The 167,406-nt window shown below is 67.8% G+C and carries 138 protein-coding genes, 3 tRNA genes, 1 rRNA gene, 1 pseudogene and 2 riboswitches; of the genes and pseudogenes, 56 read left to right on the plus strand and 87 right to left on the minus strand.

Annotated elements, in window-relative coordinates; translation table 11 throughout:
• Both VYI76_RS12435 and VYI76_RS12440 read left to right on the plus strand, forming a co-directional pair.
• Positions 1–185: transposase (locus VYI76_RS12435; RefSeq protein WP_326523221.1), on the plus strand; the 185-nt coding region annotated here is incomplete at its 5' end.
• 143 nt (positions 186–328) lie between these two features.
• A complete protein-coding gene (locus VYI76_RS12440) occupies positions 329–667 on the plus strand; it encodes a hypothetical protein (protein ID WP_326525119.1) in 339 nt (112 codons plus the stop codon).
• A 59-nt stretch (positions 668–726) separates the two neighbouring features.
• On the opposite strand, the gene VYI76_RS12445 is transcribed toward VYI76_RS12440, so the two are convergent.
• The 11 genes and pseudogenes from VYI76_RS12445 to VYI76_RS12495 all read right to left on the minus strand — a co-directional run bounded on the left by VYI76_RS12445 (position 727) and on the right by VYI76_RS12495 (position 9,923).
• Positions 727–1,713: a cell wall hydrolase gene (locus tag VYI76_RS12445; protein WP_326525120.1), complete on the minus strand. Its 987-nt coding sequence runs from the start codon at positions 1,711–1,713 to the stop codon at positions 727–729.
• A 98-nt stretch (positions 1,714–1,811) separates the two neighbouring features.
• Positions 1,812–2,003, minus strand: coding sequence for a hypothetical protein (locus tag VYI76_RS12450; RefSeq protein ID WP_326525121.1), 192 nt, complete (start codon positions 2,001–2,003; stop codon positions 1,812–1,814).
• 2 nt (positions 2,004–2,005) lie between these two features.
• Positions 2,006–3,142, minus strand: coding sequence for a tRNA guanosine(34) transglycosylase Tgt (tgt, locus tag VYI76_RS12455; protein WP_326525122.1), 1,137 nt, complete (start codon positions 3,140–3,142; stop codon positions 2,006–2,008).
• An 11-nt stretch (positions 3,143–3,153) separates the two neighbouring features.
• Complete coding sequence (locus tag VYI76_RS12460) at positions 3,154–3,276, minus strand: hypothetical protein (protein WP_326525123.1); 123 nt, start codon at positions 3,274–3,276, stop codon at positions 3,154–3,156.
• A complete protein-coding gene (locus VYI76_RS12465) occupies positions 3,273–4,190 on the minus strand; it encodes a cation diffusion facilitator family transporter (RefSeq protein WP_326525124.1) in 918 nt (305 codons plus the stop codon). The genes VYI76_RS12460 and VYI76_RS12465 overlap by 4 nt, the downstream gene beginning before the upstream one ends.
• 34 nt (positions 4,191–4,224) lie before the next feature.
• The gene (locus VYI76_RS12470; protein WP_326525125.1) at positions 4,225–4,716 is read right to left on the minus strand and encodes an EF-hand domain-containing protein; all 492 of its coding nucleotides are present in this window, start codon (positions 4,714–4,716) and stop codon (positions 4,225–4,227) included.
• Positions 4,713–4,850 (minus strand): annotated as a pseudogene (locus VYI76_RS12475) (S-adenosylmethionine:tRNA ribosyltransferase-isomerase); the annotation flags it as partial. The pseudogene VYI76_RS12475 and the gene VYI76_RS12470, both read right to left, overlap by 4 nt.
• Positions 4,851–5,198: 348 nt before the next feature.
• Positions 5,199–6,680: a mannitol dehydrogenase family protein gene (locus VYI76_RS12480; protein WP_326525126.1), complete on the minus strand. Its 1,482-nt coding sequence runs from the start codon at positions 6,678–6,680 to the stop codon at positions 5,199–5,201.
• Positions 6,677–7,852, minus strand: coding sequence for an ABC transporter substrate-binding protein (locus VYI76_RS12485; RefSeq protein ID WP_326525127.1), 1,176 nt, complete (start codon positions 7,850–7,852; stop codon positions 6,677–6,679). Before VYI76_RS12485 ends, VYI76_RS12480 begins: the two co-directional genes overlap by 4 nt.
• The gene (locus VYI76_RS12490; RefSeq protein ID WP_326525128.1) at positions 7,849–9,261 is read right to left on the minus strand and encodes a sensor histidine kinase; all 1,413 of its coding nucleotides are present in this window, start codon (positions 9,259–9,261) and stop codon (positions 7,849–7,851) included. The genes VYI76_RS12485 and VYI76_RS12490 overlap by 4 nt, the downstream gene beginning before the upstream one ends.
• The gene (locus tag VYI76_RS12495) at positions 9,258–9,923 is read right to left on the minus strand and encodes a response regulator transcription factor (protein ID WP_326525129.1); all 666 of its coding nucleotides are present in this window, start codon (positions 9,921–9,923) and stop codon (positions 9,258–9,260) included. The genes VYI76_RS12490 and VYI76_RS12495 overlap by 4 nt, the downstream gene beginning before the upstream one ends.
• Before the next feature lie 255 nt (positions 9,924–10,178).
• Between VYI76_RS12495 and VYI76_RS12500 the strand changes: the two genes are divergently transcribed.
• From VYI76_RS12500 to VYI76_RS12525, 6 genes are all read left to right on the plus strand, one after another.
• A complete protein-coding gene (locus VYI76_RS12500; protein ID WP_326525130.1) occupies positions 10,179–11,501 on the plus strand; it encodes an ABC transporter substrate-binding protein in 1,323 nt (440 codons plus the stop codon).
• Positions 11,498–12,388 (plus strand): carbohydrate ABC transporter permease, encoded by an 891-nt coding sequence (locus VYI76_RS12505; RefSeq protein ID WP_326525131.1) that lies wholly within the window; start codon positions 11,498–11,500, stop codon positions 12,386–12,388. The genes VYI76_RS12500 and VYI76_RS12505 overlap by 4 nt, the downstream gene beginning before the upstream one ends.
• On the plus strand, positions 12,385–13,212 hold the full coding sequence (locus VYI76_RS12510) for a carbohydrate ABC transporter permease (protein ID WP_326525132.1): 828 nt from the start codon (positions 12,385–12,387) through the stop codon (positions 13,210–13,212). The genes VYI76_RS12505 and VYI76_RS12510 overlap by 4 nt, the downstream gene beginning before the upstream one ends.
• Positions 13,213–13,234: 22 nt before the next feature.
• On the plus strand, positions 13,235–14,257 hold the full coding sequence (locus tag VYI76_RS12515; RefSeq protein ID WP_326525133.1) for an ABC transporter ATP-binding protein: 1,023 nt from the start codon (positions 13,235–13,237) through the stop codon (positions 14,255–14,257).
• 225 nt (positions 14,258–14,482) lie between these two features.
• Positions 14,483–17,446: a TonB-dependent receptor plug domain-containing protein gene (locus tag VYI76_RS12520; RefSeq protein ID WP_326525134.1), complete on the plus strand. Its 2,964-nt coding sequence runs from the start codon at positions 14,483–14,485 to the stop codon at positions 17,444–17,446.
• Positions 17,447–17,502: 56 nt separating this feature from the next.
• On the plus strand, positions 17,503–18,450 hold the full coding sequence (locus tag VYI76_RS12525) for a glycerophosphodiester phosphodiesterase (protein WP_326525135.1): 948 nt from the start codon (positions 17,503–17,505) through the stop codon (positions 18,448–18,450).
• 78 nt (positions 18,451–18,528) lie between these two features.
• Here the strand turns inward: VYI76_RS12525 and VYI76_RS12530 are convergent, their stop codons facing one another.
• Both VYI76_RS12530 and tpiA read right to left on the minus strand, forming a co-directional pair.
• On the minus strand, positions 18,529–20,538 hold the full coding sequence (locus VYI76_RS12530; protein ID WP_326525136.1) for a phytase: 2,010 nt from the start codon (positions 20,536–20,538) through the stop codon (positions 18,529–18,531).
• On the minus strand, positions 20,523–21,257 hold the full coding sequence (gene tpiA / locus VYI76_RS12535) for a triose-phosphate isomerase (RefSeq protein ID WP_326525137.1): 735 nt from the start codon (positions 21,255–21,257) through the stop codon (positions 20,523–20,525). Before tpiA ends, VYI76_RS12530 begins: the two co-directional genes overlap by 16 nt.
• A gap of 83 nt (positions 21,258–21,340) precedes the next feature.
• Between tpiA and VYI76_RS12540 the strand changes: the two genes are divergently transcribed.
• Positions 21,341–22,129 (plus strand): inositol monophosphatase family protein, encoded by a 789-nt coding sequence (locus VYI76_RS12540; protein ID WP_326525138.1) that lies wholly within the window; start codon positions 21,341–21,343, stop codon positions 22,127–22,129.
• Here VYI76_RS12540 and VYI76_RS12545 read toward each other — a convergent pair.
• The 10 genes from VYI76_RS12545 to VYI76_RS12590 all read right to left on the minus strand — a co-directional run bounded on the left by VYI76_RS12545 (position 22,126) and on the right by VYI76_RS12590 (position 34,212).
• Positions 22,126–23,241, minus strand: a complete 1,116-nt coding sequence (locus VYI76_RS12545; RefSeq protein ID WP_326525139.1) for a Gfo/Idh/MocA family protein — start codon at positions 23,239–23,241, stop codon at positions 22,126–22,128. The two genes, VYI76_RS12540 and VYI76_RS12545, sit on opposite strands and share 4 nt — an antisense overlap.
• Positions 23,238–23,441: a hypothetical protein gene (locus tag VYI76_RS12550; protein WP_443018950.1), complete on the minus strand. Its 204-nt coding sequence runs from the start codon at positions 23,439–23,441 to the stop codon at positions 23,238–23,240. The genes VYI76_RS12545 and VYI76_RS12550 overlap by 4 nt, the downstream gene beginning before the upstream one ends.
• The gene (locus VYI76_RS12555; protein WP_326525140.1) at positions 23,438–24,844 is read right to left on the minus strand and encodes an alkaline phosphatase D family protein; all 1,407 of its coding nucleotides are present in this window, start codon (positions 24,842–24,844) and stop codon (positions 23,438–23,440) included. Before VYI76_RS12555 ends, VYI76_RS12550 begins: the two co-directional genes overlap by 4 nt.
• A 7-nt stretch (positions 24,845–24,851) precedes the next feature.
• Complete coding sequence (locus VYI76_RS12560; protein ID WP_326525141.1) at positions 24,852–26,186, minus strand: MFS transporter; 1,335 nt, start codon at positions 26,184–26,186, stop codon at positions 24,852–24,854.
• An 80-nt stretch (positions 26,187–26,266) separates the two neighbouring features.
• Entirely contained in the window at positions 26,267–27,763 is a 1,497-nt protein-coding gene (locus VYI76_RS12565) for a CoA-acylating methylmalonate-semialdehyde dehydrogenase (protein ID WP_326525142.1), read from the minus strand.
• Positions 27,764–27,773: 10 nt separating this feature from the next.
• Complete coding sequence (gene iolB / locus VYI76_RS12570) at positions 27,774–28,574, minus strand: 5-deoxy-glucuronate isomerase (RefSeq protein WP_326525143.1); 801 nt, start codon at positions 28,572–28,574, stop codon at positions 27,774–27,776.
• On the minus strand, positions 28,571–29,467 hold the full coding sequence (iolE, locus tag VYI76_RS12575; protein WP_326525144.1) for a myo-inosose-2 dehydratase: 897 nt from the start codon (positions 29,465–29,467) through the stop codon (positions 28,571–28,573). Before iolE ends, iolB begins: the two co-directional genes overlap by 4 nt.
• On the minus strand, positions 29,464–31,296 hold the full coding sequence (gene iolD, locus VYI76_RS12580) for a 3D-(3,5/4)-trihydroxycyclohexane-1,2-dione acylhydrolase (decyclizing) (RefSeq protein WP_326525145.1): 1,833 nt from the start codon (positions 31,294–31,296) through the stop codon (positions 29,464–29,466). The genes iolE and iolD overlap by 4 nt, the downstream gene beginning before the upstream one ends.
• Positions 31,293–33,230 (minus strand): bifunctional 5-dehydro-2-deoxygluconokinase/5-dehydro-2-deoxyphosphogluconate aldolase, encoded by a 1,938-nt coding sequence (locus VYI76_RS12585; protein WP_326525146.1) that lies wholly within the window; start codon positions 33,228–33,230, stop codon positions 31,293–31,295. The genes iolD and VYI76_RS12585 overlap by 4 nt, the downstream gene beginning before the upstream one ends.
• Positions 33,231–33,330: 100 nt before the next feature.
• On the minus strand, positions 33,331–34,212 hold the full coding sequence (locus VYI76_RS12590) for a MurR/RpiR family transcriptional regulator (protein WP_326525147.1): 882 nt from the start codon (positions 34,210–34,212) through the stop codon (positions 33,331–33,333).
• A 144-nt stretch (positions 34,213–34,356) separates the two neighbouring features.
• Between VYI76_RS12590 and iolG the strand changes: the two genes are divergently transcribed.
• On the plus strand, positions 34,357–35,340 hold the full coding sequence (gene iolG / locus VYI76_RS12595) for an inositol 2-dehydrogenase (RefSeq protein WP_326525148.1): 984 nt from the start codon (positions 34,357–34,359) through the stop codon (positions 35,338–35,340).
• A 78-nt stretch (positions 35,341–35,418) separates the two neighbouring features.
• Here the strand turns inward: iolG and VYI76_RS12600 are convergent, their stop codons facing one another.
• The 13 genes from VYI76_RS12600 to VYI76_RS12660 form a co-directional block, all read right to left on the minus strand.
• Positions 35,419–37,977 carry a TonB-dependent receptor gene (locus VYI76_RS12600; RefSeq protein ID WP_326525149.1) on the minus strand — a complete coding sequence of 853 codons (2,559 nt, stop codon included), beginning with the start codon at positions 37,975–37,977 and terminating at the stop codon, positions 35,419–35,421.
• A 572-nt stretch (positions 37,978–38,549) separates the two neighbouring features.
• Positions 38,550–39,884 carry an Nramp family divalent metal transporter gene (locus tag VYI76_RS12605; RefSeq protein ID WP_326525150.1) on the minus strand — a complete coding sequence of 445 codons (1,335 nt, stop codon included), beginning with the start codon at positions 39,882–39,884 and terminating at the stop codon, positions 38,550–38,552.
• Positions 39,885–39,963: 79 nt separating this feature from the next.
• Complete coding sequence (locus tag VYI76_RS12610; protein WP_326525151.1) at positions 39,964–43,311, minus strand: amidohydrolase family protein; 3,348 nt, start codon at positions 43,309–43,311, stop codon at positions 39,964–39,966.
• Positions 43,312–43,408: 97 nt separating this feature from the next.
• Positions 43,409–43,552: a hypothetical protein gene (locus tag VYI76_RS12615; RefSeq protein WP_326525152.1), complete on the minus strand. Its 144-nt coding sequence runs from the start codon at positions 43,550–43,552 to the stop codon at positions 43,409–43,411.
• A 26-nt stretch (positions 43,553–43,578) separates the two neighbouring features.
• On the minus strand, positions 43,579–54,072 hold the full coding sequence (locus VYI76_RS12620; RefSeq protein WP_326525153.1) for a calcium-binding protein: 10,494 nt from the start codon (positions 54,070–54,072) through the stop codon (positions 43,579–43,581).
• A 230-nt stretch (positions 54,073–54,302) separates the two neighbouring features.
• Entirely contained in the window at positions 54,303–54,722 is a 420-nt protein-coding gene (locus VYI76_RS12625) for a lasso peptide biosynthesis B2 protein (RefSeq protein WP_326525154.1), read from the minus strand.
• A complete protein-coding gene (locus tag VYI76_RS12630) occupies positions 54,719–56,590 on the minus strand; it encodes an asparagine synthase-related protein (protein WP_326525155.1) in 1,872 nt (623 codons plus the stop codon). Before VYI76_RS12630 ends, VYI76_RS12625 begins: the two co-directional genes overlap by 4 nt.
• 21 nt (positions 56,591–56,611) lie before the next feature.
• Entirely contained in the window at positions 56,612–57,973 is a 1,362-nt protein-coding gene (locus VYI76_RS12635) for a DUF1501 domain-containing protein (RefSeq protein ID WP_326525156.1), read from the minus strand.
• 13 nt (positions 57,974–57,986) lie between these two features.
• Entirely contained in the window at positions 57,987–59,774 is a 1,788-nt protein-coding gene (locus VYI76_RS12640) for a DUF1800 domain-containing protein (protein ID WP_326525157.1), read from the minus strand.
• A 279-nt stretch (positions 59,775–60,053) separates the two neighbouring features.
• Entirely contained in the window at positions 60,054–60,587 is a 534-nt protein-coding gene (rpsI, locus tag VYI76_RS12645) for a 30S ribosomal protein S9 (protein WP_326525158.1), read from the minus strand.
• A complete protein-coding gene (gene rplM, locus VYI76_RS12650) occupies positions 60,587–61,066 on the minus strand; it encodes a 50S ribosomal protein L13 (protein ID WP_326525159.1) in 480 nt (159 codons plus the stop codon). Before rplM ends, rpsI begins: the two co-directional genes overlap by 1 nt.
• 167 nt (positions 61,067–61,233) lie before the next feature.
• Positions 61,234–61,548, minus strand: coding sequence for a divalent-cation tolerance protein CutA (gene cutA / locus VYI76_RS12655; protein ID WP_326525160.1), 315 nt, complete (start codon positions 61,546–61,548; stop codon positions 61,234–61,236).
• A complete protein-coding gene (locus tag VYI76_RS12660; RefSeq protein WP_326525161.1) occupies positions 61,545–62,582 on the minus strand; it encodes a COX15/CtaA family protein in 1,038 nt (345 codons plus the stop codon). The genes cutA and VYI76_RS12660 overlap by 4 nt, the downstream gene beginning before the upstream one ends.
• Before the next feature lie 113 nt (positions 62,583–62,695).
• On the opposite strand from VYI76_RS12660, the gene VYI76_RS12665 reads away from it, so the two are divergent.
• Entirely contained in the window at positions 62,696–63,070 is a 375-nt protein-coding gene (locus VYI76_RS12665) for a MerC domain-containing protein (protein WP_326525162.1), read from the plus strand.
• A 45-nt stretch (positions 63,071–63,115) separates the two neighbouring features.
• A complete protein-coding gene (gene lepA, locus VYI76_RS12670) occupies positions 63,116–64,909 on the plus strand; it encodes a translation elongation factor 4 (protein ID WP_326525163.1) in 1,794 nt (597 codons plus the stop codon).
• Between the two features lie 151 nt (positions 64,910–65,060).
• Here lepA and VYI76_RS12675 read toward each other — a convergent pair whose 3' ends face one another.
• Together VYI76_RS12675 and VYI76_RS12680 are read right to left on the minus strand one after the other, a co-directional pair.
• A complete protein-coding gene (locus VYI76_RS12675) occupies positions 65,061–66,137 on the minus strand; it encodes a hypothetical protein (protein WP_326525164.1) in 1,077 nt (358 codons plus the stop codon).
• A 17-nt stretch (positions 66,138–66,154) separates the two neighbouring features.
• Complete coding sequence (locus tag VYI76_RS12680; protein WP_326525165.1) at positions 66,155–67,453, minus strand: surface lipoprotein assembly modifier; 1,299 nt, start codon at positions 67,451–67,453, stop codon at positions 66,155–66,157.
• A 340-nt stretch (positions 67,454–67,793) separates the two neighbouring features.
• On the opposite strand from VYI76_RS12680, the gene VYI76_RS12685 reads away from it, so the two are divergent.
• Together VYI76_RS12685 and VYI76_RS12690 are read left to right on the plus strand one after the other, a co-directional pair.
• The gene (locus VYI76_RS12685) at positions 67,794–69,122 is read left to right on the plus strand and encodes an HD-GYP domain-containing protein (RefSeq protein ID WP_326525166.1); all 1,329 of its coding nucleotides are present in this window, start codon (positions 67,794–67,796) and stop codon (positions 69,120–69,122) included.
• A complete protein-coding gene (locus VYI76_RS12690) occupies positions 69,119–70,204 on the plus strand; it encodes a GGDEF domain-containing protein (protein WP_326525167.1) in 1,086 nt (361 codons plus the stop codon). Before VYI76_RS12685 ends, VYI76_RS12690 begins: the two co-directional genes overlap by 4 nt.
• 9 nt (positions 70,205–70,213) lie before the next feature.
• On the opposite strand, the gene VYI76_RS12695 is transcribed toward VYI76_RS12690, so the two are convergent.
• On the minus strand, positions 70,214–71,041 hold the full coding sequence (locus tag VYI76_RS12695) for a hypothetical protein (RefSeq protein WP_326525168.1): 828 nt from the start codon (positions 71,039–71,041) through the stop codon (positions 70,214–70,216).
• Between the two features lie 214 nt (positions 71,042–71,255).
• Here VYI76_RS12695 and VYI76_RS12700 point away from each other — a divergent pair, with 214 nt between their 5' ends.
• Both VYI76_RS12700 and VYI76_RS12705 read left to right on the plus strand, forming a co-directional pair.
• On the plus strand, positions 71,256–71,561 hold the full coding sequence (locus tag VYI76_RS12700) for a DUF485 domain-containing protein (RefSeq protein WP_326525169.1): 306 nt from the start codon (positions 71,256–71,258) through the stop codon (positions 71,559–71,561).
• Complete coding sequence (locus tag VYI76_RS12705) at positions 71,558–73,198, plus strand: cation acetate symporter (protein ID WP_443018951.1); 1,641 nt, start codon at positions 71,558–71,560, stop codon at positions 73,196–73,198. The genes VYI76_RS12700 and VYI76_RS12705 overlap by 4 nt, the downstream gene beginning before the upstream one ends.
• A 10-nt stretch (positions 73,199–73,208) precedes the next feature.
• Here VYI76_RS12705 and VYI76_RS12710 read toward each other — a convergent pair whose 3' ends face one another.
• Entirely contained in the window at positions 73,209–74,564 is a 1,356-nt protein-coding gene (locus tag VYI76_RS12710; protein WP_326525170.1) for an alginate export family protein, read from the minus strand.
• Between VYI76_RS12710 and modA the strand changes: the two genes are divergently transcribed.
• From modA to VYI76_RS12730, 4 genes are all read left to right on the plus strand, one after another.
• Positions 74,563–75,333 carry a molybdate ABC transporter substrate-binding protein gene (gene modA / locus VYI76_RS12715; protein ID WP_326525171.1) on the plus strand — a complete coding sequence of 257 codons (771 nt, stop codon included), beginning with the start codon at positions 74,563–74,565 and terminating at the stop codon, positions 75,331–75,333. The two genes, VYI76_RS12710 and modA, sit on opposite strands and share 2 nt — an antisense overlap.
• On the plus strand, positions 75,330–76,007 hold the full coding sequence (modB, locus tag VYI76_RS12720; RefSeq protein WP_326525172.1) for a molybdate ABC transporter permease subunit: 678 nt from the start codon (positions 75,330–75,332) through the stop codon (positions 76,005–76,007). Before modA ends, modB begins: the two co-directional genes overlap by 4 nt.
• On the plus strand, positions 75,997–76,608 hold the full coding sequence (locus VYI76_RS12725) for an ATP-binding cassette domain-containing protein (protein WP_326525173.1): 612 nt from the start codon (positions 75,997–75,999) through the stop codon (positions 76,606–76,608). Before modB ends, VYI76_RS12725 begins: the two co-directional genes overlap by 11 nt.
• A gap of 109 nt (positions 76,609–76,717) precedes the next feature.
• Positions 76,718–77,269, plus strand: coding sequence for a hypothetical protein (locus tag VYI76_RS12730; RefSeq protein WP_326525174.1), 552 nt, complete (start codon positions 76,718–76,720; stop codon positions 77,267–77,269).
• A 103-nt stretch (positions 77,270–77,372) separates the two neighbouring features.
• Here the strand turns inward: VYI76_RS12730 and rpoC are convergent, their stop codons facing one another.
• From rpoC to VYI76_RS12750, 4 genes are all read right to left on the minus strand, one after another.
• Positions 77,373–81,662, minus strand: a complete 4,290-nt coding sequence (rpoC, locus tag VYI76_RS12735) for a DNA-directed RNA polymerase subunit beta' (RefSeq protein WP_326525175.1) — start codon at positions 81,660–81,662, stop codon at positions 77,373–77,375.
• Between the two features lie 167 nt (positions 81,663–81,829).
• Positions 81,830–85,987, minus strand: coding sequence for a DNA-directed RNA polymerase subunit beta (rpoB, locus tag VYI76_RS12740; RefSeq protein ID WP_326525176.1), 4,158 nt, complete (start codon positions 85,985–85,987; stop codon positions 81,830–81,832).
• A gap of 421 nt (positions 85,988–86,408) precedes the next feature.
• Positions 86,409–86,482, minus strand: a tRNA-Gly gene (locus VYI76_RS12745).
• Positions 86,483–86,864: 382 nt separating this feature from the next.
• Positions 86,865–87,569, minus strand: a complete 705-nt coding sequence (locus tag VYI76_RS12750; RefSeq protein WP_326525177.1) for a hypothetical protein — start codon at positions 87,567–87,569, stop codon at positions 86,865–86,867.
• 137 nt (positions 87,570–87,706) lie between these two features.
• Here VYI76_RS12750 and VYI76_RS12755 point away from each other — a divergent pair, with 137 nt between their 5' ends.
• Positions 87,707–88,495, plus strand: a complete 789-nt coding sequence (locus VYI76_RS12755) for an IclR family transcriptional regulator (protein ID WP_326525178.1) — start codon at positions 87,707–87,709, stop codon at positions 88,493–88,495.
• Positions 88,496–88,660: 165 nt separating this feature from the next.
• Here the strand turns inward: VYI76_RS12755 and VYI76_RS12760 are convergent, their stop codons facing one another.
• Positions 88,661–89,482 (minus strand): shikimate dehydrogenase family protein, encoded by an 822-nt coding sequence (locus tag VYI76_RS12760; protein ID WP_326525179.1) that lies wholly within the window; start codon positions 89,480–89,482, stop codon positions 88,661–88,663.
• A gap of 142 nt (positions 89,483–89,624) precedes the next feature.
• Here VYI76_RS12760 and VYI76_RS12765 point away from each other — a divergent pair, with 142 nt between their 5' ends.
• The 4 genes from VYI76_RS12765 to VYI76_RS12780 all read left to right on the plus strand — a co-directional run bounded on the left by VYI76_RS12765 (position 89,625) and on the right by VYI76_RS12780 (position 96,204).
• Positions 89,625–92,441: a TonB-dependent receptor domain-containing protein gene (locus VYI76_RS12765; RefSeq protein ID WP_326525180.1), complete on the plus strand. Its 2,817-nt coding sequence runs from the start codon at positions 89,625–89,627 to the stop codon at positions 92,439–92,441.
• 111 nt (positions 92,442–92,552) lie between these two features.
• A complete protein-coding gene (locus VYI76_RS12770; protein WP_326525181.1) occupies positions 92,553–93,782 on the plus strand; it encodes an MFS transporter in 1,230 nt (409 codons plus the stop codon).
• A gap of 360 nt (positions 93,783–94,142) precedes the next feature.
• Positions 94,143–95,417, plus strand: a complete 1,275-nt coding sequence (locus tag VYI76_RS12775) for a M20/M25/M40 family metallo-hydrolase (protein ID WP_326525182.1) — start codon at positions 94,143–94,145, stop codon at positions 95,415–95,417.
• Between the two features lie 61 nt (positions 95,418–95,478).
• Positions 95,479–96,204, plus strand: coding sequence for a metallophosphoesterase family protein (locus VYI76_RS12780; RefSeq protein ID WP_326525183.1), 726 nt, complete (start codon positions 95,479–95,481; stop codon positions 96,202–96,204).
• Positions 96,205–96,209: 5 nt separating this feature from the next.
• Here the strand turns inward: VYI76_RS12780 and VYI76_RS12785 are convergent, their stop codons facing one another.
• The 3 genes from VYI76_RS12785 to VYI76_RS12795 form a co-directional block, all read right to left on the minus strand.
• Positions 96,210–97,625, minus strand: a complete 1,416-nt coding sequence (locus VYI76_RS12785) for a methyl-accepting chemotaxis protein (protein WP_326525184.1) — start codon at positions 97,623–97,625, stop codon at positions 96,210–96,212.
• 69 nt (positions 97,626–97,694) lie between these two features.
• Entirely contained in the window at positions 97,695–98,759 is a 1,065-nt protein-coding gene (locus VYI76_RS12790) for a glycosyltransferase family 2 protein (RefSeq protein ID WP_326525185.1), read from the minus strand.
• Positions 98,756–101,236 carry a DegT/DnrJ/EryC1/StrS family aminotransferase gene (locus VYI76_RS12795; protein WP_326525186.1) on the minus strand — a complete coding sequence of 827 codons (2,481 nt, stop codon included), beginning with the start codon at positions 101,234–101,236 and terminating at the stop codon, positions 98,756–98,758. Before VYI76_RS12795 ends, VYI76_RS12790 begins: the two co-directional genes overlap by 4 nt.
• Before the next feature lie 125 nt (positions 101,237–101,361).
• Here VYI76_RS12795 and VYI76_RS12800 point away from each other — a divergent pair, with 125 nt between their 5' ends.
• Genes VYI76_RS12800 through VYI76_RS12810 form a run of 3 tightly spaced genes read left to right on the plus strand, consistent with a single transcriptional unit; the run spans position 101,362 to position 104,584 of the window.
• The gene (locus tag VYI76_RS12800) at positions 101,362–101,829 is read left to right on the plus strand and encodes a (2Fe-2S)-binding protein (RefSeq protein WP_326525187.1); all 468 of its coding nucleotides are present in this window, start codon (positions 101,362–101,364) and stop codon (positions 101,827–101,829) included.
• On the plus strand, positions 101,826–103,964 hold the full coding sequence (locus VYI76_RS12805; protein ID WP_326525188.1) for a xanthine dehydrogenase family protein molybdopterin-binding subunit: 2,139 nt from the start codon (positions 101,826–101,828) through the stop codon (positions 103,962–103,964). Before VYI76_RS12800 ends, VYI76_RS12805 begins: the two co-directional genes overlap by 4 nt.
• On the plus strand, positions 103,961–104,584 hold the full coding sequence (locus tag VYI76_RS12810) for an Isoquinoline 1-oxidoreductase subunit (protein WP_326525189.1): 624 nt from the start codon (positions 103,961–103,963) through the stop codon (positions 104,582–104,584). The genes VYI76_RS12805 and VYI76_RS12810 overlap by 4 nt, the downstream gene beginning before the upstream one ends.
• A 62-nt stretch (positions 104,585–104,646) precedes the next feature.
• Here the strand turns inward: VYI76_RS12810 and VYI76_RS12815 are convergent, their stop codons facing one another.
• Positions 104,647–105,459 (minus strand): class I SAM-dependent methyltransferase, encoded by an 813-nt coding sequence (locus tag VYI76_RS12815; RefSeq protein ID WP_326525190.1) that lies wholly within the window; start codon positions 105,457–105,459, stop codon positions 104,647–104,649.
• Complete coding sequence (locus VYI76_RS12820; protein WP_326525191.1) at positions 105,459–107,870, minus strand: HAD family hydrolase; 2,412 nt, start codon at positions 107,868–107,870, stop codon at positions 105,459–105,461. The genes VYI76_RS12815 and VYI76_RS12820 overlap by 1 nt, the downstream gene beginning before the upstream one ends.
• A gap of 99 nt (positions 107,871–107,969) precedes the next feature.
• On the opposite strand from VYI76_RS12820, the gene VYI76_RS12825 reads away from it, so the two are divergent.
• Positions 107,970–109,373, plus strand: a complete 1,404-nt coding sequence (locus VYI76_RS12825; RefSeq protein ID WP_326525192.1) for an amino acid permease — start codon at positions 107,970–107,972, stop codon at positions 109,371–109,373.
• Between the two features lie 7 nt (positions 109,374–109,380).
• Here the strand turns inward: VYI76_RS12825 and VYI76_RS12830 are convergent, their stop codons facing one another.
• The 5 genes from VYI76_RS12830 to VYI76_RS12850 all read right to left on the minus strand — a co-directional run bounded on the left by VYI76_RS12830 (position 109,381) and on the right by VYI76_RS12850 (position 114,892).
• Positions 109,381–109,995 (minus strand): hypothetical protein, encoded by a 615-nt coding sequence (locus tag VYI76_RS12830; RefSeq protein WP_326525193.1) that lies wholly within the window; start codon positions 109,993–109,995, stop codon positions 109,381–109,383.
• Positions 109,996–110,116: 121 nt separating this feature from the next.
• On the minus strand, positions 110,117–110,524 hold the full coding sequence (locus VYI76_RS12835; RefSeq protein ID WP_326525194.1) for a DUF2147 domain-containing protein: 408 nt from the start codon (positions 110,522–110,524) through the stop codon (positions 110,117–110,119).
• Positions 110,521–113,205 (minus strand): aconitate hydratase AcnA, encoded by a 2,685-nt coding sequence (gene acnA / locus VYI76_RS12840; RefSeq protein WP_326525195.1) that lies wholly within the window; start codon positions 113,203–113,205, stop codon positions 110,521–110,523. The genes VYI76_RS12835 and acnA overlap by 4 nt, the downstream gene beginning before the upstream one ends.
• Before the next feature lie 223 nt (positions 113,206–113,428).
• Positions 113,429–114,313: a hypothetical protein gene (locus VYI76_RS12845; RefSeq protein WP_326525196.1), complete on the minus strand. Its 885-nt coding sequence runs from the start codon at positions 114,311–114,313 to the stop codon at positions 113,429–113,431.
• 60 nt (positions 114,314–114,373) lie between these two features.
• Entirely contained in the window at positions 114,374–114,892 is a 519-nt protein-coding gene (locus tag VYI76_RS12850) for a GNAT family N-acetyltransferase (protein WP_326525197.1), read from the minus strand.
• Positions 114,893–115,336: 444 nt separating this feature from the next.
• On the opposite strand from VYI76_RS12850, the gene VYI76_RS12855 reads away from it, so the two are divergent.
• The 3 genes from VYI76_RS12855 to VYI76_RS12865 all read left to right on the plus strand — a co-directional run bounded on the left by VYI76_RS12855 (position 115,337) and on the right by VYI76_RS12865 (position 119,415).
• Positions 115,337–116,170 carry a hypothetical protein gene (locus tag VYI76_RS12855; RefSeq protein ID WP_326525198.1) on the plus strand — a complete coding sequence of 278 codons (834 nt, stop codon included), beginning with the start codon at positions 115,337–115,339 and terminating at the stop codon, positions 116,168–116,170.
• Positions 116,171–116,179: 9 nt separating this feature from the next.
• A complete protein-coding gene (locus VYI76_RS12860) occupies positions 116,180–118,540 on the plus strand; it encodes an EAL domain-containing protein (protein ID WP_326525199.1) in 2,361 nt (786 codons plus the stop codon).
• A gap of 335 nt (positions 118,541–118,875) precedes the next feature.
• Entirely contained in the window at positions 118,876–119,415 is a 540-nt protein-coding gene (locus tag VYI76_RS12865) for a superoxide dismutase family protein (RefSeq protein WP_326525200.1), read from the plus strand.
• A 158-nt stretch (positions 119,416–119,573) separates the two neighbouring features.
• Here the strand turns inward: VYI76_RS12865 and thpR are convergent, their stop codons facing one another.
• On the minus strand, positions 119,574–120,110 hold the full coding sequence (gene thpR, locus VYI76_RS12870; RefSeq protein WP_326525201.1) for an RNA 2',3'-cyclic phosphodiesterase: 537 nt from the start codon (positions 120,108–120,110) through the stop codon (positions 119,574–119,576).
• 121 nt (positions 120,111–120,231) lie between these two features.
• Between thpR and VYI76_RS12875 the strand changes: the two genes are divergently transcribed.
• Both VYI76_RS12875 and VYI76_RS12880 read left to right on the plus strand, forming a co-directional pair.
• Entirely contained in the window at positions 120,232–120,963 is a 732-nt protein-coding gene (locus tag VYI76_RS12875) for a Bax inhibitor-1/YccA family protein (RefSeq protein WP_326525202.1), read from the plus strand.
• A 136-nt stretch (positions 120,964–121,099) separates the two neighbouring features.
• The gene (locus VYI76_RS12880; RefSeq protein WP_443018953.1) at positions 121,100–121,381 is read left to right on the plus strand and encodes a hypothetical protein; all 282 of its coding nucleotides are present in this window, start codon (positions 121,100–121,102) and stop codon (positions 121,379–121,381) included.
• A 66-nt stretch (positions 121,382–121,447) separates the two neighbouring features.
• On the opposite strand, the gene VYI76_RS12885 is transcribed toward VYI76_RS12880, so the two are convergent.
• Complete coding sequence (locus tag VYI76_RS12885; RefSeq protein WP_326525203.1) at positions 121,448–122,758, minus strand: amidohydrolase; 1,311 nt, start codon at positions 122,756–122,758, stop codon at positions 121,448–121,450.
• Between VYI76_RS12885 and VYI76_RS12890 the strand changes: the two genes are divergently transcribed.
• Positions 122,757–123,359, plus strand: coding sequence for a hypothetical protein (locus tag VYI76_RS12890; RefSeq protein WP_326525204.1), 603 nt, complete (start codon positions 122,757–122,759; stop codon positions 123,357–123,359). The genes VYI76_RS12885 and VYI76_RS12890 overlap by 2 nt on opposite strands.
• A 112-nt stretch (positions 123,360–123,471) precedes the next feature.
• Here VYI76_RS12890 and VYI76_RS12895 read toward each other — a convergent pair whose 3' ends face one another.
• The gene (locus VYI76_RS12895) at positions 123,472–124,023 is read right to left on the minus strand and encodes a hypothetical protein (RefSeq protein ID WP_326525205.1); all 552 of its coding nucleotides are present in this window, start codon (positions 124,021–124,023) and stop codon (positions 123,472–123,474) included.
• A gap of 349 nt (positions 124,024–124,372) precedes the next feature.
• Between VYI76_RS12895 and VYI76_RS12900 the strand changes: the two genes are divergently transcribed.
• On the plus strand, positions 124,373–124,933 hold the full coding sequence (locus tag VYI76_RS12900; RefSeq protein WP_443018954.1) for a CHAP domain-containing protein: 561 nt from the start codon (positions 124,373–124,375) through the stop codon (positions 124,931–124,933).
• 6 nt (positions 124,934–124,939) lie between these two features.
• Here the strand turns inward: VYI76_RS12900 and msrB are convergent, their stop codons facing one another.
• The 4 genes from msrB to VYI76_RS12920 form a co-directional block, all read right to left on the minus strand.
• Positions 124,940–125,410, minus strand: coding sequence for a peptide-methionine (R)-S-oxide reductase MsrB (gene msrB / locus VYI76_RS12905; RefSeq protein ID WP_326525206.1), 471 nt, complete (start codon positions 125,408–125,410; stop codon positions 124,940–124,942).
• Between the two features lie 74 nt (positions 125,411–125,484).
• Positions 125,485–126,723 (minus strand): cytochrome P450, encoded by a 1,239-nt coding sequence (locus VYI76_RS12910; RefSeq protein ID WP_326525252.1) that lies wholly within the window; start codon positions 126,721–126,723, stop codon positions 125,485–125,487.
• A gap of 90 nt (positions 126,724–126,813) precedes the next feature.
• Positions 126,814–128,109, minus strand: coding sequence for an ABC transporter permease (locus tag VYI76_RS12915; RefSeq protein ID WP_326525207.1), 1,296 nt, complete (start codon positions 128,107–128,109; stop codon positions 126,814–126,816).
• A complete protein-coding gene (locus VYI76_RS12920) occupies positions 128,106–129,026 on the minus strand; it encodes an ABC transporter ATP-binding protein (protein WP_326525208.1) in 921 nt (306 codons plus the stop codon). The genes VYI76_RS12915 and VYI76_RS12920 overlap by 4 nt, the downstream gene beginning before the upstream one ends.
• A gap of 60 nt (positions 129,027–129,086) precedes the next feature.
• Between VYI76_RS12920 and queG the strand changes: the two genes are divergently transcribed.
• Positions 129,087–130,127: a tRNA epoxyqueuosine(34) reductase QueG gene (gene queG, locus VYI76_RS12925; RefSeq protein WP_443018959.1), complete on the plus strand. Its 1,041-nt coding sequence runs from the start codon at positions 129,087–129,089 to the stop codon at positions 130,125–130,127.
• A 103-nt stretch (positions 130,128–130,230) separates the two neighbouring features.
• Here the strand turns inward: queG and VYI76_RS12930 are convergent, their stop codons facing one another.
• Positions 130,231–130,608, minus strand: a complete 378-nt coding sequence (locus VYI76_RS12930; protein WP_326525210.1) for a hypothetical protein — start codon at positions 130,606–130,608, stop codon at positions 130,231–130,233.
• The gene (locus VYI76_RS12935) at positions 130,605–131,285 is read right to left on the minus strand and encodes an EI24 domain-containing protein (protein WP_326525211.1); all 681 of its coding nucleotides are present in this window, start codon (positions 131,283–131,285) and stop codon (positions 130,605–130,607) included. The genes VYI76_RS12930 and VYI76_RS12935 overlap by 4 nt, the downstream gene beginning before the upstream one ends.
• Before the next feature lie 179 nt (positions 131,286–131,464).
• Here VYI76_RS12935 and VYI76_RS12940 point away from each other — a divergent pair, with 179 nt between their 5' ends.
• Positions 131,465–132,466 (plus strand): adenosine kinase, encoded by a 1,002-nt coding sequence (locus VYI76_RS12940; protein WP_326525212.1) that lies wholly within the window; start codon positions 131,465–131,467, stop codon positions 132,464–132,466.
• A 97-nt stretch (positions 132,467–132,563) separates the two neighbouring features.
• On the opposite strand, the gene VYI76_RS12945 is transcribed toward VYI76_RS12940, so the two are convergent.
• The 8 genes from VYI76_RS12945 to hisB form a co-directional block, all read right to left on the minus strand.
• Positions 132,564–134,141, minus strand: a complete 1,578-nt coding sequence (locus VYI76_RS12945; protein WP_326525213.1) for an amino acid permease — start codon at positions 134,139–134,141, stop codon at positions 132,564–132,566.
• Positions 134,142–134,234: 93 nt separating this feature from the next.
• The gene (locus VYI76_RS12950; RefSeq protein ID WP_326525214.1) at positions 134,235–134,612 is read right to left on the minus strand and encodes a histidine triad nucleotide-binding protein; all 378 of its coding nucleotides are present in this window, start codon (positions 134,610–134,612) and stop codon (positions 134,235–134,237) included.
• Positions 134,613–134,939, minus strand: a complete 327-nt coding sequence (locus VYI76_RS12955; RefSeq protein ID WP_326525215.1) for a phosphoribosyl-ATP diphosphatase — start codon at positions 134,937–134,939, stop codon at positions 134,613–134,615. It lies immediately after the preceding gene.
• Between the two features lie 32 nt (positions 134,940–134,971).
• A complete protein-coding gene (locus VYI76_RS12960) occupies positions 134,972–135,190 on the minus strand; it encodes a hypothetical protein (protein WP_326525216.1) in 219 nt (72 codons plus the stop codon).
• A gap of 60 nt (positions 135,191–135,250) precedes the next feature.
• On the minus strand, positions 135,251–136,009 hold the full coding sequence (gene hisF, locus VYI76_RS12965) for an imidazole glycerol phosphate synthase subunit HisF (RefSeq protein ID WP_326525217.1): 759 nt from the start codon (positions 136,007–136,009) through the stop codon (positions 135,251–135,253).
• A 2-nt stretch (positions 136,010–136,011) separates the two neighbouring features.
• Entirely contained in the window at positions 136,012–136,761 is a 750-nt protein-coding gene (gene hisA / locus VYI76_RS12970) for a 1-(5-phosphoribosyl)-5-[(5-phosphoribosylamino)methylideneamino]imidazole-4-carboxamide isomerase (protein ID WP_326525218.1), read from the minus strand.
• Between the two features lie 160 nt (positions 136,762–136,921).
• Entirely contained in the window at positions 136,922–137,524 is a 603-nt protein-coding gene (hisH, locus tag VYI76_RS12975) for an imidazole glycerol phosphate synthase subunit HisH (RefSeq protein WP_326525219.1), read from the minus strand.
• Positions 137,521–138,108 (minus strand): imidazoleglycerol-phosphate dehydratase HisB, encoded by a 588-nt coding sequence (gene hisB, locus VYI76_RS12980; protein WP_326525220.1) that lies wholly within the window; start codon positions 138,106–138,108, stop codon positions 137,521–137,523. Before hisB ends, hisH begins: the two co-directional genes overlap by 4 nt.
• 99 nt (positions 138,109–138,207) lie before the next feature.
• Between hisB and VYI76_RS12985 the strand changes: the two genes are divergently transcribed.
• The 4 genes from VYI76_RS12985 (at position 138,208) to VYI76_RS13000 (ending at position 140,790) form a co-directional block, all read left to right on the plus strand.
• Positions 138,208–138,684, plus strand: coding sequence for an SspB family protein (locus VYI76_RS12985; RefSeq protein ID WP_326525221.1), 477 nt, complete (start codon positions 138,208–138,210; stop codon positions 138,682–138,684).
• 200 nt (positions 138,685–138,884) lie between these two features.
• Positions 138,885–139,148 (plus strand): hypothetical protein, encoded by a 264-nt coding sequence (locus VYI76_RS12990; protein WP_326525222.1) that lies wholly within the window; start codon positions 138,885–138,887, stop codon positions 139,146–139,148.
• Positions 139,145–140,527 carry a class II fumarate hydratase gene (gene fumC / locus VYI76_RS12995; RefSeq protein ID WP_326525223.1) on the plus strand — a complete coding sequence of 461 codons (1,383 nt, stop codon included), beginning with the start codon at positions 139,145–139,147 and terminating at the stop codon, positions 140,525–140,527. Before VYI76_RS12990 ends, fumC begins: the two co-directional genes overlap by 4 nt.
• Positions 140,528–140,583: 56 nt before the next feature.
• Positions 140,584–140,790 carry a hypothetical protein gene (locus VYI76_RS13000; RefSeq protein ID WP_326525224.1) on the plus strand — a complete coding sequence of 69 codons (207 nt, stop codon included), beginning with the start codon at positions 140,584–140,586 and terminating at the stop codon, positions 140,788–140,790.
• On the opposite strand, the gene VYI76_RS13005 is transcribed toward VYI76_RS13000, so the two are convergent.
• Positions 140,765–141,340 (minus strand): DUF2585 domain-containing protein, encoded by a 576-nt coding sequence (locus tag VYI76_RS13005; RefSeq protein WP_443018955.1) that lies wholly within the window; start codon positions 141,338–141,340, stop codon positions 140,765–140,767. The two genes, VYI76_RS13000 and VYI76_RS13005, sit on opposite strands and share 26 nt — an antisense overlap.
• Before the next feature lie 82 nt (positions 141,341–141,422).
• On the opposite strand from VYI76_RS13005, the gene gmk reads away from it, so the two are divergent.
• Together gmk and VYI76_RS13015 are read left to right on the plus strand one after the other, a co-directional pair.
• Complete coding sequence (gene gmk / locus VYI76_RS13010) at positions 141,423–142,079, plus strand: guanylate kinase (RefSeq protein ID WP_326525225.1); 657 nt, start codon at positions 141,423–141,425, stop codon at positions 142,077–142,079.
• 77 nt (positions 142,080–142,156) lie between these two features.
• On the plus strand, positions 142,157–142,741 hold the full coding sequence (locus VYI76_RS13015) for a hypothetical protein (protein ID WP_326525226.1): 585 nt from the start codon (positions 142,157–142,159) through the stop codon (positions 142,739–142,741).
• Positions 142,742–142,747: 6 nt separating this feature from the next.
• Here VYI76_RS13015 and VYI76_RS13020 read toward each other — a convergent pair whose 3' ends face one another.
• Positions 142,748–143,443, minus strand: coding sequence for a hypothetical protein (locus tag VYI76_RS13020; protein ID WP_326525227.1), 696 nt, complete (start codon positions 143,441–143,443; stop codon positions 142,748–142,750).
• A gap of 29 nt (positions 143,444–143,472) precedes the next feature.
• The gene (locus VYI76_RS13025) at positions 143,473–144,237 is read right to left on the minus strand and encodes a TrmH family RNA methyltransferase (protein WP_326525228.1); all 765 of its coding nucleotides are present in this window, start codon (positions 144,235–144,237) and stop codon (positions 143,473–143,475) included.
• Between the two features lie 194 nt (positions 144,238–144,431).
• On the opposite strand from VYI76_RS13025, the gene VYI76_RS13030 reads away from it, so the two are divergent.
• Positions 144,432–144,518 (plus strand) — tRNA-Tyr (locus VYI76_RS13030).
• A gap of 19 nt (positions 144,519–144,537) precedes the next feature.
• Here VYI76_RS13030 and VYI76_RS13035 read toward each other — a convergent pair.
• Genes VYI76_RS13035 through VYI76_RS13045 form a run of 3 tightly spaced genes read right to left on the minus strand, consistent with a single transcriptional unit; the run spans position 144,538 to position 146,896 of the window.
• On the minus strand, positions 144,538–145,893 hold the full coding sequence (locus VYI76_RS13035) for a sensor histidine kinase (RefSeq protein ID WP_326525229.1): 1,356 nt from the start codon (positions 145,891–145,893) through the stop codon (positions 144,538–144,540).
• A complete protein-coding gene (locus tag VYI76_RS13040; RefSeq protein WP_326525230.1) occupies positions 145,890–146,552 on the minus strand; it encodes a response regulator transcription factor in 663 nt (220 codons plus the stop codon). The genes VYI76_RS13035 and VYI76_RS13040 overlap by 4 nt, the downstream gene beginning before the upstream one ends.
• Positions 146,552–146,896, minus strand: coding sequence for a PepSY domain-containing protein (locus VYI76_RS13045; RefSeq protein ID WP_326525231.1), 345 nt, complete (start codon positions 146,894–146,896; stop codon positions 146,552–146,554). The genes VYI76_RS13040 and VYI76_RS13045 overlap by 1 nt, the downstream gene beginning before the upstream one ends.
• Positions 146,897–147,008: 112 nt before the next feature.
• On the opposite strand from VYI76_RS13045, the gene VYI76_RS13050 reads away from it, so the two are divergent.
• Together VYI76_RS13050 and VYI76_RS13055 are read left to right on the plus strand one after the other, a co-directional pair.
• The gene (locus VYI76_RS13050) at positions 147,009–147,296 is read left to right on the plus strand and encodes a PepSY domain-containing protein (protein ID WP_326525232.1); all 288 of its coding nucleotides are present in this window, start codon (positions 147,009–147,011) and stop codon (positions 147,294–147,296) included.
• Positions 147,297–147,369: 73 nt separating this feature from the next.
• On the plus strand, positions 147,370–149,415 hold the full coding sequence (locus VYI76_RS13055) for a TonB-dependent receptor plug domain-containing protein (RefSeq protein ID WP_326525233.1): 2,046 nt from the start codon (positions 147,370–147,372) through the stop codon (positions 149,413–149,415).
• Between the two features lie 10 nt (positions 149,416–149,425).
• Here VYI76_RS13055 and VYI76_RS13060 read toward each other — a convergent pair whose 3' ends face one another.
• The 4 genes from VYI76_RS13060 to VYI76_RS13075 form a co-directional block, all read right to left on the minus strand.
• Positions 149,426–149,938: a hypothetical protein gene (locus VYI76_RS13060; RefSeq protein ID WP_326525234.1), complete on the minus strand. Its 513-nt coding sequence runs from the start codon at positions 149,936–149,938 to the stop codon at positions 149,426–149,428.
• Positions 149,938–151,857: a TonB-dependent receptor plug domain-containing protein gene (locus VYI76_RS13065; RefSeq protein ID WP_326525235.1), complete on the minus strand. Its 1,920-nt coding sequence runs from the start codon at positions 151,855–151,857 to the stop codon at positions 149,938–149,940. Before VYI76_RS13065 ends, VYI76_RS13060 begins: the two co-directional genes overlap by 1 nt.
• 150 nt (positions 151,858–152,007) lie before the next feature.
• Positions 152,008–152,196: riboswitch (cobalamin riboswitch) on the minus strand.
• A complete protein-coding gene (locus VYI76_RS13070) occupies positions 152,196–152,978 on the minus strand; it encodes an ABC transporter ATP-binding protein (protein ID WP_326525236.1) in 783 nt (260 codons plus the stop codon). It overlaps the preceding riboswitch by 1 nt.
• Positions 152,972–153,958 carry a FecCD family ABC transporter permease gene (locus VYI76_RS13075; RefSeq protein WP_326525237.1) on the minus strand — a complete coding sequence of 329 codons (987 nt, stop codon included), beginning with the start codon at positions 153,956–153,958 and terminating at the stop codon, positions 152,972–152,974. The genes VYI76_RS13070 and VYI76_RS13075 overlap by 7 nt, the downstream gene beginning before the upstream one ends.
• A gap of 38 nt (positions 153,959–153,996) precedes the next feature.
• Here VYI76_RS13075 and VYI76_RS13080 point away from each other — a divergent pair, with 38 nt between their 5' ends.
• A complete protein-coding gene (locus VYI76_RS13080) occupies positions 153,997–154,821 on the plus strand; it encodes an ABC transporter substrate-binding protein (protein WP_326525238.1) in 825 nt (274 codons plus the stop codon).
• Positions 154,822–154,969: 148 nt separating this feature from the next.
• Positions 154,970–155,190, minus strand: a riboswitch (cobalamin riboswitch).
• A 178-nt stretch (positions 155,191–155,368) separates the two neighbouring features.
• Here VYI76_RS13080 and VYI76_RS13085 read toward each other — a convergent pair.
• The 3 genes from VYI76_RS13085 to VYI76_RS13095 all read right to left on the minus strand — a co-directional run bounded on the left by VYI76_RS13085 (position 155,369) and on the right by VYI76_RS13095 (position 157,563).
• Positions 155,369–155,442, minus strand: a tRNA-Gly gene (locus tag VYI76_RS13085).
• Between the two features lie 54 nt (positions 155,443–155,496).
• Complete coding sequence (locus VYI76_RS13090; RefSeq protein WP_326525239.1) at positions 155,497–156,825, minus strand: sensor histidine kinase; 1,329 nt, start codon at positions 156,823–156,825, stop codon at positions 155,497–155,499.
• An 18-nt stretch (positions 156,826–156,843) separates the two neighbouring features.
• Complete coding sequence (locus VYI76_RS13095; RefSeq protein WP_326525240.1) at positions 156,844–157,563, minus strand: response regulator transcription factor; 720 nt, start codon at positions 157,561–157,563, stop codon at positions 156,844–156,846.
• Positions 157,564–157,671: 108 nt separating this feature from the next.
• Between VYI76_RS13095 and VYI76_RS13100 the strand changes: the two genes are divergently transcribed.
• The 7 genes from VYI76_RS13100 to VYI76_RS13130 all read left to right on the plus strand — a co-directional run bounded on the left by VYI76_RS13100 (position 157,672) and on the right by VYI76_RS13130 (position 165,117).
• On the plus strand, positions 157,672–158,271 hold the full coding sequence (locus VYI76_RS13100; protein WP_326525241.1) for a hypothetical protein: 600 nt from the start codon (positions 157,672–157,674) through the stop codon (positions 158,269–158,271).
• A gap of 100 nt (positions 158,272–158,371) precedes the next feature.
• Positions 158,372–160,060, plus strand: coding sequence for a caspase family protein (locus tag VYI76_RS13105; protein ID WP_326525242.1), 1,689 nt, complete (start codon positions 158,372–158,374; stop codon positions 160,058–160,060).
• 68 nt (positions 160,061–160,128) lie between these two features.
• Positions 160,129–161,382, plus strand: a complete 1,254-nt coding sequence (hisS, locus tag VYI76_RS13110; protein ID WP_326525243.1) for a histidine--tRNA ligase — start codon at positions 160,129–160,131, stop codon at positions 161,380–161,382.
• Positions 161,383–161,467: 85 nt separating this feature from the next.
• A complete protein-coding gene (gene prfA / locus VYI76_RS13115) occupies positions 161,468–162,541 on the plus strand; it encodes a peptide chain release factor 1 (protein ID WP_326525244.1) in 1,074 nt (357 codons plus the stop codon).
• A gap of 67 nt (positions 162,542–162,608) precedes the next feature.
• Entirely contained in the window at positions 162,609–163,478 is an 870-nt protein-coding gene (gene prmC / locus VYI76_RS13120) for a peptide chain release factor N(5)-glutamine methyltransferase (RefSeq protein WP_443018956.1), read from the plus strand.
• Between the two features lie 279 nt (positions 163,479–163,757).
• Positions 163,758–164,555, plus strand: coding sequence for a DUF4167 domain-containing protein (locus tag VYI76_RS13125; RefSeq protein ID WP_443018957.1), 798 nt, complete (start codon positions 163,758–163,760; stop codon positions 164,553–164,555).
• 133 nt (positions 164,556–164,688) lie between these two features.
• Entirely contained in the window at positions 164,689–165,117 is a 429-nt protein-coding gene (locus VYI76_RS13130; RefSeq protein WP_326525246.1) for a CBS domain-containing protein, read from the plus strand.
• Positions 165,118–165,124: 7 nt separating this feature from the next.
• On the opposite strand, the gene VYI76_RS13135 is transcribed toward VYI76_RS13130, so the two are convergent.
• On the minus strand, positions 165,125–166,636 hold the full coding sequence (locus VYI76_RS13135; protein ID WP_443018958.1) for a lipopolysaccharide biosynthesis protein: 1,512 nt from the start codon (positions 166,634–166,636) through the stop codon (positions 165,125–165,127).
• Positions 166,615–166,869 carry a hypothetical protein gene (locus VYI76_RS13140; RefSeq protein ID WP_326525247.1) on the minus strand — a complete coding sequence of 85 codons (255 nt, stop codon included), beginning with the start codon at positions 166,867–166,869 and terminating at the stop codon, positions 166,615–166,617. Before VYI76_RS13140 ends, VYI76_RS13135 begins: the two co-directional genes overlap by 22 nt.
• A gap of 224 nt (positions 166,870–167,093) precedes the next feature.
• Here VYI76_RS13140 and VYI76_RS13145 point away from each other — a divergent pair.
• A 16S ribosomal RNA gene (locus VYI76_RS13145) occupies positions 167,094–167,406 on the plus strand; the annotation flags it as partial.

Genomic DNA, 167,406 nt, shown 5'->3' on the forward strand with positions numbered 1-167,406 from the left:
TCCCGCCCTACAGCCCGGACTTCAACCCGATCGAGCAGGCCTTCTCCAAGCTGAAAGCCCATCTGCGAAAGGCCGCCGAACGCACCATCCACGGCTTGTGGAATGCCATCGGCCGCATCCTCGATCTCTACTCGCCGCAGGAGTGCGCCAATTACTTCGCCGCCTGCGGCTATGATGCAGACTGATCGAAAACCGCTCTAACTGAACGAACCCGCCGGCCCGCGACAGTCACGCGACACTTTTGCGGCTTTCGCGACAATCGCCTGCGACACGCGCCGCCCACCTTCTGCTCATCCCGACCAAGGGGTGTGACAGAGGAGTGAAGACGATGAAGACCTTCAAGCTGATGATCGCCGGCCTGGGCATCGCCATCGCCGCGGTCCCCGGTGTCGCCAGCGCCCAGCCGTGGCAGTCGGTCAGCGCGCGCCAGGCGAACCTCGACCATCGTATCGATCAGGGCGTGCGCAGCGGCCAGTTGAACCGTGCCGAGGCAAAGCGGCTCCGCAACGAATTCCGAGGCCTCGTCCGGCTTGAACAGCGCTATCGTGCGGGCGGATTGAACCAGTGGGAGCGCCGCGACCTGAACCGCCGCTTCGATGCGCTGTCGGCCAAGGTTCGCTACGAACGGCGGGATCGAGATCATCGTGGGGATCACCGCCGTCGCTGATGATCGGCGCGAATGAGGAAACGGCCCCCGCCGGCGACAGGCGGGGGTCTTTTCGCGTCTCAGCGCAGCGGCTTGCCCGAATCCTTCCAGCGTTCGAGCACCTGTGAATCGTCGGCGAACTGTTCCTTCACCGCGCCGCTCGCGACATGTTCGGGCTGGACCTGAGGCGTCGGGGTGGGGGGCTGGGCGAGCAGCGCGGCGGCGGTCGCGGCGACTGCGGGGTCGGCGGTCGGCGTCACCGGCGCGGCGGCGATCTTCGTCAGCGGCCCGGGCATCGGCTCGCCGCCCAGATAGACCTGGCGGAATGCCGCCGGCGTGCCCCACCAGCCCTTCCAGCGGTGGAACAGGTGCGCGCCGAACACCCCGGTCATCACCAGGCTGCGGTTCCACGACGGGGTGACCGCATAGGTATGGTAATGCGTCGCCAGCCCGACCGGCGCGAAGACATGGCCGGCCAGCGCCCGCGCCGCCGCCCGCCGTGCCCGTTCCCAGGCCGACTGGCTCGGAACCCGCGCCATCGCGCCGTCGCAGGCGTAGCTGAACTGGCACACCGGCCTGTCGCTGCCCTGATAGATGACGCCGCACACCGTCGCCGGAAATGTCGGATGGCGTACGCGGTTCAGGATGACCTGGGCGACCGCCGCCTGCCCGTCGTCGGGCTCGCTCGCCGCCTCGTAATAGATCGCTGTCGTCAGGCACTGCAGCGCCCGCGCCTTGTCGACCTGGCTGCCACGCAGCACGAATGGGGCGGCGGGACGGATGCCGTCGTCGTGGCCCAGGTCGACCGCGTCGGCGGGCAGGTCGGGCAGATCGACCGTGCCGGTCACGCCTGGCACCGGCGCCTCGGGTTCGTCGGCATAGAGCAGAGCGGCGCCCGGGAAGTGATCCTGCGCCTCATATCCGCGCGGTGGCGCTGCGCGTTCGCGGTCCGCAGGGCCATCGGGCGGGGCCAGCCCGGCATGCGCGGAAAAGCCGGCGCCGGCCAGCGCCACGCCCAGCGCGGCCAGCGCGCCGCGACCCGATCCGGAAAACCAACGAGCGATCACGACCAAGCCCGTTAGCGGCAAACCTCAACGATTTCGCCAGCGTTTTCGGGCGCGTCCCGGCGTGGCACGCAAGATGGTTAAGTCAACGGATGGCGGTGTCAGTCGTCCTTGTCGCCGTTCTTCTCGCGGTTGGCATAGAGAAGTGCCGCCGCCACCGCCGCCGATCCGATGCCCACGCCCAGCCCGATCGCCTTCAGCGGCCACTGGCCCTTCTTCGGCTCCGGTCTGGCCTTGCGCGCCTTGGCGTCCTTCGCCGCGGCGACGATCTCGTTGGGGGTATCGTCCGACACGCTCACTCTCCTTTTGCCGTGCGATATTCGGCGCGGAAGCCATTGGCAAATGCGGAAAGCCGCCGTTCAGCGATCGCCGCGCGCAGATCCGCCATCAGCGCCTGGTAAAAGGCGAGATTGTGCTCGGTCATCAGCATCGCGCCCAATATCTCGCCGGCGCGGACGAGGTGGTGGAGGTAGGCGCGGCTCCACGTCCCGCACACCGTGCAGGCGCATGTCGGGTCGAGCGGCCCGGTGTCCTCCGCGAACTTCGCGTTGCGGATGTTGATCGGCCCGCCCCGCGTAAACGCCTGCCCCGTGCGACCCGATCGTGTCGGCAGGACGCAATCGAACATGTCGATGCCCCGCTCGACCGCGCCGACGATATCGTCGGGCTTGCCGACGCCCATCAGGTAGCGAGGCTTTTCGGCGGGCAGCTGTTGCGGCGCATAATCGAGGCACGCGAACATCGCCTCCTGCCCTTCGCCCACCGCGAGGCCGCCGACCGCATAACCGTCGAAGCCGATGGCGATCAGCGCATCGGCCGACGCCTTGCGCAGCCCTTGGTCGAGCGCGCCCTGCTGGATGCCGAAGATCGCGTTGCCGGCGGCATGATGCTCTGCGGCGAAAAAGGCTTCGTGGCTGCGCTTTGCCCAGCGCATCGACCGTTCCATCGCTGCGGCCTGCACCTCGCGGCTGGTGGTCGTCGGCACCAGTTCGTCGAACGCCATGGTGATGTTCGACCCCAGCAGGCGCTGGATCTCGATCGAGCGTTCGGGGCTGAGCATGTGGCGCGATCCGTCGAGGTGCGACTTGAACGACACGCCCTCCTCGCTGCGCTTGGTCAGGTCGGCCAGGCTCATCACCTGATAGCCGCCCGAATCGGTCAGGATCGGGCGGTCCCAGCCCATGAAGCCGTGCAACCCGCCCAGCCGCGCCATCCGCTCGGCGCCGGGGCGCAGCATCAGGTGATAGGTGTTGCCCAGGATGATGTCGGCGCCGGTCGCCCGCACGTCGGCGGGTTTCATCGCCTTGACGGTGGCGGCGGTGCCGACCGGCATGAAGGCCGGCGTACGGATATCGCCGCGCTGCATCGCGATCGTGCCGGTGCGCGCGCGGCCATCGGTGGCGGCGATGCTGAAGTCGAAACGGGGAGGCATGGAGCGGGCTGTTAGCGGGAAAACGCCAATTCCCAAATCTCGCTCTGGTTCTCCGCATAGAGTAGCGCCTGCCGCGCGGTGATCATCCCCATGTCGCCGGGGCGGAAGGTGCGGAGCGCGAAACCGGCGATCAATGCGCGTGGATGCCGCACCCGTCCTCGCCCGTCTCGATCTGCACGGTCGCTTGGCCGATACCGAAATCATGGTCGAGCCGGTGCTGGAGGTCGTTCAGGAAGGCGTCGCCGGGATGGCCGCCGGGCATCACCAGATGCGCGGTCAGCGCGTTCTCGGTCGTCGACATCGGCCAGATGTGCAGATCGTGCAGGCGCGCGACGCCGGGCAGCCCTTCCAGCGTCGCGGCGACCTTGGCCGGATCGATCCCCGGCGGCACCGCCTGCAACGCCATGCCCAGCGAATCGCGGAACAGCCCCCATGTGCCCCACAGGATCACCCCGACGATCACCAGGCTGACCAGCGGGTCGATCCATACGAAACCGGTCCACAGGATCAGCAGTCCGGCGACGACGACGCCCGCGGAAACCAGCGCATCGACCGCCATGTGCAGATAGGCGCCGCGGATGTTGAGGTCGCCGTGCCGCCCGCGCGCGAAGAGCAGCGCGGTCCCGACGTTGATCGCGATGCCGATCGTTGCCACCACCACCACCGTCATGCCCTGTACCGGCGGCGGATCGCCCAGCCGGCGCAGTGTTTCCCACAGGATCGCGCCGACCGCGAGCAGCAGCAAGATCGCGTTGGCGAGCGCGGCGAGGATCGACGAACTCTTCAGCCCGAAGGTGTAGCGCGCCGATGCCGGCCGCTTGGCGAGCGTCGCGGCGCCCCAGGCGATCAGTAGCCCCAATACATCGGACAGATTGTGTCCCGCATCCGCCAGCAGCGCGACCGAATCGGCGAGGATGCCGAACGTCCCCTCGACGATGACGAAGCCCAGGTTGAGCGCGGTGCCGATCGCGAAGGCGCGGCCGAAATCCTTGGGCGCGTGCGAATGGCCGTGGCCGTGCGCGTGATCGTGGTTGTGGCTTGCCCCCATGTACGGATGCTTAGCGGGGCAGGGCCATGATATGCTAGCGCCTGCGCTTGCGCGGGTTCCCGCGACGGTCGAGTTCGGGGCGGCCCAGCGGGTTGGCGCGTACCGTCAGCAGTTCGGCACGCGAAACGGCGCCGTCCTTGTCCGCGTCAAACCGTGCGAAGATCGCCTCCATCCGGTTGGAGAATTCCTGGAAGGTGACGCGGTTGTCGCCGTTGCGATCGATCTCGAACGGAGTCGGCACAGCGTTGCGATCGCCCAGCCAGCGCAGCGCCCAGTCGGAATATTGGATATAGCCGATGCCGGCGTCGCCGCGCTCGCGCCAGGGCGGATCGGCCGAGGTCGTTTCGACCACGGCCTGGCGAAACTCCGCCAGCGACGTTCGTCCGTCGCGGTCGCGATCCGCGGCGGCGATGAACAGCGCGACCGGCTCGGCCACGATCGTCGCGGGTGCGGGCCGGTACGGTTCGGGCTTCGGCTCGGCGGGCGCGACCTGGCTTTGCGCGGCGAGCAGGAGGGCGAGGATCATCGGTACGACCTTTCGGGTAACAACAGGCTGGCATCGCCATAGCTGTAGAATCGATACCCGTGATGAATGGCATGCGCATAGGCCGCCTGCCTATGTTCCAGCCCTGTCAGGGCCGATGCCAGCATGAACAAAGACTGGCACGATACCTGTAAGTGCATTGCTTCATAATGATTTTTTACAAAATTCAAGCGCCGTTTCCATAATCGCTCACCCATTTCCTGTTCGAGCGGGTCAACGCGGTTCGGACGTTTGATATGGTCAAGCATCTTGCCATGTCTGCCGACGGCTCCAGTGGCCTCACGTCCGCCACATATCGCATGCGGTCTTTGCGAAGAAATAAAACAGAAAGCCCCCAACATGCCTGGCCTGCCGCCGGTTTGGTGCACATCGAAATAGGCTGGATCAGGCTACACCAGCGTCCACACCAGCCTCCAAAAAGCCAGTGGTGAACCGGAAAATCTCGCTCCCGCAAATCCCTGACCCTAGAACAGGCCCCGCTCGGCGGCCTCGGCCATCGTCGCCCGCGTGCCGAGGTCGTAGAGCGAGGCCAGCCAATCGCCTACCGTCGCCACCACGCCTGGATTCTGGCCCAGCGCGCCGAACAGCGGCGTGATCGACAGCAGCGGCGCGGCATCTCGGCCGCCTTCCCGCGCCTTTTCCGCGAGCAACTCGGCCATCGGGTGGGTGACCGTGACCGGCCGTCCATCCTCGCCCTCGCCGCGTGCGCGCCGCAGCCACGCCGCGAGCCCCAGCGCGAGCAGGTCGAAGGGCTCGCCGGCCGCCACCCGGTCGCGCAGCGGATCGAGCAGGACGTTGACCGGCGCATCGCTGTTGACGCGCTGCGTCGTGTCGCGGATCGCGGGATTGGCGAAGCGGGCGATCAGCGTCCGCTTGTATTCGGCGAGATCGATGCCCGGCACCGGCATCAGCGTGGGTCCGGTCTCGCGATCCATCAGCGCGATCATGTAGCGGCGCAGCAACGGGTCCGCGATCGTCCCGCCGATCGTCTCGTAACCGGCAAGCTGGCCCAGCGCGGCGATGGCGAGGTGGCTGCCGTTGAGCAGCCGCAGCTTCATGAACTCATAGGGCGTGACGTCCTCGACGAATTGCGCCCCGACCTTCTCCCACGCCGGGCGGCTGGCGACGAAGCGATCCTCGATCACCCACTGGCTGAACAGCTCGGCGTGGAGCACGGCGTGGTCGTCGAGCCCCGTCGTCGCAGAGAAGGCGGCGATCTCCTCCGCCGTCGGCACCGGGGTGATGCGATCGACCATCGTGTTGGGAAAGCTCGCCTCCGCCTCGATCCAGTCGGCGAGCGCGGCGTCCTGACGTGCCGCGAGCGCCACGACGGCGGCCTTCAGGACATTGCCGTTGTGCTGGATGTTGTCGCAGGAGAGGGCGGTGAAGGCCGCCTGCCCGCCCGCGCGGCGACGGCGAAACGCTTCGACCAGCAGGCCCGGCAGGGTGCGCGGGGCGGTGGGGCTGGCGAGGTCGGCGGCGATCGCCGGGCTGGCGAAGTCGAGCCGCCTGGTTGCGCGATCGAGGTGATAGCCGTTTTCGGTCACCGTCGCGCTGACGATCCGCGTCCGGGGATCGTCGATCGCCGCGAGCAGCGCGGCGGTTGTCGTCGAGGCGTCGATCGCCGCCACGATCGATCCGATCAGCGCGCGCTTCTCGACATCGCCCTCGCGCTCGACCAGCGTGTACAGGCATTCCTGCGCACCGAGCGCCTCCAGCAGCGGCGCGTCGTCGGGCCGCAGGCCGGCACCCTGGATGCCCCAGCCGAGCGCGTGCCGGTCGATCCCCATCAGGTCGTGCGTGTACCGCGCCATATGCGCGCGGTGGAAACCGCCGAGCCCGACATGCACGATGCCCGGCGTCACTTGGGCGAGGTCGTAGGCAGGCGTCTCGAACCCCGGCGGCAGGGCGGGCGGGGGCGATCGGCGAAGCGGGATGTGCGTCATCGGGAAACCTTGTCGTCGGGGTCAAAGGATGGGTCGGCGGGGGCGGGGTCGGGCAGGCCGGCGGTCGCCGTCGCCGGGCCTTTCATCGCTTCCCGCCATTCGTGGATCAGCTGCGCGCGACGGGCGCGGTCCTGGAGGCTGAGCAGCAGGGGCGTGACCGAGGCCTGTGCGAGCAGTTGCCGGGCTCGCGCGCGCCCGGCCGCCGCGGGTTCGCCGGGCGGGGCGAGGTCGCGCAGCGCAATCTCGCGCGCCTCGGGCGACACCAGGAAGGCGGCGAGCAGTTGCGCGGAGGCCGGCGAGCGGGCGGCCCTGGGCATCATCAACGATACCGTCTGAAGCGCCTGATAGTCGCTTGGCAGTACGACGCGGATGCGGCTGCCCGCGCGCTGGGCGGCATAGGCATAGGACAGCTGCACGTTGTAGGCGAACAGGATCTCGCCGCGATCGACCGCGTCGACCATCACGTTCGAACAGCAATAGAGCCGGACGTTCGACCGGCCGAGCCCCTCCAGCAAACGGCCGTAGAGCGCCTTCTGGTGCGAATCCGCCGCCGCGAAATTATAGCCGTCGGCGGAGGCTTCGACGTCGTAGGTGCCGACCCTCCCTTCGTTCGCGGGCAAGCGGCGCAGCCATTCGAGCAGCTGGCTGTGGTTGGTCGGCACCGGTCCGGGCAGCCCGACCGAGCGGCGGGCGAAGACGAACACGGCCGGCTCGACGGTGAAGGCGATCACCTGATCGCGCCACGACGCGCGCGCCGGCGCGGCGGCGGCGACGGCGGCGGGCAGGGTCTGCGCGCAATCCTCGTTCGCCAGCCGCACGAGATGGTCGGTCGAGGAGGTGAGGTAGAGATCGGCCGCCCGGCCGCCGCGATGGCACGTCTCCAGCGCGCGATCGAGGAACGCGTTGCTGCGCGACTGGATATAGGCGATCGCGATCGTCGGCTGGTGCCGCTGGAAGGCGAGCAGGAAGGGGCGCATGAACCCGGCATCGATCGACCCTGAGAGGACGAGGGGCAGCGATTCCTCCTGCCGGGGGGCCGCAAAATAGGTGACGATCGCGCCATCGGGCGGCTCGAAATTCCCGGCCGGGCCTTCCGGCGCCCGCCAGATCGCCCAGGCCAGCGCCGCGGCGAGCAGGCCGAACGCGGCGGCGAAGACCACCACCCGCCTCACGCCGCGTCCCCGGCCGGCGCCACGCGGCGCAGCGTCATGCTGATCTCGAACAGCCCGTCACCGGTCGTGGCGAAGGCGAGTTCCGAGCCGTGGCCGCGCGCGACATCGGCGGCGATCGACAGGCCGAGCCCCGCTCCGTCGCCATCGACGCGGGGCATGTGGAACGGGCGCGCGGCGCCGTCCCACAGGTCGGGGGCGATGCCGGGGCCGTCATCGGCCACGCCGATCGTCGCACTGTGCTCGTCGGCGCGCACCCGCACGCTGAGCAGCGAGGTCGCGCCGTGCGTCACCGCATTGCTGACGAGGTTCACCAGCGCCTCGTGCAGCAGCATCCTGTCGCCCTCGACGAAGATCGGCATGCGTGGCGCATCGAATTCCACGGCCAGGTCGCGATCGAGCGATTCGGGGATCGCGTCGCGCATCGCGTGCCGGATCAGGTCGGCCAGCGCGATCCGATCGTGCGGCACACGGTCGGCGCGATAGCTGACCATCGTCTGGCCGAGCAGCTGGTTGGTCAGCCGGCTGAGCTTGGCGATATGGGTACGGATGCGTTCGACCCGCGCCGCGCGCGCGGCGTGCGTACGGTCGGTCAGCAGCAGTTCGGTCTGCGCGCCGATCGCGGTCAGCGGGGTGCGGATCTGGTGCGCGGCGAAGCCGGCGAAGCCCTGCAGCCGCGTCATGCGGTCGTTCAGGCGGTGGAACGCCATGTTGATCGCTTCCACCAGCGGCCGTGTCTCGACCGGGCTGTCGACGACCAGCGGTTCGGTGTCCGCCGCGCGCCGTTCGGCCAGCGCCCGCCCGATCCGGTCGACCGGCAGCAGCGCACGGCGCACCGCCTGGAGCGACGCGAAGCATCCGAGCGCCCCGACGAACAGGATGATCGCGCCGATCTTGCCCATCAGCCGCACGACCAGGCGGGAGCGCGCATCGAGTGTCTGGACGACGACCACGCTGCACCAGCCGTTGACCGTCGGCGACGCGACGAGGCGATAGAGCGTGACCATCCGCATCCGCGTGCCGTCGTGATCGCGATAGCCAAGAATCGGCGCGCCGTCGGCCGGGCGCGGCGCCTCCACGGCGAGCGAAGGATAGCCGGTCAGCAGGTCGCCCGCCGGCCCCCGCACGGCGTAGAAGAAGCGGTCGCCGGTCGACTGGGCGAGCGTCTCGAACGCCGAATCGGGCGGGAGTACGGTGACGCGCTCCTGATCGACGCTGATCGCGCCGCTGATCTGCGTCGCGGCGCTCATCAGCAGGCGATCATAGGCGTCGGTCGCTGCGGCGGTGGAGAAGAACCAAGCCGCGATCATCGCGGCGACGCCGCCGATCGCGAATACGGTGACCAGCAGCAGGCGGAGCCGGCCGAAGATCGAATCCGGCACGATCGGCGATTGCACGCCCGGACGGATCATGTCGCGACGATGCGATAGCCGACGCCGCGCTGGGTCGTGATCTCCACCCCGGCGCCGGTCAGCTTGCGACGCAGCCGCGCGACCGTCACCTCGATGCTGTTCTCGGTCGGCTCGGCGTTATAGCCGAACAGCTGGTCCAGCAGCTGGGCCTTGCTGAACACCTGCATCTGGCGGGCGAGGAATATCTCCAGCAGCGACAGTTCGCGCCGCGTCAGGCTGATCACCTCGCCGTCGATCCGCGCGGTCCGGGCAGTGCGATCGAATACCAGCCGCCCGCACGTCAACTCGTTGGTCCGCTCGCCGGTGTGGCGGCGCAGCAACGAACGGATGCGCGCCTGAAGCTCGCGGAAGTCGAACGGCTTGACCAGATAGTCGTCGGCGCCGAGATCGAGCGTGCCGATGCGGTCGTCGATGCCGGATCGGGCGGTAAGGATCAGCACGGGGGTGTCGTCACGCCGCTCGCGCAGCCGTTTCAGCAGGATGATCCCGTCCATTTCCGGCAGCATCAGGTCGAGCACGACCAGCTGATACTTCGACTCGCGCAGCCATTCGTCGCCGGTCTTGCCGTCGTGCGCCCAATCGACGGTGTGGCCCATGCTCTCGATATTCTCGACGATCCCCTCGCCGACATCGCGGGTGTCCTCGACGACCAGGATGCGCATCGCCCCGGCCTTGGCTCAGGACCGGCGCGGCGCGGCTTGTGGCGTGTCGCCGCACATCGAAACCATGTCCGCGTTCCTCCCCGTGGCGGCCGACATGCCGGCCCGCGCCCGTTCCTACCCCACATAGCTGACGCCAACCTGTCTTCAATCAAAGTCGTGGCTGTCAGGATGCCGACAGGTTGAGCGCCGATATTCACTGCCGACAAGGACGCGCCGGACAGGAGCGCCGGGAGGACGGAGCGGGTGTTGGGGGGAATGCGAACAATCTGTGTCGCCCTGGCGGGGCTCGCGCTGTCCGTGCTGTCGGCATGTTCGGACGGCGGCGGCGAACGCACGACGCTGACGGTCGCGATCGTCAACAACGGCGACATGGTCCGCCTCCGCGAATTCTCCCGCGAGTTCGAGAAGGACAATCCGGCGATCCGCCTGAAATGGGTGGTGCTGGAAGAGAACATCCTGCGCCAGCGCGTGACGACCGACGTCGCCATCCGCGGCGGGCAATATGATATCGTGATGATCGGCGCCTATGAGGTGCCGGTGTGGGCCGGGCGCAACTGGCTCGCGCCGCTCGACGATCTGGGCGATGCCTATCAGGCCGCGGACCTGATCGCCCCGGTGCGCGACGTCGTGAGCGACAGGGGCGTGCAATATGCCGCGCCGTTCAACGGCGAAAGCTCGATCACCATGTACCGCACCGACCTGTTCCGCCAGGTCGGGCTCGCCATGCCCGAGGCGCCGACCTGGGAATTCCTGATCGACGCCGCCTCGAAGCTCCACCGGCCGAAGGAGGGCGTCTACGGCCTGTGCCTGCGCGGCATGGCGGGGTGGGGCGCGAACATGGTCGTCATCACCGCGATGGCCAACGCCTATGGCGCGCGCCTGTTCGACGAACAGTGGCGGCCGCAGTTCGACACGCCCGAATGGCGCAGGGCGGCGACCACCTATGTCGGCGCGATGCGTGCCTATGGCCCGCCGGGTGCCTCATCCAACTCGTTCAACGAGAATCTGGCGCTGTTCTCCCAGGGGAAATGCGCGATCTGGGTCGATGCGACGGTCGCCGCGCCATTCCTGAGCGATCCGAAATCCTCTACCGTGGCGCCAGACACCGGCTTTGCCGGGCCGCCGGACGAAGGTCTCGGGCGGTCGTCGAGCTGGCTGTGGACCTGGGCGCTCGCCATTCCCAGCAGCTCAAAGAAGAGCGACGCGGCAAAGGCGTTCATCCGCTGGGCCGCCGGCCCGGCATACCAGCAGCTGGTCAGCCGGCGGCTCGGCCCGCTCGCCGTTCCGCCGGGCACCCGCAAGTCGCTCTATGCCAATCCGGACTATCGCAAGGTCGCGCCGTTCGCGGACATCACGCTGAAGGCGATCAGCGCCGCCAACCCCCGCTCGCCGACCGTGAAGCCGGTGCCCTATGTCGGGGTGCAATATGCCGCGATCCCCGAGTTCCAGGGCATCGGCACCGAGGTTGGCCAGCAGTTCGCCGCCGCCGTCGCCGGGCGGATTTCGGCGGAAGACGCACTGGCGGAGGCGCAGGCCGCGACCCGTCGCCACATGGCCGCCGCGGGATATTACAAGTGAGCGCGCCAGCTTCCCCGGCCGCGAGCCGCGCCTATCTGCGCCTGCAGGGCCGCCTGCTGATGGCGCCGGCGATCCTGCTGCTGCTGGTCTGTGCGATTCTGCCGCTGATCCCGACGATCTATTATTCGCTGATCGAGTATCGCCTGCTGGGGGGCGAGGGGCGGGGGTTCGTCGGCCTTGCCAATTACACGCGGCTGGTGACGGATCCGGGCTTCCTTCCGGCGCTCGGCAACACGCTTTTGCTCACCGGCCTGGTGCTGGCGATCAGCATCCTCGCCGGTCTTGGTGTCGCCCTTCTGCTCGAACGGGTGGTCGTGGGGCGCAGCGCGCTGCGCCTGCTCGTCATCTCGCCGTTCTTCGTGATGCCGCCGGTCGCGGCGCTCCTCTGGAAGAACCTGATGATGCAGCCGGTAGCCGGGTTCCTGGCCTATCTGTCGGGCCTGGCGGGCATCGACGCGTTCGACTGGTTTTCGCACGCGCCGCTGGTGTCGATCAGTCTGATCGTCGCGTGGCAATGGCTGCCGTTCGCCTGCCTGATCCTGCTGACGTCGCTCCAGTCGTTCGATCGCGAGCAGCGCGAGGCGGCCGAGCTGGACGGCGCGTCGTCCTGGGCGATCTTCCGCCTGCTGACGCTGCCGCACCTCGCCCGGCCGATCGTGATCGTGCTGATGATCGAGACGATCTTCCTGCTCAGCCTGTTCGCGGAGATTTTCGTGACGACCGGCGGCGGGCGGGCGAGCAACAACCTCGCCTACCTCATCTACTCGCAGGTGATGCTGCAATATGACGTCGGCGTCGCTTCGGCGGCGGGTGTCGTGGCGGTGATCTTCGCCAACATCCTCGCCTTCTTCCTCATCAAGCTCGTCGGCCGGTCGCTGGAGGCATGATGCGTCGCTATCGCCCCTCCACCATCGCCGTGAGCGTCCTCACCTGGGCGGTGGCGCTGGCGATCGCCTTCCCGCTGCTCTGGGCGCTGCTCGCCAGCTTCAAGCCCGAGCTGGAGGCGATCGCCTTCCCTCCGCGCTTCATCGATTTCGACTGGACGCTCGACAATTACCGCGCCGTGCTCGCCGGCGGCGAATATCCATATGCGCTGCGCAATTCGATCCTGATCGCCGGCGGCGCCTCGCTGCTGGCGCTGGCGCTGGCGGTGCCGGCGGCCTGGGCGATGGCCTTTGCCCCGACCCGGCATACGCGCGGCATCCTGCTGTGGATGCTCTCCACCAAGATGCTGCCTGCGGTCGGCGTTCTGATCCCGGTCTTCCTGTTCTTTCGCGACTGGGGGCTGCTCGACACGCGGATCGGCGTCATCCTGCTGCTGACGGCGGCGAACCTGCCGATCGCGGTGTGGATGCTCTACGCCAATTTCAGGGAAATTCCGGGCGAGATCCTGGAGGCGTCGCGGATGGACGGCGCGTCGATCTCGCAGGAAGTGCTGTGGGTGCTGACGCCGATGGCGCTGCCGGGCCTCGCCTCGTCCTTCTTCCTCATTTTCACGCTGGCATGGAACGAGAGCTTCTGGACGCTCAACGTCACCAGCACCGACGCCGCGCCGCTGACCGCGTTCATCGCGGCCTTCTCCAACCCGGAAGGGCTGTTCTGGGCCCGGCTTTCGGCTGCCTCGATGCTGTCGATCGCACCGGTGCTGGTGATCGGCTGGCTGTGCCAGCGTCAACTGGTGCGCGGCCTGACCTTTGGAGCCGTCAAGTGATGACCCACGAAAGACCCCGCCGATGAGCGATATCGTCCTCGAAGGCGTGACCAAGCGTTTCGGCGACCATCTGGCGACAGATCATGTCGATCTGGTGATCCCGGACGGCAAATTCACCGTGTTCGTCGGCCCGTCCGGCTGCGGCAAGACGACGCTGCTGCGCCTGATCGCGGGGCTGGAGGACGTCGATGACGGCCGGCTGCTGATCGACGGCGTGGACATGGCGCACACCGCGCCCGCCGCGCGGGGCCTGGCGATGGTGTTCCAGTCCTACGCGCTCTATCCGCACATGAGCGTTCGCGCCAACCTGGGCTTCGCGCTGCGCGTGAACGGGCGACCCAAGGCGGAGATTGCCGAGCGGGTCGAGCGGGTGGCGGCGATGCTCGATCTCGCGCCGCTGCTTGATCGCAAGCCGGCGGCGCTTTCGGGTGGTCAGCGCCAGCGTGTCGCGATCGGCCGGGCGCTGGTGCGTGAGCCGAAGGCGTTCCTGTTCGACGAACCGCTGTCCAACCTCGATGCGTCGCTCCGTACCCAGATGCGCTTCGAGATCCGCCGGCTGCAGCAGGAACTCGGCATCACCGCGATCTACGTGACGCATGACCAGGCCGAGGCGATGACGATGGCCGACCAGATCGTGGTCTTCCGCGACGGGCGGATCGAACAGGTCGGCGCCCCGCTCGACGTCTATCGCCGCCCGGCCAACCGCTTCGTCGCCGGTTTCATCGGATCGCCGCGAATGAATTTCCTGAATGGCGCCCATGCCGCCGCGCATGGAGCGGCGACGATCGGCATTCGCCCCGAACATCTGGCGATCGCCGCCGATGGCGCGCTGCCGGCCGTCGTGCGGACGCTTGAGCATCTCGGCAGCGAGGCGCTGATCCATGCCGAAACCAGCGACGGGATGATGCTGACCGCTCGCTGTTCCGAGGACGTGCGGGTCGCGCCCGGCCAGAGGATCGCCTTCGACGCGGACCCGGCCCTGGTCCACCGCTTTGATCCCGAAGGTCGGGTTGTGGCCGTTGATCATCAAAAAGATTCACGATGACGAAAATAATGATCAAGATGTCATCAAATTTTCACACAGTCTTATCATTCGCCGCATGACAAAAATGCAAAAACAAACATAATAAATATGAAGTTGTGTTTATAGTAACAATGCAATTGTTCCATTTTACGTTGGCATTTCGCGTCTAAGCGTCAATTCAATTTCGTGATCTTGGCGGCCTGTTTGCCGCATTGCAGCTCTATGTCCATTTTCAGGGAGGTTCCGATGTCCGTGTTCCATGCCCCGCTTCACGCAAGTGTCGCGACCTTCGCCCTCGCGCTGGCGATGCTTGGCGCCAGCCAGCCGGCGTTCGCGCAATCGACCGACTCCGCATCGACGACGACCGCTTCGCAGGACGGCGACGGACAGGGGGGCGGAGAGGTCGTCGTCACCGGGTCGCGCATCGCGCGTCCCGATCTGGTCAATCCGATGCCGGTCGGCGTGGTCAAGATGGACGATGCGCTGCGTTTCAACGGCAACGACATCTCCGCGATCCTGACGCAGAACCCGGCGCTCGGCTTCGGCGGCTCGACGCTGAACAGTGCGTCGAACGGGCTCGATTCGGGCGCCCGGTTCATCAACCTGCGCAACCTGGGGACCAATCGTTCGCTGACGCTGATCGACGGCAAGCGTCGCGTATCGGGATCGACGCGTTCCTCGGCGGTCGATATCGGGACGATCCCGCTGGGCATGATCGATCGTGTCGAGATCATCACCGGCGGTGCGGCTGCGGTGTACGGCGCCGATGCCGTCACCGGCGCGGTGAACATCATCACCAGGAAAAGCATCGACAAGACCACGATTTCGGTGACGGGCGGCCTGTCCGAACGCGGCGACGCCGGTCAGGGTCAGGCGTCGATCTCCACCGGGTTCAGCTTTGCCGACGGTCGGGGGCGCGTGTCGTTCGGTGCGACCTATTCGCGGACCGACTCGCTCTACATGTACGATCGCTATGACTGGACGCAGCAGCCGTTGCTGCTGCCGAACCTGGCGAACACCGGGACGGCCGACGGCATTCCCGATCGCATCCATGTGTGGAACTACCGCCAGCATTATTACGCCTACGAACCCAATTTCTGGCTGGGCACGGTCAATGGCCAGGCGGTCAACACGCGCTTCATGCTGACGGACGGCGGCACGGTGCGGCCGATGGTCCACGAAATCTACATGGATCGCGCGCCCACGCAGTTCGCGCTGGGCAGCGGCGGCGACGGCCGCAACCTGGTTGACATGAACCAGTTGCGCGGCGGCGAGAAATCCGTCTCGACGCAGGGCCGCGCCGAATTCGACATCGCCAGCAACCTGACCTGGGCGGGATATTTCAGCTATTCGAAGAACAATTATAACGGCGCGGGCACCTATTACCGCGATGATACCCGCACCACCTTCATGGGTGTCGGCAGCGCGAAGGCCTATCTCGACAACCCGTTCCTGCCTGCATCGATCCGCGCTGTTATGCAGCAATATGGCCTGACCTCGGTCAATATCGACCGCACCTACGGCAATTTTCCGGTGCGCGACCAGCGCCACTATCGCGAGACGTTCACGTTAGGCACCGAACTCGCCGGCAAGATCGGCAGTTCGCTCAACTGGAGCGCCTTCTATCAATATGGTCAGTTCAACGACCACGCGGTGGAAGGCGATGTTCCCGTCAAGTCTCGCTGGCTGGCGGCGCGCGATGTCATCACCGGGCCCAGCGGCCTGCCGGTATGCCGCGATCCGGCGGCGCGGGCGGCGGGGTGCATCCCGCTCAACATCTTCAGCACGGCGACGCCAACCAAGGAACTGCTCGACTGGGTGCTCGATGACCGCGACGAATATCGCAAGATCACCCAGCAGTCGCTGGGGGCCGAAATCAACGGCTCGCTGTTCCGCCTGCCCGCGGGGGCGGTGAAGTTCGCGCTGGGCGCCGAGTATCGCAGGGATACGCTGGAGAACCGGGACGATCCGCTCGCCCTGTCGGGGGAACTGGTCTACGGCGGCGGCCCCAGCGCGCGCTCGCAGCTGAATGTCGAAGCCGACGTCAAGGAGGTCTTCGCCGAACTGGTCGTGCCGGTGTTCGCGGACAAGAGCTTCGCCCGCCGTTTCGACGTCGAGCTCGCCTATCGCTATTCCGACTATAACACCGTGGGCGGCACCCATGCGTGGAAGGCCGGCACGATCTGGGAACCGGTCCGCGGCCTCGCGCTACGCGCCGTCCGCTCGCGCAGCGTGCGCACGCCGAACTTTGGTGAACTCTACGAACCGATGGTGACCAACACCACGCTCGGGTCGATCGTCGATCCGTGCGAGGCGGGCGACATCGGCAAGACCCCGACGCGCGAGGCGAACTGCCGCGCGCTGGGCGTCACGACGCCGCTGCCGGACATCAAGACCGGCCCGCATGTCACCACCGGCGGCAATCCCGCGCTGCGCCCCGAAACGTCGAACAGCCTGACAGTCGGCGTGGTCTGGCAGCCGCGCTTCATCCCGAACTTCGACGTCACGGTCGATTACTGGGACATCAAGATCAAGGATATCATCTACCAGCTGAGCTATACCCAGATCATGAACCTGTGCGTCGATCTGCCGACGATCGACAATCAATATTGCGCGGCGCTGGGCCGCAACCAGACGCCGAACGTGCCGACCCAGCAGCACGGCATCCTGTTGCCGGCCGGCGCGCCGCTGTATGTGAACGCCCAGCAGGGCAACATCGCCCAGATGCGCGCGCGGGGCATCGACGTCAGCATGAACTATGCGCTCGACGTCGGCGCCGGGCGGGCCGGGCTGCGGCTGGCCGGCACCTATCTGCTCGACCATGTCTTCAACACGACGCCCGGCGCACCGGCTGGCGATATCTTCTATGACGGCCAGTATAATTATCCGAAGCTGCGCGCCAACCTGGTCACCAGCTACGATATCGGCCGCTTCGGCGTCGCGCTCAACACCCGCTACCAGCATGGCGGCAAGGGCGACAACATGGCGACCGCCGAGCAATATGACATCAACGACGTGCCGTCGCGGACCTATTTCGACCTGTCGGCGCGCTATGGCTTCGGTGCGCATACGCTGAATTTCAGCGTCAACAACCTCACCGACACGATGCCTCCGTACCTGGCGTTCGGTGAACCGGGCATCTATGCGGCCAGTTCCGTCTACGATCTGGTCGGGCGTTCCTACAGCCTGACCTACACCCTGAAGTTCTGAAGAGGTTCGGGCCCGCGCCCTGCGGCCGGGCCCGGCACGGGAGGGGAAGGGAAGACATGGTGAAGATAGGACGTCGCCAATTGATCGCCGCTGCCGGCGCGATTGCGCTCGCGTTGGGCGTGCCGGCCCTCGCGCAGACCGGCGGGGTGCGGGCGCCGGCCGCGACCGACGAGCGCGCGCTGCGCTCCGAACTGACGAAAATGTATTCCGAACACGCCATCCTGCCGATCCCGATCCATCGCGGCGGCGGCATGCACCTGCCGGAAAACACGATCGAGGCGTTCGAATACACCTGGGCGCGCCACATGGTGCCCGAAGCGGATATCCGGACGTCGAAGGACGGAGTGATCGTCGTCATCCATGACGACACCGTCACCCGGACGGCGCCCGGCACGCCCGAGGATATCCGTCGCAAGAGGGTCGACGAACTCACCCTCGCAGAGCTCAAGACGGTGGATGTCGGCGCCTTCCGCGGGCATCCGGGGCAGCGTATCCCGACCCTTGACGAAGTGTTCGCGGTGATGGCGAAGGATCGCCGCAAGTTCCTGCACCTCGACTACAAGAGCATCGACCTCGACGTGCTGGCCGGCATGGTGCGGCGGCACGGCGTCGAACGGCAGGTGATCTTCACCACCAACCGCCACGACCTGATCCTGGAATGGCGCCGTCGCCTGCCGCGATCGCAGACGATGATCTGGATGGGGGGCACCCAGCAGGAAATCAACGCGACGCTCGACGCGCTGCGCGCCACCAGTTTCAGCGGCGTCTACATCGTCCACATGCACTATCGCCCCGTACCGGGCACCGGCGCCTTCAACATGAGCGACAAGTTCATGCTCGACGTGCAGGCCGAACTCGCCGCGCAGGGCATCGTCGTGCAGGTCCAGCCGTGGAACATCGAGGACCCGCTGATCTACGAGCGGCTGTTCAGCATCGGCATTCGCAATGTCGGCACCGATTTCCCCGACATGCTGCGACTGATCCGCCCGCGATTCTTTCGGTAGGATCAGGGCCCGATCACGACCGCGATCGTGATCGGGCCCTGATCCGCTTCTGGCCGGACGTGCCCGAGCCGTCGCGGGTCACCGCTTGCCGGCGGTCTCCAGCCCCAGCGCCGCGGCGATGCCCTTCCACGGCACCAGCTTGAAGTTCTGGTGCTCGGGCGGCGATACGTTGCGACCGTCCTGCGCGATCATGAAGCCGCCCTCGAAGCCGGGGCCCGCGCTGCTGCTCGTCACGTCGAGTCCGTCGGTCTCGGACACGCCGTCGATACCGGCGGCGGCGTTGGCGCCGACCACGAACGAGCCCACATAGGCGTTGTTGCCCTCGCGCCGGAACACGGCATAGCTGTCGTTGCCCTGGCTCGACACGATCAGATAGCCGCGCTTCGCGTCGAGCCTGTACAGCGACATGCCCTCGACATCGTCCTTGAGCGCCGGATTGTCCTTGATCGCCGCCATCATCCGGCGCGGTTCGCCGCCGCGCGGCTCGGCACCCTGGCGCCAGATGCCGACATCCTCCTCGCCGACATAGAGCACGCCTGCTTCGTCGTCGGCGACGCAGCCTTCGACCTGGGTCGTGAAGGGCAGGTCGCGGACGAGCTTTGCCTGCACCTTGCCCGCCGGCGTCGCGACGAGTTCCCACTGGCGCATCTTGCCGTCCGTCTGGTTGACGAACACATAGGTCCGGCCGCCCTTCGCGCTGCGATACATGCACAGGCCGTAGGGATCGTCGAACCCGGTCGTCTGGATACCGTCGGCGACGTCGGTCAACTGACGCGTGGCGGGATCGAGCGTGTAGATCGAGATGCCCTTGGTCGTACGGTTGCTCGCGGTGACCAGGGTCACCGGCTTGCCGCCCAGCCTGAAGCCTTCGCGCAGATCGACATTGTTCATGCGGCCGTCGGCCAGATACTGAATCTTCTTGCCCGACATGTCGTAGACGTAGAGGCCCGACTGTTTCTGGGTGCCGATCACCACGCTGCGCGACGGATCGTTGCGGTCGATCCAGATCGCGGGATCGTCGGCGGCATCGCCGCCGGTCTCCATCGGTTCGGTCTCGACCGTCGCGTGGACCAGCGGCATGCGCTTCGGCGCGGCGGGGGCCGGGCGCGCGGGCAGCTTCGCGGCGTCGAGCACCGCCTGCCACGACGCGATCTTGAAATTGGGCATCTCCGGCGAATTGTCGTCGTCGGCGACGATCAGCAGGCCGCCGGCGGCGGTGACGCTGCCCGGATCCTCGACCGCATCGGCGCCGGCCGCCATCGCGACCGAGCCGAGATAGGCGAAATCGGCCTCGGGATCATAGAGGTTCAGCCGGTTGGCGCTGGCGTCGGCGACGATCAGCCGGCCGTCGGGCGCCACCGCGACGCCCTTCGCCTCCTCGGTGATATGGCCCAGGCGGACGATATCGACGATTTCCGGCACGATCTCGGCCTCGGGCTCGACCACCAGCCGCCACACGCCGACCACCTCTTGCGAGATATAGACCGATCCGCGATCGTCGGCGGCGCAATATCCGGTCTCGGATCCCAGCGCCATGCGCCGCGCCAGCCGCGCCTCCATCCCCGCGCCGCCGGCCGCGGGATACAGCGACCATTGCTCGATCCCGCCGTGATCGCCGAGCAGGAACAGGTAGAGCGTGTCGTCGCGGTGGCTGCGCGCCAGGCACAGGCCGGCGACGGTCAAGTCGGGCTTCAGTCCGGCGAGCGCGAGCGGCACGGGCGCGGCGCGACCGTCGGTGACGCGGAACAGGCGCGGCATGTTGCTCGGCCCGTCGAGCGCGGCGAGCAGCGCCCCGCCGCCCGGCGCCACCCCGGCGCGCAGGTCGACCGCGCGGATGTTGCCGATGGCATGTGTCGCGATACGCTGGCCCCGCGCGTCGAACACGTCGAGTCCCGCCGATTCCGCGCCGGCCAGGATCACGCTGCGTGCCGGATCGGCCGCATCGACCAGCACCGCCGCGCCGTCCGTGCCCGTGCTCTTGGTCGCTGCCGTTTCCGCCGATGCGGCGACGGTGGGCGGCGGGGGCGTCTGTGCCGTCGCGGTGCTCGCGGCCAGTGCCGCCGCCAATGCCATCAGGCTGCTACGCATTCGTCTCTCCCCTTCATATCCATGGCTTCGATGATCGGCGCGAACGTCGCTGCGCGCAGGCTGGCGCCGCCGACGAGTACGCCATCGACGTTCGGCGTCGCCGCGATCGCCGCGGCGTTGGCGGGCCCGACCGAGCCCCCGTACAGGATGCGAACGGCATCGCCGCGCGGCCCGCACCGCTTCGTCAGCGTTTGGCGCAGCGTGGCGTGCATCGTCGCGATCTCGTCCATCGCCGGCGTCACCCCGCTGCCGATTGCCCAGACGGGCTCATAGGCGACGGTCAGTCGGATCGGGTCGCAAGTCGCCGGTATCGACGCGAGCAGTTGTTCCGCGACGCCGCCATCGCCGCGCGCGGTTTCGCCGACGCACAGGATCACATTCAGATGTTGCTGCGCGGCGGCGACGCGGGCGGCCACCGCGGCATCGTCCAGCCGCTGCGCGGTGCGCACCTCGTTGTGACCCAGGATCACCCATTGCGCTCCGGCATCGGCGATCATCGCCGCCGATACCGCGCCGGTGTGTGCGCCCGATTCAACGGGATGGCAGTCCTGGGCGCCGATCGCGACATGCGACGCGGAGGCGACCGCGGCGGTCAGCAGCGGGAAGGGCGGACACACCACGACATCGATGTCACGCGCCGCGTCGATCGCGCGCAACTCGGCGAGGTCGGCCGTCAGGCCGTGCATCTTCCAGTTGCCGACGACCAGCCTGCGCGGCATCGTCCGTCTCTCCCCCGAGCTTCTCCAATCGAATAATAATTCCATATTGACTATCAAACAGAATGTCTATTCAAAATATCGCCATGCCATCGCACACCATCGCAACAATGATCGCCGCCGCCGAAAACGCCGGCGCCGGACTGGTCGAGGATCAGGCGCGGATTGCCGAGCTGACGATCCGCAGCAAGGCCGGCGTCGCCGACATGTTCAGCGAGGCTGACCTGCGCGCGGAGCAGACGGTGCTCGACGCCCTCTCCGCCTACCGCCCCGACTATGGCTTCCTGGGCGAGGAAGGGGGGCTGCGGCCCGGGTCGGACGCGGAGCATGTCTGGATCGTCGATCCGCTCGACGGCACCACCAATTTCCTCACCGGCAGCCCGCTGTTCGCGGTCAACATCGCACTCGCCCGCGAAGGGCGGGTGATCGCGGGCGTCACCCATGTGCCGTTGCTCAACGAAACCTTCTGGGCAGAAGACGGCGCGGGCGCGTGGCTCAACGATCGCCGCATTCAGGTTTCGACCCGCGCGACACTGGGCGAAGCGGTGCTGGGCGTCGGCATCCCGTTCGCGACCAAGCCGCTGCACGGGCAGTTCCTCGTCGAGATGGAGCGCCTGACCAACAGGATCACCGGCATCCGTCGGCTGGGGGCGGGGGCGATAGACATGGCCTGGGTCGCCTGTGGCCGGCACGATGCTTACTGGGAACAGAGCGTCAGCGCGTGGGACATGGCGGCCGGCGACGTCATCGTACGCGAGGCGGGCGGGCTGGTCACCGATACCGCCGGCGGCCCGCTCGACCTGATGGGCGGCACCGTGCTGGCGTCCACGCCGGCGATCCAGCGCGAGGTGCTGGAGGCGATCGCGCGGGTCTAGGGTTCGACCCAGCGCCGTTCGGCGTGCGAGGCGCGGATCGCGTGGGCGACGCGTTCGGTGCGCAGCGCGTCGGCGAAGTTCTTTGCCGCGCCGGGGATGCCCAGCACCGCGTCGATCGCCGCCTTCACCTCGATCGTCTTGAGGTCGTTGTAGCCGATCTGATGGCCCGAGGCGGGGCAGAATGCTCCGTACTCGCCATGGCCCGGCCCCGCCATGATCGTGGTGAAGCCGCTACGCAGCCCGGCGCCCTCGCGGTACAGCTGGAGTTCGTTGAAGCGTTCCTGCGTAAAGGCGATCGAGCCCTTCGTGCCGCTGATCTCGAACGCCAGTCCCATCTTGCGCCCCGTGGCGATCCAGCTGGCCGACAGCGTGCCCGTGGCACCGGAGCTGAAGCGGACGACCGCGTCCATCTGGTCATCGACCGCCACATCCCGCGCGGCACCCGTCGCATCGCGCCGGACAGGGTGGGCGGTGTGCAGCCGGCCCGACACCTCGGCCACCTCGCCGATCAGGTGCCGCGCCAGCGCGATGATGTGGCTGCCGATGTCGGCGAGCGCGCCGCCGGCCTGCGCCGGTTCGCAGCGCCAGTTGAAGGGCGCGTCGGCGGTCGCCATGAAATCCTCGGCGTGGATGCCGCGGAACGCGGTTACCTCGCCGATCTCGCCGCCGGCGACGATCTCGCGCGCGAGGGCGATCATCGGGTTGTAGAGATAGGTGTAGCCGACCGCCGTCGGCAGGCCACTCGCCGCCGCCGCATCGGCCATCGCCTGCGCTTCCGCGAGCGTCGCGGCGAGCGGCTTTTCGCAATAGACCGGCTTGCCGGCGGCCAGCGCCGCCAGCGCGATCGGCGCGTGGAGCAGGTTGGGCGCGGCGATCGCGACCAGATCGATCGCCGGATCGGCTACCGCCTCCCGCCAGTCCCCGGTCGATCGCGTGAAGCCCAGCGCCCGGGCGGCTCCGGCGGCCTGTTCGGGATCGCGATCGGCGAGAATTTCGAGAACCGGTTCAACCGGCAGGTCGAACGTCCGGCGGACCGCCGCGAACGCCATTGCGTGGGCGCGGCCCATGAAGCCCGATCCGACGAGGGCGATGCGCAAGGGCCGTGCCGTCATGCTGCCTCGACCTCCTGATAGCGGGCGCGCAACTGATCGAGCGTCTTGCGCCGGATCGGCACGCCGTCGCGCAGCTTGTACCAGGTGGTCTGGCTGATCCGGTAGGTCTCGAACAGACCCTCCGCGGTCGCCTTGGGCAGGCGTTCGCGCAGCGCGGCGAATTCCTCGGGCGCGATCGTCGCCATCTCGAACCGCATCACTTCGACTCGTAATAGCCGCCGCCGCGCCCGGCGCGCTCGCGGCGTTCGAGTTCCTTGCGATCGATCGCGGTGCGCCACGTCGATCGGCCGTTGACCAGATCGGCCGCCTTGACGACCACCGGATCCCACACCGCGCCGCCCAGCACGTTGCGCACGCTCATCTCGACCACCGGCTCGGGATCGAAGCGAAAGTCGAGGATACCGAAATTGGCGCTGCCCACCCATGGCGCGCGCAGCCGCACCTCAGGCGTTTGATCGACGAAACGCGGGTTGAGCATCTGCGCCAGCCCCGAGCTGACGAGATCGTAGAAATCATAGCTGCCCTTGTCGCCCCACGGCACGCAGTTCATCTCGCCCATGTGCACGTCGCCGGAAATGCCGAAACAGCCGGTGATGCGGTTGTCGCGGATGAAGTTCAGGATCTCGTCGCGCTCGTCGAGGTACATCGCCCAGCTGTCGCCGCCGCTTTCCGCCCGCGACCAGCCGGTGCTCGACGCCAGTATCTTGAACACCGCCTTCGACGCCTTCAGCTCGCGCTTCAGCCACGCTTTCTGACCCGCCCCCAGCATCGTCTTGGCGGGACCGTTCGGCACCTTGGGCGGATCGCGGTGATAGCGGCCGTCGAGCATGAAGATATCGACCGGCCCGAAGCTGTAGCGAAAGAACACCCCCGGCGTATCGGCCGTCCCGCCGGCGGGGTTGGCCCACCAGCGATCGAACAGCTTCAACGTCATTGGCTTGACCGGGCTGGTGCCGTCCGAATCGTTGAAGCCGAAATCATGGTCGTCCCAGATCGCCAGTTGGGGCACCGACCGCAACAGCGGCTGGAGCGAGGCGACGCTGCGCTGGCGGGCGTAGAGATCGGTGAAGGCGGCTTCAGTATCGCTGTCGGCGTAGATGTTGTCGCCCAGCCACAGAAACAGGTCGGGCTCCATCTGGCGGATCGCCTCGAACACCGGCTGCACCGCGTCGAGCTGGACCCGCGCGCACGACCCGAAGGCGATGCGCAGCGGGCGGCGGTCGGCGGGCGCGGTGCGGACCCGGAACGGTAGCGGCTGGTTACGATCGCCGATGCCATCGGTGCGGATGCGATAGAAGTACTCGGTGTCGGGTTTCAGGCCGGGAATCGTGATCCGCGTCGTCAGGTCGTTCGCCGGATCGGCCCGCACCGGGGTTGTCGTCTTCGCGTCCGAAAAGTCGCGGTTGGTCGCGTAATCGACCGCGACGTCGAATACGCCGGTCGCGCGCGACCAGATCGTCACGCTGTCGGGCGTCGTCGCGCCGACCATCGGCCCCTGAAGCAGCCGGGGATAGCCGAGCGTCGCGGCCAACAGCCGCTTCGGCAGGGCGAACAGGGTGCCGAGCGCGCTCGCGCTCCACAGGAAACCGCGTCGGTTCATCATGCTGTCCTCAATCGCGCAGGCGGGTGCGCCACAGGGTGGCGGCGAGCAGGGTGGCGACCACCGACGACCCGATCCAGAAGGTGATGACGGGGCCGAAATCATAGGTGCGTTGATCGCCGACCACGCGCATCCCGGCATCGATCAGCGCGCCGGAGACCTGTTCCTGCACTGCCGCGGCGACATAGCTGAACACCCCGACGAAGCCCAGCGCGGCGCCGGCCACCCGCTTCGGGCAGATGTCGATCGCGAACAGCCCGCCGAGCGAGGTGACGAGCCCGGTCATGCCCAGCCCGAACAGGATCAGCGCCAAGACGGTCGTCAACGTGTCTCCCGGACCGTAGAATAGTAGCAGCAAACCGACGATCTCGACGATACCGAACAGCAGATTGGCCGGTGGGCGCCGTGCCCCGAACAGCTTGTCGGATATGAAGCCGTAGCTCAGCGCCCCAACGATCCCGGCGAGAGTGCTGGCGGTCAGCATCGATCCCGCCGCCGCCAGCGAATAGCCGCGCTCTTCCTGCAGATACAGGATGCCCCAGCTGTTGATCGCATAACGGGTGACATAGGTCGCGGCGCTCGACAGCGCGAGAATCCAAACCGCAGGGATGCGCAGGATCGACAGCTGGGTGGCGAAAACGCCGCGCTCGGGCGTTTCGGTGGCGGCGGCGGCATAGTGATCGTTGCGCCAGTCGGCGACGGCCGGCAGGCCCAGCGCGCGTGGCCGGTCGCTCAGCGCCAGATAGGCACCGATCCCGGCCAGGATGGTGGCGATGCCCGGTCCCCAAAAGCCCCAGTGCCAGCCGCCGAGCGCGACCAGCGCGGCGACGCCAGAGAAGGTCAGCCCTTCACCGATCGAATGGGCGGTCGACCAGATGCCGTAATAGCGTCCGCGCTCGCGGTTGGAGAACCAGCTCGCCAGCGCGACGACGCTCGACGGTGCACCATAGCTCTGGAACCAGCCGTTCAGGCCCCAGATCAGCAAGGTCGCCCAGAATACCGTGGAGACACCCATCGCGATGTTGCACAGCGCCGAGAGGACCAGGCCCACCGCGAAGAAGCGCTTCACATTGCTGTGATCGGCGACGAAGCCGTTGACCAGCTTGCCGACGGCATAGGTGTAGAACAGCGCCGAGCCGATCATGCCGAGTTCGAGCGGGGTGAAGATGCCGCCGTCGATCAGCGGCTTCTTCACCACGTTGATCGCCAGACGGCAGGTGTAGCTGACGGCATAGGCCAGCGTGATCGCCAGGATCACCCGCATCCGCTGGCGATGATAGATGCGATCGACGTCCACGTCGTCGCGCAGCGGCAGGTCCGGTCCCGTCGCGAATGCCCTCAGCATCGGCCCTCTCCCCGGCCATTTATTCTATTTTATATTAGATATGGAAATTACATTCCAGTCAATCCGATTCTCGCTCTGCGTCATCCCATCGTCGGGATGACGAAGGCGCTGTCGCCGGTGGAACCGCCGTCGGGCCAGCGCTGGGTGATGGTCTTGACCTTGGTCCAGAACCGCACGCCTTCCATGCCGTACTGGTTGGTGTCGCCGAAGCCGGAGCGCTTCCACCCGCCGAAGCTGTGGTAGGCGACCGGTACGGGGATCGGCACGTTGATGCCGATCATGCCGACGTTGACCCGCGCTGCGAATTCGCGCGCGGCATGGCCGTTGCGGGTGAAAATCGCGACGCCGTTGCCGTACTGGTGCTCGCTCGGCAGCTTGAGCGCGCTCTCGAAATCGGGCGCGCGGACGATCTGGAGGACGGGTCCGAAGATCTCTTCCTGATACGATCGCATCTGCGGCGTGACGCGGTCGAACAGCGACGGGGCCAGGAAATAGCCGTCCTCATGCCCCTGCAATCGGAAGCCGCGTCCATCGACGACCAGTTCCGCACCCTCGTCGATGCCGGTCTGAATCCACTGTTCGATCCGCGCCTTGTGCTGCGCGGTGACGACCGGGCCATACTGCGCCTCCGCGTCGGTCGATACGCCGACCCGCAGCCTGCCGATCGCCGACACCAGCCGCTCGCGCAGCGCATCCGCCGTGCGTTCGCCGACCGGCACGACGACCGGCAGCGCCATGCAGCGCTCGCCCGCGCTGCCGAACGCCGCGCCCGACAGGTCGGCGACCACCTGGTCCAGATCGGCGTCGGGCATGACGATGCCGTGGTTCTTCGCCCCGCCCATCGCCTGCACGCGCTTGCCCGCCGCGACGCCGCGCTGGTATACATAGTGCGCGATATCGGACGACCCGACGAAGCTGACCGCGGCGATGGCAGGATGATCGAGGATGGCATCGACCATCTCCTTGTCGCCGTGGACGACCTGCAGGATGCCGTCCGGAAGGCCCGCCTCGCGCATCAGTTCGGCGAGGCGCACCGGCACCGACGGATCGCGCTCGCTGGGCTTCAGGATGAAGGCGTTGCCGCACGCGATGGCGGGCGCGAACATCCACATCGGGATCATCGCCGGGAAGTTGAACGGGGTGATCCCGGCACCGATGCCGACCGGCTGACGCATCGAATAGACGTCGATCCCCGGCCCCGCCCCTTGCGTATATTCGCCCTTCAGCGCGTGGGGGATGCCGCAGCAGAACTCGACGACCTCAAGGCCCCGCTGGATATCGCCCTTGGCGTCGTCGACGACCTTGCCATGCTCGGACGCGAGCAATCGCGCCAGTTCCTCCATGTTCGCTTCGAGCAGTTGCTTGAAGCGGAACAGCACCCGGGCGCGGCGTTGCGGGTTGGTCGCCGCCCAGCCCGGCTGCGCCGCCTGCGCCGACGCCACCGCGCGGTCGAGCACCTCGCCCCCGGCCAGCGCAACCCGCGCCTGAACCCGGCCGGTATTGGGGTCGAACACGTCGCCGTGGCGCGCGGAAGCCGCGCCGGCGCCGCCGGCGAGGAAATGATCGATCAGACGCATGCCGGTCTTCCTACTGCCGCACGATCCAGTCGTGCGCGGGGTCGTTGGTGAACTTCCAGGCGCGGCGCGGGCCCGCCATGACGTTCAGGTAGTAAAGGTCGTAGCCGTGCGCGGCGCCGACCGGGTGATATCCGCGCGGCACCAGTACCGCGTCGCCGTCGCCCACCGCCATCGTCTCGTCGAGCGAGCGGTCGTCGGTGTAGACGCGCTGGAAGGCGAAGCCGCCCGGACGCTTCATGCGGTGATAATAGGTTTCCTCGAGCAAGGTCTCGACCGGCCAGGCATCGACGTCGTGCTTGTGCGGCGGATAGCTGGACCAGTTGCCGCCGGGCGTGATGACCTCGACCACCAGCAGGCTCTGCGCGATATCCGACGTGTCGGGTAGGATGTTGCGGACGTAGCGGGTGTTGGTGTCGCGCCCGCGCATCTCCTCGCCGACCTCCTCGGGCGCGATCAGCCTGACCGCGCCGCCCGGCGCGGCCGGGGCGGTGCATACCGCCAGCTCGACCGCGTCGATCGCCGTGACCGCGTAATCGGTGTCGGCGGGGAGGTAGAGCGAGGTGGGCGATGCGGCGAAAATATCTTCGCGCCCGCCGATGCCGGAAAAGCGCTCGCCGCCCGCCGTCACGTCCGCGCGGCCCGACAGCAACACCAGGCACGCCTCGCGCCCGGTCTCGCGTCCGGCATGGCGTTCCCCCGCCGCGAGCCTGACGACGCGGAAGCCGACGTGCGCCCAGCCCGCACTCTCTGGCGTGATGTCGATCGTCACCCCGCGCGCGTCGGGCGGGTGGGGGTGGACCAGCAGGCTCACAGCACCAGCTCCGCCTCGGCCGCCAGCCGCTTCAGCGTGTCGAGGCCGAGCTGGCTGTAGTCGCGGGGGTTCGCGACCGCCGGATCCTGCTCCGCCTCGATCACGATCCAGCCGGTATAGTCGATGTCGGCCAGCGCGCGCATGAAGGCGGGATAGTCGTAATCGCCGTCGCCCGGCGTCGTGAACATGCCGCCCACGACTCCGTTCAGAAAACTGGTGCCGTCGGCCAGGAACTGGTCGTACTTCGCGGTGCGGACGTCCTTGCAGTGGACGTGGTTGACGCGCTCAGGCCGCGCGCGGGCGACGGCGATCGGATCGATGCCGCCATAGACGGCGTGGCCGGTGTCGAGCACCAGCCCGACATGATCGCCAGTCGCGTCAAAGAAGCGCTGCAGTTCCTCGTTGGTCTCGACGACGGTGCCGAGATGGTGGTGATAGGCGAAGCGCATGCCGCGATCGTTGACGTGCGCCGCCACCGTATCCAGCCGCTCGCCGAAGCGCGCCCAGTCTGCCGCCGCCAGCACCGGATGCGTGTCGAGCCGGCTGCCCCAGCGATCACAGTGCACCGCATTCGATGTCTCGGCGAGGATGAACACGCTCGATCCCATCGCTTCGAGCAACGTCATATGCCGCTCCATCGCCGCGATCTCCGCCGCCGCGTCGCGGGTGAGCAGGTTGGCCGAGTACCAGCCGCCGACGATGTCGAGGCCGTACCCCGCCATGATCGGCTTGAGCGTCGGGGCGTCGCGCGGAAACTTGTTGCCCAGCTCGACGCCGTCGAAGCCGATGTCCTTTACGTCGGTCAGCAGCATGTCGAGCGTGGTGTCGGCGCCCAACTCGGTCATGTCGTCGTTGCACCAGGCGATCGGGCTGACGCCCCAGCGAATGCTCATGCTATCTCTCCGGAAATGCGCTTGTCATAGTCGGCGCGGGCGGCGCGCACCTCGGCGCGGTCGGACACCTCGGGCACGGCCACATCCCACCAGTGGCCGCCGGCGTCGGTGGTGATCGCGGGATCTGTATCCATCACGATGACGTAGCTGGCAGGCGATGCGCTGGCGCGGGCGAGAGCCGCCTCGAGTTCGGCGACGCCCGCCACCTTCTCCGCGGTGGCGCCGAGGCTGCGGGCGTGAGTCGCGAAATCGATGTCGGGCAGCGCGACATGCGCGGCGTCGGCCAGCAGGTTGTTGAACGGCCGCCCGCCGGTGCCCTGCTGCAGCCGGTTAATGCAGCCGTAGCCGCGGTTGTCGAGCAGCACGACGGTGATCTTCAGCCCCAGCATGACCGAGGTCGCCAGTTCCGAATTCATCATCAGATAGCTGCCGTCGCCGACCATCACCACGACGTCCCGCGCCGGATCGGCCAGCTTTACACCCAGGCCGCCGGCGATCTCGTATCCCATGCACGAGAAACCGTATTCGACATGGTAGCTGCCGGGCACGCGGCTGCGCCACAGCTTGTGGAGCTCGCCAGGCAGGCCGCCCGCCGCGCAGACGACGGTACGATCATCGCCACCCGTGCGCCACACCGCGCCGATCGCCTGCGCGTCGGATGGGAGGGCGCCGGTAGGAGCGGTCGCGGCGTCCCACGCGCGGTTCCAGTCGGCCACCGCATCGGCGTTGGCGGTGATCCAGCGATCCTCGCACTGCCACTCGCCCAGCGCCTCGCCGAGCGCCGACAGCACCTCGCGCGCGTCGCCGATCACCGGTTCCGCACCGTGCTTGCCGCCGTCGAACGGCGCGACGTTGACCTGCACCAGCCGCTTTCCCGCGAACAATGTGCGCGATCCGGTGGTGAAATCCTGAAGCCGGGTGCCGACGCCGACGATCAGGTCGGCGGCTTCCGCCGCGCGATTGGCCGTGCTCGTGCCGGTCACGCCGATCGACCCGAGCCCGGCCGGGTGGTCCCAGGCCAGCGCGCCCTTGCCGGCTTGCGTTTCGGCGACGGGGATGCCGGTCGCGGCGGCGAGATCGGCCAGCACGTTCTCCGCGCGCGAATAGAGTACGCCGCCACCCGCGACGATCAGGGGAGCCTTGGCGGCCCGCACCGCCTCGACCAGCGCGGCCAGTTCCGCCGTGTCGGGACGCGGACGGCGGATTCGCCACACGCGTTCGGCGAAGAAGTTTTCCGGATAATCATACGCCTCCGCCTGCACGTCCTGGCACAGGCAGAGGGTGACGGGTCCGCATGCCGCCGGATCGGTCAGGACCGCCATCGCACGTGGCAGGGCATCGAGGATCTGCTCGGGCCGGGTGATGCGATCGAACAACCGGCTGACGGGCCGGAAACAGTCGTTGGCGCTTACGGTGGCGTCGGCGAAATCCTCGATCTGCTGGAGCACGGGATCGGGCCGGCGGCTGGCGTAGACGTCGCCGGGCAGGAACAGCACCGGCAGGCGGTTGACGTGCGCCAGCGCGGCGGCCGTCACCATGTTGGTCGCGCCGGGGCCGATCGAGGTGGTGCAGGCCATCGCCCGCCCGCGCCGCGTCTGCTTGGCGAAGGCGATTGCGGCGTGGGCCATGCCCTGTTCGTTATGCGCGCGGTACGTCGGCAGCACGTCCTCGCTGGCGGCCAGCGCCTCGCCGATGCCGGCGACGTTGCCATGGCCGAAGATCGCCCACACGCCGGCGAAATAGGGTACGATGGCGCCGTCGTGCGCGATCCGCTGGGCGGCCATCCACCGCACCAGCGCCTGCGCCATCGTCAGCCGGATCGTCGTCATGCCGCGCGCCTTCCATGCCGCGCCGCCCGCCACGCATCGGCGAGTACGCTCAGGTTGTCGCCCAGCGCCGCGACCGCGCCCTCGTCGTCGATCTCGCCGCGCAGCCACCGGGCGGCGACATCGTGGAAGATCGTGCGCCCGACCGCAAAGCCCTTGACCAGTTCGAACGGCGCCGCGGCGGCGATTCCGGCGAGCAGCGCTTCGATCGGCGCCGAAAGTCCGAGCAGCACGATGCCGCGGCAATGCGGATCGCGACGCAGGATCGCCGCCTCGGTCGCCGCCCAGGCCGCGGCGTCCTCGGTCGGCTCCAGCTTCCACCAGTCGGGATAGACGCCCAGATCGTAAATGTGGTCGATGACCCGCGCGATGGTCTGGCTGTCGACCGGGCCGTGCTTGGACGCGATGATCTCCAGCAGGAATTCATGTCGCGTGGCCCGGCACGCATTGGCCAGGCGCAGAATCTGGCGGTCCTGCCGCTCGATCATCTCCGCATCGTCGTCGGGGTGATAGAAGACCAGGCACTTGACGACATGATCGACCGGCCAGTCGCGCAGCGTCATGCCGACGTCGGGCGATCCTTCGAAGGCGATCGGCCGCGATCCCGGCACCTCGATCGGTCGCCCGATCCAATAGGGCAGGTCTGCCGCCTGCTCGAGCGCGCGGGCACCAAACCGGCCGTCGAGCAACACGCCGAAGCGCGGGTCGCCTTCGGCAAGCTGGTCCACTGCACGCAGTGCCAGCGCCTTGAAGCGCTCGATCGCAGCATCGTCGCCCACGCCCAGTTCGGCGATAAGATCGTCAAACTGGCTGCGATGGTCGATCGCCAGCACGGTCAGTTCGTCGTGGACGCCCCGGCGGCTGGTCGACCAGTGGAGCTGTTCCAGCGCCGCGCTTTCGCGCAGGCGGTGCGGCCAGCGGCCGGCGAGGAAGGTCTGCAATTCCTCCCACGATGCCATCGCCGGCGCGCAGCCGTGGCGCGACACGACGATCGCGCCGCAGGCGTTACCGAACTCGCACGCCGTCTCGACCGGCAGGTGCCGCAGCCAGCCGCGCAGGAAACCGGCCATGAACGCATCGCCGGCGCCCAGCACATTGAACACCTCGATCGGGAAGCCACGCCCGACCACGCCGTCGTCGAGCGAGGCCGGGATCGCGCCCGGGAACGCGACGCAACCGTCGGCACCGCGCTTGCAGACGAGCAGTGCGGCCGTCCGCTCGCGGATCGCGCGCAGCGCCGCCAGCGTGTCGGTGCTGCCGCCCAGGATGTGAACCTCCTCCTCGGTGCCGACGATCAGGTCGCACAGCGGCAGGATGCGCTGGAGTGCGGCCGTCACTTCGGTACTGGCGACGAAGCGATCCTCGCCATTTTCCTTGGAAGCGAGACCCCACAGCACCGGGCGGTAATCGATGTCGAACACCAGCCGGCCACCCTGCGCCTTCATCAGCTCTGCGGCCTTAAGGCTGGCGGCGAACACGTCGGGGCGGGACAGGTGGGTGCCGCTCAACAGCAGCGCGTCGGCGCGGGCGACGAATTCGGGATCGATATCGTCGGCGGTCAGCGCCATGTCGGCGCAATTCTCGCGGTAGAAGATCAGCGGGAAGGTGTCGGGATCGCGGATGCCCAGGATCGCCAGCGCGGTCAGCCGTTCGGGATCGGTGCGCACGCCGGTGATGTCCACGCCCTCGCGAGCCAGTTCCTCGCGGATGAAGCGGCCGAAATGGTCGCCGCCGACGCGGGTCAGCAAGCCGGTGCGCAACCCCAGACGCGCGCCGCCGATCGCAGTATTGGTTGGGCTGCCACCGATATATTTGGCGAAGCTCGCCATATCCTCGAGCCGGCCGCCGATCTGCTCGCCGTACAGGTCTATGCCCGCGCGCCCCAGCGTGATGATGTCCAGGCGCCCGGCGCCCCCCTCGTCCCTGCGCTGCGCCATCACCAGATCCAGACCGCCCCCATTTGGTCTGTAACGTCTATTCCATCGCGTTCCAGTTTGCAACATACGTTTCAATAAATTCGTCGCGGGAACCGGCGTTTCATTTGGCGGTCGAGCGCCGCTTGCGACCGGTGACGTCGCGCGATGCCTCGAACGCGAAATTGATCGCCAACGCCTGCGCCAGGCACATCGAGGCGGAGAGCGAGCGGAACTTGTGGACCTCGGATTCGCGGACCTGCAGCACGATGTCCGCTGGCTGGGCGACCGGGCTGACCAGGCTGTCACTGATCGCCAGCACTTTGGAGCCACGCGCACGCGCCGCCTCGACCAGAGCGACCGTCTCCTCGGCATAGGGCTGATAGCTGACGGCGATCAGCAGGTCGTCGGGCGCCATGGTCTGCACCTGCCGCAGGGCGAGGCCCGCCACGCCATCGACGAACACCGTGCGCTTTTCCGCCTGCAGCAGCGAATAGGCGAGGTAGGATGCGACCGGAAACGAGCGACGGAAACCCGCGACATAGATGGTGTCGGCGTCGCGGATCGAATCGACCGCGGCGCGCATGTCCGATCCGCTCACCGTCTGGAGAAGGTTGTCGATCGCGAGTGTATTGCCCTCCACGAACTCGGCCAGCAGGTTGGCCGGATCCGCGCCGGTCGCGCTAGTCGTCTCGTCGAGTTGACGGACCCGTTCGGAATATCCCAGTGCGGCATTGTTGCTGAGCAGGCCGTCGCGGAACAGCTTCTGCATCTGGCTCGCGCCCTCGAACCCGAAGCTCTTGGCGAAGCGGACGATGGCGGACGGCTGCACGTCGCACCGTGCCGCGATGACCGCCAGCGTCTCCAGCGCGACATCGTTCGGCTCGTCGAGAACATAGCTGGCGATCTGCTTCAATCGCTTGCTGAGCGTGTCGTAGCGCCGGACGATTTCCGCGCGGAGCGCCTCGGCCGTCGTGGGGGCGGTGGAGGGCGGCGCATCGGCCATGCAGCAAAATCCTTCGTCTGATCGCCGAACGGAATATCTGTTCGATTTTTGGAACACAACTATCGCGCAACCCGCGCGCGGACGCTATGGAATATTTCGTCCAAAACTATGGAATATGGAAATTTCGATGTGGGGAGAGATATAATGTTCGATGTCGCACTGGTTGGGGCGGGCCGGATCGGCCGGATCCACGCCGCCAACGTCGCCGCCAATCCGCGCCTGCGGCTCGCCTATGTCGTCGATCCGATGGCCGATGCCGCCGCGGCGCTGGCTGCGGAGCATGGCGCGCAGGTATCGACTCTCGATCAGGCGCTGGCCGATCCGGCCGTGCGCGGCGTGATCGTCGCGAGTTCGACCGACACCCACCTCGATTTCAGCATGGCCGCCGCGCGTGCCGGCAAGGCGGTATTCTGCGAAAAGCCGCTCGACCAGGATCTGGCACGCGCGCGGGCGGCGGAACAGGATTTCGCCGCGCTGGGGGTACCGATGCTCCTCGCCTTCAACCGGCGGTTCGACGTCAATTTCGCGACGCTGCAGGCGCGGCTGGCGGGCGGCGAGATGGGAGCGCTGGAGACGCTGCACATCATCAGCCACGATCCCGCGCCGCCGCCGGTCGATTACGTCAAGGTATCGGGCGGCATCTTCAAGGACATGGTGATCCATGATTTCGACATGGCGCGCTGGCTGCTGGGTGAGGACGTGACCGAGGTGTTCGCCGCCAGCGCAGTGCTGATCGATCCCGCGATCGGTGCGGCGGGCGACGCCGACACCGCGAAGACGATCCTGCGCACCGCATCGGGCCGGCTGTGCGTCATCTCCAGCAGCCGGCGCAGCGGATACGGCTATGACCAGCGGATCGAGGCCTATTGCGCGAACGGCATGCTGCGCGCGCAGAACCAGCTGGAAAGCACGGTCGAGCGCTGGGGCGAGGGCGGGGCGTCGGCCGACCGTTTCCAGAACTTCTTCCTCGATCGCTACGCCGTCGCCTATGCGCGCGAGATCGCCCATTTCGCCGACGTGATCGACGGCGCCGCGCCGCTGATCGGCTATCGCGACGGGGTCGCGGCGTTGGCACTGGCCGAAGCGGCGGCGCAGTCGGCCCGCGACGGCGCGGTGGTGCGGCTCTGACGCAAAGAAAGGGGGACCGGAGCGCCGGTCCCCCCAGGAGGAGTTGATATCGGCGCCGCGGGGATCGCGGCGTCGGGATCAGTAGGTCAGGGTCAGGCCGACGCGGAACGAGCGGCCGTATTTCTCGCCTTCGCGGAAACGGTTCGGCGTGGCGAAGTAATAATAATCCTGCGCGTCGGTCAGGTTGTTGCCCTCGGCGAAGACCTCGACGAACTTCGCCGGTCGGTATCCGATCCGCGCGTCGATCGTGGTGATCTTGCCGAAATAGCTGTCCGACAGGCCGGTGGCGTCGGCCGAACTGAGCCCGCCGTCGGTGTCGAGATAGGCGGAGCGGTAGGACAGGGCGACGCGCGCGGAGATACCGTATTTCTCGTAGTAGAGCTGCCCGCTGGCGATCGTGTCGGCCTGGCCGACCAGCGGCGTCTTGATCGTGCGGCCAGGCACCTTCAGGTCCGAACTCGACAGCGTCAGGTTGGCGTTTATGCCGAACCCGTCGAGCGGCGAGGGCAAGAAGGTGAAGGGCTTCTGGATCGCGAACTCGACGCCCGTCAGCGAGCCTTCGTCGCCGTTGCCGAATGAGTTCACCGTCGCTCCGGTCAGCGCGACACCGCCGAACGTGCCCGACTGGTTGAGCGCCGACGTGGCGAAGATCGGGTTGGTCAGGCGCTTGTAGAATACGGCCACTGACAGGCCGCCTTCGCCCCGGAAATAATATTCGAGGCCGGCGTCGAGGTTCAGCGACTTCTGCGGCAGCAGATTGGGGTTGCCCAGCGATACGGTGTTCGCCCCGACATCTACCGTCACGGTCGGTGCCAGGTTGACGAAGGGCGGCCGGCCGATCGCCGTCGTCACCGCGGCGCGTGCCTGCAACTGCGGGCTGACCTGGTACTTCAGGTTCACGCCAGGGAACCAGTCGGTATATTCGTAGCGGCCGAAGGAATCGAAGGTGCTGTTGAGCGTCGTCACCCCGGCGCGATAGATGATCGCCGACGTGCGTCCCTCGGTCCGTTCCATGCGGACGCCCGGGATGATCGTCAGGCTGTCGGACTTGATAGTCGCCATGACATAGCCGGCGATGACCTTTTCCTTCACCCGATAGTCCGACGTGGTCGATTGCGAGATCTGGTCGTTGGCGTTGACCGTGAACTGCGTGGTGTTGGTGTTGTTCGCGAACACGAACGCCTGCGCCGAGGCGAGGCTGATCTTCGGTCCGAAGGTGTAGGCGCCGTCGAACGTCGTCGCGATGGTGTCGCCCAGGTCGTTGGCGATCGTCCGCGAGCCGGCGGTCGCGGAAACCGCGCTGAACGTGCGGCCGGTCTGATCCTGGAACCGGTCGCGGTTCAGATATTTCGCACCGATCTTGAACGAACTGCCGTCGCCCAGCCCGTCGAACGGGATCTTCACGTCGATGCGGAACTGATCGAGCGTCTCGTTGGCGTTGCGTGAAACCTGGCGATAGCTGTTCAGCCGGTAGTTGGCCGGGTTCAGCGCCGCCGCATTGGCGGTGAGCGAGGTCAGCAGCCGGTCACCGTTGACGAAGGTCGCGCCGATGCCGGTAGAGGCTGCCGCGCGATATTCCACCTCGTCGCGGATCGGGTCCTTCTTGTGCGACTTGGCGTGTGTGTACTCTGCCTTGAGCTCGACGGCGCCCAGCCGGAAATCGCCGCCGCCCGACAGGGTGGTGGTGTCGGTGATCTCCGACCGGCTGCGCAGCAGGCGTCGCGCCGTCGTTGCGCTGATCGTGCCGCCAGTCGCGCTCAACGCCGAATAGCCCGGCGGCAAGGTGGTGGTGTCGGCAATATTGTTGTCGCCGGGGAAGAACAGTCGCAGCCGTTGCCGCTGCTCGACGTCGGAGAATTGCGAGTAGAGGAAGCGGCCGTAGAGCTTCACGTCGTCGGACGGGCGGAAATCGAGATTGGCGACCGCGCCCTTGCGAGTGCGGATCGCGGGATCGTAGATGCGCTGGTCGAGCTCGACCGGCAGGTCGATGTTGTTGACCAGCTGGCGTCCGCCCGACAGCACGTTCTGCGAATAGGAAGGCCGGCGCGAATAATTGCCCGCGACGACCAGCCCGATCGACCGGTTCGCGCCGAACCGGCCACCGACCGAAGCATCGCCCTCGCGCGAGCGGGTGTCGGTATCATCGAAGAAGCCGACGACGCCGCGCGCGCTGCCGAACAGCGACCCTTTCTTGTCGAAGGCGGAAACGGTGTTGATATCGACCTGCCCGGCGATCGCGTTGGCATCGAGATCGGGCGTCAGCGTCTTGATGACGGTGACCGATCCGATCAGCCCGGACGGAATGTCGTCGAGCTTGACGTTGCGACTCTCGGGTTCGGGTGCCGAGGCGGTCTGGTTGTTGATCGTGACGTTGGCGAGGTTCGGCTCGATCCCGCGGATGATGAGGTAGCGGCCCTCGCCCTTGTCGGTCGCCACCGACACGCCGCTCAGGCGCCGCACGGCCTCCGCCACATTCTGGTCGGGCAGCTTGCCGACGTCGTTGGCGGAGACGACTTCACTGGTCACGTCCGAGTCGCGCTTTGCAAGAAGCGCCGCGAGATCCGACGCGCGCTGGCCGGTGACGACGACTTCCGGCGTGTCATCCTGTGCAGGCGCGGTCTGCGCGGCAGCGGGCATTGCGCTTGCGATAGCCACCGCGAGCAGGCTTGCGCCAACCATCGCGCGCTTGGCGTCCCCCCCGGAAAATCCGTTCATGCCTTCCTCCCCAAAGCGTCGTTCATGGATCGGCTGTGCTGCCGTTTGACGGTGCTATACGAACGAATATTCCATCATGCAACAGAAATAGAATTAATCTTGCATTTGAGGATGGCCGCCAGCGGGCGCGGGGGTGCGGTCCGCGCGAAACAGGTCTGCACATGCCAGTATTCAGGGAGGCCGTGCTTCGTCCGTCCGACGAACGGCGAATGACAGGCTAGGTGTTTGGTCCAACCGCCCTGAATGGGGCCTGTTCTCCGGCGGGAGCCCGAGCGGTGGCGATCACAGGCTCCGGTGGCCACGGTTCCGGCCTTGGCCGGAACACATCGGATGAACAATCTTCTGACCCTAGGGCCGATCGACATTCGGGCCATTTCGGCCGCGCAAGTGGCGGTTTCGCGCGCTTCCGGTGCTCACATACCGGACCTACGCTGCGCTCCGGGTCATGCAGAGTCACCCATTTCGGCTGCGTCTGGCCTGAATGTCGACCTGCCCTAGGTGAAGAAGGTCTGGTAGAGCAGCGTCACGTTCAGCGCGATGATGATCGTGCACACCGTCCAGGCCGTCCATTTTATCCAGCCGCCGTTGGCATGTGCCCCCATCTTCGCCCGGTCGGAGGTGAAGCGCACCAGGGGCACGATCGCGAAGGGCAGTTGGAGGCTGAGCACCACCTGGCTGGCGACCAGCAGTTGCGCCGTGCCGCTTTCGCCATAGATCATCGCGACGATCGCGGCGGGGACGATCGCGATCAGCCGGGTTATCATCCGCCGCAGCCACATCGGCAGGCGGATGTCGAGGAAACCCTCCATCACGATCTGCCCGGCGAGGGTGCCAGTGACGGTCGAGTTCTGGCCCGAGGCGAGCAGCGCGATGGCGAAGATCGTGCTCGCCGCACCGACCCCCAGCATCGGGGTGAGCAGGTGATAGGCGTCCTGGATTTCGGCGACGTCGGTGCGCCCGGCGGAATGGAACGTCGCCGCCGCCAGCACCAGGATCGATCCGTTGATGAACAGCGCGAAGAACAGCGCGACGGTCGAATCGATCGTCGCCATCTTCACCGCCTCGCGCTTGCCCGCTTCGCTGCGGTCGAACGCGCGGGTCTGGACGATCGAGGAATGAAGGTAGAGGTTGTGCGGCATCACCGTCGCGCCGAGGATGCCGATCGCGACATAGAGCATCATCGGGTTGGTGACGATTTCGCTCCGCGGGATCAGGCCGTCGGCGATCGCCGCGATGCTGGGCTGGGCATAGGCCAGCTCGATCCCGAAGCAGATCGAGATGATGACCAGCAGTGCAATGACGAACGCTTCCAGCTTGCGGAAGCCATAGCGTTGCAGCCCCAGGATCAGCAGCACGTCGAGCGCGGTGATCGCGATGCCCAGAACCAGCGGGATGCCGAACAGCAGTTGCAGCGCGATCGCCGTGCCGATCACCTCGGCCAGGTCGGTGGCGATGATCGCCAGTTCGCACAGCACCCACAGCAGGAAGTTGACCGGTCGCGAATAGTGCGCGCGGCACGCCTGGGCGAGGTCCATGCCCGCCACGATGCCCAGTTTCGCACATAGCGACTGGAGCAGCATCGCCATCAGGTTGCTGATGAGGATGACCGACAGGAGCGTGTAGCCGAACGCCGACCCGCCGGCGATGCCGGTGGCCCAGTTGCCCGGATCCATATAGCCGACCGCGACCAGATAACCCGGCCCCATGAACGCGCCCAGCCGGCGCCAGAACGGCAGGCCCAGGCCGGGCACGGGGACGCTGCGATGTACCTCCGCCAGGCTCGGCGTCGGCGGGCTCATCGTGTCGCTGGCCGATGGCGGTGGCGCCATGTTCCCCGTTCCCCGTCTATCGTGCCGGCGGCCATAGGTCCGGCCGGCGCATCGGGCAAATCCCGGCGCGCGCGCGCGGCTATTTCTCCCACCAATAGGGCAGACGCTTCGTCGTTCCCGTTTCCACCTCGTTCATCGTCGCGGCGTCGTAGAGGCGCCCGCCGAGCATCACGCGGCTGATCCTGTCCGAATTGCGGATGTCGGCGGTGGGATCGGCGTCGAGGATCACCAGATCGGCCAGCTTGCCCGGCTCGAGGCTGCCGATGTCCTTCGCCATGCCGAGCGACTGGGCCGACGCGATCGTGCCGGCCTTCAGCGCCTCGATCGGGGTCATGCCGCCGCGCACGAAGCTCCACAGCTCGAAATGCGATCCGATGCCGGCCTGCTGCCCGTGCGCGCCGATCGCGACCTTGACGCCGCGCTGCGCCAGTCGGCGCGCCTCGCGGGCGTTGGCGCCGTCGACGAAATCCTCCTCGGGCGCCTTGGTGACGCGGGTCAGCTTGGCGGCGAGGCGATCGGGCGGCGAGTGGCGGAGCAGCGGGTGCTTCCACACGTCGATCGCCTGGTCCCAATAGGGCTCACCGGCGAGGCCGCCGTAGGTGACGACCAGCGTCGGCGTGTAGCCGACCGTCGTCTGGCTGAAGAAGCTCAGCACGTCCTCATAGAATTTATCGAGCGGGATATTGTGTTCGAGCGTCGAATTGCCGTCGGCGATCAACGTCATGTCCATGCCGTAGAGCGAGCCGCCCTCGGCCACGACGAGCATGTTCTCGCGGCGTGAAGCCTCCACCACCTGCTGGCGCTGGTCGCGGCGCGGCTGGTTGTAGTTCTTGACCGAATGGCCGCCCTGCGCCTTCAGCCGGCGGACGTGGGCGAGCGCGTCGTCGAGGCTGTCGATCTGGGCGTAGACCCCCGCCGACTTGGCGCCATAGACGATCTCGCCGGTCGAGAAGGTTCGGGGAGCGAGCAGGGTGCCGGCCTGCTGGCGCTCGGCGGCAACGAAGATCTCGCTCGCGCGGCTCGACGGATCGTGGATCGTCGTGGTGCCCATCGCCAGGTTCTGGATCGCCGACCAATTCTGTTGCGGCACGATCTCGTCGTCGCCCTGCGGGCCATGGGCGTGGGCGTCGATGAGGCCGGGAATGATCGTCTTTCCGGCGACGTCGATCGTCCGCGTTCCCGCAGGAATCGGGGTGGAGCCGCGCGGGCCGACGGCGGCGATGCGATCGCCCGTAACGACGATCACGCCGTCGTCGATGATGCCGCCGGCATCGTTGGCCATCGTCACGATGCGCGCGCCGGTCAGCGCATAGCTGCCGCTTGGCTTGGCCGCGGCGACCGGCATCGACAGCGACACGCCCGACGCGGGCGGCACGAATTTCGCCGCGCCATCGTCCGCCGGGGCCGCGCGGAACATCGCCGCGCTGTCCGCCGAATAGAGCGTCGGGCCTAGCGACCAGTGGAGGCGCCTGCCGTCGTCCGACCAGTGGATGTAATTCGCGCCGCCGCCACTGGCGCGGGTGACGGGCAGCGCCTTGCCGTCCATGTCGGCGCCGGCATCCTGCACGCCGGGCATCAGCGGCATGACGAAGGCGGCGTAATTCTGGCGGAAGGCGACCGACTTGCCATCCGGCGCGACGACGAAATCATTGACCAGCTCGCCCGAGGCGTGGACGCGGCGGGCGTTGCCGTCGAGGTCCGACGAGACGAGCTGGCGCTTCCCGCCGCCACTGCCGATCATGAACAGGCGGTCGCTGACATCGGCGAACTGGGGCGAGGCCATGCCTTTCGCCACGCGAACAGGCGCGCCGCCGGTTGCGGCGACACGGTAGACGCCGGGGTTTTCCGACCAGTCGGGGGAGGTGACGCTGCCGCCCTCGCCCTTTTCGAACACGATCGTCCGTGCGTCCGGGGAAAATTGCGGATGGCGGTAATGGCCCGGTTCGGTCGTGACGTCACGCGCCACGCCGCCCGACGCGGCGACGGTGCGGATGCGGCCCAACCTCGCGTCGGTCCAGCCGACGAAGGCGATCGTGCGGCCGTCGCGCGACCAGCTGGGGAACAGCTCCAGGTCGGAGCCCTGCGCGTTGGTCAGCCGGCGCGGCGTGCCGCCCGCCAGCGGCTTCACCCACAAGCGGCCAAGCGTCTCGAACACCACCTGTCGCCCGTCTGGCGAGACGGCGGCGAAGCGGGGCATCTTCGTCTCGAATGTCGCCGGCGCGACCGGAATCTGCGGGTGGGGCGAGGCGATGGCGCCGCGCGTGTCGCTCACGCGGAACGGGATCACCGCCGCGCCCGATCCGTCGGCGCCTACCCGCCGGATCTTGCCGCCGGCCCAGAACACGATCGTCTTGCTGTCGGGCGTCCATGCCATGTTGGGATAGACGCCGTGGACCGCCCAGGTCTCCTGCAGATCCTGGTCGAGCTGGTCGTAGATCTTGCGCTCGATGCCCGAGGCGAGGTCTTTCACGTAGAGCTTCGATTTCGCCCGCTCGCGCCGGACGAAGGCGATCGACTTGCCGTCGGGCGAGGGCGTGGGACGCACCGATCCCCCGACGCCCGATACTGCGGTCGAGGTCTCGCCGGTCGCGAGGTCATAGCGGTCGATGTTGAACAGGTCGGCGTTCGAATTCTGGGCATATTCGAAGATCGGGCCGGACGTGATGTTGCGCGTGAAGTAGATCGACTTTCCGTCGGGCGCGTAGACGGGCTCGCCCAGCTCCTTCTGATGCTGTTCGTTGGGTCGCTTGACGAGCTGGACGCCGGTGCCGCCCGAGACGTGGTAGAGCCAGATTTCGCCGGTGCCGGCCGAACGCCCGGTGGTGAAATGCTTCTTGGCGGCGATGAAGCGGCCATCGGGCGACCACGCCGGCTGGTTGAGCAGGCGGAAGGTCTCCTTCGTCACCTGGCGCTTGTCGCCGCCGTCCAGGTTCATCACCCAGATATTGTCGCCGCCGCCGCGATCGGAGGTGAAGGCGATGCGCCGCCCGTCGGGCGAGAAGCGCGGATGCGCCTCCCACGCCAGCCCCTCGGCGACGCGGGTCGGCGTGCCCCCGGTGATCGGCATCGTGTAGATGTCGCCGAGCAGGGTGAAGGCGATCGTCCGTCCGTCGGGGGACACGTCGAGATCCATCCAGCTGCCTTCGTCGACGTTGATCGGCACCTGGCGGATGGTCGCGCCGGGAGGTGCGTTGACGTCCCACTTCGCCGGTTTTGCGGGCACGGGAGACGCCGCGGGCTGGGGCTGGGCAGCGGCGTTCGACGGGGCGGGCGAGGGCAGGGGCTGCGGCTGGGGCAGCGGATCGGCTGCCCTGTCCTCGGGCGCGCGGGTCTGCTCGACCGGCTTGTCCCGCGGCGTCGGCACCTGGGCGGAGGCCGCGCCGAGCACGAACAGGGTGGCGAGGACGGTGGCGACGCTATGCTTCATGAAAGGCCCCTCTTGCTATCCGAGGAGCTTAGGTGCCGGCCCGCGGTATCGCAATCGGACGACAGCGATGTGCCGCGGGCGCGGGCCGAAATGCGTGTCAGGAACCGGTGAACGGCCCGTCATCCGCACCGCCGAAGCCGTTCTCCGCGGCCCCCGCGGCCAGCTTGCGGACATCGGGCGCCCGCCACGGACGGCGCGAGGGACGGGTGTCGGCGCGGGGATCGGACGGCGGCTTGGACATGGCTTTTCTCCCTGGTTGCGAAAGTGTCAGAGGACGAAGTCGGCGGCCGTCCAGATGTGATCGGCAGGCGCTGCGACCCCGATGACGATGTCGGCGACGCTATCGCCGTCGATGTCGCCCTCGACGATCCAGATGCCGCCCGCGTAGCTGGCGCGCAGTTGGCCGATGCCGGAGAAGGCGGCACTGCCGATGAACTCGAATGCGCCGTCGGGGCGGCCGGAGACGATGAACGACAGGTCGATCCGGTCGCCGGCTGTGAAATCGGCGATCGTGTCGCGTGCAGTGGCGGTGGACTCGCCGACCGCGCGGTAGAGGAAAATGTCGTTTCCAGCCCCGCCGCGCAGCACGTCTGCGCCGAGTCCGCCAAAGATCGTGTCGTTGCCGGCACCGCCGGTCAGCACGTCGTCGCCCGCGCCCGAGATGATCCGGAAATAGCTGGCAAGCTCGGCTGATCCGTCGAAATCGAGCGTCTCGTTCGCCCGCAGCCGCGCGCCGTTGATCGTCATCTGCGTGCCGTCGGCGACGTTGCCGTCCATCAGCGTCAGCCTGTAGCCGGCCGGCGTCGCGAGCGGCCCCCAGCGGGTCTCGACCGAGGAAAGCAGCGCGATCGTCTCGACGTCGACGAAGGTGCCCGCCGCGAAGACGACGCCGGCCGAATAGTCGCCGCGCAGGCCGACCTGATCGTCGCCCCCGCCGCCGTTCACCTTGTCGCCGGCGCCCCAGCGGCCGTCCGGTCCGAAGTAGAAGGCGTCTGCGAGCGACCCGCCCTTCACGTCGTCGATGCCCTTGCCGAGGTAGAACAGCAATTGACCATCGATTTCGGCGCTGCCGTCGAAGGTCAGTTTCTCGCCCGCGAGCAGGCGGGAGGCGTTGATCGTCAGCAGCCCGCCGGCGGGCACGTTGGCATCGACGATCTTCAGGTCGTAGCCGTAGAGGTTGGTCCCGCTGTCGCCGAAGCTGGTTGTCGAACCGGAGATCAGCGCGAGCGTCTCGATCCCGAGCAGGTTGGTCGCGCTGAAGGTGTAGCGGTAGTTGCCCTGCAGGCCGACCTGGTCGTCCGTGCCGCCCTGGCCGCGCGCGACGTCGCCCGTGCTGAGCTGGGCGCCGAAGTAGAAGGCATCGCTGTCGCTGGTGCCGGTGACGTCGTCCTCGCCGCCCTGGCTGACATCGACGATGCCGGGACCGACGACCACGATGACGTCGTTCCCGATCGTGCCGGGCCGCATCGCGCTGGCGTTGCCGGCGATCGCCTCGGCCATCGAGACGCTGCCGGCGCCGATCACCTCGACCCGCTCGACCGAGGTGAGGTAGGCGACGGCGTTGGCCGGATCGCGCAGATCCGTCATCCGCACGCGCCCGTCGCCGAGCTGGACGAATTCCCAGTTGGCGAGCGCGCCGTCGATCACCACGGTGTCGGTGCCGCCGTCGCCGAACAGCTGGTCGGCCGTGCCCTTTCCGGCAATCAGGAAGTCGTTGCCGTTGCCGCCGTAGAGGGTGTCGTTGCCCGCGCCGCCGTTCAGCGTGTCGCCGAACTGGGTGCCCGAGATGACGTTGTCGAGGATATTGCCGGTCAGCTTCTGGCCGAACAGATCGCTGGTGCCGGTCAGCGTCTCGACATTGGCGGCGAGCGTATAGACGCCGAGCGCGGTGCGGACCTCGTCGATGCCCGCGTTCGCTGCCTCGTCCACCCAGTCGCCCAGCGAATCGACGATGTAGACGTCGTCGCCCAGTCCACCATGCAACCTGTCGTCGCCGGTGCCGCCGTCGAGATAATCGTTGCCCCCGTTGGCATAGATCTCGTCGTTGCCGCCATTGAGGACGATATAATCGTCGCCATCGCCGGTCCTGAGGCCGTCGTCGGCGTTGCCGGTCGTGATGACGAACTTCTCGATGTTCTTGAAGCTGACGAACAGGCTGGTGCTGCCGTTGTAATAGCTGCCGCTGAACCCGCCCGTCGGGTCGGGATTGGCGCCGTCGTAATTCGAAACCCAGACGTTGTGCTCGCTCCAGTCGATCACCAGCGTGTCGATGCCGTCACCGCCCTCGATCCGGTCGCTGCCGTTGTAGACGGTGACGATGTCGTCGCCGGCGCCCATCTTGAACAGGTCGTTGAGCGCCAGCTTGCCGCTGACGATGGTGTCGTTGCCGCTGCCGGTGACGAAGGTGCCGACGGTTTCGAAATTGGTGATGCTGCGCCCGACGCCGTCGCTGTAGGTGTTGGTCACCATGTTCCAGGTGATCGCGGTGGTGTCGGTCGCGTAATTGGCGGAGATCCGGTCGGTGCCGGTCCCGCCGTCGGCGCGATCGACGCCCGATCCGACGTTGACGACGTCGTCGCCGCCGCCGAGATCGACGATGTCGTTGCCGTCTGCGGTGGTGATGTCGTCGGCACCGCTGCCCGTCTTGATCTCGAAGTTCTCGATCGAGGTGTAGACGACGGCGCCGCCGCCCGACGGCGTGTCGTAATAGCCGTTCCAACCGCCCAGCGTCGTATTCGCGGCCGGCGCGGTGTAGGTGCGCTTGTAATTGCCGTTGGCGCTCCAGTCGATCACCAGCGTGTCATTGCCCGCGCCGCCGTTGACGGTGTCGACGCCCTCGAACACGGTGATGCGGTCGTCGCCCGCGCCGGTGTTGATCGTTTCGTTGGCGCTGGTCGCCGTGGTGACGATCACGTCGTTGCCGCTGCCGGTGGTAAGTGTGCCGAAATATTCGAAGTTGCTGAAGGCGCGCTTGTCGTTGGCGACGCCGTCGGCGCCTTCGCTGTAGGTGTTGGCGGTCAGGTTCCAGTTGATCGCCAGCGTTTCGCTCGCGTAGTTCGCGCTGATTCCGTCGCGGTCCGCGCCGCCGTCGGCGCGGTCGAAGCCCGATCCGACATTCACGAAGTCGTCGCCGCCGTTCAGGATGACGATGTCGTCGCCGTCGGCGGTCGTGATGTCGTCGCCGCCGTTGCCGGTGGTGATCTCGAACCGCTCGATCGAGGTGTAGGTGACGGCGCCGCCGCCCGAAGGCGTATCGAACGCGCCGTTCCAGCCGCCGAGCGAGCCGTTCGGCGCGGGTGCGCTGTAGGTGCGCTTGTAATTGCCGTTGGCGCTCCAGTCGATCACCAGCGTATCGAGACCGCTGCCGCCGTTGACGACGTCGCTACCTGCGAACACCGTGATGCGGTCGTCGCCCGCGCCGGTATTAATGATTTCGCCGGCATCGACGGTCGTGGTTACGATGACGTCGTTGCCGCTGCCTGTGGTCAGCGTGCCGAAATATTCGAAGTTGCTGAAGGCGCGTTGGTCGTTCGCCGTGCCATCGGTGCCTTCGCTGTAGGTGTTGGCGGTCAGATCCCAGTTGATCGCCAGCGTTTCGGTGCCGTAGTCGGCGGTGATGCCGTCGATATCGGCGCCGCCGTCGGCGCGATCGAAGCCCGATCCGACATTCACGAAGTCGTTGCCGCCGTTCAGGTTGACGATGTCGTCGCCGTCGGCGGTCGTGATGTCGTCACCGCCGTTGCCGGTGGTGATCTCGAACCGCTCGATCGAGGTGTAGCTGACGCTTCCGCCGCCCGACGGCGTGTCGTAATGGCCGTTCCAGCCGCCCAGCGACGCATTCGCGACCGGAGCGGTGTAGGTGCGCTTGCCGTTGTTGTTGGCGCTCCAGTCGATCACCAGCGTGTCGAGCCCTGCGCCCGCGTTGACGGTGTCGCCGCCCTCGAACACCGTGATGCGATCGTCGCCCAGGCCGGTGTTGATCGTCTCGTTGTTGGCCCCGGTCTTGGTTACGATGACGTCGTTGCCGCTGCCGGTGGTCAACGTGCCGAAATATTCGAAATTGCTGAAGGCGCGTGTGTCGTTGGCGACACCGTCGGCGCCTTCGCTGTAGGTGTTGGCGGTCAGGTCCCAGTGGATCGCCAGCGTATCACTGCCGTAGTTCGCGCTGATCCCGTCGCGGCCGGCGCCGCCGTCGGCGCGATCCAGGCCCGATCCGATATTCACGAAATCGTCGCCGCCGTTCAGGATGACGATGTCGTCGCCGTCGGCGGTCGTGATGTCGTCGCCGCCGTTGCCGGTGGTGATCTCGAACCGCTCGATCGACGTGTAGTAGACACTGCCGCCGCCCGAAGGCGTGTCGTAATGGCCGTTCCAGCCGCCCAGCGTCGTATTCGCGGCCGGCGCGCTGTAGGTGCGCTTGTAATTGCCGTTGGCGCTCCAGTCGATCACCAGCGTGTCGAGACCGCTGCCGGCGTGGACGACATCGCCACCCTCGAACACGGTGATGCGGTCGTCGCCCGATCCGGTGTTGATCGTTTCGTTCGCGTCGGTGGCGAGCGTGACGATAACGTCGTTGCCGCTGCCGGTGGTGAGTGTACCGAAATATTCGAAATTGCTGAAGGCGCGCTTGTCGTTCGCGGTGCCGTCATCGCCTTCGCTATAGGTGTTGGCGGTCAGATCCCAGTGGATCGCCAGCGTCTCCGCGCCGTAATTGGCGGTGATGCCATCGCGGCCGGCGCCGCCGTCGGCGCGATCCAGGCCCGATCCGATGTTCACGAAATCGTTGCCGGCGTTCAGGTTGACGATGTCGTTGCCGTCGGAGGTGACGATATCGTCGGATCCGCTGCCGGTCGTGATCTCGAACCGCTCGATCGAGGTGTAAGCGACGCTCGGGCCGCCCGACGGCGAGTCGTAATAGCCGTTATAGCCTCCCAGTGTCGGATTCGCGGCCGGCACGTCGTACGTCCGCACGCCATTTACGGCCGCACCCCATTCGATGATCAGCGTGTCGAGGCCGCTGCCCCCGTGAATGACATCGCCGCCGCCCGTGCCGGTGCTCAGGAAATCGTCGCCGCCTTCGCCGCTTGTGATGCTGCCATGGGCATTGCCGACCAGCCGGTTGCCGAGTTCGTTGCCGACCAGGTCGACGCGGCGGACGTCGTCGGTCAGCTCGACGTTCTCGATCTGGACGAGATCGCTGCGATTGAGATCGTAGGTGTGGACCGTCGGATTGTTGAACGGCCCATTGTAGATCGCCGCCGTCGCCAGCATGATCGTGTCGTTGCCGCCGCCATCGACCTCGCCCGCCGCGGCGATGCCGCTGCGGAAGGCGGCGACCGTGCCGATGCGGTCACCCAGTTGATCGAAATAATAGGTGTCGTTGCCGGCATAGCCCCAGAAGGTGTCGGCGCCGAACAGACCGTTCAGCACGTTGTCGCCGGCATTGCCGATCAGCAGGTTGTTGCTGCCGTTGCCGGTGCCGACGGTAGCGGTGCCGAGCAGTTGAAGGTCCTCGATGTCGCCGCCCAGCGTGTAGTTGACGCTGGATTTGACGATATCGTAGCCACCGTCGTCGATGACGGTGTCGTCGGTTGGCTGGGTCGGGTTGCCGCTGAAATTGTCGATGAAGTAGATGTCGTCGCCCAGGCCGCCGCGCAGCGTGTCGGCGCCGCCATTGCCGTCGATCACGTCGTTGCCGCCGAGCCCCTCGATGACGTTCGCGCCGTCGTCGCCGGTCAGCGTGTCGCCATAGGCGGAGCCGCGCAGATTCTCGAAGCCGGCCAGCAGATCGAGCGCGCCCGAAGCGTCGGTCGCCTGGTTGAAGCGCAGGTTGGCGGTAACGCCCCCGCCATCCTCCTCATAGGATACCCAGTCGCCGCTGCCGCCCTCACCGGCGAGCCGGTCGGCCCCGGCGCCGCCCATCACCGTGTCGTTGCCACCGCCGCCGACGACGATGTCCTCGCCGTCGCCGCCGCGCAGGATATCGTCACCGCCCAGGCCGACCAGCGAATCGTCGCCGCCTTCGCCCCACAGCTTCGATCCGGCTTCGGACGCGACCAGCCAGTCGTCGTGTGTCGTGCCCCTGGCATCCTCGACCGTCGACAGGCCGCCCGACTGTACGAAGCTGTCGATGGTGCCGTATCCGTCGCGCGCGGTGAAGGCGGCGACCGTCTCGCCGCCGAGCAGGCGGCCGGTGCCGCTCAGGTTGACGCGCACGCCCCCCGGCGCGCCCGCGTAGAGGATGACGTCGCGATCGGCACCGCCGTCGAAACTGTCGTCGCCCGCGCTGCCGAGCAGGGTGTCGTTGCCGGCGCCGCCGTCATGGCTGTCGGTGCCGTCGCCGCCGAACAGCACGTCGTCATTGTCGCCGCCGAACAACTGGTCGTCGCCCGCACCGCCGAGCAGCGCGTCCTCGCCGTCGCCGCCGTACAGCAGATCGTCGCCCTGGTCGCCCGACAGCGTATCGTCGCTGCCCTCGCCGTGCAGGATGTCGTTGCCGGTGCCGCCGTGCAGCAGGTCGCCGCCATCGCCGCCATGGATCAGGTCGGCGTCGGCGCCGCCGTCGATCACGTCGTCGCCGGCGCCGCCGCGCAGGATGTCGTTGCCACTATCGCCATAGATCAGGTCGGCGTCGCCCTCGCCGTCGATCGTGTCGTTGCCGACGCCGCCCCAGATGCGGTCGATGCCGCCCGCGCCATACAGCGTGTCGTCGCCGATGCCGCCGCGGATTTCCTCCAGCGCGGTCGGTACGACCAGGTTGAGCGTCGCGCCGGTCACGCTGAAGTTGCCGTCACCGCCGCTCGCGTGACGGATGGTGACGCGGTTGGCGCCCGGCGTCAGCAGCGTGGGATCGATCACCAGCGCGGTGGTGCTGGTGGTGCCCGACGAGAGATAGCCGACCAGCGCGCCGTTCAGCCACACCTCGTTGCGCTCGCCCGGCGTGCCGATGCCGGGTGCGTTCACCCCGGTCGCCGCGATCGTCAGCGTCGCGTAGAGGATGGCGGGCGTGCCGGCGAGGTTCAGGTCGAATTCGACCGGGTTCGCCGCCGTCCAGTTGCCGGTGACGCCGATATCGCCGTCGGGGCTGCCGGTGCCGGCGTTGTTCTGGTTGTCCGCCGTCAGCGTGACGGTGAGCGTGGTGGTGACGCCCGAATTGTTGCTGCCCCGGATCGTGTCGTTGTAGTCCGAACCCTCATAGCCCTCGATCGACGAGAAGCTGTCGCCCTGCGCATGGCCGCTGGCGGTGCCGGCCACGCGATCGAGGGTGATCGCGCCCGGCGCGTCGCGGTAGCTGGCATAGTCGAAGCCCGCACCGCCGCTCAGCGTATCGTCGCCCGCGCCGCCATAGAGGATGTCGTCGTCGTCGCCGCCGTTCAGCGTGTCGTTGCCGTCGCCGCCGCGCAGGATATCGCGGCCGGCATCGCCGTTCAGCGTGTCGTTCCCCAGGCCGCCCGTCAGCGTGTCGTCGCCGCCCGCGCCTGACAGCGTATCGTTGCCGTCATTGCCCTCGATCAGGTTGGCGAGGCCGTCGCCGGTGATCGTGTCGTTGTGTGCCGAGCCATAGACGTTCTCGATCCCCGAGAAACTGTCGCCCGCCGCCTCGCCGCCGGTGCCGCCGGTTGCCAGATTGAGCGCGACGCCGGCGGTGGCGAATTCATAGCTGGCGGTATCGATCCCGTCGCCGCCGATCAGCGTGTCGCTGTCTAGGCCCCCGATCAGCCAGTCGCCGTCGCCGCCGCCGTCCAGCGTGTCGTTCCCTTCGTTGCCGACGAACACCTGGCGGCCCGCGCCCCCGGTCATCGTGTCGGCATAGGTCGATCCTTCGACCTGCTCGATGCCGGCGATCGTGTCGTTGATCGCGTTCTGGCCGGTGCCGCCGGTCGCGGTGCCCGCCGTGCCGGTCATCGTCACGGTGATCGCGGCCGGCGCGTTGCGATAGTTGACGATGTCCCAGCCGTCGCCGCCGTCGATCGTGTTGCTGCCGCTGCCCCCGGCCAGCAGGTCGCCGCCGCCGCCGCCGATCAGCGTGTCGTTGCCGGCCATGCCGGAAAACACGTCGCGCCCGTTCGTGCCGGTGAAGCTGTCGTCGAACCTCGATCCCTCGAACGCCTCGATCGAATCGAACAGGTCGCCCGCCGCGTCGCCGCCGTGGACGCCGGTCGCCAGGTTGACGGTGACGGCGGCCGCCGCGTTGGCATAGGTCGCGACGTCGTCGCCAGCGCCGCCGTACAGCTCGTCGGCGCCAGCGCCGCCTTCCAGATAGTCGTTGCCGTCGCCGCCGTGGAGCTTGTCCTGCCCGCCCTGGCCGCGGACGATGTCGTTGCCCTCGTCGCCCGACAGATTGTCATTGCCGCCACCGCCGACGAGATAGTCCGATCCGATGCCGCCGGTCAGCCGCGCGTCGAGCGTGACGCCGCGATCGAGGATCAGGTCGTCGTCGCCCGCGCCGCCATCGCCCTGGATGCTGGTCGCGCCGCTGTGCACCCAGTCCTTGTTGAACGCGCTGACGACCAGCCGGCCGTCGCCCAGTTGCGACACCTCATAGGCCTCGGGACCGTCGGTGGTGTTCGCAATCTGGCGCAGCCCGGCATTCTGGCCGGTGTGCAGCCATAGCGATCCGCCCGATACGCTGGCGAGTGCGGGATCGGGTTCGTTGGCGGCGTTCGCGCCCTGTTTTCCGCCGAAGGTGACGAGGGTGAGCCGGTCGCTGTTCCAGTTCACCCAATAGATCGGGCCCGAATAGACATAGGCGCGGAAGCCGGCGGAGATGCGGCCCGACACGTCGAAGATCGCGAAGGGGTTTGCGGGGAAGCCCGGCGCACCGATCAACTCGTCGATGTACAGCTTGCCATCGGCGCCGGTCAGCGCGTCGTTGAGGTTCAGGAACACCTCGCCCATCAGGCTGCCGCCGCCGCCCGCGCCGATCACGCCGGCGTTGAAATCGAGCGCCAGTTCGAGCGCGGCGCGGATCGTGATCTCCGGCTTGTCGATGCCGCCCGATCGCTGATCGTCGAAATAGAAGCCGTTGAAGATCGCGGTGGGATCGGTGAAGCCGCCGTCCATATACTGGCGCAGGCCGCGGGTGTCGTAGCCTGCCGCCAGATCGATGAGGATCTGGGCGGCCGCGTTCAGCTTCACCGCGACGATCGGCACGGGCCAGATCGGCACGGTCAGCACGTTGACCGGGTTGCTCAGCGCACCCGACTGGGTCAGCCCCAGCGCGATGTTGATCGCCGGCAAGTCGAGCTTGAACAGGTCGATGTTCTTGCCCAGCAGCAGGTCGATCACGCTGGCCGGGTTCTCGAGCAGCGGGAAGCGCAGCAGCGGATCGCCGACCAGCTCGATCAGAAGCTGCTTGCCGGTGGCGCCGGGCGAGATCGCGCCCTGGTGGGTCGCCATGAAGGACGCCTGCGCCGCCGAGCTGAGGCTGTCGATGAAGTTGGCGATGCCCGGCGACGCGTTCTGGAAGCTGCCCCCTCCGGTGCCGAGCGTCGACAATGCCGTGACCGCGCCCTGCACATCGGTCAGCACACCCTGCCAGTTGCCGATCGGATAGCCTTCGTTGGAGAAGGTGCGGCCGGTGAAGTAATTGGCGAAATCGACCACGCGCGCGAGCGTGTCGATGATCCCTTCCAGCCCCGCGAGGTCGATGTCCTGGTTGAGAAAGTCGGCGGTGATCTGGAGGAAATCCAGCATCGTCACCTTGCCGTCGTCCGTGACGTCGAGCGCATCGACCATCGACGGCAGCAGCAGGCCCGACACGTCGGTGCGGAAGATCGCCAGCGCCTCGTTGATCGGCTTCAGATAGGGGGTCAGCTGCGCCAGGATCGGGGTGACGTAATTTTCGACAAAGGTGCCGAAGCCATATTCGACGTTGGTGAAGCTGACGCCTGCCGTGCTCCAGCTGTTGGTGCCCGAACCGTTGAGGATCGCCTGGTTGAAATCCCAGTCTACGTGGAAGTCGGCGTTGATGTGCGGCAGCGCCGCATCGCCCATGTCGGCGGCCAGGTGCAGGTCGAGATCGACGGTGCCGGTCGCGCGGAAATCGATGATGTCGGCGCTGAAGCTGCGCAGCACGCCTGTCTGGTTCCACGACGTGCCGATGCTGAAGCTGAGCGTGTCGGCGTCGGTGGCGGGATCATTGTCCTGGATATTGGTGACGGCGAAGCGCATCGGCCCCAGATTGCCGCTGACGCCCAACCCGTTGAGGTCTACCTTTGCGCCTAGCGACAAATTGGTGCCTGCGGTGTCGAGCCAGAAGCCGATGCCGTCGATACCCAGCCGGAAATCGAGGTCGAAACTGAGCGCGGCGTTGGCCTGGCCCGACAGGTTCAGGCCCAGCCCGCTCATTCCCAGATCGGCGAGGGTGAAGGGCAGGTTCAGCGTGCGCCCTGTATCGATGGTGATGATGATGTTGCCGGCATTGTCGACGCTGGCGAGCGCGGTGCCGATATGGCCATAGGTCTGGTTGAGCGAGGTCAGCGCCTGCTGGAGCTGCTGGTTCAGGCGGCTGGCGACGGCGGCGGTGTCGAGCGAGGCCAAATCCTCGGCGATGGCGACCGCGTTGACCGCGTCCTTGAGCGATGTCTGCAGCCGGACCAGCGTCTCCAGCACCTGCGCGTTGGTCGAAAGCGTGTCGCCGATGATCGGCAGTTTCTCGGCAAAGGCCTCCAGCTTGATGAGCTGGTCGATCCGCGCGAGCGCGGTTTCGATGCCCGACTTCAGATTATCCAGCTTCGCCTTGGTAACTTCGCCCGCCATGGTCGCCCCCGAAAGAAAGACTTTCGTTATTCGTCAGGGTCGAGGGGAACGTGCGCGACCACGGCAACCCGGCGTCCGTGCGAGACGGAAACCCCCTGATTGAGGCGCGAAATACGGCCGGTCCGGGGATGGAGTCGAGCGGTCGGCGAAACCTTACTGACAAAGTAAGGGAGTGAAATCGTCGCTGTTTCAATGCGGTACGCTGCTCGCTCGCCGCGCCGCGCGCGCGGTCAGCCGGTGCCGTCAGGGGTGAAGACCGCCAACTCCCTGAAACCGGCCGCTTCCGCGCCGCCGGCCACGTCATGCTCACCCCAGCGCACCCATACATGCGCCGTCAGGTTGCCGCCCGCCCGCGCGACGCCATAATGTAAGGTTGTCGCGATGCCGCGCCGGCGCAGCATCGCCTGCGCCGCCAGCCCGCGTTCGATGCAGACCGCGCGGAACCGGGCACGGCGTGCGGCGGCGGCGACCGCCCAGCCGACCAGGGCGACCTGACGGCCGGGATCGGCGGGCGGCCGGGCATCGACGCGACGCCGCGCGATCGTGGCGATCGTGCGGAAGGGGGCGAAACGCACCACCAGCGATGCCGCGACCAGCCAGACGAAGGCTTCCGCCGCCGCGCGCCGTTCCACGCCGCTGCGCCGGTTCACCGGTTGCTCCCGTCGAACCGGCGCACGAAGCGGGCGGCGGCAAGCGCTCGGGTCAACGCGACCCATTCGATGTGATCCGCCTTCGCCACCCCCGGCCAGCCGGTGATCGCGCGGTCGATCCGGTCGAGATCGACCCAGCCGGGCACCCGCCCGCTCGCGCGCAGGCTCACCACATCCGCCGCCAGCGCGGGCAGCGCCGCCTCGATCGCATGCGCCCAGTCGCTCGACTGGCGCCCCTTGCGATGCTCGTCGCGGACGATCGGGGGCAGCAGGTCGTGCGCTAGCGTCCGCGCTATGGCGCGGGGCAGGCCGCGATGCTGGAACTGGTCCTCGGGGATCGACAGGCACAGCTCGACCAGTCGCCGGTCGCTGGTCGGATCGCGGGTGTCGATGCCGTAGAGGCGGCGCGATGCATTGGCGAAGTCGCCGGCCAGCCCGGCGGCGCGGCGCAGGGCGAGCAGGCGGAGCGCGCGGCTGTCGGTGGGGTGCAGGTTGCGCTGGTCGGGGCCCTTGCGCTCCAACCGGTCGGTCAGCCCGAGCGTGTCGGCGAACTCGGTGCCGATCACGCTGATGTTGCTCCAGTGGCTGCCGCCTATTCGTTTGATTCGGCGATGCCAGGATCGCGGCAGCGCTGCGGCGATGAGTCGCCGCGCCGCCTGCGCCATGGTGAGGCCCAATGTGTTCCGCATCGCCAGCGCCTCGCCCACCGCGCCCGGAACCCGGCCTGCGCGCAGCAGTTGCGCCAGCAATAGCGTGCCGTCGTAGCTGAAGCTCATGTTGCCGGCCGATCCCGTCAGCATCACGGTGATGCCGCGGTCACGCGCCTCGCGTTCGATCGCATTGTGCCACACCATGTTCGCCACATTGAGCAGCGGCGTGTCCTGCGCCGGCTCGCGCAGGTCGAGCATCTCCGCAAGCGCGGTGTCATGGTTGGATATCGCGACATGATCGACGTTGCGATGGCGTGCCGCGACGGCGGCGGCATGGCCCCACTCGTCACCGAACCTGCCGGGCGCGTCCGCCACTTCCCGCGCCGGGACGGCGGTAAAGGCGGTCAGCCCGCGCCCTTCGTCCGCCAGCCGGCATGCGGCCAATGCGGTTACCGTCGCGCTGTCCAGTCCGCCTGACAGGTTGCTGCCGATCCGCGCATCCCCCGCGACGCGATCGGCGACCGCGCGGTCGAGCGCATCGCGCACCGCCGCAGCATAGTCGCGGTGATCGGCGAGCCGCAGCATCGGCAGGGCCTGGGGCCGCCACCAGTCGGCGATCGTCAGCCCGGTATCGTCCCAAGTCGCCTGCGCGCCCGGCGGCACGCGGCGGATGCCGGCGAACAGCGTGCGATCGGCGTCGTCGGGATCGAGCAGCGCCAGCCATTCGCCGGCGCGCCGCTCGTCGAGCAGCCGTTCGATGGTCGGCTCGGTGAACAGCCCGCTCGGCTCGCTCGCGACGAACAGTTCGCCGCCTCGTTCGTGGAAGAAGAGGGTGCGGTAGCCGCCGGGATCGACCGCCAGCAGGGCGCGCCGCGCGCGGCTGTCCCAGATCGCGAAGGCATAGTCGCCGATGATGTGCGTGGCCGTCTGGTCGCCGTAGCGGGCGTGGAGTACGAGCAGCAACGCGGCGTCATCACGTGGCGCGTCGTAGCCCAGCAGTGCTGCGAGGTCGGCGCGATTGTCGATCCGGCCGTCGAAGATCGCGACGCGCTCGCCGGGGCCGGTGGCGAAGATGGTGCCGTCGGCGACGCCGACGCCCGCGCCCTCGCCGCGCCAATGGCGCCGCGCCTTCTCGCCCCCCAGCGCGACACCGCGCAGCATCCGTCCGGCCGTTACCGGCCGGTCGCTGGCGAGCGAGAGATGCGCGGCGAACCCCATCGCCGGACTTCTAGGCCAAGTTCAGGCGGCGAACAGCCCCAGCGGGCCGCGCCCGCCGCTGGTCCACGTCGACCAGTTGGGCAGGACATAGGACAGGTCCGAATCTACCACCCCGTGCCACCGCGCGATCGCGCCCAGATACTCCTCCTGCGCGATGGTCGGCACAAACCGTCCTTCCGAAGAGATGTCGTCGGTGCCGCCGATCACGGTGGAGGGATAGATGCCGTGCGCCAGCTTCGGCCGCAGATTGCCCGACACGACCAGATGATTGCTGCCCCAGGCGTGGTCGGTACCCATCTGCGCATTGCCTTTGAACGTCCGTCCGAAATCGCTCATCGTGAAGGCGGTGACGTTCTCCGACATGCCCATCGCCTTCATCGCACGATAGAAGGCGGCGAGCGCCATCGCCAGGTCGCCGAGCAGGTTCGCGTGGGTGCCGGCCGAGGTGTCGGTATTCACCTGGCCCGAATGATTGTCGTAGCCGCCCTGCGTCACGAAGAAAGTCTGGCGATCATGGCCGAGCGATCCGCGCGCTTCGATCAAGCGGGCGACGCGCAGCAACTGGCGCGAGACGTCGCTGGTCAGCGTCGCGCCGGTCGTCGGGTTGACGAAATGCGCATCGACGCTGCTCGTCGCGGTCAGGATCGTGTTGGCGACGGTCGCCTGTGTGTAGGCGGCAGTGATCTGTTTCGCGGTGACGTCGGCGATCGTGCCCATGCCGGCGGCGCCCGCGAAGGCGTCGATCGCGGCGTTCTTGGGCGTCGAGCCGGCGGTGAAGCCGGTGCGGCTGAGCGTGCCGGTCGACGGCAGGATCAGCGGCGAGCTCGTCTGGCCGATGACGGCGAGGTTCGACCCGCCGAGCGAGATCAGCGACGGCGTCGCCGGGCGGCTCGCGCGATCGGCCAGGCGACCCATGAAGCCGTCATAGTTGTCGGTCCGTGCGCGCAGGCCCTGCCAGTGCGCCTGCTCGTCCGAATGACTCATCAGATTGGTGGGGCGCAGATCGCTGCGGCTGCGGTAGGTGTCCTTGGTCAGCGGCGCGTAGAGCGTGCCGGCGTTGAGCACGAGACCCAGCGCGCCTTCCGCCCAGACCGCGTTGAGCGCCGACATCGCCGGATGCAGCGCATAGGCCGATCCCTCCAGCGCGGTCAGCCGGTTCTGCGCCAGCGCAACGCTGCCCCGGCTGGTGGCATAGCCGGCGTAGCGGCTGTCGGTGGGGACGACCATGTTGTAGCCGTCGTTGCCGCCGAACAGGAACACGCCGACCATCGCGCGGTAGCTGCCGCTGGGCGCCGCGGTGGCGGTACGCGCGAGCTGGCCCAGCGCGGCGGCGGCGCCGGTGCCGGCGATGAAGGTGGCGAAATCGCGACGGGTGATCTTCATGTCCGCGCCCTCCTTACCGGTCGACCAGGAAATGCGGGCTGGTGCCCACGATGTAGAGCAGCATCTGCGCCCGTCGCCGCGCCTGTAGATTGGCGTCCGCGTTGGTGATCGCGGCGGCCGCCGCCCGCAGCGCCGCCTTCTGCGCATCCGTCATGGTGTTCGCCATCAGCAACAGGTCGATCCGCGCGATCATCGCGTCGGTATCGGTGCCCATCGCCTCCCACGCGCCCCATTCGGTCTTGCTGCCGGTCCATCCCGGAATGCCGGGATTGGTGGTGAACTCGCTACGCGTCTGGTCGCCCGACACCGTCCAGTTGTAGATCAGGTTGTGCACGCGGACGACGTTCGACGTCGTCAGCAGCTTCGACGGCCCGCTCTTCAGCGTGACATTGCCGGGCAGGGGATAATCGGGCGGATAGAAGTTGAACACCGACGGCGATCGGAACACCGCCTGTGCGATGCCATTGTCCTGCGTGACGAAGGGATAGCCATCGGTCGTCATGCCGACCGCGCGCATCAGCGCGATCATCGCCAGCACCGGTTCCTTGACCTTGCCGTCGTTGGTGCCGGTCCGCGCCGCGCCGCGCGCTTCCACATCGGTCAGGATCGCGCGGACCACCGCCTTCATGTCGCCGCGAACGCCGCTGCCGTTGTCGGCGAACCGCGCCGCGACGCGCCCGACATAGGCGGGGGAGGGGTTGGAGGTGACGAGTTGCTGGATCAGCGCCTTCGACACATAGGGCGCGGTGGAGGCGTGGTTGAACGCGGCGTCGACGGCGGCCTTGACGCTGTCCTGCTGGCTGGCGCCCGCGGGCACCGTCGCGCCCAGGAAGCTCTTGGCGGTGATGTCGTAGCGCGACGCGATGACGATCATGGCTTGCGAATAATCGCGCGCATTGTTGTCGCTGGTCGCCGCGCCGTTCAGCCTGGGATAGGTCCACCCTGTCAGCGCGCGGGCGACGCCCTTGATGTCGTCGGGTGTATAGGTTGGGATTGCTGCACCCGTCGCGTCTAGCCGCCGGGTGCCGTCCATGTTGAGCTGGTCCGGCCCCATCGAGAACAGCTGCAGCATCTCGCGCGCGTAATTCTCCGACGGGGCGGTGCGGTTGCTGTCCGCCATGTCGAGATAGTCGCCCATGTAGCTCGACATGGTGACGTTTTGCAGGATGTCGCGGTAGTTGCCGAAGGCGCCGGACAGCAGGATCTGCTGATAGGCGGCGATGCCCGTCGTCTCGTTCACCTCGGTTTCTGAGGCGACGAGGATCTGGCTTAGCGCGAAGGCGACGCGCTGGCGCAACTGGTCGGGGGCGACCATGGCGTCCGCGTAGAAGCGCATCGCGACGGGCTCACGGCTGAAATATTTGCGGTTGCACGCGGTGTCGGTGCTGCCGGTGCAGAAATTCTGGAGAACCGCGGTCGACGACGCGATGTCGTCGTAGCGGCTGCCTGTCGCTGATAACTGCTCGTCGATCCAGCCGTTGATGCCGAGCGTCACGATGCGATTGACCACCTCGGTGGTCGGTCCGAACGTCGCCTGGCGAGCTAGACGCGCGGCGTCCTGCTGGCTGACGGCCGCCGGGGTCGGGGTTGGGGAGGGAGTCGGGGTCGGCGCGACCGATACCAGACCGCCACCGGAGCCGCCCGAACTGCCGCCGCCGCACGCCGCGAGCACCGATAGCGCCGAGAACGAAACGGCCAGACGCAACGACTTGCGCGCGCTTCCACCCATGATGCGATACCCCACCCGGCGCGTCCCGAACGCCGGCCCGACGCGATCATTAACCTGAATCGCGTCGCCCATAAAGCGGAAGACAGGGATAACCGGCTGTTTAGACTTGCTTTTCGGCGCGCTGAAGAAACGCTCTGGCTCAAATGGGACCGGTTACAGTGTGGGGAGGCCGAACCTGTGGGCGCCGATCGGGCGTGGACGCGGAGCGCCGGGCAGGAAAAAGGGCGACCCGTTGCCGGATCGCCCCTTGCGAGATGGTTTTGGCGCCACCTGGTCGGACAGGACGGGATCCGCAGTCCTGCCGTCCGAAACGGCGGGTCCGCGGATTGCTCGCGCAATCCGCAGGCCGTTTTAGCGCTTCGAGAACTGGAAGCTGCGGCGGGCCTTGGCCTTGCCGTACTTCTTGCGTTCCACGGTGCGGCTGTCGCGGGTCAGGAAGCCGGCCGCCTTGACCGGGCTGCGCAGCGCCGGCTCGTAACGGGTGATCGCCTGGGCGATGCCGTGCTTGACCGCGCCGGCCTGGCCCGACAGGCCGCCGCCCTTGACGGTGGCAATGACGTCATACTGGCCCTCGCGCCCGGCAACGCCGAACACCTGGTTGATGACGAGGCGCAGCGTCGGACGCGCGAAATAGACTTCCTGATCGCGGCCGTTGACCGTGATCTTGCCGGTGCCCGGCTTCAGCCAGACGCGGGCGACGGCATCCTTGCGGCGGCCGGTCGCATAGGCGCGGCCGTACTTGTCGAGCTCCTGCGCGCGCAGCGGCGTGGTCGGCGCGGCGGGCTGGACGGGCGCGTCGGTGACGGTGCCGGCGGTATCGGTCGAGATCGTCTCGCCCGAAGCGATGGCGCCGAGATCGGAAAGGGACTGGCGATTGTCGGACATTATGCGCCCACCTTGTTCTTGCGGCTCAGCGCGGCCACGTCGAGGACTTCGGGGTTCTGTGCGGCGTGCGGATGCTCGGTGCCGTTGAAAATGCGCAGGTTGCGCATCTGCTGGCGACCCAGCGGGCCGCGCGGGATCATCCGCTCAACCGCCTTTTCGAGCACGCGCTCGGGGAAACGGCCGTCGAGAATCTTGTCGGCCGTCACTTCCTTCAGCCCGCCCGGATAGCCGGTGTGCTTGTAGTACACCTTGTCGGTGCGCTTCTTGCCGGTGAACTGCACCTTGTCGGCGTTGATGACGACGACATTGTCGCCGCAATCGACGTGCGGGGTGAAGCTGGTCTTGTGCTTGCCGCGCAGCAGGTTGGCGATGATGACCGCGGCGCGGCCGACCACCAGATTTTCGGCATCGATCAGATGCCACTTCTTTTCCACTTCGTGCGGCTTGGCCGACTTGGTGGTCTTCATCAGCGCCTTCATGGGCCTTGGACCTTTTCAAAAATGCGACACGCCGCCCGTGGTGGAGCGGCGCGAACGGCGGCCCAATGCAGGGGCGGGGGCAAAAAGTCAAGCAAAGTGCGGCTTTGCTGGCGGGTATCTAAATACCTTCGTGAAAATCAGGGCGCTTGCCGGGCAGGGGCGGGCGATCAGCGCGTGCTTTCGGCGATCCAGGCGGCGACTTCATCGGACACGTCCGCCGTCGTCGTCTCGATCACCGGCAGTTCGTAGCTGTGCAGCCGCAGCACCTCGGCGCGCAGCCGCACGGCGCGGACCGGCGCGGTCTTGAACGTCGCCGGCACCTCCTGTCCGCGCTCGACCGCGCCCTGCCAGCGATAGATCGATCTGCACGGCGGGTGGATCGTCACGCACGCGGCCAGCCGATCGGCGATCATCTGCGATCCGATCCGTTCCGCCTCGCCTGCATCGGCGAAGGTTACATGGACCAGCGCGATGTCGCTCACGCCCGCCGCTGTCCCAGGCCGTGCGCGCCCTGCACCGCGGCGACCAGCACCAACGCGCCGACCAGCTGGTGCAGCGCCGCGATCCAGATCGGCACGCCCATCATCACCGTGGCGATGCCCAGCAGGATCTGGATGCCCACGCTGCTGTGGATCAGCACCGACGAACGCCGGTCGCCGCCGCGCTTCGCAACGCGGGCCAGCCACATCAGCCCGCCGAACGCGACGAACGCCCACCAGCGGTGGATGAAATGGACGACGTAGGGATCGTTGACGATCGCATCCAGGAACGGCCGCGACGCGAACTCGTCGGCCGGGGCCATGCGTCCGTTCATCAGCGGCCAGTCAGCGGCGGCGAGCCCGGCGTCCAGCCCGGCCATCAGGGCGCCGTAGATCAACTGGACGAACAGCAGCGCCAGCGCGACCGCGCCGACGAATGTCATCCGCGCCGGCCGGCTGTCCGCCGAACGCGCCAGCGCGGTCAGGTCGCGGGCCACCCACACCAGCGCCGCCAGGATGACGAGCGCGAGGTTGAGGTGCACGGCCAGGCGGATGTGGCTGACGTCGGTCCGTTCGGCGAGGCCCGACGTGACCATCCACCAGCCGATCACGCCCTGCAGCCCGCCCAGTGCGAACAGCCCGACCAGCGGCCAGCCATAGCCGCGCGGGATCGCCTTCCTGACCCAGAACCACAGCAGCGGCACCGCGAAGGCGACGCCGATCGCGCGCGCCAACAGACGGTGAAGATATTCCCAGAAATAGATGTTCTTGAAAGCCTCCAGCGACATGCCGCGATTGATCTGCTGATATTCGGGGATCCGCTTGTATTTCTCGAACTCGGTCAGCCACTGCGCCTCGTTGAGCGGCGGGATCGCGCCGGTCACCGGCTTCCATTCGGTGATCGACAGGCCCGATTCGGTCAGCCGGGTGATGCCGCCGACGACGACCATCACCACGATCAGCGCCGCCACCGCATAGAGCCAGCGGGCGACGGCGAGCGGACGGGCGGTCGGCGGATCGAGCGGAGGGCGCAGCATGGCGCCCGCGTTAGCGGACCGCGCACGCGCGGGAAAGGCGAGCCGAAATTTCTCCACTTCCGACGAAATGTGATATTGTAACCTTGATATGATCGGCCTAGATGGCAGGAAGGATGCCGTACACGACTCGCCTGGGCTGGTTCTCCGGGCTCGACCGCTTCGCGATCGGGCTGTCGGGGCTGTGCCTGGCGCATTGCCTTGCGACGGCGGTGCTGGTCGCGTTGGCGTCGGCGGCGGGCGCGCTGCTGGTCGATCCGATCTTCCACGAAGTCGGACTGGCGCTGGCGATCCCGCTCGGGGCGATCGCGCTGGGGCGCGGCATCTGGGAACATGGCTATATGATGCCGTCCGCGGTCGGCTCGCTCGGGCTCGGCGTGATGGCCGGCGCGCTGACGCTGCCGCACAGCGATGTCGAGGTGCTGTACACGCTGATCGGCGTCGGCCTGCTCGCGCTGGGGCATGATCTCAATCGGCGCGCGGTGATCTGACGCCCGCGATTGCCCTAAGTCGCTCGTCAATCTAGGGCGCACCCCATGACCCCCCTCGACAAGATCCGCAATTTCTCGATCATCGCGCATATCGATCATGGCAAGTCGACGCTTGCCGATCGCGTGATCCAGCGCACCGGCGGCCTATCCGAACGCGAGATGTCGGCCCAGGTGCTCGACAACATGGATATCGAGAAGGAACGCGGCATCACCATCAAGGCGCAGACCGTGCGCCTGGAGTGGAAGGGCCATGTCCTGAACCTGATGGACACGCCGGGCCACGTCGATTTCGCCTATGAGGTGTCGCGGAGTCTCGCGGCGTGCGAGGGCGCGCTGCTTGTGGTGGACGCGGCGCAGGGGGTCGAGGCGCAGACGCTCGCCAACGTCTACCAGTCGATCGAGCATGACCACGAGATCATTCCGGTCATCAACAAGATCGACCTGCCCAGTGCCGAGCCGGAAAAGGTCAAGACCGAGATCGAGGAGATCATCGGGCTCGACGCGTCGAACGCGGTGCTGTCGTCAGCCAAGTCAGGGATCGGCATCGAGGAAATCCTCGACGCGATCGTCGAGCGCATTCCCGCGCCCCGGGGCGACGTCGACGCACCGCTGAAGGCGATGCTGGTCGACAGCTGGTATGATCCGTACCTGGGTGTCGTCATCCTCGTCCGCGTGATCGACGGCTCGATCAAAAAGGGCCAGCAGATCAAGTTCATGGCGGCAGGGACGACCCATCTGGTCGACCGTGTCGGCGCGTTCCGGCCCAAGATCGAGCAGTTGCCCGACCTTGGCCCCGGCGAGATCGGCTTCATCACCGCGCAGATCAAGGAAGTGGCCCAGGCGCGCGTCGGCGATACGCTGACCGACGCCAAGCGCCCCGCCGCCGAGCCGCTGCCGGGTTTCAAGGAAGTCCAGCCGGTGGTGTTCTGCGGGCTGTTTCCGGTCGATGCCGCCGACTTCGAGAAATTGCGCGAGTCGATCAGCAAGCTGCGCCTGAACGATGCGTCGTTCAGCTTCGAGATGGAGACGTCGGCTGCGCTCGGCTTCGGCTTCCGCTGCGGTTTTCTGGGGCTGCTCCACCTGGAGATCATCCAGGAACGGCTGATGCGCGAATATGATCTGGACCTGATTACGACCGCGCCGTCGGTGGTCTACCAGATCGAACTGACGCATGGTGGCGGGCATATCGACCTGCACAATCCGGCCGACATGCCGGAGCCCAACAAGATCGAGACGATCTCCGAGCCGTGGATTCAGGCGGTCATCTATGTGCCGGACGAATATCTCGGCTCGATCCTGAAGCTGTGCCAGGACCGCCGCGGCATCCAGAAGAATCTGACCTATGTCGGCGGGCGCGCGCAGGCGACCTATGAATTGCCGCTCAACGAGGTGGTGTTCGACTTCTACGACCGGCTGAAGTCGCTGTCCAAGGGCTATGCCAGCTTCGACTATGAGCAGATCGGCTATCGCGAGGGCGACCTGGTCAAGATGGGCATCCTGGTCAACGAGGAACCGGTCGATGCGCTCAGCATGATCGTCCACCGCTCGACCGCCGAGACGCGCGGTCGCGGCATGGTCGAGCGGCTGAAGGAACTGATCCCGCGCCACATGTTCAAGATCCCGATCCAGGCCGCGATCGGCGGCAAGGTGATCGCGCGCGAGACGATCAGCGCGCTGCGCAAGGACGTGACCGCGAAATGCTACGGCGGCGACGCGACACGCAAGCGCAAGCTGCTGGACAAGCAGAAGAAGGGCAAGGCGAAGATGCGCGAGTACGGCTCGGTCAGCATCCCGCAGGAAGCGTTCATCGCGGCCTTGAGGATGGGCGACGACGCCTGAGACCAGGGCGGGGATTGCGCAGCAATCGCCGAGTTGGACGAAGAACGCGTCGCGCCCGGCCGGCGGCGCGATGAGCGCCGACCGACGACGCGGCTTCGCCGCGTCGCCAGCCTGAGGGAAGCGTCGCCGAACGCGACGCTCCCCCCGTCCGTCACTTCTTCCGGCCGGATACCGTGCCGACCACATCGACCCGGCTGGTGTCGATGTGGAAGACATAGTTCATCTCGGTCGCGCCCGGCCCGAAGAACGCGCCCTCGAAGCCCGAACTGTTGATCGCCGACGGACCCCCGGTGAAGGTGCCCGAGAAGCCCGGTCCGCCCGCCGTCAGCGCGCCTGTGCCGGTATAGCTGCCCAGGTCCATGTCGGGCTGGCGCGCGCTTTCGTCGATGCCGATCAGACGCAGTACCGTACTGATCGAACCGGAGCCGAAATTGATGTCGAACGTGCCGGTCGATTTGGGCAGGAAGTTGTACCCTGTGGTCGTCACCGGATCATAGCTGGTCGCCGCGATCGCGCCGTTGATGTCGTAGCTGCCCGATCCGGTCTTGGGCATGTCGGCGGTCTTGGTGGTCTGACCGATGATGTGGAACTGGAACTTGTTCTTGACCGACAGGAAGTTCCGCGCGTCGAGGATGTTCCAGTCGACGATCCGCGAATAGGTGAACTTCACCCCGTTCAACACGGGCGTCGCGACAACGATATCATGCTGCAGGTTCAGTCCCGGAATCGATCCCGGAATGATCTTGCGGAAATGCTGCGCATCGGCCGTCGATTCGGGCAGCTTGTCGGCGGTGCCGACGGTGACCGTGTCGCCTTCGGTGTTGGCCAGCGTGTAGTTTCCGCTCGCCGGATCGAAATCGATCACCGTCGACTGGCCGAGCTTCTGCGACGTCATGTTCGCGAACGTCACCGCCGGCGGCAGAATCTCGAACTTCGACCGCACTGACTGGAACTTCGTCGCCGTCGTGATGCTGGCCATGGGCGTATAGTCGCCGCCGGGCGTCGGCGTCGGAGTAGGCGTCGGGGTAGGCGTCGGCGTCGGGGTGGGCGTCGGCGTCGGGGTAGGCGTCGGCGTCGGGGTAGGCGTCGGCGTCGGAGTCGGAGTAGGCGTCGGCGTCGGCGCGGAGGACGACGGCGTGTTGACACGCGGCGTATCGGTGGTGCAGCCGGCCAGCGAGATCGCGATCGCGACGACCGAAGCCTGGGTGACGGTGATGGACTTGCGCATGATATTCCCCTTGTTTGTCAGAAGGCTGCCGTCAGACCGAATTCGGCAGCGACGCGGTTGAAGTCATAGATGTCGAGGGTCGATCGGTTCGATTCGAAGCGGAGCCGGGCGAGCGGCGCGAACGTGCCCACGCGCAGCGCACGAAACGTGCCGGACAGGGTCGCGGTAAAGCGATCGTCCTTGCGCCTGTCGAGATAGAGGAACGCTCGGGCGTCGGCCTCCAGCCGGGTGTAGCTCATCTGGAGCAGCGCGGTCGTCTGGCCGAACTCGCGGAACAGATAAGGTGTGATACCGCCACCGGTCAGCGAATAGACCGGCTCGCGCGCCACCTCGCGGAAGCCGGAGATCTGCAAGCCTCCGCCGAACCGGGGGGTAAAGCTGCGCTCGGTCGCGGCGGCCAGCGAATAGCGGGTTGCGTCGCGCAGGTCGGTGATGCGGTTGCTGTCGCGCACCAGCGAACCGTCGATCCGCAACTGCGCGCGCTTGCCCAGCGGGTGCTGCCAGTTGCCGGTCGCGCCCAGGCTGGCGGTGAACGGGCGCCAGCCGTACCAGCGCCAACCGGCCAGCGCCGCGATGCTCAGCTTGTCGCGGCCCATCCGGATCTGCGGCCCGGCCTGGAAGGTGAGCGACATGTCGTCGAAGCGCGAGCGTGTGTAGATGTCGGCATCGGCCGAAGCGCGCAGCAGAAGGTCGGCCGAGCCGGAGAGCGGCGTGCGTGTCCATGCCTGGCCGCGCAAGGCGACGCCGATCCCCGATGTCGCCTGCGCGTCGCGATCGAGCGTGAAGTCGCCGATAATCGTCCCGAAGGTGTCCGATCGCGTCGCGCGGTTGACGTTCGAATCGGATGCGAGAGCGACTTCCAGATTGGCGCCCGCCGGCTTCTGCGCTTCCAGCGCGCCGGCAAAGAAACGCACCATGCGATCGACTTCGGGCGGCAGGCCCGCGGCCTGCGCCGCGCGAATCTCGCGGGCGGCAGCGCCGACGTTGCCGAGATTAGCCTGCATCCGCGCCAGTTCGAGCCGGACGCTGGCGACGCCCGGCTTCTCGTCGAGGATGCGGCGCAGCTCGACGGCGGCGTCGCGCCAGCGCTTCTGTTTGTCGGCGAGCATCTGCGCCAGGCGGAAGCGCGCCTCCGTCCTCAGTTCGATGTCCGGGTTGGCGGCCAGCGCGCGATACGCCTTCTCGGCCAGAGCATAGTCGCCGCGCTCGCTCGCCTCGGTGGCGACGTCGAACAGTTGCGCGGGGGTCAGTTGCTGCGCCTCCGCTGTAGCGGGCGCATTCTGGGCATGCGCCGGCAACCCGGCCAATGCGGCCATGGCGGCTAAGATAGTGGCAACGCGACTGCACACAGAAGATTCCTCCGACCCGGACACAAGGATGCGGCACGGCGATCCTCCGAAACAGTGACAAATCGCGTCATGACACGCGCGACGAGCCCGATCCCCGCCGAGACAGGCGCATGATGGCAGGCCGGTCATTTCTTTCAAGAAACGAAAGTTTGACGCGTTTTGAGGATGTCTTCCGCGATGGAATCACGGCGGAACTACCCGTTTCGACCGAAATTTGACTTCCGATATTCCGCACGGCGCCATCCATAACACGCTCTTAAGTTTGCACATGGATAACGGCGGCCGAGCGGAGCTGGGGATTGATGGAATGTTGAGGCGTATCGCCGTTGCCGAACTTGCGCTGGGAATGTTCGTTCACTCGCTGGAATGTTCGTGGCTGGACAGCCCGTTCTGGCGGACCCGCTTCCTGCTCGACGATCCGGCCGATCTCGCGCTGTTGAAAGGGTCGAGCGTCGCCGAGGTGGTGATCGACGAGGCTCGCGGTCGCACGAGGGCGGTTGCCGCCCCCATCATGGAAACCGAAGCGGTAGTCGAAGCGGAACTCCCGGCCGCGATCGTCGTCGAGCGCCGCGTCCGCATGCGCGTTCCGCGGCCCGACGAACTCGAACAGGCGCGCCGCACGGTCGAGAAATCCAAGGTCGCCGTCACCGCGATGTTCGCAGAGGCGCGGCTGGGCCGTGCCGTCCGCGTGAGCGATGTGGCGCCGCTGGTCGAGGAAATCGCCGAATCGATGGCGCGGGATCGTTCGGCGATGCTCAACGTCACGCGGCTCAAGACCAAGAACGAATATACCTATCTGCATTCGGTCGCGGTCTGCGCGCTGATGATGAACCTGGCGCGGCATCTGGGCATGGGCGAGGAGCAGGTGCACAGCGCGGGCATCGCGGGCCTGCTTCATGATATCGGCAAGATGGCGATGCCCGGCGGCGTGCTCGACAAGCCCGACCCCCTCGACGACGACGAGCGCCGGATCATGCGCAGCCACCCGAGCCAGGGCCACGAACTGTTGCGCCGCAGCGCGGACGTGAACGCGATCGCGCTCGACGTCTGCCTCCACCATCACGAACGTATCGACGGTCGCGGCTATCCGTTTGGCCTGACGGGCGACCAGTTGAGCATCTATGCCCGCATGGGCGCGATCTGCGACGTCTACGACGCGGTCACCTCCGTCCGTCCCTACAAGCGGCCATGGTCGCCGAACGAGGCGCTGGCGCGGATGCTGGAATGGGAGGGGCATTTCGACCGAAAGCTCCTCGAAACCTTCATCGCCAGCATCGGCATCGCGCCGTTGCGCAGCGTCGTGCGGCTGCATTCGCGCCGCCTTGCGCTGGTGATCGGCTGCGAGGAAGGAGCGCCGTCCTCTCCGCGCGTGCGCGCCTTCTACGATATCCCGCAGGCCCGCTTCATCCCTTATCAGGACGTCGCGACCGACAATGCCGCAGGCGGCGATCCGATCGTGCGTACCGAGCGCGGCGAGCGCTGGTTCCGCGAGCGCTGGCGCGAGATCGAGGAACTCGTCGGCAGTGGCGTGGCGATCCCCGCCATCGGCCTGCCGTCGATGGACGCACCGCGCCGCCCGGCCTTTGCGAGCATCGACCCGGCCCGACCGGCCGTGACATCGGAGGCCGGGGCATGAGCGGCGCGATCGACCTTCAGCACGCCACGCGCGGATCGCTGCTGCCGGCGTGGCTGCGCGGCGGCCGCCCGGAAACGCGGCCGACGCCTGACCGTGGCACGGCCGCGTCCGACCCGCGACAGGCGGCCCGTCGCCAGCAGTTCGACGACATCGGCGACTTCCTCTTCGCCCACGATCTCGACCTCAGCGCGCATAATTTCCGCGTCGCGCAGGAGCAGCTGTCGGGGAGCCCCGGCATAAACGCGACGATCGCCCAGTTGCTGCGCGACAACGGTCGCCTGACCGATGAGATGCTGGCCCGGATCGATGTCGGGCAGGGCGACGGCATTCGCCCCGAAGTGCTGTCGGATGTCGCAGGCGCGCTGGCCGGGCGGCTCGCCGAGGTGCTGGCGGTCGTCGGGCACAGCCGCGATTCGGCGCGGGATTACGGCGACGCGCTGGACCGCCAGATGCAGAGCGCGGGCGAAGACCCGATCGGTACGCTGCACCGGTTGATGCTGCTGACCCGTGACGTCGTCGAGGCGACGCGGACGATGGAGGAGCAGCTCGACGATGCGCGTCGCGAGACCGACAAGCTGCGCGCCAAGGTGCAGTCCGCGCGGCGCGATGCCGAACGCGACCATCTGACCGGCCTGCCCAACCGGCGTTGGTTCGACGCGCGCCTCGCGATGCTTGCCGGGGGCAGTGCAGTGATCGCGCTGTGCGACATCGACGATTTCAAGGCGGTCAACGACGGTCACGGCCATGATGCGGGCGATCGCGTGCTGACCTTCGTCGCCCGCCTGCTGAAGACCGAACTGGGCGGCAGGGCCGAGGTTGCGCGCTATGGCGGCGAGGAGTTCGTCTGCCTGTTTGAAGGATCGACGCCCGACGAGGCGCGCGACCTGCTCGACGATGTGCGCGTGCGGCTGGCCAAGCGGTCATTGGTCAACCAGGATACCGGCGCGCCTATCCCGACGCTGACCTTCTCGGCCGGGCTTGCGCCGGTGGGGGAGGATGTGCGGGGATCGCTGCGATCGGCCGATCGCGCATTGTACGAGGCGAAACGGCTGGGCAAGGATCGTATCCTGATCGCCGACTGACGCGTCGCGTCAGCGCGCCTCCCAGATCGGAGGTCGACCGGCGATATAGGCCTGCGCCGGGGCGTCGATCGGAAAGCCCTGCGCCGCCGCGCGCGCGACGATGCGACGAATCCCGCTGTAGGTGCGCAGGCTGGTGTCGATCGCTGCCGGGCTATCGAGCCATTCGATCGAGATCATCAAGCCTTCGCGCACGCGCCGCAGAGGCCGTCCGGGCCCGGCCATATCGGCCAGCCGGCGGCGCACGGTCGTTTCCGAGATCGCCAGTGCACGGGCGATCACGCTGGCGCGGACGGCGTGATCGGCCGTCAGCGCACCGGTGCTCCCCGCCGCGCGACCGGCGTGGAGGCGCAGCATGTTGGTGTGCAGGACGGTCGAGAACAGCACGAGATCGATCCAGCCGCCGTGGATCTGGCGATTGCTGTCAAGCGCAGTCAGCATCAGGTCCGCCGCGGCCTGCACCCCGACGCCGTGCGAATAGGCGATCGGCCCGCGCCGCGGCGCGTCGCCGAGATGCGGCAGGCTGTCCTCGACGAAGCGGACGAAGCTGTCATGCGTCAGCGTCATCAGCGCGGCGATCGCCGGCACGGTCCATGCAGCGGCCGCCACCGTCACGCCGCGGGGGATACGCATCGCGTGGCCTGCCACGATCAGCGCGTTGACGTGACGCCGTACCGTCTCGAACGGCCGCCCGAGCGACAGCGCGAGTGAATAGGTCGAGATCGCCGCCGAACGATCGGCGTTGCCGAGGCTTTCTCGGACGATCAGCGAGAAAATGATGAAGCGGTCGAGATCGCCGTCGAATGCGCGGAGGCCGCCGGCGACGATCGTGGTCTGCATGTCTGCCAGCAACCGCGTCAACGGCCGGACCGGGCTGGGGATGTCGGATTGTGGACGCGACGCGGACGACATGAAGTCATCAGCATGGCATGCGCCCCGACCGTGTGGGAACGGTTACAATGATGTTTTCCACCAAAACGAGTATCGTCGCGGTGCTTGCCCGCGGGACTGCGCCCGCTATCGTGTCCGCCACGGGGCGACGTGGGGGATCGGGATGAACGTGGATATCGAACGGATCGCGGCCGATCCGCGCTATCGTGCGCTCGTCAGCCGGCGCAGCCGGTTCGCCTGGGCGCTTAGCGCGATCGTTCTGGTCGTCTATTTCGGGTTCATCGCGTTGGTCGCCTTCGACAAGTCGCTGCTCGCCGCGCCGCTGGCCGGCGGCGCGACGTCGATCGGTATCCCGATCGGCATCGGTATCATCCTGCTGTCGATCGTGCTGACCGGCGTCTACGTCCGCCGCGCCAACGGCGCGTTCGACGCCGAACTCGCCGCGATCCGCGCGGAGCATGGCGCGTGAGGCGCGCGATCGTCTGGCTCGCGCTGGCCGCGATCCCGGCCGCGGCCTGGGCAAACGCGGCGTCTCCCGACCGGCCGACCAACTGGGCGGCGGTATCGATGTTCGCCGCCTTCGTCATCGCGACGCTGGGTATCACCCGCTGGGCTGCCGGGCGGACCAAGACGGCGTCGGACTTCTATACCGCCGGCGGCGGGATCACGGGGTTCCAGAACGGGCTGGCGATCGCCGGCGACTATATGTCGGCGGCGTCGTTCCTGGGCATCTCCGCACAGATCTATGCCGACGGCTATGACGGCCTAATCTATTCGATCGGCTTCCTGGTCGGCTGGCCGATCCTGCTGTTCCTGATGGCGGAGCGGCTGCGCAACCTGGGCAAATACACGTTCGCAGATGTCGCCAGTTTCCGATTCGCGCAGACGCCGGTCAGGATGTTCGCGGCGATTTCCACATTGCTGGTCGTTGTCTTCTACCTCATCGCGCAGATGGTCGGGGCGGGACAGCTCATCAAATTGCTGTTCGGGATTCCCTATCCGGTCGCGGTCGGCATCGTCGGGCTGATGATGACCTGTTACGTCCTGTTCGGCGGGATGACCGCGACGACCTGGGTGCAGATCGTCAAGGCCGTGCTGCTGCTGGGCGCCGCGAGCTTCATCGCCGTCGCGGTGCTGTGGCGGTTCGATTTCTCGCCCGAGGCGCTGTTCGCCCGCGCGGTCGAGGTGAAGGGGACGGCGTCGATCATGGGGCCGGGCGGGTTCATCAAGGACCCGGTCAGCGCGATCTCGCTGGGCATGGCGCTGATGTTCGGCACCGCCGGACTGCCGCATATCCTGATGCGCTTCTTCACCGTGCCCGACGCGAAGGCGGCGCGCACGTCCGTGCTGTGGGCGACGGGGTGGATCGGGTATTTCTACCTGCTGACCTTCATCATCGGCTTCGGCGCGATCGTGCTGGTGGCGACCGACCCCGGCTTCCTGGAGGCGGACGGATCCTTGCGCGGCGGCGGCAACATGGCGGCGGTGCATCTGGCGCAGGCGGTGGGCGGCGATCTGTTCCTCGGCTTCGTCTCCGCCGTCGCCTTCGCGACGATTTTGGCGGTGGTCGCGGGGTTGACCCTGTCGGGCGCGTCGGCGGTCGGCCACGACCTCTATGCCAGCGTATTCCGGCGCGGGCGGGCCGATTCGGCGCAGGAACTGCGCGTGTCGCGCGCGACCGTGCTGGTGCTGGCGGTGGTCGCGATCGCGCTGGGTATCGCGTTCGAGAAGCAGAATGTGGCGTTCATGGTCAGCCTGGCGTTCGCGCTGGCGGCGTCGGGCAATTTCCCGGTGCTGGTGCTGTCGCTGCTGTGGAGCGGGTGCACGACGCGCGGAGTTGTCGCGGGCGGGCTGACCGGCGTGCTGCTGGCGCTGGTGCTGACGATCCTGTCCCCGGCCGTCTGGGTGACGGTGCTTGGCAATGCGGCGCCGGTCTTCCCCTATGGTTCGCCCGCGATCTTCTCGATGCCCGCCGCGTTCCTCGTCATCTGGCTGGTGTCCATCACCGATCGTAGCGGGCGTGCGGCGGTCGATCGCGCGGGCTTTGCCGCCCAGCAGGTGCGGCAGGAGACCGGGATCGGCGCCGAGGGGGCGACGGCCCACTGAGGCGCGGCGATCAGAGCTCCAGGCTGAGCTCGAGATAGCCGTAGAGCGTGTCGCCGGTCGCGGCGGCGTTGGGCGCGTCGCGCAGGAAGCGTCCGCGCGCCAGCCACGCAGCCCCGCCGGTCAGCCGCAGCCGGTCCTCCACCAGCCAGTGGCGCACGCGCCCTTCGACCTGTGTGCCGGCGTGTCGGCCGGAAGCGCCGGCGGGATCGCGCACGCCGCTGTTGCCGAAGGCGTCGGTCGCGCGCGCCAGCCATAGCGGGCGGACCGCGAGATAGCCATCGGTGCGGTCGCCCGGCTCGACCTCGACCCGCGCCTCCGCGCTCAGCAGGTTGGCGCGGGCGACGAGCGAATAGAGGCTCGACGGCCCGAATTCGAACGATCCGTCGCCGAAGAATGTGTCGTAGCGGCCGAGCGTATCGCCGCGCCCGTCGCCCGAGGCATAGTCGGCGGCAAGCTGGAGGCGTGGCGACCATGCCCCGCCAAAGCTGTAGCCGGCCTGCGCTCGGATAAAGCCGGCGGCGACGCGGCGATCGCGCACGTCAGCGGGGCTGGATGATCCGCGCGCGCGACCGCCCTGCACGCCGACTTCGACCTCGTGATCGAAGGCGCCACTCGCCGGCTCGCGGACGTGGCGCAGGCCGACGCCCCACAGCCGCCTGTCGCGCGTGTCGATGCCCGCCGCGTCGCGTTCGTAAAGGCGTACCGCCGTCACCTCGAACGCGCCGGTCTTCGCGTCGCCCAGCGTCGCCACGCCGCCGAAGAACTGGAAACCGAACCGGTCGCGGTCGAGCACCACGCGGTGGCGTTCGATCCCGGCGTCGTCGTCGGGCAGGCGGACGGAGGGCATCGTCCAGAAGGCGGTGATTGCCGCCGGCCCCGCCTTTGTATCCAGCCGCGCGCCGGTGAAGCCGTTGTTGGTGTTGCGGAAGTTGGTGCGCGCCGCGAAGCGCCGTCCGCCGAGGTCGAGCGTGAACCGGCCGATCTGGAGGCTGGTATCGGCGGACAGTCGCAAACGCACCCATGCCTGGATCGGCTCGAGCGCGTTGGCCTCGTCCTCGTCGACCGCGCCGGACGACGCGGCATGGGCGCGGGCATCCTGCACCTCGCCGCCCAGTTCAACCGCGCCGGCGTCGTACACGACCGACAGGTTGACGCGGGTCAGGACCGCGCTCCTGTCGGCCTGCGATCCGGCGCGGAAATCGCGCGACACGGCCTCGCCGCGCACGCGGGCGCTGGCCTCCACGGTCAAAGGGCTGTCCTTCGCGGCGGCTGGTGCACCGGCGAGCGCGAGCGCGAGCATGGGGTAGCATACCCCGCGCCCGACGATATAGGCTGCGCGTCCGTCCCGGCCGGAAGCCCTCGTCATGCCCGTCACGCTGCGCATCCTCTTGTTGTTACTGTTTTGTGTCGGTGCGCTTGGCGCAGCGCCGCCGCCGCGGCAAGGCCCGTTGGTGCTTGCCGCGGCGAGTTTACAGGAATCGATGACGGACGCGGCCGATGCCTGGGCGCGGGCCGGCCATCCGCGCCCGGTGGTGTCGTTCGCCGCCTCGTCCGCGCTGGCGCGGCAGGCGATGGCAGGCGCGCGCGCCGACCTGTTCATCTCCGCCGACGAGGAATGGATGGATGCCGTCGCGGCGAAGAATATGCTGCGGCCGGGCACGCGGCGCGACCTGCTCGGTAACCGGCTGGTGCTGGTCGCGCCGTTGATGTCGGCGCGGGGCTCGGTGCCGCTGGGGCAAAGAGGCGCGCTGGCACGGGTGCTGGGCGAGGGGCGGCTGGCGATGGCCGATCCCGATGCGGTGCCGGCCGGACGCTATGGCAAGGCCGCGCTGGAGAAACTGGGCGACTGGCCGTCGGTCGCCGGGCGGATCGCGCGGGCGGAGAACGTCCGCGCCGCGCTGGCGCTGGTCGAGCGGCGCGCGGCGATGCTGGGCGTCGTCTATGCGACCGATGCCCGAGCGTCGAATAAGGTGCGCGTGGTCGCGGTGTTCCCCGCCGACAGCCACCCGCCGATCCGCTACCCGATCGCGATCCTGGCGCGCTCCGCGCATCCCGACGCGGCGGGCTTCCACGCCTTCCTGCTGAGCCGTCGGGGACAGGCGATCTTCCGCCGCCACGGCTTTTCCGCGCCGTGACGCTCACGCCCGACCAATGGGGCGTCGTGCTGTTGTCGCTGAAGGTCGGCGGGGTGGCGACGGCGGCGACGCTGCCCGTCGCGTTCGCGATCGCCTGGGTGCTGGCGCGGTGGCGGTTTCCGGGCAAGCTGCTGATCGACGCCGCGGTGCATCTGCCGCTGGTCGTGCCGCCGGTCGTCACCGGCTGGCTGCTGCTGATCGCCTTCGCACCCGGAGGGCCGCTCGGCTTCGCGAGCGACGCGGTGCTGTTCCGCTGGACCGGCGCGGCGATCGCGAGCGCGGTGATGGCCCTGCCGCTGATGGTCCGCGCGATCCGCCTGTCGATCGAAGCAGTCGATGCGCGGCTGGAGAATGCCGCACGCACGCTGGGGGCGGGGCGTTGGCGGGTGTTCGCCAGCATCACCCTGCCGCTCAGCATCCCCGGCATCCTCGCCGCCGCGATCCTGGGCTTCGCGCGGGCTCTGGGCGAATTCGGCGCGACGATCACCTTCGTCAGCAACGTGCCGGGCGAGACCGAGACGCTGCCGCTGGCGATCTACGCCGCGCTCAGCGTGCCGGGCGGGGAGGGGATTGTGTGGCGGCTGGCGGCGGTATCGGTGGCGCTATCGCTCGCCGCGCTGGTCGCATCGGAACTGCTCGCGCGGCGGGCGGGACGGGGGCAACATGTCCTTTGACGTCGACGTGACGGCGCGGGTGGGGGAGGTGGATGTCGCCTGCGCCTTCGCCGCCGACAGCGGGCTGACCGTCCTGTTCGGGCCGTCGGGGGCGGGCAAGACGAGCGTGCTCAACATGATCGCCGGGCTGCTGCGCCCGGCGCGCGGCCATGTGCGGGTCGGCGGGCGGACATTGCTCGACGCGGATGCGGGTATCGACCTGCCCCCCGAGGCGCGGGCCTGCGGCTATGTGTTCCAGGATGCCCGGCTGTTTCCGCACAAGCGGGTGCGGGCGAACCTGCTCTACGGGGCTGGGGACGACGCGCGACTGGCAGAGACGGTCGATTTCCTGGGTATCGGCCATCTGCTCGATCGCTGGCCCAAGACGCTGTCGGGCGGCGAGGCGCGTCGCGTCGCGATCGGCCGCGCGCTGCTGAGCGACCCCGATTTCCTGCTGCTCGACGAACCATTGTCCTCATTGGATGCCGCGCGGCGGAGAGAGATCGAGGACGTCGTCCTGCGGCTGCGCGACGAGAGGCGGCTGCCGATCGTGATGGTGACGCATGACGCGGGGGAGGCCGAGCGGCTGGGGACGCGGGTAGTGGCGATCGGCGAGGCATAAGGCGGGGCGGAGCGGACCGTGCGACACCGCCGGACGCAGGCCATGTTCGCCGCGCGCATCCGGTGATAGCGTTGCCAGCCGGCGCGACGACATTGGGGGCAGAGCGGCGATGAGCGGATTCGAGTTTACCTTTTCTCTGTTCGGCCTGCTGCTCGGGCTGGCGCTGGCGGAAGGGCTGGGCGGCCTCGCCAAGGCGCTCAAGGCCAGCCGGCGGGTGCGGATCGGCTGGCCGACGGCGCTGCTGGGCCTGTTCGTGTCGTGCGATGCCGTGACTTTCTGGATGTACGGCTGGGCGATGCGCGACACCCTGCCGCTCAACTGGCCGGTGCTGTTTGGCGGCTTTGTCGTCACCGCCATCTATTATGTCGCCGCGTCGCTGGTATTTCCCGACGAACCCGATGAGTGGGGCGACCTGACCGCGCATTTCGACAAGCAGCGCCGCACGGTGCTGGTCGCGATCCTGCTGTGCAACACGGCGCTGCTCGCCACCGCCGCGGCCCTCGTCGGCTTGCCCGGCGCCGGCAGCCCGAGGACGATCATCCTCACTTGGTCGTTCTTTCCCGTGATACTGCTGGCGATTGCGGCGCGCGACCGGCGGATCGTGCTGGCCTGCCTGGCCTGGCTGATCCTGCTCTATCCGTTGTCGGCCCTGTGGCACTGATTGGCGTGGCACTGATCGGCTGACCGGCCCACAAAAAAGCCGCTGCCCGGCATCCCGGACGGCGGCTTTCCTGTTTTCAGCCGAGTGGCCGAACGCCGAGTGATCAATCCTCGGTGTTCAGATACTCCCCGGCATCCGCATCGGTGCCGTGACCCGAGGACACGACTTCCGCGAGCGGATCGTTGCCGGTGCCGGCGGCGTCGCTCGCCGAACGGGCGAGTTCGGCTTCATGCTCCTGCGCGGCCGAATCCGGGGCGATGATCGTCGCCGCGGCCAGTGCGCGCTGCTGCGCCCGGAGCGCCGCGTCACGCGACGTAGCCGCCACGCGCATGCGGTTCATGCCCGCGCCGGTGCCCGCCGGGATCAGGCGGCCGACGATGACGTTCTCCTTCAGGCCGTTCAGATTGTCGATCTTACCCTGCACCGACGCTTCGGTGAGCACGCGGGTCGTCTCCTGGAACGAGGCGGCCGAGATGAAGCTGCGGGTCTGCAGCGACGCCTTGGTGATGCCCAGCAGGATCGGCTTGCCCTGCGCGCGGGCCTGCTTCTTGTCGAGCTTGGCGTTGGCTTCGTCCATCTCGTCGCGATCGACCTGTTCGCCCGCCAGCAGCGTGGTGTCGCCGCCGTCGGTGATCTCGACCTTCTGCAGCATCTGGCGAACGATCACCTCGATGTGCTTGTCGTTGATCTTCACGCCCTGCAACCGGTAGACTTCCTGGATTTCGCTGACCAGATATTCGGCCAGCGGCTCGATGCCGAGCACTTCCAGGATGTCGTGCGGATCGGGCGATCCGCCGATCAGATTGTCGCCACGCTTGACGTAGTCGCCTTCCTGGACGTCGATCACCTTCGACTTGGGCACCAGATACTCGACGATATCGCCGCCGTCCTCCGGCATGATGCCGATCTTGCGCTTCGCCTTATAGTCCTTGCCGAACACGACGCGGCCCGAGACCTTCGCGATGATCGCGTTCTCCTTGGGTTTGCGCGCCTCGAACAGCTCGGCGACGCGCGGCAGACCGCCGGTGATGTCGCGGGTCTTGGCCGATTCGCGGGCGACACGGGCGAGCACGTCGCCTGCCTGCACCTGCGCATTGTCCTCGACCGACAGCACCGCGCCCGCCGCCAGCATGTAGCGTGCGGCATCGGCATCGCCGCCTTCGCCGGTCAGGGTCAGGCGCGGACGCAGATCCTCCTTGGCCTTCGCGCCGGTCGTGCGGTTCTCGGTGACGACGCGCTGGGTGATGCCGGTGGCCTCGTCGGCCTGCTCGGTCATCGTCTTGTTGTCGATCAGGTCCTGGTATTTAACCGTACCCGCCGTTTCCGTGATGACCGGCATGGTGAACGGATCCCATTCCGCCATCCGGTCGCCCTTCGACACGATGTGGCCGTCGTCGAACAGGACATAGGCGCCGTAGGGTACCCGGTCCGCCGAAAGCTCGCGGCCGTCCATGTCCCTGATGACGATCTCGCCCGAACGGCCGAGCACCACGCGGCGACCGCGCTGGTCCAGGATGACGCGCAGGTCGCGGAACTCGACCGTGCCGTCGGCATGCGCTTCCAGGTTCGACGTTTCGTTGAGCTGCGCCGCACCGCCGATGTGGAAGGTGCGCATGGTCAGCTGCGTGCCCGGCTCACCGATCGACTGGGCGGCGATGACGCCGACCGCCTCGCCGATGTTGACCGGCGTACCACGCGCGAGATCGCGGCCGTAGCATTTGCCGCACACGCCGATCTTCGCCTCGCAGACCAGCGGCGAACGGATCTTCATGCCGGGGATGTTGAGCGCTTCGATCTGCGCGATCATCGGTTCGTCGAGCAGCGTGCCCGTCGGGATGACGACCTTGCCGGTCTTGGCGTCGACGATGTCCTCGGCCGTGGTGCGACCCAGGATGCGCTCGCCCAGCGACGCGATGGTCGAACCGCCCTGGACGATGGCCTTCATCTCCAGCGCGCGATCGGTGCCGCAATCCTCCTCCATCACGACGCAGTCCTGCGACACGTCGACGAGTCGGCGGGTGAGGTAGCCCGAGTTGGCGGTCTTGAGCGCGGTGTCCGCAAGACCTTTTCGAGCACCATGGGTCGAGTTGAAATATTCAAGGACGGTCAAGCCTTCCTTGAAGTTCGAGATGATCGGCGTTTCGATGATCTCGCCGGACGGCTTCGCCATCAGGCCGCGCATGCCGGCCAACTGCTTGATCTGGGCCTGCGAGCCACGGGCGCCGGAGTGGGCCATCATGTAGATCGAGTTGATCGGCGCCTCACGGCCGTCATCGAGGCGCTTCACCGCCTTGATCTCGTCCATCATGGCCGCCGCCACCTGGTCGCCGCAGCGGCTCCAGGCGTCGATCACCTTGTTGTACTTCTCCTGCTGCGTGATCAGGCCGTCCTGATACTGCTGCTCAAAATCCTTCACGAGAGCCTTGGTCTCGTCGACCATCGCGGTCTTCGAACCCGGAATGATCATGTCGTCCTTGCCGAACGAGATGCCGGCGCGGAACGCGTGGCGGAAGCCCAATGCCATGATGGCGTCGGCGAACAGCACCGTCTCCTTCTGGCCGGTGTGGCGATAGACCTCGTCGATGACGTCGGTGACGTCCTTCTTGGTCAGCAGGCGGTTGACCGTCTCGAACGGCACCTTGTGCGACTTGGGCAGCGTTTCGCCCAGCAGCATGCGGCCCGGCGTGGTCTCGAAACGCTGCATGCGCTCGACGCCGTCCTCGCCGACCTGCGGCACGCGGCTGGTGATGCGGGTGTGCAGCGTCACCGCGCCGGCGTTCAGCGCCTGGTGGACCTCGGTCATGTCGCTCAGCAACATGCCCTCGCCCGGCTCGGCGGTCTTCTCCATCGACAGGTAGTAGAGGCCCAGCACCATGTCCTGCGACGGCACGATGATCGGCTTGCCGTTGGCGGGCGACAGGATGTTGTTGGTCGACATCATCAGCACGCGCGCTTCCAGCTGCGCCTCAAGGCTCAGCGGAACGTGAACGGCCATCTGGTCACCGTCGAAGTCGGCGTTGAACGCCGAGCAGACCAGCGGGTGGAGCTGGATCGCCTTGCCCTCGATCAACACCGGCTCGAACGCCTGGATGCCGAGGCGGTGGAGCGTCGGCGCGCGGTTGAGCAGCACGGGGTGCTCGCGGATCACCTCGTCCAGGATGTCCCAGACTTCCTTGCGCTCCTTCTCGACCCACTTCTTGGCCTGCTTCAGGGTCATGGACAGACCCTTGGCATCCAGGCGGGCGTAGATGAACGGCTTGAACAGTTCGAGCGCCATCTTCTTGGGCAGGCCGCACTGGTGCAGCTTGAGTTCCGGCCCGGTCACGATGACCGAACGGCCCGAATAGTCGACGCGCTTGCCGAGCAGGTTCTGGCGGAAGCGGCCCTGCTTGCCCTTGAGCATGTCGCTGAGCGACTTTAGCGGACGCTTGTTGGCGCCGGTGATCGTGCGGCCGCGGCGGCCGTTGTCGAACAGCGCGTCGACGGCTTCCTGCAGCATGCGCTTTTCGTTGCGGACGATGATGTCCGGCGCGCGCAGCTCCATCAGCCGCTTCAGGCGGTTGTTGCGGTTGATGACGCGGCGATACAGGTCGTTGAGGTCCGACGTCGCGAAGCGGCCGCCGTCGAGCGGCACCAGCGGGCGCAGCTCGGGCGGGATCACCGGCACGACGTCCAGGATCATCCATTCGGGGCGGTTGCCCGATTCCAGGAAGCTCTCGACGACCTTCAGCCGCTTGATGATCTTCTTGGGCTTAAGCTCCGACTTGGTCGTCGCCAGCTCTTCGAGCAGGTCACGCTTCTCGCCTTCGAGGTCGAGGTCCATGAGCATGATCTTGACGGCTTCCGCGCCGATGCCGGCGGTGAAGGCGTCCTCGCCGTACTCGTCCTGCGCGTCGAGCAGTTCGTCCTCGGTGAGGAGCTGGAACTTCTCCAGCGGGGTCAGGCCCGGCTCGGTGACGATGTAGCTCTCGAAATAGAGCACGCGCTCAAGCTGCTTGAGCTGCATGTCGAGCAGCAGGCCGATGCGCGACGGCAGCGACTTCAGGAACCAGATGTGCGCGACGGGGGCTGCGAGTTCGATATGACCCATCCGCTCGCGGCGGACCTTCGACACGGTCACCTCGACGCCGCACTTTTCGCAGACGATGCCCTTGTACTTCATGCGCTTGTACTTGCCGCACAGGCACTCGTAATCCTTGATCGGACCGAAGATGCGCGCGCAGAACAGGCCGTCACGCTCGGGCTTGAACGTGCGATAGTTGATCGTCTCGGGCTTCTTGATCTCGCCGAACGACCACGAGCGGATGCGGTCGGGGGACGCGATGCCGATCTGGATCTGGTCGAAGGTTTCCGGCTTGGCGACCGGATTGGCGAAGTTGGTCAGTTCGTTCATGGGTTAAGACCCTTCCTCGAAATCTTGCTCTCCTCTCCCGCCGGGAGAGGAAGGGGCCCGCCGGCGAAGCCGGTGGGAAGGTGAGGGTAGGGCAATTTGCTGCCCTCACCCTTCCGCCGGCTCCGCCGGCTCCCTCCCTCTCCCAATGGGAGAGGGAGTTGCACCCGTTACTCCGCCGCCTGCGCCAGCGGCTCGCCGTCTTCGTCGACCTCGTTGTTCTTGAGTTCGACGTTGAGGCCCAGCGAGCGCATTTCCTTGACGAGCACGTTGAAGCTCTCCGGAATGCCGGCCTCGAACGTATCGTCGCCCTTGACGATCGCTTCATAGACCTTGGTGCGGCCGATCACGTCGTCGGACTTCACCGTCAGCATTTCCTGCAAGGTGTAGGCCGCACCGTAGGCCTGGAGCGCCCAGACCTCCATCTCGCCGAAGCGCTGGCCGCCGAACTGCGCCTTGCCGCCCAGCGGCTGCTGGGTGACGAGGGAGTACGGCCCGATCGAGCGCGCGTGGATCTTGTCGTCGACCAGGTGGTGCAGCTTCAGCATGTAGATGATGCCGACGGTCACCATGCGGTCGAACGCATCGCCGGTGCGGCCATCGTACAGCACCGACTGGCCCGACGTGTCGAGACCGGCCAGCTCCAGCATGTCCGACACGTCGCTTTCGCGCGCGCCGTCGAACACCGGGGTGCCCATCGGGATGCCGGTGCGCACGTTCTGGATCAGCTCGACGACCTGTTCCGGGCTGCGCGCCTTAATCTCCTCGGCGTAATGATCGCCGTAGATCTCGACCAGGCGATCCTTGACCGCGGCGGGCATCTCGCCCGCCTGCGCATCCGGGTTCGCCTCGCGCCAGTCCTCCAGCGCGCTCGCGACCTGCATGCCCAGATTACGGGCGGCCCAGCCGAGGTGCGTTTCGAAGATCTGCCCGACGTTCATGCGCGACGGCACGCCCAGCGGGTTGAGCACCAGATCGACCGGCGTGCCGTCCGCCAGGAACGGCATGTCCTCGGCCGGCAGGATGCGGCTGATGACGCCCTTGTTGCCGTGACGGCCGGCCATCTTGTCGCCCGGCTGCAGCTTGCGCTTCACCGCGACGAAGACCTTGACCATCTTGAGCACGCCCGGCGGCAGCTCGTCGCCCCGCTCCAGCTTCTCGCGGCGATCGTGGAACTTGTCCTGGATGCGCTTGGCGGCTTCGTCATACTGCGTCTTGACGGCTTCCAGATTGGCCTGGACGGCGTCGTCGGCGACGGCGAACTTCCACCATTCGTGACGATCGACGCTGTCGAGCAGGTCTTGGTCGATCGCCGAACCCTTCTTCAGGCCCTTTGGCGTCGCGGTGGCGACCTGGCCGATCAGCATGTCCCTCAGTCGCGACCAGGTCGCGCGGTTCAGGATCGTGCGTTCGTCGTCCGAGTCCTTCTTCAGGCGCTCGATCTCCTCGCGCTCGATCGCCATCGCGCGCTCGTCCTTGTCGATGCCGTGGCGATTGAAGACGCGGACGTCGACGATCGTGCCCGACACGCCCGGCGGCAGGCGGAGCGACGTGTCGCGCACGTCGGACGCCTTTTCACCGAAGATCGCCCGGAGCAGCTTTTCCTCCGGCGTCATCGGCGATTCACCCTTGGGGGTGATCTTGCCGACCAGGATGTCGCCCGGTTCCACTTCGGCGCCGATGTAGACGATGCCCGCCTCGTCGAGGTTGCGCAGCGCTTCCTCGCCGACGTTGGGGATGTCGCGGGTGATGTCCTCCGGCCCCAGCTTGGTGTCGCGGGCCATCACTTCGAACTCATCGATGTGGATCGACGTGAACACGTCGTCCTTCACGATGCGTTCGCTGATGAGGATCGAGTCCTCGTAATTGTAGCCGTTCCACGGCATGAACGCGACGAGCGCGTTGCGGCCCAGCGCCAGCTCGCCGAACTCGGTCGACGGGCCGTCCGCCAGCACGTCGCCGGCCGACACCACGTCGCCCACCTTCACCAGCGGACGCTGGTTGATGCAGGTCGACTGGTTGGAGCGCTGGAACTTCATCAGCGTGTAGATGTCGACGCCCGATTCCCCGGCATCGACGTCACCCGTCGCGCGGATCACGATGCGCGCGGCATCGACCTGGTCGACGATACCGGCGCGGCGCGCGGAGATCGCCGCGCCCGAATCGCGCGCCACCGTCTCCTCCATGCCGGTGCCGACGAACGGCGCCTCGGCACGGACCAGCGGCACCGCCTGGCGCTGCATGTTCGATCCCATCAGCGCGCGGTTGGCGTCGTCGTTCTCCAGGAACGGGATCAGCGAGGCGGCGACCGACACCAGCTGCTTGGGGCTGACGTCCATCAGCGTGATCGTCTCTGGCAGCGCCATCAGGAATTCGCCGGCCTGACGCGCCGACACGAGTTCCTCGGTGAAGCGGCCTTCGCTGTCCGTTTCGGCGGACGCCTGCGCGACGGTGTGCTTCTGCTCCTCCATCGCCGACAGATAGACGACGTCGTTGGTCACCTTGCCGTCGATCACGCGGCGGTACGGCGTCTCGATAAAGCCGTATTTGTTCACCCGCGCAAAGGTCGACAGCGAGTTGATGAGGCCGATGTTCGGGCCTTCCGGCGTCTCAATCGGGCAGATGCGGCCATAGTGAGTCGGGTGGACGTCGCGGACCTCGAAGCCCGCGCGCTCACGGGTGAGACCGCCCGGCCCGAGCGCCGAGACGCGGCGCTTGTGCGTCACTTCGCTCAAGGGGTTGGTCTGGTCCATGAACTGCGACAGCTGCGACGAGCCGAAGAACTCGCGTACCGCGGCGACCGCGGGCTTCGCGTTGATCAGGTCGTTCGGCATGACCGTCGACACGTCGACCGACGACATGCGCTCCTTAACCGCGCGCTCCATGCGGAGCAGGCCGACGCGATACTGGTTCTCCAGCAGCTCGCCCACCGAACGCACGCGACGGTTGCCGAGGTTGTCGATGTCGTCGACCTCGCCCTTGCCGTCCTTCAGATCGACCAGCGTCTTGACGACGGCCAGGATGTCCTCGGTGCGCAGCGTCGTCATCGTGTCCGGCGCGTCGAGATCGAGGCGCATGTTGAGCTTGACGCGGCCGACGGCCGACAGGTCGTAGCGCTCCGGATCGAAGAACAGGCCGGCGAACAGCGATTCCGCCGTCTCCAGCGTCGGCGGCTCGCCGGGGCGCATGACGCGGTAGATGTCGCTGAGCGCCTGTTCGCGCTCCTCGGCCTTGTCGACCTTCAGCGTGTTGCGCATCCACGCACCGGTCGAGACATGATCGATGTCGAGCAGTTCGATTCGCTCGATCCCTGCCTTGTCGAGCAGTTCGAGGTTCTCGGCCGACACTTCGTCGCCCGCCTCGATGTAGATCTGGCCGGTCTTCTCGTTGACCAGATCATACGCGCTGTAGCGACCGAAGATTTCCTCGGTCGGGATCAGCAGATCGGTCAGGCCGTCCTTGGCCGCCTTGTTGGCGGCGCGGGGGGAAATCTTCTGGCCGTTCGGGAAAACGACTTCGCCGGTCTTAGCGTCGATGATGTCGAACATCGGCTTCTGCCCGCGCCAGTTCTCCGCCGCGAACGGGATCTGCCAGCCACCCGAACCACGGACGTAGGTGATGCGATTGTAGAAGTGGTTGAGGATTTCCTCGCCCGACATGCCCAGCGCGTAAAGCAGGGTCGTCACCGGCAGCTTGCGCTTGCGGTCGATGCGGACGTTGACGATGTCCTTCGCGTCGAATTCGAAGTCGAGCCAAGAGCCGCGATAGGGGATGACGCGCGCGGCGAACAGGAACTTGCCCGAGGCATGGGTCTTGCCGCGATCATGGTCGAACAGCACGCCCGGCGACCGGTGCATCTGGCTGACGATGACGCGTTCGGTGCCGTTGATGAAGAAGGTGCCGTTGCCCGTCATCAGGGGCATGTCGCCCATGTAGACGTCCTGCTCCTTGATATCGATGACCGACTTGGCCTCGGTATCGGGATCGACCTCGAACGCGGTCAGGCGCAGGGTGACGCGCATCGGCGCGGCATAGGTGATGCCGCGCTGGCGGCATTCCTCGACGTCGAACTTGGGGTTTTCAAGCACATAGTCGTCGAAATCGAGATAGGCGGTGCCCGCGAAATCCTGGATCGGGAAGACGCTGCGCAGCGTCTTTTCGAGGCCCGACACATGGCCGGTCGACTTGTCGGAGCGCAGGAACTGCTCGTAGCTTTCGCGCTGAACCTCGATCAGGTTCGGCATCTGCACCACTTCGTGGATGTCGCCGAACACCTTGCGGATGCGGCGCTTGGTGGTGCCGCCCGGTACGATCGCTTTAGTCGCCATGTGTCTTTGTGCCTCGTCAGCCGTCATTTGCCCCGGTTGAGACCCGCGGGGCGCGGACGCAGCAAAGGACGCATCAAAAGGCGCCTGCCTCCCTCACCGGGAAACCGCACCTCTTCAAAGCGTCCTTATGTCAGAACCGCCAGCTTCCATTCGACCGATGCGCTGCGCGAAGGCGCATCATTTCCCGAAACTGTGGTAGGGGAGCGCATATAGGTGCGGCGCAACATCCTGTCAAACGGCGTCGCCGGCTCTTCGTTCAGTCACAAGAGACCGGGGGAGAAGACCGGATCGACTCGTGAGACCCCGGCGCCAGGGGCATGCGGCGGCCGCTGGCGTGCGCATGCTCGATCCCCGCGCTGCCGCGATCTCCCGCAGGCCGGCTGCCGGTCGCGAAGCATCGGACTCAAGTCGGCCGTGACGGTGGAGCGGGTGAAGGGAATCGAACCCTCGTCGTAAGCTTGGGAAGCTTCTGCTCTACCATTGAGCTACACCCGCGAAATCAACAGGTTAGTGTCGATTTATAGCCTTGAGCTTCTCCGGTTTGCAGCCCGGTTTACAGCTCGCCTGCGATCTGGCGGCCGATTGCCACGGTTTGGGCCACGTCGTCAACGGAGATGGTGCGTATTCGGCGCGCTTCGGCCGGAGGCGATCCCATGATTTTCCCGATTTCTCGTCATTCAGACCCCTCAACCTTAGAAAGGGGCGAACGGTGCGGTCGAGACCGTCACGCAAGCGCTCGTACAGGGGAGGCGACTTCGCGGGGGCGGGGGGCGCTCGTCCGCGGGTATTTCCGCTGGCCCTTACGGGCCGCGACGGCGGGTTGCCGCTTCCTGGGTGCGCGAGCGGTTGCTGGATGATGTACCCGTGCGCTGTCCTGTCACGCGCTTTGCGCGCGGTGGCTCAAGGTCTCTGCGTCCAGCGCGAACAGCGACTCCAGATCGGCGTCGTCCATCGCGTAGGCCAGGCGATATCTGGTCCAGGTCAGGATCGGCTTGTAACCCGCGTCCTCGATCAGGGCATCGACTTCCGCGAGCGCGGCTCCCATCGCGGTCAGGTCGAAACCCTCGACCAGCAGGATGGCGTCAGGTCGGGGGATGTCGCGGGAGGGCTGCGCGAACGGCAGCGCCGGAACCGATTTCACCGATCCCAGGTGCAGGCCGCAGAATGCGGTGGTCTGGCTGATCCGGGCGAAGCTCGCCGCGGCGCGTTCCGGGGGCGGTCCGCCCTCGAGGAGGATAACGCCCAGGCAACCACCGATTCCGCCGCCCAGGCTGACCGCGGTCCGGCATCCTTGCCGATACCAGTCCGACATCGCGGGGCGCATGCTGAGCGACCAGGGCGTCGGCCTTTCGACGACGGACAGATATTGCGGGCTCTCAAGCACCTGCAGATCCGCGAGCGGGTAGAGCGTGAAATAGCTCGGCAGGGGGCCTTCGCCGTCCGCGTAGCGTTGCCCGGCGAGAATGCCCGGAATCGTCAGCCGTTCCGGAACATGCTCGCGCGTATGCCACACGTCATAATCGTCGCGTGACGCCGCGCGCTCGTTCCAGAGTGCGAGGAAAGCCGTTCCGGGAAGGGTCATCCTGCTCCACAATCCTCTGCGGACAGGCCCGCCGCACAGACTTATTCTCGTACAGGAACTAAGTTGTCAATATGAACATCATATAATTTGTATATGTGAACGAAAAGGGCTAGTCGGTGTGAAAGGGGAGACGGCCATTGCAGGACGCGAAAGGTGCGGTGAAATCGGCGGATCGGGTACTCGACCTTTTCGAGCTGCTCGACAGGTCGCCCTATGGGCTGTCGCATACCGAGATCGCCGATCATCTGCGCATTCCAAAGAGCAGCCTGAGTCAGCTGCTACGCAATCTGGTCAATCGGGAATATGTCGCGTTCGATCCCGCCGCTAAGGCCTATCAACTGGGGCGTCGACTCAATGAGCTGGCCCAGCGGGAGGGGCGGACACGGGATCTGTCGGCGCTGGCGCAGCCGATACTGGAGCGGCTGACGAAGGAGACGCGCGAATCGTCCTTCCTGAACGTCCGCGATGGTGACACCGCGCGCCTCGTCGCGCGCGAGATCGGGCCGCAGGCACTGGTGACGGTGCTGCAGGTCGGCGAACTCATGCCCCTCCACGCGACTGCGGCCGGCAGGGCGATCCTCGCCTTCTCCGACCCGCAGGCGCGGGCGGAATATATCGCCGCCGCGAAGTTCGACGTGCTGACGAGCAAGAGCGTCCAGACCGCTTCGGAGCTGGTCAAGCGCCTCGATGAGATCGAGCGTGAACGAATATGCGTGGCTGAGGACGAGTTGATCCTCGGCGTAACGGGCATCTCCGCCCCGGTGATCGACGAAACCGGCCAGGCGATCGCCTCATTGACCCTGTCGTTGCCCAGCGTGCGTTTCGATTCGACCGTACGGCGCGAGATGGCGGCGGCCCTGACGCGCGAGAGCCGGGCGCTGGCATCGCAGGTGCTGACGAACCGCGGCCGGCCGGACGGGCGATAGGGTCGTGACCCTAGGCGTTTACCTGGGACCGATCGACAATCAGGTCAGACGCGGCCGAAAATAGGGGTTCTGCGTGATCCGGAGCGCACGTAGTTTCGGGAGGCAGGCGCCGGAAAGCCCGCGAAGCGCCCTTGCGGGCCGAAATAACCTGGCCGTCGAACGGTCCTAAAACGAGTCGGCGAGAAACCGCTCGCGTTGATCGGGAGTCAGCACGGCGCCGGTGAAGTGCGGCAGCTTGAGCAGCGCCTGCCAGCGCAGCATTCGCTCTCCCGTGACGACCTGCGCGCCTTGATCGCGCGCTTCCCGCATCAGGGGTGTTTCGGACGGCGCGGTGACCAGGTCCATGACGATCTGACCGGTGCGCAACAGCGTTCCCGGCACGGGTGTCTCGCCCTCCATCGAAGTGCCAGCCATGCCGATCGGGGTGGAATTGATCACGATATCCGCTGCCCGAACCTCTCGGGCGAGGTCTTTCCAGTCGTGTCCCTCGCCGCCGACCGACTGCGTGAGTGCGGTGCATTCCCGTGGATCGACGCTGACGAGATGGACGGTCGCCTCGGCCGAGAGGAGATCGGCCGCGATCGCCCGCGCGGCCCCGCCGCTGCCGAGGATGCAGACGCGGCGTCGGGCGACCGGCGCTGCTTCCTCGAGTGCGCGGACCGCGCCCGCGCCGTCGGTGTTGCCGCCGTGCAACCGTCCGTCGGTGTTGACGATGAAATTGACCGCGCCGGTGCGGCGGGCGGCGTCGTCGATCGAGTCGAGCAGGGGCATCGCCGACACCTTGAAGGGTATCGTGACGCCGGCCGCATGTATCCCCAGCGCGCGGATCGCATCGCATGCCGCGGCGATATCGGCTACGTGGAATGGCACGTAGACGAAGTCGAGCGCGAGTGCGTCAAACGCCTTGTTGTAGATATCGTAGATGCGGCTCTTTTCATAGCTCGACCCGATGAAGCCGATGACGCGTGTCGATCCTGAAACTGCCATGTCCGAATCCTCTGTCTGTCCGCCAGTCTGTGCCGCGTCAGCCGCCTCGTGCCAAATTCGCTCTTGGGAACGAGTGCATATTGACAAACTAATTCGAGGTTGCGAATAAGTGTGTCAATAAGAACATGTGCGGGAGGTTGGCATGCGCGACAGGCTTGGGCTTTTGGGGTCGATCTCCCTCGTCGGTATTCTGCTCGCGACACCGGCCCTGGCGCAGACGGCGCCCGAACAGGCGGATGATGGCGCGGCATCGCAAGCAGGCGAAATCGTCGTCACCGGCTCGCGGCTGTCTTCCAGTAACCTGAGTTCCGCGCAGCCGGTGGTTGGCGTCACCGCCGACGATATCGCGAAATCGGGTGCGTTGACCGTCGCCGATGCCGCCCGGAACCTGCCCCAACTCGGCAATGCCTTTGGCTCGACCAATCAGGACATCAGTTCCGCCAACCGCGGCTTCAATGTCGGGACCGAACTCATCAACCTGCGCAACCTTGGGGCGCAACGTACGCTGGTACTGGTCAACGGCCGGCGTCATATCGCGTCTGATCCCGGAACCAGCTCGGTCGATCTCAACACGATCCCGTCCGCGATGATCGACCGGATCGAGGTGGTGACCGGCGCGAATTCCGCCGTCTACGGCGCGGACGCCGTATCGGGTGTGGTCAACGTCATCCTGAAGAACCGCTTCTCCGGCACGGCGGTCAATCTGCGCGCCGGCGTCACTTCGGAAGGCGACGGCGCGGAGCGGGCCGGATCGATCATCCACGGGGGCGCGATCGGTTCGGCGCTAGGCTATGTCGTGTCCGCCGAATATTCGAAGCGCGACGCGATCTTCGGCCACGATCGCGACTGGGTCGTCGGCGACGGCAGCTCGAGCGCGTACACGATGGGCGCGGGAAGCTCGGCAACGGGCGGCGGCCGCTTCTTCACGATGGGTCCGACCGGAACCTGGACCTATCCGGTCGGGGGCGGGGCACCTGCGGCGTTCACGGCCGCCACGCCACTCTATCAGCGCGTGCTCGATCGCAACCTGCAGGTGCCGAACGAACGCGCACTCGTGTCGGGGCGCCTCAGCTACGACCTGGGCGGCGGCACAGAGCTGTTTGCCGAGGGAACCTACGCGCGGTCCAGCGCGGCGCTGACGATCGAGCCGTCCTTCTTCCAGTTCGCCGCCAATCGCGGGCCGAACGCCTATGACTTCGGACCGATTCCCACCAATGCGCCGGGGCGCGCCGCCTTTCTCGCCGCCGCCGGCGCGACGACGATCAACACCGCGCAGACCAGCAGCCGTCGCCTGACCGAATATGGCGTGCGCCAGTCGATCATCGATCGCGACCTCTACCGCATCGCGGTGGGCGCCCAGGGCTCGCTCGGCGGGGGATTCGATTATCAGGCCTATTATCAGTTCGGCCGTGTCGATCTCGCGCAGGAGGACACCAACTCGATCGATCGCGACAAATTCTACGCGGGCATGAATGCCTGCGCGGGCGTGCACGCGCTGCCCGGATGCGTCCCGATCAACATCTTCGGGGTGAACACGATTTCACAACAGGCGATCGACTGGACGGTGATCCCGGACGTCATCTCGCGGATCCATGGCAAGCAGCATGTGGCCTCGGCGTTCGTGTCGGGGAAGCTGTTCTCGCTCGGCGGTTCGGAGCCGGTGGCAGTGGTCGTCGGTGCGGAATACCGGAGCGAGTCGACGCGGGCGGATATCCACCCGTCGCTGACGAACGGCACCAACGGCACCCGCCAGATCACGGCGGCAAGCGGATCGACCGACGTCAAGGAAGTGTTCGGCGAACTACGGGTGCCGCTGTTCGGCGATCTGCTCCAGTTCGGCGGCGCGGCGCGCCTCAGCGACTACGATACGGTCGGCAGCAAGTTCACCTGGAACGTCAGCGGTACGTTCAAGCCGGCCGCGTTCGTCACGTTCCGCGCTTCCTACGGCGTCGCCACCCGCGCGCCGGGGGTCCAGGAACTCTATTCGCCGATCGGCACGTCGACGTCGACGCTGATCGATCCCTGCGCCAACGATCGTTCGCCGCAGGACGGGATCGCCGACACGGGCTTTACCCCCCCGGCCAGCTGCACCGCACAGCTCGGCGCGGGCTATATCGTCAGCCAGGCACCCACCGGAGGGGCGGCGGGCAACCGGTCGGGCGGCAACCCGCTGCTCGATGCCGAGACGGGCAAGACGTTGAGCGCGGGCGCGGTGTTCCGGGTGCCCAGCCTGCTCAATTTCTCGGGCTCGATCGACTATTACGACATCCGTCTGACGAACGAGATTGGCCAGCTCAACCCGATCGAGGTGGTCCGCCAATGCTACGTCGATCAGCCCAACCTTCCTGAACTCTTCTGTTCGGCGATCTCGCGCCAGCCGACCGGCAGCCGCAACATCAACATCGTTTCGACCCAGCTCTTCAACATCGCCGCTGAACAGGTGCGCGGGCTGGACGTACAGGGTCGCGTGTCGTGGCCGCTGATGGGCGGGCGGATGACCTTCGACGTCAATTACTCGCGCCTGTTCGAACATTCGCGCCAGGACTTCGCCGGCGGACCGTCGCAGAATTTCACCGGCCGCTTCGACGCGGTCCGCGACCAGCTTCGCGCCATGGTGGGGGTCGCGACCGACGTGGTCACGGTGAACTATCAGACGCGCGTCCTGGGATCTGCCCTGAAGGGCACGAGCGCGGCAAATCTGGCGGCGGTCGACAATCCCGCCCTGATCGGTGACAATTCCAACCACATCCCCGCTTATGTCTACCACGACATCCAGCTGGTGTTCGACGCCGGCCCGACGACGTTCACGCTCGGCGCGAAGAATTTGACCGACAAGAAACCGCCGCTGATCACGTCCTTCTCGAATTCGGGGCTGTCGGGCAGCGCGAGCATCACGGCCGGCGGCATCTATGATATCCGGGGGCGATACCTCTATGCGCAAATCGGCGTGAAGTTCTGACGATATCGCGTTCCCGCGCGATCTGGGGAATGATGACCGATAGCGCCTGATAGGACGCTATCCGGACTGCCCCCCCCTTCCGGATCCGCCTGAACCAAGCCGAGGAGCGAAATGTCGTCAAACCGGGAATGGCGCGAAGGTGGCGTCCCGCTGTTCGGGAGCGTGATCGGCCTCGGCACGTCGCTGCACCTGCACTTCTACGTGTCGACACTGTTCGTCACCGGCCTGGTGGCGGAGTTCGGCTGGTCCCGCGGGCAGATCGCGACGGCGCAAGCCATCGCGATGTGGGGCGTGGTGGCGGCACCGCTCGTCGGGCGCCTGATCGACCGGGTCGGCGTGCGCAACTCGATCATCTTCGGGCAGGTCGCCATTGCGCTCAGCTACCTCGCCCTGTCGGGGTTGCCCGGCCAGCTCTGGATGTACGTCCTTTTCCTGGCGCTGCTGCAGGCGCTGGGGCAGGCGTCGGGGACGGCGGCGCACACGCGCGCGATCGCGGAGCGTTTCTCGGTCAACCGTGGCATGGCGATGGGTATCGCGATCACCGGGATACCGGTCTTCGGCGCGCTGATGGCGCCGATCCTGACCAGCGTCATCGAAGGGTATTCGTGGCGCGCGGGCTATGTCGTGCTCGCTGGGCTGTCCCTGTTCGTCGGCATGCCGATCGCGGCTGCGCTGGTGAAGGACAGGCGTAGCGATCGTTCCGCCGGTCAAGCCGACACCGCGGGCCCGATCTCGAACCACGCGGGCTATCTTGTGCGCGATCTGCCGCGCCTGCCGGCGTTCTGGCTGCTGATGGCCGCGTTGATCCTGATAAATGTGCCGGGCGGGGGGCTGCTGGGGCAACTCGCGCCGCTGCTGCAGGATCGCGGGCTTTCCGCAGTCCAGGCGGCCTGGTTCGTCTCGGCGTTCGCCGGGGCCGTCATCGTCGGGCGGCTCCTGTCGGGCTATCTGCTCGATCGGACCAATCCGGTCGTCGTCGCGGCGATCTTCACCTGCGCGCCGGCTGTCGGCATGTTCATGCTCGCGATGCTGGGGCAACTGACCCCGGCCACGGCTTTCGTCGCGGTCGCGATGATCGGCGTCCAGCAGGGTGCGGAGATCGACCTGCTCGCCTACTTCACCGCGCGCTATTTCGGATTGAAGAGCTATTCGGCGATCTACGGGATCGGATATGCCACGGTCACCATCGCCACCAGCGTCGGCATCACCCTGTTCGGCCTGACATATGACTGGACGGGCGCCTATCAGCTTGTCCTCTATGTTTCGTGCGCGACCTTCCTGCTGGCGGCTGTCTGTTTTCTCGCGCTGGGAAAATCCCCCGTCGTGTCGAGCGAAAGCTGAATACGGGTCGGCATTGTGAGGTTGAAGGCCATCCTGCGGAAAAGCTCCGGGTCGTGGACCTGCTGACCTATGGCGCAACGCGGACGGGCGTTCGGCCGTGCCGGTGGTCCGACCGCTTCCTGAACCCGGCGACGCTTGCGGGAAAAGCCGGCGCGCGGCGTCCTAGGGTCAGGACCCATCGATTGCGACGGTCGCGGTTGCCCGGACGCGCCTGTCGGTCTGCGTCGCGAGCCTTGCGCGTAGCGCCGCTACGCGCTGCGCCCCGCTCCTTGCCGGACGAACACGTCCGGGCAATCATGACCCTCGTAATCAATGGGTCCTGACCCTAAGATGCTTCTGCCCTGTCGGAGACGTCCACACATGAAATTCGGTTCGCTCGCGCTTGCCCTGGCCCTGACGGCCGTTCCAGCGGTTGCCGTCGCGCAAGGGGGAGACGTCGCGCGCGTTCAGGCCGGCGCGCCGTTCCGCGCCGCCGTCGCCGAACTCGACCGGGACTATGATCGCTTCGTCGCCGAACTGATCGAGCTGACCGAAATCCCCGCGCCGCCGTTCAAGGAAGAAGCGCGCGGCAGGGCCTATGCCGCCAAGTTCCGCGCGCTGGGGCTGACCGACGTGGCGATCGACGAGGTCGGCAACGTCACCGGCATCCGTCCCGGCACGGATCCCAGGGCCAAGCTGGTCGTCATGTCGGCGCACCTCGACACGGTGTTCCCCGAGGGCACCGACGTGAAGGTGAAGCGCGAGGGAACGAAGCTGATGGCGCCGGGTATCGGCGACGACACGCGCGGGCTGGCAACGGTGCTGGCATACATCCGCGCGCTTGACGCGGCGAAGATCCGCACACGTGCGCCGATCCTGTTCGTCGGCACGGTGGGCGAGGAAGGGCGCGGCGACCTGCGCGGGGTGCGCCACCTGTTCACGAAGGGTGCGTACAAGGATCGGATCGGCGCCTTCTTCTCGCTCGACGGCAGCGATCCGACGCGGGTCGTCCACGGCGGCGTGGGGTCGAAGCGCTATCGCATCGTCTTCAAGGGACCCGGCGGGCACAGCTACGGTGCGTTCGGCATCGTCAATCCGATAGCGGCGATGGGCCGCACGATCGACGAGATGTACAGGATCGAACTGCCGGCCAAGCCGCGCACCACCTATGCCGCCAGCGTGACGGGCGGCGGCACGTCGGTGAACGCGATTCCGGGCGAGGTTTTTCTGGATATCGACATGCGATCGGAAAGCGCGGAGGCGCTCGCCGCGCTGGAGACGCGCGTGCTGGGCATCGTCGCCAATGCGGTGACGGCGGAAAATGCCGCACGGTCGACCCGGGTCGGCAAGGTGAGCGCCGATCCGCAGCCGATCGGCGACCGCCCGGCCGGGGCGACGCCGCCGACCGACCCGCTGGTGCGGACGACCGCGGCGGCGGTGACCGCGGCGGGCTTCACGGCCACGCTGGAAGCATCCTCGACCGACGCCAACCTGCCGATGAGCCTGGGTATCCCGGCCGTCACGATCGGCGCGGGCGGCAAGGCGGGGCGCGCGCATGCGGAGGACGAATGGGTTGATATCGAGAAGGGCGAGGGCGTGAAGGGCATGTCGGTCGGCCTGCTCGCGTTGATCGCCACCGCCGGCCAGGCGCGATGAGACGCGCCAGCGCCGGTCAGGCGCGATGAGACGATAAGAGGTCTGGCGCGTTCCCTCGCGCATGATCCGACTGTTCCACGTCAGCGACGTACATTTCGGCGCCGAGGACCGCGAGGCCATCGCGTGGTTCGACGCGGCCGTCCATGCCGAACGGCCCGACGCGATCGTGATGACCGGCGACCTGACGATGCGCGCGCGCCGCGAGGAGTTCGCGGCGGCGGCGGCGTGGCTCGAGGCGCTCGACAGGCCGGTGACGGTCGAGGTGGGCAACCACGACCTGCCGCTGTTCAACCTGTTCGCCCGCGCCTTTCGCCCCTACCGCCGCTATCTGAAGCTGGAAGCGATGATCGAGCGCGAGTTGGAGATCGCCGGCGTCACGGTGGTGCCGATGAAGACCACCGCGCGCTTCCAGCTGCGCAACTGGTCGAAGGGCAGCGTTAGCGACCGTGCTCTCGCGCGGACGGTGGCGGGGGTAGAGGCGGCGGAACGGGGCGGGCTGACGATCGTCGCCTGCCACCATCCGCTGATCGAGGCGGGGACGACAGCGACCGCGCGGACGCATGGCGGACGTGACGCGCTGGCGGCGCTAGCGCGGGCGGGAGCCGATGTGGTGTTGTCGGGCCATGTCCACGACCCGTTCGACGTGCGGCACGACGAGGGGGGGCGGTGCGTCCGCCTGATCGGGGCGGGCACGCTGTCGTCGCGCACGCGCGACACCCTGCCTTCGTTCAACGAACTGCGGATCGCGGGGCGCGAGATGGAGGTGCTGCACCGCCATCTGGACTGAGCGGCTCAGTCGATGAAGGCGAGCTCGAAATTGCCCCAGCGGCGGCCGTTGATGCGCAGCGGCACGAACACGCTCTTGACCGCGCGGTAGCGGCCCTGGCCCAGATCCTGGCGATAGGTCAGCAGCATGAAATCGCCGTCGAACGCCAGCGCGCGGCGGGTCGCGTCGTCGAGGAAGTTGCGGCGGCTGCGGCAGTTCTCGGCATTCCACGCGGGATCGCCTGGGCGCTGCGGCTGCGACTTCGAGGTCATGTGCGTCGGCAGATAGCCGTTCGCATCGACCGCCGCGACACCCAGGATCCGCGCCGTATCGGTGAAGGCAATGCGATCGAGCAGCGGCTGGATATGCGCGTCGGCGAAGGCGTTGAAGCGGGTGGCGAACTCGACCGGGTCGGTGCCCGGAATGGGAACATAGTCGGTGTCGAACACCGCCTCCGCATCGACTTCTCGCCGCGCGATCGCGCGTTCGACCAGGCCGCGCATCTCGGCCATGCCGGCCAGCGTCAGATCGACGAAGCGGGTGTCGTCGATGCGAATGCCCGAATGGGCCAGCCGGTCGAGCATCGCGTTTGACAGGCGTTCGAGCCGACCCATGCGGTCATGCGCGCTGGCGAGGTGCTCGGCGTCCCCGCGTGCCTGGACGCCGAAATCGGCCAACGTGTCGCGGACCCGCGCGACGCTGTCGGTCGTCACCTCTGTCGAGCGTTCGATGTCGTCGGTGATGGCATCGACCCGCGCGACGATATCGGACACTTCGGCGACGGTCTGGCTGATCTGGGCGACTCCGGTCTGCGCGAGGCGGCTCTTGCCGACGCCCTCGTCGATCTCGCGCATCACCGTCCCGGCCTCGCGCGTGAAGCTTTCCATCGTGCGGCCGATCTCTTCGGTGGCCTGTCGGGTTTCCAGAGCGAGCTTCTTCACCTCCGCGGCCACGACCGCGAAGGTGCGGCCAGCGTCACCCGCGCGCTGCGCCTCGATCGTCGCGTTCAGCGCGAGAAGGTTGGTCTTGCGCGCGATATCGTCGATCGCGGAGGAGACGCGCTTGACCTGTTCCATCGCCGCCGCGAAATCGGTCATGCGGGTGCCGAGTCTGGCGATGAGATCGGTCAGCGCGCCGAACTCGCCGACGGACCGGGTGATCTGTGCGCTTTCGCGTGTCAGCGTGGCGCGCGCCTGTTCGGCGAGACGGCGGGCCTCCCCGGTCGAGACGGCGACGGCGCGCTGGTCACTGTCCAGCGCGGCGGTGACATCCTCGAGCTCGCCGAACGCGACCAGCTGTCGCGTGAGGCCATCGGAAACGCCCGCGACATAGCCCGCGGCGTCGCTGCACCCGACCGCGAGCCGCCCGCAATTGCGCGCGACGTCGCGGATCGCTTCGTCGTCGAACGAGGGAACGGCATCCGGGGTGCGAAGCGATGTCAAAGCCAAATCGGCGATCCGCCTGAAAGGATTGTCGAAACCTCGATCTAACGCATCGTGGTAAAGGGGTGATTAACCAGCGGTCGCCCGGGCGCGTACACGGCGGAGGTGGCCGACGACGCCAGACAGCAGCATGTCGTCAACGCCCGCGTGCCCCAAGCCGAGATGGTCGGGGCGCACCGCGACCGCGTCGCGCATCGTGATCGTGCCCGAACGCACCGCATTGCGAACGATCCGCCACCACAGTCGCGCGGTTTCCCATTTGACGAGGCGGCGGCTCTCATCGTCCGCGTCTCTGTCGCCGAGATGGATCGCCTGGAGCAGCGTCAGCGTCGTCCCTAGCCGGTGCAGCGTCGGACGATCCGGCACCTCGTCGCCGGCGACGATGTAGCGCGCGAGCATGTCGCCCACCGCGCCCGCATCGTCGCCCAGGCACCGGCGCCAGGCGCGCGTCAACACGCCTGCCGCACTGGCGATCATCGTGTCGCGATGCCGCTGCGACGCACCGCCTTCATGGCTGCGGTAGCGCAGCAGCACATCGTCGATGCGCGCGATCGGTCCGTGAGCGCGCAGCCGGTGGTAGAGGTCGAAATCCTCGGCATAGAGGCATGCGGGGTCGGTGAACGGATCGAGCCGCCGTGCGACCGCGCCGCGGATCATCGCGGTCGACCAGACCAGCGGGTTCTGGATGTGGAGCAGCCAGTCGATCAGCGCGGGCGTGGAGACTGCGGCATGCGCGGTCGGGCGTTCGCGCCCCTGGACATCGAACAGGCGCGCGGCGGCGGCGACCATCGCGACATCCGGATGCGCATCGAGGAAGGCGACTTGCCGCGCGAAGCGATGCGGCAGGCAGATGTCGTCCTGGTCGAGCCCCGCGACGTGGCGCCCGCGCGCCTGCGCAAAGGCCAGATTGCGCGCGCGCACCGGCCCGCCGTTCGTGGTCGCCTCGATCAGACGGACGCGCGTATCGGGCCAGGCGCGCACGACCGCGCGCGTGTCGTCGGTCGAACAGTCATCGACCACCAGCACCTCGAAATCGCCCAGTGTCTGCGCCGAAAGGCTGGCGAGCGTTTCGCCGATCAGGTGCGCGCCGTTGTAGGCGGCCATGATGACGCTGACGGCGGGCGCGACGGTCATGCGGCGACAGCGACCGCTTCGCCGAGCAACTGATCGACGATCAGTCGCCCGACATCGTTCTGCCAGAGCCACAGACCGTTGGCCTGCCCGCGGAAGCTCGCTTCGCCACCCAGCGCGCCCGAGGGCACGAAGCCGGCGGCGAGCCCGATGCCATAGACGCCGGGGACGGGGCGTGCGTCGGCGCCCATGACCCGGCATCGGCCATCGACCAGATCGCCGCCCGCATCGATCGCCAGCGGCAGGGGCGCACCGGCGGCATCCCGCAGCGGCAGCGCGCGGGGGCGATAGCCGAGCGCCGCGACGACCAGGTCGGCCCGATCGAGGATCGCCAGGGCGTCGGGATCGGAGCCGCGCGCGATCCGGTGGAGCGCTACGCGCGGGTCGGGCGCGCGACCATCGACTTCCAGCATGCGCAGCGCGAGTTCGCGCGCTTCAAGCCGGAAGCCGCCGAGGCGATAGACCATGCCGGTTAGCGGGCAGATGTCGTCGGACCCGAAGTCGGTGAAGCCGTCCGCTTGCGCCGCTTCGACCGAAGCATAGGTCGGGCGCAGCGCCTCGCGGTGGAGCAAAGTGATCCCGCCCGCGCCGAACGGAATGCCGGGGCGCGAGCGCAGCAGCAGCGCAACGGCGGACAGCGCGCTGGTCGATCCGCCGATCACCGCGATGAGCGGCGCTCGCTTGCCCGACAGCAGATCCGCAACGCGGTCTAGCCCGCCCAGCGCCAGTACCTCGTCCGACTGGAGCAGCCGATCGCCGACCCGCTCGACCAGCGAAACGCCCGCGACCTGCTGGCGCACCAGCCGGTCGAGCGGCTGGTGACCGCCGGTCGCGAGCAGCAGGTTCCGGGCGCGTGCATCGAACTCGTGGCCGTCGGACAGGCGCTTCAGCCGCACCGACCAGATGCCGTCGTCACCGCGCCGCGCCGACAGCGCCTCGTGGCCCTTCAGGATCGACCCGCCGTGACCCTCGACGATCGCCCCAAGCCGTTCGCCGGTGACGGCGAGGAATGGGCCGGCGGTGGCGAGCGGGACGCCCAGCCGGTCGCGCCACGCATCGATCGCCTGCGCGCTGGGATGGCCGGCGAGCGCGGCGAGCGCGGGTTCGGGATTGTTCTCGACCGCGGACAGGAAGCTTTGCGCGGTGCTGTCCGATGCGATCGCATAATTGCCCAGCCGCCCGCTGCCGAGCGTGTCGCCGCGATCGACCAGCACCAGGTCGCGCGCCAGATCGCCGAGTCGGCCGGCCTTGCTGGCGGCGGTCAGCATAGCGGTTCCCGCCGGGCCGCCCCCGACCACCAGCAGCCGCGCGACGGGCGCGGTGACCGGGCGTGCGGGCGTGCGGGTGACGCCGCAGGTATCGAGCAGGGCCTGGGCGACCTTGTTCGCGTCGCCCGGCGTCATCCTGTCGGTGACGGGCAGCGAGACGATGCGTGCGGCGATATCGTCGGCGACCGGAGTCCGCGTCATTTCCGCCGCCCGCGCGAACAGCGGCTGCTGGCCCAGGTGCGGGCTGAAATAGGCGGCGGCGCCGATGCCGCGCGCCGCGAGCGCGTCGATGATCGCAGCACGGCGCGATGCGAGGGCCGACGGCAGCAGCGCCGACATAAACCCCGTGGCGCGCCGGCGGCCATAGGGGCGTTGGAGTGCCAGCGGGGCCAGCGCCTCGCGATAGCTGGCCTCGATCGCGGCGCGACGTTCGCTCACCGCCTCGATCTCGTCGAGCTTGGCAGAGGCCATCGCCGCCAGGACCTCGGGCAGCTTGGCGTTGAAACCGGGCAGCGAGGCGCTGCGCGGCTGCTCGAACCCGAAGCTCGCCATCGTCCGCAACCGCGCGACGAGCGCCGCGTCGCCGGAATGGACGAGCCCGCCCTCGCCGACAGCGAAGGGCTTGGTTGCCTGCATCGAATGGACGATCGCAAACGGCGCGCCAGCCCCGAAGCCGATGCCCGCGTCGTCGAGCGTGCCGAGCGAGGCGGCGGCATCGACCACCACCCCGACGCCGTGCGTGGCGGCGAGCCGTTCATAACGCGACAGGTCGATCGCGTTACCGAAGGTGGCGTAGGGGACGATGACCGAGATCGCGGCGCCATGTTCGGCAAGCAGAGCATCCTCATGCGCCGCGCACGCCGACCAGTCGGCGGGATCGCTGTCGCACAGCAGCGGCGTGAGCCCCGCCCACAGTGCCGCCTGCGCCGCCGCCGCGAAGGTGAAGGCAGGCATCAGCGCGAAACCTGTCGGGCGTCCGGCGCGGTCGGCCGCCTCGCGGATCGCCAGCATCAGCGCGAGCGTGGCGTTCGCCATCGTCGCGCAATCGCCGCGTCCGGCAAACAGGCGAGCGGTCGCCATATCCTCGAAGCGGCGCACCTCGGGGCCGTTGTTGCTGTAGATGCCGCTCGCCTCGATCCGGGCAAAGGCGTCGGCCATGGTGCTGGCACGCGGCGGGTTCGGTGCGATGAAAGGATGTTTCAGCTTGGTCACGGCGCGCGCTATCGCACGCAACGCGCTAAGAAAGTTTCTACGATCACCGGCGTGGCCGAATTTCGTTTCGTAACCTGCTGTCCCTCGGATATGCTCGTGGCCGGGGCGGGAAACGGGAGCGTCGCATGGCCACCGAGTTTCTGTTGAACGGGCGTAGCCAGAATTTCGACGGCGATCCGGAAACGCCGCTGCTGTGGGTGCTGCGCGACCATTTGGGGCTGACTGGCACCAAATATGGCTGCGGCATTGCGCAATGCGGGGCGTGCACCGTGCATCTCGACGGCAAGCCGCGCCGAAGTTGCGTGACGCCGGTCAGCATGGTCGCGGGGAAGAAAGTGACCACGATCGAGGGTGCCGACACGCGCGTTGCCAGGGCGGTGAAGGACGCCTGGGTGACGATCGACGTGCCGCAGTGCGGCTTTTGCCAGACCGGCCAGGTGATGACCGCGATCGGGCTGCTCAGCGCCAGGCCGAAGCCGACCGATGCCGATATCGACGCGGCGATGGCGGGCAACATCTGCCGCTGCGCGACCTACGGCCGTATCCGCCAGGCGATCAAGGACGCCAGCAAGGCGATGGGAGGCCGGGCATGACCGCGTTTGTGCCCAGTCGCCGCGCGTTCATCGGTGGCAGCGGCCTCGTCCTGGGTATGATGCTGCCGGCGAAGGGGCGAGCGGCGCAAGGCCCCGCGCCGACCCGCTTCCAGCCCAACGCCTTCGTCCGCATCGCGCCCGACAACACCGTCACGGTGATCCAGAAGCATATCGAGATGGGGCAGGGCCCATCGACCGGCACGACCACGGTGGTGGCCGACGAACTCGACGCCGACTGGAGCCAGATGCGGTCCGAATTCTCGCCAGCCAATGACCCGCTGTACAAGAATCTGGCGTTCGGCACGATGGGCACTGGCGGGTCGAGCGCGATCAAGGAAAGCTGGATGCAGATGCGCACCGCCGGCGCCACCGCGCGGGCGATGCTGGTCTCGGCGGCGGCGAAGCGCTGGGGCGTGCCCGAACGCGCGGTGAGCGTATCGCGGGGCGTGGTCTCCTCCGGTCCCCGCCGCGCGACTTTCGGCGAACTGGCGGTCGAGGCGGCGTCGCTGCCGGTGCCCAACGACGTGGCGCTCAAGACCCCCGACAAATTCACCCTCATCGGCCGCGACCTGCCCAAGATCGACAGTCGCACCAAGACCGACGGCACCGCGGGCTTCACGATGGACGTGCGCCGCCCGGGCATGGTCCATTCGGCGATCCTGCGCCCGCCCGCGTTCGGCGGTTCGGTCAAGGAGGTCAATGACGCGGCGGCGCGCGCCGTCCCCGGTGTGATCGATGTCCAGACAGTGCCGCGCGGCGTCGTCGTCTATGCGCGCGACACCTGGAGCGCGATGCGCGGGCGCGCGGCGCTGGCGGTCGACTGGGATTTCGCGAAGGCCGAACGCCGTTCGAGCGAGGCGATGTTCGCCGATTACGCCAGGGCCGTCGCGACGCCGGGCAGGGAAGTCCACCGCAACGGCGATGCCGTGGCCGCTCTCGCGTCGTCCGCGCGGACGATCGACGAGACGTTCAAATTCCCCTTCCTCGCGCACGCCCCGATGGAACCGCTCGACCATGTCATCGAGGTGATGAACGGCCGCGCCGACGTGTGGGCCGGCAGCCAGTTCCAGGTCGGCGAGATGACCGCGATCGCCGCCGTGCTGGGCGTGCCGTTCGACAGGGTGACGCTGCACCAGCAGTTCGCCGGCGGCAGCTTCGGCCGGCGGGCGACACCCGACATGGGTGACGGGGTCGAGGCGGCGATGGCGTGCAAGGCGTACGGCTTCAAGGCGCCGGTCAAGCATGTCGCGTCGCGCGAGGGCGACATCACCGGAGGCCGCTATCGCCCGCTGACGCTGCACCGCGTCCGCGCCGGGCTCGACGCCGCGGGCAACATCGCGGCGTGGGACCAGGTCGTTGCCGCGCAATCCTTCTTCATCGGCACGCCGATGGAGCCGATGGCCGTGAAGGACGGTATCGACGGATCGATGACCGAGGGCACCGAGGACGACTACGCCTTCCCGGCGATGCGCGTCGGCCAGCACATCATGGCGAACGGCGTGCCGACACTGTGGTGGCGGTCGGTCGGCCACACCACCACGGCGTTCGTGAAGGAAGTGCTGGTCGATGAACTGCTGGAGGCTGGCGGCAAGGATGCGATCGCCGGGCGACTGGCGATGATGAAGGATGACCGGCTGAAGGGCGTGCTGCGCAAGGTCGTCGAGATCGCCGGCAGGACCAAGGCGCCGGCGGGCCGCGCGCGCGGTGTCGCCGTGCACAAGAGTTTCGACAGCTATGTCGCGCAGATCGCCGAGGTGTCGAAGGGCGCCGATGGCCTGCCGAAGGTGCACAGGGTGTGGTGCGCGGTCGATTGCGGCACGCCGGTGAACCCCAATGTGATCCGTCAGCAGATGGAGGGCGGCATTGGTTTCGGGCTGGGCCACGCGCTTTATGCCGAGATCACCCTGGGCGAGAACGGCCGGGTCGAACAGTCGAACTTCGATACCTATCGCTCGCTCAGGATGGCCGAGATGCCCGATGTCGAGGTCGCGATCATCCCATCTGCCGAGAAGCCCAGCGGCGTGGGCGAGCCGGGCGTGCCGCCGATCGCGCCGGCGGTCGCCAACGCATGGCGGCGATTGACCGGCCGCAAGGTGCGGCGATTGCCCTTCGCGCATCCGGAGAACAGGGCATGACGCGCTATCTCGGCCTCGCCGCGCTGGCGGTATCGGCGCTTGCCGTCCCCGCCGCGATCGTTGCCCGCGCCGAGCCGCAGGCGCCCGCCGGGCTCAAGCCGGTCAGCGCCTTCGCGTCGATCGCCAACCCGGCCCAGCGATCGGCGGCGATCTTCACGGAGATGGGCAAGGTCTTGCAGCATCCGCGCTGCGTGAACTGCCATCCGCGTACCGATCGCCCAAACCAGGGCGACGCCGGCCTGCCGCACGATCCGCCGGTCACGCGCGGCGCGGACGGCCACGGCGTGCCCGGCCTAGAATGCGCGACCTGCCACGGCCCGCGCAACGTGACCTTCGCCAACGGTGAGGGCAGCATTCCCGGCGATCCGCAATGGCACCTCGCGCCCGCGTCGATGGCGTGGGAGGGCAAGTCGCTGCGCCAGATTTGCGAGCAGTTGAAGGATCGCAAGCGCAACGGCGGCAAGTCGCTGGCACAGATCCACGAGCATAACGCCCACGACGGTCTGGTCGGCTGGGGCTGGAAGCCGGGACTCGGCCGTACTCCGGTGCCCGGCACGCAGGCGCAGTTCGGCGACCTGACCAAGGCGTGGATCGACAGCGGCGCGCGCTGCCCGGCGTAACGGGAGCGTTTTTGGGTCTGACGCCGTAATCCTCGCCGTCGCGGGGATGACGAGCGCAAAGGCTATGCCGCCAGCGCGCGTTCCGCGTCGAGCGCGTGGAGGAAGTTGCGCAGCCGGTTTTCCTCCAGCGTCGCGATCAGCCGGTTGTTGTGCCACGGCAGCAGGTGCGCCGCGAGCGCCTCCGCCCAGGGCGCACCGGTGTCGAAGATCACGCCCAGCCCCAGCGCGCCGGGGATGTGGACATAGCACAGGTCGTCGCCTTGCCCGCGCGCGCCCTCCAGGAAATCCTCCACGGCCGTCAGCACGCCGTTCATCGGCCCGCCTTCGTGCAGCGCCATCGCCAGCGTCTCGCCGCCGGTCAGGCCGCGTCCGGGCATCAGCCCGTCCCAGTCGATCGACGCGCCGGCATCGCGGGCGTGCGGGTGGCGGTACGCCTCGGGAATGCGATCGGGCGCATAATAGAAATCGCGCCGGCCGCACGGCCAGCACACGTCGTGGAGCAAAGCCAGTACCGGCTTGCCCGCCGCGCGCGCCGCGCCGCGCACCAGCGCCAGTTCGTTGTAGACCGTGTACCAATTGTGGTCGCCGTCGATGATATAGGCGTCGGCGGCGGGCAGCTTCGCGAGCGCGTCGATGCTGGGTTCGGCGACGTGGGTGACCTCGGGATGGTCGGCGAGCCATGCCAGGAAGGCGTCCTGCACTTCGGGATCGACGCTGGTCAGCGTCCCGCCATTGGCCGCCGCATAGGCGGCGAGCGTGTCGGACATGCCACCGTAATCCGCGCCCACCTCGACGATCGATTGCGCACCGGCGATGGTCAGCGCATCGACGATCAGATCGTCGAACATCGCCATGGAATAGGGATAGTGCGACATCAGGCGGCGACCTTCGTCTGGACCACGGCCGCATCGGCCGCGGTGCGGGGGTGGAGGGGGCGGAAGATCAGGCTCAGCACCTGCCTCTCGCGGCCGGACGGCGGCACGATCAGCAGGCCGGTCTCCTCGGCGGCGTAGAGATCGGGCGCGAGTTCGCGCATCGCGTCGGGCACCATCATCGCGGGCGTACGATCGACCGCGCGGTCGATGTCGTGGCGATCGGCCGGGGTCCAGGTGGCGTCGCCCAGCTGAACCGACGACCACAGCTTCCCGAGCTGGATCGCCACCGTCAGGCCGGGGCGGGTGACCGGAATGGCGAGGCGATACCAGCCCTCGTGCGTCGGAAAGGCGGTGATCGGCACCACCGCCTGTTCTGCCGCGTCGAGCATCAGCACCGGCACGTCGATGCCGCCGACCTGGAAATCGGAATTGCGGATGTCGAGGCCGAAACGGCTGGTGGTGAACAGCGAGATATTGAGCGGCAGGCCGTGGCGCGCGATTTCCGCAGGCACGTACATCCGCCCGGTTTCGTTGACATAGGACAGGCCGCGCCGGCGCAGCCCTTCTTCGGCCCCGGCCGGGTCGAGCAGCCGCTCGATCTGGCTGGTGGCAAGGTTGTTGTCGTGATCGAAGGCGCGGAACAGCTCGATCTCGCGCGGCAGCGGCAGGAACAGCAGCCGCGTCAGGATCGCGCTCGCCATCCGGCGGCGGGCGAGCATGTCGTCGGACGCGGGAACGCTGTGCATCGCCGCGCGGGCATGGATCGCGAAATCGACGCTGGCCGACTGGATTCGTTCGCGCACCGCGTGCTGGCCGGGGTTGAGGACATAATCCTCGCGGATCGGGTTGCCATCGGGGGCGAAGTCGATCGTCGATCCCTGTTCGACATTGCACATCTGCTCGACCACCGCGACGCAGGTGGCCAGCGCGTGCATCGCGCGGGTCTCGATCAGGTCGATGCCGATCAGGCCGCGCTTGTCGAGGCCGGACAGGAACTTCTCGCGCAGGAACAGGTAGCGGCCGGCTACCGTCAGCCCCATTTCGCGTTCCAGCATCGGCGCGATGACGTTCTGGACCGATCCGTTGTAGCCGATGTCGACGAACATCACCGCCTCGCCATCGGCCACGCCTGCGCGGCGCAGATGGGCGAGCGTGCGGGACTGGAAACCCTTGGCACGGCGGAAGATGCGGCGGCGGATATCGCCTTGCCGCACCAGCTTCGCCAGCGCGGCCATCTGGCCCTCCACCGTCGGCTTGCGCAGCGCGGCCGACACTTCGCCGGGTTCGAGCATCAGCGCGCGGACGAAGCCGGCCGGGCTGACCGCGTGGACGTTCTCCTCGACGAAGCGGTCGAGCGCGGCGTCGTCGGTCAGCGTCGCGCGGGTGGCGACGATCCGGCTCAGCTCGACCTTCGCCGCGCCGCTGTCGGGATAGAGCGCGTCGTATACGCGGCAGGGCAGGTGGCCGTCGCGCATCAGGAACAGCGGGCGCACCGGTTTGCCGATCCGCTTCGCCATCGCCTGCGCCTCGGCGTGGATGAATTCGGCGAAGGCGTGCATCGCCGGGCCGATCACGTCGTGGCCGACGACGTCGGCGATGTCGTCGCTGGCGCGCATCGCAACCGCCGCGCGGTGCGGCTGATAGGCGGGGATCGTCACGCGGACGGCGGGATCAATCATCACGTTGGCGACCATTTCCAGCCGCAGCCGCTGCGCGGCCTCCGCATCGAATTGTTCGAGATGGACGGCGTGGATGCCGGCCGCGAAGGCGCCGTCATGGTCGGCCGCCTTGTTGTCGCCGACGTGGAGCAGCTGATCGGGGCGTGCGCCGATCGCCTTCAGCACCGGCGTGAACAGACCCGACGCCTTGGAGCAGCCATGCTCGCACGACATGAACACATGGTCGATCATCGCCAGCACGTCCTCGCCCGCGCTGCGGCGGAGAAGATCGCGCAGGCGGCTTTCCGACAGATACATGTCGCTGACGATGATGATCGACAGGCCGCGCGCCTTTGCCGCGCGCATCAGCTCGACGGTCGGCGCGAAGGCGAAGCAGTGGCGCGCCTCGATCGCGAGTTCGCCGTCGATCGCCTGCGCCACGGCGGCGTCGTCGCCGTTGACCAGCAGGCGCTTCCACACCGCGTCGAGATGGATTTCGTGGCTGCCGGTCGTCACCCTGGCGAGCCGCTGTTCGTTGCGCTCGGCCCAGCTGCGCGGCTCGATCCCGCCGCCGGGCAGGTCGATCTCGGCGAACACGTCGCGCGGGGCGTGGGTGTTGCGCCACAACAGCGTGTCGAAACAGTCGAGCGACAGCGTGGTGATCCCGTCGGGCGCGCGATCGAGCAGCGTCGCCAGTTCGTGCGCGCGGATCGTCATCTTCGTCGGCATCGCTGTCTCGCACCTGTCGCTCATGGTGAGCGAGATATTGACGGGAAAGGTTAACGAAGCGTTGGCGATTGCCGGGCGCGTTCCTGGGGCCTAACCCTAGGCGATAAAGAGGGGGGCATCGGGATGCAGGGCAGCGGACTGTTTCGGCGCAAGGACATCGCGCCGCCGGAAGGCGAGGGGCAGCAGCTCGCCCGAACCCTGTCGTGGCCTCATCTCGTCGCGCTCGGCGTCGGCGCGATCGTCGGCACCGGCATCCTGACGCTGATCGGTGTCGGCGCCGACAAGGCCGGGCCGGCCGTCATCATGTCGTTCGTCATCGCCGGCGTGATCTGCGCCTGCGCCGCGCTCGCCTATGCCGAAATGGCGACGATGATCCCGACGTCGGGCAGCGCCTATACCTACAGCTATGCGGTGATCGGGGAAGTGATCGCCTGGGTGGTCGGGTGGAGCCTGATCCTGGAATATACGCTGGTCGTGTCGGCGGTCGCGGTCGGCTGGTCGGGTTATGCCGCGCCGTTGCTCAGCGGGTATCTGGGCGTGCCGATGAGCCTGATGCAGGGGCCGGAGCTAGGCGGTATCGTCAACCTGCCCGCGATCGGCATCATCGCGGTGGTCGCCGGGCTGCTGCTGGTCGGCACCAAGGAGAGCGCGACGCTCAACGCGCTGCTGGTGGTGGTGAAGGTGATCGCACTGATCGTCTTCGTCGCGGTCGCATTGCCCTATTTCAACCACGCCCATCTGGAGCCGTTCAGCCCGTTCGGCTTCGCCAAGTCGATGGGTCCGGACGGCGTCGAGCGCGGGGTGATGGCGGCGGCGGCGATCATCTTCTTCGCCTTCTACGGCTTCGACGCGATCGCAACGGCGGCGGAGGAGACCAAGGACCCCGGACGCGACCTGAAGATCGGGATCGTCGGATCGATGTTCATCTGCATCGCCATCTATGTCGCGGTCGCGGCGGCGGCGGTGGGGGCGATCAGCTACACGCGCTTCGCCAATTCGCCCGAGCCGCTGGCGCTGATCCTGCGCGAGCTGGGCCAGCCGGGCGCGGCGCAGTATCTCGCAGCCTCTGCGGTGATCGCGCTGCCGACGGTGATCCTGGCGTTCTTCTATGGCCAGAGCCGCATCTTTTTCGTGATGGCGCGCGACCGCATGCTGCCGTCGAGCCTTGCAAAGCTCTCGTCGCGCGGGGCGCCGGTGCGGATCACGCTGTTCACCGCCACGGTGGTCTCGCTGCTTGCCGGTTTCGTGCCGCTGGGCGAGCTTGCCGCGCTGGCGAACGCGGGCACACTGGCGGCGTTCGTCGCGGTTTCGGCCTGTATGCTCATCATGCGCCGCCGCGCGCCGGACATGGCCCGCGCCTATCGCACGCCATTGGCCTGGGTGGTGGGGCCGGTCGCGATCCTCGGCTGCCTCTACCTGTTCATCAGCCTGCCGCAGAAGACGCAGCTGTGGTTCCTGATGTGGAACGCGGCCGGGCTGGTGCTGTACTTCCTGACGATGGGAATCCGGCGGAAGGCGGAGGCGTAGGGGCTGCTCAGGCCGGCAGGATCCCCTCCCACTCCGCGCGATGATCGTCGTCATGGCCGGCCATCCCCGGCTTGGTCAGCAGCCCGCGATCATTGGGTACATGGCTCATGATCGCGCGTGCCGGGTGCTCGTGCCAGCCCAGGTTGAACGCCCAGCGGACGGGGAAGAACTCCATCGTCGCATAGGGCAGATTGTCGTGAATCCACCACGCCAGCCGCTTCCAGTCGCCGGGCTGGTCGAAACGGCTGGCGAAGCTCGGCACGACGATGCTCGCCGCCGCGCCCATGTGGCCCTTCGCGTCGCGCCGGTCCCAGATGTGATAGGCGTAGTTCCGCTCGTTGGGCGCGCAATTGTAATTCTTCGAATGGCCGAGCGCGTTGACCTCCGCCGAGCGATAGGCGGATCGGATCGCGATCCGGCCGAACGCGTCCTGCAAAGGCTCCAGCAGTTCCTCGCATAGCCGGGTGCCCGCCGCGATCGCCAGGTCGGGATCGTCGGGGACGTTCGACAGGCCGTGGACCGCGGCGATATCCGAATAGAGGAAGTCGCGCATGAAGAAGGACCTGGACAGCTGTACGCGGCCAAGCTCGGTCAGCGCGGCGACCGTCTGGGGCTTCCTCACCTGATCCTGCCTCCCCTTCGTTCCGGGTCGGGGGCATAGCATCGGGAAGATGAGGAATTCGAGTGGCTTGCGTCGCGGAGCCGGGGCGGCTCGTCCTGAACCGGGACGTGTTCCAGGCTATTCAACGTGTCCGCTGCCAGACCTGCGTGCGGCAGAAGGGGCCGAAACACCCCTTCACCTTGAGCGTCGCGCCCGTTGCCGCCAGTTCGGAGCGATAGGTCCGCCCGCTTTCGGGGTCATAGATATGGCCGGCCCAGCGATCGTCCTTCGCGGTGAAGCCGGTCAGGATCGAGAGCCCTTCGATCGGCCGCGTGCGCATCGCCGGATCGGGATTGTTTGCATCGACCACCGGACCGCCGGGGCGTGGCTTGAGCACCCGCGAGATCTGCCCGCAGAGCTGCGCGCCGCAGGGCGCGATCTCGACGATCGCCTTGCCCTCCGCCGTCAGCCAGCGGCCGGTCACCGGGGCGGGCGTCGCCGCCGCCGCGCCCGCCGCAGCGAGCAGGGCGGCGGCGACCAGCCACCTCACGCCGCGAGCTTGCGCAGCACGTACTGGAGGATGCCGCCGTTCAGGAAATACTCCAGCTCGTTGACGGTATCGATCCGGCAGCGGGTCTGGAACGTCTCGACCGTGCCGTCGGCGCGGGTCAGCGTCACCTCGACGTCCTGGCGCGGGCGCAGGTCGGCGACCTTCATGATGGTGAAGGTCTCGTCGCCGGTCAGGCCGAGCGTCTCGCGGGTGACGCCATCGGCGAACTGCAGCGGCAGCACGCCCATGCCGACCAGGTTGGAGCGGTGGATCCGCTCGAAGCTCTCGGTGATGACGGCGCGGACGCCGAGCAGGTTGGTGCCCTTCGCGGCCCAGTCGCGCGACGAGCCGGTGCCATATTCCTTGCCTGCCACGACGACCAGCGGGGTGCCATCAGCCTTGTGGCGCATCGCCGCGTCATAGATCGGCATGACCTCGCCGTCGTAACGACTCATGCCGCCCTCGATGCCGGGCACCATCTCGTTCTTGATGCGGATGTTGGCGAAGGTGCCGCGCACCATCACGTGGTCGTTGCCGCGCCGCGCGCCATAGCTGTTGAAGTCCGCCTTCGACACTTGGCGTTCCATCAGCCAGGCGCCCGCCGGGCTGTCGGCCTTGATGCTGCCGGCCGGCGAGATGTGATCGGTGGTGATCGAATCGCCCAGGATCGCCAGCGGCTTGGCCTCGACGATGTCGGCGACCGGCGCCGGCGTCATCGCCAGCCCCTCGAAATAGGGCGGGTTGGCGATGTAGGTGGAGGCGGCGGGCCAGCCGTAGGTGTCCGAACCCTCGACGGCGATCTTCTGCCAATGCGCGTCGCCGCGATAGACGTTGCCGTAGCGAGCCTTGAACATGTCCGAATTGACGTTGGCGTCGATCGTGGCGCGCACTTCGTCGTTTGTGGGCCAGATATCGGCGAGGAACACGTCCTGCCCGTCCGAGCCCTGACCGATCGCGCAATCGGTCATGTCCTCGGTCACCGTGCCTTTCAGCGCATAGGCGACGACCAACGGCGGCGAGGCTAGGAAGTTGGCGCGCACGTCGGCGGAAACGCGGCCTTCGAAATTGCGGTTGCCCGACAGGACGGACGCGGCGACGATATCGTTGGCGTTGATCGCGTTCGAGATCGGCTCCGCCAGCGGCCCCGAATTGCCGATGCAGGTGGTGCAGCCATAGCCGACCAGGTTGAAGCCCATCGCATCGAGATCCGCGGTCAGCCCCGCCTTGTCGAGATAGTCGGTGACGACCTGCGAGCCGGGCGCCAGCGAGGTCTTGACCCAGGGTTTCGGCTTGAGGCCCTTTGCGCGCGCCTTGCGGGCGACCAGGCCGGCGGCGATCAGCACCGAGGGGTTAGAGGTGTTGGTGCAGCTGGTGATCGCGGCGATTACTACGTCGCCGTCGCCGATGTCGTGGTCGCGGCCCTCTACGGGGACACGCTCCGCCCGCTCCTTCTTGTAGACCTTGAACAGGTCGCCGTTGAACACTTCGTCGACCTTGCCGAGCGACACGCGGTCCTGCGGGCGCTTCGGGCCGGCGAGCGAGGCGACGACATCGCCCATGTCGAGCTCCAGCGTATCGGTGAAGACAGGATCGGCCATGCCATCGAGCCGCCACATGCCCTGCGCGCGGCAATAGGCCTCGACCAGCGCGATTTCATCATCCGGACGGCCCGACAGGCGCAGATAGTCCATCGTGCGTTCATCGATCGGGAAGAAGCCGCAGGTCGCGCCATATTCGGGCGCCATGTTGGCGATCGTCGCGCGATCGGCCAGCGACATTTCCGCCAGGCCGGGGCCGTAGAATTCGACGAAGCGGCCGACCACGCCCTTGGCGCGCAGCATCTGGGTGACCGTCAGCACCAGATCGGTCGCGGTGATGCCTTCGTTCAGCTTGCCGGTCAGCTTGAAGCCGACCACTTCGGGGATCAGCATCGACACCGGCTGGCCGAGCATCGCGGCCTCCGCCTCGATCCCGCCGACGCCCCAGCCGAGCACGCCGAGGCCATTGATCATCGTGGTGTGGCTGTCGGTGCCGACCAAAGTGTCGGGATAGGCGATCGCACGCCCGTCGCCATGATCGCCGCTGGCATCCGAAGACCACACGCCGCGACCGATATATTCCAGATTGACCTGGTGGCAGATGCCCGTCCCCGGCGGCACCACCGAGAAATTGGCGAGCGCCTTCGATCCCCATTTCAAGAATTCATAGCGTTCGATGTTGCGGCTGTATTCGAGCGCGACGTTCTCCTCGAACGCCTTTGGCGTGCCGAATTCGTCGACCATCACCGAGTGATCGATGACGAGGTGGACGGGCACCTGCGGATTGATCTTCTGCGCGTCGCCGCCCAGTTTCGTGATCGCGTCGCGCATCGCCGCCAGATCGACGACGCAGGGGACGCCGGTGAAATCCTGCATCAGCACGCGCGCCGGGCGATACTGGATCTCGCGATCCGAACGCGCATCCTTCTGCCAGTCGATGATCGCCTGCACGTCCTCGACGGTGACGGTCTTGCCGTCCTCGAAACGGAGCATGTTTTCCAGCAGCACCTTCATGCTGAACGGCAGGCGGCTGATGTCGCCATATTTCTCGGCAGCGGCCGCGAGCGAGAAATAATCATAGGCCTTGCCGTCCACGTCGAGCGTGGCGCGAGTCTTCAGCGTATCATGGCCGATGGCAGTCATGGAGCGAGCGGTCCTTCCCTGTTCAGGCCCGGCAGGCGGCAGGGGAGGCGGCGGTTAAGGCCGCGCGGCGCGCGAGGGGGCGGTGGCGATTTCGCGGGCGCGATAGCAGGGGCGGGGGGGATGGGGAAGGGGTGGGAGGGCGGGCGAGATGCTCGCGGCCCAACGCTCACGTGTCGCGACCGTCAAATCTGTCCCGCTTGTTCAAAATGCCCCGTCGCGACCATCAAGCGAACAGTTGGCGAAGGCGCCGCGCGAGCGATTTGCGCGGTTCAGCCTGCCGGAGGCTTTCCAACGTGGGATAATCAACGTCCCAGGCAAGTGCCGACTCCGAAGGCTTCTTTTCTCCCTCATGTGTCAGGGCATATACTTCCGCCTGAATAAGAATAATGCGATAGGTCTTTATATTATAATAATCTACAATAAATCTCTCAAATACCCCGGCGGCTACAGAGTCTGGTTCACGATTTTCATTCAATGGAAATATGATGCGATGGCAATAATATCCTAAATCAGCATATTCCGAAGGTTCAACGCGGATAGACCTGACATCTTCCACCAAAACTTGAATAAAAGAACAAAATGAGTCGAAGCAAGTTCGATATATGATGCAATCGGGATTGCGCCATTCAGCTTCTGGTCGCTTGTCGTTCCTGACCACCTGTAGGCTTGTGATAAACCTGCTCCAGTTTATCTCAAAAAATGTCGGAGCGGCGATAGGGCTGTCCCAGGGAGCCTTCCTTCTCGACCGCGCTCTGATTTGATCGAACAACGGCTGAAAAGAGGGTGGGATTCTCACCGGACCTTCGCGCCAGTCCAGAATGCGGGTGATAAGGGCAATGTTGGGATCATCCGCCATATCGGATAGCAAAGAGCGGACAAACTCCGAGCGTTTCCAGCGATGCTCCTCTTCGTGCATCAGGCGGGAATTCCTGATCTGTAACCAGACAAAAAGGAACCCGAGGCTGGTAACGGTAGCCGAAAGAATCGAACCCGTTATCGACGCAAAGGCGGATGGATCACGGACAATGTGGCCGAAGCAGTCGCCGATGACGGAAAGGTCGCAGACAGAAGATAATTTTTCAGTGCCGGCCGCAGTATGCGTCGTCATACGGACCCCATGTTCCAATAGCCCATGTCCCTGGAAGCCGTTGCCCAGAAAACACGGCGCCTAGAGGATTGTTTTGGAAAAGACGTGAGACGTCGTGGCAAAGCCATGTCGTTCGAAGAAATGGTGGGCGCGGGTGTTCCCAAGGCCGCTTTCAAGGAAGATCCATTGAACGCCCCCGCGTTCCCGCACTCGGCGTTCGACTTCTTCGAGCAGGCGTGAACCGATCCGTTGCGATCGCCGCGCGGGATCGACAGCCATGTCTTCGAGAACCGCGAATCGCCGACGGCTGGTTTCTTCCCAGGCGAGGACGACCATGCCGGCGATTTCGCCCTGACCGTCGAGGGCTATGAGCAGATCGCGGTCATCGTCCAGATCGAGGAAGTCCTTTTCATAAAGGCCCGCCAGATCGCTTGCCCAGACCTTGCCGTCCGGACTGAGGCCGGTTTGGATTTCGCCGTGGCTGATGTAACGGGGATCGGCGCCGATCACGCGACCGGCAAATGCCGCCGCCGCCTTCGCGACCGCGCGAGACTTGTCCCACTTGAACGTAAGCTCGGAATCTGCAGGCAGGTCGGGCACGGATCGGCTCCTTGAAAGCTGGCTTTCGCATCCCGGCGGGCGGCACCAGTGGCGCGGCACAGTAAGGCGAACGAGGATGGCGGCTCAACCATCAATAACGCGGTGATGTGATGAGAATGCTTCGCTGCGGCGCCGCGGGAGAACATGGCGGCGGGCGGCGTGGCTTATGTCGAGCGTTGCGCAGGTCTTCGCCGCGCCTGGGCCAGGGGCGCGATCGCGGTCGTGGCGGCCCGCTCTTCCTGTCCATGCAGGCAGGCGCCGCTTGAGATTGAAAGTCGGCGCCCACGAAGCCGCCCGGGTGTTCCCCCCGTGCGACGACAGATTGCGTCGGTGCGTCCGGGAGCTTGTGACAGCCGGGGTGTTCCCAAAATGTTCTTTCCTACATGCCCCGGCCTGTATATCTGGGCTGCCTCGTTTCGATGATCGGAGAGAGGCGGCATGGTGGTGAAGACGGTTCCGCGCCGGTGGACGGCGGATACGACCACGGCATTCGCGCTGGCGCTGGAGGCCAGCGGCAATGTGCGCGAGGCGTGCGAGCGGATCGGGCGCGATCCGGGGACGGCGCACCAGCGGCGGCGGGTGGATGCCGACCTGGATGCGCGGTGGGAAGCGGCGCTGACGGCGTATCAGCACGCCTGGCAGGCGCGGGCCGGGGCGGCGGCGGACGCGCGGGCCGACCGGCTGGCGATGAAGCGCCACGACGGCTGGTCGCCGCTGCGCCGCCGCGCTTTCCTGCGCGCGTTGACCGAGACCGCCGATGTGCGCGAGGCGTGCCAGAGGGTGCGGATTTCGCAGACGTCGGCGCATAACCTGCGCAAGGCCGATCCCGAATTCGCCGGCGCGTGGGATGCCGCGATGGACCGCGCCGCGCCGATGCTGGAACAGGTGGCGTGGGAGCGCGCGGTGGAGGGATGGGAGGAACCCATCGTCGTGCGGGGCGAGGTGGTGGGCAGCCGGCGGCGCTATTCGGACACGCTGTTGCGGACCCTGCTGCTGCGCGAGCGGCACAAGCCGGTGCCGGCGGGCGCACCGGGGCTGGCCGAGCTGAAGCGCCGCGCGCAGGAGGCCGCGCGCGCGGCGGGCGGCGGATATTTCGATCACGGGAGCGCGCAACGGACCGACGCGCTGTTGCGCAGGAATCTCGACGGACTTGCCAAGCGGCTGAGGGCGGGGGCCGCCGCTAACGGCGAGCCGTCGCCGGAATGGTTGCCATGTGACCAGGACGAACGAGCGACGCGGCGACGACCGCAGAAGGCTTCGTTAACCAAGTTGCGCTAGCGCGGGCGGGTGAAGTGGTTTCCAGCCCGCATTGCAGCCTCCGCGCCGGCTTCCGGGCCGGCCTCCGCGACCGGGGCGGCGCCCGAACGGGCGCGGCGCATATCCGCGCGCAACATCCTGATGTGGGCGACGATCGCCGCGATGGTGATCGGCGCCCTGGGCCTGGCACAGCCGCTGGAGGATGCGCTGGCCGCGCTGCGCAACAAGGCGCGGTTGCAGAGCCCGTCGGGCCAGATCGTGGTGGTCGGCGTCGATGACCGCAGCCTGGAGGAACTGGGATCCTGGCCGTGGCCGCGCCAGCGCCATGCCGAGATCGTCGATCGGCTGAAGGCGGCCGGGGCGAAGCGCATCTTCTTCGACGTGTCGTTCGCGACGACGACGACCAAAGCGGCCGACGACGCCCTGGCCGCCGCGCTGAAACGCGCGGGCAACGTCGAACTGGCCGCGATGCAGGCGCGCGATCCGACCACGGGCGAGCGCCGCTTCAAGTTGCCGCGCCCGGAATTCCGCGCGCATGCCGGCACCGTCAGCGTCGCCGCCAACTATGGCAGTGCCTTTGCGGTGCGCACGATGACCTATGCCACCGACATGTCGGGCGAGATCGCGCCATCGATGTCCGCGCTGCTGGCGAACCATCCCGGCCCGCCCGACGAGACCTTTGCGATCGACTATGCGATCAGCCCGATGCGCGTGCCGCACGTCAGTGCGCTCGACGTGTTGGGGCGAAACTTCGATGCGAGCACGGTGCGCGGGCGCGATGTGGTGATCGGCGCGACCTCGACGGAAATGGGCGACGTCTATTACCTGCCCGGATTCGGCCAGATGAACGGCGTGTTCGTCAACGTGGTGGCGGCCGAGACGCTGATGGCGGGGCGTGGCGGGCACCTCGGCTGGCTGATCCCGGCGATCATGGCGATGCTGCTGTCCGCGCTGCACCTGTTCGCGCGCAACCGCTGGCTGGGCCGCGCGGCGCTGGCCGCCGGCATCTTCGGCGTGACCCTGTTGCCGCTGATCGCCGAACAGCGGGGCGTTGCCTATGACGTGTTCCCGTCGCTGGTGCTGGTGGCGGGCAGCGCGATCGCCTGGGCATGGTCGAACTTCCGGCGATCGTACAAGGTGCGCGGCGACATCAACGCGGTGTCAGGCCTGCCCAACCTGAATGCGCTGCGCGGCGAGACGCCGGTGCCCGGCGCGGTGGTGGCGGCGGCGCGGGTGCGCAACTTCGCCGAGATCAGTTCCGCCCTGCCACCGCAGGACGAACGCGCGCTGGTCGAACAGATCGTCGGGCGGCTGGCGCTGGGCGCGCGCGGCGCGCGCATCTTCCAGGGGGACGAGGGCGTGTTCGTGTGGACCACGGCGCCCGAGGTGGCCGGTCCCGACCAGCTCGACGCGCTGCACGCGCTGTTCCGCAGCCCTGCGCTGGTCGACGGACGGCCGATCGACCTGTCGGTGACGCTGGGGATCGATGCCGATGACAGCCGCAGCCTGGCCAACCGCATCGGCGCGACGCTGGTGGCGGCGGACGAGGCGGCGGGCGAGGGGCTGCGATGGAAGGCCTATGACCCCGCCAAGCTGGCCGACGCCGAATGGAAGCTGTCGCTGCTCGGACGGCTCGACGCGGCGATCGACACGGGCGAGATCTGGGTCGCGTACCAGCCGCAGATCGACATCGCGAGCGGCCGCATCACCGGGGCCGAGGCGCTGGTGCGCTGGTCGCACCCTGAGAAGGGCGAGGTCAGCCCGATGGAATTCGTGCTGGCCGCCGAACAGCACAACCGCATCGACAAGCTTACCGCCTTCGTGCTGGGCGACGCGATCAAGGCGGCGGCGGCGTTCCACGCGCGCGGGATCGTGTTCGACGTCGCGGTCAACATCTCCGCGCGGTTGCTGGAGAAGCCCGGCCTGGTGCCGCTGGTTCGCGACCTGTTGGCCGACTCGGGCCTGCCGACGGAGCGACTCACGCTGGAAGTCACCGAATCGGCGGCGCTGACGAGCGGCCGGCAATCGATTCGCACGCTGGAAGAGATCGGCTCGCTGGGCATCAACGTGTCGATCGACGACTATGGCACCGGCTTCTCGACGCTCGAATATTTCAAGAAGATTCCGGCCACCGAAGTGAAGATCGACAAGAGCTTCGTCGCGTCGATCGACCGCAACGCCAGCGACCGGCTGATGGTGCGATCGACGATAGAATTGGCGCATTCGCTGGGCCGCAGCGTTGTGGCGGAAGGCGTCGAGACCAGCGAAATCCTTGCCGAACTGGCGACCCTGGGATGCGACAAGGCGCAGGGGTATCTGATCGGGCGCCCGATGAAGCTGATCAACCTGAGCCGCATGGTCGCCGAAGGGAAGCATGCGTGGGCGGCATGATGGTTACCAACTTGTAAATACTGTCCTGTTCCGGTACATGTGTCTGGGCGTGCCGTCCTGCGGCGGTGCGTCCTGGACACAGGGGAGCAGACATGAAGAAGAATCAGCGCCCGGTGCGCGGTTTCTGGGACTGGGTAATGACCGGTAACTGGGACGGCGGCCAAGGCAACACGGGTGTGAACGGCTAAACCGTTCTTACCAAAGCCTTAATTCTAAGAGCCCCGGTTTCGGCCGGGGCTTTTTTCTTGCCTCGCGGAGACGTGCGGACGGGTTGCCGGAACCGCCCGCGTGCCCGATCATTGGCCGCACGAACCATAGCGAAGAGGGTGACGGACATGATTCGGAATTTGGCGGCGGCGACGGCCCTGGTGTTGCTGACGGCGGGATGCGCGACCAGCGACGGGCCGAGCGCGACCGATGCGGCGGCGACCCCGCCGGGCGGCGCCAGCGCGACGCTGCGCACCGCCGACGGCACCGAGGTGGGCCGCGTCGTCGCCACCGAGACGGGCCAAGGCATCCGCATCGCGCTCGACGTATCGGGCCTGGCGCCCGGCGTGCGCGGCGCCCACGTCCACACCATCGGCCGATGTGACGCGCCCGATTTCGCGAGTGCCGGGGCACACTGGAACCCGACGTCGCGCCAGCACGGCACCCAGAACCCGGCGGGGCCGCACGGCGGCGACCTGCCCAACCTGACGGTCGCGGCCGACGGGCGCGGTACGCTGACCGGCACGCTGCCGTCGGGCACCATGGCGGGGCTGCTCGATGCCGATGGCGCGGCGTTCGTCGTCCATGCCGGGCCGGACGACATGAAGACCGATCCGTCGGGCAATTCGGGCGGCCGCGTCGCCTGCGGCGTGTTCCAGGCGGGGTGAGGTCGGCTCGGGGGCGTGCCGGGCCAGATCGGCATGCTCCCGTCACCGTTCGGGCCGGGCTTGTCGAAACGCGGCTCTTCTTCACACCTTCAGGCATGTGGCGGCGAGGAAGGGCACCCCTTCGACAGGCTCAGGGGGAACCGGTGTGTTCGGGTCGATCAACCCGACAGGCGAAAGCGCGCGACAGGCTCGTAACTCGCGCCGCCGCTGCCGAGGTGGCTTTCGTAGAGCAGGAAATGGTCGAGCGTGAACGCCGAGCTTGCCAGCATCGCCTGATCGGCGAGGAAACGATCGACGCCGGCGGCATCGCGGCCGAGCCGGGCGAGGGTGACGTGCGGCAGATAGGCGCGCCCTTCGGGTTCCAGCCCGGCGCGGACCAGCGCATGGTCGATCTTTCGGTGAAGCGCGGCGATCGCGTCGCGCGGGGTGACGCCGGCCCACACGGCGTTCGGCCATGGGCCGCTGTCGAACCGCCCGACGCCCTCGATCGCCAGCGTGACGGGCGGGGCGTGTAGCCCCTCCAGCGCGGCGGCGATGTCTTCCGCGAGATGCGACGCCACCGGGCCGATGTAGCGCAGCGTGATGTGGAGTTGCGCATCGTCCTGCCACCGGGCGCCGGCGATGCCGCCCATCGCGGCGATCAGGCGCGCGCGGACGTCTGCTGGCGGGCGCAGGGCGACGAACAGGCGGTGCATGCGAGGTCCCTACGCGGCGCGGCGGGACGAGGCGAGGCCGGTTTTGCTTGAAAAATTAACGCCCGACCGCGATATTCCGTCTCATCCGGCAGAACGGCCGGGCAAAGGAGCTGTCAGGAAAATGGCAAATTGGTCTGATCCCCGGACGACAGGTGCGAATTTCGCACATGCCGCCGCCGGTACGCGCGACGCCGCGTACGACGCGGGGCTGCGGTCCTACATGCTGTCGATCTACAACTACATGGCCTCGGGCGTGCTGCTGACCGGCATCGTCGCGCTGGCCTTCGCCTATTCGGGCATCGCCGCGCAGGTGATGGCCACCCCGCTGCGCTGGGTCATCGCGCTGTCGCCGCTGGCGTTCGTGATGGTGATGAGCTTTGGCATGCATCGCCTGTCCACCGCGGCGCTGCAGGGCCTGTTCTGGGCCTTCGCGACGGTGATGGGCCTGTCGATGTCGGCGATTTTCCTGGTCTATACCGGGCCGTCGATCGCGATCACCTTCTTCTCGACCGCGGTCGCCTTCCTGTCGCTGAGCCTCTACGGCTATACGACCAAGCGCGACCTGTCGGGTTTCGGCACCTTCCTTATCATGGGTCTGGTTGGCCTGATCGTCGCGATGCTGGCGAACCTGTTCTTCCAGTCGCCGGCGCTCAACCTGGCGATCAGCGCGATCGGCGTGCTGATCTTCGCGGGCCTCACCGCCTATGACACGCAGCGGATCAAGGGGCTGTACTTCCAGGTGGCTGGCACCGACATGATGGGCAAGGCCGTCATCATGGGCGCGCTGTCGCTGTATCTCGACTTCGTCAACATGTTCCAGTTCCTGCTGTCGTTCCTGGGCAACCGCGAATAACGAACTGGAAAATGTGAGCTTTCGGGGCCCGGTGGAGAAATCCGCCGGGCCCTTTCTTTTGTGCGGCAGGCGCCGGAACGCGTCGGGCGGCCGGTCGTTCTGAACCTGCAACAAGAGAGAGGCCCGGGAGACGGCTATGACCCAGATCCAGGACATGATTGACGAAACGATGACGGCGGCGCCCGACGAGGATGCGCCCGATCGCAGCCAGCAGAAGGACGCCGGCACCGACCGGTCGATCGAAAAGCGGCTGCAGCGCAACCCCGAGAGCAAGGAAGCCCGGCTCGACCGTGCGCTCGACGAATCGATGGACGCGAGCGATCCGCCCGCATCGACCCAGCCGGTTCACAACCACGGCCCGGCGCCGTCGTCCGGCTATGACGAGGACGCCGAGAAGGCCCGCCAGCGCGACGCATAGGCGTTTCGATATCGGCCGATGGCGGCGACCGTCCGAAGGGGCGGTCGCCGTTCATGTTTCGGGCGGCTATTTCTTCAGGATGTCGAGCGCCGCCATGGTCAGCGCCTCGGCACCCGTGGCGATCACCGCTTCGGCATCGGGCGCCCAGCGCGGGCTGTGGAGCGCGGGGAGCGCGCCGCTCTTGCCGCCGTTCGTCGCCGCCCAGCGATTTGCCGGGACGCCGCCGACCCAGAACAAGGTCGACTGGATCGACTTGTCGGCCAGCCAGTAGCGGCTGAAATCCTCGCCGACCATGCCGGGGGGGACGGTGGTGACGCGATCCTGGCCGAAGCGCGCGGCGAACAGGCGGGTCAGCGCCGCCGTCTGCGGATCGGTGTTGAAGGTCGCGGGGGTCGCGTCGACGCGCGAGGTCACCACGGGCAGGCGATCCTCGGGCAGGCCGGCGGCGATCGCCTCGCCGCGGGCGATCCGCGCGATGCCGTCGAGTAGCAGCTTGCGCGTCTCCGGCGCATAGCTGCGCACGGTGAGCAGCAGCTTCGCCTGATCGGGGATGATATTGTGCGTCGCGCCGGCCTGGAAGCTGCCGACGGTCACCACGCCGGCCTCCTGCGGATCGAGCTCGCGCGCGACGAGCGTCTGGAGCGCGGTAACGATCCGCGACGCCAGCACGATCGGATCGCGCGTCAAGTGCGGCGCGGCGCCATGGCCGCCCATGCCCTTCACCGTCACGTCGACCGAATCGACGTTCGCCATGATATAGCCGTCACGTGTGCCGATCGTGCCGGCCGGCAGCGACGCGCTGTCGTGGAAGGCAATGGCGAAATCGGGCTTTGGAAAGCGCGTGTAGAGCCCGTCGTCGAGCATCGCCTTGGCGCCCGCGCCGGTTTCCTCCGCGGGCTGGAGGATCATCACCAGCGTGCCGGACCATTTGTCCTTCATGCCCGCCAGGTTGCGCGCGGTGGCGACCCAGGCGGTCATGTGGGTGTCGTGGCCGCAGGCGTGCATCACGCCGGTTTCCACCCCGTCGGCGGTGGTGACGCGCACCTTCGACGCATAGGGCAGGCCGGTGTCCTCGGTCAGCGGCAGGCCGTCCATGTCGGCGCGAATCAGCAATGTGGGGCCGGCGCCGTTCCTCAGCACCGCGACGACGCCGGTGCCGCCGACCTTTTCGGTCACGGTGAAACCCGCCTTTCTGGCCTCCGCGGCGAGCTTCGCGGCGGTCTTCACCTCCTGCATCGCGAGTTCGGGGGCGGCGTGGAGCTCGCGGTAGAGTTGCGTCAGCTGCGGCATCTGCGCGCGGGTCGCGTCGGCGACCGGATCGGCATAGGCTGGCGTGGCGAGAGCGAGCGCCGTCGAGGCGAGGAGGATGCGGATCATGGGCGATCTGTCGCGGGGCGCGGGGCCGCTGTCAAACCGGCGCGGCGTGATTGCGGGAGCGGCGGTACTGGCGCTGTGGCCGCGCGCGGCGGCGGCGCGGCGGGGCTTCGCGATCGACTGGCAGGGCGCCGCGCCGGACCCGGCGGTCGCGGCGTTCCTGGAAGGGCAGGTCCGCCTGGTCGAGGCGCTGCCGGTGTCGGGGGCGGCGATGGACTTCTTCCGCGGGCAGGTGATCCACGTCGATCGCGAGCGCGGCACCCGGACGCGCGCGGTGCCGGCGATCCACTTCGCCCGGGTGGTGCAGCCGGCAGACAATCCGGTGCTGCTGCACGAACTGGTCCATCGCTGGCAGGTCGAGCGGATGCGCGGTCCCCGCGATCCGCGGGTGGTGGCGCTGTGGGAGGCGGCGAAGGCGAGCGGGGACTGGCCGGCGCAGTCCTATATGCTGAGCAACCCGTTCGAATTCTTCGCGATGTGCGCCAGCGTGGTTCTGTACGGGCGTGCGGCCCGGCCGCCATTCACGCGCGTGGCGGTGAAGGCGACGCTGCCGGCGGTGTATGCGCTGGTGGTGGAGGAGTTCGGCGCTCGCGGGCTGGCGTAGGGTTCGGATACGCCGGGGACCGCCACGTCGTCAGACGTTGCGAGCTTTGCTCTCACCGCTGCCCGACGTGGCGACTCTTGCGATTGCTTGCGCAATCGCAGGGCGCCCGCTTTTAGTGCGCCAGGCCCATGTCGCTGACCTTCTCCACCCAATAGGGGAAGAACGCCGGCTTGCGGTTCGACCAGCCGCTGGCGGTCGCCGCGGCCTCGCTGATCGACTGAAGCAGCTTGCGGCGCAGGTCCGGGTGCAGCGTCGGCAGCGCCGCCGCCGCGCAGAAGGCGGCCGGCAGCCACGGGCGGACTTCCGCGCCGAGCAGCCGTTCGTAGAGGAAGCGATAGGCCGAGAAGGTCGGCAGGCGACCCTGGCCCAGATCGAAGGCGCTGACCGTGACGAGCGGGGCCATGAACGGCTCGACCGCGTCGAGGCCGCTGTCGTCGGGCACCAGCGCGCGCAGTTCGGGCAGGCGATCGTACATGCGGGCCTGCGCGCGGATGCTCGCCGCCTCCACCACGTCGCGGGACCAGCGGCTCATCGCGTCGTCGCGATCGAGCCCGATGTCCAGCGCACGGCGGATGTACCGCTGCGTCGCCGCCGAAAAGCCCGCGAATTCCTTCATTTCGGCCAGCGTCATCGCGCCTTCTGCCGGTTTCATGCGTGAAGTCATTATGCCCACCCCACCCAGTCGAGAACCGGATCATGCGCCCGAATGGTTAACCGTCCCCTTAACCATCCGTTCGTCCGGTGTTCATCAGTCGAACACGGAAATCGCTGCGTCGCAACACGGCATGCGATGAACCGAGTCCGGCCGCGCAATCGGCGATTCGGGTGCGGCTTTCGCGCAACAACTGCGGTGAAGCGAGGCGTTGCGGGGACGAGCCGATTGCGGTTCCGGAACCTCCATCACTTCGTCGGGATTCACCTGCGGTTCATCGCCCGGCGCTTCGCCACCGGCGCACGCCCGGCTACCCCCGCTCCATCGAAGGTTCAGACGAGACCGGGGGGTCTTACACGACATGATGGTTCGGGCGTTCGCGGCGGCTGCCGCGCTGCTTTTCTGCACGATCGCGGCCCCCAAGGCGGAAGCGCGCTTCTGGCAGTGCGCGCCCTATGCGCGGCTGATCTCCGGCGTTCAGATCTTCGGCAACGCCCATACCTGGTGGAACCAGGCGGCGAGCAAATACGCCCGTGGCAACACGCCCCGCGAAGGCGCGGTGATGTCTTTCGCATCGTCCGGTCGCATGCGGCTGGGCCATGTCGCGATGGTTTCGCGTGTCGTCAGCGACCGCGAGGTGCTGCTGACCCATGCCAACTGGTCGAACCGCGGCCGGGTCGAAACCAACGTCCGCGCGATCGACGTGTCGGCGGCGGGCGACTGGAGCCGGGTCCGCGTATGGTATGCCGGCAACGGCGATCTCGGCACCTCGACCTATCCGGTCAACGGCTTCATCTATGCCGACGACGCGCCGGCCAACACCGGCCCGCTGCCCGGCGTGACGATCGCCGCCGCATCGCCGATGCCGGTGGTGCCCAACATCCAGGCCCGCGCCGCGGCGTTCACGCTCGACCTGGAATAGGCCGGATCAAACCGCGCGGGGACTGAAGTTCAGCGCGATGCCGTTGATGCAGTAACGTTTGCCGGTCGGCGCCGGCCCGTCATCGAACACATGGCCGAGGTGCCCCGCGCAGCGGCGGCAATGGACCTCGACGCGCGTCATCCCCAGGCTGCGATCGGTCTCGGTCGCGACGGTGCCCCGGAGCGGCGCCCAGAAGCTCGGCCAGCCGGTGCCGCTTTCGAACTTCGTCTTCGAGGTGAAGACCGGCAGGGCGCAGCCGGCGCAGGCGAACACGCCGGTACGCTTCTCCGCGTTCAGAGGACTGGTGAAGGGGCGCTCGGTGCCCTGCCGGCGCAACACGTCATAGGCCGCCGGCGACAGCCGCTTGCGCCAGTCGGCGTCGGACAGCGTGACCCTGTCCTGCGCGAGGGCTGGGAAGACGGCGGCGAAGGGTGCCAGCGCGGCGCCGGCGATTAGGGTGCGGCGGGTCGTGTCCATGCCGGCCGATGTAGGAAGCGCGCAGTGCTTGCGGTAGGCCGGGTGCCGTACCGATGGAGACAGCGGCGCGCCGGTCAGTAGCGCACGACCTCCACCGGCAGCTTGCGGTATCCGTGCACGAAGCTCGCGAGCACGCGCTCCGGCTCTCCGGCCGCCTCGACGCGCAGGCGGCGTTTCGCCATTTCCTCGAGCAGCACGCTGATCTGCAGTTCGGCCAGCCGCGCGCCGACGCAGCGGTGGATGCCGTGGCCGAACGCCAGATGGCGCCGCGCGTTGGGACGATCGACGCGGATGCTGTCGGGATCGTCGAACACGCTCTCGTCACGGTTGGCGGAGATGTACCAGAGCGCGACCTTGTCGCCTTCACGGATCAGGTGCCCCTCCACCTCATGATCCTGCGTCGCGGTGCGGCGCATGTGGGCGAGGGGGGTCTGCCAGCGGATGATCTCCTGCGTGGCGTTGTGGATCAGCGACGGATCGGCCTCCAGCTTCGCCCGCTCGTCGGGGAATTGCGACAGGCCGTAGGCATAGGCGGTCATCGAATTGCGCGTCGTGTCGTTGCCGCCGACGATCAGCAGGATCAGGTTGCCTATGAATTCATGCGGGTCCATTTCGGCCATCGCGTCCGAATGGATCATCATGCTGATGAGGTCGGGGGTGGGATCCTTGCCCAGCTTCGAATTCCACAGTTGCTGGAAATAGGCGCCGCATTCGAACATGTGCTTCAGCCGTTCGGCGCGCTTGGCCTCGTCCTTGTAGATTTCGATGTCGCCGGCCCAGTCCGACCAGAAGGTCAGCTTGCGGCGATCTTCCCACGGGAAGTCGAAAAGCAACGCCAGCATCTGGGTGGTCAGTTCGATCGAGACGGTATCGACCCAGTCGAATTCGCGGCCGATGGGCAGTTCGTCGAGGATGTCGGCGGTGCGGCGGCGGATGTCGTCGGTCATCCGCGCCATTTCGCTGGGCGTGAAGGCGGGGGCGACGGTGCGGCGCTGGCCGGTATGCTTTGGCCGATCCATCGCGATGAACATCGGCAGCTTCACGTCCACGCCCTCGCGAAAATCGGCGATGGTGATGCCGCCGGCTTGCGACGAGAAGACGTCGGGCAGCGATTCGATGTACGTGATCGGCTTGTAAGACGCGATCGACCAGAAGGGGCCGTAGTCGGTCTGGTCGTGCCAGTGGATGCCGCCCCTGGCGCGGATTTCGGCGAAGGGCGCCTGCCACACGTCGTCGCGGTAGAGTTCGGACCGGCTGACGTCGAGCGGGTCCGGCGCGCGCGCGGCTGCGGACTGCGGGGCAAGCGTCGCCATCATCGTCTCTCCTTTTTGGGAAAGGATGACGTAACTTACATGGATGTCAATAGCTCCCGGTGCTCCCGCGCAGGCGGGAGCTCGGTATGGCTATGCCGCCGCCTCGGCCTTCTTGCGCTTCCAGAACGCCGGGCTGCCCGATTGCAGGACGCCGCGGCGGAACAGGCGGGCGCCGAGCCAGACGGTGGCGGCGACCCACAATGCCTGCCAGCCGAGCGCGAGGAGGTGGGGCCAGATTTCCGGGCTGTTCGCCGCGCGCGCGGCCATCGCGAAGGGGGAGCTGAACGGGAAAATCTCGGCGAAGCGGGCGAGGGTCGATTCGGGGCTGGACGCGGCGGCCTGGCTCATCCCGAACATCGCGACCTGGAAGATGGTGATCGGCAGCGACAGCATCTGGATCTCGCGCGGCGTGCTCGCCTGCGCGCCGATGCCGAGGAACACCGCGCCCAGCAGCAGATAGGCCATGGTGAAATAGGCGAAGAACAGGAACGGGAAGGCGGCACCGGTCGCCGGACCGACATCGGCAAAGGCGCGGCCGATGTTGGGCGGCAGCATCTGGCCGAGGTTGACGACGATCGTCCCCCAGAAGCCGACGAACAATATGGCGACCCCGAACATGCCGATCAGCTTGCCCAGGAACACGCTTTCGAGCGGCACGGCGGCGGCGAGAATCTCGATCACCTTGTTCGAGCGTTCCTCCGCCATCGTGCCGACCGCTTGGCCCGCCAGCATCAGCGTGAGGATGAACAGGCCGAAGACGGTGAAGAAGGCGGCCCGACTACCGCTCGATGCGGAGGCCCGGCGTGCTTCGGTCTTGAAGGGCTGGATGGTGGCGGTCGACAATCGCGTATCCGAACCCAATCGGCGATCACGCATCACTTCGTCCGCCAACAGCGCCAGATAGGTCGCGCGGCTGACGTAACCTGGTGCATGAAGAACGGTCGGCTTGTCGAGTGGGCCGTAGAGGACGGCGAGGGTTTCCACGTCGGTGCGGGCGAACGCTGCTCTGGCCTGAGCGGCCGGATCGCCCTTCGGCGCCTCGATCAACAGCGTCGGGGTGCCTCCGCGTCGGGGGCGGGGCGGAGCGAACGGGCGAGAGGACGCCTTTGCCTCGGCATCTTCGTCGCGGCGAGCAAAGGCCTCGGCCAGCCGCCGGTCGGCAGCGATCATTCTCCGACCGTCTTCTGCGCTGGCGAGCACGATGATCCGCGACTTTTCGGTCGCGCTGGACGCCATGGACGCCGCGCCCAATCCGCCGACAAGGCCGAAGCCGAGCATGATGAGCGGAGCGAGCAGAAACAGGAGGAACGTCGGCGTGAACACCGTCGCGATGAAATCGCGCCGCGCGACCGTCAACGTCTGGCGGATCGTCTTGCGCGCGCTCATGCCGCCTGCTCCAGCGCTTCGCGGCCGACGATCTTGACGAAGGCGTCGTGCAGGCGCGCGGGCTCGATCGAGAGGCCGGAAATGCCGTAGCCGGCGTCGATCAGCTTCACGAGTGTCCCTTCGATGCCTTCCTTGGGCAGGGTGAAGACCCAGCCGTTTTCCCCTTCCGCCTGCGCATCGGCGGGCAGCAGGGCGGCGATGCCGTCATTGGGGTGGTGCGGCACGTAATGCGCCCTGACCGGCAGGGTGGCGCGGGCGTCGTCCACCGTCCCCTCGAACCGGGCCTTGCCGCCGGCGATGATCGTCAGCCGGTCGCACAGCCGCTCCGCATGGGCCATGACGTGGGTCGAAAACAGGATGGTCGCGCCGCGATCGCGCTGGGCGACGATCAGTGCCTCCAGCCGTTCCTGGTTGACCGGATCGAGGCCGGAAAACGGTTCGTCCAGCACCAGCAGATCGGGTTCGTGGACGACCGAGCCGAGAAGCTGGACGAGCTGGGCCATGCCCTTCGACAGCTTCTTGATCTTCTGGTCGGCGGCGTGGCCGAGGCCGGCGGCCTCCAGGCTTTCGCGGGCGCGCTTGCGGCCCGTGCGCCAGTCCAGCCCGCGCAGCGCGCCCATGAAGGCGATGGCGTCGACCGCCTTCATGCCGGGATAGAGGCCGCGTTCCTCGGGCAGGTAACCGACCTGGTCGCTGGCGTCGCGCGGATGGGGGCGGCCGAGCAGCGCGCGTTCGCCCTCGTCCGGTTCGATGATGCCGAGCAGCATGCGCAAGGTCGTCGTCTTGCCCGCGCCGTTGGGGCCGAGCACGCCGTAGATCGCGCCCGCGGGCACGGCGATATCGACACCATCGACGACGCGCCGCCCGCCGAAACGCTTGACCAGGCCGTTCGCGGTGACGGCCAGAGAGCTGCTCACAAATTCACCCCTTCACATCCGTATCCGTGGTAGCGGGCGGGGGTGCGCGAAGACAAGCCGATCGAACTGCGATTGAAAGAAAAGGCGGTGCAGCTGGGCTTTGCCGCGATCGGAATCGCGCGCGCCGACGCGGCGCCGGCGGCGGGCGTGCGGCTGCGCGAATGGCTGGCGGACGGCGCGCACGGCGAGATGATCTGGATGGAGGAGCGCGCGCACCATCGCGAGCGCCCGGCGGGGCTGTGGCCCGAGGTGCGCAGCGTGATAGCGCTGGGGATGAGCTATGCGCCCGGGCGCGACCCGCTGGCGCTGGAGGGGGTGGGGGATCGCGGACGCATTTCCGTCTATGCGCAGGGGGCCGATTATCACGATGTGGTAAAGCGCGCGCTGAAAGCGCTGGCGCGCTGGCTCGTCGAGGCCGCGCCGGGGACGGACCTGAAGGTGTTCGTCGATACCGCGCCGGTGATGGAGAAGCCGCTGGCAGAGGCAGCGGGGCTGGGGTGGCAGGGCAAGCACACCAATCTGGTCAGCCGCGACCATGGCAGCTGGCTGTTCCTTGGCGCGATCTACACCACGCTGGAGCTGACGCCCGACCGGCCGGGGCGCGACACCTGCGGATCGTGCGACGCGTGCCAGCGCAGCTGCCCGACCGATGCGTTTCCCGCGCCCTACCGGCTCGATGCGCGGCGCTGCATCTCGTACCTGACGATCGAGCACAAGGGGCCGATCCCGGAGGAGTTTCGGGAAAGCATCGGCAACCGCATCTATGGCTGCGACGATTGCCTGAGCGTGTGCCCGTGGAACAAGTTCGCGGTTGCCGCCGCGGCGAATCTGGCGTTCCAGCCGCGCAGCGAGCTGATGGCGCCGCGCCTCGCCGACCTGCTCGACCTCGACGATATGGCGTTCCGCCAGGTGTTCGCGGGATCGCCGATCAAGCGGATCGGACGGGGGCGGATGGTGCGCAACGCGGCGATCGCGGCGGGCAATTCGGGGGATGCGCGGCTGGAGGCGCCGCTCAGGCGGCTGCTGGAGGATGAGGACGCGGTGGTGGCGGATGCGGCGACGTGGGCGCTGGAGCGGCTGGGGCAATCCCGTTCGCCCTGAGCCTGTCGAAGCCCTGCCCTTCTTGCGCGCAGCATGGCGTGCGGCACCAGGAAAAGGGCAGGGCTTCGACAGGCTCAGGGCGAGCGGGGGTTAGGCTTGGGCGCTACTTCCCCCCGTCCCGGCGGCTGAGCGCGGCGACGCAGCTGGCGCGGTCGATCGTGCTGCCGTCGCGCTGGCGGGCGTCGACATGGGTGACGACGGGTTCGCCGCGGCCATCCTTTGGATAGAGATAGGCGTCGAGCACGCAGATGCGGCTGCCGAACTGGAGCTTGCGGCCAGCGCCTTCGACCACGTCGGCGTCGGGGGTGCCGAATGCTTGCGACAGGCCGCGCGCCGTCTGGCCCATCACGCGTTCCAGCCCGACGGTGCTGATCGGGCGCTGCGTCGGCAGCGGTATGTGCGGGGCGGGCTTCACCGCGGCGGGCGCGGTCGCGCAGGCTGCGAGCGGCAGGGCGAGCAGGGCAAGCGGCAGGAACTTCACTGGGACAGCCTCCGGTGGAACAGGTGCGTCGCCATCGCGGCGCCGAGCACAGGCGCGAGCAGGTTGACGAACGGGATCAGGAGCAGGCCGGTGCCGACGCCGCCGAGCGCGAAGCGCCGCCCGCGCGTGCCGGCGCGAAAGGCCGGCAGCTCACCCGGCGCGCGGTGGCGCGCGGCGACCATGTCGCCCAGGTCGCGGCCGAGCAGCAGCGCATTGACCAGGAAGAAGCCGATCGGCGTGCCGATGCCCGTCGCCAGCAGCAGCAGGTAGAGCGGGATCGCCGCGACGTTGACCAGGAGCGTGCGGGCAACCGATCCCGCGCTCATCGCCAGCGATCGGGTGAAGGGGACCGGGCGGGCTGTCACCAGCGCGGTCGGGTAATGTCTCGCCTCGACGGCGGCCACTACGTCGTCGGCGAAGATGCCGACGACCGCGATCGCCAGCGCGCGAAACACCAGCCAGCCGAGCAGCGCGCCGGCGAGCACCGAGGCGACGCCGATCATCTCCGCACCGCCTTCGCCCAGCCCGGCCCAGCGCGCGATGCCGGCGCCGGCGAACCACAGGCCGACACCGAGCGTGGCGAGCAGCGCCAGCGTTAGCGCGAGCGACTTCGCCAGCACCGCGAGGATGGAGCGGTCGCCGAGTTGGCGGACGGAAAGGATGAGCGCTTCGAACACAGCCCGCGGACGATAGCGCCCTGCTTGTCGAAGCGGCAAGGGTCGCCTAGGGCGCAATCTATCCTCCGTTCGCCCTGGGCCTGTCGAAGGGCGGCTCTCCACTGGCGGTGCGCTTTGCGGCCACGTGCCCTTCGACAGGCTCAGGGCGAACGGGAAACTGGCTACAAGGAACAGAGCACGTGACCACCCCGACCTACGACGTCGTCGCCATCGGCAACGCCATCGTCGACATCCTGGCGCAGGCCGAGGACCAGTTCATCGCCGATGAAGGCATGACCAAGGGATCGATGCAGTTGATGTTCTCGCCCGAAGAGGCGGATGCACTGTACGGCAAGATGGGACCGGGCAGGGAGATCAGCGGCGGTTCGGCGGCAAACACCGTCGCAGGGATCGCCGCGCTGGGCGGCAAGGCCGGCTTCATCGGCCAGGTCGCCGACGACCAGCTTGGCAAGGTGTTCGCCCATGACATCAAGGCGGCCGGCGTCGATTTCACTACCCCCGCACGCGCCGGCGAGCCGACCACCGCGCGCTGCCTGATCTTCGTGACGCCCGACGGGCAGCGCACGATGAACACGTTTCTGGGCGCGTCGCAGTATCTGCCCGCCGAGGCGCTGGACGCCGACATGATCCGCGGCGCCAAGATCCTCTACCTCGAAGGCTATCTGTGGGACCCGGAAGAGCCGCGCGCGGCGATGAAGCGCGCGATCGAGATCGCGCGCGAGGGCGAGACCTGGGTCGCCTTCACGCTTTCCGACGTGTTCTGCATCGATCGCCACGGCGACGATTTCCGCCGCATGGTGGAGGATGGGACGATCGACATCCTGTTCGCCAACGAGAACGAGCTGATGGCTCTGTGGAAGACCGACGACCTGGAGGCGGCGATCGCCAAGACGACGCCCGAAGTCGGCGTGCTGGTGGTGACGCGCAGCGAGAAGGGCGCGCTGGCGATGTACAAGGGCCGCCGCTACGAAGTCGCCGCGCAGCCGGTGCCGGCGGTGATCGACACGACGGGCGCGGGCGACCTGTTCGCGGCGGGCGTGCTGCACGCGCTGGCGACCGATCGCCCGCTCGACGGCGCGCTGGTGCAGGGCGCGATCTGCGCCGCCGAGGTCATCAGCCATTACGGCGCGCGGCCAGAGGCGGACCTGAAGGCGCTGGTGAAGGAAAAGATGCCCTATTGATCGGATGATCCCGCGCTCCACGGGGCGCGGGGCCGGGGCACAAAGAAGAAGGGCCGGGGAGCGATCCCCGGCCCTTTCCTTTTGCGTGCCGCCCGGATCAGCGGGTGCCGGGCACGTCGGGTTCGATCTGCGTCACGGCCTCGGTCTCGTGGCTTTCCACCATGCCGCGACCCAGATGGCTCGCGCGGCGACCATAGGCGAAGTAGATCACCAGCCCGAGCGCGGCCCAGGCCGGCAGGACGATCATCGCTTCGAACGGCAGGTTGACGAACAGGAACACGCAGCCGGCGACGGTCAGCGGGCCGAGCAGCGTGAGCGCGGGCGCACGGAACTTGCGCGGACGGTCCGGCGCGGTCTTGCGCAGGATCATCACCGCGATGGCGACCATTGCGAAGGCATAGAGCGTGCCGGCGTTGGCGATGTCCGCCAGCTTGCCGACAGGCAGGAATGCCGCAGCGAACGCCACAGCCGCGCCGGTGACGGCCGTCACGACATAGGGCGTCTTCCACTTCGGATGCACCTTCGACAGAGCCTCCGGCAGCAGGCCGTCGCGGCTCATCACGAAGAAGATGCGGGTCTGGCCGAACATCAGGATCAGGATGACCGACGGCAGCGCCAGGAAGGCGGCGATGCCCAGCATGTTGCCGACGCCCGACCAGCCGATCTGGCGCAGCACGTGCGCCAGCGCCTCGTTCGAGCAGACCAGCGGCAGCTGGTCGGCGGCGTAGGTGGCGCACTGGCGCGCGAGTTCCTCCGAGCCGGCCGGGAACGGGACACCGTTCGGCCCCATGATCGGCTGGCCGCCGACTGTGCCGATCGCGCCCGCCGCGACCAGGATGTAGAAGACGGTGCAGAACAGCAGCGATCCGACCAGGCCGATCGGCACGTTGCGCTGCGGATCCTTGGTCTCTTCAGCGGCGGTCGAAACCGCGTCGAAGCCGACATAGGCGAAGAAGATCGTCGCCGCCGCGCCGACCGCGCCGAGGCCCGAGCCCAGGCCGCCGAACACGCCGGCGGGCAGGAACGGGTTGAACTTGTCGGTCGAGAACTCGCTCGACGGCAGCGTCAGGAAGATGAACGCGGTGAGTGCGGTGACCTTGATCGCGACCAGCACGGCGTTGACCCGCGCGCTCTCCGTCGTGCCGATCATCAGCAGCCAGGTGATGAGCAGCGCGATGACGACGGCGGGCAGGTTGATGATGCCGCCCTCGACTCCGCCGAGCGCAAGCGGTGCGCCGGAAAGCGCCGCGGGCAATTGCAGCCCCAGGAACTCGTTCAATATCGTGCCGGTGAAATAGCCGGACCAGCCGACCGACACCGCCGATGCGGCGACCGCATATTCGAGGATCAGCGCCCAGCCGACCGTCCAGGCGAGCAGTTCGCCCATCGTCGCGTAGCTGTAGGTATAGGCCGATCCCGCGACCGGGATCATGGCGGCGATTTCGGCGTAGCAGAGGGCCGCCACGATGCAGATCGCGCCGGCGATGGCGAAGGCCAGCATCAGGCCCGGACCCGCCTTTTGCGCGCCGGCGGCGGTCAGCACGAAGATGCCGGTGCCGATGACGCAGCCGATGCCGAACAGGGTGAGCTGGAACCAGCCCAGCGAGCGGTGGAGCGATTTCTTCTCCGCCGTCGCCAGAATGGCGTCGAGTGGTTTTACCCGCCCAAATATCATGTACGCGTTCCCCCCGGGGAGGGCGGTCCGTCCTGCGGCCGCCGATTTCAGATGGGCGGCGAGCCTAATGGCAAATCGGGGGAGGGCAATCCCTTATCGCGCGAGCAGCGGGCCCATCGGTTTGCCAGCGAAGACATGGACATGCAGGTGCGGCACTTCCTGCCCGCTTTCGCGCCCGATGTTGGCGAGCAGGCGGTAGCCGGGCTGGACCAGCCCGGCGTCGCGCGCGACATTGCCGACGGCGCGGACGAATCCGGCGATTTCCGCATCCGATCCGCGCGCGCTGAAATCGTCCCACGACACATAAGGCCCGCGCGGGATCACCAGGATATGGGTCGGCGCCTGGGGATTGATGTCGTGGAAGGCGATCGCCCAGTCATCCTCATAGACGCGCTTCGACGGGATTTCGTCGCGCAGGATCTTCGCGAAGATATTCTGCTCGTCATAGGGCAGGGTGGCGTCGATCGGCATTCAATCCTCTTTCGAAGGGCGCCCCGCCTTTTCCACCAATCCCGACACCCCTTCGCGCCGCGCGAGTTCGGCGCGGACGTCGTCGAGGGTGAGGCCGGCGTGGTGGAGCAGGACGGTCAGATGGAAGATCAGGTCGGTCGCCTCGCCGACGAGGGCGGCGCGGTCGTCCGCGATCGCGGCGATCACCGTCTCGACCGCTTCCTCGCCGACCTTCTGCGCGATCTTGGCGCGGCCCTTGCCGGCAAGACTGGCGATGTAGGAGGTGCCGGGATCAGCGGCCAACCGACCGGCGATGGTGGCTTCCAGGGTGGCGAAGGCGTCGCTCATGCCGACCGCTTGGGGCGGGCGGGACGGTGGTGTCAATCCTTGCGGCGTGCCCGCGCCCGCATCGAGCGCCGGGCGAGCCATACGCCGAGCACTGCGCAGGCGAACAGCGCGACGTCCGAGAGTTCGAAGCCGTCGTGGATCACCTCGCCGGTATGCGGCGGTGCGGCGAATAGGGTGTCGGGCGACACGAACGCCACCAGCGCTGCGACGAGAGCGAAGCGGATGGTGGCGTTCATGTGGTTGCTGTCCATGTGTATCGCCCGACGCGGCTTCCCATAGTCCGTTTTCGTGAACGTCCGATGAAGGCGGTTTCAGGAACGGACCGGAACCCCGGCCGCCGCCAGCGCGGCATGGGCGTCGGCGACCGACGCCTCGCCGAAATGGAAGATCGAGGCGGCGAGGACGGCCGACGCGTGCCCCTCGACGATGCCGGCGACGAGGTGCGCAAGGCTGCCGACGCCGCCCGAGGCGACCACCGGCACATCGACCTGGTCGGCGATCGCGCGGATCAGCGCGAGATCATAGCCGTCCTTCGTCCCGTCGCGATCCATCGAAGTCACCAGCAGTTCCCCGGCGCCGAGGCGCGCGAGGTTGAGCGCATGTTCGACCGCGTCGATGCCGGTCGCGCGGCGGCCGCCGTGGGTGAAGACTTCCCAGGTGTCGCCCACCCGGCGCGCGTCGACCGAGGCGACGACGCACTGGCTACCCATGCGCCCGGCAATGTCGGCGATCAGTTCAGGACGGGCGACGGCGGCGGAATTGACCGCGACCTTGTCCGCCCCCGCCAGCAGCAGCGTGCGCGCATCCTCGACCGAGCGGACGCCGCCGCCGACCGTCAGCGGCATGAAGCAGACTTCCGCGGTGCGGCGCACGACATCGACGATCGTGTCGCGCCCCTCGTGGGATGCGCCGATATCGAGGAAGCAGAGCTCGTCGGCGCCGGCGGCATCATAGGCCCGCGCCTGCTCGACCGGATCGCCCGCGTCACGCAGATCGACGAAGTTGACGCCCTTCACGACGCGCCCGCCGGCGACGTCGAGGCAGGGGATGACGCGCGCGCGGACGGTCACCTCTAGCCCTCTCCCCGCTTGCGGGGAGAGGGGGTGTCCTGCGCCACCGCGATCGCCTGCGCCAGGTCGAGCCGCCCGTCGTACAGCGCGCGGCCGGTGATGACGCCTTCGATGCCGGGCTTGCCCTTCAGCGCGTGGATGTCCTCGATTCCCGCGACCCCGCCCGAGGCGATGACGGGGATCGCCACGGCTTCGGCCAGCGCCGCCGTCGCCTCGACGTTGCAGCCCTTGAGCAAGCCGTCGCGGCCGATGTCGGTGAAGAGCAGCGCGGCGACGCCGGCATCCTCGAAGCGGCGGGCGAGATCGGTCGCCGACACGTCGGACACGTCGGCCCAGCCCTGCGTCGCGACGAAACCGTCGCGCGCATCGACCGCCACGACGATGCGGCCGGGCAGGGCGTGGGCGGCGTCCCGCACCAGTTGCGGGTCGCTGAGCGCGGCGCTGCCGATGACGACGCGCGCGACGCCGAGATCGAGCCAGGCGTCGATGCTTTCCCGGTTACGGATGCCGCCGCCCAGTTGGACGCGGCCGGGGAAGGCGGCGACGATGCCGCGCACCGCGTCGCCGTTGACCGATCCGCCGGCGAAGGCGCCGTCGAGGTCGACGACGTGGAGGTGATCGGCCCCGGCATCGCCGAAGGCGCGCGCCTGGGCGGCGGGATCGTCGCCGTAGACGGTGGCGCGGGCCATGTCGCCCTCAGCCAGACGGACGACCTGGCCGGCCTTGAGATCGATGGCGGGGAAGACGATCATGCCGGGCTTTCCGTAAAATCCTCTCCGAGCTTGCTCGGGGAGGGGGACCATTGCGCAGCAATGGTGGAGGGGCTGGCGGAGTACGCTCCAAGCCCCTCCACCCCCGCGCTGTCGCGCGGCGGTCCCCCTCCCCCAGCAAGCTGGGGGAGGAATTGGGCGGTCACGGTCGCCATGTCAGGAACCTCTCCAGCAGGGCCAGACCATAGGCCTGGCTCTTTTCGGGGTGAAACTGGACGCCCAGCAGGTTGTCTCGGCCGATCGCGGCGGTGACGGTGCCGCCATGGCTGGTGGTCGCCAGCACGGCGTCGCCGGTGAAGGCGAAGCTGTGGAGGAAATAGGCCTCGCCGGGCGCGATCAGCGGGTGGCCGGCGATCGGCGCCACATCGTTCCAGCCCATGTGCGGCACGCGGATGCCGGGGGCAGGGGCGATCGCCGCGACCTCGCCCGCGATCCAGCCGAGGCCGGCATGTTCGCCCATCTCATGCCCCGTGGTCGCCATCAACTGCATGCCGACGCACACGCCGAGGAACGGAACCCCGCCGGCCAGTGCGCGCGCCTCCAGCGCCTCGATCATGCCGGGGATCGCGCGCAGGCCCGCCGCGCAGGCGCCGAACGCGCCGACGCCGGGCAGGACGATGCGATCCGCGCGCGCGACCAGGTCGGGGTCGGCCGTCACCGCGACATCCGCCGCGCCCGCCGCCTTCAGCGCATTATGGACCGAGTGGAGGTTGCCCGCGCCGTAATCGATCAGCGCGAGCGTCACAGCGTCCCCTTAGTAGACGGGATCGCGTCGGCCTTGCGCGGATCGATCTCCACCGCTGTGCGCAGGGCGCGGGCGAGGCCCTTGAACGCGGCCTCGGCGATATGGTGGTTGTTGTCGCCGTAGAGCGTGTCGATGTGGAGCGTCAGCCCGGCGGTCTGCGCCAGCGAATGGAAGAAGTGCGGGAACATCTCCGTATCCATCTCGCCCAGACGTTTCTGGGTGAAGGGCAGGTTGCCGACGAACCAGGGGCGGCCGGAGATGTCGAGCGCGACGCGGGTCAGCGTCTCGTCCATCGGGCTGAGCGCGTCGCCGTAGCGGCGGATGCCGCGCTTGTCGCCCAGCGCCTTCGCCAACGCCTCGCCGATCGCGAGACCGGTGTCCTCCACCGTGTGGTGCTGGTCGATGTGCAGATCACCCACCGTCTTCACGTCGAGATCGATCAGCGAGTGGCGCGAGAGCTGTTCGAGCATATGGTCGAAGAAGCCGACGCCGGTCGAGACGGTGTAGGCGCCGGTGCCGTCGAGGTTGACGGTGACGTCGATCGAGGTTTCCGACGTGCGGCGGCTGATCGTGGCGGTGCGCATGGGGAGCCGCCATAGCGCAAGCGGCGTCCGGCGCAATCAAGCTCGGCTTGGCGCGGCGCAAGCTTGACCGCCGGTCATTTCGCCGCCAGCAAGGCGGACATGACCGCACCCGTCGCCGACAGCCTGATTCCGTACGACGAGATCGTGCAGGAGGCGCTGCGCGCCGTTGTCGGCCGCGTGCTTGGCTCGATCGCGGAGACGGGCGGCCTGCCGGGCGAGCATCATTTCTACATCACCTTCAAAACGCAGGGTGCGGGCGTCGATATCCCCAAGCGCCTTATCGAGCGGTTCCCGGACGAGATGACGATCGTCATCCAGCACCGGTTCTGGGACCTGAAGGTCGATGACAAGGGCTTCCAGGTCGGGCTGTCGTTCAGTCAGGTGCCGTCGATGCTCATCATCCCCTTCTCGGCGATCACCGGGTTCCACGACCCGGCGGTCAATTTCGAGCTGCGTTTCCAGGCGAACGACGAAGACGGCGTCGAGCCGCACGAGGCCGCCGAGAACGACCAGCCCGCCGCGCGCGTCGAGGACGGGTCGAACGTCGTCGCGGTGGATTTCAAGCGGAAGAAATAGGGGGCGAGGCGGGTAGCGACAGCCAGCCGCCGCTTGCGAACCGATGCGAACCGCCGGCCGGCTAGCCGGCGTTATTGCCGTGACGATGCCGGGGCGTCTTTTGGCCTGTCCTGTGACAAATCGTCCCACCCGGCGCCTCCGGGCGTGACGCGGGCCGTCGCAGCCCCCATATCGTTCCGATCCCGAACCGGAGCCGAGCCATGCCCAAACTGCCCGATGACGCGAAGGCGCGGTTTCGCCGCATGATGACGTGGATCGCGATCGCCGCGGTCCTGATGGTGGCGGGCGCGCTCTGGTATCTCTCGCTGTTCGAGCCGCTGCGTCTGCACATGGTGATCGCGACGATCCTGGGCGTGTTCTTCTCGGTGCTGCTGGGGTCGGGGCTGTTCGCGGCGGCGTTCTTCAGCGATCGCAGCGGACACGACCAGCAGGTGACCGACGCGACGCAGCAGGAGGGGAAATGACCGCGACGCGCACCGAGAGTGATTCGATCGGTGCGATAGCGGTTCCCGCCGACGCTTACTGGGGTGCGCAGACGCAGCGATCGATCGAGAATTTCCCTTTCCCGCCGACCGAGCGGATGCCGATCGCGATCGTCCATGCGCTGGCACTGGTGAAGCAGGCCGCGGCAATGGTGAACCGCGCGGCGCTGGGCGACGAAAAGGCCGACGCGATCATCGCCGCCGCGGCCGAGGTTGTCGCGGGCAAGCTCGACGACCAGTTCCCGCTGGTCATCTGGCAGACCGGCAGCGGCACCCAGACCAACATGAACGTCAACGAGGTGATCGCCGGCCGCGCCAACGAGATGCTGGCCGGCACGCGCGGCGGCAAGACGCCGGTCCACCCCAATGACGACGTCAACCGGGGGCAATCGTCCAACGACAGTTTCCCGACCGCGCTGCACATCGCGGCGACGATCGCGGTGCGCGAACGGCTGTTTCCCGCGCTCGACCGGCTGCACGCCGCACTGGCGGCGAAGGCGGATGGCTGGGCCGGGGTCGTCAAGATCGGACGCACCCACCTGCAGGATGCGACGCCGCTGACGCTGGGGCAGGAATTTTCCGGCTACGCCAACCAGCTTTATCGCTGCCGCCGCCGGATCGAGCCGGGCGTGGAACACGGCACCCAGCGGCTGGCGCAGGGCGGGACGGCGGTCGGCACCGGGCTCAATGCACCGCAAGGCTTTGCCGAGGATTTCTGCGCCGCGTTGCGCGATATCACCAGCATCGCCTTCATTTCGGCCGAGAATATGTTCGAGGCGCTGGCGTCGAACGATCCGCTGGTTCACCTGTCGGGCACCCTCAACACGCTGGCGGTGGCGCTGACCAAGATCGCCAACGATATCCGCCTGCTCGGCTCGGGTCCGCGTTCGGGCATCGGCGAGCTGGTGCTGCCGGCCAACGAGCCGGGCAGCTCGATCATGCCGGGCAAGGTCAACCCCACCCAGTGCGAGATGCTGACGATGGTGGCGGGGCAGGTGATCGGCAACCACGCCGCCGTGACGGTGGGCGGGATGCAGGGGCATCTGGAACTCAACGTGTTCAAGCCGTTGATCGGCGCGGCCGTGCTGCGCTCGATCGACCTGCTGGCGGTCGGGATGGAATCGTTCGCGCAGCGCTGTGTCGCGGGGCTGGTGGCCGACGAACGGCGGATCGGCGAACTGGTCGATCGATCGCTGATGCTGGTCACCGCGCTGGCGCCCGAGATCGGTTATGACAATGCGGCGAAGATCGCCAAGCACGCGCACGAACACGGCCTGACGTTGAAGGAGGCCGGGCTGGCGCTGGGGCTGGTCGATGCCGCGACGTTCGACCGGCTGGTGCGGCCCGGCGATATGGTGTGAGGGAACCGAAGCCGTGTTCCAGCGCTATACCGCCCGCGTAACGAAGGGGATTGTGTATGATCGGCAGGATTATCGGTGCTCTGGTCGGCCGCGAGATCGATCGGCGCGACGGTTCGGGCGGCGCCAAGGGAGCGGTCATCGGCTATGCGGCGGCGGGCGCGTTGCGCCGGCTGGGTCCACTCGGCCTGATCCTCGGCGGCGGCTATGTCGCCAAGAAGGCCTATGATCGCCGCAAGGCTAAGCGCCCGACTGCCAGGTCCTGATCGCCTCGACCGGCGACACCAGCATCAGCACGTTGAGCGCCAGATTGTCGCGGATCACCCACAAGGTCAGCAGTTCGAACGCCACGCCCAACGCGACCGTCGCCCACACTGGCGCGCGGCGGGCGAAGGCGAAACCCAGCGCCATCCACGCGACGTCGGCGACCGAGTTGATGATCGAATCGCCGGTATAGCCAAGCGCGATCGTCGCCTCGCGATAGCGGTTGATGATGATCGGCGAATTTTCCAGCACTTCCCACGCCGCCTCGATCGCGACGGCCAGGATCAGGCGTTCGCCGGGCGGACGCCGGCGCAGGACGAGCCAGCCGAGCGCGTAGAACAGGAAGCCGTGGATGATGTGGCTGGGCGTGTACCAGTCCGCGATATGCTGGCTGTTGCCGTCGTCGAGCGCGGGATGCCACAGATCGACATAGCCGCAGGTGCAGATCGGGCTGCGGCCCATCGCGTAGAGTGCTGCGGCCATCGCGGCTAGGATCAACGCGACGACCAGCCAATGGCGAGGACGGATATCGGCGAGCGAGGGTGCGGGCATCAATGGAGCCTACCGGAGCGTGCAGCGGTATCAACCATCTCTCGCAGTTGACCGGTCGCCACTCGCACGTCACTAGCGCGCCATGCCCGACCGCTCCGACTCCGATCCGCACGGCTTCAAGCGCCGCGGCCTGATGTTCGTGCTGTCCTCGCCGTCGGGCGCGGGCAAATCGACGATCGCGGGCAAGCTGATGGCGGCGGAGCCCGATCTGTCGGTGTCGGTATCCTACACCACCCGCCCGATGCGCCCTGGCGAGGTCGATGGCCGCGAATATCATTTCATCGATCTCGACCGGTTCCGCGAAATGGTCGACAACCATGAATTCCTCGAATGGGCGCACGTCTTCGACCATCGTTACGGCACGCCGAAGACCGATGTGTTCCACATGCTGGGCGATGGAACGGACATCCTGTTCGACATCGACTGGCAGGGGGCGCAGCAGCTCCACCAGCTGGCCGGCGGCGACGTCGTCCGCGTGTTCATCCTGCCGCCGTCGATGCCCGAGCTTCGCCAGCGGCTCGAACGCCGCGCGACCGACAGCCTGGAGGTGATCGACGCCCGCATGGCGCGCGCCGCCAACGAGGTCAGCCACTGGGACGGATATGATTATGTGCTGGTCAACGACGACGTCGAACAGTGTTTCGAACATGTCCGCACGATCCTGGCCGCCGAGCGACTCAAGCGTTCGCGCCAGACGGGGTTGATCGGATTGATCCGCAGGCTGACAAAGACCGCCTGACGGGGGCGGCGCGGCGGACGGGATCGAGATCGGTCCGTCCGGGTTGAACCCCCGCGAACAGGCGGAGGTTTCGAGATATGGCGCGGATGATTCTCGGCAGCGTGCTGGGCGGGGTCGCGATGTGGCTGGTCGGCTTCATCTTCTGGGGCACGCCCCTGTCGCGGATCGCGCTCAGCGCGCTCGACGACGCGACCGGCGCGGCGGTGCAGGCGGCGCTGAAGCAGCATCTGGAGGCGGCGGGCAGCGGCGCCTATCCGGTGCCGTGGCCGGGCACCGACATCGGCACCACGCTCTATGGTCAGGGACCGAGCGCGCTGGTGTTCTTCCACTCGGGCGGGCTGCCGGTGGTCGATTCGGGGGCGCTGGTCGGCGGGCTGGTGCTGGCGATCATCTGTTCGCTGCTGATCGGCGTGGCGCTTCATGCCCTGCGCGATCGGGTGACGACGTTCGCCGACCGGATGAAGCTGGTCATCTGGTTCGTGCTTGCGGCGACGCTGTGGACCGACATCGGCCAGCCGGTGTTCAACCACATGCCGTGGCGTTATTTCGCCTATCTGTGGGTCAGCGACGTGGCTGGGCTGATCGCGGCCGGCGCGGTGATCGCGCGCTGGTTCCTGCCGCGAGCCTCGATGGCGACGACGGCAACGCCGCCCGTCGCCTGACCCCCGTCAGGGCAGGGGTGCCAGCTTCAGGACCGCCATCGGTGCGTCGCGGGTGAGTGGTGTCGCCTTCCATGCGATCGACCTGCGGCCGTCGCTGCCGGGTGTCGCGCCGTCCTCGCTGTTCTGGCTGACGATCCCGGCATCGGTGACGAGGGTGAAGGTGCCGTCGAGCCGGTCGGTCGCGCCCTTGCCCCCGGTCGGGTCCATCATGCCGCCAAGCCCGGCGTCCTGGCGTTCATTGGCAAAGGCCGGCGCCTTGACGCGAACCGCGTCCTTCCCGCGCAGTTCGATGGCGAGGAAGGGGATGATCGCCTGCGCATCGACATTGAAGGGGTAGATGAAATTGTGCGTCAGCCGCCCGCTGATCGCATAGTCGATCGCGAAGCGGCCCTCGCCCAGGTAATCGACGCGATTATAGCCCGCTTCCTTGCGTAGCGCCTCGGCGATGGTGGCGTTCTTGCGCTCACGTTCTGCGGCCTTCTTTTTGTCGTCGGCGCGATCCTCGGCAGTCTTCTCGCCGTCTCCGGAAGCCAGGGCGCGCTCCATGTCCTCCGCCCATACCTCGCCGGCATAGGTGAAGGTGAAGCTGCGGTCGGCAAGCACCGTCAGGGTCGATACGAACTTGCCCGGCGTTATGACGCACCCCCACAGCAGCAGCGGCGCGAGCAGCGCGAGCAGGAGCGGCTTGAGGCGGTCGGTCATCGCATGTCCCCCGGCAATGTCGCCGCGTTCTAGCGCCGATGCGTGGCCACCGCATAGAGGGCGATCGCCGCCGCGTTTGAGATGTTGAGGCTTTCGACCCTGGGCGAGATCGGCAGTTTGGCGAGCTGGTCGCAATGCGCGGCGGTGTTCTGCCGCATGCCTTCGCCCTCTGCGCCCAGCACCAGCGCGACCTTCGGCGGGCCGAGCGCGTCCGCCAGCGCCGTTTCGGTATGGCCGGTCAGGCCGATCCGCCAGTATCCCGCCGCCTCGATCTCCTCCAGCGCGCGGGCGAGGTTGACCACGCGGACCCAAGGCACGGTCTCCAGCGTACCCGACGCCGATCGCGCGAGCGCGCCCGATTCGGGTGGCGAGTGGCGATCCTGGGTGACGATGCCCAGCGCGTCGAAGGCGGCGGCCGAGCGCAGCACCGCACCGACATTGTGCGGGTCGGTCACCTGATCGAGCACGATCAGCGGGCGATTGTCGCCCTTGCCCTGTTCGAGCAGGTCGCCCAGCCAGATGTCCTCCAGCGGATCGACCTCGATCACCAGCCCCTGGTGCGGCGCGTCGCCGGGCACCAGCCGCGCCAGATCGGCGCTGTCGGCATAGGTGACGGGCAGGTCGGCGGGCAGCTTGCCGAGCGCCGATGCCGCCTCGTGCGTCGCCCACAGCTTGCGTACGCGGCGCTCCGGGTTCGCCAGCGCAGCCATTACCGGATGGCGGCCCCAGAAGCGCGGGCGATCGGGGCTGCCACGCTTGGCGCGATGGCCCTGTTTCAGGGTGCGGCGGCTCATCGGGCGATGGCGGCGTTGCGGGCCGGCTGGCGCATCGTCTTCCTTAGCGGTTGCAAAATGATCGGGCTCGCTTGCTATGCGCGGCGATCCCCCGGCGCAAGGCGCGCGACGCGGCGTTGACAGATGGTCCGCGTGGCGGCATTGGGCGCGCTCGCTTCACCACGAGCGACCCGCCCCTCAGGGCGCTGACCTGGGGACAGGTGGCCGAGTGGTTAAAGGCAGCAGACTGTAAATCTGCCCGGGTTTCCCGTACGCTGGTTCGAATCCAGCCCTGTCCACCACCCCCAGTATTGTCGAAACTCAGGCGGGCGGCAGGGGCCAGCTGACCGTCGCGATCAGGCCGCCCTGCTCGCGATTGGCGAGCGTCAGCGTGCCGTCGGTGGCCTCCACATGATCGCGGACGATCGACAGGCCGAGCCCGTGCCCGCCGCCAGTTTCGTCGAGGCGAACTCCGCGCGCGAGCGCACGATTCGCTTCCGCCTCCGACAGGCCGGGCCCGTCGTCACCGATCGTGATGACGGCGACGTCGGACGGGTGTCGTCGCGCCGCGATGCTCACCCGTGACCGGGCGTGTCGCACCGCATTCTCGATGAGCGCGCCCAGGATCTCGCTCAGATCGGGGCCGGCGACCGGAAGTTGCAGGTCGTCGGGAATATCGACGTCGAAGATGATCCGTTCGCCCGCTTCGGTCCGCTCGATCACCGCGAGAACGCGCTCCACCGCGGCCAGGGCCGGAGTCGAGGCGAGGGGGGCCGTCTCGCGGGCCAGCGCCGCGCGGGCGCGCGCCAGTTCGCCCTCCAGCGCGGCGCGTGCCGCCCCGATCGCGCGGTCGAGGCCGTCGGCCGCATCGGTCGCGCCGGCTTCGCGCGCGCGCCGGCTCTGCGCCGCCATCGCCGCGAGCGGGGTCTTGAGGCTGTGCGCGAGATCGGAGGCGCGGGTGCGCGCCCGAGAGAGATCGGTCGCGCGCGCATCCGCCAGCGCGTTGATCGCGTCGATCAGCGGACGGACCTCGGCGAGATGCGTGCCGTCCAGCCGGGCGCCCGGGTTGCGGCGAAGGCGGTCCAGTTCCTCGCGGACGCGCGCGAGCGGGCGCAGGCCAAGCCCCACCTGGGCATAGGCGGCGAGCATCAGGACGGCCCACAGCAGCGCGAGCGACCCGATGACCTCGCGGCGGAACTCGCGGCTGGCCTGCACCAGCGAATCGTCGTCGCCGGCAAGCTGGACGAGCACCGCCCGGCCGGTCGGGTCGGGGCGCACCAGTCGTTCGATGAGCAGCAGTCCGTGCGTGTACGGTCCCGGCGTGCGCCGCACCGCCCAGCTCTGCGTTGGTGCGGCCGCCGGCCGGTCGAGCGACTGATCCCACAGCGACGGGGAGTGGACGGCGCCGCGCGACGTCGACACCTGCCAGTATAGGCCGCCGGCGGGCTGGTTGAAGCGACTGTCGGTCGGATAGCCATCGATCTGCGGGCGCCCCTGCGCATCGATCCGCAGGCCGCCGAGCAGTTCGGCGGCCCTGACTTCGAGCGACAGGGCCTCGCGGCGTTCGATATGCCGGTCGAACAGCAATGTCAGGCCGAAGGCGGCGACCGCCAGCGCCAGCAGGATCGCGAGCCCCGCCGCGGCGAGCAGGCGCAGGCGGAGCGACCGGAAATTCATCGCGCGTCCGAGATCAGATATCCCAGTCCACGGCGCGTCTCGACGATGTCCGGGCCGATCTTGCGCCGCAGTCGGGCGAGCAGCGCCTCGATCGCATTGGTGTCGGCCGCGTCGGCGACGCCGTGGAGATGTTCGGCGATGAGCTGGGCCGAGGTCACCTGCCCCGGACGGTGGCCGAGATATTCCAGGAAGCGGTACTCGAGGGGCGACAGGCGCACCGTCCGGTCATCGATCAGCGCCGCCATGCGGCCGGTGTCGAGGGTCAGCCGGCCGATGCGGAACTGCGGCGCGCCATGCCCGGCCGCGCGGCGCAGCAGCGCGCGCACCCTTGCGATCAGTTCCGGCATCACGAACGGCTTGGCGAGATAATCGTCGGCGCCGGCCTCTATCCCCTCGACCTTCTCGATCCATTCGCCGCGCGCCGTCAGGATGAGGACGGGGAAGTTGCGCCCCGCCGACCGCCAGCGACGCAGCACGCTGAGCCCGTCGAGCCGCGGCAGGCCGAGATCGAGGATGGCGGCCGCATAATCCTCGGTATCGCCGAGGAACCAGGCCTCGTCGCCCTGGGTGGAAAGCTCCGCGACATAGCCGGCGTCGCGGAGCGCGCGGACGAGGTCTTCGCCTACGTCCGGATCATCCTCCACCACCAGCAGGCGCATCAATCATCCTCGATCTTGATAAGCGCGCCGGTACGCGCGTCGAGTTCCACCTCGCGCACACGCCCGGTGGCGGTCAGGATCTTTATCTCATATTTCAGGCGGCCGTCATCATGCTCCAGCTCGATCTTCACCACGTCGCCGCGGACATGCGTCTGGGCGAGTTGCAGGATGCGCGGGAGCGGCAGGAGCTGGCCGCGCGCGACGGCGGAGCGGATCGCCTGCGCCTCGGCCGCGCGGCGCTGGTCCTTCTTGCTTTCCGCCTGCGCGCTCGTCGTGATGCCGATGGTGCCGGCCACCAGGATCGCATGGCGGACAAGGGTGCGGACGTGTCTGCTTCGGGTCATTCTGCCGCTTTCCCACGCCGCCGCTGACGTTTCGCTGACGGCCGCCGCACGAACTTCGTCAGCGGGCCCCGTCTAGCCCGTCGTCTCCCAACACGAAAAGAGGAGAACGACCATGTCCCTGTCCATCACCCGCGTCGCCGCGATCGCGACCGGATCGCTGCTGCTCGCTGGAACCGCACCCGTCGATTCGGCCACGGCGCAGCCACGAGCGTCTGCGGCGCCGTCGATGAGCTTCGCCACGCTCGAGCAGAAGGCGATCGGCATGGGCATTCGCCCGACCGAGCTGAAGATCGGTCGCCGCGTCGCAGAGATCGAGGGGCGCGACGGACAGGGCCGCGAGGTCGAGGTGAAACTCGATCCGCGCAGCGGCCAGGTGCTGAGCCGCAAGTTCGACGACTGACCCCGCACGGCCCGGCCGCTCCCCTCAGGGGCCGGGCCACCCCACTAGCGGTCCCTCGATCGAAAGCCTGTCCATGCATTCTTCCTTCCGCGCGATGACGCTGGCGCTGTGTGCCGTGTCGGTTCCGCTCGCCACGCCTGCGACGGCCCAGGACGCCGCCGTCGTGCAGGAGCGGCCGGGCGTCACCGTTTACCCGCCCGCGCATTTCGAACGCTCGCAGCCCAACACCGCGCTCGACATGGTGAAGCTGCTGCCCGGATTCCGCGTGCAGGAGGGCGATTCCGACCGGCGCGGCTATTCGGGTGCGGCGGCCAACGTGCTGATCGACGGCCAGCGGCCGGCGTCGAAGCAGGAGACGGTGGAGGAACTGCTCAAGCGCATCCCGGCTAGCTCGGTCAGTCGTATCGAGCTGGTCCAGGGCGCGGAGGCCGGGTTCGACATGCAGGGCTATGCGCTGATCGCCAATGTCGTCCGCAAGGGCGGAGGGACGCTGCGCGGCCGGATCGAGGGCGAATATGCGAATTTCCGGCACGGCCTCGACGCGCCCCGGCTGGCGGGCGAGGTCGCCTATGGCAGCGGCGATCGCCTGGCCGAGCTGTCCGGCGCCATCTATCGCGAGATCGACGACGAACATGGCTTCGGGTCGCGCAACCGCTATGCCCCCGATGGCTCGCCGACGCGGCTGGCCGCCTATGCGCAGCCCGAGGGCGAGACCGTCAGGCAGGTCACCGGCGGCTATCGCCAGCCGCTGCTGGGCGGCACGGTGCGTCTGAACGGCCTGTTCAAGGACAGCCGCAAGTTCGCCGATATCGCCAATTCCATCACCTTTCCCACCGTCCGCGAGACCAGCGGAACCGAGCGCAAGCACAGCCGGGCGACCGAGGGCGGGATGCACGCCGAGCGACAATTCGGCGCCGGCACCAGTGGCGAGCTGGTCGCGATCCGGCGCGATACCCGCGTCCGCGCCGTCGACCGATCGATCGAGGGCGCCGACGAGGAGGTGAACAAGGAAGCGTCCGACGCCAGCGAGACGATCCTGCGTGTGGCGCTGCGTACCAGCCTGGGGGGCGTCGCGCTGGAGGGTGGCGTGGAAGCCGCCCGCAACGTGCTGCACAGCCGTACCGCGCTTACCGAGAACGGCGTTGCAATCCCGCTGCCTGCCGCCGATGTCACGATCGCCGAGAACCGGGCGGAAGGCTTCGTCACTGGCAGCTGGCGGCCTGCCGCGCGCCTAGCCGTCGAGGCCGGATTGCGCGGCGAGGTGTCCCGGCTGACGCAAAGCGGCGACAGCGATCTCGCCAAGTCACTCGCCTTCCTCAAGCCGCGCTTCCTGGCGACGTGGTCGCCGCCCGGCGCCAACCTGTTCCGCCTGCTGGTCGAGCGCGAGGTGGGGCAGCTCGACTTCGGCGATTTCGTCAGCAGCGCGTCGCTCAACACCGGCACGGTGACGGCGGGCAACAAGGACCTGGAACCCGACAGCCTGTGGCGGTTCGAGCTCGCCTGGGAACGCCGGATCGGCAAGGGATCGCTGGTGCTGACCGCGCGGCACGAGCGGATCAGCGACGTCGTCGATCGCATCCCGGTGGTTGCGGGCGGCACGCTGTTCGACGCGGTCGGCAACATCGGTTCGGGCGTCAGGAACGAGGCTCAGGCCGACCTGAACCTGCCGATGGACGGGGCCGGGCTGCGCGGCGTGACGATCCAGGGGCACATGATCGCCCGCCGTGGCCGCGTCGTCGATCCGATCACCGGCGAGCGCCGCGCGATTTCCAAGGACCTGCCCCTCGAAGGCTCGGTCTCGCTGACCCATGACCTGCCGCGATGGCATTTGCGCTGGGGCGTCAACTATGTGGTCGCCACAAGGGAGCAGCAGTTCAAGCTCGATGAACTGGAGATCGACCGGCTTGGCGAACGGATCGACGTCTTCGTCGAATACAAGCCCGACACCCGCTGGACGCTGCGCCTTTTCGCCAAGAACCTGAGCGACAGCGCGGCCGTTCGTGATCGCACCGTCTACACTGGCCTGCGCGGCATCAGCCCCGTTCGCCATCTCGACCGGCGCGAGTTGCGGAGCGGGGCCTATGCCGGCGTCACGATCCAGCGGTCTTTCGGAAGCTGAACAACGCGGATCAGGCCGCGCGGGTGCGACCGGCGGCGGGCAGGCCGATCGCGACCAGCGCGTGGTAGAGCGCGACCAGCCCGGCGAGCATCAGCGCCTCCTGCCCGAACTGGCGGATCGTCCAATAGGGCGACAGCGCGGTATGGAGGCCGCCCAGCACCAGCGACCAGACCGCTAGCGTCGCCTTGTACGCGACGAAGCCGGTGCCGAACGCCGTCGCGAGGCGGACCGCGCCGTGGCTGGCCGCCGTCGCCCGATCGCCCCAGCGTGCCGCCGCCATCGCCGCGAGCGCGGCGCTGAGCAGCGCGACGCCCCAGGCGAGGGTGGTGGGATCCCGCGGATAATCGAGCACGCAGAAGCCGATCACTTGGCTCGATGCCCATGACAGCGCGACCAGCGCGAAGCCGGCGCGGGCCGGCAGCCGGGTGGCCGCGATCGCCGCCAGCGCCGCGAACGGCGTGGCGCATGCCAGCGCAAGCGTGGTCACCGCGCCGGCGACCGCGAACACGACCACCCACAGCATCAGAAACGCCCCCGGAGGCCGGCGTAGATGCTGCGTCCGAGCGTGCCGTAGCCGCGCGCCGTCTGGTAGCTTTCATCGAACAGATTTTCGACGCGGGCGAACAGGCGGACGTTCGCGCTGATCGGCACGTCGCCGCGCAGATCGACCAGCGTGTAGGGCGCGAGGCGCACGGTGTTGGCCGCATTCTCGAAGCTTTCCCCCGACCAGCGCAGCGCCGCGCCGATCGAGCCGCCGGCGTCGAACGCATAGTCTATCGATGCATTGGCCGTGTGCCGCGGCCGGCGGGCGAGCGACTTGCCGAAACTCGCGCCGGGGGTGCGATCCTCCGCCGCCACCCAGCTATAATTGCCGGCGATCAGCAGCGGCTTGACCGGGCGGACGCTGGCGCTCGCCTCGATGCCCCGTGCGGCGGCGCGGGCGATGTTGGCGTAGTAGCCGAAGCGCGTGCCCGTCGGGGTGATGCACAGCGGCTGAGGGTTGGTGAAGCTGCAGCTGAAGAAGCCGATCTGGTCGCGCGTCTGGCGTTCGAAATATGTCGCCCCGGCGGTTACCGCGCCGTCGACGAACCGCTGTTCGAGGCCGGCTTCCCAGCCGTGCGCGTCTTCGGGACGCAGCGTGGTGTTCCCGTATTCCGAAAAGAGCTGGTAAAGCGACGGCGCCTTGAAGCCCTCGCCATAGCTGGCGCGCGCCACCGTGCCCCAGGGCGTGACATAGACCGCGCCGGCCGATGCCTGGGTCTTCGATCCGAAGCGGTCGTGATCGTCGTGGCGCACCCCGCCGCTGAGCGTCAGCCCGGCGATCGGGGTGGCGTTCACCTGGCCGTAGACGCTGGTGATCCCGGCACGCGCGCGCACGGTGCCGGAAAAGGGATCGTTGGTGCGGAACCGCGCGCGTTCGTCCTCGACGCCGAACGTCACGTCCCAGCCGTCGGCGATCGCGACGCTGCCCTGATATTCCAGCCGTTCGTTGCGGCCCAGCCCGTCGAACGTCCGTGCGGCCGGCGGGGTGGGGTTGTAGTTCGACCGGTCGACGCTGGTGTAGCCATAGCCGAAGCGGTTGCGGAAGCGCCCGCCGAACAGCGCGACGTTGAGGCCGGCATAGCCGACGAATTCACGGTTGAGGGTGTATTCGGGACTATCGACGCCGAAGCCGTCGAGGTCGGCGCGCGCGTTCGAATAGAGGCCGCGCACCTCGACGCTGACGCCAGACGTGACGTCGAGCAGTGCGCGGCCCGCGACGCTGCGGTTGCGATAGCCGTCGGGCTCGGTGCCCGATGCGATCGCGGAGATGCCGTCGGTGGTGAAGGCCTGTCCGGCGATGCGCCACGCCAGCGGCCCGTTGCGGCCGCCCAGCGCGGCGCGTGCGCTGACGGTGTCGCGCGACCCGGCCTCGACATCGAAGCTGCCTTCCAGCGGCCTTTCGCCGAGTGGCGTCACGATGTTGACCACGCCGCCGATCGCCTGGCTGCCCCACAGGATCGACTGCGGCCCGCGCAGCACCTCTATGCGGGCGGCGTCGCCGGTCAGCAGGTTGGCGAAATTGTAGCCGCCGCCGATCGCCGACGGATCGTTGAGCTTGACGCCGTCGAGTACGACGACGGTCTGCTCGCTCTCGGCGCCGCGGATGCGCAACGAGGTGGCGGTGCCGTAGCCACCGTTGCGGGCGATCGACACGCCGGGGGTGCGCAGCAGCAGTTCGGTGACGCCCAGATCCTGCGACCGGTCGATCGCGTCCTTGTCCAGCACCGTCACCGATGCGGTGACGCGATCGGCGGGCAGGGGGATACGGGTGGCGGTGACGACGACGGCGGCTGCGCCGTCCTTCGCCTCGGTAGCGGCGGCGTCGGGCGCGGGCGCCTGCTGCGCGAGGGCAGAGGTGGAGGCGAACAGGCCGGCGATGAACAGCGATGACTTCAGCATTCGGGTAACTCCCACAGACGATCGGACCCGCGGATCGCGTGGGGAGAAGCGGCGGGCGCGCGCCTGCCGGCCCTCCCCGCGCAAACGCGCGGGCTGGCGATGTCGTCACTCGGGCATGTTACCCGTCCGCTCGGCGCACCCTGGCCGGACGAAAGACGACTGCTGCAGGCAGGTCTCCTGGCTCACGGGTCAGTGCCGGTCCTCGCCGCCTTCTCGGGATCGCTCCCAATGGCATGTGGCGTGGTGGCTCGCCGCTTACAGTTGCAGGGGCAGCCGGGGTATCGCACCCCGTTCCCTTTTCATCCCCGTCTCCGGAGAACCTTCAGCAGTTGGCGCCCCTACGCCTCGTCCGCGGGCCGGTCAATGCGTGCCAGCGGAACGACCAGGCCATCGGCGATCCGCGCGCTGACGCCGTAGACCGAAGCCAGCCGTTCAGGGGTGAGTACCTCCAGCGGCGCGCCATCGGCGACGATCCGTCCGGCATCGAGCAGGACCAGCCGGTCGCAATAGCGCGCGGCGGTGGTCAGGTCGTGGAGCACGACGACGACGAACAGCCCGGCATGCGCCTCGCGCCGCAGCAGTTCGACGACGTCGATCTGGTGGCCGGGGTCGAGCGCGGCGAGCGGTTCGTCGACCAGCAGGGCCGGTGCCTCGACCGCCAGCGCACGGGCCAGCAGCGCGCGGGCGCGTTCGCCGCCCGACAGTTCGGTCGCGGGCCGATCGCGAAAGCGCAGTACGTCGGCGCGCTCCATCGCGCGCTCGATCGCCGTGGCATCCCGGGCCCCCACGCGCGACATCGGCGCGAGATGGGGCAGGCGGCCGAGCGACACCAGGCGCTCGACCGAGATCGGCCAGTGCACCGTCTGCCCCTGCGGCAGATAGGCTATGCGGCGCGCGAGATCGCGGCGCGGCACGCTGGGCAGCGGTACGCCGTCGATCGCGATGCCGCCGCTATCGGGCGCGACCAGCCCGGTCATCGCCCGCAGCAGGGTCGATTTGCCCGCGCCGTTGGGGCCGATCACGCCGACCAGGCTGCCGGGCGCGAGCGTCAGCGACAGCGCGTCGAGCACCAGTCGCCCGCCCAGCCGGACGTCGATCGCGTCGCAGGCGATCGTCACCACAGCCGTCGCCCCCCAAGAAGATAGGCCAGGAACACGGGCACCCCCAGGAAGGCGGTGACGACGCCCAGCTTGAGTTCGGTGCCGGTCGAGATCAGGCGGACGCCGATGTCGGCAAACACCAGCAGCGCCGCGCCGCCGAGCATCGACGGCAGCAGGGTCGCGGACGGGGACCGGTCGGTCAGCGGGCGCACCAGATGTGGCACGATCAGCCCGACGAAACCGATCGACCCCGATACCGCCACCGCCCCGCCCATACCGATCGCGATGCCGAGCAGCAGCCGCAGCCGCAGCCGTGCGACGTCCACGCCCAGCGTGCGCGCGCCGTCCTCGCCCAGCGTCAGCGCGTCGAGCGCGCGTCCGTCGGCCAGCAGCAGCGCCGCGCCGACGGCGACGCAAGGCAGCGCGATCCAGACATGATCGATCGACCGGTTCTCGATCGATCCCATCAGCCACGTCATGATCTCCATCGCCGCGAACGGATTGGGCGACAGGTTGAGCGCGAGGTTGATGCCTGCGATCGCCAGCGTCGACACCGCGGTCCCGGCGAGGATCAGTGTCAGCGGCGTCTCCGTCCGGCCGGCGAGCGCGAACAATATCGCGAGCGAGGAGACCGCGCCCGCCACCGCGAGCGCGGGCAGCACCAGCGGATGAAGCTGCGCGAGGCCGTAGTAGATCGCCAGCACCGCACCCAGCGCGGCGGCGCTCGACGTGCCGAGCACGGCGGGGTCGGCGAGCGGGTTGCGCAGGTAACCCTGCAGCACCGCGCCGCCGAGCCCCAGCATCGCGCCGACCGCGATCGCGATCAGCGTGCGGGGCAGGCGCAGTTCGATCAGAATCGTGGTGGCGACGGGATCGCCATGCCCGGCGACGACGGCCGCGAGCCGCGACAGATCGATCGGGATGGTGCCGAACAGCAGCGACGCAAGGCCGGCGACGAGGACCAGCAGGCTTAGCGCCGACAGCAGCAGCGGGCGGCTCATCGCTTGCCCTCCGCCCGCAAGCGGCTAACGCGGTCGGGATGATCGCCAAAGCCCTTGTCGTCGCGCTGGCGGGCGCGCTGGTATCGAGCCCGGTGGCACCGCCGTCCGCCGCGCCTGGCGATGCCGCCCCGCGCCGGATCGTGTCGGCCGATCTGTGCGCCGACCAGCTGGTGCTGCATTTGGCCGATCGCGGGCAGATCGCCGGGCTGAGCCGCAACGCCGCCGATCCGTCGCTGTCCGCCGCCGCGGCGCGTGCCCGCGGGCTGCCGATTTTGCGCGATTCGGCGGAGATGCTGCTGGTCGCCGATCCGGACATGGTCGTCGCGATGCCGGGATGGCGCGGGATGCGTGGCGGGCGCCAGCCGCGCCTGATCGAGGTGCCGAGCGCCGAAACCTATCCGGCGATCGTCGAACGGTTGCGCGTGGTAGGTGACGCGACCGGCCATGCCGGCCGGGCTGAGGCGCTGGTCCGAGCGATGGACGCGCGCCTCGCGAAGCTGCCACGCGATGCGGGGCGGGGGAAGGTTGCGGCCTATTACCAGCGGCGCGGCTACATGACCGGAACGGGCACGCTGGTCGACGATCTGATGCGGCGGGTGGGGCTGGTCAATCTGGCGGGAAGGCTGGGCAAGCCGGTGCTGTCGCAACTGACGCTGGAGGAGATGGTGGCGGCGAAGCCCGACTATCTGATCCTCGAAAGCGCGACCGCTCGCGTGGCCGATCAGGGTACGGAGATGCTGCACCACCCGGCGCTGCGCGATATCCCGAAACTGTGGCTGCCCCAGGCGTGGACGGTGTGCGGCAGCCCCGAATATGTGCTGGCGGCGGAGAACCTGGTTCGCCAGATGACGCGCGGTCGCTAGCGGGACGTCCCCCGCCACAGCCCTGTCTCCGGCATCGCATCGCATCGTCACGTCGGCCCGCCTTCTTCCGATGGGCGGCCCGCGCCGCCCGTCGTTGCACCCCGTCGCCGACCGGACGAACCGTGCCGCGGCCTCGCCTGGGCCGAAGCAAGAGCGACCCGCGCCGGCAGGTCTCCTGGCTCGCGGGTCGTCGCGCGGTGCATGCCTTCCCGGGGGAGCATCCTCCCCAGTGGCTGTCACGGGCGTGTCCGCCCCGACGCTGCATCGCGCTCGCCGCTCACAGTTGCAGGGACAGCCGCGGATCGAGCGGCGCGAACCGTCCCTACCGCGTTCCCGTTTTAAGCCTCTGGGGCACCGGCACGTTCTGAACGCCGCTGGAAGCGGCGCGGGCGGACCCTAGGACAAGTGGGTGCGGGGGCCAATGGCGGATTGGGGAAAGGCTGAGAAGGCGCCGCGGCAAAGCCGCGTCGTCGGTCGGCGCGGTGGCGCCGCCGGCCGGCCTGTCGCGGCTCGTGGTCGAACAGCGTTCGACCTACGCGCGACAGGCTGGAGCGGGTGAAGGGAATCGAACCCTCGTCATAAGCTTGGAAGGCTTCTGCTCTACCATTGAGCTACACCCGCTTCGTCGCGTGCTTTGGCGGAGAAGCGCGCGGCGGGCAAGTCTGCTGATGCCGCTCACCCCTCGAACCGGTTGAACCGTACGCTGACGGACAGGCCGGGGTCGGCGCCCTCCAGATCGACCCTGGCGCCGTGCCGCTTGGCGACGGCGGTGACGAGCGCGAGGCCGAGGCCGTGGCCGGCGACGTGGCGCACCGTCTTGCCGCGCTGATAGCGGCCGAGCACGATGTCGCGTTCCTCGTCCGGGATGCCCGGCCCCGAATCGCGGACCATCAGCCGGGCGGCGCCGCTCTCCTCCGCCACGACGACCTCGACGATGCTGCCCGGCGGCGAGAATTTGATCGCATTGTCGATCAGGTTGGCGGCGAGGCGGATGACCAGCATCTTCTCGCCCAGGATGGTCACGCGGTCGAGACGGGTGCTGAGGCGGATCGGCCGCGCGTCGGCGACACTCGCATAGAGTTCGACGGCGGCCGCCACCGCTTCGTCGAGCCGCATCGGGGCGAGGCCGCCGGTCGATCCCGCCTCCACCTCGGCGATGTCGAGCAGCGCCTCGAAGGTCTGGAGGATGTCGTCGGTTTCGGCCGATGCGGCGGCGGCGAGGCTGCGCGCCTCGTCCAGATCGGGCGCGGCGGCGGCCTGGTCGATCGAGTTGCGCAGGCGTGAGACGGGGGTGCGCAGATCGTGGGCGATGCGGTTCGACACGTCGCGCAGCCCGGCGACGAGCGAATCGATGCGTTCGAGCATGTCGTTGACGTGGCGGGCGAGGGCGGAGAATTCGTCGTCGCGCGTCCCCGCCGGCGCGCGCGCGGCGAAATCGCCGCCGCGTACCCGGTCGCACGCCGCGTTGATCGCGGCGACGCGCGCGCGCAGTTCCCGCGTCGCCAGAAAACCGACGATGCCGGCAATGGCCAGAGCTATGCCCAGTACGATCGCGCCGATCGTCAGCAACCGCCGGGTCAGCGAGCCCTGGACCAGGCGGCGACCGATCCACAGATCGGTATCGGCATCGATGCGAATGCGCCGCGCCAGGCCTGCCGGCGCGCTGCTTTCGTAGAAGCGGCCCTCGCGCCGCAGCATCACCGTGTCGGGCAGGCCGGCGACGACGCGGCCATCTTCGGTCAGCCGGTACAGCCGCTCGTCGTCGATCGCCGAGCGCGCCAGCACGATCGCGAAGGCGCGGGCGCGCTGGCTGGCCGGATCGCGACCGATCTTGTCGAGCGTTTCGGCGACGTCGGTGTCGATCAGCGCGATCGCGCGGTCACGATCGGCGGCGCGGACAAGGAGTGCGCTGCCCACCGCGAAGCCGCCGCCGAGCAAGGCGATGACGAACAGATAACCGACCAGCAGACGCTGGATCGTCGAGACCTGCCGGGCTTCCCGCATGTGCGACCGCGCGGGAGGTCAGCCGTGCGCGCTGGGCTGGGCGTGGACGATGAAGCCCTGCTTGCGCACGGTATGGATGATCGGGAAGCCGACCCCGGCGTCGAGCTTCGCGCGCAGCCGCGACAGGTTGACGTCGATCACGTTGATCTGCGGCGGGATGCGGTATTCGGGCCAGCAGGCGTTCCAGATCATCTGGCGCGAGACGACCGATTCGGCGTTTTCGGCCAGAAATTTCAGGATCTCGAATTCCTTCGGGGAAAGGTCGATGAAGCCGCCCTTCCAGTGGACGGTGCGGGCCTTCACCCGGATTTCGAGGTCGCCCAGCACGATCACTTCCGGGTGCGGATCGGCGACCGCACGGCGCAGCAGCGCCTTGACGCGCGCGACCAGTTCCTCGCCGTCGAACGGCTTGGCGAGATAATCGTCGGCGCCGGCATCCAGCCCCTCGATGCGGTTGCGCGTCGAGCCGAGGTTGCTGAGCGCGAGGACGGGGGTCTTCACCTCCAGTTCGCGCAGCTTCTCCAGCGCCTCCAGCCCGTCCATGCCGTCGTTCATTCGGTCGAGGATGATGAGATCATAGGCGCTTCCGGCCGCCATCTTCAGTGCGTCCTCGCCGCGCGTCACACGGCTGACGTCGTCGTACCCGGCATCGGTCAATGCGCGCAGGACACGCTGCGCCGCTTCGCCATCATCCTCGAGCAGCAAGAGCCGCATCGCGCTGTCCCCCCGTGTCATCATGCCTTACGGTTTCTTACAGGCAAGATGGAAAAGCGACTGACGAGAGCCGTAAGTTGAACGTCAGGCGGTTGTGCGGCACATTCTGGCGGATTTGACGAAGAGGGGATCATGGTTCGTTACTGCCTGTTCGCCGGTGCCGTGCTGCTGACCGCGATGGCGCCCGTGCCCGCCGCCGATCCGGCCGCGGAACCGCAACCGATCGCCGCGTTTGAGACGCTGAAGCTGTCGGCGGAAATCGCGCGGGCTGGCGAGAAGGCCAGGGACCCGTGGCTGATGATCGCCGCCGCCCGCCTGCGCGCGACCGCCGAGGTGCAGCCCGATGCGAACGCCGCCGGCCGCGCCGAGGACTGGCTGGCCAGGGCCGAGGCGCTGGGCGGCGATGATCCGCGCGTCGGCAGCGTGGTGGCGGACCTGCGCGCGATCGGCTTCAAGGGGCGCGCCGCGGGGCCGCGTGTCAGCCAGGAACTGCTGCGCGGCGGCGAGCGCCGCAGCTTCACCGAAACCTTCAAGGCGGGCCGGCCGGCGGTCGTCTATATCGAGGGTGACGGCGACACCAACCTGACGCTGCGGGTCGGCGCGGCGTGCCACGACATCCGTCCCGGCGACGTCAAGATCTGTTCGTGGATGCCCACGAAATCGGAGCAGGTGACGGTGGAGATCGGCAATTCCGGCCGCGTCCAGAACCGCGTGGTTCTGGGGATCAATTGAGGCGGTGACGCGCACGACGCGTTATTCCCGCGAAAGCGGGAACCCGTTCCCCGGACTGGCCCGGCGCTTCTGCCGGAGGTGGGCTCCCGCTTTCGCGCGGATGACGAAAGGGGTAGTCGCTGCCCTTGTCGGCCTGCTTCTCGCCACCCCCGCCCACGCCGACCGCGCGCTGCTGATCGGCGTCGGTTCCTACCCCAACCTGCCCGCATCGCTGCGTCTCCAGGCGCCGGAGGAGGATGCCCGTCGTCTGGCCGCCGCGTTGACCAGCGCCGGTTTCCCCAGGGATCGGCTGGAGCTGATGACCGCGACGGATGGCACGCCGCCGACGCGCGCGGCGGTGCTGGCGTCGCTCGACCGGCTGGCGGCCGAAGCGGTGCGCGGCGAACAGGTACTGGTCTATTTCTCCGGCCATGGCGCGCAGGCACCGACGCTCACTCCCGCGCTGGAGCCCGACGGCTTCGACGAACTCTATCTGATGCTCGACGCGCGCGCGTGGGACGGCGGGGCGGGACGCGTGCCCGGCGCGGTGCTCGACAAGGAACTCGCCGCGCGCATCTCCGCGATCCGCGCCAAGGGCGCCGACGTGTGGTTCGTCGCCGACGCGTGCCATGCCGGCGGAGTGTTCCGATCGGGCGGGGCGGACATCCGCACCAAGGCGCTGGATACCAAGCAGCTATCGATCCCCGCGCGCGTGTCCGCGCCCGGCGACGCCTTGCCGCCCGGACTGGCGGAGGCGCCGGTTGATCCGGCGGGCGCGGGGCGGCTGGCGGCGTTCTTCGCGGCGGCGCCGGGCGCGCTGGCGATCGAGCGCCGCCTGCCGCTGGGCAGCCCGGATGCTCGACCACTGTCGCAGTTCAGCTATGCGCTGGCCCGCGCGATCGCCGCCGGTCGGGTGCGGTCGCTGCGCGACCTGGCGGTGGCGATCGAGGCGACCGACGCCGGGATCGGCGGTGGCGCGCCCAAGCCCAGCTTCGAAGGGTCGCTCGACATGGGGGTGCTCGGGCTGACGCCGGACCGGCCGCGCCGCTATCCGCTCGCCCGCGCGGGCCGCACCCTGTCGATGCCCGCCGGGATCGAGGAGGGCTTCGCGGCCGGCGACCGCGTCGCACTCTATATTGCCGACACGCGCGTGGGGGAGAGCGTCGTGCTCGAATCGGGCATCGGCGCCAGCCGGCTGGCGATGCCGCCTGGCCTGCCCCCCGGCGCGGCGGAAGGCGCGGCGGCGCTGCAGATCGTGGGCGATGCCGAGCATCAGGCCGCACTGTTCGCCGCGATCGCCCCGCTTTCGGCGCGCGGCGCGGCGGAGGGGCTGGAGGTGACGGGGCGGCTGTGGCGGCCGGGGGCGAGCCGGGTGTGCCCCCCGCTCAGCGCCGACGATCCGCCGGGCACCCGGCCCGTGTCGATGCTGGCGCTGCCCGCGCTCGGCCAGTGCGACGTGCTGATCGCGACGATCGCCAACCGGGGCACCGTCGCGGTCGATGTGTCGCCGATCTATTTCGAGGCCGACGGCAAGGTGACCGGCCTGGGCTATGTCGGCGGCGGCAGCGCGCGGATCGGCCCCGGCGAACAGCGCCGCATCGCCGTGCGCGCGCTGACCCAGGACAAGCAGGGCAAGCCGTTGCCCGAAGGCGTCGAGCGGGTGGCGATCGTCGCGCTGCCCGCCGTGACGCGCAGCCCCCGCGACCTGCGCGGCGCGGTGGGGACGGTGGTGACCCGTTCCGGCGCGCTCGCCTCGCTCGACGTGGGGGCAGGGGCGCTCACCTACCGCTGGCGCGTGGAGAAGCGGTGATCGCTGCTCCAAAGCGGGCAGGCCGGGGTCTGGCGCTCGGTTCACCGCATCGATAAAGGGCCGCCGCTATGGCGCGCATCCAGACACCCCAACGAGTCCGCGGCACGCAGGACATCGCGTTCGACGAGGAACGCCGGTTCGCCCGCGTGATCGAGGCGTTCGATCGCGTGCGGCGGCTTTATTGCTTCCAGCGCATCGAAGTGCCGGTGTTCGAGGATACGCAGGTGTTCGCCCGGTCGATCGGCGAGACGACCGACGTGGTGTCGAAGGAAATGTATTCCTTCCCCGACAAGGGCGGCGATTCGCTGACCCTGCGGCCGGAATTCACCGCCGGCATCGCGCGCGCCTTCATCACCAACGGCTGGCAGCAACACGCGCCGATGAAGATCGCGACGTCGGGCGCGGTGTTCCGTTACGAACGCCCGCAGAAGGGGCGGTATCGCCAGTTCCACCAAATCGACGCCGAGGTGATCGGCGCGGCGGAGCCGGCGGCGGACGTCGAACTGCTGGCGTTCGCGGATCAGCTGCTGAACGACCTGGGCATCGCGGACGGCGTGACGCTCCAGCTCAACACGCTGGGCGATGCCGAGACGCGCGATGCGTGGCGCGCGGCGCTGGTGGAACATTTCGCGGGCGCGCGGGCCGAGCTGTCCGAGGACAGCGTGGCGCGGCTCGACAAGAACCCGCTGCGCATCCTCGATTCGAAGGACCCGCGCGACCGCCCGATCGCCGACAGCGCGCCGGGCATCGACCAGTTCCTGACCGCCGAGGCGTCGGACTTCTTCGCCGCGGTGACGGGCGGGCTCGACGCGGCGGGGGTCAAGTGGACGCGCAACGACCGGCTGGTCCGCGGGCTGGACTATTATCGCCACACCGCGTTCGAGTTCGTCACGGATCGACTGGGCGCGCAGGGCACCGTGCTGGCGGGTGGGCGCTATGACGGGCTGATCGAGAGCCTGGGCGGCGCGCCGACGCCGGGCGTCGGCTGGGCGGCGGGGGTCGAGCGGCTGGCGATGCTGGTGGACGAGCCTGAGGTCGGACCGGCACCGGACGTGGTGATCGCGGTCGAGGATGACGGGGCGCTGGCGCTGGGTCAGAGCGCGCTCGTAGCCTTCCGGAAGGACGGTCTGTCGGCGGAAATGATCGCGACGGGTTCGCCCAGGAAGCGATACGACAAGGCGATGAAGCTGTCGGCGAAGGTGATCGTTTCGGTGACCGTCCGCGATGGGCGCTCCGTCGCGAATGGTCGGTCGGTCGTAGGCGCGCCGGAACATGGTCGCGTGGAAACGCTTCTTCGCGCGATGGCGGAGGCTGCTTCGTGACGTCCGTCGTCCTCCCGGCGAAGGCCGGGGTCCAGCACCGGCCGGCTCGTAGCTGGGCCCCGGCCTTCGCCGGGGTACGGTGCGGATGAGGATCGCCCCCGAACGCATCGCGCAGATCGAGGCGCGCAAGGATGAGTTGCAGGCGCTGATGGCGACCGGCGACCTGTCGGGCGATCGCTTCGTCCAAGTTTCCAAGGAATATGCCGAGGTCGAGCCGGTCGCCGCCGCCGCGGCCGAGGTGCGGCGGTTGCGCGCCGAGGCCGAATCGCTCGCCTATATGACGCAGGACGGCGACGCCGAGTTGCGCGCGATGGCGACCGAGGAACTGCGGGCCAATGAAGGCGCGCTGGAGACGGCCGAGCGGGCGCTGGCGCTGTCGCTGTTGCCGCGCGACGCCGCCGATGCGCGGCCGGCGATGCTGGAAATCCGCGCTGGCACCGGCGGGGACGAGGCGTCGCTGTTCGCCGGCGACCTGATGCGCATGTACCAGCGCTACGCCGACGGCCAGGGCTGGCGGGTCGAGCTGATCTCGCATTCGGAAAGCGACGCGGGCGGGTACAAGGAAGTCGTCGCCAGCGTGACGGGTACCGGCGTGTTCGCCAGGCTGAAGTTCGAAAGCGGCGTCCACCGCGTCCAGCGCGTGCCCGTCACCGAAAGCGGGGGGCGCATTCACACATCCGCCGCCACCGTCGCGGTGTTGCCCGAAGCGGAGGAGGTGGACGTCCAGATCGACGAGGCGCGCGACCTCAGGATCGACGTCTATCGATCGTCGGGGCCGGGCGGCCAATCGGTCAACACTACCGATTCGGCGGTGCGGATCACCCACCTGCCGACGGGCCTGGTCGTCATCCAGCAGGACGAGAAATCGCAGCACAAGAACAAGGCCAAGGCGCTGAAGGTGCTGCGAACGCGCCTTTATGAGGCGGAACGCGAGCGGCTGGCGGCCGAGCGATCGGGTACGCGCCGCGCGATGGTGGGATCGGGCGACCGTTCCGAACGCATCCGCACCTATAATTTCCCGCAGGGGCGGGTGACCGATCACCGCATCAACCTGACGCTGCACCGCCTGCCCGAGATACTGGAGGGCGAGATGGGCGAATTGATCGACGCGCTGATCGCGCAGGACGAGGCGGAACGGCTGGCGAGCCTGGATGGATGACGACGGCAAAAAGCCCTCTCCCCTTCAGGAGAGTGGGTTGGGAGAGGGGGAGGGTGTCTCGCAGAGGATGCCGCCTGCCGTACCGCCCCTCTCCCCGGCCCTCTCCCCAGAAGGGGAGAGGGAGAATGCGCGACAGGCGATTGGTGCCGCCGCCAACCGCCTCGCGGCACTATCCCCCACGCCCCGCCTCGATGCCGAACTGCTGATGGCGCATGCGTTGGGCGTGACCCGCGATACGCTGCTGCTGTCCCGCCTCGACGATGCCGCGCCCGATGCCTTCGCCGCGCTGGTCGAGCGCCGCCTGCGCCATGAGCCCGTCGCCTATATCACCGGCACGCGCGATTTCTGGACGATCACGCTGGCGGTCGGCCCCGGCGTGCTGGTGCCGCGCCCGGACAGCGAGACGCTGATCGAGGCGGCCGTCGATCACTTCGCCGGCACGGCGGGGCCGCGATCGGTGCTCGATCTCGGCACCGGATCGGGGGCGCTGCTGCTCGCCGCGCTCGACCAGTGGCCGCAGTCAGGCGGCGTGGGTATCGACGCCTCGGACGCGGCGCTGGTGATCGCGGCAGGAAACGCGGCGCGGTTGGGCATGACGGATCGGGCGCGGTTCGCGATAGGCGGCTGGACCGGCAACGGCGCTGTCCACGACCTGATCCTGTGCAATCCGCCTTATATCGGCACCGGCGAGATACTCGGCGCCGAGGTGCGCGATTGGGAGCCGGCGTCGGCGCTGTTCGCGGGCGAGGACGGGCTCGACGATTATCGCGCGATCGCGCCGGTGCTGCGCGGCCAACTCGCGCCCGGCGGGGTGGCGTGTATCGAGATCGGATCGACCCAGGCGGAGGCGGCGTCGGCATTATTCGCGGACCAGGGTTTCGAGTTCAGCGTGCGCCCCGATCTGGCCGGGCGGCCGCGCTGTCTGGTGCTTGCTTGAAGCGTCCGTGCGGGCGCACAATATAATGCTTGGCGGGGCCGGCCCTTGTCGCTAAGAATGGCGGCGGGGCAGGCAACAGCTACCAAGTCGCTGAAATGGCATGGTCGCGATGACTGGGGCCCGCTCAATCAAGCTACAAGAGCCGCTGACGTCCGGCGGCCTTTGGCGGGACGCTTCGCCTTGGGAAGGCGGGGCTGTCCGGGGGGATGTCACGCATCCGCATTCGGGCCGCTTCGGCGGGTCCCGGCAGATGCCAGTATTGGGACAGGACAGACCATTTTGATGAACAATCGTCAGGCCGGCCGCCGTCGCGGCCGTGGCGGGCAGCGTCAAGGGGGTAACCCCGGTCGCCCGGACAACGGGAATCGCATCGATAACCGCGCGCGCGGCAATGCCGCCCAGCTGCTCGAGAAATACAAGAATCTCGCGCAGGACGCCCAGCGCAGCGGCGACCGCGTGACCACCGAATATTACCTTCAGTTCGCGGACCATTATTTCCGCGTGCTGGCGGAGAACCGCTCGCGCTTCGAGGAGCAGGGGCAGGGGCGGCGCCAGCGCGAGGACGAGGGCGACGAGGACGGCGGCGAGGACTTCGGTTTCGAAGGCGAGCCAGCGAACCCCGCCCGGTATCAGCAGAACGACGGCGAACGCGCCGAGCGTGCCGAACGCGCGGAGCGTCCACGCCGCGACCGTGATCGCGACGAGCCTCGCGAGGCGCGCCCGCGCCGTGACCGCGACGAACATCGCGCGAACGATGAGGCGCGTGACGAGGGCGCGGTGGCCGAGGATGCCGGCGAGGAGCGCCCGCGCCGCCAGGCTCGCGCGCCCCGCGAAAGCTATAACGAGCCGCGCGAGGAACGCCCGGTTGCCGCCAACGACGAACCGCGCCGCCGCGGCCGTCCGCGCCGCGAGCCGGTCGCCGAGGTCGCGACCGAAGGCTTCGACGCTGCGCTCCTGCCGCCGGCCATCTCGACCGAATCGGCGACGGGCGACGATGGCGTTGCCGAGCGTCCGCGCCGCGGCCGTCCGCGCAAGGTGCGGAACGATGAGGGCGAGGCGGTGCCGCCGGCCGCCTGATCCCCGATCACGCGGGAATGAAAGGAGGCCGGGTCCGCGCGTCGTCGCGGGCCCGGCCTCTTTCTTTGCGCGTTTGGTCGGCGCGCCGATTGCGCCTAGGATGGCGCGACAGGCAGCGGAGAGGAGAGAGGCGATGACGATCGCGGTTATCCTGGGCGGCAAGGGCCATGATGTCGTGGCGATCGACGCGGGCGCCACCATGGGCGAGGCGGTGCAATTGCTCGCCGAACGGCGGATCGGCGCGGTGCCGGTGCTGGATGGCGGCCGTGTCGCCGGCGTGTTTTCCGAACGCGATGTGATTCGCTGTCTCGCATCGGAGGGCCCGGCGGCGCTCGAACGGCCGGTGCGCGACGCGATGACCGCCCCCGCCATGACGGTGTCGCCTGGCGAGCCCGTGCTTGGCGCGCTCTCGCTGATGACGCGGCGGCGAATCCGCCATCTGCCGGTGCTGGAGGGCGAGGCGCTGGTCGGGATCGTCTCGATCGGCGACCTGGTGAAGCATCGTATCGACCGGATCGAGGCGGAGGCATCGGCGATGCGCGACTATATCGCGCACGCCTGAGGGGCGATCAGCGGTTGCGGATCAGCGCTACCGTCTCGACCACCGTGTCGCGGGCAAACAGGATCAGCCAGGCGGCGTAGATCGCGCCCCCCGTCGCCACCAGCGCCGCCAGCCGACCGGCCGGTCCGATCGGCGGCAGCGCGCGATCGACCAGCAGGACGACCACCGCCATCGCCAACGCCGCAAGTACCGGCACCGATGCGGCGCGGAACAGGTCGGCGACGCTCGCGTCGAGCACCGGCAGCGTCCGCCGCACGCAGATCGTGAGATAGAGCGGGTAGGCGGCGATCCACGCGATCGTCAGGCCGTGCACGCCCCACTGCACCCCGATCAGGAACGCCGTGGCCAGGATCACCGCGCCGGTCGCGGAGTTGCGCGCGCTGATCTCCGGGTGGCCGCATGCGTCGCTGGCCGGGGCGAGCAGGGCCTGCACGGTCATGAACGGCATGGCGAGCGCGAGCAGCGCGACCACCGGCCCGGTCTCCAGCCACTTGGGCCCGAGCATGACATGGACGAGCGGATCGGCGACGACCGCGAGCCCGAGATAGAAGGGCATGCCGAGCAGCAGCACCAGCCGCACCGATTTGAGGAAGGCGTCGGCGACCGCGCCGTCGCCGCGGCGGATCTGGGCATAGGCGGAGAAGGCGACCTCGTTCAGCGCGGGCACGAACTTCGACACGAAGATCTGCGCGAGGAACAATGCAGTCGTATAGATGCCCAGCATATGCGCGTCGAACCAGCGCCCGGCGATGAACACGTCGGCCTGGCTCTGGATGAACCAGAACAGCTGGCCCGTCGCCATCAGCCCGCCATAGCGCGCCATCGCCCCCGCGCCGCGGAAATCGAAACTCGGCCACATCCACGCGCGGGCGGCGTGCATCATGCCGACCGCCTTCACCAGATACATGGCGAGCGGCGCGGCGACGAGCGTCCAGACGCCAAGCCCGCCCAGCGCGCCCGCCAGCGCGACGACCGCGCCGGCAAGAGAGGACGCCAGGTTGACCGCCGCCTGCCGCTTGAAATCCATCCGCCGGCTGAGCAGCGCATAAGGAAGCGCCACGAACGGCGTCGTTATATATATGAGCGACTGCACGCGCAGCAGGTCGGCGACCTCGGGGTGGCGGAAATAGGCCGCGGCCAGCGGGGCGGCGAGGAACTGCATCGCGCCCAGACCGAAATTCAGGATCATCAGCATGCCGAACAACTGGCGGACCGATCGCTCGTCGGCCTCGGCCTTCTGGATCAGCGCGCTGGCGAGACCGTAGCCGTTGAGCATGTTCAGCAGGACCAGAACGACCTGCGTCATCGCGAACAGGCCGTAATCCGAGGGGCTGAGGATACGAATCACCAGGAAGGTCGATCCCCAGGCGATCATCTGGCCGACAATCTGGGTGCCCGAACGCCAGATTACCGCGCTGCGCACCTGCGAGCGCAGCGATTTACCCCCGGTTTCGGCCGGGTTTGCGGGCTGATTCGAGTTGATTCGCGCTGATTCGGTCACCAGAGGTGGGTAGCCCATGGTGAATTACGATGCCGTAAATCGTTATTTTTCAATGCAATAGGCGGCATCTGCAATAAAATTGCAAAAAGTGTTTGACGGGAATCGAGGTCGGGCATAGAAGCCACTCCACCGACGCGGTGAGCCACACGGTTCGCTTCGACGGTCACCAAAAACCAGGCGCCCAGGTCGCCCTCCCAAAAGAGGGTGACGGAAGGCGTCGGTTTTTGACGCTCTTTGACATTGTTGGTCAAGATGAAGGGACATGTGGGCGGCGGCCCCGGGTCCAGCATTCAAGGTGCTGGATACTCGGAAAACCAAGCCGTTCCATTGAGTTCCGCGTCGTCAGGCTTGCCTGGCGCGGGGTTCTCTACATGTCCTAATACATATCCACAGTAATATGTATTTGTGCAGGAACGGCTCCTTGAAATGAGCTGCGCCGACGTCGGTCATTCCACCGGCGCTGGTGTAGAACATCAAACTTGAGAGTTTGATCCTGGCTCAGAACGAACGCTGGCGGCATGCCTAACACATGCAAGTCGAACGAGACCTTCGGGTCTAGTGGCGCACGGGTGCGTAACGCGTGGGAATCTGCCCCTTGGTTCGGAATAACTCAGAGAAATTTGAGCTAATACCGGATGATGACGTAAGTCCAAAGATTTATCGCCAAGGGATGAGCCCGCGTAGGATTAGCTAGTTGGTGAGGTAAAGGCTCACCAAGGCGACGATCCTTAGCTGGTCTGAGAGGATGATCAGCCACACTGGGACTGAGACACGGCCCAGACTCCTAC

It is taken from the genome of Sphingomonas sp. (genome assembly GCF_035910975.1).
Classification (GTDB): domain Bacteria; phylum Pseudomonadota; class Alphaproteobacteria; order Sphingomonadales; family Sphingomonadaceae; genus Sphingomonas.

Excerpts from the sequence above, each read along its gene's own strand:
- VYI76_RS12440 (WP_326525119.1), top strand. The coding sequence starts at position 329 with ATGAAGACCTTCAAGCTGATGATCGCCGGCCTGGGCATCGCCATCGCC.
- tgt (WP_326525122.1), bottom strand. The coding sequence starts at position 3,142 with ATGCCTCCCCGTTTCGACTTCAGCATCGCCGCCACCGATGGCCGCGCG.
- VYI76_RS12465 (WP_326525124.1), bottom strand. The coding sequence starts at position 4,190 with ATGGGGGCAAGCCACAACCACGATCACGCGCACGGCCACGGCCATTCG.
- VYI76_RS12470 (WP_326525125.1), bottom strand. The coding sequence starts at position 4,716 with ATGATCCTCGCCCTCCTGCTCGCCGCGCAAAGCCAGGTCGCGCCCGCC.
- VYI76_RS12480 (WP_326525126.1), bottom strand. The coding sequence starts at position 6,680 with ATGACGCACATCCCGCTTCGCCGATCGCCCCCGCCCGCCCTGCCGCCG.
- VYI76_RS12490 (WP_326525128.1), bottom strand. The coding sequence starts at position 9,261 with ATGATCCGTCCGGGCGTGCAATCGCCGATCGTGCCGGATTCGATCTTC.
- VYI76_RS12495 (WP_326525129.1), bottom strand. The coding sequence starts at position 9,923 with ATGCGCATCCTGGTCGTCGAGGACACCCGCGATGTCGGCGAGGGGATC.
- VYI76_RS12500 (WP_326525130.1), top strand. The coding sequence starts at position 10,179 with ATGCGAACAATCTGTGTCGCCCTGGCGGGGCTCGCGCTGTCCGTGCTG.
- VYI76_RS12510 (WP_326525132.1), top strand. The coding sequence starts at position 12,385 with ATGATGCGTCGCTATCGCCCCTCCACCATCGCCGTGAGCGTCCTCACC.
- VYI76_RS12515 (WP_326525133.1), top strand. The coding sequence starts at position 13,235 with ATGAGCGATATCGTCCTCGAAGGCGTGACCAAGCGTTTCGGCGACCAT.
- VYI76_RS12520 (WP_326525134.1), top strand. The coding sequence starts at position 14,483 with ATGTCCGTGTTCCATGCCCCGCTTCACGCAAGTGTCGCGACCTTCGCC.
- VYI76_RS12525 (WP_326525135.1), top strand. The coding sequence starts at position 17,503 with ATGGTGAAGATAGGACGTCGCCAATTGATCGCCGCTGCCGGCGCGATT.
- VYI76_RS12530 (WP_326525136.1), bottom strand. The coding sequence starts at position 20,538 with ATGCGTAGCAGCCTGATGGCATTGGCGGCGGCACTGGCCGCGAGCACC.
- tpiA (WP_326525137.1), bottom strand. The coding sequence starts at position 21,257 with ATGCCGCGCAGGCTGGTCGTCGGCAACTGGAAGATGCACGGCCTGACG.
- VYI76_RS12540 (WP_326525138.1), top strand. The coding sequence starts at position 21,341 with ATGCCATCGCACACCATCGCAACAATGATCGCCGCCGCCGAAAACGCC.
- VYI76_RS12545 (WP_326525139.1), bottom strand. The coding sequence starts at position 23,241 with ATGACGGCACGGCCCTTGCGCATCGCCCTCGTCGGATCGGGCTTCATG.
- VYI76_RS12555 (WP_326525140.1), bottom strand. The coding sequence starts at position 24,844 with ATGATGAACCGACGCGGTTTCCTGTGGAGCGCGAGCGCGCTCGGCACC.
- VYI76_RS12560 (WP_326525141.1), bottom strand. The coding sequence starts at position 26,186 with ATGCTGAGGGCATTCGCGACGGGACCGGACCTGCCGCTGCGCGACGAC.
- VYI76_RS12565 (WP_326525142.1), bottom strand. The coding sequence starts at position 27,763 with ATGCGTCTGATCGATCATTTCCTCGCCGGCGGCGCCGGCGCGGCTTCC.
- iolE (WP_326525144.1), bottom strand. The coding sequence starts at position 29,467 with ATGAGCATTCGCTGGGGCGTCAGCCCGATCGCCTGGTGCAACGACGAC.
- iolD (WP_326525145.1), bottom strand. The coding sequence starts at position 31,296 with ATGACGACGATCCGGCTGACGATGGCGCAGGCGCTGGTGCGGTGGATG.
- VYI76_RS12585 (WP_326525146.1), bottom strand. The coding sequence starts at position 33,230 with ATGGCGCAGCGCAGGGACGAGGGGGGCGCCGGGCGCCTGGACATCATC.
- VYI76_RS12590 (WP_326525147.1), bottom strand. The coding sequence starts at position 34,212 with ATGGCCGATGCGCCGCCCTCCACCGCCCCCACGACGGCCGAGGCGCTC.
- iolG (WP_326525148.1), top strand. The coding sequence starts at position 34,357 with ATGTTCGATGTCGCACTGGTTGGGGCGGGCCGGATCGGCCGGATCCAC.
- VYI76_RS12600 (WP_326525149.1), bottom strand. The coding sequence starts at position 37,977 with ATGCCCGCTGCCGCGCAGACCGCGCCTGCACAGGATGACACGCCGGAA.
- VYI76_RS12605 (WP_326525150.1), bottom strand. The coding sequence starts at position 39,884 with ATGGCGCCACCGCCATCGGCCAGCGACACGATGAGCCCGCCGACGCCG.
- VYI76_RS12610 (WP_326525151.1), bottom strand. The coding sequence starts at position 43,311 with ATGAAGCATAGCGTCGCCACCGTCCTCGCCACCCTGTTCGTGCTCGGC.
- VYI76_RS12615 (WP_326525152.1), bottom strand. The coding sequence starts at position 43,552 with ATGTCCAAGCCGCCGTCCGATCCCCGCGCCGACACCCGTCCCTCGCGC.
- VYI76_RS12620 (WP_326525153.1), bottom strand. The coding sequence starts at position 54,072 with ATGGCGGGCGAAGTTACCAAGGCGAAGCTGGATAATCTGAAGTCGGGC.
- VYI76_RS12630 (WP_326525155.1), bottom strand. The coding sequence starts at position 56,590 with ATGGGGTTCGCCGCGCATCTCTCGCTCGCCAGCGACCGGCCGGTAACG.
- VYI76_RS12635 (WP_326525156.1), bottom strand. The coding sequence starts at position 57,973 with ATGAAGATCACCCGTCGCGATTTCGCCACCTTCATCGCCGGCACCGGC.
- VYI76_RS12640 (WP_326525157.1), bottom strand. The coding sequence starts at position 59,774 with ATGGGCGACGCGATTCAGGTTAATGATCGCGTCGGGCCGGCGTTCGGG.
- rpsI (WP_326525158.1), bottom strand. The coding sequence starts at position 60,587 with ATGTCCGACAATCGCCAGTCCCTTTCCGATCTCGGCGCCATCGCTTCG.
- rplM (WP_326525159.1), bottom strand. The coding sequence starts at position 61,066 with ATGAAGGCGCTGATGAAGACCACCAAGTCGGCCAAGCCGCACGAAGTG.
- VYI76_RS12660 (WP_326525161.1), bottom strand. The coding sequence starts at position 62,582 with ATGCTGCGCCCTCCGCTCGATCCGCCGACCGCCCGTCCGCTCGCCGTC.
- VYI76_RS12665 (WP_326525162.1), top strand. The coding sequence starts at position 62,696 with ATGCCGTACACGACTCGCCTGGGCTGGTTCTCCGGGCTCGACCGCTTC.
- lepA (WP_326525163.1), top strand. The coding sequence starts at position 63,116 with ATGACCCCCCTCGACAAGATCCGCAATTTCTCGATCATCGCGCATATC.
- VYI76_RS12675 (WP_326525164.1), bottom strand. The coding sequence starts at position 66,137 with ATGCGCAAGTCCATCACCGTCACCCAGGCTTCGGTCGTCGCGATCGCG.
- VYI76_RS12680 (WP_326525165.1), bottom strand. The coding sequence starts at position 67,453 with ATGGCCGCATTGGCCGGGTTGCCGGCGCATGCCCAGAATGCGCCCGCT.
- VYI76_RS12685 (WP_326525166.1), top strand. The coding sequence starts at position 67,794 with ATGTTGAGGCGTATCGCCGTTGCCGAACTTGCGCTGGGAATGTTCGTT.
- VYI76_RS12690 (WP_326525167.1), top strand. The coding sequence starts at position 69,119 with ATGAGCGGCGCGATCGACCTTCAGCACGCCACGCGCGGATCGCTGCTG.
- VYI76_RS12695 (WP_326525168.1), bottom strand. The coding sequence starts at position 71,041 with ATGCAGACCACGATCGTCGCCGGCGGCCTCCGCGCATTCGACGGCGAT.
- VYI76_RS12700 (WP_326525169.1), top strand. The coding sequence starts at position 71,256 with ATGAACGTGGATATCGAACGGATCGCGGCCGATCCGCGCTATCGTGCG.
- modA (WP_326525171.1), top strand. The coding sequence starts at position 74,563 with ATGCCCGTCACGCTGCGCATCCTCTTGTTGTTACTGTTTTGTGTCGGT.
- VYI76_RS12710 (WP_326525170.1), bottom strand. The coding sequence starts at position 74,564 with ATGACGAGGGCTTCCGGCCGGGACGGACGCGCAGCCTATATCGTCGGG.
- VYI76_RS12725 (WP_326525173.1), top strand. The coding sequence starts at position 75,997 with ATGTCCTTTGACGTCGACGTGACGGCGCGGGTGGGGGAGGTGGATGTC.
- VYI76_RS12730 (WP_326525174.1), top strand. The coding sequence starts at position 76,718 with ATGAGCGGATTCGAGTTTACCTTTTCTCTGTTCGGCCTGCTGCTCGGG.
- rpoC (WP_326525175.1), bottom strand. The coding sequence starts at position 81,662 with ATGAACGAACTGACCAACTTCGCCAATCCGGTCGCCAAGCCGGAAACC.
- rpoB (WP_326525176.1), bottom strand. The coding sequence starts at position 85,987 with ATGGCGACTAAAGCGATCGTACCGGGCGGCACCACCAAGCGCCGCATC.
- VYI76_RS12750 (WP_326525177.1), bottom strand. The coding sequence starts at position 87,569 with ATGACCCTTCCCGGAACGGCTTTCCTCGCACTCTGGAACGAGCGCGCG.
- VYI76_RS12760 (WP_326525179.1), bottom strand. The coding sequence starts at position 89,482 with ATGGCAGTTTCAGGATCGACACGCGTCATCGGCTTCATCGGGTCGAGC.
- VYI76_RS12765 (WP_326525180.1), top strand. The coding sequence starts at position 89,625 with ATGCGCGACAGGCTTGGGCTTTTGGGGTCGATCTCCCTCGTCGGTATT.
- VYI76_RS12770 (WP_326525181.1), top strand. The coding sequence starts at position 92,553 with ATGTCGTCAAACCGGGAATGGCGCGAAGGTGGCGTCCCGCTGTTCGGG.
- VYI76_RS12775 (WP_326525182.1), top strand. The coding sequence starts at position 94,143 with ATGAAATTCGGTTCGCTCGCGCTTGCCCTGGCCCTGACGGCCGTTCCA.
- VYI76_RS12780 (WP_326525183.1), top strand. The coding sequence starts at position 95,479 with ATGATCCGACTGTTCCACGTCAGCGACGTACATTTCGGCGCCGAGGAC.
- VYI76_RS12790 (WP_326525185.1), bottom strand. The coding sequence starts at position 98,759 with ATGACCGTCGCGCCCGCCGTCAGCGTCATCATGGCCGCCTACAACGGC.
- VYI76_RS12800 (WP_326525187.1), top strand. The coding sequence starts at position 101,362 with ATGGCCACCGAGTTTCTGTTGAACGGGCGTAGCCAGAATTTCGACGGC.
- VYI76_RS12805 (WP_326525188.1), top strand. The coding sequence starts at position 101,826 with ATGACCGCGTTTGTGCCCAGTCGCCGCGCGTTCATCGGTGGCAGCGGC.
- VYI76_RS12810 (WP_326525189.1), top strand. The coding sequence starts at position 103,961 with ATGACGCGCTATCTCGGCCTCGCCGCGCTGGCGGTATCGGCGCTTGCC.
- VYI76_RS12815 (WP_326525190.1), bottom strand. The coding sequence starts at position 105,459 with ATGTCGCACTATCCCTATTCCATGGCGATGTTCGACGATCTGATCGTC.
- VYI76_RS12820 (WP_326525191.1), bottom strand. The coding sequence starts at position 107,870 with ATGAGCGACAGGTGCGAGACAGCGATGCCGACGAAGATGACGATCCGC.
- VYI76_RS12825 (WP_326525192.1), top strand. The coding sequence starts at position 107,970 with ATGCAGGGCAGCGGACTGTTTCGGCGCAAGGACATCGCGCCGCCGGAA.
- acnA (WP_326525195.1), bottom strand. The coding sequence starts at position 113,205 with ATGACTGCCATCGGCCATGATACGCTGAAGACTCGCGCCACGCTCGAC.
- VYI76_RS12845 (WP_326525196.1), bottom strand. The coding sequence starts at position 114,313 with ATGACGACGCATACTGCGGCCGGCACTGAAAAATTATCTTCTGTCTGC.
- VYI76_RS12865 (WP_326525200.1), top strand. The coding sequence starts at position 118,876 with ATGATTCGGAATTTGGCGGCGGCGACGGCCCTGGTGTTGCTGACGGCG.
- thpR (WP_326525201.1), bottom strand. The coding sequence starts at position 120,110 with ATGCACCGCCTGTTCGTCGCCCTGCGCCCGCCAGCAGACGTCCGCGCG.
- VYI76_RS12875 (WP_326525202.1), top strand. The coding sequence starts at position 120,232 with ATGGCAAATTGGTCTGATCCCCGGACGACAGGTGCGAATTTCGCACAT.
- VYI76_RS12880 (WP_443018953.1), top strand. The coding sequence starts at position 121,100 with ATGACCCAGATCCAGGACATGATTGACGAAACGATGACGGCGGCGCCC.
- VYI76_RS12890 (WP_326525204.1), top strand. The coding sequence starts at position 122,757 with ATGGGCGATCTGTCGCGGGGCGCGGGGCCGCTGTCAAACCGGCGCGGC.
- VYI76_RS12885 (WP_326525203.1), bottom strand. The coding sequence starts at position 122,758 with ATGATCCGCATCCTCCTCGCCTCGACGGCGCTCGCTCTCGCCACGCCA.
- VYI76_RS12895 (WP_326525205.1), bottom strand. The coding sequence starts at position 124,023 with ATGACTTCACGCATGAAACCGGCAGAAGGCGCGATGACGCTGGCCGAA.
- VYI76_RS12900 (WP_443018954.1), top strand. The coding sequence starts at position 124,373 with ATGATGGTTCGGGCGTTCGCGGCGGCTGCCGCGCTGCTTTTCTGCACG.
- msrB (WP_326525206.1), bottom strand. The coding sequence starts at position 125,410 with ATGGACACGACCCGCCGCACCCTAATCGCCGGCGCCGCGCTGGCACCC.
- VYI76_RS12910 (WP_326525252.1), bottom strand. The coding sequence starts at position 126,723 with ATGGCGACGCTTGCCCCGCAGTCCGCAGCCGCGCGCGCGCCGGACCCG.
- VYI76_RS12915 (WP_326525207.1), bottom strand. The coding sequence starts at position 128,109 with ATGAGCGCGCGCAAGACGATCCGCCAGACGTTGACGGTCGCGCGGCGC.
- VYI76_RS12945 (WP_326525213.1), bottom strand. The coding sequence starts at position 134,141 with ATGATATTTGGGCGGGTAAAACCACTCGACGCCATTCTGGCGACGGCG.
- VYI76_RS12950 (WP_326525214.1), bottom strand. The coding sequence starts at position 134,612 with ATGCCGATCGACGCCACCCTGCCCTATGACGAGCAGAATATCTTCGCG.
- VYI76_RS12955 (WP_326525215.1), bottom strand. The coding sequence starts at position 134,939 with ATGAGCGACGCCTTCGCCACCCTGGAAGCCACCATCGCCGGTCGGTTG.
- VYI76_RS12960 (WP_326525216.1), bottom strand. The coding sequence starts at position 135,190 with ATGGACAGCAACCACATGAACGCCACCATCCGCTTCGCTCTCGTCGCA.
- hisA (WP_326525218.1), bottom strand. The coding sequence starts at position 136,761 with ATGATCGTCTTCCCCGCCATCGATCTCAAGGCCGGCCAGGTCGTCCGT.
- hisB (WP_326525220.1), bottom strand. The coding sequence starts at position 138,108 with ATGCGCACCGCCACGATCAGCCGCCGCACGTCGGAAACCTCGATCGAC.
- VYI76_RS12985 (WP_326525221.1), top strand. The coding sequence starts at position 138,208 with ATGACCGCACCCGTCGCCGACAGCCTGATTCCGTACGACGAGATCGTG.
- VYI76_RS12990 (WP_326525222.1), top strand. The coding sequence starts at position 138,885 with ATGCCCAAACTGCCCGATGACGCGAAGGCGCGGTTTCGCCGCATGATG.
- fumC (WP_326525223.1), top strand. The coding sequence starts at position 139,145 with ATGACCGCGACGCGCACCGAGAGTGATTCGATCGGTGCGATAGCGGTT.
- VYI76_RS13000 (WP_326525224.1), top strand. The coding sequence starts at position 140,584 with ATGATCGGCAGGATTATCGGTGCTCTGGTCGGCCGCGAGATCGATCGG.
- VYI76_RS13005 (WP_443018955.1), bottom strand. The coding sequence starts at position 141,340 with ATGCCCGCACCCTCGCTCGCCGATATCCGTCCTCGCCATTGGCTGGTC.
- gmk (WP_326525225.1), top strand. The coding sequence starts at position 141,423 with ATGCCCGACCGCTCCGACTCCGATCCGCACGGCTTCAAGCGCCGCGGC.
- VYI76_RS13015 (WP_326525226.1), top strand. The coding sequence starts at position 142,157 with ATGGCGCGGATGATTCTCGGCAGCGTGCTGGGCGGGGTCGCGATGTGG.
- VYI76_RS13020 (WP_326525227.1), bottom strand. The coding sequence starts at position 143,443 with ATGACCGACCGCCTCAAGCCGCTCCTGCTCGCGCTGCTCGCGCCGCTG.
- VYI76_RS13025 (WP_326525228.1), bottom strand. The coding sequence starts at position 144,237 with ATGAGCCGCCGCACCCTGAAACAGGGCCATCGCGCCAAGCGTGGCAGC.
- VYI76_RS13035 (WP_326525229.1), bottom strand. The coding sequence starts at position 145,893 with ATGAATTTCCGGTCGCTCCGCCTGCGCCTGCTCGCCGCGGCGGGGCTC.
- VYI76_RS13040 (WP_326525230.1), bottom strand. The coding sequence starts at position 146,552 with ATGCGCCTGCTGGTGGTGGAGGATGATCCGGACGTAGGCGAAGACCTC.
- VYI76_RS13045 (WP_326525231.1), bottom strand. The coding sequence starts at position 146,896 with ATGACCCGAAGCAGACACGTCCGCACCCTTGTCCGCCATGCGATCCTG.
- VYI76_RS13050 (WP_326525232.1), top strand. The coding sequence starts at position 147,009 with ATGTCCCTGTCCATCACCCGCGTCGCCGCGATCGCGACCGGATCGCTG.
- VYI76_RS13055 (WP_326525233.1), top strand. The coding sequence starts at position 147,370 with ATGCATTCTTCCTTCCGCGCGATGACGCTGGCGCTGTGTGCCGTGTCG.
- VYI76_RS13060 (WP_326525234.1), bottom strand. The coding sequence starts at position 149,938 with ATGCTGTGGGTGGTCGTGTTCGCGGTCGCCGGCGCGGTGACCACGCTT.
- VYI76_RS13065 (WP_326525235.1), bottom strand. The coding sequence starts at position 151,857 with ATGCTGAAGTCATCGCTGTTCATCGCCGGCCTGTTCGCCTCCACCTCT.
- VYI76_RS13075 (WP_326525237.1), bottom strand. The coding sequence starts at position 153,958 with ATGAGCCGCCCGCTGCTGCTGTCGGCGCTAAGCCTGCTGGTCCTCGTC.
- VYI76_RS13080 (WP_326525238.1), top strand. The coding sequence starts at position 153,997 with ATGATCGCCAAAGCCCTTGTCGTCGCGCTGGCGGGCGCGCTGGTATCG.
- VYI76_RS13090 (WP_326525239.1), bottom strand. The coding sequence starts at position 156,825 with ATGCGGGAAGCCCGGCAGGTCTCGACGATCCAGCGTCTGCTGGTCGGT.
- VYI76_RS13095 (WP_326525240.1), bottom strand. The coding sequence starts at position 157,563 with ATGATGACACGGGGGGACAGCGCGATGCGGCTCTTGCTGCTCGAGGAT.
- VYI76_RS13100 (WP_326525241.1), top strand. The coding sequence starts at position 157,672 with ATGGTTCGTTACTGCCTGTTCGCCGGTGCCGTGCTGCTGACCGCGATG.
- VYI76_RS13105 (WP_326525242.1), top strand. The coding sequence starts at position 158,372 with ATGACGAAAGGGGTAGTCGCTGCCCTTGTCGGCCTGCTTCTCGCCACC.
- hisS (WP_326525243.1), top strand. The coding sequence starts at position 160,129 with ATGGCGCGCATCCAGACACCCCAACGAGTCCGCGGCACGCAGGACATC.
- prfA (WP_326525244.1), top strand. The coding sequence starts at position 161,468 with ATGAGGATCGCCCCCGAACGCATCGCGCAGATCGAGGCGCGCAAGGAT.
- prmC (WP_443018956.1), top strand. The coding sequence starts at position 162,609 with ATGCCGCCTGCCGTACCGCCCCTCTCCCCGGCCCTCTCCCCAGAAGGG.
- VYI76_RS13130 (WP_326525246.1), top strand. The coding sequence starts at position 164,689 with ATGACGATCGCGGTTATCCTGGGCGGCAAGGGCCATGATGTCGTGGCG.
- VYI76_RS13135 (WP_443018958.1), bottom strand. The coding sequence starts at position 166,636 with ATGGGCTACCCACCTCTGGTGACCGAATCAGCGCGAATCAACTCGAAT.